The organism is Williamsia phyllosphaerae (assembly GCF_014635305.1).
In the GTDB taxonomy this organism is placed as follows: Bacteria; Actinomycetota; Actinomycetes; order Mycobacteriales; family Mycobacteriaceae; genus Williamsia_A; species Williamsia_A phyllosphaerae.
The window spans coordinates 1,024,469-1,251,343 of the sequence record NZ_BMCS01000001.1 but is presented as its reverse complement, the minus strand read 5'-3'; the positions used below and the strand labels follow the sequence as shown (position 1 = coordinate 1,251,343).

General features: G+C 67.8%; 220 protein-coding genes and 3 tRNA genes (2 of these 223 only partly in view). 110 read left to right on the top strand and 113 right to left on the bottom strand.

The window, feature by feature from the left end; translation table 11 throughout:
• The 4 genes in view from IEV93_RS05790 to IEV93_RS05775 are tightly spaced (at most 36 nt apart) and all read left to right on the top strand, a layout consistent with a single transcriptional unit that may run on beyond the window.
• Nucleotides 1–245, top strand: partial view of a DUF7064 domain-containing protein gene (locus IEV93_RS05790; RefSeq protein WP_188487758.1) — the final stretch only. Its footprint begins 1,759 nt before the window's first position; the window shows 245 of its 2,004 coding nt (coding positions 1,760–2,004); its start codon lies beyond the left edge, outside the window; the stop codon is at nucleotides 243–245.
• 36 nt (nucleotides 246–281) lie between these two features.
• Nucleotides 282–2,240, top strand: coding sequence for a DUF7064 domain-containing protein (locus IEV93_RS05785; protein WP_188487756.1), 1,959 nt, complete (start codon nucleotides 282–284; stop codon nucleotides 2,238–2,240).
• Nucleotides 2,241–2,243: 3 nt separating this feature from the next.
• The gene (locus IEV93_RS05780; protein ID WP_188487754.1) at nucleotides 2,244–3,734 is read left to right on the top strand and encodes a glycosyltransferase family protein; all 1,491 of its coding nucleotides are present in this window, start codon (nucleotides 2,244–2,246) and stop codon (nucleotides 3,732–3,734) included.
• Nucleotides 3,731–4,306: a GNAT family N-acetyltransferase gene (locus tag IEV93_RS05775; protein WP_188487752.1), complete on the top strand. Its 576-nt coding sequence runs from the start codon at nucleotides 3,731–3,733 to the stop codon at nucleotides 4,304–4,306. The genes IEV93_RS05780 and IEV93_RS05775 overlap by 4 nt, the downstream gene beginning before the upstream one ends.
• 59 nt (nucleotides 4,307–4,365) lie before the next feature.
• On the opposite strand, the gene IEV93_RS05770 is transcribed toward IEV93_RS05775, so the two are convergent.
• The 3 genes from IEV93_RS05770 to IEV93_RS05760 are packed head-to-tail and all read right to left on the bottom strand — an operon-like array spanning nucleotide 4,366 to nucleotide 8,624.
• Nucleotides 4,366–5,949: a glycosyltransferase family 87 protein gene (locus tag IEV93_RS05770; protein ID WP_188487750.1), complete on the bottom strand. Its 1,584-nt coding sequence runs from the start codon at nucleotides 5,947–5,949 to the stop codon at nucleotides 4,366–4,368.
• 14 nt (nucleotides 5,950–5,963) lie between these two features.
• Nucleotides 5,964–8,171 carry a transglycosylase domain-containing protein gene (locus IEV93_RS05765; protein WP_371873830.1) on the bottom strand — a complete coding sequence of 736 codons (2,208 nt, stop codon included), beginning with the start codon at nucleotides 8,169–8,171 and terminating at the stop codon, nucleotides 5,964–5,966.
• Nucleotides 8,172–8,219: 48 nt separating this feature from the next.
• The gene (locus IEV93_RS05760; protein ID WP_188490398.1) at nucleotides 8,220–8,624 is read right to left on the bottom strand and encodes a DUF5318 family protein; all 405 of its coding nucleotides are present in this window, start codon (nucleotides 8,622–8,624) and stop codon (nucleotides 8,220–8,222) included.
• A gap of 243 nt (nucleotides 8,625–8,867) precedes the next feature.
• On the opposite strand from IEV93_RS05760, the gene IEV93_RS05755 reads away from it, so the two are divergent.
• Together IEV93_RS05755 and IEV93_RS05750 are read left to right on the top strand one after the other, a co-directional pair.
• A complete protein-coding gene (locus IEV93_RS05755) occupies nucleotides 8,868–9,515 on the top strand; it encodes a PadR family transcriptional regulator (RefSeq protein ID WP_188487748.1) in 648 nt (215 codons plus the stop codon).
• Nucleotides 9,508–10,602, top strand: coding sequence for an inositol-3-phosphate synthase (locus tag IEV93_RS05750; RefSeq protein WP_188487745.1), 1,095 nt, complete (start codon nucleotides 9,508–9,510; stop codon nucleotides 10,600–10,602). Before IEV93_RS05755 ends, IEV93_RS05750 begins: the two co-directional genes overlap by 8 nt.
• 196 nt (nucleotides 10,603–10,798) lie before the next feature.
• Here the strand turns inward: IEV93_RS05750 and IEV93_RS05745 are convergent, their stop codons facing one another.
• Both IEV93_RS05745 and IEV93_RS05740 read right to left on the bottom strand, forming a co-directional pair.
• The gene (locus tag IEV93_RS05745) at nucleotides 10,799–11,488 is read right to left on the bottom strand and encodes a response regulator (protein ID WP_188487743.1); all 690 of its coding nucleotides are present in this window, start codon (nucleotides 11,486–11,488) and stop codon (nucleotides 10,799–10,801) included.
• Between the two features lie 30 nt (nucleotides 11,489–11,518).
• Nucleotides 11,519–13,144, bottom strand: coding sequence for a sensor histidine kinase (locus IEV93_RS05740; protein WP_188490397.1), 1,626 nt, complete (start codon nucleotides 13,142–13,144; stop codon nucleotides 11,519–11,521).
• 127 nt (nucleotides 13,145–13,271) lie between these two features.
• Between IEV93_RS05740 and IEV93_RS05735 the strand changes: the two genes are divergently transcribed.
• The 4 genes from IEV93_RS05735 to IEV93_RS05720 are packed head-to-tail and all read left to right on the top strand — an operon-like array spanning nucleotide 13,272 to nucleotide 16,691.
• Nucleotides 13,272–14,240: a Bug family tripartite tricarboxylate transporter substrate binding protein gene (locus IEV93_RS05735; RefSeq protein WP_188487741.1), complete on the top strand. Its 969-nt coding sequence runs from the start codon at nucleotides 13,272–13,274 to the stop codon at nucleotides 14,238–14,240.
• Nucleotides 14,237–14,770, top strand: a complete 534-nt coding sequence (locus tag IEV93_RS05730; RefSeq protein WP_188487739.1) for a tripartite tricarboxylate transporter TctB family protein — start codon at nucleotides 14,237–14,239, stop codon at nucleotides 14,768–14,770. Before IEV93_RS05735 ends, IEV93_RS05730 begins: the two co-directional genes overlap by 4 nt.
• Complete coding sequence (locus IEV93_RS05725; protein WP_188487737.1) at nucleotides 14,770–16,299, top strand: tripartite tricarboxylate transporter permease; 1,530 nt, start codon at nucleotides 14,770–14,772, stop codon at nucleotides 16,297–16,299. Before IEV93_RS05730 ends, IEV93_RS05725 begins: the two co-directional genes overlap by 1 nt.
• Nucleotides 16,296–16,691, top strand: a complete 396-nt coding sequence (locus tag IEV93_RS05720) for a universal stress protein (protein WP_188487735.1) — start codon at nucleotides 16,296–16,298, stop codon at nucleotides 16,689–16,691. The genes IEV93_RS05725 and IEV93_RS05720 overlap by 4 nt, the downstream gene beginning before the upstream one ends.
• Nucleotides 16,692–16,771: 80 nt before the next feature.
• On the opposite strand, the gene IEV93_RS05715 is transcribed toward IEV93_RS05720, so the two are convergent.
• From IEV93_RS05715 to IEV93_RS05705, 3 genes are read right to left on the bottom strand one after another with little or no spacing between them, the layout of a single operon-like run.
• A complete protein-coding gene (locus IEV93_RS05715) occupies nucleotides 16,772–18,034 on the bottom strand; it encodes a lipase family protein (RefSeq protein WP_229704907.1) in 1,263 nt (420 codons plus the stop codon).
• Nucleotides 18,035–18,091: 57 nt separating this feature from the next.
• Nucleotides 18,092–19,360, bottom strand: coding sequence for a DNA polymerase IV (gene dinB, locus IEV93_RS05710; RefSeq protein WP_443098497.1), 1,269 nt, complete (start codon nucleotides 19,358–19,360; stop codon nucleotides 18,092–18,094).
• 35 nt (nucleotides 19,361–19,395) lie between these two features.
• Nucleotides 19,396–20,157 (bottom strand): TetR/AcrR family transcriptional regulator, encoded by a 762-nt coding sequence (locus IEV93_RS05705; protein WP_188487731.1) that lies wholly within the window; start codon nucleotides 20,155–20,157, stop codon nucleotides 19,396–19,398.
• Nucleotides 20,158–20,248: 91 nt separating this feature from the next.
• Between IEV93_RS05705 and IEV93_RS05700 the strand changes: the two genes are divergently transcribed.
• The 6 genes from IEV93_RS05700 (at nucleotide 20,249) to budC (ending at nucleotide 24,265) form a co-directional block, all read left to right on the top strand.
• Nucleotides 20,249–20,956 carry an SDR family NAD(P)-dependent oxidoreductase gene (locus tag IEV93_RS05700; protein WP_188487729.1) on the top strand — a complete coding sequence of 236 codons (708 nt, stop codon included), beginning with the start codon at nucleotides 20,249–20,251 and terminating at the stop codon, nucleotides 20,954–20,956.
• A gap of 47 nt (nucleotides 20,957–21,003) precedes the next feature.
• Nucleotides 21,004–21,429, top strand: a complete 426-nt coding sequence (locus tag IEV93_RS05695; protein WP_188487728.1) for an ester cyclase — start codon at nucleotides 21,004–21,006, stop codon at nucleotides 21,427–21,429.
• A gap of 39 nt (nucleotides 21,430–21,468) precedes the next feature.
• On the top strand, nucleotides 21,469–22,278 hold the full coding sequence (locus IEV93_RS05690) for an LLM class F420-dependent oxidoreductase (protein ID WP_188487725.1): 810 nt from the start codon (nucleotides 21,469–21,471) through the stop codon (nucleotides 22,276–22,278).
• A 67-nt stretch (nucleotides 22,279–22,345) separates the two neighbouring features.
• A complete protein-coding gene (locus IEV93_RS05685) occupies nucleotides 22,346–22,729 on the top strand; it encodes a thiol-disulfide oxidoreductase DCC family protein (RefSeq protein WP_188487723.1) in 384 nt (127 codons plus the stop codon).
• 59 nt (nucleotides 22,730–22,788) lie between these two features.
• A complete protein-coding gene (locus IEV93_RS05680) occupies nucleotides 22,789–23,394 on the top strand; it encodes a TetR/AcrR family transcriptional regulator (RefSeq protein WP_188487721.1) in 606 nt (201 codons plus the stop codon).
• Nucleotides 23,395–23,479: 85 nt separating this feature from the next.
• Complete coding sequence (gene budC / locus IEV93_RS05675) at nucleotides 23,480–24,265, top strand: meso-2,3-butanediol dehydrogenase (protein WP_188487719.1); 786 nt, start codon at nucleotides 23,480–23,482, stop codon at nucleotides 24,263–24,265.
• A 20-nt stretch (nucleotides 24,266–24,285) separates the two neighbouring features.
• Here budC and IEV93_RS05670 read toward each other — a convergent pair whose 3' ends face one another.
• Nucleotides 24,286–25,020, bottom strand: a complete 735-nt coding sequence (locus IEV93_RS05670) for an SDR family NAD(P)-dependent oxidoreductase (protein ID WP_188487717.1) — start codon at nucleotides 25,018–25,020, stop codon at nucleotides 24,286–24,288.
• 133 nt (nucleotides 25,021–25,153) lie between these two features.
• Here IEV93_RS05670 and IEV93_RS05665 point away from each other — a divergent pair, with 133 nt between their 5' ends.
• Both IEV93_RS05665 and IEV93_RS05660 read left to right on the top strand, forming a co-directional pair.
• The gene (locus IEV93_RS05665; protein WP_188487715.1) at nucleotides 25,154–25,735 is read left to right on the top strand and encodes a TetR/AcrR family transcriptional regulator; all 582 of its coding nucleotides are present in this window, start codon (nucleotides 25,154–25,156) and stop codon (nucleotides 25,733–25,735) included.
• Between the two features lie 103 nt (nucleotides 25,736–25,838).
• Nucleotides 25,839–27,944: a PhoX family protein gene (locus IEV93_RS05660; protein ID WP_371873795.1), complete on the top strand. Its 2,106-nt coding sequence runs from the start codon at nucleotides 25,839–25,841 to the stop codon at nucleotides 27,942–27,944.
• Nucleotides 27,945–27,988: 44 nt separating this feature from the next.
• Here the strand turns inward: IEV93_RS05660 and IEV93_RS05655 are convergent, their stop codons facing one another.
• The 3 genes from IEV93_RS05655 to ggh all read right to left on the bottom strand — a co-directional run bounded on the left by IEV93_RS05655 (nucleotide 27,989) and on the right by ggh (nucleotide 31,801).
• Nucleotides 27,989–29,020, bottom strand: coding sequence for a CNNM domain-containing protein (locus IEV93_RS05655; RefSeq protein ID WP_188487711.1), 1,032 nt, complete (start codon nucleotides 29,018–29,020; stop codon nucleotides 27,989–27,991).
• Nucleotides 29,017–30,381 (bottom strand): hemolysin family protein, encoded by a 1,365-nt coding sequence (locus IEV93_RS05650; RefSeq protein ID WP_188490395.1) that lies wholly within the window; start codon nucleotides 30,379–30,381, stop codon nucleotides 29,017–29,019. Before IEV93_RS05650 ends, IEV93_RS05655 begins: the two co-directional genes overlap by 4 nt.
• Nucleotides 30,382–30,460: 79 nt before the next feature.
• Complete coding sequence (gene ggh, locus IEV93_RS05645; RefSeq protein WP_188487709.1) at nucleotides 30,461–31,801, bottom strand: glucosylglycerate hydrolase; 1,341 nt, start codon at nucleotides 31,799–31,801, stop codon at nucleotides 30,461–30,463.
• Nucleotides 31,802–31,970: 169 nt separating this feature from the next.
• Here ggh and IEV93_RS05640 point away from each other — a divergent pair, with 169 nt between their 5' ends.
• Entirely contained in the window at nucleotides 31,971–32,666 is a 696-nt protein-coding gene (locus IEV93_RS05640) for a YceI family protein (RefSeq protein WP_188487707.1), read from the top strand.
• Nucleotides 32,667–32,682: 16 nt separating this feature from the next.
• Here IEV93_RS05640 and ilvD read toward each other — a convergent pair whose 3' ends face one another.
• Nucleotides 32,683–34,389, bottom strand: a complete 1,707-nt coding sequence (ilvD, locus tag IEV93_RS05635) for a dihydroxy-acid dehydratase (protein WP_188487705.1) — start codon at nucleotides 34,387–34,389, stop codon at nucleotides 32,683–32,685.
• 113 nt (nucleotides 34,390–34,502) lie between these two features.
• Here ilvD and IEV93_RS05630 point away from each other — a divergent pair, with 113 nt between their 5' ends.
• Nucleotides 34,503–34,973 (top strand): SRPBCC family protein, encoded by a 471-nt coding sequence (locus IEV93_RS05630; RefSeq protein ID WP_188487703.1) that lies wholly within the window; start codon nucleotides 34,503–34,505, stop codon nucleotides 34,971–34,973.
• A 6-nt stretch (nucleotides 34,974–34,979) separates the two neighbouring features.
• Here the strand turns inward: IEV93_RS05630 and IEV93_RS05625 are convergent, their stop codons facing one another.
• Nucleotides 34,980–36,323 carry a cytochrome P450 gene (locus IEV93_RS05625; protein ID WP_188487701.1) on the bottom strand — a complete coding sequence of 448 codons (1,344 nt, stop codon included), beginning with the start codon at nucleotides 36,321–36,323 and terminating at the stop codon, nucleotides 34,980–34,982.
• Nucleotides 36,324–36,430: 107 nt separating this feature from the next.
• On the opposite strand from IEV93_RS05625, the gene IEV93_RS05620 reads away from it, so the two are divergent.
• Together IEV93_RS05620 and IEV93_RS05615 are read left to right on the top strand one after the other, a co-directional pair.
• Nucleotides 36,431–37,012, top strand: coding sequence for a TetR/AcrR family transcriptional regulator (locus tag IEV93_RS05620; RefSeq protein WP_188487699.1), 582 nt, complete (start codon nucleotides 36,431–36,433; stop codon nucleotides 37,010–37,012).
• Between the two features lie 35 nt (nucleotides 37,013–37,047).
• Entirely contained in the window at nucleotides 37,048–37,725 is a 678-nt protein-coding gene (locus IEV93_RS05615) for an SDR family oxidoreductase (protein ID WP_188487696.1), read from the top strand.
• Between the two features lie 14 nt (nucleotides 37,726–37,739).
• Here IEV93_RS05615 and IEV93_RS05610 read toward each other — a convergent pair whose 3' ends face one another.
• Nucleotides 37,740–38,111 carry a nuclear transport factor 2 family protein gene (locus tag IEV93_RS05610; RefSeq protein ID WP_188487694.1) on the bottom strand — a complete coding sequence of 124 codons (372 nt, stop codon included), beginning with the start codon at nucleotides 38,109–38,111 and terminating at the stop codon, nucleotides 37,740–37,742.
• A gap of 214 nt (nucleotides 38,112–38,325) precedes the next feature.
• Between IEV93_RS05610 and IEV93_RS05605 the strand changes: the two genes are divergently transcribed.
• Nucleotides 38,326–39,384, top strand: a complete 1,059-nt coding sequence (locus IEV93_RS05605; RefSeq protein ID WP_188487692.1) for a GGDEF domain-containing protein — start codon at nucleotides 38,326–38,328, stop codon at nucleotides 39,382–39,384.
• Nucleotides 39,385–39,421: 37 nt separating this feature from the next.
• Here IEV93_RS05605 and IEV93_RS05600 read toward each other — a convergent pair whose 3' ends face one another.
• Genes IEV93_RS05600 through IEV93_RS05590 form a run of 3 tightly spaced genes read right to left on the bottom strand, consistent with a single transcriptional unit; the run spans nucleotide 39,422 to nucleotide 41,705 of the window.
• Nucleotides 39,422–40,291, bottom strand: coding sequence for an LLM class F420-dependent oxidoreductase (locus tag IEV93_RS05600; protein ID WP_188487690.1), 870 nt, complete (start codon nucleotides 40,289–40,291; stop codon nucleotides 39,422–39,424).
• A gap of 47 nt (nucleotides 40,292–40,338) precedes the next feature.
• Complete coding sequence (locus IEV93_RS05595; protein WP_188487688.1) at nucleotides 40,339–40,836, bottom strand: DUF427 domain-containing protein; 498 nt, start codon at nucleotides 40,834–40,836, stop codon at nucleotides 40,339–40,341.
• Between the two features lie 32 nt (nucleotides 40,837–40,868).
• Nucleotides 40,869–41,705: a DAPG hydrolase family protein gene (locus IEV93_RS05590; RefSeq protein ID WP_188487686.1), complete on the bottom strand. Its 837-nt coding sequence runs from the start codon at nucleotides 41,703–41,705 to the stop codon at nucleotides 40,869–40,871.
• 89 nt (nucleotides 41,706–41,794) lie between these two features.
• Between IEV93_RS05590 and IEV93_RS05585 the strand changes: the two genes are divergently transcribed.
• Complete coding sequence (locus IEV93_RS05585; RefSeq protein WP_188487684.1) at nucleotides 41,795–42,376, top strand: TetR/AcrR family transcriptional regulator; 582 nt, start codon at nucleotides 41,795–41,797, stop codon at nucleotides 42,374–42,376.
• A gap of 8 nt (nucleotides 42,377–42,384) precedes the next feature.
• Here IEV93_RS05585 and IEV93_RS05580 read toward each other — a convergent pair whose 3' ends face one another.
• The 3 genes from IEV93_RS05580 to IEV93_RS05570 form a co-directional block, all read right to left on the bottom strand.
• Entirely contained in the window at nucleotides 42,385–43,278 is an 894-nt protein-coding gene (locus IEV93_RS05580) for a S1 family peptidase (RefSeq protein ID WP_188487682.1), read from the bottom strand.
• A 12-nt stretch (nucleotides 43,279–43,290) separates the two neighbouring features.
• On the bottom strand, nucleotides 43,291–44,217 hold the full coding sequence (locus tag IEV93_RS05575) for an aldo/keto reductase (protein ID WP_188487680.1): 927 nt from the start codon (nucleotides 44,215–44,217) through the stop codon (nucleotides 43,291–43,293).
• 91 nt (nucleotides 44,218–44,308) lie between these two features.
• On the bottom strand, nucleotides 44,309–44,944 hold the full coding sequence (locus IEV93_RS05570) for a TetR/AcrR family transcriptional regulator (RefSeq protein WP_188487678.1): 636 nt from the start codon (nucleotides 44,942–44,944) through the stop codon (nucleotides 44,309–44,311).
• Nucleotides 44,945–45,034: 90 nt separating this feature from the next.
• On the opposite strand from IEV93_RS05570, the gene IEV93_RS05565 reads away from it, so the two are divergent.
• Nucleotides 45,035–46,435 (top strand): serine hydrolase domain-containing protein, encoded by a 1,401-nt coding sequence (locus IEV93_RS05565; RefSeq protein ID WP_188487676.1) that lies wholly within the window; start codon nucleotides 45,035–45,037, stop codon nucleotides 46,433–46,435.
• 65 nt (nucleotides 46,436–46,500) lie between these two features.
• On the opposite strand, the gene pgfA is transcribed toward IEV93_RS05565, so the two are convergent.
• Nucleotides 46,501–47,652, bottom strand: a complete 1,152-nt coding sequence (gene pgfA, locus IEV93_RS05560) for a cell envelope lipid trafficking protein PgfA (RefSeq protein WP_188487673.1) — start codon at nucleotides 47,650–47,652, stop codon at nucleotides 46,501–46,503.
• 369 nt (nucleotides 47,653–48,021) lie between these two features.
• Here pgfA and IEV93_RS05555 point away from each other — a divergent pair, with 369 nt between their 5' ends.
• From IEV93_RS05555 to IEV93_RS05545, 3 genes are read left to right on the top strand one after another with little or no spacing between them, the layout of a single operon-like run.
• A complete protein-coding gene (locus IEV93_RS05555) occupies nucleotides 48,022–49,245 on the top strand; it encodes a hypothetical protein (RefSeq protein ID WP_188487671.1) in 1,224 nt (407 codons plus the stop codon).
• A gap of 10 nt (nucleotides 49,246–49,255) precedes the next feature.
• A complete protein-coding gene (locus tag IEV93_RS05550; protein WP_188487669.1) occupies nucleotides 49,256–49,819 on the top strand; it encodes a DUF8176 domain-containing protein in 564 nt (187 codons plus the stop codon).
• Complete coding sequence (locus IEV93_RS05545; RefSeq protein ID WP_188487667.1) at nucleotides 49,816–50,520, top strand: DUF8176 domain-containing protein; 705 nt, start codon at nucleotides 49,816–49,818, stop codon at nucleotides 50,518–50,520. Before IEV93_RS05550 ends, IEV93_RS05545 begins: the two co-directional genes overlap by 4 nt.
• Nucleotides 50,521–50,535: 15 nt before the next feature.
• Here IEV93_RS05545 and IEV93_RS05540 read toward each other — a convergent pair whose 3' ends face one another.
• Nucleotides 50,536–51,078, bottom strand: coding sequence for a CGNR zinc finger domain-containing protein (locus tag IEV93_RS05540; RefSeq protein WP_188487665.1), 543 nt, complete (start codon nucleotides 51,076–51,078; stop codon nucleotides 50,536–50,538).
• A gap of 25 nt (nucleotides 51,079–51,103) precedes the next feature.
• Here IEV93_RS05540 and IEV93_RS05535 point away from each other — a divergent pair, with 25 nt between their 5' ends.
• From IEV93_RS05535 to IEV93_RS05515, 5 genes are all read left to right on the top strand, one after another.
• Nucleotides 51,104–51,331 carry a hypothetical protein gene (locus tag IEV93_RS05535; RefSeq protein ID WP_188487663.1) on the top strand — a complete coding sequence of 76 codons (228 nt, stop codon included), beginning with the start codon at nucleotides 51,104–51,106 and terminating at the stop codon, nucleotides 51,329–51,331.
• Nucleotides 51,332–51,405: 74 nt separating this feature from the next.
• Nucleotides 51,406–52,215: a DUF4436 family protein gene (locus IEV93_RS05530; RefSeq protein ID WP_229704905.1), complete on the top strand. Its 810-nt coding sequence runs from the start codon at nucleotides 51,406–51,408 to the stop codon at nucleotides 52,213–52,215.
• 1,507 nt (nucleotides 52,216–53,722) lie between these two features.
• Nucleotides 53,723–54,277, top strand: coding sequence for a DUF4352 domain-containing protein (locus IEV93_RS05525; protein ID WP_188487661.1), 555 nt, complete (start codon nucleotides 53,723–53,725; stop codon nucleotides 54,275–54,277).
• Nucleotides 54,278–55,153: 876 nt separating this feature from the next.
• Nucleotides 55,154–55,354 carry a hypothetical protein gene (locus IEV93_RS05520; RefSeq protein WP_188487659.1) on the top strand — a complete coding sequence of 67 codons (201 nt, stop codon included), beginning with the start codon at nucleotides 55,154–55,156 and terminating at the stop codon, nucleotides 55,352–55,354.
• 1,141 nt (nucleotides 55,355–56,495) lie between these two features.
• The gene (locus IEV93_RS05515; RefSeq protein ID WP_188487657.1) at nucleotides 56,496–57,302 is read left to right on the top strand and encodes a hypothetical protein; all 807 of its coding nucleotides are present in this window, start codon (nucleotides 56,496–56,498) and stop codon (nucleotides 57,300–57,302) included.
• A 92-nt stretch (nucleotides 57,303–57,394) separates the two neighbouring features.
• Here the strand turns inward: IEV93_RS05515 and IEV93_RS05510 are convergent, their stop codons facing one another.
• Nucleotides 57,395–58,060, bottom strand: a complete 666-nt coding sequence (locus tag IEV93_RS05510; protein ID WP_188487655.1) for a serine recombinase — start codon at nucleotides 58,058–58,060, stop codon at nucleotides 57,395–57,397.
• A 208-nt stretch (nucleotides 58,061–58,268) separates the two neighbouring features.
• Here IEV93_RS05510 and lon point away from each other — a divergent pair, with 208 nt between their 5' ends.
• On the top strand, nucleotides 58,269–60,587 hold the full coding sequence (gene lon / locus IEV93_RS05505; protein WP_188487653.1) for an endopeptidase La: 2,319 nt from the start codon (nucleotides 58,269–58,271) through the stop codon (nucleotides 60,585–60,587).
• Between the two features lie 68 nt (nucleotides 60,588–60,655).
• Here the strand turns inward: lon and IEV93_RS05500 are convergent, their stop codons facing one another.
• Complete coding sequence (locus IEV93_RS05500; RefSeq protein WP_188487651.1) at nucleotides 60,656–61,630, bottom strand: hypothetical protein; 975 nt, start codon at nucleotides 61,628–61,630, stop codon at nucleotides 60,656–60,658.
• Between the two features lie 122 nt (nucleotides 61,631–61,752).
• Complete coding sequence (locus IEV93_RS05495; RefSeq protein ID WP_188487649.1) at nucleotides 61,753–62,565, bottom strand: DNA-formamidopyrimidine glycosylase family protein; 813 nt, start codon at nucleotides 62,563–62,565, stop codon at nucleotides 61,753–61,755.
• A gap of 61 nt (nucleotides 62,566–62,626) precedes the next feature.
• Here IEV93_RS05495 and IEV93_RS05490 point away from each other — a divergent pair, with 61 nt between their 5' ends.
• Complete coding sequence (locus tag IEV93_RS05490; protein ID WP_188487647.1) at nucleotides 62,627–63,088, top strand: DUF4126 family protein; 462 nt, start codon at nucleotides 62,627–62,629, stop codon at nucleotides 63,086–63,088.
• Here the strand turns inward: IEV93_RS05490 and IEV93_RS05485 are convergent.
• Both IEV93_RS05485 and IEV93_RS05480 read right to left on the bottom strand, forming a co-directional pair.
• The gene (locus tag IEV93_RS05485) at nucleotides 63,072–63,863 is read right to left on the bottom strand and encodes an SDR family NAD(P)-dependent oxidoreductase (RefSeq protein WP_188487645.1); all 792 of its coding nucleotides are present in this window, start codon (nucleotides 63,861–63,863) and stop codon (nucleotides 63,072–63,074) included. The two genes, IEV93_RS05490 and IEV93_RS05485, sit on opposite strands and share 17 nt — an antisense overlap.
• 31 nt (nucleotides 63,864–63,894) lie before the next feature.
• Nucleotides 63,895–64,254, bottom strand: coding sequence for a hypothetical protein (locus IEV93_RS05480; RefSeq protein WP_188487643.1), 360 nt, complete (start codon nucleotides 64,252–64,254; stop codon nucleotides 63,895–63,897).
• Between the two features lie 123 nt (nucleotides 64,255–64,377).
• Here IEV93_RS05480 and IEV93_RS05475 point away from each other — a divergent pair, with 123 nt between their 5' ends.
• Both IEV93_RS05475 and IEV93_RS05470 read left to right on the top strand, forming a co-directional pair.
• Nucleotides 64,378–64,710: a TfoX/Sxy family protein gene (locus IEV93_RS05475; RefSeq protein WP_188487641.1), complete on the top strand. Its 333-nt coding sequence runs from the start codon at nucleotides 64,378–64,380 to the stop codon at nucleotides 64,708–64,710.
• 93 nt (nucleotides 64,711–64,803) lie between these two features.
• The gene (locus IEV93_RS05470; RefSeq protein WP_188487639.1) at nucleotides 64,804–65,412 is read left to right on the top strand and encodes a TetR/AcrR family transcriptional regulator; all 609 of its coding nucleotides are present in this window, start codon (nucleotides 64,804–64,806) and stop codon (nucleotides 65,410–65,412) included.
• A 12-nt stretch (nucleotides 65,413–65,424) separates the two neighbouring features.
• Here the strand turns inward: IEV93_RS05470 and IEV93_RS05465 are convergent, their stop codons facing one another.
• The 5 genes from IEV93_RS05465 to IEV93_RS05445 are packed head-to-tail and all read right to left on the bottom strand — an operon-like array spanning nucleotide 65,425 to nucleotide 73,925.
• A complete protein-coding gene (locus IEV93_RS05465) occupies nucleotides 65,425–66,132 on the bottom strand; it encodes a TetR/AcrR family transcriptional regulator (protein ID WP_229704903.1) in 708 nt (235 codons plus the stop codon).
• A 37-nt stretch (nucleotides 66,133–66,169) separates the two neighbouring features.
• Nucleotides 66,170–67,750 carry an FAD-dependent monooxygenase gene (locus tag IEV93_RS05460; protein WP_188487635.1) on the bottom strand — a complete coding sequence of 527 codons (1,581 nt, stop codon included), beginning with the start codon at nucleotides 67,748–67,750 and terminating at the stop codon, nucleotides 66,170–66,172.
• 49 nt (nucleotides 67,751–67,799) lie between these two features.
• Entirely contained in the window at nucleotides 67,800–69,494 is a 1,695-nt protein-coding gene (locus IEV93_RS05455; protein ID WP_229704902.1) for a (2,3-dihydroxybenzoyl)adenylate synthase, read from the bottom strand.
• Complete coding sequence (locus IEV93_RS05450; RefSeq protein WP_188487633.1) at nucleotides 69,491–71,812, bottom strand: hydantoinase B/oxoprolinase family protein; 2,322 nt, start codon at nucleotides 71,810–71,812, stop codon at nucleotides 69,491–69,493. The genes IEV93_RS05455 and IEV93_RS05450 overlap by 4 nt, the downstream gene beginning before the upstream one ends.
• A gap of 10 nt (nucleotides 71,813–71,822) precedes the next feature.
• On the bottom strand, nucleotides 71,823–73,925 hold the full coding sequence (locus tag IEV93_RS05445; protein WP_188487631.1) for a hydantoinase/oxoprolinase family protein: 2,103 nt from the start codon (nucleotides 73,923–73,925) through the stop codon (nucleotides 71,823–71,825).
• A gap of 269 nt (nucleotides 73,926–74,194) precedes the next feature.
• Here IEV93_RS05445 and IEV93_RS05440 point away from each other — a divergent pair, with 269 nt between their 5' ends.
• From IEV93_RS05440 to IEV93_RS05425, 4 genes are read left to right on the top strand one after another with little or no spacing between them, the layout of a single operon-like run.
• Entirely contained in the window at nucleotides 74,195–74,953 is a 759-nt protein-coding gene (locus tag IEV93_RS05440) for a maleate cis-trans isomerase family protein (protein ID WP_188490392.1), read from the top strand.
• A gap of 18 nt (nucleotides 74,954–74,971) precedes the next feature.
• A complete protein-coding gene (locus tag IEV93_RS05435) occupies nucleotides 74,972–75,610 on the top strand; it encodes a VOC family protein (protein WP_188487629.1) in 639 nt (212 codons plus the stop codon).
• Nucleotides 75,607–75,852, top strand: coding sequence for a hypothetical protein (locus IEV93_RS05430; RefSeq protein ID WP_188487627.1), 246 nt, complete (start codon nucleotides 75,607–75,609; stop codon nucleotides 75,850–75,852). Before IEV93_RS05435 ends, IEV93_RS05430 begins: the two co-directional genes overlap by 4 nt.
• Complete coding sequence (locus IEV93_RS05425) at nucleotides 75,849–77,078, top strand: alpha/beta hydrolase (protein ID WP_188487625.1); 1,230 nt, start codon at nucleotides 75,849–75,851, stop codon at nucleotides 77,076–77,078. The genes IEV93_RS05430 and IEV93_RS05425 overlap by 4 nt, the downstream gene beginning before the upstream one ends.
• A 17-nt stretch (nucleotides 77,079–77,095) precedes the next feature.
• On the opposite strand, the gene leuS is transcribed toward IEV93_RS05425, so the two are convergent.
• Entirely contained in the window at nucleotides 77,096–79,921 is a 2,826-nt protein-coding gene (gene leuS, locus IEV93_RS05420; RefSeq protein ID WP_188487622.1) for a leucine--tRNA ligase, read from the bottom strand.
• Nucleotides 79,922–79,983: 62 nt separating this feature from the next.
• Here leuS and IEV93_RS05415 point away from each other — a divergent pair, with 62 nt between their 5' ends.
• Both IEV93_RS05415 and IEV93_RS05410 read left to right on the top strand, forming a co-directional pair.
• Nucleotides 79,984–80,430, top strand: coding sequence for an SdpI family protein (locus IEV93_RS05415; RefSeq protein WP_188487620.1), 447 nt, complete (start codon nucleotides 79,984–79,986; stop codon nucleotides 80,428–80,430).
• A 16-nt stretch (nucleotides 80,431–80,446) separates the two neighbouring features.
• Nucleotides 80,447–81,445 (top strand): bile acid:sodium symporter family protein, encoded by a 999-nt coding sequence (locus IEV93_RS05410; protein WP_188487618.1) that lies wholly within the window; start codon nucleotides 80,447–80,449, stop codon nucleotides 81,443–81,445.
• Between the two features lie 6 nt (nucleotides 81,446–81,451).
• Here IEV93_RS05410 and IEV93_RS05405 read toward each other — a convergent pair whose 3' ends face one another.
• The gene (locus IEV93_RS05405) at nucleotides 81,452–82,081 is read right to left on the bottom strand and encodes a TetR/AcrR family transcriptional regulator (RefSeq protein WP_188487616.1); all 630 of its coding nucleotides are present in this window, start codon (nucleotides 82,079–82,081) and stop codon (nucleotides 81,452–81,454) included.
• Nucleotides 82,082–82,188: 107 nt separating this feature from the next.
• Between IEV93_RS05405 and IEV93_RS05400 the strand changes: the two genes are divergently transcribed.
• Entirely contained in the window at nucleotides 82,189–82,854 is a 666-nt protein-coding gene (locus tag IEV93_RS05400) for a peroxiredoxin-like family protein (RefSeq protein ID WP_188487614.1), read from the top strand.
• 18 nt (nucleotides 82,855–82,872) lie between these two features.
• On the opposite strand, the gene IEV93_RS05395 is transcribed toward IEV93_RS05400, so the two are convergent.
• A complete protein-coding gene (locus IEV93_RS05395) occupies nucleotides 82,873–83,601 on the bottom strand; it encodes a mycothiol-dependent nitroreductase Rv2466c family protein (RefSeq protein ID WP_188487612.1) in 729 nt (242 codons plus the stop codon).
• Between the two features lie 35 nt (nucleotides 83,602–83,636).
• Here IEV93_RS05395 and IEV93_RS05390 point away from each other — a divergent pair, with 35 nt between their 5' ends.
• Entirely contained in the window at nucleotides 83,637–83,957 is a 321-nt protein-coding gene (locus IEV93_RS05390) for a glutaredoxin domain-containing protein (protein WP_188487610.1), read from the top strand.
• A 6-nt stretch (nucleotides 83,958–83,963) separates the two neighbouring features.
• Here IEV93_RS05390 and IEV93_RS05385 read toward each other — a convergent pair whose 3' ends face one another.
• Genes IEV93_RS05385 through IEV93_RS05375 form a run of 3 tightly spaced genes read right to left on the bottom strand, consistent with a single transcriptional unit; the run spans nucleotide 83,964 to nucleotide 85,753 of the window.
• Entirely contained in the window at nucleotides 83,964–84,674 is a 711-nt protein-coding gene (locus IEV93_RS05385) for a TVP38/TMEM64 family protein (protein WP_229704901.1), read from the bottom strand.
• Between the two features lie 37 nt (nucleotides 84,675–84,711).
• A complete protein-coding gene (locus IEV93_RS05380) occupies nucleotides 84,712–85,143 on the bottom strand; it encodes a nuclear transport factor 2 family protein (RefSeq protein WP_188490390.1) in 432 nt (143 codons plus the stop codon).
• Between the two features lie 46 nt (nucleotides 85,144–85,189).
• Entirely contained in the window at nucleotides 85,190–85,753 is a 564-nt protein-coding gene (locus IEV93_RS05375) for a molybdenum cofactor biosysynthesis protein (RefSeq protein WP_188487608.1), read from the bottom strand.
• Between the two features lie 27 nt (nucleotides 85,754–85,780).
• Here IEV93_RS05375 and IEV93_RS05370 point away from each other — a divergent pair, with 27 nt between their 5' ends.
• A complete protein-coding gene (locus IEV93_RS05370; RefSeq protein ID WP_188487606.1) occupies nucleotides 85,781–86,080 on the top strand; it encodes a hypothetical protein in 300 nt (99 codons plus the stop codon).
• A 1,165-nt stretch (nucleotides 86,081–87,245) separates the two neighbouring features.
• On the opposite strand, the gene IEV93_RS05365 is transcribed toward IEV93_RS05370, so the two are convergent.
• Both IEV93_RS05365 and IEV93_RS05360 read right to left on the bottom strand, forming a co-directional pair.
• Nucleotides 87,246–87,560 (bottom strand): DUF4429 domain-containing protein, encoded by a 315-nt coding sequence (locus IEV93_RS05365; RefSeq protein WP_188487604.1) that lies wholly within the window; start codon nucleotides 87,558–87,560, stop codon nucleotides 87,246–87,248.
• 16 nt (nucleotides 87,561–87,576) lie between these two features.
• Entirely contained in the window at nucleotides 87,577–88,923 is a 1,347-nt protein-coding gene (locus IEV93_RS05360; RefSeq protein ID WP_188487603.1) for a TerD family protein, read from the bottom strand.
• A 1,023-nt stretch (nucleotides 88,924–89,946) separates the two neighbouring features.
• On the opposite strand from IEV93_RS05360, the gene IEV93_RS05355 reads away from it, so the two are divergent.
• The 3 genes from IEV93_RS05355 (at nucleotide 89,947) to IEV93_RS05345 (ending at nucleotide 93,100) form a co-directional block, all read left to right on the top strand.
• The gene (locus IEV93_RS05355; protein WP_188490607.1) at nucleotides 89,947–91,104 is read left to right on the top strand and encodes a hypothetical protein; all 1,158 of its coding nucleotides are present in this window, start codon (nucleotides 89,947–89,949) and stop codon (nucleotides 91,102–91,104) included.
• Nucleotides 91,105–91,168: 64 nt separating this feature from the next.
• Nucleotides 91,169–92,644: an HTTM domain-containing protein gene (locus tag IEV93_RS05350; protein WP_188487600.1), complete on the top strand. Its 1,476-nt coding sequence runs from the start codon at nucleotides 91,169–91,171 to the stop codon at nucleotides 92,642–92,644.
• Between the two features lie 60 nt (nucleotides 92,645–92,704).
• Nucleotides 92,705–93,100: a CD225/dispanin family protein gene (locus tag IEV93_RS05345; protein ID WP_188487598.1), complete on the top strand. Its 396-nt coding sequence runs from the start codon at nucleotides 92,705–92,707 to the stop codon at nucleotides 93,098–93,100.
• A 17-nt stretch (nucleotides 93,101–93,117) separates the two neighbouring features.
• On the opposite strand, the gene IEV93_RS05340 is transcribed toward IEV93_RS05345, so the two are convergent.
• The gene (locus tag IEV93_RS05340) at nucleotides 93,118–94,029 is read right to left on the bottom strand and encodes a 2-dehydropantoate 2-reductase (RefSeq protein WP_188487596.1); all 912 of its coding nucleotides are present in this window, start codon (nucleotides 94,027–94,029) and stop codon (nucleotides 93,118–93,120) included.
• A gap of 4 nt (nucleotides 94,030–94,033) precedes the next feature.
• The gene (locus IEV93_RS05335; protein WP_188490389.1) at nucleotides 94,034–94,615 is read right to left on the bottom strand and encodes a YqgE/AlgH family protein; all 582 of its coding nucleotides are present in this window, start codon (nucleotides 94,613–94,615) and stop codon (nucleotides 94,034–94,036) included.
• A gap of 246 nt (nucleotides 94,616–94,861) precedes the next feature.
• Here IEV93_RS05335 and IEV93_RS05330 point away from each other — a divergent pair, with 246 nt between their 5' ends.
• Nucleotides 94,862–96,223 (top strand): MFS transporter, encoded by a 1,362-nt coding sequence (locus IEV93_RS05330; RefSeq protein ID WP_229704900.1) that lies wholly within the window; start codon nucleotides 94,862–94,864, stop codon nucleotides 96,221–96,223.
• Here IEV93_RS05330 and IEV93_RS05325 read toward each other — a convergent pair.
• A complete protein-coding gene (locus tag IEV93_RS05325) occupies nucleotides 96,187–96,852 on the bottom strand; it encodes a hypothetical protein (RefSeq protein WP_229704899.1) in 666 nt (221 codons plus the stop codon). The two genes, IEV93_RS05330 and IEV93_RS05325, sit on opposite strands and share 37 nt — an antisense overlap.
• Nucleotides 96,853–96,942: 90 nt before the next feature.
• Between IEV93_RS05325 and IEV93_RS05320 the strand changes: the two genes are divergently transcribed.
• Entirely contained in the window at nucleotides 96,943–98,034 is a 1,092-nt protein-coding gene (locus IEV93_RS05320; RefSeq protein ID WP_188487592.1) for an aminotransferase class V-fold PLP-dependent enzyme, read from the top strand.
• Between the two features lie 87 nt (nucleotides 98,035–98,121).
• Here IEV93_RS05320 and IEV93_RS05315 read toward each other — a convergent pair whose 3' ends face one another.
• The 4 genes from IEV93_RS05315 to IEV93_RS05300 are packed head-to-tail and all read right to left on the bottom strand — an operon-like array spanning nucleotide 98,122 to nucleotide 102,868.
• Nucleotides 98,122–99,261, bottom strand: a complete 1,140-nt coding sequence (locus tag IEV93_RS05315; protein WP_188487590.1) for a metallophosphoesterase — start codon at nucleotides 99,259–99,261, stop codon at nucleotides 98,122–98,124.
• A gap of 40 nt (nucleotides 99,262–99,301) precedes the next feature.
• Complete coding sequence (locus IEV93_RS05310; RefSeq protein ID WP_188487588.1) at nucleotides 99,302–100,522, bottom strand: acyl-CoA dehydrogenase family protein; 1,221 nt, start codon at nucleotides 100,520–100,522, stop codon at nucleotides 99,302–99,304.
• A 55-nt stretch (nucleotides 100,523–100,577) separates the two neighbouring features.
• A complete protein-coding gene (locus IEV93_RS05305; RefSeq protein ID WP_188487586.1) occupies nucleotides 100,578–102,170 on the bottom strand; it encodes a glycerol-3-phosphate dehydrogenase/oxidase in 1,593 nt (530 codons plus the stop codon).
• Nucleotides 102,167–102,868 (bottom strand): TetR/AcrR family transcriptional regulator, encoded by a 702-nt coding sequence (locus IEV93_RS05300; RefSeq protein WP_188487584.1) that lies wholly within the window; start codon nucleotides 102,866–102,868, stop codon nucleotides 102,167–102,169. The genes IEV93_RS05305 and IEV93_RS05300 overlap by 4 nt, the downstream gene beginning before the upstream one ends.
• Before the next feature lie 92 nt (nucleotides 102,869–102,960).
• Here IEV93_RS05300 and IEV93_RS05295 point away from each other — a divergent pair, with 92 nt between their 5' ends.
• Nucleotides 102,961–104,550 carry an FAD-binding oxidoreductase gene (locus IEV93_RS05295; RefSeq protein ID WP_188490387.1) on the top strand — a complete coding sequence of 530 codons (1,590 nt, stop codon included), beginning with the start codon at nucleotides 102,961–102,963 and terminating at the stop codon, nucleotides 104,548–104,550.
• Nucleotides 104,547–105,473: a diacylglycerol kinase gene (locus IEV93_RS05290; RefSeq protein WP_188487582.1), complete on the top strand. Its 927-nt coding sequence runs from the start codon at nucleotides 104,547–104,549 to the stop codon at nucleotides 105,471–105,473. Before IEV93_RS05295 ends, IEV93_RS05290 begins: the two co-directional genes overlap by 4 nt.
• Before the next feature lie 211 nt (nucleotides 105,474–105,684).
• On the opposite strand, the gene IEV93_RS05285 is transcribed toward IEV93_RS05290, so the two are convergent.
• On the bottom strand, nucleotides 105,685–105,855 hold the full coding sequence (locus tag IEV93_RS05285; protein WP_188487580.1) for a CsbD family protein: 171 nt from the start codon (nucleotides 105,853–105,855) through the stop codon (nucleotides 105,685–105,687).
• Between the two features lie 63 nt (nucleotides 105,856–105,918).
• A complete protein-coding gene (locus IEV93_RS05280) occupies nucleotides 105,919–106,458 on the bottom strand; it encodes a Dps family protein (RefSeq protein WP_188487578.1) in 540 nt (179 codons plus the stop codon).
• A gap of 247 nt (nucleotides 106,459–106,705) precedes the next feature.
• Between IEV93_RS05280 and IEV93_RS05275 the strand changes: the two genes are divergently transcribed.
• The gene (locus IEV93_RS05275; RefSeq protein ID WP_188487576.1) at nucleotides 106,706–106,924 is read left to right on the top strand and encodes a hypothetical protein; all 219 of its coding nucleotides are present in this window, start codon (nucleotides 106,706–106,708) and stop codon (nucleotides 106,922–106,924) included.
• A gap of 18 nt (nucleotides 106,925–106,942) precedes the next feature.
• On the opposite strand, the gene IEV93_RS05270 is transcribed toward IEV93_RS05275, so the two are convergent.
• The 8 genes from IEV93_RS05270 to IEV93_RS05235 all read right to left on the bottom strand — a co-directional run bounded on the left by IEV93_RS05270 (nucleotide 106,943) and on the right by IEV93_RS05235 (nucleotide 113,259).
• Nucleotides 106,943–107,599, bottom strand: coding sequence for a class I SAM-dependent DNA methyltransferase (locus tag IEV93_RS05270; RefSeq protein ID WP_229704898.1), 657 nt, complete (start codon nucleotides 107,597–107,599; stop codon nucleotides 106,943–106,945).
• Nucleotides 107,596–108,369 carry a PIG-L deacetylase family protein gene (locus tag IEV93_RS05265; RefSeq protein ID WP_188487574.1) on the bottom strand — a complete coding sequence of 258 codons (774 nt, stop codon included), beginning with the start codon at nucleotides 108,367–108,369 and terminating at the stop codon, nucleotides 107,596–107,598. The genes IEV93_RS05270 and IEV93_RS05265 overlap by 4 nt, the downstream gene beginning before the upstream one ends.
• Complete coding sequence (locus tag IEV93_RS05260) at nucleotides 108,366–109,316, bottom strand: acyl-CoA dehydrogenase family protein (RefSeq protein ID WP_188487572.1); 951 nt, start codon at nucleotides 109,314–109,316, stop codon at nucleotides 108,366–108,368. Before IEV93_RS05260 ends, IEV93_RS05265 begins: the two co-directional genes overlap by 4 nt.
• Nucleotides 109,313–110,008 carry a glycosyltransferase family 2 protein gene (locus IEV93_RS05255; protein ID WP_188487570.1) on the bottom strand — a complete coding sequence of 232 codons (696 nt, stop codon included), beginning with the start codon at nucleotides 110,006–110,008 and terminating at the stop codon, nucleotides 109,313–109,315. Before IEV93_RS05255 ends, IEV93_RS05260 begins: the two co-directional genes overlap by 4 nt.
• Before the next feature lie 73 nt (nucleotides 110,009–110,081).
• The gene (locus tag IEV93_RS05250; RefSeq protein ID WP_188487568.1) at nucleotides 110,082–110,753 is read right to left on the bottom strand and encodes an HAD family hydrolase; all 672 of its coding nucleotides are present in this window, start codon (nucleotides 110,751–110,753) and stop codon (nucleotides 110,082–110,084) included.
• Nucleotides 110,754–110,882: 129 nt separating this feature from the next.
• On the bottom strand, nucleotides 110,883–111,176 hold the full coding sequence (locus tag IEV93_RS05245; protein ID WP_188487566.1) for a YrhK family protein: 294 nt from the start codon (nucleotides 111,174–111,176) through the stop codon (nucleotides 110,883–110,885).
• Nucleotides 111,173–112,255, bottom strand: a complete 1,083-nt coding sequence (locus IEV93_RS05240; RefSeq protein ID WP_188487564.1) for a YihY/virulence factor BrkB family protein — start codon at nucleotides 112,253–112,255, stop codon at nucleotides 111,173–111,175. The genes IEV93_RS05245 and IEV93_RS05240 overlap by 4 nt, the downstream gene beginning before the upstream one ends.
• A gap of 95 nt (nucleotides 112,256–112,350) precedes the next feature.
• Nucleotides 112,351–113,259 (bottom strand): manganese catalase, encoded by a 909-nt coding sequence (locus tag IEV93_RS05235; protein ID WP_188487562.1) that lies wholly within the window; start codon nucleotides 113,257–113,259, stop codon nucleotides 112,351–112,353.
• Nucleotides 113,260–113,744: 485 nt separating this feature from the next.
• Between IEV93_RS05235 and IEV93_RS05230 the strand changes: the two genes are divergently transcribed.
• Nucleotides 113,745–115,247 (top strand): FAD-dependent oxidoreductase, encoded by a 1,503-nt coding sequence (locus tag IEV93_RS05230; RefSeq protein WP_188487560.1) that lies wholly within the window; start codon nucleotides 113,745–113,747, stop codon nucleotides 115,245–115,247.
• 4 nt (nucleotides 115,248–115,251) lie between these two features.
• Here the strand turns inward: IEV93_RS05230 and IEV93_RS05225 are convergent, their stop codons facing one another.
• Together IEV93_RS05225 and IEV93_RS05220 are read right to left on the bottom strand one after the other, a co-directional pair.
• On the bottom strand, nucleotides 115,252–115,968 hold the full coding sequence (locus IEV93_RS05225) for a GAF and ANTAR domain-containing protein (protein ID WP_229704897.1): 717 nt from the start codon (nucleotides 115,966–115,968) through the stop codon (nucleotides 115,252–115,254).
• A 107-nt stretch (nucleotides 115,969–116,075) separates the two neighbouring features.
• Nucleotides 116,076–117,254 carry a zinc-dependent alcohol dehydrogenase gene (locus tag IEV93_RS05220; RefSeq protein ID WP_188487558.1) on the bottom strand — a complete coding sequence of 393 codons (1,179 nt, stop codon included), beginning with the start codon at nucleotides 117,252–117,254 and terminating at the stop codon, nucleotides 116,076–116,078.
• 319 nt (nucleotides 117,255–117,573) lie between these two features.
• Here IEV93_RS05220 and IEV93_RS05215 point away from each other — a divergent pair, with 319 nt between their 5' ends.
• Complete coding sequence (locus IEV93_RS05215; protein WP_188487556.1) at nucleotides 117,574–118,053, top strand: hypothetical protein; 480 nt, start codon at nucleotides 117,574–117,576, stop codon at nucleotides 118,051–118,053.
• Between the two features lie 22 nt (nucleotides 118,054–118,075).
• On the opposite strand, the gene IEV93_RS05210 is transcribed toward IEV93_RS05215, so the two are convergent.
• The 3 genes from IEV93_RS05210 to IEV93_RS05200 all read right to left on the bottom strand — a co-directional run bounded on the left by IEV93_RS05210 (nucleotide 118,076) and on the right by IEV93_RS05200 (nucleotide 121,344).
• Nucleotides 118,076–118,510 carry a hypothetical protein gene (locus IEV93_RS05210; RefSeq protein WP_188487554.1) on the bottom strand — a complete coding sequence of 145 codons (435 nt, stop codon included), beginning with the start codon at nucleotides 118,508–118,510 and terminating at the stop codon, nucleotides 118,076–118,078.
• Complete coding sequence (locus IEV93_RS05205) at nucleotides 118,503–119,666, bottom strand: DICT sensory domain-containing protein (protein WP_188487552.1); 1,164 nt, start codon at nucleotides 119,664–119,666, stop codon at nucleotides 118,503–118,505. Before IEV93_RS05205 ends, IEV93_RS05210 begins: the two co-directional genes overlap by 8 nt.
• 214 nt (nucleotides 119,667–119,880) lie before the next feature.
• Nucleotides 119,881–121,344 (bottom strand): CCA tRNA nucleotidyltransferase, encoded by a 1,464-nt coding sequence (locus IEV93_RS05200; protein ID WP_229704896.1) that lies wholly within the window; start codon nucleotides 121,342–121,344, stop codon nucleotides 119,881–119,883.
• 95 nt (nucleotides 121,345–121,439) lie between these two features.
• On the opposite strand from IEV93_RS05200, the gene IEV93_RS05195 reads away from it, so the two are divergent.
• The 10 genes from IEV93_RS05195 to IEV93_RS05150 all read left to right on the top strand — a co-directional run bounded on the left by IEV93_RS05195 (nucleotide 121,440) and on the right by IEV93_RS05150 (nucleotide 135,456).
• Complete coding sequence (locus IEV93_RS05195) at nucleotides 121,440–122,579, top strand: NUDIX hydrolase (protein ID WP_188487548.1); 1,140 nt, start codon at nucleotides 121,440–121,442, stop codon at nucleotides 122,577–122,579.
• A 10-nt stretch (nucleotides 122,580–122,589) separates the two neighbouring features.
• Complete coding sequence (locus IEV93_RS05190; RefSeq protein WP_229704895.1) at nucleotides 122,590–125,109, top strand: DUF6049 family protein; 2,520 nt, start codon at nucleotides 122,590–122,592, stop codon at nucleotides 125,107–125,109.
• A gap of 361 nt (nucleotides 125,110–125,470) precedes the next feature.
• Nucleotides 125,471–129,382: a murein biosynthesis integral membrane protein MurJ gene (gene murJ / locus IEV93_RS05185; RefSeq protein ID WP_443098496.1), complete on the top strand. Its 3,912-nt coding sequence runs from the start codon at nucleotides 125,471–125,473 to the stop codon at nucleotides 129,380–129,382.
• A 6-nt stretch (nucleotides 129,383–129,388) separates the two neighbouring features.
• Entirely contained in the window at nucleotides 129,389–130,012 is a 624-nt protein-coding gene (locus tag IEV93_RS05180; protein ID WP_308690870.1) for a DNA-3-methyladenine glycosylase I, read from the top strand.
• Between the two features lie 5 nt (nucleotides 130,013–130,017).
• Nucleotides 130,018–131,064, top strand: coding sequence for an NAD(P)H-dependent flavin oxidoreductase (locus IEV93_RS05175; RefSeq protein ID WP_229704894.1), 1,047 nt, complete (start codon nucleotides 130,018–130,020; stop codon nucleotides 131,062–131,064).
• Between the two features lie 78 nt (nucleotides 131,065–131,142).
• Nucleotides 131,143–131,751 (top strand): RNA polymerase sigma factor SigM, encoded by a 609-nt coding sequence (gene sigM, locus IEV93_RS05170; RefSeq protein ID WP_188487543.1) that lies wholly within the window; start codon nucleotides 131,143–131,145, stop codon nucleotides 131,749–131,751.
• Between the two features lie 33 nt (nucleotides 131,752–131,784).
• Nucleotides 131,785–132,585: an RsmA family anti-sigma factor gene (locus IEV93_RS05165; RefSeq protein WP_188487542.1), complete on the top strand. Its 801-nt coding sequence runs from the start codon at nucleotides 131,785–131,787 to the stop codon at nucleotides 132,583–132,585.
• Nucleotides 132,586–132,687: 102 nt separating this feature from the next.
• Entirely contained in the window at nucleotides 132,688–133,677 is a 990-nt protein-coding gene (gene trxB, locus IEV93_RS05160; protein WP_188487540.1) for a thioredoxin-disulfide reductase, read from the top strand.
• A gap of 53 nt (nucleotides 133,678–133,730) precedes the next feature.
• Nucleotides 133,731–134,069 carry a thioredoxin gene (gene trxA, locus IEV93_RS05155; protein ID WP_188487538.1) on the top strand — a complete coding sequence of 113 codons (339 nt, stop codon included), beginning with the start codon at nucleotides 133,731–133,733 and terminating at the stop codon, nucleotides 134,067–134,069.
• 208 nt (nucleotides 134,070–134,277) lie between these two features.
• Entirely contained in the window at nucleotides 134,278–135,456 is a 1,179-nt protein-coding gene (locus IEV93_RS05150) for an N-acetylmuramoyl-L-alanine amidase (RefSeq protein WP_188487537.1), read from the top strand.
• Between the two features lie 3 nt (nucleotides 135,457–135,459).
• Here IEV93_RS05150 and IEV93_RS05145 read toward each other — a convergent pair whose 3' ends face one another.
• The 9 genes from IEV93_RS05145 to rpmH form a co-directional block, all read right to left on the bottom strand.
• Entirely contained in the window at nucleotides 135,460–136,191 is a 732-nt protein-coding gene (locus IEV93_RS05145; RefSeq protein ID WP_188487536.1) for a hypothetical protein, read from the bottom strand.
• 160 nt (nucleotides 136,192–136,351) lie between these two features.
• The gene (locus IEV93_RS05140) at nucleotides 136,352–137,356 is read right to left on the bottom strand and encodes a ParB/RepB/Spo0J family partition protein (protein ID WP_188487535.1); all 1,005 of its coding nucleotides are present in this window, start codon (nucleotides 137,354–137,356) and stop codon (nucleotides 136,352–136,354) included.
• The gene (locus tag IEV93_RS05135) at nucleotides 137,353–138,348 is read right to left on the bottom strand and encodes a ParA family protein (protein ID WP_188487534.1); all 996 of its coding nucleotides are present in this window, start codon (nucleotides 138,346–138,348) and stop codon (nucleotides 137,353–137,355) included. Before IEV93_RS05135 ends, IEV93_RS05140 begins: the two co-directional genes overlap by 4 nt.
• 109 nt (nucleotides 138,349–138,457) lie before the next feature.
• The gene (gene rsmG / locus IEV93_RS05130) at nucleotides 138,458–139,138 is read right to left on the bottom strand and encodes a 16S rRNA (guanine(527)-N(7))-methyltransferase RsmG (protein WP_229705125.1); all 681 of its coding nucleotides are present in this window, start codon (nucleotides 139,136–139,138) and stop codon (nucleotides 138,458–138,460) included.
• Between the two features lie 109 nt (nucleotides 139,139–139,247).
• Nucleotides 139,248–139,859 (bottom strand): Jag family protein, encoded by a 612-nt coding sequence (locus tag IEV93_RS05125; protein ID WP_188487530.1) that lies wholly within the window; start codon nucleotides 139,857–139,859, stop codon nucleotides 139,248–139,250.
• Nucleotides 139,860–139,953: 94 nt separating this feature from the next.
• A complete protein-coding gene (yidC, locus tag IEV93_RS05120) occupies nucleotides 139,954–141,180 on the bottom strand; it encodes a membrane protein insertase YidC (protein ID WP_188487528.1) in 1,227 nt (408 codons plus the stop codon).
• A gap of 4 nt (nucleotides 141,181–141,184) precedes the next feature.
• Nucleotides 141,185–141,526, bottom strand: a complete 342-nt coding sequence (gene yidD / locus IEV93_RS05115; protein ID WP_188487526.1) for a membrane protein insertion efficiency factor YidD — start codon at nucleotides 141,524–141,526, stop codon at nucleotides 141,185–141,187.
• Complete coding sequence (rnpA, locus tag IEV93_RS05110) at nucleotides 141,523–141,918, bottom strand: ribonuclease P protein component (protein WP_188487524.1); 396 nt, start codon at nucleotides 141,916–141,918, stop codon at nucleotides 141,523–141,525. Before rnpA ends, yidD begins: the two co-directional genes overlap by 4 nt.
• A 51-nt stretch (nucleotides 141,919–141,969) precedes the next feature.
• Nucleotides 141,970–142,113, bottom strand: a complete 144-nt coding sequence (rpmH, locus tag IEV93_RS05105; RefSeq protein WP_188487522.1) for a 50S ribosomal protein L34 — start codon at nucleotides 142,111–142,113, stop codon at nucleotides 141,970–141,972.
• A gap of 504 nt (nucleotides 142,114–142,617) precedes the next feature.
• On the opposite strand from rpmH, the gene dnaA reads away from it, so the two are divergent.
• The 10 genes from dnaA to IEV93_RS05055 all read left to right on the top strand — a co-directional run bounded on the left by dnaA (nucleotide 142,618) and on the right by IEV93_RS05055 (nucleotide 154,990).
• Nucleotides 142,618–144,141: a chromosomal replication initiator protein DnaA gene (dnaA, locus tag IEV93_RS05100; RefSeq protein ID WP_188490381.1), complete on the top strand. Its 1,524-nt coding sequence runs from the start codon at nucleotides 142,618–142,620 to the stop codon at nucleotides 144,139–144,141.
• A 531-nt stretch (nucleotides 144,142–144,672) separates the two neighbouring features.
• Entirely contained in the window at nucleotides 144,673–145,839 is a 1,167-nt protein-coding gene (dnaN, locus tag IEV93_RS05095; RefSeq protein ID WP_188487520.1) for a DNA polymerase III subunit beta, read from the top strand.
• Between the two features lie 80 nt (nucleotides 145,840–145,919).
• Nucleotides 145,920–146,813, top strand: coding sequence for a phosphogluconate dehydrogenase (NAD(+)-dependent, decarboxylating) (gene gnd, locus IEV93_RS05090; RefSeq protein WP_188487518.1), 894 nt, complete (start codon nucleotides 145,920–145,922; stop codon nucleotides 146,811–146,813).
• 17 nt (nucleotides 146,814–146,830) lie between these two features.
• Entirely contained in the window at nucleotides 146,831–148,078 is a 1,248-nt protein-coding gene (recF, locus tag IEV93_RS05085; protein WP_188487516.1) for a DNA replication/repair protein RecF, read from the top strand.
• Nucleotides 148,075–148,623 (top strand): DUF721 family protein, encoded by a 549-nt coding sequence (locus IEV93_RS05080; RefSeq protein WP_188487514.1) that lies wholly within the window; start codon nucleotides 148,075–148,077, stop codon nucleotides 148,621–148,623. Before recF ends, IEV93_RS05080 begins: the two co-directional genes overlap by 4 nt.
• Nucleotides 148,624–148,984: 361 nt before the next feature.
• Entirely contained in the window at nucleotides 148,985–151,024 is a 2,040-nt protein-coding gene (gyrB, locus tag IEV93_RS05075; RefSeq protein WP_229705124.1) for a DNA topoisomerase (ATP-hydrolyzing) subunit B, read from the top strand.
• A 57-nt stretch (nucleotides 151,025–151,081) separates the two neighbouring features.
• On the top strand, nucleotides 151,082–153,598 hold the full coding sequence (gene gyrA, locus IEV93_RS05070; protein WP_188487510.1) for a DNA gyrase subunit A: 2,517 nt from the start codon (nucleotides 151,082–151,084) through the stop codon (nucleotides 153,596–153,598).
• Between the two features lie 41 nt (nucleotides 153,599–153,639).
• Nucleotides 153,640–154,626: a DUF3566 domain-containing protein gene (locus IEV93_RS05065; RefSeq protein ID WP_188487508.1), complete on the top strand. Its 987-nt coding sequence runs from the start codon at nucleotides 153,640–153,642 to the stop codon at nucleotides 154,624–154,626.
• Nucleotides 154,627–154,701: 75 nt separating this feature from the next.
• Nucleotides 154,702–154,775 (top strand) — tRNA-Ile (locus IEV93_RS05060).
• Between the two features lie 142 nt (nucleotides 154,776–154,917).
• Nucleotides 154,918–154,990 (top strand) — tRNA-Ala (locus IEV93_RS05055).
• Here the strand turns inward: IEV93_RS05055 and IEV93_RS05050 are convergent.
• The 3 genes from IEV93_RS05050 to IEV93_RS05040 all read right to left on the bottom strand — a co-directional run bounded on the left by IEV93_RS05050 (nucleotide 154,964) and on the right by IEV93_RS05040 (nucleotide 156,234).
• On the bottom strand, nucleotides 154,964–155,122 hold the full coding sequence (locus IEV93_RS05050) for a hypothetical protein (RefSeq protein ID WP_188487506.1): 159 nt from the start codon (nucleotides 155,120–155,122) through the stop codon (nucleotides 154,964–154,966). The genes IEV93_RS05055 and IEV93_RS05050 overlap by 27 nt on opposite strands.
• A gap of 10 nt (nucleotides 155,123–155,132) precedes the next feature.
• Nucleotides 155,133–155,633, bottom strand: coding sequence for a DUF4190 domain-containing protein (locus IEV93_RS05045; protein WP_188487504.1), 501 nt, complete (start codon nucleotides 155,631–155,633; stop codon nucleotides 155,133–155,135).
• A gap of 283 nt (nucleotides 155,634–155,916) precedes the next feature.
• On the bottom strand, nucleotides 155,917–156,234 hold the full coding sequence (locus IEV93_RS05040; RefSeq protein WP_188487502.1) for a hypothetical protein: 318 nt from the start codon (nucleotides 156,232–156,234) through the stop codon (nucleotides 155,917–155,919).
• Nucleotides 156,235–156,350: 116 nt separating this feature from the next.
• On the opposite strand from IEV93_RS05040, the gene IEV93_RS05035 reads away from it, so the two are divergent.
• Nucleotides 156,351–156,887: a peptidylprolyl isomerase gene (locus IEV93_RS05035; protein WP_188487500.1), complete on the top strand. Its 537-nt coding sequence runs from the start codon at nucleotides 156,351–156,353 to the stop codon at nucleotides 156,885–156,887.
• Between the two features lie 197 nt (nucleotides 156,888–157,084).
• Complete coding sequence (locus IEV93_RS05030) at nucleotides 157,085–157,756, top strand: rhomboid family intramembrane serine protease (RefSeq protein ID WP_308690865.1); 672 nt, start codon at nucleotides 157,085–157,087, stop codon at nucleotides 157,754–157,756.
• A gap of 33 nt (nucleotides 157,757–157,789) precedes the next feature.
• On the opposite strand, the gene IEV93_RS05025 is transcribed toward IEV93_RS05030, so the two are convergent.
• The 3 genes from IEV93_RS05025 to crgA form a co-directional block, all read right to left on the bottom strand.
• Nucleotides 157,790–158,890 (bottom strand): GNAT family N-acetyltransferase, encoded by a 1,101-nt coding sequence (locus tag IEV93_RS05025; protein WP_229704893.1) that lies wholly within the window; start codon nucleotides 158,888–158,890, stop codon nucleotides 157,790–157,792.
• Nucleotides 158,891–158,904: 14 nt separating this feature from the next.
• A complete protein-coding gene (locus IEV93_RS05020; protein WP_229704892.1) occupies nucleotides 158,905–159,381 on the bottom strand; it encodes a PH domain-containing protein in 477 nt (158 codons plus the stop codon).
• Nucleotides 159,382–159,448: 67 nt separating this feature from the next.
• Nucleotides 159,449–159,739: a cell division protein CrgA gene (crgA, locus tag IEV93_RS05015; RefSeq protein WP_188487493.1), complete on the bottom strand. Its 291-nt coding sequence runs from the start codon at nucleotides 159,737–159,739 to the stop codon at nucleotides 159,449–159,451.
• Nucleotides 159,740–159,898: 159 nt separating this feature from the next.
• On the opposite strand from crgA, the gene IEV93_RS05010 reads away from it, so the two are divergent.
• Nucleotides 159,899–160,564, top strand: coding sequence for an aminodeoxychorismate/anthranilate synthase component II (locus IEV93_RS05010; protein WP_229704891.1), 666 nt, complete (start codon nucleotides 159,899–159,901; stop codon nucleotides 160,562–160,564).
• 6 nt (nucleotides 160,565–160,570) lie between these two features.
• Here the strand turns inward: IEV93_RS05010 and pknB are convergent, their stop codons facing one another.
• The 7 genes from pknB to IEV93_RS04975 form a co-directional block, all read right to left on the bottom strand.
• The gene (gene pknB / locus IEV93_RS05005; protein WP_188487491.1) at nucleotides 160,571–162,475 is read right to left on the bottom strand and encodes a Stk1 family PASTA domain-containing Ser/Thr kinase; all 1,905 of its coding nucleotides are present in this window, start codon (nucleotides 162,473–162,475) and stop codon (nucleotides 160,571–160,573) included.
• Nucleotides 162,475–163,842 (bottom strand): serine/threonine-protein kinase, encoded by a 1,368-nt coding sequence (locus IEV93_RS05000; protein WP_188487490.1) that lies wholly within the window; start codon nucleotides 163,840–163,842, stop codon nucleotides 162,475–162,477. The genes pknB and IEV93_RS05000 overlap by 1 nt, the downstream gene beginning before the upstream one ends.
• A gap of 22 nt (nucleotides 163,843–163,864) precedes the next feature.
• On the bottom strand, nucleotides 163,865–165,370 hold the full coding sequence (locus IEV93_RS04995; RefSeq protein ID WP_188487489.1) for a peptidoglycan D,D-transpeptidase FtsI family protein: 1,506 nt from the start codon (nucleotides 165,368–165,370) through the stop codon (nucleotides 163,865–163,867).
• Nucleotides 165,367–166,794, bottom strand: a complete 1,428-nt coding sequence (locus IEV93_RS04990) for an FtsW/RodA/SpoVE family cell cycle protein (RefSeq protein ID WP_188487488.1) — start codon at nucleotides 166,792–166,794, stop codon at nucleotides 165,367–165,369. Before IEV93_RS04990 ends, IEV93_RS04995 begins: the two co-directional genes overlap by 4 nt.
• On the bottom strand, nucleotides 166,794–168,281 hold the full coding sequence (locus IEV93_RS04985) for a PP2C family protein-serine/threonine phosphatase (RefSeq protein ID WP_188487487.1): 1,488 nt from the start codon (nucleotides 168,279–168,281) through the stop codon (nucleotides 166,794–166,796). The genes IEV93_RS04990 and IEV93_RS04985 overlap by 1 nt, the downstream gene beginning before the upstream one ends.
• Entirely contained in the window at nucleotides 168,278–168,745 is a 468-nt protein-coding gene (locus IEV93_RS04980; protein WP_188487486.1) for an FHA domain-containing protein FhaB/FipA, read from the bottom strand. The genes IEV93_RS04985 and IEV93_RS04980 overlap by 4 nt, the downstream gene beginning before the upstream one ends.
• A 230-nt stretch (nucleotides 168,746–168,975) precedes the next feature.
• On the bottom strand, nucleotides 168,976–170,436 hold the full coding sequence (locus IEV93_RS04975; RefSeq protein ID WP_188487485.1) for an FHA domain-containing protein: 1,461 nt from the start codon (nucleotides 170,434–170,436) through the stop codon (nucleotides 168,976–168,978).
• Between the two features lie 351 nt (nucleotides 170,437–170,787).
• Here IEV93_RS04975 and IEV93_RS04970 point away from each other — a divergent pair.
• Nucleotides 170,788–170,870, top strand: a tRNA-Leu gene (locus tag IEV93_RS04970).
• Nucleotides 170,871–171,017: 147 nt separating this feature from the next.
• Here the strand turns inward: IEV93_RS04970 and IEV93_RS04965 are convergent.
• Nucleotides 171,018–171,197 (bottom strand): hypothetical protein, encoded by a 180-nt coding sequence (locus tag IEV93_RS04965; protein WP_188487484.1) that lies wholly within the window; start codon nucleotides 171,195–171,197, stop codon nucleotides 171,018–171,020.
• A gap of 35 nt (nucleotides 171,198–171,232) precedes the next feature.
• Here IEV93_RS04965 and IEV93_RS04960 point away from each other — a divergent pair, with 35 nt between their 5' ends.
• Nucleotides 171,233–171,586, top strand: a complete 354-nt coding sequence (locus tag IEV93_RS04960; RefSeq protein ID WP_188487482.1) for a hypothetical protein — start codon at nucleotides 171,233–171,235, stop codon at nucleotides 171,584–171,586.
• Between the two features lie 112 nt (nucleotides 171,587–171,698).
• Here the strand turns inward: IEV93_RS04960 and IEV93_RS04955 are convergent, their stop codons facing one another.
• The 3 genes from IEV93_RS04955 to IEV93_RS04945 form a co-directional block, all read right to left on the bottom strand.
• Nucleotides 171,699–172,355 (bottom strand): hypothetical protein, encoded by a 657-nt coding sequence (locus tag IEV93_RS04955; protein WP_188487480.1) that lies wholly within the window; start codon nucleotides 172,353–172,355, stop codon nucleotides 171,699–171,701.
• Between the two features lie 61 nt (nucleotides 172,356–172,416).
• The gene (locus tag IEV93_RS04950; RefSeq protein ID WP_188487477.1) at nucleotides 172,417–173,034 is read right to left on the bottom strand and encodes a MarC family protein; all 618 of its coding nucleotides are present in this window, start codon (nucleotides 173,032–173,034) and stop codon (nucleotides 172,417–172,419) included.
• A gap of 10 nt (nucleotides 173,035–173,044) precedes the next feature.
• The gene (locus IEV93_RS04945) at nucleotides 173,045–174,091 is read right to left on the bottom strand and encodes a beta-ketoacyl-ACP synthase III (RefSeq protein ID WP_188487475.1); all 1,047 of its coding nucleotides are present in this window, start codon (nucleotides 174,089–174,091) and stop codon (nucleotides 173,045–173,047) included.
• Between the two features lie 150 nt (nucleotides 174,092–174,241).
• On the opposite strand from IEV93_RS04945, the gene IEV93_RS04940 reads away from it, so the two are divergent.
• Both IEV93_RS04940 and IEV93_RS04935 read left to right on the top strand, forming a co-directional pair.
• Complete coding sequence (locus IEV93_RS04940) at nucleotides 174,242–174,985, top strand: pirin family protein (RefSeq protein ID WP_188487473.1); 744 nt, start codon at nucleotides 174,242–174,244, stop codon at nucleotides 174,983–174,985.
• 121 nt (nucleotides 174,986–175,106) lie between these two features.
• Nucleotides 175,107–176,306: a PucR family transcriptional regulator gene (locus IEV93_RS04935; protein ID WP_188487471.1), complete on the top strand. Its 1,200-nt coding sequence runs from the start codon at nucleotides 175,107–175,109 to the stop codon at nucleotides 176,304–176,306.
• Here IEV93_RS04935 and IEV93_RS04930 read toward each other — a convergent pair.
• Together IEV93_RS04930 and IEV93_RS04925 are read right to left on the bottom strand one after the other, a co-directional pair.
• A complete protein-coding gene (locus IEV93_RS04930; RefSeq protein WP_229704890.1) occupies nucleotides 176,303–176,599 on the bottom strand; it encodes a hypothetical protein in 297 nt (98 codons plus the stop codon). The genes IEV93_RS04935 and IEV93_RS04930 overlap by 4 nt on opposite strands.
• An 85-nt stretch (nucleotides 176,600–176,684) precedes the next feature.
• Nucleotides 176,685–178,487 (bottom strand): penicillin-binding transpeptidase domain-containing protein, encoded by a 1,803-nt coding sequence (locus tag IEV93_RS04925; protein WP_188487469.1) that lies wholly within the window; start codon nucleotides 178,485–178,487, stop codon nucleotides 176,685–176,687.
• A gap of 166 nt (nucleotides 178,488–178,653) precedes the next feature.
• Here IEV93_RS04925 and IEV93_RS04920 point away from each other — a divergent pair, with 166 nt between their 5' ends.
• Nucleotides 178,654–178,854 (top strand): hypothetical protein, encoded by a 201-nt coding sequence (locus tag IEV93_RS04920; protein WP_188487467.1) that lies wholly within the window; start codon nucleotides 178,654–178,656, stop codon nucleotides 178,852–178,854.
• Between the two features lie 6 nt (nucleotides 178,855–178,860).
• Here IEV93_RS04920 and IEV93_RS04915 read toward each other — a convergent pair whose 3' ends face one another.
• A complete protein-coding gene (locus IEV93_RS04915; RefSeq protein WP_188487464.1) occupies nucleotides 178,861–179,439 on the bottom strand; it encodes a TetR/AcrR family transcriptional regulator in 579 nt (192 codons plus the stop codon).
• A gap of 20 nt (nucleotides 179,440–179,459) precedes the next feature.
• Here IEV93_RS04915 and IEV93_RS04910 point away from each other — a divergent pair, with 20 nt between their 5' ends.
• Both IEV93_RS04910 and IEV93_RS04905 read left to right on the top strand, forming a co-directional pair.
• Nucleotides 179,460–180,140, top strand: a complete 681-nt coding sequence (locus IEV93_RS04910; protein ID WP_188487462.1) for a nitroreductase/quinone reductase family protein — start codon at nucleotides 179,460–179,462, stop codon at nucleotides 180,138–180,140.
• 99 nt (nucleotides 180,141–180,239) lie between these two features.
• Nucleotides 180,240–180,515 carry a hypothetical protein gene (locus IEV93_RS04905; RefSeq protein WP_188487460.1) on the top strand — a complete coding sequence of 92 codons (276 nt, stop codon included), beginning with the start codon at nucleotides 180,240–180,242 and terminating at the stop codon, nucleotides 180,513–180,515.
• A 38-nt stretch (nucleotides 180,516–180,553) separates the two neighbouring features.
• On the opposite strand, the gene IEV93_RS04900 is transcribed toward IEV93_RS04905, so the two are convergent.
• The 4 genes from IEV93_RS04900 to IEV93_RS04885 form a co-directional block, all read right to left on the bottom strand.
• Nucleotides 180,554–181,498, bottom strand: a complete 945-nt coding sequence (locus IEV93_RS04900) for a glycine betaine ABC transporter substrate-binding protein (protein WP_229705123.1) — start codon at nucleotides 181,496–181,498, stop codon at nucleotides 180,554–180,556.
• Nucleotides 181,499–181,584: 86 nt separating this feature from the next.
• Nucleotides 181,585–182,349, bottom strand: a complete 765-nt coding sequence (locus tag IEV93_RS04895; protein ID WP_188487455.1) for an ABC transporter permease — start codon at nucleotides 182,347–182,349, stop codon at nucleotides 181,585–181,587.
• Nucleotides 182,346–183,539 (bottom strand): ABC transporter ATP-binding protein, encoded by a 1,194-nt coding sequence (locus IEV93_RS04890; protein WP_188487452.1) that lies wholly within the window; start codon nucleotides 183,537–183,539, stop codon nucleotides 182,346–182,348. Before IEV93_RS04890 ends, IEV93_RS04895 begins: the two co-directional genes overlap by 4 nt.
• Nucleotide 183,540: 1 nt before the next feature.
• Complete coding sequence (locus IEV93_RS04885) at nucleotides 183,541–184,191, bottom strand: ABC transporter permease (RefSeq protein ID WP_188487450.1); 651 nt, start codon at nucleotides 184,189–184,191, stop codon at nucleotides 183,541–183,543.
• A gap of 215 nt (nucleotides 184,192–184,406) precedes the next feature.
• On the opposite strand from IEV93_RS04885, the gene IEV93_RS04880 reads away from it, so the two are divergent.
• Genes IEV93_RS04880 through IEV93_RS04870 form a run of 3 tightly spaced genes read left to right on the top strand, consistent with a single transcriptional unit; the run spans nucleotide 184,407 to nucleotide 187,379 of the window.
• Nucleotides 184,407–185,384, top strand: coding sequence for a TauD/TfdA dioxygenase family protein (locus IEV93_RS04880; RefSeq protein WP_188487448.1), 978 nt, complete (start codon nucleotides 184,407–184,409; stop codon nucleotides 185,382–185,384).
• Nucleotides 185,385–185,420: 36 nt separating this feature from the next.
• The gene (locus IEV93_RS04875) at nucleotides 185,421–185,855 is read left to right on the top strand and encodes an SRPBCC family protein (RefSeq protein WP_188487446.1); all 435 of its coding nucleotides are present in this window, start codon (nucleotides 185,421–185,423) and stop codon (nucleotides 185,853–185,855) included.
• Nucleotides 185,856–185,858: 3 nt separating this feature from the next.
• Nucleotides 185,859–187,379 carry an ATP-dependent DNA ligase gene (locus IEV93_RS04870; RefSeq protein ID WP_188487444.1) on the top strand — a complete coding sequence of 507 codons (1,521 nt, stop codon included), beginning with the start codon at nucleotides 185,859–185,861 and terminating at the stop codon, nucleotides 187,377–187,379.
• On the opposite strand, the gene IEV93_RS04865 is transcribed toward IEV93_RS04870, so the two are convergent.
• From IEV93_RS04865 to IEV93_RS04845, 5 genes are all read right to left on the bottom strand, one after another.
• Nucleotides 187,376–187,681, bottom strand: coding sequence for a barstar family protein (locus IEV93_RS04865; RefSeq protein WP_188487442.1), 306 nt, complete (start codon nucleotides 187,679–187,681; stop codon nucleotides 187,376–187,378). The genes IEV93_RS04870 and IEV93_RS04865 overlap by 4 nt on opposite strands.
• Before the next feature lie 36 nt (nucleotides 187,682–187,717).
• Nucleotides 187,718–188,140 carry a guanyl-specific ribonuclease gene (locus tag IEV93_RS04860; RefSeq protein ID WP_188487440.1) on the bottom strand — a complete coding sequence of 141 codons (423 nt, stop codon included), beginning with the start codon at nucleotides 188,138–188,140 and terminating at the stop codon, nucleotides 187,718–187,720.
• A gap of 62 nt (nucleotides 188,141–188,202) precedes the next feature.
• Nucleotides 188,203–189,090, bottom strand: coding sequence for an SAM-dependent methyltransferase (locus IEV93_RS04855; protein ID WP_188487438.1), 888 nt, complete (start codon nucleotides 189,088–189,090; stop codon nucleotides 188,203–188,205).
• 2 nt (nucleotides 189,091–189,092) lie between these two features.
• The gene (locus tag IEV93_RS04850) at nucleotides 189,093–189,500 is read right to left on the bottom strand and encodes a YccF domain-containing protein (RefSeq protein ID WP_188487436.1); all 408 of its coding nucleotides are present in this window, start codon (nucleotides 189,498–189,500) and stop codon (nucleotides 189,093–189,095) included.
• Nucleotides 189,500–190,447, bottom strand: a complete 948-nt coding sequence (locus IEV93_RS04845) for a CDGSH iron-sulfur domain-containing protein (protein WP_188487434.1) — start codon at nucleotides 190,445–190,447, stop codon at nucleotides 189,500–189,502. The genes IEV93_RS04850 and IEV93_RS04845 overlap by 1 nt, the downstream gene beginning before the upstream one ends.
• 118 nt (nucleotides 190,448–190,565) lie before the next feature.
• On the opposite strand from IEV93_RS04845, the gene IEV93_RS04840 reads away from it, so the two are divergent.
• From IEV93_RS04840 to IEV93_RS04820, 5 genes are all read left to right on the top strand, one after another.
• A complete protein-coding gene (locus IEV93_RS04840; protein WP_188487432.1) occupies nucleotides 190,566–191,435 on the top strand; it encodes an SDR family NAD(P)-dependent oxidoreductase in 870 nt (289 codons plus the stop codon).
• A 107-nt stretch (nucleotides 191,436–191,542) separates the two neighbouring features.
• Nucleotides 191,543–192,793 carry a helix-turn-helix domain-containing protein gene (locus IEV93_RS04835; protein WP_371873829.1) on the top strand — a complete coding sequence of 417 codons (1,251 nt, stop codon included), beginning with the start codon at nucleotides 191,543–191,545 and terminating at the stop codon, nucleotides 192,791–192,793.
• A gap of 56 nt (nucleotides 192,794–192,849) precedes the next feature.
• Nucleotides 192,850–193,608: an acetoacetate decarboxylase family protein gene (locus IEV93_RS04830; RefSeq protein ID WP_188487428.1), complete on the top strand. Its 759-nt coding sequence runs from the start codon at nucleotides 192,850–192,852 to the stop codon at nucleotides 193,606–193,608.
• 36 nt (nucleotides 193,609–193,644) lie between these two features.
• A complete protein-coding gene (locus IEV93_RS04825; RefSeq protein ID WP_188487426.1) occupies nucleotides 193,645–194,475 on the top strand; it encodes a DUF1206 domain-containing protein in 831 nt (276 codons plus the stop codon).
• A 57-nt stretch (nucleotides 194,476–194,532) separates the two neighbouring features.
• Entirely contained in the window at nucleotides 194,533–195,570 is a 1,038-nt protein-coding gene (locus IEV93_RS04820; protein ID WP_188487424.1) for a GNAT family N-acetyltransferase, read from the top strand.
• A gap of 1 nt (nucleotide 195,571) precedes the next feature.
• Here IEV93_RS04820 and IEV93_RS04815 read toward each other — a convergent pair whose 3' ends face one another.
• On the bottom strand, nucleotides 195,572–196,039 hold the full coding sequence (locus IEV93_RS04815) for an SRPBCC family protein (protein WP_188487422.1): 468 nt from the start codon (nucleotides 196,037–196,039) through the stop codon (nucleotides 195,572–195,574).
• A gap of 102 nt (nucleotides 196,040–196,141) precedes the next feature.
• Here IEV93_RS04815 and adh point away from each other — a divergent pair, with 102 nt between their 5' ends.
• Genes adh through IEV93_RS04800 form a run of 3 tightly spaced genes read left to right on the top strand, consistent with a single transcriptional unit; the run spans nucleotide 196,142 to nucleotide 199,056 of the window.
• The gene (adh, locus tag IEV93_RS04810) at nucleotides 196,142–197,665 is read left to right on the top strand and encodes an aldehyde dehydrogenase (RefSeq protein ID WP_188487420.1); all 1,524 of its coding nucleotides are present in this window, start codon (nucleotides 196,142–196,144) and stop codon (nucleotides 197,663–197,665) included.
• A gap of 54 nt (nucleotides 197,666–197,719) precedes the next feature.
• Nucleotides 197,720–198,133 carry a DUF779 domain-containing protein gene (locus IEV93_RS04805; RefSeq protein WP_188487418.1) on the top strand — a complete coding sequence of 138 codons (414 nt, stop codon included), beginning with the start codon at nucleotides 197,720–197,722 and terminating at the stop codon, nucleotides 198,131–198,133.
• A gap of 32 nt (nucleotides 198,134–198,165) precedes the next feature.
• On the top strand, nucleotides 198,166–199,056 hold the full coding sequence (locus tag IEV93_RS04800; protein WP_188487416.1) for an SDR family oxidoreductase: 891 nt from the start codon (nucleotides 198,166–198,168) through the stop codon (nucleotides 199,054–199,056).
• On the opposite strand, the gene IEV93_RS04795 is transcribed toward IEV93_RS04800, so the two are convergent.
• Together IEV93_RS04795 and IEV93_RS04790 are read right to left on the bottom strand one after the other, a co-directional pair.
• On the bottom strand, nucleotides 199,050–200,387 hold the full coding sequence (locus tag IEV93_RS04795) for a hypothetical protein (protein WP_188487414.1): 1,338 nt from the start codon (nucleotides 200,385–200,387) through the stop codon (nucleotides 199,050–199,052). The two genes, IEV93_RS04800 and IEV93_RS04795, sit on opposite strands and share 7 nt — an antisense overlap.
• 64 nt (nucleotides 200,388–200,451) lie before the next feature.
• On the bottom strand, nucleotides 200,452–201,708 hold the full coding sequence (locus IEV93_RS04790) for an MFS transporter (RefSeq protein WP_188487412.1): 1,257 nt from the start codon (nucleotides 201,706–201,708) through the stop codon (nucleotides 200,452–200,454).
• A gap of 101 nt (nucleotides 201,709–201,809) precedes the next feature.
• Here IEV93_RS04790 and IEV93_RS04785 point away from each other — a divergent pair, with 101 nt between their 5' ends.
• The 3 genes from IEV93_RS04785 to IEV93_RS04775 all read left to right on the top strand — a co-directional run bounded on the left by IEV93_RS04785 (nucleotide 201,810) and on the right by IEV93_RS04775 (nucleotide 204,207).
• A complete protein-coding gene (locus IEV93_RS04785; protein ID WP_188487410.1) occupies nucleotides 201,810–202,688 on the top strand; it encodes a LysR family transcriptional regulator in 879 nt (292 codons plus the stop codon).
• A gap of 61 nt (nucleotides 202,689–202,749) precedes the next feature.
• Nucleotides 202,750–203,328, top strand: a complete 579-nt coding sequence (locus tag IEV93_RS04780) for a TerD family protein (RefSeq protein ID WP_188487407.1) — start codon at nucleotides 202,750–202,752, stop codon at nucleotides 203,326–203,328.
• 3 nt (nucleotides 203,329–203,331) lie between these two features.
• Nucleotides 203,332–204,207 (top strand): haloalkane dehalogenase, encoded by an 876-nt coding sequence (locus IEV93_RS04775; protein ID WP_188487405.1) that lies wholly within the window; start codon nucleotides 203,332–203,334, stop codon nucleotides 204,205–204,207.
• Between the two features lie 27 nt (nucleotides 204,208–204,234).
• Here IEV93_RS04775 and IEV93_RS04770 read toward each other — a convergent pair whose 3' ends face one another.
• A complete protein-coding gene (locus tag IEV93_RS04770; protein ID WP_188487403.1) occupies nucleotides 204,235–205,650 on the bottom strand; it encodes an HNH endonuclease in 1,416 nt (471 codons plus the stop codon).
• 157 nt (nucleotides 205,651–205,807) lie between these two features.
• Between IEV93_RS04770 and IEV93_RS04765 the strand changes: the two genes are divergently transcribed.
• Nucleotides 205,808–205,990, top strand: a complete 183-nt coding sequence (locus IEV93_RS04765; protein WP_188487401.1) for a hypothetical protein — start codon at nucleotides 205,808–205,810, stop codon at nucleotides 205,988–205,990.
• 10 nt (nucleotides 205,991–206,000) lie between these two features.
• Here IEV93_RS04765 and IEV93_RS04760 read toward each other — a convergent pair whose 3' ends face one another.
• Nucleotides 206,001–206,669 (bottom strand): response regulator transcription factor, encoded by a 669-nt coding sequence (locus IEV93_RS04760; RefSeq protein ID WP_188487400.1) that lies wholly within the window; start codon nucleotides 206,667–206,669, stop codon nucleotides 206,001–206,003.
• The gene (locus IEV93_RS04755) at nucleotides 206,666–207,823 is read right to left on the bottom strand and encodes a sensor histidine kinase (RefSeq protein ID WP_188487397.1); all 1,158 of its coding nucleotides are present in this window, start codon (nucleotides 207,821–207,823) and stop codon (nucleotides 206,666–206,668) included. The genes IEV93_RS04760 and IEV93_RS04755 overlap by 4 nt, the downstream gene beginning before the upstream one ends.
• Before the next feature lie 173 nt (nucleotides 207,824–207,996).
• Between IEV93_RS04755 and IEV93_RS04750 the strand changes: the two genes are divergently transcribed.
• Nucleotides 207,997–208,563: a hypothetical protein gene (locus IEV93_RS04750; protein WP_188487395.1), complete on the top strand. Its 567-nt coding sequence runs from the start codon at nucleotides 207,997–207,999 to the stop codon at nucleotides 208,561–208,563.
• Here the strand turns inward: IEV93_RS04750 and IEV93_RS04745 are convergent.
• Nucleotides 208,529–209,572, bottom strand: a complete 1,044-nt coding sequence (locus IEV93_RS04745) for an alpha/beta hydrolase (protein WP_229704889.1) — start codon at nucleotides 209,570–209,572, stop codon at nucleotides 208,529–208,531. The genes IEV93_RS04750 and IEV93_RS04745 overlap by 35 nt on opposite strands.
• Nucleotides 209,573–209,767: 195 nt before the next feature.
• On the opposite strand from IEV93_RS04745, the gene IEV93_RS04740 reads away from it, so the two are divergent.
• The 4 genes from IEV93_RS04740 to IEV93_RS04725 are packed head-to-tail and all read left to right on the top strand — an operon-like array spanning nucleotide 209,768 to nucleotide 213,228.
• Nucleotides 209,768–210,688, top strand: a complete 921-nt coding sequence (locus IEV93_RS04740; RefSeq protein WP_188487393.1) for an ABC transporter ATP-binding protein — start codon at nucleotides 209,768–209,770, stop codon at nucleotides 210,686–210,688.
• Nucleotides 210,685–211,479, top strand: coding sequence for an ABC transporter permease (locus IEV93_RS04735; protein WP_188487391.1), 795 nt, complete (start codon nucleotides 210,685–210,687; stop codon nucleotides 211,477–211,479). The genes IEV93_RS04740 and IEV93_RS04735 overlap by 4 nt, the downstream gene beginning before the upstream one ends.
• A gap of 40 nt (nucleotides 211,480–211,519) precedes the next feature.
• Nucleotides 211,520–212,617, top strand: a complete 1,098-nt coding sequence (locus IEV93_RS04730) for a sensor histidine kinase (RefSeq protein ID WP_188487389.1) — start codon at nucleotides 211,520–211,522, stop codon at nucleotides 212,615–212,617.
• Nucleotides 212,614–213,228 (top strand): response regulator transcription factor, encoded by a 615-nt coding sequence (locus IEV93_RS04725; protein ID WP_188487386.1) that lies wholly within the window; start codon nucleotides 212,614–212,616, stop codon nucleotides 213,226–213,228. Before IEV93_RS04730 ends, IEV93_RS04725 begins: the two co-directional genes overlap by 4 nt.
• Here the strand turns inward: IEV93_RS04725 and IEV93_RS04720 are convergent.
• Nucleotides 213,225–214,154, bottom strand: coding sequence for an esterase/lipase family protein (locus tag IEV93_RS04720; RefSeq protein WP_308690844.1), 930 nt, complete (start codon nucleotides 214,152–214,154; stop codon nucleotides 213,225–213,227). The genes IEV93_RS04725 and IEV93_RS04720 overlap by 4 nt on opposite strands.
• Before the next feature lie 144 nt (nucleotides 214,155–214,298).
• Here IEV93_RS04720 and IEV93_RS04715 point away from each other — a divergent pair, with 144 nt between their 5' ends.
• From IEV93_RS04715 to IEV93_RS04705, 3 genes are all read left to right on the top strand, one after another.
• The gene (locus IEV93_RS04715) at nucleotides 214,299–216,317 is read left to right on the top strand and encodes an EAL domain-containing protein (RefSeq protein WP_188487384.1); all 2,019 of its coding nucleotides are present in this window, start codon (nucleotides 214,299–214,301) and stop codon (nucleotides 216,315–216,317) included.
• Nucleotides 216,318–216,568: 251 nt separating this feature from the next.
• Nucleotides 216,569–221,176, top strand: coding sequence for a glutamate synthase large subunit (gltB, locus tag IEV93_RS04710; RefSeq protein WP_188487381.1), 4,608 nt, complete (start codon nucleotides 216,569–216,571; stop codon nucleotides 221,174–221,176).
• Nucleotides 221,169–222,635 carry a glutamate synthase subunit beta gene (locus IEV93_RS04705; protein ID WP_188487379.1) on the top strand — a complete coding sequence of 489 codons (1,467 nt, stop codon included), beginning with the start codon at nucleotides 221,169–221,171 and terminating at the stop codon, nucleotides 222,633–222,635. The genes gltB and IEV93_RS04705 overlap by 8 nt, the downstream gene beginning before the upstream one ends.
• A 91-nt stretch (nucleotides 222,636–222,726) precedes the next feature.
• On the opposite strand, the gene IEV93_RS04700 is transcribed toward IEV93_RS04705, so the two are convergent.
• A complete protein-coding gene (locus IEV93_RS04700) occupies nucleotides 222,727–223,233 on the bottom strand; it encodes an enoyl-CoA hydratase (protein ID WP_188487377.1) in 507 nt (168 codons plus the stop codon).
• Nucleotides 223,234–223,312: 79 nt separating this feature from the next.
• Entirely contained in the window at nucleotides 223,313–224,188 is an 876-nt protein-coding gene (locus IEV93_RS04695; RefSeq protein ID WP_188487375.1) for an SMP-30/gluconolactonase/LRE family protein, read from the bottom strand.
• Nucleotides 224,189–224,313: 125 nt separating this feature from the next.
• Between IEV93_RS04695 and IEV93_RS04690 the strand changes: the two genes are divergently transcribed.
• Nucleotides 224,314–224,457 (top strand): hypothetical protein, encoded by a 144-nt coding sequence (locus IEV93_RS04690; protein WP_188487373.1) that lies wholly within the window; start codon nucleotides 224,314–224,316, stop codon nucleotides 224,455–224,457.
• 8 nt (nucleotides 224,458–224,465) lie between these two features.
• On the opposite strand, the gene IEV93_RS04685 is transcribed toward IEV93_RS04690, so the two are convergent.
• Nucleotides 224,466–225,374 (bottom strand): alpha/beta fold hydrolase, encoded by a 909-nt coding sequence (locus IEV93_RS04685; RefSeq protein ID WP_188487371.1) that lies wholly within the window; start codon nucleotides 225,372–225,374, stop codon nucleotides 224,466–224,468.
• On the bottom strand, nucleotides 225,371–226,875 hold the 3' end of the coding sequence (lysX, locus tag IEV93_RS04680; protein ID WP_188487369.1) for a bifunctional lysylphosphatidylglycerol synthetase/lysine--tRNA ligase LysX. It continues 1,900 nt past the right edge of the window; only the last 1,505 of its 3,405 coding nucleotides appear in the window; the start codon falls outside the window, past its right edge; it ends in the stop codon at nucleotides 225,371–225,373. Before lysX ends, IEV93_RS04685 begins: the two co-directional genes overlap by 4 nt.

Genomic DNA, 226,875 nt, shown 5'->3' with positions numbered 1-226,875 from the left:
TCGAGCTCAACACGCACCGGGCCACCGAGGTGATCGGTGACGACGGCCTCGCGCGGTCGACAGCCCTGCAGATCGAGCCGGGCACCATCGCCCTCGACTTCCATCCACTCGGGCACGGACCGCTGCGTCTGGTCGCCGAAGACGGCCGCGTCGCGTACTTCCCACGGGCCTGGGGAACCTGGACCGACGCCGACGGGCGTCGCGGCGTCGGATGGGTCGAATGGAACCGCAACCTGCCGGGTTGAGCGTCGTCGGCGTCGCGGGCCTCCTATCGTGGTCCGGTGGCGCACTGGTGGTCGACCGACGACATCACCGTCGACTGGCTGGCCGCGGTCGTCGGAACGGTGGACGAGTTCCGTGTGGAACCGTTCGCCGTCTCGCCCACGTCGGTGACCGTGCGGGTGCACCTGAGATCTCGCGACCCGTCGTGTCCGGCGTCGGTGATCGTCACGACCGCCCGTCCCGATCACACCGGATCCGACGAACCCTTCCGGCGGGATCACCTCTTCTATTCACGTCCGACCACGCTCGCCCTGCGCACCGTCGCTCCGTGCCTGCACGCGCACCTGGACCCCGGACGTAGGGAGTTCTGGCTGGTCCTGGTCGATCCCGGCCCGGTCCGCCACGGTAACGAGCTGGTCGGGCTGACCCGCGGGAAGGCGCATCTGGCGGTCGCCGCTCTGGCCGATGTCCACGCGACCTTCCGTCGTCGGGCCGCCGACGCGCAGTGGATCCCGGCGTCCGAGCCGATCGACCACCGCCGCCTCGGTGAGCTGTACGTGCGATTCGTCGAGAACTTCGGCGAGCGGATCGATCTGCGTGACCTCACGGTCGCGAACCGGATCGTCGCGTCGGTCGACGCCATCGTCGGGCACCGCGAGCAAACCTCCGCCTTTCGCGGCGTGGTCCACGGCGACTTCCGTCTCGGCAACATCCTGCTCGGCCGATCCGGGTCGGACCGACCGATCACCATCACCGGGTGGCAGGGCATCTCCTGGGGTTTCGCGGCCGCCGACCTGGCCTGGTTCCTCGGCACCCTCGACCGGTCGATGCGGCTCGACTACGGCGACACCCTGATCACGGTCTATCAGGAGTCGCTGGGTGACGCCGCTCCCGGCAGTCTGGAGTCCCTGCAACGCGACGTCCGCGACAACGCGTTCGTCTGCCTGGTCAACGTGCTCGTGTCCTGGGCCGCGGCCGGTCCCACCCCAGGGTCCGACGAGCTCTGGCTGACCCTGTTCGGTCGTGCCTGCGCATTCCTCACCGATCTCGACAGCTCCCGGCCGGTCGGGGCGGCCCGCTCGGTCATGACCTACGTCGACCCGACCGACGAGTCGGCACACCCGGCCAGACCGGGCGGCGAGTGGAACGAGACGTGGTACCTCGACGTCGCCGATCCCGCGGCCGGTATCGGCGCGTTCATGCGGTTCGGGGTCGGACCGGAGAACCCGGACGGGTGGTTCGCCCTGGCCGTCTGCGGACCCGACATCCCCACCGTCACGGTCAGCGAGTCCGGCTTCGAACTCGGCCGGGTCCAGAGCGTTCGCACCGACACCATCACCGCGACCCATGTCCCGGTCATCCCGTTGGCGCACGTGCACGTCACGGTCGACGCGATCGGCACCGCCCACGACGATCCCGCCGGCGTCAGCCGTGGGGTCGGCGGCCGTCCGGTCGGTGTGCGCCTCGATCTGCACTGGTACACCTCCGGCGATCCGTACCAGTACGACCTCACGCGGGTCTACGAGATCCCGTGCATGGTCACCGGCACGATCAGCCTCGCCGGGGAGGGCCTGCCCACCGAGCCGATCCCCATCGACGCGCCCGGACAACGCGACCACGCCTGGGACGGTCAGAACTGGTGGCACATCCAGTGGTTCTGGTTGTCGGCGCATTTCGAGGACGGCACCCGCGTCCACGGCGTCGACATCCGCCTGCCGTCGTTGCCGTCGATCTCGATGGGATACGCCCAGCAGCCCGGCGCACCCCTGTTGGCGCTCGACAAGTGTCGACTCGTCGACGGCGACATCGGCCCCGACCAGGTGCGGTCGATGACCTACGCCCTCGAACCGGGATCGATGACCATGACGTTCCGCGCCGTCGCCCAGGCGCCGCAGCGGACGGAGAGCGTCCGGGGCTCGGTGAGCGTGATGCCGCGCGCGTGGGGTGAGTTCACCCGTTCGGACGGTCGCCGGGGAGTCGGCTGGGTGGAGTGGAACACCGGATCCCCTAACCTGTAGCCCATGCCCCCCGTCTCCACCACCGATCGATGGCGGCTGCGGTTGCTGGCGGCGCGCGGCAACATCGCCGTCGTCCTCCTCGTACTGGTCGTCCTGAGTCTGATCCTCATGTGGCTCGGCTACCTCGGGAAACTCGACTGCGGCGGCGCGCCCTACTTCGCCGACGGTCGTAGCGAGCACTGGCCGGTGGGCAAGAACGAACTGCTCATGCCGTGCTACTCCGACCTGCAGTTCCTGTGGATCGGGCGCGACATCAACAACCATGTCTTCCCGTACATCCACGGCGGCATCACCGACGACGGTGTCCTCTACGGCGGCGTCGTGGAGTACCCGGTGCTCTCCGGGTTGCTGATGTACTTCGGCGCGATCGGAGCGCACACCGACACCCAGTTCTTCCAGCACTCGGCCCTGATCCTGCTCCCGTTCGGGATCCTGATCACCGTCCTGCTCGGCCTGATGACCCGCTGGCGCGCCCTGCTGTGGGCAGGCACGCCGCCGCTGATCCTGTACTCGTTCCACAACTGGGAGACGCCGGTGGTGGCGACGGTCGTCGGTGCCGTCGCGGTCATGTATTTCGGTGCGCAGGAGTCGCCGCGGACCGGGCGTCGACGGATCCCGTTCCTGACGGCCGCCATCATCGCGGCGGTCCTGCTGTCCATCGGCTTCTCGCTCAAGCTGTATCCGGGCCTGTTCGTCGTGCCCCTGGTGGCCTATGTGCTGACGCGTGGTCAGGGCGCGCGCTCGGCGGGCGACTGGTCGATCGAAGAACCGGCCGATGCCGAGCGCTCGGGAGCTCTGCGCGGTCGGATGCTGTCGGTCCGTCGGGCCGGACTGGACTGGGTGGGTGCCGCCTGGGTGACCGGCGCAGCTATCGTCACCGTCCTCGCCGCACAACTGCCGTTCATGATCCTCGGCTTCGAGGGGTGGAAGGCTGCGTTGTCGTTCCAGGGCAAACGGCGATCCGACGTCGACACGAACTCGATCTGGTACTGGGGCGTACGCCATCTCACCGACGCCGCCGGCATCAGCTACAACTCGGTCGTCGGTGTCGCGTCGCCGCTGCTGATCCTCGCGTCGTTCGTCCTGGTCGTCTATCTCGGTGTGCGCGTGTGGCGCACCGGTGAGCCCTACCCGTGGATCGGGGTGTCGGCGGCGATGCTGGCCGGCTTCATGCTCTTCCACAAGGTGCACTCCCCGCAGTACACGCTGTGGATCCTGCCGTTCTTCGTGCTGCTGCGGGTGGCCTGGCCGATCATCGTGCTGTATCTGCTGGCCGATCTGTCGTTGGACCTCACCATCTTCCGGCTGTTCGGCATCTACACCTCCGGCTCACCGATGAAGTGGTGGGTGATGGGCGGCGTGCAGTTCGGGGTGTGGACGCACGCTCTGCTGCTGGCGATCCTGATCTTCGCGTTCGTGCGCGCCCCGGTCCGCATGTACGCCCGGAAAACCGTTGGTCCGCCCGACAAGGTCCCCGATACCGTCTCCGTATGACGAGCTGGCTGGGATCACCGACGCTGCAGGGCAAGCACATCCGACTTCGACCGCTGGTCGGGGCCGACGCCGAGGCCCTGGCCGCAGCGGTCGATGAACCCGACGCGTTCCGCTGGACGTCGGTCCCGGGTGACGTCGCGTCGGCGGGCACCTACATCTCGACCGCGATCGACAACCCACACCGTGTCGCGTTCGCGGTGATCGACCTGCAGGACGACGCCGTCGTCGGGACCACGTCGTACTACGACATCGACCCCGCCAACCGCTCCGCGGCCATCGGCTACACCTTCTACTCGAAGCGGGTGCAGGGCACGGCGGTCAACCCGGAGGCCAAACTTCTCCTGCTGCACCATGCTTTCGAGTCCTCGGGCGCGGTCCGCATCGTGTGGCACACCGACGAACGCAACGCGCAGTCACGCGCAGCCATCCTCAAGCTGGGGACGACCTTCGAGGGGTTGTTGCGCAAACATCGACCACTCCCGGACGGAACGTGGCGCACCACTGCGCAATACGCCATGACCGACGACGACTGGCCCGCCAATCGGGACCGCCTGCAGGCGCGCATCGCCTGAACCGCCCAGTCGACGTCCGCAGCCGCCCAGTCGACGTCCGCAGCCGCCCAGTCGACGGGTCACAGCTGCGGGACGGGCTCCCGGTGTTCGGGCTCGGGCGCATCGGGTTCGACCGCACGACTGCGACGCCGGAGCCGGAGCGTGTCGGGCGCGTTGTCCAGCACACCACCGCCCGGGTCGTCGAAGAAGCCGCCCCGAGAGGTGTTGCGCACCACGTCGTGTCGCGGGTGGTAGATCTCCCAGACCACGAGTGCGCAGAGGCCGACGACCGCGATCCCGCGGATCACCACCGCGCCGATGAAGTAGGGCTCGGGGAGCCACTTGACGTTCTCCGGGAGGTACAACCCCATCCGTGGCACCCACACCAAGGCGTCGAGCACCATCCACGCGATGAGCATTTTCGTCCGGGGGATCGCCAGTACGGCGAGCGGCACCAACCACAGCGAGTACTGCGGACTCCACACCTTGTTCACCACGAGGAACCCCGCGACGACCAGGAACATCAACTGCGCCAGACGGGGTCGGGTCGGTGCGTGCAGACCGACGAACGCGATACCGACGCAGACCAGGGCGAACAACCCCAGCGACAACGCGTTGACCAGAGCCGACTTGCCGTCGGCCCCCGCGCCCCAGTCGTAGTTCGACACCGAGCTGACCACGTTGAACCACGTGTCGGGGTCGATGCCGCGATCGGCGTTGTAGCGGAAGAACTCCCACCACCCCGTCGGGGTCCCGACGATGAACGGCAAGTTGACCAGCAGCCACGTGCCGACGGCCACCAACGCGGTCACGGTGAACTCGCGCACCTTGCCCACGCGCAGACACAGCACCAGCAGGGGGATCAGCAGTAGGCCGGGATACAACTTCGTGGCCACACCGATGCCGAGGAAGAGGCCGGTGGCCCAGGGGTTCCGGCGGGCCCACGCCAACATGGCCAGGGCCAGCAACGCCGTGGCGATCGCGTCGAAGTTGGTGAAGATGTGCACCATCACCAACGGCGAGAGCGCGGCGATCGACGCCGACCAGATCCGCACACCGGCGGTCAGGGCGGTGGCCCAGATCGTGACGAGCCAGAACAGTGCGAGACCCAGCGCGACGACGTTGAAGAACAGCACCACGTCCAGCGCCGACGGCACGCCCCAGTGCTCGTGCATCCATTGCCAACCGTGCGCGACCTGCGCGGCGCCGTACATGTACATGCCGGTCACGACCGGGTACTCCATGTACCGCTGCTCGGTCGCGCCGTCCGGTCCCTTCTGGAACCACGACGACTTGTACGGCAGCGCACCGGTGTCGAGGCGTTCGGCGGTGTAGAGCGGGACGGTGTCGGAATAACACATGGCGATGTACTGCCGGTGTTGACTCCAGTCGAGTTCGAGCGTCTGGGTCCCTGCCTTGGGCGCCTGCTGCAGACAGGCCGCCTTGCCGTACCAACCCAGCGCCAGGGCGATCAGCGCCAACAGCATGATGACGCGCAGTGGCGTGAAGTAGCGGCTGCGTCCGACGACGGCGTGCAGTCCCAGGGGGCCGCCCACCGCGATCGACGCCTCGCGCGCGATGACGTCGGTCCGCGTCGGGAGCTCGCGGTCGGAGTCCTCGCGAAGATCAGCCGACAGCCGTGTCGGCGAATCCCACTGTGTCATCTCGGCCCGGACGCCTACGGCCCGGCGGCGGGATCGTTGCCGTTGCCGTTGCCGTTTCCGTTGCCGCGCGGCGTCGGCTCCACCTCCTGCGGAGTGGGCGCGCCCGGCAGGGGGATGGTCACGCCGGGTGCGAGCGTCAGCGACGGCGGCGCCAACGTCTCACTCGGACCGGTCGATTCCTCTTCGCTGCGCGACTGTGAGGTCCGTGTCTGCTGCTCGGTCGTCGCCGGAGCCTCATAGGGAACGCCCGCGACGCCACCGATCTCCGCCGGCTCCGGGAACTGCTCGATCGGCTTGTTCTCCAGTGCGCCGTCCATCGCGGCCTGCCAGATGTCCGACGGCAGACCCGAGCCGTAGACGATCGACCCCTGGTAGTTGGTCAGTGCGACACCGCGATCGGTGCCGACCCAGACCGCGGTCGACAGCGACGGGGTGTACCCGACCATCCAGGCGTCCTTGTTCTGTCCGGTGTCGCCGAGCTGCGTCGTGCCGGTCTTCGACGCCGAGGGACGAGAGCCGTCGTCGAGGGCGTGTCCGCGCGATGCGGCCGCGATCGGCTCCATGGCTGCGGTTGCATTGTTGGCCACCGCGGCCGAGAAGCGACGCTGACCGGCGTCGGGCTTGCGCTCGTAGAGCACGGTCCCGTCCGCGGTCTCGACCTTCTGCACGAAGTGCGGTGCGTGATAGACGCCCTGGTTCGCCAGCGTCGCGTACGCCGAGGCCATGTCCATGACGCGCGAGGGGTACTGGCCGAGGACCACACCACCCTCGACGCCGGTGCCGTCGGTGTTCTGCAGCGTCTTGGCGATGTCGCCGAAGCTCTCCGCGATGCCGGCCTGATGGGCCGCGTCGGCCACGGCCTGCGCCTGGCCGTCGAGGTCCATCATGAGGCGGTAGTAGACGGTGTTGAGCGACAACTTCAGTGCCGTCGCCAGGTTGCACGAGCCGCAGCTCTCACCGTCGGAGTTGGTCACCGTCAGCCCACCCGGCGCCTCGAACGGCGCGGAGCTGTAGACCTTCGACAGCGGGACACCCTGCTCGAGCGCCGCGACGAGCGCGAACACCTTGAACGACGAGCCGGTCTGCAACGCCGCCTGGGCGTAGTCGAAACCCTGGCCCTGGTTGCCGCCGAAGTAGCCCTTGACGCCCCCGGTCTTCGGGTCGATCGAGACGACCGCGTCGCGGATGTTCCTCGGCTCACCCTGCAGCTGACCGTTGGCCGAGGCCACCACCGAGCGCTGCACCTGCGGGTCGATCGTCGTGGTGATCTTCAACCCCTCGGTCTGCACCTGCTGCTCGGAGATGTTCAGCGAGTTGAGCTCGGCGAGGACCTGCGTCTTGATCAGTCCGTTGGGACCGTTGGTGACGCTGCCGGAGACATCCTTGACCGCAGCGACCCGCGGGTACTTCAGCGTGGACTCGTCGCTCGGGGTCAGCGCACCGATCGTCACCATGCCGTCGAGCACGTAGCGCCAGCGCGCCTGGGCCGCGGCGATGTTGGTCGCCGGGTCGTAGAACGACGGCGACCGGATCGAGGATGCGAGCACCGCGGCCTCGGGGACGGTGAGGTCGGAGACGTCCTTGTTGAAGTAGGCCTGCGACGCCGCCGAGATGCCGTAGGCGCCGCGACCGAAGTAGATGGTGTTGAGGTAGGCGGCCATGATGTCGTCCTTGGACCACTCGTTCGACATCTTGGTCGCGATCGCGAGTTCCTTGAACTTGCGGGTGTAACTGCGCTCGTCGCCGACGAGGGCGTTCTTCACGTACTGCTGGGTGATCGTCGACCCACCGCCGGCGTCGGCGTTGTTGGTGACCTGCCCGATCGCCGCGCGCGCAAGACCACTGATGGAGAAGCCGGCGTTGCTGCGGAACTGACGGTCCTCGGCCGCGATGACCGCGTCCTGGACCGACTTGGGGATCTTGTCGATCGTGACGTCGGTGCGGTTGCCCTCGGGCGGGACGATGCGCGCGATCTCTCCGCCGTTGGAGTTGAGGATCGTCGCGACCTGGTTCTGCTTGATGTCGTCGGGTCCGGGTACCGACTGGCCGAGGTAGGTGAACAGGAAAACCACCGCCATGACGACGACACCGAGCGGCACGAGGGCGCCGAGGAGCCCGAACAGCCAGGCGACGACCTTGAGCCGCGTGCGCTTCTTCTCGCGGACGGTGCGCGGCTGCGCGCCGGTTCCGTTACTCACAACCACGTCTCCATACTCATCGATCGAACACACTGTTCCCGGCCACGTCGGCGCCACGCCGCGAGGAAGGGGTCACTCGCCGGTGCCCGCCACACGTCTGGTCCGCCGCGCCCGGGGCCGCACGGGCAGCCCTGCAACGAAGGACTGCACCAGGTGGTTCCACCGGCACGTCCGGCAGACCTCCACCACGTGTACCGAGAACTCCTCGGCGGACTCGGCGAGCCGGGTGATCTCCTCGGTCGAGCGTGCCGACCCGGAGACCGTGCCCAGCTTGTCACCGAAAACCCAGGACACCAAGGTGAGCTGTTCCTTGCGGCAGACCGGGCACAGGACGGTGCTGGGGCGGCCGTGGAACTTCGCCGCGCGCAACAGATACGGATCCGCGTCGCAGACGGTGCGCATGGCGGCGCGTCCCGCGTAGACGTCGGACAGCAGCGATCGGCGCTGCAGCGCGTAATCGACCGTCTGTCTCTGCACAAGCACGTCATCAAGAGTACGTGCAGCCCTGCGACCACCCCCAGGTTCGGGCCGAACCCCGGCGACCCGTCCGACGACGCCGAGGACCGGTCGTCGCGGCCCCGGCCGGACACCCGCCCGAATGAGCTCGGCAAACCCCAGTTCATGCGTGGTTTCCTATCCCGGTTATATCGGGCCGATACATTGCGTGTAATACTTGCTGCACACGTTCGTTCGACAGGTCGGGAAGGAGTATCGAAAGCAATGTTGGAACTCGCAGTGCTGGGCCTGCTCCTGGACACCCCGATGCACGGATACGAGCTGCGCAAGCGGCTCACCGGACTGTTGGGTGCATTCCGAGCCTTCTCGTACGGCTCGCTGTACCCGACTCTGCGGAGAATGCAGACCGACGGAATCATCGCCGAGGAAGCCGGTCCGCAGGGAACCCTGAAACGACGTGCGCGCCGGGTGTACAAGTTGACACCCGCGGGGCGAGAACGATTCGCCGAACTGGTCGCAGACACCGGACCACAGAATTACACCGACGACGGCTTCGGAGTGCACCTCGCATTCTTCAGCCGCACGCCGGCAGTGGCCCGTATGCGGATCCTCGAAGGGCGTCGTCGCCAGGTCGAGGAACGTCGCGAAGGTCTGCGAGATGCCGTCGGACGGTCCAATCGTGCAGTGGACCGCTACACCCGACAGCTACACCAATTGAGTCTCGAGTCCAGTGAGCGCGAAGTGCGCTGGCTCAACGAGCTCATCGCCGCTGAATCGTCGGCAGCCGCCGACGACGCAGCGATCGTCGAACCGGATGCGTCCGAAACCGCGGCCACATCCGTCCCGTCGGCAACCACCGGCGAAGCAACGTCAGTAACACCGAATACAGAAAGAGAGCCCGACCATGGGTGACAACAACTCTGTGCGCGTAGCCATTGTGGGCGTGGGCAACTGCGCCTCATCCCTGGTTCAGGGCGTGCAGTACTACCAGGACGCCGACGAGAACGTCACCGTTCCCGGCCTCATGCACGTGAAGTTCGGCAAGTACCACGTCCGCGACGTGCAGTTCGTCGCCGCGTTCGACGTGGACGCCAAGAAGGTCGGATTCGACCTGTCCGAGGCCATCTTCGCCTCGGAGAACAACACCATCAAGATCGCCGACGTCCCCCCGACCGGCGTGACCGTGCAGCGTGGCCACACCCTCGACGGCCTCGGCAAGTACTACCGCGAGACCATCACCGAGGCCGACGGTGACGGCGGCGACGTGGTGCAGACCCTCAAGGACGCCAAGGTCGACGTCCTCGTGTCCTACCTCCCGGTGGGCTCCGAGCAGGCCGACAAGTTCTACGCACAGTGCGCCATCGACGCGGGCGTGGCCTTCGTCAACGCGCTGCCCGTGTTCATCGCCTCCGACCCGGAGTGGGCCGAGAAGTTCCGCGCCGCGGGCGTCCCGATCGTCGGTGACGACATCAAGAGCCAGGTCGGTGCCACCATCACCCACCGCGTCATGGCGAAGCTGTTCGAGGATCGCGGTGTCGCGCTCGACCGGACCTACCAGCTCAACGTCGGCGGCAACATGGACTTCAAGAACATGCTCGAGCGTGAGCGTCTCGAGTCCAAGAAGGTGTCGAAGACCCAGGCCGTGACCTCGAACCTGCATGGTTCGTTGGCAGGCAAGATCGACGACAAGAACGTCCACATCGGACCCTCGGACCACGTCGCGTGGCTCGACGACCGCAAGTGGGCCTACGTCCGCCTCGAGGGTCGCGCCTTCGGCGACGTGCCCCTGAACCTGGAGTACAAGCTCGAGGTCTGGGACTCGCCCAACTCGGCAGGCATCATCATCGACGCGGTCCGCGCGGCGAAGATCGCCCTCGACCGTGGCATCGGTGGACCCATCCTCCCGGCCTCGGCCTACCTGATGAAGAGCCCGCCGGAGCAGATGGCCGACGACGTCGCGCGCGTGGAGCTCGAGACGTTCATCAGCGCCGCTGAGTGATTCGTCCGTAGTACGTCGAAAGGCCCGTACCTCGATCTCGAGGTGCGGGCCTTTCGCATGGAACGTGCCCGACACGCGCAACGCACGTTTCACACCGCCGACAGTGCGGAAAGCACTCATCGAGTGTGCGTTGTCCCGCAAGCATTCTCACGACCCGCTGCCAGCACACTCGATGGTGCTTTCCACCCAGTCAGCTTCAGTTCCCTCGCTGCTCGCGTCCCCGGTATTTGCGGACCGGTCGGCCCGCGCGGCCGTACTGGAGACGGACTTCGAGCACACCTGACTCCAGGTAGTGCTCGAGGTAGCGTCGCGCGCTGACCCGGGAGATACCGACCGCCTCGGCGCACTCCGTCGCCGAGAACTCCGCCCCGCCGGCGACGGCGTCGAGGATGAGGGTTCCGGTCTCCGGTGAGAGCCCCTTCGGGAAGCGTTCGGCGGTCTCGCCCGGACCCGCCGGGGAACCGGCACCGAAGAGCGAGTCGACGAGGTTCTGATCGGCCTCGCCGCTCCGCAATGCGGAGAAGCGGGTCGCGAACGCCTCGAGCTTGTCGCGCAGCTGCGGGTACTCGAACGGCTTGATGAGGTAGTCGGCCGCGCCACCACTCAATGCGTCGGCGACGGTGTCGACCTCGCGCGCAGCGGTGATCATGATGACGCCCACCGGGTCCTTGGCCGCGCGGAGCTCGCGCAATACCTCGAGACCGGAGGCGTCGGGCAGATGGACGTCGAGCAGGATCAGATCCGGTCGCAACGTCGCGATGCTCGCGCGTGCCTGCGCAGCCGAGTGCGCGACGCCCACGGCACGGAATCCGTCGGTGGCCTCGACGAACCGACGGTGGATGTCGGCCACCATGAAGTCGTCGTCGACCACCAGCACTGTGGGCACTGCCTTCTCCTACCGTGTCGTGAGCGGTCGTCAGCCGAGCGGCATGCGGACGCGGAAACGTGCGCCACCGGATTCGGCGTCGTCGATGGTGGCGGTGCCACCGTGTTGAGCGCTGACCAGACGCACCAGCGCCAGCCCGATCCCCCGCCCGCCCGGGGTGTCGGTTTTCGAGCTCACCCCTCGCGAGAAGATCAGTTCACGTTTCTCGGGCGGCACCCCGGGCCCGGAGTCGACGACCTCGACGCACAGATCGGGGACGTCCGAACTCGATTCGTCGCGCACCAGGACGGTGATCGACCGGGAGCCGTGGTCGCGGGACACGTCGAGCGCGTTGTCCACGAGATTGCCGACGACGGTGATCACGTCGGTCGACAAAGCGGGGTCGAGGGCTCGCAGGCGCGACGACGGGTCGAGCGTCAGCCGGACGCCGGTCTCGGCCGCCAGCGATGTCTTGGCGATCAGCAACGCGGCGACCGCCGGGTCGCCGATGTGCGCGGTGATGGACTCGCTGATCTCCGCGCGCCGACGCGTCAGGGTCCCCACGAAGGTGGTGACGTCGTCATAGGCGCCGAGCTGCGCGAGCCCGGAGATGGTGTGGAGTTGGTTGGCGAACTCGTGTGTCTGGGCCCGGAGGGTGTCGGTGACGCTCTTGTGCGAGGTCAGCTGGCTCTGCATGGACGCGAGTTCGGTGCTGTCACGCATGGTGGTCACCGACCCGATGTGTTGGCCGCGACTCTCGGCTCGTCTGCTCGTCGCGCTGCGGCGGTTCAGCGCCAGCACCCGCGTCGATGTCGTCACGATCACATCCTCCACATCACCTGGGGACAGGAGGATCTCGCGAACACCGGCGTCCATGCCCGATTCGGCCACGGGTGTGCCCACCACGTCGGGCTCGAGATCGAGCAGGACGCAGGCGCTGTCGTTGATCATCGTGATGCGACCGTCGTTGCCTACCGCGATGACGCCCTCGGCGATGCTGTGCAGCAACGCCTCCCGGTGATCGGCGAGGCCGGCGATCTCCGCGGTCTCCATGCCCAGGGTGTGTCGTCGGATGCGACGGGAGAGCAACCAGGACCCGACCGCCCCGACCCCCGCACCGATACCGAGGTAGATCAGCAGGCGAGCACCGGCGTCGGACAACAGCATCCACGTCGACGGGTAGTTCTCCGAGACGGTCACCACCGCCAGTACTCGCCCGTCGGTGTCGAGAATCGGGACGTGCCCGGCGATGGACCGTCGGCCGTCGATGTCGACGTCGCCGGACCACCCGCGTCCACCCAGGACGTCGCTGTCACCGAGGTCTGCGTCACCCCGCACCCTGGTCGGATCGGTCGAGACCATCACCCTGCCGTTCGGGGACACGATCTCGGCCACGGTGGCACCGGACAGTGCGACAGCCCGGTCCACGTCGGGAGCGAGCACCTGCTCGACCAGCGGGGCAGCCAACTGCTCACGAACGATCGGGGTCGAGGCGAGGCTCTCCGCGACCGACAGCATGCGTCCGCCCGCGATGTCGCGGAACTCCGTGGTCGACTGGTGGATGGAGATCGCGGCGACCGCACCGAGGACCACGGCGACCACCAGCAACTGCAGCACGAGGAACTGGCCCGCCAGGGAACGACCGCGGCGGGCGGGACGTCCCGGTCCTCGCCGCAGACGGACTTTCGGTCGCGACCACAAAGAACACTACTTTCGTTGGCTCCGAAAAGGTGACGTGGCTCACCTTTGGCTTCATGCTTGGCCTCGATCACAGTCTCACATCATCGACACGAATCGAGGACCGATGCGCAAACGGCTGGGCGTCATCCTGGCGCTGCTGCTGCTCGTCGCGGCGTGCGGAGTCACCCGCGGCGACGACGGCGAGGGCTTACACCGCATACGCATGATGGTGCCCAACAGCCCCGGTGGCGGGTACGACCTCACCGCCCGCACCGCGGTGAAGGTGATGGAGGACAAGGACATCACCGGACGCGTGGAGGTGTTCAACGTCATCGGTGCGGGCGGCACCGTGGCGATGGCGCGGTTGATGAACGAGTCCGGCAACAACGATCTCATGATGATGATGGGGCTCGGGGTCGTCGGCGCCGGTTACACCAACGGCTCCAAGGCGCGCGTGTCGAATGCGACGCCACTGGCGAAGATGGTCGAGGAGCCCGAAGGCATTCTCGTACCCGCGGATTCACCGTTCAAGACCGTCGACGACCTCATACGCGCATGGCGGGCCAACCCGTCGTCGGTGACGATCGGAGGCGGTTCGTCACCCGGCGGACCCGACCACCTCTTCCCGATGGAGACCGCCGAGGCGGTGGGGATCGATCCCACGAAGGTCAACTACATCTCCTACGACGGCGGCGGCGATCTGCTGACGGCCCTGTTGGGCAACAAGATCGCGGCCGGCACCTCCGGCCTTGGCGAGTACGTCGACCAGATCGAGGCAGGCCAGGTGCGCGTACTCGCGGTATCGGGATCCGAGCGGGTGGCCGACGTCGACGCGCCCACGCTGCGCGAGGCGGGAATCGACCTCGAGTTCACCAACTGGCGCGGCGTGCTCGCGCCGCCCGGGCTGTCCGACGCCGCACGCGACGAGATGGTCGCCGCGCTGACCGAGCTGCACGGGACCGACGAATGGAGAGAAGCGTTGAGCAAGAACGGCTGGACGGACGCGTTCGAGACGGGCGAACCCTTCGCGCAGTTCCTGCGTGAGCAGGACCAGCGGGTCGAGTCCACCCTGACCGAGCTGGGGTTGGTATGACCGCCACACTGAACCGTCCCGAGGGGCCGGAGGAGACCGAGGCCGAGCGTCCCGACTGGGCACAGCTCGTCGTCTGCGCGGTGATGGTCGTGGTCGGGGTGTTCCTGATCGTCGACGCCGTCTCGCTGACCGCCGAGTTCGCGAAGGTCGACCCTGTCGGCCCCAAGCTCTTCCCGCTGGTCATCGGAATCGGCCTGCTCATCTGCTCGGTGCTCCTGGCCATCGCCACCTGGCGGGGCAAGAAAGGGACGCCCGACGACGGCGAGGACATCGACACCTCCGCACCCGCGGACTGGAAGACGGTCGGCCTGCTGGTCCTCCTGTTCGTCGCGACCATCGCCCTGGTCGATGTGCTCGGTTGGGTGATCGTGGGCGCCGGCCTGTTCGGTGGCGCGGCGACCATCCTCGGCAACCGGCACTGGGTCCGCAATCTCGCGATCGGCCTCGCGCTGTCGCTGATCAGCTTCTACGCGTTCTACGTCGGACTCGGGATCCCGCTGTCCGCAGGCATTCTGGACGGGATCCTCTGATGGACAACCTCAACTGGCTGATGAACGGTTTCGCCGAGGCAGCGACACCGATGAACCTGCTCTACGCGTGCATCGGCGTCCTGCTGGGCACCGCGGTCGGCGTCCTGCCCGGCATCGGGCCGGCCATGACCGTCGCACTCCTCCTCCCGATCACCTACAACGTCAGTCCCAGTGCGGCATTCATCATGTTCGCCGGCATCTACTACGGCGGCATGTACGGCGGGTCGACGACCTCCATCCTGTTGAACACCCCGGGTGAGTCGTCGTCGGTCATCACCGCCATCGAGGGCAACAAGATGGCGAGGGCCGGCCGGGCCGCGCAGGCGTTGGCCACGGCCGCCATCGGGTCCTTCGTCGCGGGCTCCATCGGCACCGTGTTGCTGGTGCTCTTCGCACCGATCGTCTCGAAGTTCGCGGTGTCCCTCGGCGCCCCGTCCTACCTGGCCATCATGTTGTTGGCGTTGGTCGCGGTCACCGCCGTCCTCGGCAGTTCCAAACTGCGCGGGTGCATCTCGCTGCTGCTGGGATTGGCGATCGGACTGGTCGGTATCGACTTCCTCACCGGACAGCCGCGCGCCACCTTCGGTATCCCCCAGCTGTCCGACGGCATCGACATCGTCGTGATCGCCGTCGCGGTGTTCGCTCTCGGTGAGGCACTCTGGGTCGCCGCGCACCTGCGGCGCAAGCCCGCCGAGGTCATCCCCGTCGGCCGTCCGTGGATGGGCAAGAGCGACTGGAAGCGTTCCTGGAAGCCGTGGCTGCGCGGCACCGCATTCGGGTTCCCGTTCGGCGCGCTTCCCGCCGGCGGCGCCGAGTTGCCCACCTTCCTCTCGTACATCACCGAGAAGAAGCTGACCAAGCACCCGGAGGAGTTCGGCAAGGGCGCCATCGAGGGTGTCGCCGGGCCGGAGGCGGCCAACAATGCATCGGCCGCAGGCACTCTCGTACCCATGCTCTCGCTGGGTCTGCCGACCAACGCGACCGCGGCGGTCATGCTCACCGCGTTCGTCTCCTACGGCATCCAGCCCGGGCCGACACTGTTCGACAAGGAACCGCTGCTGGTCTGGACGTTGATCGCCAGCCTGTTCATCGGCAACTTCCTGCTGCTCGCGCTCAACCTGCCGCTCGCGCCGCTGTGGGCGAAGCTGCTGCGGACGCCGCGGCCCTACCTCTACGCAGGCATCTTGTTCTTCGCCGTCCTGGGTGCGTACGCGGTGAACCTGCAGTGGCTCGATCTCGCGCTGCTGCTGGTCTTTGGATTGATGGGGCTGATGATGCGTCGATTCGGACTCCCGGTGTTGCCGTTGATCATCGGCGTCATCCTCGGGCCGCGAATCGAACGTCAGCTACGCCAGACGCTGCAGCTCAACGAGGGCGACTGGAGCGGCATCTTCACCGAACCGATCGCCGTCGTCGTGTACGTCATCATCGTGTCGTTGCTCGTGTTCCCGCTGATCGCCCGGTTCTTCGGCCCTCGCATCACCCTCGCCACCGACACCACCCCCGCCCGTGAGAAGGAGAACGCATGATCGTCGTCGGCTACACCCCGGATGTGTACGGACGGGCCGCACTCGAGCACGCCATCACCGAGGCGCGGGTACGCGACACCGCCGTCACCGTGCTCAACGCGACCAAGGGGGACGCGTTGGCCGACCCCCGCTTCGCCGACTCGACCGACGTGGGGAACCTCGAGGAGACGCTGGGGGCGTCGGGCATCAGCTTCGTCGTCGAGCAGGACGTCTCGGTCGACCCGGTGGACGCCCTGCTCGACGCGATGGACCGTGACGACGCCGATCTGCTGGTGATCGGCATCCGGCACCGCTCACCGGTCGGGAAGCTGCTCATGGGTAGCACCGCTCAACGGCTGCTCCTCGCGTGCCCGAAGCCGGTTCTCGCGGTGAAACCCGCACTGGTGCACTAGTTTTTGGTTCCGATGACAGATGCCGTGCACCCGGTCGGGTGCACGGCATCTGTCGTTCGTATCGGTCGGCGCGGGGCCGATCAGCTAGGAGCGTTGAACCGGTCGTAGAGGAACTGCGATGCCGGCAGCGTGCTGAACACGTACGGCAGCGCGTGGTTCACGGCCAGCGATGGGAAGATCGGCGGCGTTCCGTCGTTGACGACCCGCACATCCGCACCCTGAGCACGCCAACTCCGCACCATCTCGAGCACCTGCCCGTGCGGGATGATGTCGTCGTTGATCCCGGTGTCGACCAGGACCGGCGCGTTGGGCTTCGACTTCCCGATGAGCTGTTCGGCCAATGCCTTCTGGATCTGCGGGTACTTCTGAGAGATCTCGAACAGCGACTTTCGCGACGTCGTCCACTCACTGGTGCGGTGGAAGCCGTAGCGGAACGCGGTGTCACCGATGCAGGAGGTCGCCAGCTTCTTGAGGGCGGCTTTTCCTGCCGGGCTGGCTTCTTTCTGGATCAACGGGCCCAGCTCGGGGTATCTCGCCACCAACCCGTTCACCGTGTAACCGATGACGCCGGTGATGGACGAGCCGTCGACTGCCTTCAGCACTTTCTGCAGGTCTGCCGGAGGCGCGCCCGAATAGGTGCCTTTGATGTTCAGCTCGGGTGCGTACGAGGACGCCATCTCGGCCGCCGATGCGGTCGCACCGCCGCCCTGCGAGTAGCCCCAGAAGCCCACCGGTGAATCGGCGGGCAGCTTGCCGTACTTCAGCGCCGCGCGCGCGCCGTCGAGGACGGCGTGGCCCTCCTCGACGCGGTTGACGTAGGTGTGGACGCCGGGGGTTCCCAGACCGATGTAGTCGGTCATGAGCACGCGGTAGCCCTGGTAGAGCAGCAGGTTGGCGAAGAGCTGCTCATAGTTGGAGGCCAACGTCAGGTTCTTGGTGTCCACCGCGACGGGGAACGACACCAGCTTCGACGGCGCGCATTCGTCACCCTGGCCGATGGTGCCCGGCGCCATGACGATGGTCGGGCGGGCACCCCTGCCGCGCCACGGCGCGAACGGCTCGATGTAGGTGCCGGTGACAGCGGCGGGTGTGCCGTCCTGCAGCTTGGAGGTGTACATGACGGTCGTTCCCTTGCCCGGGAACGGGCGCGGATTCGCAGGGATCTGCAGGAAGATCGGTGTCGATCTCGACTTGATGATCGAACCGGGGCTCGTGTCGTACTTTGCCGGCGGTGTGTAGAAGTCCGGCGCGGCTGAGGCGGTCGAAGCGGTGAACGACGTAAGGGTTCCCGACCCGATGACCACAGCGGCGGCGATCGCGATCGCGCGTAGATGTGATTTCACGCACTCACCATATGACACACGTTCCTTTCTGGACAGACGACCCGGTGACTGTCCAGATCAATCGGGCAGTTTCGGAACCTCCATGCCCTCGCTGCGGTTGAGGAGCACCGCGCGTGTCAGCACCGACGCCCCGAAACGGTTGCGCAGTTCGTCCATCGCGCCGTCGAGGGCAGCGGTGTCCATGGTGACCGCGCCGCCGCTGCTCTCCTCGCGGAACGACCCGGCGGCGGTGTCGCCGAACGGCAGGGCCAGCTGGATCGCGTCGTCGTTGTCGAGGTTGGTCAGCGACAACCCGATGAGGGTGCACCCGCGGTCGGTGAGCTGTGGCATCGCGTCGGACAGCAGGCGTCGGGCGGCCAGGAGGATGACCTCGGTGGAGGCGGTCGCCTCGGACAGCGTGTGCGAGCGCGACGCCCGGGTGAAGTCGTCGAAACGAAGACGCAGGACCACCGTCCGGCAGACACGGTTCGCGGTGCGCAGACGCTTGCCGAGACGGTCGGTGATCGCGACGATCGACGCCTCGATGTCGGCCTCGGTCTTGGGTCGGCGGCCGAGTGCGCGCTGCGAACCGATCGACCGTCGGCGGCGGCCGACGTGGACCGGACGGGGGTCGCGGGCCATGGCCAACGCGAACAGGTGCCGACCGGCGGCCGGGCCCACCAGCGCGGTCATCATCGCCTCACCGAGGTCGGCGATGTCGCCGACGGTGTGGATGCCGCTGCCGTGCAGCTTTGCCGAGGTCACCTTGCCCACGCCCCAGAGCCGCTCCACCGGTAGCGGGTGGAGGAACTCGATCTCGCCGTCCGGGGGGACCACCAGCAAGCCGTCGGGTTTGCCGACCGCGCTGGCCACCTTCGCGAGGAACTTCGTGCGAGCGACACCGACCGTGATGGCGAGTCCGACCTCGGCGTGGATTCGCGACCGGAGCCGGGTCGCGATCTCGACAGGTGAGCCGGCGATACGACGCAGGCCGCCCACGTCGAGGAACGCCTCGTCGATGGAGATCCCCTCGACCAGCGGGGTGGTGTCGCGGAAGATCTCGAACACCGCGCGGCTCGCCTCGGTGTACGCCTCGAACCGGGGTGGGACGACGATCGCCTGCGGACAGATTCGGCGCGCCTCCTGCCCCCCGATCGCCGTACGGATGCCGAACGCCTTGGCCTCGTAGCTCGCCGCCAGGACCACGCCGCCACCGACGATCACCGGCCGTCCGCGCAGCGCCGGGTTGTCGCGCTGCTCGACCGACGCGTAGAAGGCGTCGAGATCGGCATGGAGGATCGTGGCGTCACCTGCGGGCTGCGCCGAACCACGATCCTGCACGAACACATGTTCGCATCCGGCCCCGACAAGGCCGCAGAACCTCAGTCCGGCGACGCGCCGCCGGGCGGGTTCGCGGCGGGCGCTTCCCGACGGGCCAGGACGCCGAGCCACTGCCCGAACAGTGCCGCCTCGGCGGGACCCAGGTCCTCATTGCCGTCTGCCACCAGCAGAGCCTGCAGCGCGATCGCGTGGCGGGCCACATCGTCGGCGGCGTGGTCGGCAGGCTGCTCGAGGGCGTCGACGGTGACCGCGCCGAGCACGGCGTCTCGGGTGGTCGCCGACAGGGATTGCGCTGCCGGCAGATCGGTCGGATCGGTGGTGATGAGAGTCATCGCGACGCCGATGCCGGTCGCGTAGATCATGGCGGCCGCGACGTCGACGGGCAGCGCCAGCCGTCCGGCGGCGGCGGCCTGCTCGACGATCCCGCGCAGCACCTCGTAGACCTGGGTGGACTCGTCCGCACCCGGACCTGGTCGTCGCTCGCCGTACATCAGCGTGTAAATCGCGGGGTTCGCCTCTGCGAACTCGATGTGCAGATCCCACCCGGCCCGCAGTTCCCCCACAGGATCGGTTCCGTGCTCACGACGGGTCTTGGCCGTCAGGAAGCGCTGGAATCCGTCCGCGGCGACCGTCTGCAACAGCGATCGCATGTCGCCGAAGTGGCGGTAGATGGTCTGGGCCTGCACGTTTGCCGCGGCGCTCACCGCGCGCGTGGTCACGGCGTCGCGCCCACCCTCGGCGAGCAGACGCGTGGCGGCGACGAGGATCCGATCTCGTGGCGATCGGGGCGCGTCGCGGCTCATGTGAGCAACGATAACACCCTCGTCACATCGTTGATGTGTTAGCGTCGATGCATGCTCAACGTGAGCATCGATCACACCTCCGGAGGATTCCATGCCCGACACCACCGTCACCCTGATCACCGGGGCCAACCGCGGCATCGGCCGCGAACTGGCGGCCCAGCTCGCCGATCGTGGCCACACCGTCGTGGTCGCCGCGCGCACCGCCGAGGCCGCACGGTCTGCAGCCGCCGAGCTGGTCGAGGCCGGATCGGCCCGATCGATCGTCCCGCTCGCTCTCAACGTCACCGATCCCGAGTCGATACGCGCGGCCGCCGAGACCGTCGAGTCCGATCTCGGTCGAGTCGACGTGCTGATCAACAACGCGGCCATTCATTTCGACGCCTGGCAGAGCGCCGTCGACGCCAACCTCGACATCGTCGGAGAAGCACTGAACACCAATCTCATCGGCACGTGGCGTGTCACGCAGTCGTTCCTGCCGCTTCTCCGAAAGGGTCACTCGGCGCGCATCGTCAACGTCTCCTCCGAGCAGGCGTCGCTGGCCCGGATGGGTGCCGGCGTCCCCGCCTACCGGACGTCCAAGGTCGCCCTCAACGGACTGACCCGGATGCTCGCCGCAGAGCTGGCCGATGCCGACATCACCGTCGACGCCGCTTCACCGGGGTGGACCGCCACCGACATGGGCGGCGAGGGCGGGCGCCCGATCGCCGACGGGGCCGAGAGCATCCGCCGGGTCATCGAACTGCCCGCCGGCACCGGGACCGGGCGCTTCTTCCAAGACGGCGCTGAACTGCCGTGGTGACCCACCACACCAGCCCCCAACACCATCGAACGACCGAAGGAATCACGATGACCCATCCGATCGACGACCTCGTCACAACGTTCTATCGCGCCTTCTCGGGCGACACCGACCTGCTCGAGACCGTGGTCACGCCGGACTGGGAGGACATCCCACTCGCGCCCGGCCAGGGCCCCGGACCCCAGGGGGCCGTGCCGATCATCAGCGGGCTGGCCGAGGCGATCAGTGGACTGGAGATCGTCGTCCTCGACGTGGTCGACGGCCGCGGATCCGACGGCGACGGCACCATCGCGACGCGCTGCGAGATCCGCGGCGTCCACACCGGGGCGCTCATGGGGGTACCCGGTTCGGCTCGTGAGATCGCCATAGCGCTGCACGAGTTCCACGAGATCGCGGACGGCCGAATACGGCGCACCTGGCATCTGGAGGACTGGTTCGGCTTCATTCGCCGATCTCAGGACGTCGACGCGCCGTAACCCTGTCCGCAGGCCCCCACACCGTGTATTCGTGGACACATGACCACCCCCGTACGCATCGGTGTCCAGATCCAGCCCCAGCACTCGCCCGAGTACTCACACATGCGTGACGCACTACGTCGCGCGGAGGACATGGGTGTCGACGTCGCCTTCAACTGGGATCACTTCTTCCCGCTCTACGGCGACCCCGACGGCGCGCACTACGAGTGCTGGACGATGCTCGGCGCCTGGGCCGAGCAGACCTCGCGCATCGAGATCGGCGCGCTGGTCACGTGCAACTCCTACCGGAACCCGGAGTTGCTGGCCGACATGGCCCGCACCGTCGACAACATCTCCGACGGCCGACTGATCCTGGGCATCGGATCGGGCTGGAAGGAAAAGGATTACGACGAGTACGGGTACGACTTCGGGACCGCGGGCAGCCGCCTCGACGACCTCGCCGCGGCGCTACCGCGCATCCGCGCCCGCCTGGGCAAGCTGAACCCCGCACCCACCCGCGAGATCCCGATCCTGATCGGCGGACAGGGTGAGAAGAAGACCCTGAAGTTGGTGGCGCAGCACGCACACATCTGGCACGGCTTCGTCGACCCCGAGAGCTACGCCCACAAGAGCGCAGTGCTCGCCGAACACTGCGCGGCCGTCGGGCGCGATCCGAGCGAGATCCAACATTCGGCCGGTGTCGAGCTGAACGGTGGCGTGAGCCGTGGCGAGGGGGTCAAGGAGCTCGTGGCCAAGGCCGACGAACTGCACGCCGCCGGGATCACGCTGTTCACGGTGGGCGTGAACGGTCCCGACTATGACCTCTCGGTGGCCGAGGAACTCTGCCGCTGGCGCGACTCGATCGCCTGAGCACCGCGCGGACCGACGTCGCGATCATCACATCCCGCAGGCGCCTGTCGAAGAGCAGACTGGACCCATGTCCGGAATTCTGTTCTTCGACGGCGACTGCGGAATGTGCACCCGCGCCAAGAATCTGCTGCTGCGGATGAACCGCACGGGTGCGGTCCGTACCGAACCCATGCAGCGCCCCGGCACCGCGGAGCGCGTGGGCGCCCCGGCGGAGACGTTCATGGACTCGATCTGGTGGCTCGACGACGACGGCACCGTCTACTCCGCGGCACACGCGGCCAACGCCGCCGTCGCGGCCGCGGTCGGAACCCAGATCCCGTTGGCGCTGTACCGACTCCCCGGTGTCCACCAGGTCCAGGAACTCGCCTACCGCTGGGTCGCAGGCCACCGGCAGTACTTCCCCGGTACCACTCCGCACTGCACCTCGGCCCCGGGTGACTGTGCGCGCTGACCGCACGGTGTGACGCTCAGTTATGGACCGATCGGTATCCAACGACTAGACTCGGACCCATGCCCCGCCCGCGCGAATTCGACGAGAATGCCGTTCTCGACTCTGCTCGACGGCAGTTCTGGGAAACCGGTTACGCCGGAACATCTCTGGCGGACCTGACCGCGGCCACCGGGCTCGGCAAGGGCAGCCTGTACGGGGCTTTCGGCGACAAACATGCGCTGTTCATGCGAACGCTCGAGGGTTATTGCAGCGACGCCGTGGCCGACGCGCGCGATGAACTGTCCGGGGACGGGCGCGCCATCGACCGTCTCACCGCGCATCTGCGCATCTCGGCCCGACTCGACGTCGAAAACTCGCCGGGCCGCGGTTGCATGATGGCCAAGGCCGCGGCCGAGCTCGGCTCGTTCGATCCGGCGGTGAAAGAACTCGTCTCGGCCTCGTTCACCCGGTGGCACGACGAATTGGCAGCGTGCATTTCCCGGGCCCGGGACGAGGGCGACGTCGCCGCCGACGTCGACGCCGACACCCTGGCGTGGACGCTGCTGACGGTCATCCGCGGGTTCGAGGCGCTGCGCAAGGGCGGCGTGCCCACCGAACACCTCCGGGCCGCCTTCGACCAGGTCGTGGAGACGATCCCGCGCCCGGTGTCTGCGTCGTCGAGCTAGTTCTTGTCCGATCGGTACAGAACGGCGTAGGGTGGTTCCCGTGCCCGCCCAACAGGTGAGTGGGCCGGCGAGATGGGAACACCAGATGACTACCAAGACAGCTTCTTTCGACTTCACCGGCAACGTCGTGATCGTGACCGGGGGTGCGAGTGGGATCGGCCTGCAGGTCGCGGGAGACTTCGCCCGGTCCGGCGCGCACGTCGTCATCGTCGGACGCAACCAGGCGAAGTTGGCCGCCGCCGCCGAAGGTCTGCCGGCCGGATCGGTGTCGACGTTCGCGGCCGACATGGCCGATCCCGATCAGATCCGAGACCTGGTCGCGTCGACGGTTCGTGATCACGGCGGGATCGACGTCGTCATCAGCAACGCAGCGAGTTTCATCCCCGGGGACATCACCGACATCACGCCGGACCAGTGGACCGACATCCGGTCGACCAACATCGACGGGTTCTTCTACCTCGCCCAGGAGACGCTGCCACTGCTCGCGCAGCGCGGTGGCACCCTGATCGCGACGTCGAGCGTCTCGGGACTACGGGGCGACTGGAACCAGGCCGTCTACAACGCCTCCAAGGGCGCGGTCTCCCTCTTCGTCCAGTCACTGGCGCTGGACTGGGCGCCCAAGGGGGTCCGGGTCAACGGTGTCGCCCCGTCGGTGACCAACACCGATGCCGTCTCCGGCATCACCGGGAACGACGTCGTGCGCAAGCAGTTCGAGAACCGGGTCGCGCTGGGCCGACTGGCCGAGACCGAGGACATCGCACCGGCCTTCCTCTTCCTCGCCAGCGACGCCGCCCGCTACGTCAACGGGGTGATCCTGCCCGTCGACGGCGGCACCTCTGCGTCGACCGGCCAGGCCCACGTCGCGGGCTGATCGAGAGTGGCGGGATCCGTTCAGAGAGCCGTCGTGCCGCCGTCGGCGAGCAGTTCCAGCCCGTTGACGTAGCTGGAGTCGTCGGAGGCGAGAAACAGTGCGATGGTGGCGATCTCTTCGGGACGGCCCATCTCCCCGCGAGGGATGAGTGCCTCGAATGCGTTCTTGGTCGCCTCGTCGAACAGTTCCTCCTGTTTGGCCGTGGCGACCTGGCCCGGGGTGAGCACGTTGACCCGGATCCTGCGGTCGCGCAGTTCGTTCAGCCAGACGCGAGCCCAGGCCTGCTGCACGGCCTTGCTTCCCGCATAGAGACTCCAACCGGGAAAGGCACTGAGTGAGGCACTGGACCCCGTCATGAAGATCGAACCGTTGTCGTTTATCAGCGGCAGCGCTTTCTGAACGGTGAACAGGGTGCCGCGCGCGTTCAGCGAGAACGCCCGATCGAACTGATCTTCGGTGATCTCGCCGAGGACGGCCGCCTCACCCATTCCGGCGCTGGCCCACAGCACGTCGATGGATCCCTTCTCCCGCCTCACGGTGTCGTACAGGCGATCCAGGTCGGCCAGGTCGGCCGCGTCGCCCTGTACGGCGGTGACGTTGCGGCCGATCAGGTCGACGGCGGCGTCGAGCGATTCCTGCCGTCGAGCCTGGATGAAGACGTACGCGCCTTCGTCGACGAACAGCTTGGCGCCCGCCAGTGCCATCCCGGTTGATGCGCCGGTGATCACCGCAACCTTGCCATCGAGTTTTCCCACGATCACTCCCCTGAGTTGATGTCCTACAGCCGGCGGTCCTGGTTGGTACCGGTCTGTGTACTTAAGCTAGCGGCGATCGTGAATGGCCGCAAGCTACATACACCGATCGGTACCGAAGGCGTATGGTGCTGGTATGGCGGAGTTGGAGAAGGGCCCACTGGGCCGGCGGCGTGGGCGGGGGGCTCGGGAGCGCATCCTGGGGGCGTCGCAGCAACTGTTCCGCGAGCAGGGCGTCAACCGCACCGGGGTGGACCAACTCTGCGCGGTGGCACAGGTGTCCAAACGCACTGCGTATCAGCACTTCACGAACAAAGACGAACTCATCGCCGAGTACCTGCGGCAGGTCGATCCCGACGTCATGCCCGGAGTCTTCGATCGTGAGGATCTCTCACCCCGGGAGCGACTCATGGCCGCGTTCGAGGTCCCCGACTCCGCGCCTCTGTGTCCCTACATCGGGGCCGCCGTCGAACTCCACGATCCAGAACACCCTGCGTCGCAGTACGCGCGCGACTACAAGCTCGCCGTCGCCGCACGGCTCACGGACGCAGCTCGCGAGGCCGGGGCCACCGACCCCGAACAACTCGGTGAACAACTGGCGCTGCTGCTCGACGGCGCCGCTGCCCGCACCCGCGTCATCAACCGGGGATCGTTCTCGACTGCGGCGGCCATCGCCGCCGTACTCATCGACGCCGCGATCCCGGCGTCCCACCCATGACCGGCTTCTTTGCCATCCATTTACCTTGGTCATGCGATCCCTTTACCTGGGGTACGTAGCGTTCGGACGTTCTCGTCCACTTCCACAGCCCTGGGAGATCCACGTGGTTCGCATTCCTCTCACCCTTTTCTCTGCGCCCGCAGGCGCCCGATCGCAGACCTGCGGCGCCACGCCCGGATCATCCGGGCGCGCTCGGGTGACATGCCTCTACAAATGCGGTGACGCGTGCCGGCACCAGCCCGGCAACACCAGCGACAACGAGTACTTCGGCGACGTGGTGCGCACGATGGTCTCCCGACGCTCGATCCTCAAGGGCTCGGCGACCGTCGCCGTGGGTGTGGGCGCGGCCGCCGCGCTCGCCGCTTGTGGTGACGACAGCGCGTCCACCTCGACGCCGTCGACACCCCCGGTCACCGGGTCCGGCTCGGGCGACGGCATGGCCTTCACCCCCGTCGCGCCCAACACCCAGGACGCCCTGGTGGTCCCGGACGGTTACGAGCAGTCCGTCGTCATCCGCTGGGGCGACCCGGTGATGCCCGGCGCGCCGGCCTTCGACTTCGCCTCGCAGACCCCGCAGGCCCAGGAGATGCAGTTCGGCTTCAACAACGACTTCGCCGGGTTGATCGCGATCGACGGCGAGCCGAACAACTTTTACCTCGTGTGCAACCAGGAGTACACGACCGAAGAGTTCATGTTCACCGGTTACAAGAAGCTGGACCCGACCGAGAACCAGGCACGGGTGTCGATGGCCGCACACGGGATCACCGTCGTCGAGGTCACGTCCGAGTCGGGTAGTGGCAAGCTGACCCCGGTTGTCGGACAGCGTAATCGGCGCATCACCGCGTCGACACCGTTCACCCTCACCGGACCCGCTGCGGGCAGCGAGTACGTGAAGACCACGGCCGATCCGGCCGGGACCACCGTGCTCGGCACCATCGCCAACTGCTCCGGCGGTCTGACCCCGTGGGGCACCATGCTCTCGGGTGAGGAGAACTACAACAACTACTTCTCCAACGCCGACAAGGTGACCGACCCGGCCGCGAAAGAGGGCCTCGACCGGTACAGCTTCGCCGACGACGCCGACTACCACGTGTGGGGTCGGTACGAGTCACGCTTCGACCTGGCCCGGGATCCCAATGAAGCCAACCGGTTCGGCTACGTCGTGGAGGTCAACCCGCACGATCCGAAGTCCACTCCGATCAAGCACTCGTCGCTCGGGCGTCTCAAGCACGAGTCGGCCAACATCTTCGTCACCTCCGACGGGACCGTCGTCGCCTACACCGGCGACGACGAGCGTTTCGAGTACATCTACAAGTTCGTGTCGTCGAAGAAGATCACGCCCGGCAACGGCGCGTCGGCGATGCGCAGCAATCTGCGCATCCTCGAGGTCGGTACGCTCTACGTCGCCAAACTCACGGGCGAGGCACCCGATCAGATCGACGGCAGCGGAAAGCTTCCGGCCGACGGGAAGTTCGCGGGCAAGGGCACCTGGATCCCGCTGCTCACCGTCAACGACGACGGCTCGTCGGACTCGAAGATCGCCGGTATGACCGCCGCGCAGGTCGCGGTGTTCACCCGCACCGCCGCCGACAAGGCCGGTGCCACCAAGATGGACCGCCCCGAGGACATCGAGCCGCACCCCAAGACCGGCAAGGTGTACTGCGCGTTGACCAACAACACCAAGCGCGGCACCGATGGTGAGGCCGGCGCCGACGAGGCCAACCCGCGCAACGAGAACAAGAACGGTCAGATCATCGAGTTCACCGACGATCACGCCGGTACTGAGTTCACCTGGGAGTTGCTGCTGGTCTGCGGCGACCCGGCCGAGGCCGACACCTACTACGGCGGGTTCGACAAGACCAAGGTCAGCCCGATCTCATGCCCGGACAACGTGGCCTTCGATCCGCACGGCAACCTGTGGATCTCCACCGACGGCAACGCGCTGAAGAGCAACGACGGCCTGTTCGCGGTCGCGCTCGACGGCGACAACCGCGGCGAGACAAAGCAGTTCCTGACCGTCCCACGTGGCGCCGAGACCTGTGGGCCGATCATCACCGAGGACCGGGTGATCGTCTGCGTTCAGCACCCGGGCGAGGAGGACGAGTACAGCGCGGACAAGCCGTACTCACACTGGCCCGACGGCGGCAGCTCGCAGCCCCGTCCGTCGGTGGTCGCGGTGTGGAAGACCGGCGGCAAGATCGGGGTCTGAGGGTCGAGTTCGTAGCAGTTCGTGTCGCCTGGCGGCACGAACCGCTACGTGGTCGCGGCGACCGTTCCCGGCAGAAGGCGGTCGACCACGTCGGAGAGGGTGACCACGCCGCGGACATCGCCGGTGTCGGCGGACTGCACGACGGCGAGATGGGTTCGGGTCTCACGCATCGTCCGCAGCACCGCGTGCACCGGTTCGTGCGCGTCGACGCGGAGCAGTGAGCGCATGAGATCCCCCGCGGTGCTGGAGCTCTCGGCGGTGAGGCTGTCGCGGACGTGCACGACGCCGACGGTGTTGGCGCCGGCACGCACCAGCAACCGCAGGTGGCCACTGGTCCGGGCGGTCGCCCTGATCTCGGCGATCGATGCACCGACATCGACGGCCGCGATGGTCGCCAGGGTCCCTGACTCCCCGACCATGTCGCCGATGGCGAGGCGTTCGATGTCCAGCGCGCTGGTCAGCCGTCCGTGGTAGCGCTCGTCGAGCGTGCCGACGGTGCCGGAGTGCTCGACCAGGTGCCGCAGTCCTTCGGTGTCCTGGGTGCCGTCGGTCTGATCGACGGGCTCGACGCCGACGCGACGCAGGCACCAGTTGGCCATGTGGTTCAGGCCGACGAGCAGCGGTCGGGTGAGGAACATGAAGCCGCGCATGGGGATCGCGAGCAGCGTGGCCGACCGTTCCGGGTGTGCGATGGCCCACGACTTCGGCGCCATCTCACCGACCACGAGGTGCAGGAACGTCACGATGATCAGCGCGAGCACGAAACCGATGACGTCGGCGATCCACAGTGGTGCACCGAGGCTCTCGAACTGCGGTGTCAGCCAGTAGTGCACGGCCGGCTTCGTCACCGCTCCCAACGCCAGGGTGCAGACCGTGATGCCCAGCTGTGAACCCGCGAGCAGCACCGACAGATCCGACGCGCTGCGCAGTGCGGCTCGCGCCGCACGGCTGTTCACCGCGGCGTCCTCGAGTCGGTGGCGGCGGGCGGCGATGAGCGCGAACTCGATGGCCACGAAGAATGCGCTCGCGGCGATCAGCCCTGCGGTGACGAGGACGAGTACCCAGGGATTGCTCATCGTGTCGTCTCCATGTCGGCTGCGGCGTGGTCGTCGGTGTCGTTGTGTGCCATGTCCACCCGCACCTCTACGCGCGCGGGGACCATCCGTTCGACCGCCGCGACGACGACCGTCAGCACTCGCCCGGGTGGGTCGTCATCATGGACGAGATCGGCGGCGTCGGCCTCGAGCGGTATGACGACGTGGCTCCCCTTCTCGGGGAATCCACCGGCCGCGTGGATCGTCGCGCCGGCCAGGGTCTCGTAATCGCCTGCAGGCAGACGGAAACCGATGACGCGCTCGACCTCGTCGATGGGCAGGTCGCCCGGCATCGACCACCCCTCATCGACCGAACCGATGACCGCGCCGGCCGTGCCCGCGTCGTGTTCGTCGTCGATGGCGCCGACGAGCTCCTCCGCGATGTCCTCCACGGTGACGATTCCGGCGAATCCGCCGTATTCATCGATGACCAGCGCCATCTCGGCGTGCGCCGACTCCAGCGTCGTCAGCACGGCGGGCAGCGGCAGGGTCGTGGGCACCATCACCGCGGGCCGCACATGGTCGTTCGCGGTGCCGGAGAGGTCATCGGAGAGCATGTCGTGCAGCGCGATCACACCTCGTAGGTCGTCGGGACCGTCGCCGATGACCGGGTAGCGCGTGTGCCCGGAACCCATGACGGCCAGAACCGCCGGCACGTCATCGCCGGACGAGATCGTGTCGACGCGCGACCGCGGGATCATCGCGTGCGCTGCGGTCCGCCCGGGAAAGTCCAGGATCCGGTCGAGCAACGCCGAGAGATCGGGGGCGAGCTCGCCGGTGGCCCTCGACTCGGCGACGATGTGCGCGAGGTCGCGGGGTGTCGCGGAGTGCTCCACGTCGTGGACAGGCTTGATCCCGAGCACCTTGAGCAGCAGGTTCGAGGACTGGTCGAAGAGCCAGATCAGCCACCCGAACAGCGACAGGTACAGCGTGGTGGACCGGGCGAGCCACTTCGCCACCGGCTCGGGTCGGGCGATGGCCAGGTTCTTGGGGAACAGCTCGCCGAACAGCATCTGCACGAGCGTCGAGAGGACGACGGCGACGATGGTGCCCAACGCGACACCCGTGGCGGCCACGAACCCGAGACCGCCCAGCAGTTCACCGACGCCCTCGCCGATCAACGGCTCGGCCACATAGCCGACCAGCAGGCCGGTGACGGTGATGCCGAGTTGTGCGCCGGACAGCATGAACGAGGTCCGTCGCGTCACCCGCAGTGCACGCTCGGCGCTGCGGTCACCCGCTGCAGCCTGGGCTTTGAGTCGTGAGCGATCGGCCGCCATGTAAGCGAACTCCTGCGCGACGAAGTAGCCGGTGAACGCGGTGATCACGAGGACCACGAGCATGCCGGCGAGGATTCCGAGGATCGTCACGACAGTTCTACGTCCAACTGAACGTAAAAGTTCCTTTACTCTTCGGGGTGACCTAGTCGAGCCAGTCCAGAACGGCCGCGGCGGTCCAGCTCTGCTGCATGCTCCCCAGCGGTTCGCCGGTGAACGGTTCGTAGTACTCGGCGAACGCGCCGTCCTGCGCCTGGCGCAACCCCTCCTCGCGGAGTCGGGCCGATCGTTCGGGCCAGCCTCGGCGGGCGAACGCCCACGAGAAGAGCCAGGTGATCACCGGCCACACCGGTCCGCGCCAGTACTCGCGCGGTTTGAAGTTCGCCGCGATGGGTGAGTTCGACGGGGGGACCGCGTACTTCAGGTCGGGATGCCCGCAGAAGCGCGGGCCCTCGAAGATTCGCAGCAACGTCCGCTCGCGGTCGCGGGGCAGCCCGCCGCACAGCAGGGGGGCGAACGCGGCGATGGTCTCGGTGTTGATCCACCGTCCCGCACGCAGGTCGAAGTCGCGGGCGATGCCGTTGCGCTCGTTGGTCGCCGACACCACACCGGCGCGGAAGCGATCGGCCCACGCACGCAGGTCCCGGACGTCCGCCCGTGGCTTCGAGTAGTCCTCGCCGATGGTCGCGAGCACATCGCAGGCGACGGCGAAGATGGCGCTGACGAAGACGTCCTCGACGGCGAAGCTCATCACCTCGGGCAGCAGGGCGTCGTCGTAGTTCACCCGTTTCATCTGCTCGACCAACCAGAGGTATCGGTCGTACTCCAGGTCGGTCGGGCGCATGGTGAGGTCGGCGACGTGCATCAGGTCGGCACGTGTGTACGGCGGCAGATCGTCGCCGGGGACGACGTTGCCGTACGCGGCATCCCAACGCGGCGAGTTGTCCATTCCGGACTCCCACCCGTGGAACAGCGTGATCCGACCCCGCCCACCCGGATCCCGGGCATCGGCCAGCCACCGGTGCCACCGGACGAGGTCGCCCCACCGCCGATCGAGGAACTCGTTGGCCACCGCGCGGGTCGTGCGCCCACGTCGACGGGACTGGTCCAGGATCCGCTGCACGGCGATCGCATGGACGGGCGGCTGGGTGATGCCGGAGGTGTCTGCGGTCGTCGGTGCGTGGGCGGCGAGTTTTGCGCACTCCCAGCGCGCCGGACCGGGGAAGTACCCGTCGCGGCCGTTGGCGAACACGATGTGCGGGATCATCCCGTTCGTCCACTGGGCCGACAGCAGCGTGTCCATCTCGATGACCGCACGCTCCACGCTCAGCGGTGCCAGACCGACCGAGACGAACGCGGCGTCCCAACTCCACATGTGCGGGTACAGCTTGGGTGCGGCGCTGGTCATGGTGCCGAGATCGTTGCCGCGCAGGAGATAGGCCGCGCGCGCCGACAGCTGGGTCGGGGTGAAGCCGAGGTTCGCCACGTCGCCATTGTCCCGCACACCTGCGGTTTCGCGCGCGGCGGCGCGGTCGAGCCCACCGCCGATGGCACCGGGACACGTCCGATTCGCACCAATTTGCCAGGAGGTTTTCAGGATCGCCGCATATCTTCGGGACTCATCACCGCACCAGGACACGATGAGACGGAGCGACATGAAGAAAAAGCTGCTGTGGGCCGCCGGAGTGATCGTCGTGGTCGTGGTCGTGGCGATCGCCGCCGGACCGTGGGTCTACAAGAACTGGATCGTCGACGACGCCGATGAGGCGCTGACCCTGCCGTCACAGACCCAGGCCGCCCAGGGCGACGTCAACGGCGCGTGGACCGTGGTCGCCGGGCCGGACGCGGAAGACACCCGCACGCAGGCCGGGTACCGGGTCGACGAGGTGCTGCGCGGCGAGAACATCACGGTCAACGGTCGCACCACGAAGGTCACCGGCGGCATCGACGTCGCCGCCGACAAGCTGGAGAGCGGAACCATCACCGTCGACGTCGCGTCCATCACCAGCCCGGACTCGTCGCGCGACAACCGGTTCCGCGGCTCCGGGATCATGGACACCTCCGCGCACCCCACCGCGACGTTCGAGATCACCGCTCCCGCCGACATCTCCGGGGTCCCGGCCTCGGGCGAGGCCGCCACGGTCCCGGTGACCGGCACGATGACCCTCAAGGGCGAAAAGCGCTACGTCAGCACCGATCTCAACGTCGAACGATCCGGGACCTCGGTCATCGTGCAGGGATCGATCCCGGTGACGTGGTCGGACTACGGCGTCGAGGCGCCGACGCTGGGCTTCGTCCAGGTCGAGAAGACCGGGTCCATCGAGTTCCTGGTCAACCTCGACCGCGCCTGATCGCGCAGGCCCGGGCTCAGCTGCAGACCGCTCCCTGCGACGCCGAGCCGACGAGCTTGGCGTACTTGGACAGGACCCCGCGGGTGTACCGCGGGGGCAGCGGTGCCCAGCCCTGCCTGCGTGATTCGAGCTCCGCCTCGTCGACCAGCAGATCGAGTGTCCCGGTCCCGACGTCGAGCCGGATCTGGTCACCGTCGCGCACGAAGGCGACCGGGCCGCCGTCCACGGCCTCGGGTGCGACGTGGCCGACGCACAGTCCGGTGGTGCCGCCGGAGAAACGCCCGTCGGTCAACAGCAGGACGTCCTTGCCGAGGCCGGCGCCCTTGATCGCACCGGTGATGGCGAGCATCTCGCGCATGCCGGGACCACCCTTGGGGCCTTCGTAGCGGATGACGACGACGTCGCCGGCCGCGATCGTGCCGTCCTCGAGGGCATCCATCGCCGCACGCTCACGCTCGAAGACGCGGGCGGTGCCGACGAACACGTCGGAGTCGAACCCGGCGGACTTGACCACCGCACCACCCGGGGCGAGGGATCCCTGCAGGATCGTGATCCCGCCGGTGGGGTGGATCGGTTCGCTCATCGCGCGCAGCACCTTGCCGTCGGGGTCGGGCGGGGCGATGTCGGCGAGGTTCTCGGCGACGGTCCGGCCGGTCACCGTCAGGCAGTCCCCGTGCAGCAGGCCCGCGTCGAGCAGGGCCTTCATCACCACGGGCACGCCGCCGATCGCGTCGACGTCGGTCATGACGTGCTTGCCGAACGGCTTGACGTCGGCGAGGTGCGGGACCCGGGCACCGACGCGGGTGAAGTCGTCGAGGGTCAGCTCGACCTCGGCCTCGTGTGCGATGGCCAACAGGTGCAGAACCGCGTTGGTCGACCCGCCGAACGCCATGACGACGGCGATCGCGTTCTCGAACGCCTCGCGGGTCATGATGTCGCGCGCGGTGATCCCGCGACGGAGGAGTTCGACGACGGCCTCGCCGCTGGCGTGCGCGAACTGGTCGCGACGTCGGTCGGGCGCGGGCGGAGAAGCACTGCCCGGCAACGACATCCCCAGCGCCTCGGCGGCGCTGGCCATCGTGTTCGCGGTGTACATGCCGCCGCAGGCACCCTCACCGGGACAGATCGCGCGTTCGATGGTGTCGACGTCGGCGCGCGACATCAGGCCGCGCGAGCAGGCTCCGACGGCCTCGAAGGCGTCGATGATGGTGACCTGGTGCTCGCTGCCGTCCGACAGCGTCGCGAATCCCGGGAGGGTGGAGCCGGCGTAGAGGAAGACGCTCGCGAGGTTCAGTCGTGCTGCGGCCATGAGCATTCCGGGTAGCGACTTGTCGCATCCGGCGAGCAGCACCGACCCGTCGAGACGTTCGGCGCTGACGACGGTCTCGACGCTGTCGGCGATGACCTCGCGCGAGACCAACGAGAAGTGCATGCCCTCGTGCCCCATCGAGATGCCGTCGGACACCGAGATGGTGCCGAACTCGAGCGGGAAGCCGCCCGCCGCGTGCACCCCGACCTTGACCGCCTTGGCCAGACGCTCGAGCGAGAGGTTGCAGGGGGTGATCTCGTTCCACGACGACGCGACACCGATCTGCGACTTGACCCAGTCGTCGTCACCCATGCCGACCGCGCGCAGCATCCCGCGCGCCGCGGTCTTCTCCAGGCCGTCGGTGACGTCGCGACTGCGGGGTTTGACGTCCGGTGAGTTGTCCTCCGTCGACATGACGCTCCTGACCTTCTTCATCGAGAATCGGGCTGGGCTGCCCGGTGAATGGAACTCCGGAGCCAGCGTAAACCCGTTCCGACGGGCGCCCGATCCGGCTACCGTTCGACGGCATGGCACCCACCCCGTACACCGTCTCCCGTTCGACGGAGATCACCGCGCCCGCCGATGCCGTCTTCGGACTGGTCGCCGACTTCCACGAGTGGACCGCGTGGTCACCGTGGGAGCGCAACGACCCCGACGTCGAGCGCACCTACAGCGGCCCGGACTCCGGACAGGGCGCCTCCTACGAATGGCGGGGCAACCGCAAGGCCGGCGCGGGCGGCATGACGATCACCGAGGCGGATCGACCGGGACGCGTGGCCATCGACCTCAGGTTCGACAAGCCGTTCTCGTCCGAGAGCACCGTCGTGTTCACGATCGTCGAGACCGAGTCGTCGACGACGGTCGACTGGACGATGGCCGGCCATTCCACCGGGTTCGCCAAGCTGTTCGCGAAGGTCGTGCCCATGGACAAGCTGATCGGCAAGGACTTCGAGAGGGGCCTGCGCAACCTGAAGGAACAGGCCGAGTCCGGCCGCTGAGGGACTTCAGTCGGGCACGCGGGAGGCGGCGGGACGGCGTGGTGACAACCGAACACGTCCGCCCTTCGCTGGGTTGAACGCGACCCCCCGGGAGTGCCAGGCCTCGTCGGGGGCCGTCGTGGTCTCGATGTCGTAGTGCCGGAGCAGCTCTCGCAACACGACGTCCATCTCCATGTTCGCGAACGCTGCGCCGATGCAGCGCCGCGTGCCACCGCCGAACGGGATCCACGAGATGGTGCTGGGCTTGGACCCGAGGAAGCGGTCCGGGTCGAATCGGTCGGCGTGCGGGAACAGCGCCTCGTCGGCCTGCACCTGAGCGATGCTCACCAGCACCACCCGGCCACGCGGGATGGTCCATTCGCCGAGGGTCAGCGAGTCGGCGGTGACGGTGCGACCACACAGGTCGATCACCGGACGTGAGCGCTGGACCTCGTAGATGACGGCCTGGCGCAGCTCGGAGCCGCCGGCGTCGACCTCGTCGTAGAGCCGACGCAGGACATCGGGATGGCGGGTCAGTCGTTCGACCGCCCAGGCCAACGTGTTCGCGGTCGTCTCGTGGCCGGCGGCGAGCATGGTCAACAGCTGATCTGCGATCTCTTTACGTGACAACGCCGTCCCGTCGTCGTACCGGCTACGCAGCATCAACGACAGGATGTCGGATCGGTTCTCGAAGTCCGGGTCCGCCTGCGCCTTCACGACCAGGGCGTCGACGAGTTCGTCGAAGCGGCGCCGGTTGGTGTGGAACCGGCGCCACGGCGACCCGGGGAAGTCGAACGGCGGCTTGGGGAGCACCGAGATCCGCGAACCCTGCTCGATCCACTCCGGCATGTGTCTGCGGAAGACCTCGAGCTCCTCGCCCTCGGCGCCGAACACCGCACGCAGGATGGCGTTCAGCGTGATCCGCATCATCGGGGCCAGCGACTCGAATTCTTTCCCAGACGGCCACGTTCGCGCTTCGGCCAGGGTCTCCTCGACGATGATCGACTCGTACTCCCGCATCCGCTTGCCGTGGAACGGGGGGGTCAGCAGTTTGCGTTGCCGACGGTGCTCCTCGCCCTCCAGCGAGAACATCGACGCCCGTCCGAGAACGCGACCGAGGTTGGGGCGGACGTTGTGCACCACATCCGATCCACTGAGGAACAGTTGCCGGATCAGATCGGTGTCGCCGAGGACCACCGCGTTGCCGAACATGGGCACGTTCACCGTGTAGTCCACACCGTGGCGTCGGCGCATGAGCGCGAACAGCCGACGTCGGGAGGCGATGAACAGTGCCCCCTGAACCGATCTCGGTAGCCGCGAGGACGGTGGAAGACACGGGCCGGCGACGTCCGAGGTGATGTCGGTGGTCATGGAGGAACCCTTCGGAGATCGCGTCGGTCTGCAGGTACTCCAACGTACCAGCACGTGCGCGGCGTACGGTCGAATGCGTGGTTGACGTCGGGCATCGGAAGGGAATCGTGACCACCGCACCCTCGTACCGGGACCGCCTGATGGCCGGGATGGCGGCGTCGCTGACGCAACGCACGTACCGAGACACCACGATCGGCGAGATCGTCGCCCACGCCAGGACGTCCCGTCGGACCTTCTACAAGGAGTTCAGCGGTCTCGACGACTGCTACTTCGCGCTGCTGCGTTCGGTGCACGGTGAGATCCTCGGGATGGTCGCGAACGCGGTCGACATGACCGCCGACTGGCGAGTCCAGGTCCGACAGGCGATCACCGCGTATTTCGCAGGCGTACAGACGCATCCGGCGGTCATCCGCAGCTACGTCCGCGAGTTGCCCTCACTCGGCGACCCGACCGTCACGTTGCAGTCGCGTCCGCGGGACCAGTTCATCGCCCTGCTGGTGGGCCTGAGCGACACCGCGTCGCTGCGCACCCCCGACATCGCGCCGGTGACGGTCGAGATGGCCCGCTTCCTCGTCGGCGGGCTCGAGGAGCTCACCGCCCTGGTCGTCGAGGAGAACCGGCCCGTCGACGACGTCGTCGAGACGGCCATCATCGCCACCACGCGGTTGCTCGGCCCCGCGACGGGCTGACCCGGGCCGCAGACGCGGGTCACTACGCTCGGGAGATGCCCACAGCTCTGATCACCGGCGCCAGTCGCGGTCTCGGCGCCGCCATCGCGCGCACCCTCGCCCCCACGCACGACCTCCTGCTCGGCGGCCGACCGTCGTCCGAACTCGACACCCTGGCCACCCAGCTCGAGGGATCGTCGACCTGGCCGGTCGAGCTGACCGACCACGAGGAGATGGCCGACGCCGTCGACGCCATCGACTCCCTGGACGTGCTCGTGCACAACGCGGGCGTCGGCAGCATCAGCACCGTCGAGGAGACGCCCGCCGACGAGTACCGCCGGATCATGGAGGTCAACCTCATCGCCGTCGCGGAGCTGACGCGGCTGCTACTCCCCGCGCTGCGCGAGGTGGGCGGGCACATCGTGTTCATCAACTCGGGGGCCGGACGCAACGCCAATCCCGGGTGGAGTGCCTACGCGGCGAGCAAGTTCGCGCTGCGGGCATTCGCCGACTCGCTGCGCGCCGAGGAACCCGGTCTGCGGGTGACCTCGGTCTATCCCGGACGCATCGACACCGACATGCAGGCCGACATCGTCGCGATGGAGGGCGGCGAATACGACGGGTCACGCTTCCTCGCGCCCGACACCGTCGCGGCCGCGGTCGCCCACGCGATCGCCACGCCCGCCGACGCACATCCCACCGAGATCATCCTGCGTCCGACCGCGCGACGCTGAACGCCGCGCATCGGTCAGATCTGTTTCAGGTCGGTCGCCGGATCCCAGACCGCGCGCATGCTGACCACGCGGCCGTCGTCGTCGAACCGCATGATGTCGATCGGGGTGACCTGGAACGACGCGTCGCCGGCCGCGGTGGTCAGCGAGAACTCGAAGACGGCGGTGTCACCGGCGATGCGAACCCACGACAGCGACGTCGACCGCTCGAGCCCGGCGATCGCACCGTAGAACTCCAACAGCGACTCGCGGGTGGAACGGACGTCGGCGCCGATGGGGTCCTCGACCGTCGCGCCCTCGGCGAAGAGGTCGACGACGGCCTCCGCCGTGCCTGCTCCGACCAGTTCGACGTAGCTCTCGACGGTTGCCCGGATCTTCTCGCTGCTCATGCGTCCATCCTCGTTTCTTCGGCCCTGGAACTAGAACGTGTTCTAGTGATGGACACTAACCCATGAACCTTTTCCCGCCGCAATGTCCCAAAACGAGGGACGCATGACCGTTCGAAGCCCCAAACCGGTGTACGTCGGACACAATCGTCAGGTGCCGGTCATCGAAGGGGGACTTCAGCCGGGGGGCAGCAACAGATCGAGTACGAACACGCGTGTGATCAGCGCGCTGTCAGGTGGCATCGGGATCCTGAGCATCCTGACCGCAGCCGCCTGGCTCGGTTTGGCGTGGGTACCCGGAGGTCCGGACGGGACGGTCGGACGCGTCGCCCTCGGAGTCGCCTGCCTCGGAGCGGTCGCCGTCGGGATCCTGCTGCTCGTGGCGCCGCGTACCGGTCCCCTCGCCCGCGTCGTGTTCCTCGGAGCGGCCGACCTCGGCTGCGCCCTGACCGCGTTGAGCTGCAGCGATGCCCGTGTCGGACTCGCCAGCACCGTGACGTTGGGGCTCGTGGGCAGCTATGCGGCATTCTTCACCAGCCGCCGGGTGACCGCCGGTCAGATCGCGGCGTCGGCGGTGGTGATCATCGCGGTGCTCGTCGTCGGTCTCACCGGTGGCGATCAGTCGATCGGGTCGCTCTACCCGTTCGCAGCGCAGGCGGCGTTCGCGGGAGTTTTCCTGACGGCGATACTGCATTATGGATTCGCCGCTATCGGCACACGGAACTCACTGCAGACGGGTGGACCCATGCGGGACGAACTGACCGAGGTGCTCACGCGCCACGGTCTCTACTCGGCGGCGTCGACGAGTCTCGGCGCGTTGAACCGCAAGGACTACCTCGTGGTCGTCCGGGTGCACCTCGACCAGTTCCAGGACATCGCCGTCGGCGACGGTCGCGAACGTGGCGAGCAGGTCCTCAAGCGTGTGGCCTCGCGTCTGGCCCAGGGCGTCCGTGGGGGCGACTTCGTCGCCCGCACCGGCGACGCCGAGTTCTCCGCGCTCGCCGGCGTCACCCACGAGGGTGTGCGCATCTTCGCGAATCGTTTCCGTGAACTCGTCTTCAGTGTCGAAGACCCGGTGCCGGTGTCGGCGAGTGTCGGAGTGGCGTTCGCGCCCACCCCGATCCCGTCCACGGGCGTGCAGGTCGCGATCGACGCGCTACTCGATCGTGCCGAGGTGGCGATGCGCTCCGCGCAGGACGCCGGCGGCGACCGCGTGGAGATCGACTGGTCGGTACCCGACCCGATGCCCTCGGCCAACGCCGAGGCGCACAGCTGACAGTCGTCGGTGCGCCCCGGCGCATCGGCCGGACGGGTCAGATCTCGCGCAACCGCGGGATCACGGTCGAGGTCAGCTTCTCGGTCCACCCGACCGGATCCGGCCCGGCGGGACCGACGAAGACCTGCTCGACACCCAACGCGGCGTAACGCTCCATCTCGGTCAGGAATCCGTCGACGTCGGCGACCGGGTCGGCCGCACCGATGATGGTCGTCTTGATGGTGGCCGGGTCCCGCTGTTCGGTCTCGCAATGGCCCTTGAGCACATCGATCTTGTGGGCGACCTCGTCGACGCCCGTCGCGAACAGATTGCACATGTCCGCGTAGCGGGCGACGAGCTTGAGGGTCTTCTTCTCGCCGCTGCCACCGATCATCAACGGCGGGCCGGGCCGGGAGATGGTCTGCGGGTTGTTCAGTGTCTCGGCGAGTCGGTAGTGCGTGCCCTCGTACGGTCCCTCGTCGTCACCGAACATCTGACGCGCGATCTGGATGGTCTCCTCGAGGCGCTCGAAACGCTCGGAGGTCGACGGGTACGGCACGCCGAGGCCCTGGTGTTCGCGCTCGTACCAGGCGGCGCCGACGCCCAGCATGGCCCGACCCTGCGACAGGATGTCCAGCGTCGTCACGACCTTGGCGAGGAGTCCGGGGTGTCGGTAGGTGATGCCGGTGACCAGCGTGCCGAGCTGCACCCGACTGGTGTGCGCCGCGAGGAACGTCAGCGTCGAGTACCCCTCCAGCATGGCCAGATCCGGCCCACCGAGCTGTTCCATCTGGAACCAGTGGTCCATCACGGTCAGCGTGTCGACCCCGCCCTCGTCGGCGGCCTTCGCGGTGTCGGCGAGAGTGCGGCCCAACGCGGGTGCACCACCCGGCAGGGTCATGTTGGAGAGATGAACGGCGATCTGCATGACGGGTTCCTTCGGACGGAGGGGCGAGCGGGATGGTCGTGGGTCGGCTACCAGCCCATGGAGCCGGGGATGCCCTTGAACGGGCCGACGACGCTGTCGGTGACCCAGCCGCCGTAGAAGCCGCCGGGTTGCGGGGTCACCTCCTCGCCGTTGACCGTTGCGCGGTCGACGTCGCGGGCCATCACCGCGATCGCTCCGCGGAGGTCGACGAAGCCCGGGGTGGGGTCGAGGTAGGTCCAGGCGGCCTTCGGGGCTCCGCGCTCGGGGGTGACGAGGTCGAAGTAGGAGGCCTGCCCCTTCCACTCGCACCAGGACGCGCCCTGGGTCTCGCGCAGGACTCCGTCGGAGAACGCGTCACGCGGGATGTAATACGTCGGCGGATGGCTGGTCTCGAGCACCCGCCACCCGCGCGTCGCGGACGCGATGGTCAGGCCGCCCAACTCGATCGTGATGGATCCGGCGAACGTCTCCAGCCGCGGCGGGCGCGGGTAGTCCCACACCGATTCCTGTCCGGGTCCGGGGGTCTCCGGGGTGGGTCGGCGCATCACACGGCTCGTCTCTGGGTCACCGGTCCAGACTACGGACGGGCGGCGAACTCCCGGTGGAGCTCGGGAAGGAACCCGGCGAGGTGGTTCATCTCCTGACCGCAGTGCATCAGGAGGTCTCTGGCCACGTCGAGCCCGAGGAACAGGTCGGTGGGGTCCACCGATGCTCCGCGTCTCATGGCGCGCGCGGCCTGCCGAAGATCAGGCCGGTGCAGGCCGCGCATGTTCAGGTAGAAGCGGCTGCGCATCTCTGCGCCGCCGGGGACAGGCCGCACCTGATGCGCGAGCCAGCCCAGGTCGATCGGCGCGATGCTGCTGCCCACACGTCCGAACACGATGGTCTGGTCGGACGGGATGGTGAAGCCCTGTCTGCGCGGGTCGCGGAAGTCGATGCCGAGTTGCTGCAGTTTCGGTCCGACCAGCTCGTCGACGTAGCTGGTGTTGCCGACGTACTTCTGCCGGTCGGGGATCGCGGCGGTCGTGCGGTCGTCCCGCACCGACGCGTATTCGTGGGCGTCGGGATGCCAGAGCTTGTACCGGGCCGAGCAGACCGAGTGCCAGCCGAACCACCAGTCCCACATCGCCGCGGTCACCCGGGGCATCTCGGTCCGGACGGCGACGAACAGCACACCGTCGGGCCTCCGGCCGTATCCGGTCTCGATCGTCGAGTAGCCGGCGGGGCGCAGGTCGCGGGTGATGTTCGCGAAGTCGGGGATGGACAGGGGCGCCAGAGGCGGGCTGTCGAACGCCCGGCGGACCGGCGCGGGCGCGGGGTCGGTGTGCGCCGCCATGTACTTCGCGAACGGCAGCGCCCGATCGGCGTCGCGGTAGCCGACATAGCGGACCCCGCGCGTCCGGTTGCTCAACATCCGTTGAGACTAGGGGCGTCGCCTTGACCGGTGCAAGCGGACGCGCATGTTCCTACGGGACCGTAACCACGACCGGTAATCTGTGATCTGTGACAGCAACCGACACCGGTCCCCCGCGGACGAGCCGACGGGCCGCGATCATGGCTGCTGCGGTGTCGGTGCTGGCCGAGCGCGGGCCACGTGGATTGACTCACCGGGCTGTCGACGCGGCCGCGGGCCTGAGCTCGGGGTCGGTGAACTATCACGCACCTACTCGGGCCCGGTTGCTGCACCTGGCCCTCGAGGAGGTCTTCCGCCGCGACATCGAGACGGCGACAAGGCACTTCGACATCTCCGAGTGGAGCCGCTCGCGCGCGGCGGAGGCCATCACGCGGTTCGTCACCGAGATGTCCGACGAGGAGAATCGCGACCGGGTCATCGCACGCCACCACCTGCGGGCCGAGAGCATGACCGACCCCGAGCTGCGGGCGGCGTTCGACGACCAGCACGCCGCGTTCGTGAGGATGATCGTGCAGACGTTCGGCATCGCCGGCCACCCCGTCTCCGACGCCCGCGGCGAGCTCGTCCGGCTGGGCATCGACGGGATGATGCAGCGGCAGGTCATGATCGGTCCCACTCCCCTCGACGACGACCAGATCGCCGAGATGGCGCGGCTGCTCGTCGGGAGCTGAGCGACGGCTCAGAGGTGTAGGTGCGCCCGTAGTTCCGGCCAGCGGAGCGCGCCGATGCGAACGTCGGTCGCAGCGTTGAACCCGGGCGTGAACAGCGGAGCAACTGTCTCGGTGCCGAACGAGAAGACCCCCGCCAGACCTGCGCGTCCCGAACGGTCTGTCGTCACGACAGGTCCGCCGCTGTCGCCGAACCCGGCTTGAACCGACGGCCCGTTCTTCGGCGACCGGGCACAGATCAATCCCCCACGAACGGGGTCGGCGAATGTCTCTCGAGCGCAGTCAGCGGAGGAGATCACCGCGAGCGGGCCACTTAACAGTCGGTCGGATGCCCCACCATCGGGGGTCAGCCCGTGGCCGTACAACGCGACCGGCGTCCCCCGGAGACCGGGCGTCGGCGACAGCCCGATGGTCGGCGCCTTCGGCTGCGGCTCCGCCAGCGTGATGAGCGCCAGATCGTCGTGGGCGGCGGCCGTGTCGAGGTTTCCGGGGTCTCGGGGATTCGGCACGAGCCCGAACGCGGGGTCGATGTCGACGCGGCTGATCGCGATCTCCGGCGTGCGGTCTGCGCTCAGCGAATGATCGCCCAGGATGACGCGGAACACGTCGGTTGGCAACGGCTTCGTCGGATCGTCTGCGGACGCCGCCGGATCGGCCACGCAGTGGGCTGCGGTCAGGACGGTTCGGGCATCGATCAGTGCACCACCACAGTGGCTGCGCATCAGCCGGTCCCCGGTGACGGTGGTGCCGGCCACGTCGGCGCCGTCGGCGAACACGATCTCGGCGAACCACGGGGCCGAACCAGGAGAAGTGGGTTGACCGTTGGACATCGCCGCTGCGGGGGCGGCGCCGAGGGCAACGGTCGCCGCCACGGTCGCGATCACGGTGAGAAGTTTCAAGCGCATCCCGTCTCCCTCTCAGCCCTCGAGCGCGGCGAGGTCGTCGTCGGACAGTTCGAGGGTGGCCGCGGCGAGCAGGGCCGGGAGTTGTTCGGGCGTGCGGGCACTCGCGATGGGCGCGGTGATCTGTGACCGCGTCGTCAGCCAGGCCAACGCCACTGTCGCCGGTTCGACACCGTGCGCGTCGGCGATCTCGGTGACCTTCGTCAGCACGGCGTAGCCCTCGTCGGTCGCGTACCCCGACGCCATCGAGGCGCGCGCGGTGTCGTCGAACGGTGTTCCCTGCGTGTACTTGCCGGTGAGGAAGCCCGATGCGAGACCCCAGTAGGGAAGGACGGCGAGACCGTTGTCGACGGCGATCTGCTGGAGACCGCCCTCGTACTCGGTACGGTGGACCAGGCTGTACTGCGGCTGTAGCGCAACCGGTTTCGCCAGCCCGAGCGCGTCGGCCACGCTGAACCACTCCTCGATCAGCACCGGCGAGAAGTTGGACAGCCCGATGTGGCGGATCTTGCCGGCCACGACGAGACCGTCGAACGCCACCGCGATGTCGTGCAGCGGGACCGTCGGGTCCTCGGCGTGTGCGTAGTAGATGTCGATGTGATCGGTCTGCAGTCGTTTCAGCGACCCGTCGACCGACGCGCGGATGTTGTCCGGCGACAGCCCGATGTGTCCTTCGCGCTTGCCGACCTTGGTCGCGACGATCACCGAGTCGCGATTGCCGCGCCGGGCGAGCCAGTTGCCCAGCACCGTCTCTGATTCGCCGCCGCTGTGTCCAGGAGCCCACTGCGAGTACTGGTCGGCGGTGTCGACGAAGCTGCCGCCCGCGTCGGTGAACGCGTCGAGAACGGCGCCGCTCTGCTGCTCATCACTGGTCCACCCGAACGTGTTGCCACCCAGAACGAGGGGGAACGTGTCGAGGTCCGTCGGGCCGATCTGCACCATGGGCTGTCCCTTCACACGGCCGCGGTCGATGGTTCGCAGCGCTAATGGACAGCGTAGTGCGCTGCGGCCGAGAGTCCCACTCCCCGACCCGTCACCGGTCGGCCAGCCGGTGGGAGCACTCACCCGGGCACAGCTCGCCGACCCGCGCGCACAGTACGGCGGCCGACCAGGCGCGCAGTTGCGGGCCCGACTGGAGCAACAGATGTGACGCCAGACCGTCGGTGAGTGCGAGCAGACCGTATGCCGCCTGCCCGGTGTCGGTGTCCGCATCGACCTCACCACACGTCATCCCGTTGGCCAGAGCCGTGCTCACCCGATCCTGCAACTGTTGCCGCGCATCTCGCAGTTGTGTCCGGAGAGTCTCGTCCTCAAGGGCCAGACCCACGAACGCGTGCGAGAGGTAGACCTCGGCGCGACGTGATGTGCCGATGGGCAGCAACTGCGACAGGCCGTCGACCACCATGGTCTCGATCCGCGCTCCACGTTTCTCCGACCGCGCGATCTCGGCGTCGATCCGGGTCAGCACGTCGGATCGGACATCGGCGAACGCGTCGGCCAGCAGGTCTTCCTTCGACGCGTAGTAGTGCTGGACCAGACCGACGGACACCCCCGCCGCCTCCGCCGTCCGGGCGATGGTCACGCGACCCAGTCCGGACTCGCCGGCCACGACGCGGACACCGGCAATGATCTGCGCGCGTCGTTGCTGATGGTCGGCTGTTCTGGCCATGGGCCGATCCTATCCGGTTGACCGCTTTAAAAGTATGTCTATATTTGTTTCACAATATGTCGATACGGTAATCAAGGAGCTGGGGTGGGTATGGGTCACGGACGACGACGCTGGGCCATCGGTCTGGTCGCTTCTGTAGCGCTCGTTGTCGCGTGTGCACCGGGCGTCGGCATCACGCATGCGGGCCCCAGGGGCGCCGGGGCCTCGGAAGTCCGCGACTACGTGTCGAATGTTGCTGCAGAAGAGAGGGTTCCCGGCTATGCGGTCGCCGTGACGGGTCGAGACGGTCGAGATCTGTTCGTCGCAACCGGGGGCCGGGACGGCGACGATCGCCCCGTCGACGAGGACACGCCGTTCCTCATCGGGTCGGTGGCCAAATCGATGACGGCCACGCTGATCGCGCAGCGGGTGGCGCGCGGGGAGGTGCGGCTCACCGACCGCATCGGAACGCATCTGCCGTGGCTGCGCGCCGGAGATCCGACCGTGGAGGAGTTGTTGACCCACACCGGTGGATACACCGCTGCCGACGGCCTCGCGGTCGCCGAGCGATTCGACAACTCACCCGGGGCCGTCCGACGCGCCGCGCAGGATCTCGACCACAGCGGGACCGTTGGACGCTACGCCTACAGCGACGCCAACTACCTGGTCCTCGGAGCACTGGTCGAGGCGCTGGCCGGGCGACCGTTCGCGCAGGTGTTGCGATCTGATCTGCTCGAGCCCCTGGGGATGCGCCACACCGGAGCCGCGGCGTCCGACGCCGCCGGTCTGCCTCCGGGACACCGGTTCTGGTGGGGCCACCCACGTGGCTACGCACCGGGTTTCGACGAATCCGGTGGACCGTTCGGCTACGTGGTCTCGACCCTGGGAGACATGCAGCGCTGGGCCCGTACACAGTCCGGGCGCGCGCCCGGCGTGCTGGACCCGTCGATACTCGCCGCATTGCACCAACCGCGTGTCCGCTCCGGTGACGACGACTACGCCTACGGGTGGCGCGTCTCCCGAGGCGCGGTCCCGCAAACGATTCAGCACACCGGCGCCACTCCCGGCTACTTCGCGCACGTGCTGATGACCTCAGACGGTCGGGACGTGGTGGTGCTGATGAACGCCTACGGCGAGGCCGAGGCGCCCGTGCTCGCATCGATCGCGCCGAACCTGCTCCGCGTGCTGGACGGGCAACAGACGGTGTCGGAGCGCGGCGACATCGTGTTGTCGTCGGCGCCCTGGGTCGCGGCGGTGGCCGGCCTACTCGGGGTGGCGATGATCGGCCTGGCGTGGTCGCGGCCGCGTCGACGGGGCGTCCGCATCGGACTCGCCGTCGTGGCGGGGATCGTCTGCGCGGCAGCGGCGTCGATACCGGTGGTGCTGGGCAGTGCCTACCGGACCGTCTGGATCTGGGCGCCCGATCTGGCCGCAGCGTTGATCGTCACGGTCGCCGCGTGGGCCGTCGCCGCGGCCGTCCTGCTCCTGCGACACGGAAATCGTCCGATATAGGGCCCACCGAGGGCATATTGCCCTCGACGGTCCCTGAGTCGGACGATTTCAGTGGGAGGTCGGGCCTACGCCGTCGGGGTGTCCTTGCGCCGACGCAGCAGGAGCACCACACCGGCGATCAACGCGATGGCACCGACCACGCCGAGGATGATCGGGACGATCACGCCGCCCCATCGCAATTGGTCGACGTAACCCTGGGCCTTGTCGGACTGCCTGTCGATGGTGGCGTCGTTCCAGGCCACCGTGGCGTGGAACGCGTCCATCCGGAACTCCCGCAGCGGTGCGGCGAGGTCGGGATCGTCCGCGCCCGGTGACTTGAAGTACTGGTGCTGGACCTCGAGACCCTTGAGCGCGGTGCCGGTCTCGGGTTCGACCCACACGTGGCGGGTGGCCGATGCGAAACGGTGCATGACGACCGGCTCATTGGCCGGGATGCCCGCGATTCCCCACCACGAGGCGGGCTTCTCCAGCGACGTCCCCAGCGCGGGCTGCCCGTTCGGGGTGGGGAGGAGCACCTGGTCGATCTCCGGCACCTCGCTGACGAACTCGTAGGCGGTCAGGCCGTTGATCTTGGTCTCTTTCACGAACTTCGCGGGCAGATCCCGACGGGTGTTCGCGTCGAAGTAGGGGTACTCCTGCTTCTTCGTGTCGAACGGGAACTTGTACTGGTAGCCCTTGCGCGGGACATCGATGAAGTTGCCCTCGTTCTCCTGGATCGGCTGCCCGTCCGGACCGGCCGAGAGGTAGAGACGGTTCAGCTTCCCGTTGGGCGCGCTGGTCTTCCGGTCGACCGACAGGAGATCGATGTTCGACGACAGCAGGCCGTCGCTGCAGGAACGGGTCGCGCCGATGGGTGCGGTCGTCTGGTCGACGGTGGTGCCGTTGTCGTCGATGCGGTCGATGCGGACGGTCTGGCCCGACTGCACCGTGGCCTGGTCGGCGTTCGACGGGTCCACCACGACGGTGCGGCGCTGCTGGGTCACGTGTGCGTCGAAGACGCGCGCCTTGTCCTCACCGACCGAGCAGCGGTCGAACACCCGCGCCGGGAGGTTGTTGTCGGAGGTGATCCCCATCGGGACCGACTGCGACACCGTCGTGATGTCGAGGTCGAGCGGCACGACCTCGAGCTTCGGCACGAGCCAGGTCGGGACCGCGATGGCCGCGGTGATCGCGGCGACCCCGATGAACACGAGGAAGGGGGCGAGCAACTTCTTCAACACTGGGCTCCTGACGTGACGATGTCCGGTTCACCGTATATGGCCCCCGCCACGTGCCGGCAGCACGCTCGACAACGCCGAGGTGTCATACGAACGGCCGACACGGCGCCCGACGCGTCCGGCAGCGGGGCGTTCCAAGCGTGCAGGCCATTGGACGACAGGTGTTCTCGTTCACCGCGAACGGAACTCCACAGTGTCGACATTCCCAGTTGAACTAGACAAACGCACATGATTGAATTCGGTGAATCTTTACAGAGGCTACTGATCCCGGGGGCTGACCAGTCGCGCCCGGACGATCTGTGAGGGCTGAGTTGGTCTTCACCATTTCGTCGACGGTCACGTCGATACCTGACGCCAAGGAGCGTGACCGTGTCGCAGCAAACGCAGCGAATCACCCGTACGACCGCCGGTGTGGTGATCGCCGCAGCGATCGCCTCCGGAGCCGCCGGCCAGGCCCTGGCCGCGCCTCCCGGATCGGCCCCTCCCTCGGGTGACACCGCTCCGGGCTCCGCACCTCCCAGCCAGGCACCGACACCGGCACCCGCACCAGCGCCCCCGGCACCTCAGGGTCGCAGCATCATCCCCGCCGCCACCTTCGACGCTCCCCCGGTCTACGAAGGCAGCCCCGATTACGTCGCACCGGTGTTCAACGGCTCGTACAACCCGGCTCCGCCGGTGTTGCGTGCACCCCAGCGCGTCAAGCCGGTCAACCCGATCCTCCCGCGCCCCGGGATCATCAAGCTCGGCAACTTCCGCACCCCCCAGCCGGCGTGGTTGTCCGACGCCGACGCCCGCAACCTCAACGGGCAGGCGGCGACGATCGAGGCGCGCACCGCCACGTACTACGAGTCCATCGGCTTCCCGCCGGATCAGGCCGCGCGTACCGCCGCGTCCACCACAGTGGGCGCGCTCATCGGCGGCACCGCCGGCGCCATCGCGCTGGGCATCCCGGCCGCTGTGGTCGGTGGCGTCGTCGGTGCGGGAGTCGGAACAGCTGCGGGAGCGATCACCGGCGCAGTGGTCGGCGCGCCCGGCGGTCCCGCCGGTTCTGCAGCGCTCGCCGGACCGGGCGCCCTCATCGGCCTGGGAGTCGGTACGGGTGTCGGCATCGCAGGCGGAGCAGCCGGAGGTGCTGTCGTCGGAGCAGGCATCGGTGGGGTCATCGGCGGAGCGATCGGATACGCCGTCGGCGCAGGTGACCCGGGTGGCGATCCCAACGCCCCGCTCGGCGCCACCAACGAGGACCCGCGCAAGTCGAAGCCCGCGCCCCCGAACCCGGACGCCAACCAGTACGAGCTCCACCTCGACGATCGCGGTCTCCCCGGTGGCGGCAAGGTCGATTACGTGGTCGCGAAGAACGGCGACGTCACCGGCAATGTGAGAATCGGAGCCGTGAACGTCCCGATCGACATCGACCATGCGCAGGCCGACGCGCCGTACCAGGCGGCCGGTGTCTTCGCGCAGACCGCGCGCGACTCGGTGGCCGCGGCGGTCGAGAACTTCGGGCGTGAGGCGTTGCGCGCGTTCCCCAACCTCCGGATCGAGCACCCGCAGTACGCCGCCGCGTCGGCTGGGGGCAAGCACCGTAAGTGAGCGCCATTCGATGACCCCTCGGCACGTTGCCGGCCCACACCGTCGCCATGAGGCGGGGCGTGGGCTGGTCGCGTGTGCGACAACGGTTCTGCTGGTCACCGTCGCGGCATGCGGCAGTGATCCCGCGCCCGAGGCGTTGCCCGACGCGAGTGCTGTCGGCGGGTCCTCGATCGCCCCCATCGCCGCACTGCCTGCGATCGAGCCACTCCCCTGCGATCCGACCACCGCCGCGCCCGGCGAGACCGTCACCCGGGAGAAGGGCGGACCCGACTCGGCCATCAGCGCCGTCGCGTACTACTACTGGGCGGTCATCACCGCCCGCGACACCGCACGCGCTTCCGAGGCCATCGCCCCCGGCAACCCCATGGGCCGCCCCGAACTGATCCGCGAAGCGCTCAACGGCTACCCCGCCGGGACCACCTACTGCCTCCGGTTACGCCAGACCGACGCCGGCACAGTCCTGTTCACGATCACCTACCAACCCCCGAGCGGTGTGGTCTCCGATTTCCGGCTGCGCGCCAGCATCACCGGGACACCGGGCTCGGTGAAGATGACCGGCCAGGTCGACCAATGAGTGACAACCGCTGGGGCTGGAGCAACGACCCCGAAGGCCTCGGACCGCAGGACCCGTACCGCCCACCACCGCAGGGCCCGCCACAGGATCCGTCGTGGTTCGGCCCCGAACCCGGCCCCACGAGTGCGTGGTCGGCCACCCTCGACGAGCTCGCGATGCAGGGTCAGCGCGCTCGCTCGCAGGCCCGCACCAAGCGTCGGATGGTGATCGCGGGTGCCGTCGCTCTCGTCGTGCTCCTCGCGGCCGGAGTGACCGTGCTGGTCGTGTTCGTGACCGGCTCAGGCGATGACTCGACCGCCGGGACCGCCCCCGCGGGGTGGTGCGCAACCGGCACCGACGGTGCGGTGACGACTGTCTCGCGGGGCGGCGATCCGACGACGCCGACCGGTGTCGTCGCGGCCTTCGTGGGCGCGGCCATCGACGACCGGTCCGCCGTCGGCGCGCGCGCGACATTGTCGGAGGCCGCCGCGATCCCGACCGTTGCTCAACTCCAGCAATGGATCTCGGCACTGCCCGCGTCGACGAATGCGTGGTGCGCCCAGATCACCACGACCGAGTCGACCGCTCGCCTTCTCGTCACCCTGCGGGTGCGGACCGACGCCGGTATCGCACAGGTCGGTGTCCAGGACACGTTCTACGTCTCCGAGATCGATCCGAACCGCTGGGCGATCGACGCCATCGTCACCGGCGACGGCAGCTGATCGGCCGCACCAGGATCATCGTCGGGCAGCCGCGCGAGCCCGGTGCCGGCGGACCGCCGACCGGTTCGCACAACGCACCGAGCAGTACCGCTGGGTGCCGTTGCGGGTGACGTCGACGATCACCTTCTCGCACGACGCCCCACCCGACTCTCCTGCCGCGCAGCGTCCGATGCGGTGCATGCCACGGGTGGTCAGGTGCAGCGCCGTGCCGACCGAGATCACCGCGGTGAGTACGTGCGCGAGGGACTGGTCACGATCGCGGTAGTGCAGGTGCCAGCCCTCGTCGTCGTGGTTGGTCAGGCGGGGATACGCCGCGGCGACGCTCATCGTCTCGTTGAGCAACCGCGCCCGCTCGTCCTCCGTCGGGGCGTCGACCATCCGCAGCCACTCGTCGATCACCGCCCTGGTCTGCGCGTGGTCGTCGGCGCCGATGCGGAAGCTCATGGTCATACCGAAGTCGCGCGTTCGCTCCTCGATGCCGTCGCACGTGTCCGGCCAGTCGTTGGCCAACGATGCCGCGAGGAGGACCGCGTACTCACCGTAAGGGTTGAGATGCACAAGACCATGACAGCACAGTGGTGACATGACCACCTCGCCGTTGAACAATCCGTCCCGCCACACCGACCTCCGGCCGGAGCGCACCGCTCACGAACACGGATGGTCCACCGAGTCCGCGCATCCCACGAGCGAGGGCACGGTGCGCTACGTCCGCTGCAACTCCTGCGGGGCGCGACGGGTCGACCTACAGTTCACATCGGACGATCCGCCCCGCGGCCTGAGCCGTTCGATGCGCTCCCGCGGGACCGGCTGAACGTCCCCTGTGCGACACCGGTCCACCATCGAGGAGGAGCCATCGCGCTGACACCGACCCGCGGTCGAGCGGCCGTGGGGTTGCTCGTCCTGATCGTGATCGGTCTGTACGTCACGGTCGTCGTCGCCTACGCCACGGGCGGTGACGGTGGTGGAGCGGACAATCGGGAGCCGAAAGCGAACGGCGCATTGGTCTATCTCGACATCGACGCCGTCTCCGGTGAGGACTTCTCCCTGCAGACCCGAGCCTCGGTGTACGCCGGTACCGACCTCATCGACGGCAACGGTGATCTGCGCCAGGACCTGACCGTCGAGGTCACCCCGGCCGCCAGCGCCAATTCGCTGACCTTCGCCCGCGGAACGCAGTTGAGCTCGTTGCCGGTCACCCTGTACGCCGATGGCGACATCCGTGACTGGCCCTTTGACTCCTATCGCGCGCCGAGTCTCACGGTTCGGGTGTTCGCAGGGTCCGGCGACGCGCGGATCGCGGTGCCGACGGAGGTCGCCGTCACCGACTCGATGTCGTCATGGACGGTGGACACCACCGACACCGAGGACGGGTCGAGAGAGGCTCTCGACGTTCGTGTCTCGCGTGCCGGGGCGACGATCGCCTTCGGCATCGCGATGTGTGTGGTGCTGGCCGTTCTGCCGATCTGCACCCTGTTCGTGTCGATCCAGACGCTGCGTCGTCGTAAGCAGTTCCTGCCGCCGATCGTGACGTGGTTCGCGGTGATGCTGTTCGCGGTGTTGCCCATCCGCAACCTGTTCCCCGGGTCGCCGCCCATCGGTTCGTGGGTCGACTACACCGTCGTCCTCTGGGTGGTCATGGGACTGGCGCTCTCGCTTGTCTTCTACGTCACCGCGTGGTGGCGTCAGGGTCCGTGACCCCGGCCCACTGAGATGGTCCGACTGGCGGGCCACCGTGGTCCTGGTGACCACGCCGGGCTGCCACACGGACGATTCCGGTCCGCCGCGTCAGCCGGGTTGGCTGGGCGTTCCGTTCGCGCCTCGTGCGCCTGCAACGCCGACCGCGCCCGGTGGCACCGGCGCCATTGGACGCACCGTTCGCTCCGGTGGCACCCGAACCGCCGGATGCACCGTTGGCGCCGGCCGTACCCGTACCGCCCGAGGCACCAAGGAGCCCGCCGCGACCGCCCGTGGCCGCCGCGCCACCGATTCCGCCTGAGCCGCCCGTACCACCCGAGCCGCCCGCTGCGACCGAAGCCGCCGATCGCGGACTGACCGCCTGCGCCACCGGCAGGGCACTAGTTCGGCTCTCGCTCAGATGGCCTGGGCTCTTGCCATCTGGTCCGCGACCTAGAAGGTCTGTGACCCATTTTCGGGGGATGGCTACGACCGCGGGCTTCGGCTCTGACTCCGCAGCGACCCACTAGCCGCGGAGTTCCCCGACTCGAAGGTCGGCAATCGGCCGCTCCTCGTCGACGCCGATGCTTGCTGGTCAGCCGCCCCCTGCCTGGGGGTCGTGCAGCGACAGAACCCCGGCCCCTTGAGCTCGGCCGTCCACAGTGTCGTCGTCACGGACTGATCTGACGAGTCGCGATGAAACTTTCATCCGATCAGACGACATGGACATATCCGAACCAGAAAAACCGGCCACTCGGCTGTAACGCTGTTGGCGGCATCGCATATAACTGTCTTCGGCACGCGTCGCGTCCCGTCTTGTCGCTCAAGAAAGCCACGCACTCATGTATGCACCGTCGCCGGATTTGTCCGGTTACACCTGCGACCGCCCCGGCTATCACCCCCCGGGCTGCGGCGGCAGCCACCGACGAAACGCGGTAAGCCGACGTTCATCGTTGTTGGTCGCGTCGAACCAGAGACACTGGCACCAATACCGCGTCCGCTACGTCGACCATACGCACCCCGTCATCCGCCATTTGACGTCGACAAGGCCCACCCGGGAGCCACCACTGGCCGTCGCTCGGTACCCACTACCGTGCAGACATCCGTCCCCACTAGCTGCGAACTGGCCAATCTCTAGGTAGCAGCGTCGCAACATTCGCAATGAGCAGTGGAAGATATTCCATCGCTTCGTCGCGACAGGTATACCCGCGCGCCTCCCTGCAGAATGGGCACCGGAAGTTCATTTTGTGCAGGTCCGAACAGGGCTCAGGCAGCTTCAGCCTCGGCTATTGGCCGCGATCCACGATCACGTCACAACGTAAGCGACAGCCGCCTCACTCTATCCAGAACTTGCGCCACTAAGCGCACCCAGTGGATGAGCAAACCACCTCCGCTTGCAAGTCAAAAGGTTTATCAATGAATTCGAAGGAGCAAAGCGATTAAAAACAAGGCTAACTGGATACTCGCCCTCGCACTAGTGGCGCTCGTTGTCATCGTCGGAGGTACCACTATCGCGATCACGGCGTCAATGACCTCGGACTCGAACAGTGCGCGTTATACAACACCCAGCACAAACGCCGCGCCGTACGAGGGGCCAATTACTGTAACTACCACCAAAACGGCCACACCTATGTCCTTGATCGGACAGCCGGTTTCCACCGGCACCGCTAGAGTCACGGTCCAAAATGTGACCTACCCAAACACGGTTGAAAAGTATGAGGAGAACGGAGGCGACGACTACTTCGCCACTATCGCACCGCCCGCGGGGGGCAAGTTTGTGCTGGTGGAGGCGGTAGTCGAGAACGCTGGCAGCCAGGGTGACAATGTTTACCTCGAAGGTTGGGTTAAATCTAAGCTGGTGGATAACCAGAATCGGGCTTTCGACACTATTCGGAACGTGTATCAGATCAGGCAAAACTACGACCGTATGTCGGAAGAGCTGATCGGCGATCTTCAACCGGGCTTCTCCGTGAAGATGTATTACCTATTTCAACTACCCCCCAACTCCTCACCCCGCGCGATTGCATTCATCGACAATAGAATCCGCCCTCAACTCATGGCGTATAGCTACGTGCAGATCTGATGAACGAAGCAAATCTCTATAGCCAGCACGCCGCCATCACAATATTCAACGCGCAGCAAGAGATTGAACCGAGAGTGAAGCGCCTGAAGAGAGGCTTGCTTCTGAACGACGCTACGTCGTCTAAAAGACGTGCCCGAAAGCGTCCTCGACCTACACGTGGCGCCCCTGCGCGTCCTCATTTTTGCGGACCCGTTCGCGTTCTGTTTCTTCCAGTTTTCGACGAGCCGCCATCTCTGCGTGGGTGACGGCCCGCATTTCGATCGCAGCCATGATGTTGCACAATCTGGATTCGATGCTGAGCGTCGCAAAATCTGCCCAGGATTTCTCCACGGTGAATTCGGGGGCGTCAAGCGTGGTGACGGCGAGACGCTAAGAAAGAACGCAGTCGTGCTCCGAGATTTTTCGCCATGAGGCGCTTAGCCGCATTGAGCTCGCGCTGAGTGGGAACGAGTCGAACCTTGTCTTGAAGTTGTCTAATTTCGATTTTTCACCGAAAGCTAGCGGACTACAACGCATCGGCCCGCGAGGTGCGGTTCGGCGCGAGTGGTAGTGAGCCGGCCGACTTCAGGACGTGGTGAACACCGAGCCCAGGGCACGCTCCGCATCGCGCGTAGCGCGTGCAATCTGCGCCGTTGAGGGTCCCGATCGCGCCGCGGGTCGCCGCGTAGTGGTCCCCCTCGGTGGTGGCGGCGCGACCCGCCCACCGATTAATAGGCGTGGAACGGGCCGAACCCCGTTGACGAGCCGGCCCGTCCGCTGCACAGCCCGGCGCATGCCACTCGCGCTAGGCCGGAAATCCTCGCCCGTCCTGCTCGAGGTTCTGATAAAGCTTGGAGGTCTGATCCGCATGGCGGCAACGAACAACCAAGGAGCCCGATGGCGTCGAACTACGAATTCACCGGTAACGAAAATAATCAGGCAGGGTTTCGGGACAAGGTCAGCGGCTCGATGACCTGGCTCACGAACGTAGATGCGGCTCCCGTTGAGCTTCTCGACGACGACGAGGTGATCATGACGACTAGCGGACAGCGCGCCGTATGGTCGATCCGCGAGCAACGAATGGTGCGGTGGCCCTGATCACACCTCAAATTTATTACCGCGAGTCTGGCTGCAAGCGCGACTTCACTCTCGACGTAATCAGACGCAGAGGGTCGCGGCATGGGACAGAAAAGCCGATGTCAAGCGCCGACCGCCGGGCCGCAGTGGGCCGAGTTATGCGACGAAGTTGCCTCTTCCAGACCTTGACATGGCGAATCGGCGGCCCGCATAAGTGATGGGGGTAGCTCAGATCCGGCCCCGGTAGGTCAGGCAGCGCACTCCGTGGGCGTCACCCGATCCCTTGGCATATTTGGTGTACGCGTTGAGTGCTAAGAAGATCTCACCTTTGTTCTCTGGCCGAGCAATTCCACTCAAACGCTGGACGTCTCGGATCGGCACCTTCACCGCACGGTGCTTGACTTGGGCCAGCGCTCGCTTGGCGCGGACATCGACTACGCCATCCGCGCCAGGCGGGGCTTCTTTGCATCGAGGTAACCATCATTGCGCATCTAATGCTCGGCGAAATTTTCAGCGTCCTGCCAGGTCTGCGGAAGGCGACCTCCCAATCCGAATGACAATTGAGGGGGCGCGGAGGCTGGCTGATCTAAGCCATCTGGCGGGCGCCACGTGCGCCATGAGGGTGTGATGTAGTCCGGTTCTCTAATGAGAGCAAAGGGTTGGCAGCGCGACCGGCTTAAACTTTCCCAGTTGCAGCTCGTGGCTTCGTTGTTCAAGATCAGCCTTAGTTGCATCGACCTTGGCGAGCAACCAGTCGCCGAGTCCGGCCTGCACTTCGTTGAGGCGCGTTGCGACCGAGCTCGATCTGTACCGGATCTCACCCCTGAGTCCTTGGGCTCCGTGCAGGCAAATCCTGCAGCGACTGACGGCAATGAGTAGGAGCGGCGCACCGCAGTAGTCGCAAGACCTTTGTTCGCCACGCTTCAAAGATTCGCTTACGTGATTTCGTGCATCTGGTGTGGTTCGCATCGGGGTGGCCCTCCGGCGACTGCGGACTGGATCCCGCCCCACCCCAGACGCACTGGGATCACGAGCTCGGGCAGCAGGGATGTGGAAGCACACCGTGTCGCCTTTGGGTGTTTTACTCTGCATCCATGACCAACCCGACAACCGGATGGCACGCAGATATCAACGTCCCCTCGCTCGGGCGAGGGGACGAAGCATGACCGGCGAGAGAACACGGTACGAGATCGCTGAGATCAAGACGATCCGGGGCACTGAGTCGAAAACGATCGCAAGCAAGCAGCAGCAAGGCTGGGAGCTGGTCACCCGAGAGGATGGCCGACTGCGAACCACCTTGACCTTCCGGCGACCAAAGCCAGAACCTCCTTGGCGATTGTGGGCCGCACTCGCCGGTGTCGGCGTCATCCTGGCGGGCGTCATTACCGTCGGGGCGCTGTTGGAGGACGACAGCACCGCGCCCAAGACTGACCCCGTGGCGGCCTCGGACGCTGAGCAGTCCTCCCCGCAGCCTGCTCCGAAACGGGAAGCGGAATCCTCCGCCTCGGCTGACCCGATGACTTGCAAAACGGAAGGGTTTTTCGGAGATCCATGCAAGTTCGGTCAGACCGCGATCTACAGCGACACGGTGCGGGCGGGCGAGGTGAGGCTGGAGATCACCGTGGGCGCACCAGTCAAGTTCGTGCCGAGTAAGAACGCGAGCACCTTGTACGACAGTCCTCTACAGCCGGTGACTGTCTACTTCCCGGTCACCGTGAAAAACAAATCGTCCGAAGTTCAGGATTTTTACTTCCATTCCCAGGCAACCAACGCAGAACAGGGAGACTCCAGCACTCAGTCAGTGAGCGACGGCGACGTCGACTTCCAGGCTGCTACCGGATTGGGCGAACTGCCGTTAGGGAAGTCGTTCAGCGTCAAGGACGGCTGGGCCTTGGAAACCTTTCAGGGTGTCGAGTACAGCCTGAGCATCGATGGTCTGGCCGGATACACCGTCAAATTCACACGGTAATCCTTAACTGAGTAACACTGTTACTAAGAACTTTCAGCTCTACGTTGAGGTACGGGCCGATTCCTCAGCGGCAGCGCTTCCGAGTGGTGTGTTTAGCCCAGACTCTGAATGACGCCTACGGCGAGATTGGTTACCTGTTGGCCCATCTCACTACCGGCCGCGGTGGATACGGCGCCGATGACGTTACTGAGGATGGCCATCAATTTGTTCTTATCCTGCTCCGGCTCGGCCGCTGCCGCCCGCACGTCGTCGGCAAGGGCCTCGACTCGACCGGCGTCCACGGGCTCCTGCGAAGCCAGCAGCCTTTCCAGTGCGTTAGCGACGGCCAGCAAACTCTCGACCTGCTCACCGGTCGGGGCGAAGGTTTGAGTGAAGTTGTTGCTCCCGATCGCCACATTGGTGGGGGCGTTGGTGGTCACGTTGTAGGTGTTCGTGACACCGGTGGTGTTCGCTTGCTGGGCCGGTCCCGGCCGCACCGAGAGTCCCTGTGCGACCAGATTCTCCCCGTCGGAGGTGATTGCTGGGCGGGGAACGCCACCGCCGAAAGCGCCGCTGCCCTTGATGTAGCCCTGGTCTTTGAGATAATTCGTAGCGGAGGCAACCTCGTCGGCAGTGATCGGCTCGGCAGCCCAGTTCGCCGCCGCCTGGACATCCCCGACGTCGACGACTGGCGAGCCGTTACCCTGCATCTTCATCTCATAGAGCCAGAGCAGGATCGCATCCCTCGCGTTCCACGCTCGGTCAGCACCAGCACTCATCACAAGGCCTTTCGTTTAAACCGCGCGGGCAAACTCTTGCTGTTCACGTCCACGGTAGATCCCGGTCCTGACAGCGAGTGCCATCCATTTGGAACAGCTGAACGCAAGTTGAGAACGTAGGATTCCGCTCACAACGAACACGGACTTGAGTGGGAACAGATCAACTCCTCCGCCGGTTGAGCCGATCAGACTTAACCTTGGAGGAAGAATGAGCGATACGCGCTTACCGGTTCTGTTCCTGACCGATCCCATCCTGCTGCCCGGCATGGTGGTCCCCATCGAACTCGATGACGCAGCTCGCGCGGCCGTGGACGCGGCCCAGGCCACCGAATCCGGAAAGCTGCTGGTCGCGCCCCGTCTCGAGGACCGCTACCCGTCCTATGGCGTGGTCGCATCCATCGTGCAGGTGGGCCGGCTCAACGGTGGGCAGGCCGCCGCCGTGGTCAAGGGCGAGGGCCGCGCACACATCGGCTCCGGCACCACCGGGCCCGGCGCTGCGCTCTGGGTGGAGGTCGAGACCGTCACCGAACCCACCGTCAGCGACGAGACCAAGGAGCTCGCGGCCGAGTACAAGAAGCTCGTCCTGGCGATGCTGCAGCGCCGCGAGGCGTGGCAGATCATCGACTCGGTGAACAAGCTGACCGACCCCTCGGCCCTGGCCGACACCGCCGGGTACGCCTCCTACCTCACTGACGTCCAGAAGCGTGAGCTGCTGGAGACCCCCAACGTCGCCGAGCGGCTGCGCACGCTGATCACGTGGACCACCGACCACCTCGCCGAGGTGGAGGTCAACGACAAGATCGCCGGCGACGTCCGCGACGGCATGGAGAAGACGCAGAAGGAGTTTCTGCTGCGTCAGCAGCTCGCCGCCATCCGCAAGGAGCTCGGCGAGGACGAGCCGGACGGTTCCGACGACTACCGCGCTCGGATCGAGGCGGCGATGCTTCCCGACAACGTCCGCGAGGCAGCCCTCCGCGAGGTCGGCAAGTTGGAGCGCTCGAGCGATCAGTCGCCCGAGAGTGGTTACCTGCGAACCTGGTTGGACACCGTCCTCGACCTGCCGTGGGACACCACCACGACCGACTCCACCGACATCGCCTCTGCGCGCGAGATCCTCGACGCCGACCACCACGGTCTCGAGGACGTGAAGGATCGCATCGTGGAGTACCTCGCGGTGCGTGCACGTCGGGCCGAGCGCGGCCTGCAGGTCGTCGGCGGCCGCGGCTCCGGTGCTGTCATGCTGCTCGCCGGCCCTCCCGGTGTCGGCAAGACGTCACTGGGCGAGTCGATCGCACGAGCCCTGGGCCGCAAATTCGTTCGCGTCGCCCTCGGTGGTGTGCGCGACGAAGCCGAGATCCGCGGTCACCGTCGGACGTACGTCGGAGCGCTGCCCGGACGCATCGTGCGGGCGATCGGCGAGGCCGGGTCGATGAACCCGGTCGTGCTGCTCGACGAGATCGACAAGGTGGGGTCGGACAACCGGGGTGACCCCTCGGCCGCGCTGCTCGAGGTGCTCGACCCGGCGCAGAACCACACGTTCCGCGACCACTACCTCGACCTGGATCTCGACCTGTCCGACGTCGTGTTCCTCGCGACCGCCAATGTGGTGGAACAGATCCCGTCGGCGTTGATCGATCGCATGGAGCTGGTGACGATCGACGGTTACACCGAGGACGACAAGGTCGCCATCGCGCGGGACTACCTACTCCCCCGCCAGCGTGACCGCGCGGCGCTCACCGCCGACGAGGTCACCGTGACCGACGAGGCGCTGCACAAGATCGCGGCCGACTACACCCGGGAGCCGGGTGTGCGTCAGTTCGAGCGGTTCCTGGCCAAGGCGCTGCGCAAGGCCACCACGAAGCTGGCCGCGGACGACACCGCGTTGGTGATCGACGAGCCCGATCTGGTGGGCTACCTCGGACGCCCCCGGTTCACCCCGGAGTCCGAGGAGCGGACCGCCGTGCCCGGCGTCGCGACGGGTCTCGCCGTCACCGGCATGGGTGGCGACGTCCTGTTCATCGAGGCGTCGTCCACCGTGGGCGACGCCGGACTGACCCTGACCGGTCAGCTCGGTGACGTGATGAAGGAGTCGGCGCAGATCGCGCTCTCCTACGTCCGCTCGCACGCGGCGGAGCTCGGTGTCGATCCGTCGGCACTGGACCGCAAGATCCACATCCACGTCCCCGCGGGCGCGATCCCGAAGGACGGCCCGTCCGCGGGCGTCACGATGGTGACGGCGCTGGTGTCGATGGCGACCGGTCGTCGGGTCCGGGCGGATGTCGGGATGACCGGTGAGGTCACACTCAACGGTCGGGTGCTCCCGATCGGTGGGGTGAAGCAGAAGTTGCTGGCCGCCCAACGGGCCGGTCTGACAACGGTGTTCATCCCGGCGCGCAACGAGCCCGACCTCGACGAGGTTCCCGCCGAGGTGCTCGACGCGGTCGACGTGCGGCCGATGACCGACGTCGCCGACATCATCCTCGCCGCCCTGGAGGACGTCGAGCAGGGCGCGTCCATCGCGGCCTGATCCGGGCGATCAGTCACCAGACACCACTGCCCCACCGGATCCCGGTGGGGCAGTGGTCGTCTGTGGGGTCAGGCGGAACAGTTCTCGGTGGCCACCGGCGCGAGCTTCCCGCCGATGGCGGCGAGGAGTTCGCTCGCGTAGCACTGCAGATCCTCGTACGGTCCGTGCGCTCGAGCGGTGTCGAACAGCTTCGACACCAACGCCGCCTCGCCGTACTTGCAGCCGAGGCTCAGCACCGCGCTCGCGGCGGCGCCGACCGGTCCACCGACAGCGGCGACAGCAGCTCGCGCCGCCGAGGTGCACCCGATCTTGACGCCTACCCCGAGGACCGCGGCCGCCGCCCGGCGCACGGCGTTCGCCTCCCCACCGGTCAGAGCAATCTGGACCGATCGCCCGAACGTGATGCGCGGGTCGGCGACCACCGGGAAGCGAGTGGCCGCGGTGGGTTCGACGAGCTGCGTGATCGTCGACCCCGAGACCTCGAAGCGCGTGTCGACCGACCCTCCGTCGGCGGCGATCGCCCACGGCTTGGCCACCGACCCGAGCGTTACGTCGACCCCGTCCTGGGATGCACGCAGGGCGACACCGCCGTCGGGACGCAGCGTCAGGCGCTGATCCGGGAGTCCGCCGACGTCGAACGCGTAGGACGACGCGCCCTGCTCTGCGCCGATGGTGATCGCGTGCTGCGCGACCCCCGGCGACACCGCCTGCGACACGATCTTGGCGTTGCCCGCATCCGCGACGGCGGCACCGTCGACGACACGGCTGCCATCGGATCGCTGCGCGGTCACGGTCGCCTTGGCGCCGCTCGGTGACGTGACGACGACACGCGCCGGACCGGACGCCGGCACCGACACCCCGTCCGAGGACACCCCGGTCCCGGTGGGTTGGCCCGCATCCGACGTCGCCTTCTGGGTGGCGGCAACCGCCGTCTGGTCGCTCAGCTCACCCGCGGGCGCCGCCTGCGCGGGTACCGCCATCGTCCCGAGGACTGTGGCGATCGCCCCGGCCATCACCACCGCGCTGCGCCGCCACCGTCTCATCGACCCGTCTCTGCCCATCACCTGAGTGCCCATATCGTGAGCGAGGGTACCGAGCCTCGGTAAGCAGAGACGCGGAATGGTGAGATCCGGCAAACGTGACCACCGCGATGCCCGCCCGACGGTCAGGGCCGCGGCGAGTTCGCGGGCTCGGGCTGGCAGTGCGGGCACCACCACGTCCGACGGCGCTCGGGGTCGTTCGGGACCTCGTCGACCACCAGTATCGTTGTCCCACAACGTAGACAGGGTCGGCCGGCCCGTCCCGCGACCCAGTGCTGCTCACCCTTGCGTTTGTTGCCGGTGGTCACCTGCATCGCCCCCGGCACGGTGGCCGAATGGGTGAGGGCACGAGCGCCGAGTTTCAGCAGAGCTCCGAGATCGACATCGGAGACCGGTGTCCACGGGAAATGCCCGCGCAGGAAGCACAGCTCGTTGACCCACAGGTTGCCGAACCCGGCGACGCAGCGCTGGTCCAGAAGGGCCGCGACGAGCGCGCGGCCGGGATCGGCCGACAGCCTGCGCGCGGCCTCGGTCGCATCCCAGTCGGTCCGCAGCGGATCGGGACCCAGGTACCCGACGGCCTGATCCTCGTCACCGGTTCGGATCAACTCGACGACCGGTAGCCGGACCCCGTAGGCGGCGGGCCCCTCGGTCCGCAGGACGACCCGCACGTCCGGCATCACCGACCGCGGCAGCCACTTGCCTTCTCTCGAGACGGTCCACGACCCCTGCATCCGTAGGTGGGTGTGCAGGGTGAGGTCGCCGGACAGTCGCGTCAGCAGATGCTTGCCGTGCGTCACGTGCTCGAGCACGGTGCGATCGGCAAGATCGGCGGTGGCGTGCGCCGGGACCCGCAACTCGCCATGCGTCAGCACGCGGCCTCGCATCGCGGAATCGAGGCGCCGGGCAAGCGCGAACACGGTGTCACCTTCGGGCACGTTCCCATCGTCCTCGTCATATCGGGTTCCGTCACCGGCCCGGGGCGGGTAGGACTGATCCATGACACCTCGAATGCTGTCGGCTCGAACTCTCGGCTCAGCCGCCGTCATCGGATTCGCGAGTGGTCTGCGGAGCGCGGTGGGTATCGCGTCGTTCGTGCACGCGCGGTTCGCCGGGACCCCGAATTCCACGCTCGCCGACGGTGCCGCGGCGGTCGCGATCGTCGGCGAAGCCATCGCCGACAAATTGCCGTTCACTCCGTCGCGTCTGCAGATGCCCGGTCTCCTCGCGCGTGTCGCGGCCGGCGGCCTGGGGGCGCACAGCCTCACCCGGCGCGACGACCCCGAGACCGTCGCCGCCGCGATCGTCATCGGATCGGTTGCGGCGCTGGTCGGTTCCTACGCCGGCGCAGCCTACCGTTCCGCCGCGTCGACGAAGGTCCCGCCGATCGCGGCCGCACTGGCCGAGGATGTCGCGGCCAACGCTCTGGCCTACACCGCAGTGATCAACACACGCCCGTGATGCCACCGTCGACGCGCAGCTCGACACCCGTGATGTAGTCGGCCAGCGGACTTGCGAGGAAGGCGATCGCGGACGCGATGTCGTCGGGGCGGCCGAGCCGTCCGACGGGGTTCGGTGCGTAGTCCGCCGTCACCGCGGGCTCGATGTCTTCCCATGCCAGGCCCGCGTTCTCGGGCCGCACGGAGAACATCGACCGCATCGACGGGGTGAGGATGACCCCGGGGCTGACGCAGTTCGCGGTCACCCCGGAACCGGCGAGGTGCTGCGAGAGGCTCACCGTCATGTTGACCACCGCCGCTTTGGCCGCCGAGTACTCCACCATGGTCGCCAGCGGGGTGACCGTGGCCCGGGTTCCGATGGTCAGCACTCGCCCCCACCCTTTCTCGCGCATGGTCGGGGTGAGGCGGCGGACCAGCCGCACCGTCGAGAAGACGTTTCCCTCGAACGCCGCCGCCCAATCGTCGGGAGCTGCAGTGTCCCAGCTGTTCTCGACGAACGGCCCGGCGTTCGCGACGACGATGTCGACTCCCCCGAGCTCCGCGACCTCGTCGCAGATGCGATCGGTGTCATCGGCGCGGGTCAGATCGCCGACAACCGACGAGCACTGCGCTCCGGTTGCCGAGATCTGCGCAGCTGCCTCCTCGGCTCGACCACGATCGCGTCCGTGGACGACCACGGCGCACCCCTCCTCGGCCAATCGCTGGGCGATGGCACGGCCGATGCCGCCGCTGCTCCCGGTGATCAGGGCGCGACGGCCCGACAGGTCGAGGTCCATGTGACGACGCTAGGCCACGACCCCGACACCCTCACGTGATGACGGTGTCGTCCGCGGGTTCGGCGGCGGTCTTCTTGTCGCCGATCAGGGCACGAAGCGGCCAGAACAGAACCCACAGCACCGGGTAGAGGACCCAGTAGTAGATGACGCCGACGACGAGTCCGGCCACGGCCCAGAACGGCCAACACAGCAGGAACAGCAGCTGGACCAGCTGTTTGATCACGACGGGCATTCCCTCGCCCATCGCGAGCATCTGCCGCGGATGCATCCCGCGGAGGTACGAGCGGAGCCCGTCGTCGTCGGTGCCGGTCACTGCAGGGGTGCCCAGACGCTCGGAGTCCTCGTCGAACGGTGGAGCGGACTCGGGCCGCGGCATGGGGGCATTGGTCATGGCTACTCCTGTGTCAGATCCCGACAACTCACCGAGGGCAGAACCTAGCCGGGTGGTGTTGGAACTCGATTGGATCTCCCCCACCGCGAGACAAGCCACGTCTCGCCGTCGAAGAATGGGGGCATGGCCTACGACGAAGTGCTCGCGGATCGCGTCCGTGAACTCCTCGAGATCGAGTCCGGCGTGACCGAGAAGGCGATGTTCGGTGGGCTGGCGTTCCTGATCGACGGACACATGGTGGTCGCGGTCAGCAAAGAGGGCGGTCTCATGCTCCGCGTCCCACCCGACGAGACCGACGAACTACTCGAACACCTGCACACGTCGCCGATGATCATGTCCGGACGCGAGGCCCGTGGATGGCTGCGCGTGGCGAGGGCGGGTATCGAGAGCCGCGACGAACTCGGTGACTGGGTGGATCGCGGCGTCACCCATGTGCGCACACTTCCACCGAAATGACACCGTTCTCACCCGCGAGACGGGTGGTGATCTATGTCGCCCGAACCGCGAGAGTAGGCGAATTCGGGGGCGCGAGACTCTATAGTCTGCCTAATGACAGCCGAGAACGGCGGGGAACCTGTCGGATCCGGCGGTCCTGACCGCAAAGGTTCTATCCGCGAGCGCATTCTGGCCGCCGCGGTGAGGCTGTTCGGCGAACTGGGTTACACCGAGACCACCATGGAGCGGATCGCCGCCGAGGCGGGTGTCGCCCGGGCCACGGTGTTCAACAATTACGCCTCCAAGGAGAAGTTGTTCGACGCGGTCGCGAGTACCCATTACGTCGGTTTCGCGGACTGCCTTCGCGCCGAGAACGATCCGGACCTCGAACTCCGCGTGCGTCTCGACAACGCACTGGCGCGGTGGTCGTCCTCGTTCGCGACGCACGTGGACGCAGTCATCCCCGTGGTGCACTCGTGGGTCCATGCCGGTGGCCCGCTACTACCCGGATCGGATGCCACCGCCGACCTGCTGGCCGAGATGATCGGCGCTGAGCAGGCTGCCGGCCGGCTCGGCTCCGAGAGGTCTCCCATCGTGATGGGTCGCGCTGCGAGTGACGCGCTCACCGGAACTTTGTTGCGGTGGACGACCGACAGCAACCCCACTGCGGAGTCGCTCAGCGAGGCCCTGATCGCAACGGCTGACGCGATCAGGTTCGAGTAGATCGGAAACAACTCACTCCTGCGCGAGCAGTCGCTCCAGGTAGTCCAGATCCTGGCGGATGAGGGCGATGGCCCGCTCCGGCCCCTCGGGAGTCGATGGTCCGACCTCGGTCTGTGACACCGTCCGCAGCGCCATGTCGGCGAGCTGAACCGCGGCGGTCCGGTCGGCGTCGGGATCGCCGGGGGTGTGCCACCACGCCACCCAGTTGAGCATCCCGATGATCCCGAGCGCGGCGGTCCGTGGATGGACGGGCCGCATCTCGCCGCTGCGCACCCCGTCCTCGATCACCCGCACGAACTCCTGGAGCACGTGCCGACGGCTCTGCTGAAAAGCCCGGGAGATGTCGTCGGGCAACGCCGCCTCGGATCGGATGATCAGCTTGAACCGGTCTGCGGTCTGCGCCTGGTTCAGCGCGATCGCCGTGGCCATCTTCCGGAGCTTCTCGCTGGGGCCGAGGTCGGTGCGTTCGTTGATCTCATGCAGCATCGCGGCCGGGGTGTCCGTGCTCTCGCTCACCAGACGCGACAACAGCGCGTCCTTGTTCGCCACGTAGTGATAGAGCGACGGTCGCGTCAGTCCGGTGGCGTCGGCGATGTCCTGGAGCGTCGTGCTCGCGTACCCCTTCTCCGCGAACAACCGTGTCGCCTGGTCGAGGATCTGCTTCTCGACCAGCTCGCGACGCGGGTTGCGCGCCGGTACCGACTCGTTCTCGCTGGTCATCGGTGAAGGATAACCGGCGGGATTCGCCGAAACGCCCTCACACCGAGGACGCCACGGCCGGCGCTCCCCTCTCGGTCTCCGCGTCGGCGCGCTCCGGCGTCGCCACGAGGTGGGTACGACCACTGACCAGACCCGCCGCCGCATCGGCGAGACAGTTCGACGGCACCTCCACGACCACGAGTGCGTCGGTGTCACGGACGACGCGTTCGGCGATGTCCAGGCGGGTCAGCACGGCGTCACGATCGGAGACCCCGGTGAGCCAGACCACGGCATCTCCGCGCGCCGCGGCGACGAGCGCATCGGCCGCCTCGTCCCAGGCGGAGTCGGTGTCCACATGATGGACGACGGTCGCCGGGCCGTCGCGCAGGTCCGCAGGCGCCAGTCGTGCCGAGTAGGACCCCTGCGGGTGCTCCAGGGGCTGCGCCAGCACCCACTGCTCGACGTCATCGGGACGGGCCCGGTCGTCGGCGACGCCGGCGTAGCTCGTGACACCCGCCCACGCCACCTCGGGCGCCGAATCGAGGAACCGGTCGAGACCCACCTTCCCCGATCTGGTCATGTAGGAGACCATCAACCGGTCCACGGGGAGATCCATTCTCTGCGGGAAGGACTCCCACCACAGTTCACTGCGCCGGGCGATCTGCTGGAGATGGTCGACCGCGGGGCGACGGGTCCGCTCGTAGCGCGCGAGGGCGTCGGCGATCGAGTCCGAATCCCACAGTGCCGCATCGAGTGCGATGGCGTCCTCCATGGCCAGCTTGGTACCCGATCCGATCGAGTAGTGGGCGGTGTGCGCCGCGTCGCCGAGAAGGACGACGTTGTCGACCGACCAGCGATTGCATCGGACGGTTCGGAACTGCATCCAGCGGGTTCGGTTGCCGATCAGACCGTGGCCGTCGAGTGTCTCCGCGAACGCCGACTGCAGGTACCGCAGAGAGGTCAGATCAGAACCGGCCTGGTCGGTCTCGGCGGTCGAGACGTCGAAACCCGCTCGCCTCCAGGTGGCTTCGTCGGTCTCGATGAGGAAGGTACTGCGGTCCGCCGAATAGGGGTAGGCATGGGCGACGAAGGTCCCGTGCTCGGTCGTCGACGGGACGAAGATGGCGCTCGGTAGCGCGAAATCCGTTCCACACCAAAGATACAGACCGGCTCCGGTGGTGAGGTGGGCACCGAAGCGGGGATCGGATTCACGGGTTGCACTGTTGATGCCGTCCGCGGCGATCACGAGGTCGGCGTCCAGGTCGGCCGCCACATGGCGTTCACCGAAGACGAGGGTGACACCGGCTCGCTGCGCCTGATCCTGCAGGATCGCGAGCAGCTGTGTGCGGGCGATGGCCAGCAGATCGCCGTGCGCGATGCGGACCACGTCCGCGCCCACCTGCATGGACATCTCGTGTGAGTACGCGGCCGCGACGATCGCCTCGAGCGATGCCGCATCGGCGTCCCGGAGGTTGCGCTGGGTGCGTGAGGCGAGCCCGACACCGAACCCGAAAGTGGTGTCGGGCGAGCTCTGTTCGTAGACGGTGACGTCGGCTGCGGGGTGGCGCAACTTCAGCAGTCGTGCTGCGTAGAGGCCGCCGGGGCCGCCCCCGAGGACGGCGATGCGAGCGAGGTTCATGAGATCTCCATACGATCGATCCGGGTGTGGACTGCGTGGTCGCCCGGCCTCAGCGGTCGGCGAGCACCTTGTCGGCGATGTCGGCGCGCAGACTCTTCTTGTCGATCTTGTTGACGGTGGTTCGGGGGAGCGCCGACACCCACTCGAGCCGCTCGGGCCACTTGAACTTCGCGACTCCGAGGCGGGTCAGGTGCTCACGAACTTGGGTCAGGGACAACTCGTCCTGTGCTGCCACGAGATACGCGCAGGTCTTTTCGCCGAGGCGCGGATCGGGCATCGCGACGACAGCCGCGTCGTCGATCCCGGGATGCTCGACGAGCAGGAACTCGAGCTCCTCGGCGTTGATCTTCTCGCCGCCCCGGTTGATCAGGTCCTTGATGCGTCCCTCGATGGACACGTACCGGACGTCGTCGATGACGACGATGGTCGCCAGGTCGCCGGTCCGGTAGAACCCGTCCGTGGTGAACGCCGACCGATTGTGTTCGGCCGCATCGAAATATCCCACGATCGTGTACGGACCGCGACAGCACAGTTCCCCGACCACACCGTCGGGGACCTCGGTCTCGGTACCCGGTTCGAGGATGCGGACCTCGTCGTCCGGGGCGACCGGCGTACCGACGGTCTCCACCCGGGCCCGCAACGGGGCACCGAGAGGCGTCACCGCAAACATCCCCTCCGACATCCCGAAGAGTTGCCCGCCCCAGTGGCTTCCGCCGTCGTCGACCCGGGCCATCAGCTCCGCGGACACCTTGGCACCGGACAGGATGACCCTCCGCAACCGGTCGCGGACCCGGTCGAACCCGGCGTCCATGACCGCCTGATAGTGCCCGTGCCCGATGAGGACCTCGGTGGCCCCGGCCCGTTCCATCAGGTCGAACGCACTGGCCGCGTCGGCGGTCGCGAGTACGAGACAGGCCCCGACGGAATGCGACGCGTGGAGTCCGCACACGATGCCGGCGTTGTGGATGATCGGGATCAGATGGGCCACCCGGCTCGTCTCGTCCCACCCCAGCCACCGCGCGTACATCTCGGCGTTGTTCCAGTACTCGGCGTGGATACGCGGGATCACCTTGGGCACACCGGTGGTTCCGCCGGACAACTGGAACGCGACGACGTCCTGCGGGTGGATGTCGTGTTCGATCGCCTCGACGGTGCGCCGTGCCGCCGTCGGGTCGACGTCGAGACCCAGGTCCTCCATTCGGATGGAGCCGGGCTCGGCGGACGGCGCACCCACCGTGAGGATGTGCCGAACGGTGTCGCCGCCGGCCGCGTGCTCATGGGCGAAGCGCAGCAGGTCGAACGCCGGGTCACCGACCTCGACGACGTGTGCCACCGCACCGACGGTCCGGCTGACGTGCCCGATCTCGTGCATCCGGTGCGCGGCCAGCGTGGCGACGGGCACGAGGCCCGCCTTGAGGCAGCCGTACCAGGCGAGGACGGTCCCGAGACGATTCGTCAGCTGGAACACCACCGGGTCGAGTCGGCGCAGACCGAGGTCGATCAGCCCGGCCGCGACGGCATCGGTGCGCCGGTCGAGTTCGGCGTAGGTCATCGACCCCTCGGCGGTGATCACCGCCGGCCGATCGGGATGACGTAGCGCGATCTGGTGGAACCTGCGTCCCGTCGGATCCGCGCTCCACGAACCGGTCTCGCGGTGGCGCCGTGCCCGCTCGGGCGGATACGGGATCAACCGACCGTCCCAGTCGTCGAACGTGGTCTCGCCACGCGCGTCGATCGTCGTCACCGCGTCGCCACCGCCGGCAACAGTCGCGAGATCTCCAGCGAGTGGTCTGGGTGATCGGCGGGCACGATGCCCGAATAGATCGCAGTCCAACAGCCCGGGCAGCACAGCTGACGGAACACGATCGGGGTGTCGACGTACTCGGTGGGGTCGGACGTGACCTGGGGACCTGCCGTCGTGGACGGGCCCTCGAACCTCGCCAGATCCAGAACACCGCCGTTCTTGTCGTCGCCGAGCAACCGACCGCAGTGCGCACACGCGATGACACGCGAGTCACCGACGCTGACCTCGACGAGGTTGTCGTCCAGTCGTCGTCCGAGGCTCAGATCCATGGTCGGCGCATCGGAGTGCCGCGTGGACCGCTCACGACGTTCGGTCAGCATGGACGTCCGTAGGTCCGCGGTCGCACGATCATCGGCCCCATTGTGGTCGACGACGACGCCGTAGACCGCGGCCGCACCGTCCACGGTGACCTTGCCCTCGCGCAGGTCGATCGCGACAGCAGCCGGATCACGCTGCAGCGGATCGCCGTACCCTCCGCCACCCTGCCAGTGCATGTACAGCACTTCCCCTGGTGCCACGTAGCTCTCCGCGTAGCAGGCCCCGAACTCCCGGCCGCCGCCGAGTTCATCGAGGTCACCGGGGATAAGACCGGCCGCGAACTGCTCGTTGATGTCGGTGCCGCGGGCCAGGATCTCGAGGCCGGTGTTGCCGGGGTATCCGCCCGCGAGACCGTTGTTCTGGGCCACGGCCTTGCCCGCGGATGCCAGGACCAGCCCCATGGGCAGACTGGTGCCATACGGGGTGACCGCCAATGACGCGCTCACACCGCCACGTTGACGGCCGGGGCCGCCGGAGTCGGGCTCCTCGCGGCGCCACAATGTGAGCAGGGGGTAGAGGAACTCGGTCATCTCGGTGTCCGGGATGCGGCCCATCGGGATGCAGAAGAGGCCTCCGGTGTCCATGCCGTCGGCGGTGGGACGCGCCCCGTATCCGCCGGCCATGGGCTCCATCATGATGTTGAGGAACGGGACCGGTTGTTCGGCCCGCTCGTCCAGCCCCGCGATGACCGCGGTGTCCCAGGTGCCGCAGCACGCCGCCTGCACACTCGTTCCCAGATCAACCGAACGGTCGAGCATCTGCGAAAGACACTCCGCGATCAGGGTTCCGGTCAACCACGCGGGGCCGATAGGGCCACGGCTCACGGCCGCCGGGAAGGTCGCGTTGTTGATGGTGCCTTCCTCGGACACCAGGTCGAAGCACCGCATCAGTCCACCCGCCGACCACGGGATGTCGCCGGCCAGGATCGGGAGCAGAGCAAGCATGACGCCACCGCGCATGCCGGCGTAGGTGCAGTTGATGACGCCGGTCTGCTTGTCGGTACCGGTGAAGTCGAATGTCAGGTGGTCGGCGGTCTTGCTCATGGCCACGGTGATCTTGTGAACCTCACGGTCGCCGACGCTCGACTGGTCCTGATATCCGGTCGCTTTCCACGTGCCGTCCGGCAGCGAGGTGAGCTTCGCCCGGAGGCGGCCCTCGGCGTCGGTCATCATGCGCTTCATGACGGCCTTGACCGTGTCGGCGCCGTACTGCTCGATGACCGCGTGGATACGGTTGCGCCCCACCGTGTTGGCGCCGATCTTGGCGCGCAGGTCGAGACCCACGAGCATCGGGACACGGGACCGGCGGACCCATACGTCGGCGACGTCGCGCTGGAGCTCGAAGTTGCGGACCACCTTGATCGGTGGTGTGGGCAGTGACTCGGAGAAGACGTCCTTGGCGGACGGGTCGAACGACCCGAGACCGGAGCCGCCGAGATCCGGCTCGTGGCAGATGGCGCTGGTCCAGCTGAACAGCTTGCCCTCGTGGAAGATCGGTTGGTAGACGATGACGTCGCTCTGGTGCAGACCGCCGCCGACCCAGGGGTCGTTGCAGAGGAACATGTCGCCCTCTTCGATGCCGGGATTGGTGGCGCGGTGCTGCAGCGTCCAATAGATGGCGAGGTCGACGGCACCGACGAGCATCGTGTTGTAGAGACCGACCTGGACCTCCTGGCCCAGTTCGTCGCTCACGGCGAAGTCGAAGTCGTTGGCGTCGGTGACGATCGGCGAGCCCGACATCCGTTTGAGTGCTTCACCCATCTCGTCGGTCACCGACCACAGCCGGTGACGGATCACCTCGTAGGTGAGCGGGTCGAGGTCATCGATCTGCTGCTGGGTCACCGTGTGGATCTGCAGGCTCGGCGGCAGCGAACGGGCGAGGGCGTCGGGATCGACGGGACGGCTCGAGAAGATCTCGGAGCCGGGGATCGGTGAGGTCATGGGGGCGCTCCTACTGGGCGACGATGGAGAGGTTGCCGAGACGGTCGACTGTGCCGGTGGTGCCGTGGGGTACGACGACCGTCGTGGTGGGGACCTCGACGATGGCCGGGCCGGTCAGGACGTGGCCGGCGGAGAGCTTGCTGTAGTCGTAGATGTCGCTGTCGACGAACCCGACCCGTCCGTCGAGACAGACCTTTCGACTACCGATCCGGGCCGCGGAGGCGTCCGGCGAGTCGGCCGACTTCACCTCGGGCAGGGTCGGCGAGAACGGCAGCACGCCGGTCGCGCGGACACGGTAGGTGATGGCCTGGATGCCGGCCTCACGGAACCCGCTGTCCTTGCCGTAGAGGTCGGCGTAGCGCTGCTCGAACAGATCCGATGCGTGCGCGACACTCGTCGAGTCGAGCGCACCCTCGGGGAGTGAGGTCGCCACCTCGGCGAGCTGCATCGTGTAGCGCATGTCGATCTCACGCTCGACCTCGATGCTCGTGAACGAGAGTCCCTGACGGCTCAGCGCCGCACGGACTCGCTCCTCCAGTCCGGCAAAGTTCCGCTCGGCCCGGGCGGGATCGAGCGGCATGGCCGCCGGGTCCGAGAGTTCCGCCGCCAGAACGATGTTCGAGGAGGCCAGACCATAGGCGGAGAACGCGGACGCGACCTGACCGAGCGGGACGACCACCTCCTTCACCCCCACCTCGGCGGCATACCCGGCGCAGTGCGCGGGGCCCGCGCCGCCGAATGCGTAGAGCACGAACTCACGCGGATCGTGCCCGGCCTCGACGACGGTCTTGCGCAGCAGGTCACCGGTCTGGGCGTTCTGTACGGCGTAAATGGCGGCCGCGGCATCCTCGACCGACAGACCGAGCGGCTCGGCGATGCGTCGGCGGATCGCTTCGCGTGCGAGGTTCTTGTCGAGCGGCTTGCGCCCACCCAGCAGGCCCCGCTCGGGGAGGATGCCGAGCACGAGGTTGGCGTCGGTGTTGGTGGGCTCGGTGCCGCCCTGCCCGTAACAGGCCGGACCGGGGACCGCCTGCGCACTGTGCGGTCCGATCTGCAGGTTGCCGCCCGGATCGACCCAGGCGATGGCGCCACCCCCGGAACCGATCGCATGCACCTCGAGGGTGGGGACGTTGATCGGGTGGTGGTTGATGATCGTGCTCGACGCACGGACCGGCTCGCCGTCGACGACCAGGCCGACGAGGAACGTCGTGCCCCCGACGTCGGTGGCGATGACGTTGCGGTGACCCAGTTGCCGACCGAGGGAGACCGCGCCGACGACGCCACCGGTCAGCACCGACCCGACCGTGCTGATCGCGTTCCTCGGTGCCTCGGCCGCGGCGACCGCGCCACCGTTGCTCTGCATCACCAGCAGCGGCCCGGCCAGCTTCAGATCTCGCAGCTTCGACTCCAAAGATCCGAGGTAGTCACGCAGGCCCGGACCGATCTGCGTACTCATGATGGTCGTGGCGTTGCGGGCGAACTCCCGGATTCGGGGGCTCACCTCGCTGGACATCGAGACGAACATGTCCGGGTCGATCTCACGCACGAGTTCCCGCATCCGCTCCTCGTGGACCGGGTTGCGGAACGACCACAGCAGCGAGACCGCGATCCCCGACACCCCGTCGGCCACCAGAGACCGGATGGCCGCACGCGCGGAATCCTCGTCGAGCGCGACGACGATGTTGCCGTCGCGATCGATCCGCTCGGTCACCTCCAGCGCGTGTCGCTTGGGGACCAGACCGTGGGACTTGCTCTGCCCCATGACGTTCTGCAGCTGCTCGGGTGAGCCGCCGAGGTAGCGGCCCTCGACGTTCATGATGTAGATCGAGTCGCGATGACCCTTGGTCGTGAGGAAGCCGACCGGCGGGACATTGCCCATGACGAGCGCGTTCAGTGACGACGTCGTGCCGTGCGCGATGTGATGGGTGTCGGCCAGCATTTCCTCTACCGGGCGCCCCAACTGTTCGGCCAACGCCACCAGGACATCGATGACCCCCCGCGAGTAGTCCGGGGGCGTCGACGGGGCCTTGGCGGCGACCACGGTGCCGGAACTGTCGTCGAGTACTGCGTCTGTGAACGTCCCGCCGACGTCCACTCCGATCACATAGGTCATGCCGGTGTGCTCCTTCTGATACGAGTCGAAGACGCCGGCGACAACGGGACGACTCCCGAGCCTGCTTACGTCTGCGTTGAGTATTCGACGCTGATGATGACATGTCAAGCACCAATTGTGAGTGCGGTCACCGCGTGCGGCAACTGTGCCCACCGCCATTCCGTGTCGCGCTGCTGGTGGCCGGGCCTTGACGGATCGTCGTGCGCGTCGAATAATCATCGCCAGTGTCGAACAATTTCGACACCATCACCCACCGGAAGGCCCAGCCCATGACCACCCACCGCATCGGACTCGTCGTACCGAGTTCCAATGTGACGGTCGAGACGGAGATGCCCGCACTGCTGGCCCGGCACCCCGACGCCTCGTTCTCCTTCCACTCGAGCCGCATGCGGATGACGGCGGTCTCCCCCGAGCAGCTCCGCGCCATGAACGCCCAGCGGGAGCGGTGCATCCTCGAACTCGGCGACGCCGGTGTGGGCGCGATGCTCTACGCGTGTCTCGTCGCGTTGATGGCAGCCGGTCCCGGTGAACACCAGCGGGTGGAGGGGTTGATCGCCGAGCAACTCGCGACGGGCGGGTCCGACGCCGCGGTGCGTTCGAGCGCCGGTGCACTGATCGAGGGCCTCCGAGCTCTCGGCGCCACCCGCATCGCCCTCGTCACCCCGTACATGCGACCGCTCGCCGTCAAGGTTGTCGAGTACATCGAGGCCGAGGGCATCGCCGTCACCGACTGGCGCGCGCTGGAGGTGTCCGACAACGCCGAGGTCGGCGTCATCCCGGGGTCGCGCGTCATGGACGCGGCTCGCTCACTCGATCTGACCGGTGTCGACGCGCTCGTCATCTCGGCCTGCGTGCAGATGCCGTCGTTGCCCCTCGTGCAGGCCGCCGAGGACGAGTTCGGTGTACCGGTCCTCTCGGCCGCCACCGCGGGTGCCTACAGTCTGCTCCGCGCCCTGGACCTCACTGTCGATCTGGCCGGTGCCGGCTCGCTCCTGCGTGCCGACGCACCCGCACCGGCCACGATCTGAAACTGCAAGGAGAGCAACATGCCTGAACTGAATCACAAGGTCCGAGGCGTCGACCACGTCGCCTACCCGACGTTCGACCCGGCCGGAACCGTCGAGTTCTACCGTGACGTCCTCGGCTTCCCGGTCGTGCACTCGATCTGCGCGGCGGGCTGGGGGCCGGAAAAGCATCCCGACTTCATCCACTTCTTCTTCGACATCGGCAACGACGACCGGCTGGCGTTCTTCTACTACTTCGGACTCGAACCGTTCGAGGGTGGACCGCAGGGCGACGCCTACTCGCGCTTCGCCGACGACGTCCCGATCTTCTTCATCCGGTCTCGACACCTGGCCATCCACGTCGACGACGAGGACGACCTGCTCGAGTACCGCCGCCGGCTCGACAGCAGCAACTGGCCGGTCGAGATGCAGATCCAGCACGAGACCATCGAGTCCATCTACACCCACGACCCCAACGGCTACATGATCGAGATCACCAGGGCGATGCGACCGGTGACGCCGCAGGAAGACCTCGACGCGGAGCTGACCATCGACGCCCTGGTCGACGTCGTGCGCGGCCCGGATCCCAGCATGGCGAACCTGCTCGCGCGCAAGGCCGAGCTCATCGTCGAGCGTGCCGCACAGTGGGTCCCGTCCGACGAGGAGGTGGTGGCGCGGTGACCACCCTGTACGTGCTCGACATCCCGGAGAACCACGACCTCGCCGCGGTCGCGGACAAAGACCCCTCGGTCGTGGTCGATCACGTCGGGCCCTACTTCCGGATCGTCTCCGACACCGACATCGTCATCGACCGTCGCGCGACCGGGTGTCGGCACGCGGTCTGGTACAGCAGCGTCGCCGGCCTTCAGGAGAGCCGGATCACGCAGTGGGACAAGGACGCCATGCGCGTCGTGGGGTCGTGACCGTCACCCGCCTCGGCGCGGGCCGGTACATCGACGCGGCGCAGGCCCCGGCGAACACCGTCACCTCGGTCCACGAGTTGACGACATCAGACGGCGCGAAGGTCGCCGGCGTCCTGCGGACAGTCCCCGGCGCACGGACCGTTGTCGCGCTGATGCACCCCCGCCAAGATCTGACGCACCACGTCCTGGTCCCGGAGCTGCTGGCCCGCGGGTTCGGGGTGTGGACACAGGGCACGCGCTCCCCCAACAACGACATTGCGCTGGTCCATGAGCAGGCGCTGCTCGACGCGGCCGCAGGCCAGGTGTTCCTCCGCGACGCCGACTTCGATCATGTTGTGACAGTTGGCCATTCCGGCGGTGGTACGCTGTTCGCGTTCTACCACCAGCAGGCCGGACTGTCCCCGGAACTTCGCCTGAGTCGGACACCGGCCGGTCGACCGATCGATCTCGCGTCGGCCGACATGCCCGCGCCCGACGGTGCCGTGTTCATGGCGCCGCACCCGGGGCAGGGTGCGCTGCTGCTCCGCCTCATCGATCCCTCGGTGGTCGACGAATCCGACCCGCTCTCGGTCGACCCGACCCTCGATCCGTTCGATCCGGACAACGGGTTCGCCGAACCCCCACACAGTGCGCAGTACCCGGACGATTTCATCCGGCGGTACCGAGCGGCGCAGCGTGCGCGGGTCGAACGTCTCGACCAGATTGCCCTCGACCGGGTGGCCGAGGCGGCGACCGCACGGCGTCGGCACAAGGACAGCGGGGACGCGAGAGACCGTCGCGCGGCGCTGGTCCCGCGCGTGCTCACGGTGTACCGGACCGACGCCGACCTGCGGTTCACCGATCTCTCGCTCAGTCCGAACGACCGACCCTACGGATCTCTGTTCGGTCGGCGGCCGGACCTCACGAACTCCGGTCTGGTCGGCTTCGCACGGTTCAGCACCCCGGACGCGTGGTTGTCGACGTGGTCCGGTCTGTCGACGAATGCCGACTTCCTCCGATGCGCCCCCGGCATCACGGTGCCGTCGCTGTTCGTCGAGCTCAGCGGCGACCAGGCATGTTTCCCCGAGGATGCAACGGCGATGACCGAGGCCATCGGCGCCGCCGACGTCACCCGCACATGCGTCGCCGGAACGCATTTCGGCGGACCCATCAGCGACGGCGCCCCGACTGGCGCGAGCCTGGCCGCCGCCGACATCGGGCAGTGGTTGGCCGAGCGCTTCGGCTGACGGGCCGCCCCAACGAATCAGGGAACGATGTTGATCATCTTGCCTGGCACGTAGATCACCTTGCGGGGTTCGCCGTCGAGCAACGGTGCGATCTTCTCGTCGGCCAGAGCCGTTGCGGTGACAGACGCCTCGTCTGCGTCGACTGCGATGGTGATGCGGCTGCGCACCTTGCCCTTCACCTGGATCGGGATCTCGACGGTGTCCTCCACCAGCAACGCCGCGTCGGCGACGGGGAACGGTCCGCGCGCCAGCGGCGCGGTGTGGCCCAGCCGTCCCCACAGTTCCTCGGCGATGTGCGGGGCGACCGGAGCCAGCATCAGCAACAACGGTTCGACCACGTCGCGCGGTGCGCCCTTTGCGTACTCCTTGGTTAGGTGGTTGGTCAGCTCGATCAGTTTGGCCACCGCAGTGTTGTCGCGCAGTGCGGCGTAATCGTCGCGGACACCCGCGATCGTCTTGTGCAGCAGCTTGTTCGCCGACTCACTCGGCGCGGCGTCGGTGACGCGGACCTCACCGGTCTCCTCGTCGACGACGAGACGCCACACCCGCTGCAGGAACCGTTGCGCGCCGACCACGTCCTTCGTGGCCCAGGGGCGGGACTGATCGAGCGGGCCCATCGACAGCTCGTAGACACGCAGCGTGTCAGCGCCGTAGTCGCGGCAGATGTCGTCGGGCGCAACGGAGTTCTTGAGCGACTTGCCCATCTTGCCGTACTCGCGGTTGACCGGTTGCCCTTCGTAGAAGAACCCGCCGTCGCGCTCTTCGACCTCCTCCGCGGGCACGTAGACCCCGCGGGCGTCGGTGTAGGCGAACGCCTGGATCATGCCCTGGTTGTACAGCTTTCGGTACGGCTCCTTCGACGTGACGTAGCCCAGGTCGAAGAGCACCTTGTGCCAGAAGCGTGAGTAGAGCAGATGCAGGACGGCGTGTTCGACACCGCCGACGTACAGGTCGAGACCACCGGGGTCGTCCGGACCGTGGACGTCGGTCTGCGGTCCCATCCAGTACGCCTCGTTCTCCTTGGCGCAGAACTGTTCTGAGTTCGTGGGGTCGATGTAGCGCAGCTGGTACCACGAGCTGCCCGCCCACTGCGGCATGACGTTGGTGTCGCGGGTGTAGTGCTGTAGGCCGTCACCGAGGTCGAGATCGACGTTGACCCAGTCGGTGGCCTTGGCCAGCGGGGGAGAGGGCACGCTGTCGGCGTCGTCGGGGTCAAAGGACACCGGCGCGAAGTCGGCGACCTCGGGCAACGCCACCGGGAGATCGGCCTCGGGGATCGGATGCGGTTCTCCCGCAGCGTCGTAGACAATGGGGAAGGGTTCGCCCCAGTAGCGCTGACGGGCGAAGAGCCAGTCGCGCAGCTTGTACTGCACCGTGCCGGTGCCCGCGCCCTGCTTCTCCAGCCACTCGATGATCGTGGCCTTGGCGGCGTCGACCCGCAGGCCGTCGAGGAAGCCCGAGTTGACGATGGCGCCGTCGCCGGTGAACGCGGCGTCGAGGACGCCTTGCTCGGACCCGATCACCTCGACGATGGGCAAACCGAACGCGGTGGCGAACTCGTGGTCACGCGGATCGTGCGCCGGCACGGCCATGATCGCACCGGTGCCGTATCCGATCAGGACGTAATCGGCGATGAACACCGGGATCTGGCGTCCGTCGACCGGGTTGACGGCGTAACCGCCGGTGAAGACACCGGTCTTCTCCTTGTTCTCCTGACGCTCGAGATCCGACTTCGCCGCGATGCCCGCGCGGTACTGTTCGATCGCAGCGGCCGGGTCGGCGGCGCCACCGGTCCAGCGCTCGTCGACATCGGCGGGCCACGAGTCGGCGGTCAGTGCGTCGACCAGGGGATGCTCGGGGGCCAGCACCATGTAGGTAGCGCCGAACAGGGTGTCGGGTCGGGTGGTGAAGACCTCGATCGCGGCGTCGGAACCGGGGACCGGGAAAGCGACCTGGGCGCCCCGGGACCGGCCGATCCAGTTCTGCTGCATGGCCTTGACCTTGTCCGGCCAGTCCAGCAGGTCGAGGTCGTCGATGAGACGGTCGGAGTACGCAGTGATCCGCATCATCCACTGCCGCAGTCGTTTCCGGAAGACGGGGAAGTTACCGCGATCGCTGCGCCCGTCGGCGGTGACCTCCTCGTTGGCCAGCACCGTGCCCAGACCCGGGCACCAGTTCACCATCGAATCCGACTGGTAGACCAGGCGGTATCCGTCGATGACGGTGGCGCGACCGGCCGAGTCGAGATCGGCCCACACCGAACCGTCGGCCGGGGTGCGCGCGCCGGAGTCGAACTCGGCGATCAGCTCGTCGATCCGCCGTGCGCGGCCCAGGTCGGTGTCGTACCAGGCGTTGTAGATCTGAAGGAAGATCCACTGCGTCCAGCGGTAGAACTCCAGGTCCGTCGTCGCCACCCGGCGACGCTCGTCGTGCCCGAGCCCGAGGCGACGGATCTGCGCGAGGTAGCGCTCGATGTTCGCCTTGGTGGTCGTGCGGGGGTGGGTACCGGTCTGCACGGCGTACTGCTCGGCGGGCAGGCCGAACGAGTCGAAGCCCATGGTGTGGAGCACGTTGGCGCCGTCCATGCGGTGGAAGCGCGCGTAGACGTCGCTGGCGATGAAGCCGAGCGGGTGACCGACGTGCAGGCCTGCGCCCGACGGGTACGGGAACATGTCCTGGATGAACAGCTTTCCGCTGGCCGCACCCCGGGCGAATGTGGAGAGATCACCGGCCAGCGGGCCCACCGGATTGGGGGCCTCGAAGCTCCGGTTGTCGTTCCAGTTCCGCTGCCAGCGCTCTTCGATCTCGCCGGCCAGCTGGGCGGTGTAGCGGTACTCAGTCACCTGACCAGCGTAAAGCGTCCCCTGACAGTGACGGTTGGCGGTGTCGCTCGTATCATCGAGGAGTGAATTCTGTTGCCGTCGGTATCTCTGTCGCCGACTTCGTGCTCGCTGTCGCCTTCGGCGTGACCGGTGTGCTCGGACTGATGCGGCGCCTGCCCCGTAATCGCTTCGTCGGGATCCGTACCCCCGTGACGCTGCGGTCGGACGAGACGTTCGCCGTCGCGCACGTCGTCGCCGGGCCGGGCCTGGTGGGTGGCGCGGTCATCCTCGCGCTGGCCGGGGTCATCGGGATCGGCTCCGCAGGAGGGGTCGGACTGGCGTTCGCGCTGGTCGGCCTGGTCGCCGCGCTGGTCATCCTCGGAGCGGCCAGCTCCTTCGGTCTGCGCGCCGCGGCGCGTGTGCCGGACTGGGACCAGTCCGACAGCTGTGGCACCGGCGGAGGGTGCGGTAGCTGCGCACTGTCGGGGGCGTGCGCGGCTCCCGGCGCGTCGTCCACCAGCGTCTCGTAGACACCGCGAGGGTCGCGTGCTCAAACGACTCCACATCGACGGCTTCATCCTGGCCATCCTGGCCACGGTGGGCGTCGCGACGCTGCTCCCCGCCCGCGGAGAGTTCGCCGACATCACCTCGTGGGTCGTCGTGGCCGCCATCGCCCTGCTGTTCTTCCTCTACGGCGCGCGCATGCACCCACGCGAGGCGCTCGAAGGGCTGCGGCACTGGCGTCTGCACCTGACGATCCTGGCCTTCACGTTCGCCCTGTTCCCCCTGATCGGTCTCGCGCTCAAACCGATCGCACCGCACGTACTCGGCGACGACGTCTACACCGGCGTGCTCTTCCTGTGCCTCGTGCCGTCGACGGTGCAGTCGTCCATCGCGTTCACCTCCATCGCCCGCGGCAACGTCGCCGGGGCGATCGTCAGCGCGTCGGCGTCGAACCTGCTCGGCGTCGTGCTCACGCCGCTGCTCGTGGTGGCGCTCATCTCCAGCACCGGGGGCATCACGATCTCGTGGACCTCGATCCTGACGATCGTCCTCGAGATCCTCGTTCCGTTCATCGTCGGACAACTCGCGCGACCGCTGATCGGCGGATGGCTCACCCGGCACGCGAAGCCGACAAAGCTGGTCGACCGCGGATCGATCGTGCTCGTCGTCTACTCGGCGTTCAGCGAAGGGATGCGCGAGCACATCTGGTCGACGGTGCAGTGGTGGCAGGTGCTGGTGCTGATCGCCGGGTCGATCGTCCTCGTCGGGGCGCTGCTGTGGCTCACCGGATTCGCCGGACGGCGCCTGCATTTCGACCGCGCCGACACCATCGCGATCCAGTTCTGCGGGACGAAGAAGAGTCTGGCCACCGGGCTGCCGATGGCCGCGGTGCTGTTCTCGGGCAGCAACGTGGGGCTGATCGTGTTGCCGCTGTTGGTTTTCCATCAGATCCAGCTGATGATGTGTGCCTGGTGGGCGGGGCGGCTCAGTCGCGACCCGGTCGATGAACGTGAGAACGCGAACGCCCCGGCCACCACCTAGCGGGATTCAGCGGGCAAGCAGTCGCGCGTGGGCGACGACCGCGTCGAGAGCGGCCTCCAACGGGGCGGTGTCGCGGTGGATCTGGGCCATCAGCAGGCCGCCCTGCAGGGATGCGAGCGTCGACCTGGCCAATGACTCGGTGTCGACGTCGCCGCGCAGGACGCCGCCGGTGCGCATCGACTCGTAGCCACGTCGAATCGCCCGCTCCCACCGCGACAGCGCCTGTGCGACACCGGCGCGCGCATCCGGATCGATCTCGGCGACCTGCACGCCCAGCGATCCCAGTGGACATCCACCCGAACACCCGCCGAGGCGCTGGTACTCGACGATCCAGGCGCACCACCGTCGTAAGCCATCGATCGAGTCGAGTTCGGCGAACATCGCCTCGTGCGCACCGACGATCGTCTCGTCCTGGTGCGCGATCACCGCGTGCACCAGCGCGTCCTTGTCTGCGAAGTAGTGATAGATCTGCGAACTGCTCACCCCGGCGCGGGCACGGACGTCCTCCATGGTCGTGCCCGCCACGCCGGTGTCGAGCATCAACTCGGCCGCCGCGTTCACGATCCGCGCCCGCGTCTCGCGACCCCTGGCGGTGAGCGGTCGGCCGGTGTTCGTGCGGTGCGCGTCGACGGTCATCACACCAGCGTAGGTTTTCTGGATTGGACAGTCCAGTTTCTGATGGGCAGGCTGGCGTCACCGCGGCGACGCGCCCCGGGGAACCGCACACCAGACAAGGACCGACGATGACCACATCGCAGGATTCGATGACCCAGCAGCTGACGGCAACCCTCGAGGGGTCGCTCACCCAACTCCCGGCCGAGGTCAGCGCGGCGTTCGCCGCCGACCGGGACGACCTCGACTCCGCGGGCGCCCCCGCCGGTGTCGCCGCGGTCGGTACGGCGGTGGCCGACGTCGACCTCGTCACCGCGCAGGGCGACACCACCCGTCTGCACAGCGAGCTGGGTGGGCGTCCGGCCGTTCTCGTGTTCTACCGCGGCGCATGGTGTCCGTACTGCAACGTCGCGTTGGGGGCCTACCAGCGTGAACTCGTGCCGGCACTGACCGAACGCGGCGCGACCCTGATCGCCATCAGCCCGCAGAAGCCAGACGGCTCGCTCAGCGCGCAGGAGTCCAACGAGCTGACCTTCACGGTCCTGTCCGACCCGGGCAACACATTGGCCGGAAACCTTGGCATCATCGCGCCCAACAACCCCGACGCCATCGCCGCGCAGAAGCAGCTGGGGCTCGACGTCACCGAGCACAACGCCGACGGCACCGCCGATCTGCCGTTCCCGACCGTCGTCGTGCTCGACGCCGCCGGGACGATCTCGTTCATCGACGTGCACCCGAACTACACGACCCGCACCGAGACGGCCGACATCATCGCGGCGGTCGACGCGCTCAGCTGACCGACATCGGGGCGTCGTCTACCGCTTCTGGCGGCGCGACCCTCCGTGCCAGTCCTCGGTGACACCGGTGTCCTCGTCGCTCACGCCGAGTGCACGGAGCTGGGGCCGTTCGCGCAGGCTGCGCTTGAGTTCGGCGAAGCCGGGGAACTGCGCGAGCCCGATGACGTGATCCCAGAGTTCGGCCGCCTCCTCCACGCGGGGGAGGCGGCTGATCACGGGACCGAAGAACGCGACCCCCTCGGGCGGTCGGAAGTGGATGATCGGTGTCCCGACGTCCTTGCCGGTGAGCCCGAGCGCCTCGTCGGTCTCGGCCTGGATCACCGCGTCCCACTTGTCGTCGTCGAGCGCCGCGAGGTGCGTCGACCCCATGCCGAGGTCGTCGAGGATCGGCGCGACGAAGTCGGTGGTACCGCGGCGTTCGTGCGCCTCGGCCTCGTCGGGGACGGGCTCGGAGTCGAAGATCTTCTCGCCGAGCGCGGCGTAGAGAGCGGTGACGCCGTCGCGGCCGTACTGGTCGCGAACCGACGCGGCCACGCGGAGGAGCCGGAGCCCCGCGGTGTGGCCGGCCTCGTACTCCGGTGGGAAGTGCGCGGCGTAGTCGATGTGGGAGTTGAGGAGTCGCAGCGAGATGAACCGCCACTCGACGGTGTAGTCGCGCTCCCTCTGCACCATGCGGACCCATTTGCTGGTCATCCACGCGAACGGGCAGACGGGGTCGAAGTAGAAGTTGATGTCAGCGGTGGCCATGTGTCCACACAAGCACACCGCGTAGAACTGAACGCATGAGTACACAAGCGTTCGTCGACGGCGTCGAGGTGGCGTGGCGCCCGGGGTGCCCGTTCTGCATGAAGTTGCGTACCCAGATCCGGCTGCGAGGGATTGCGACCACCGATTTCGACATCTGGTCGGATCCGTCGGCGGCCGAACGGGTGCGGCAGGTGACGGGCGGCGACGAAACCGTCCCCACCGTGTTCGTCGGGACCGAGTCGATGGTCAACCCGTCGATCAAACAGGTTGTCGCGGCGATGGAACGTCAGCTGCCCGGTAGGACAGACCTGATGCGAAAGCCAGGGCTGCTGGCCAGGATCCGCGGTAGGGGCTGAGCCCGCTCAGCGACCCGCGACGTCGCCGGCCACCGGCAGCTCGTCGTCGGCCCGCCCGCCGTGGCGGAGTCGGCGTGCGGCGTACCCGGAGACCAGCGTGATCACGATGACTGCGGCCAGTGCGCCGAGGAAGGGCCACGACAGTGGCGACGTCCCGTACGCGCCGACCGCGGTGTACCCGATCGCGGAAGGCAGGATGCCCACGACCGTGCCGACGAGGTAGTCCCGTTCGCGGATCGCACTGAGCCCGGCCGCGTAGTTGACGACCGCGAACGGGAACGGGATCAGTCGGATGAGGACCATCGCGATCAGGCCGCGACGCTGCAGGATCGCGTCGATCGAGGCGATGCGCTCCCACCCGAGCCGAGCCACACCGTCGCGTCCGAGCCAGCGGGCAAGTCGGAAACCGAGCCACGCGCCGATCGTCGCGCCGACCATGACGACGGTGGCGCCCTCGATCAGTCCGAACAGCAATCCGCCGGCGATGGTCAGGGCGCTCGCGGGGAACGGCGTCAGCGACACCGCGATGTAGACCAGTACGAACACGAGGAGACCCCACGCCCCGGCACCGTCGACACGATCGCGCAACGGCTGGGGGTCGGGGATGTCGACGGTGACGGCGACGACGACCATCGCGACGACGATCGCCACGAGGAGAGCAGCTTTCCACCGATGGTTGAATCGGCTCTTCGAGCCGATCGGCACGGTGTCGTCCACATCTCTCCCCGGGGTCGACACTCAGACTAGTGGCCGGTCAGTCCAGGACGATGTCGTGCCCGGGGCCGCGTTCGTCGTCGGGGCGGACCCCGAAGTACCGGCGGTCGGATTCGGCGATCGGAGTGTCGTTGATACTCGCCTCACGACGCCGCATGAGCCCGTTCTCGTCGAACTCCCACAGTTCGTTGCCATAGCTGCGGAACCACGCGCCGTCGGCGTCGTGCCACTCGTACTGGAACCGCACCGCCATGCGGTTCTCCCGGAATCCCCACAGGCTCTTGCGTAGGACGTAGTCGAGTTCGCGCTCCCATTTGGCGGTCAGGAACTCCACGATCGCGGGGCGGCCGGTGAGGAAGGTGTCGCGGTTCCGCCAGACCGAGTCCGGCGTGTACGCGAGGCTCACCTTCTCCGGATCCCGGGTGTTCCACGCGTCCTCGGCGGCCTGCACCTTCGCGATCGCGGTGTCCATCGTGAACGGGGGCAGGGGCGGGCGCGGCTCGGGGGTGCTCACGGACTCATCTTCTCTCGTCGACCAACGGCTGCGCGCGGCGAACCTGCTCCGCAGCCCGCGCCGGATCGAGATCCACCGAGCACCGGATGACCGCGGGACCGATGCGCAGCACGCCGTCGGTGAGCGGCTGCGCCCGCAGACCGCCGCGGCCGATGAGCGCTTTGCGCGCACCCTCACCGGCCATCGTGTCCATCCAGGAGCACGGGTGGGCGGGGCGACCGCCGCGGAACCGGATCGGGCCGTCGCCGGTGTCGATCTCGAACTCCTCGCCGCGCAGGGGATCGAGTTCGAGTCCGCGGACGGCGACGTTGCGACGCGCGACCACCGGGTCGGCGCCGTCGGTGGCGGCCTCCCAGGCCTCGAGCGCCAGGAAGGTCACCGCGGCCTCGGTGTGCGCCTTCACCCCGAAGAACCGGTCGCCGCGGATGCCCTTGTCGGCGACGATGTCGACGTGGTCGGGGAGCGCGGTGGGTACATCGTCGGCGGGGCCGTCCTTGGCGCGTCCGAAGTAGGCGTGCCCCGGCGACACCAGCAGCGTCACCACCTCGAAGCGGTATTCGCGATCCATGCACTCCACGCTGGCACACTGGTGGATGTGACGGCACCCGGAGACCCGCAGAGCTACTCGTCGGGCGAGCGCGTCTTCGGCCCGCCCCGCGGCACCTTCGACCCGGATTGGGCGGCAACGGCGTTGCGCTCCAACCGCCCCGAGCTCGACCATCCGACCTCGGTCCGTCTGGTCACCCAGGCGTGGGAGCTGTTGCGCGAGCGCAGTATCCGCGGGGACGAGCTGACGGCAGCCCTGGCGTCGGAGTCCGGTGTCGACGCCGATCTGGCCGGCGCGGTCTCGGCCATCGCGACCGAGACCGCACGCTTTTATCTGGACCGCCCCTGACGGGCGTAGATACACGCAGCGGTCGGTCTTGCGGCCCCTTCGTCGCCTGCGTGTGCGCCTCCGGCTGAATGACAGCCCGGAGCTGGGGACCTCGCACAATGAGAGGGGCCACCGTTGTTTAGCTGTCCACATCCATTGGTTGAACGGCCGAAACCGCCACTCATTTCGGCCAGATGATTCCGAGGTCGAGCCGCGGCCCTACTCCGGACTCCCAACAAGCCCGACTCGACGGATGTCGAGATCGCGCCTGCGAACATCTCGGGTGCCGACCGCTGCTCAACGCGCACCTCGAGCACTCGTAATCCGGCCCTGAAATTCGGGTTGCGATTGATTTCCCGCAGCGCGGTAACGCTGTCGGCGCCATCAGCTATACACAAGTTCAGTGCGCAGTCTGCGCCCGTTACCCGTTGAAGGGTCTCTGCCTATGAAGCCGCCGCCCGATCTGTCGGAGTCTATTTCCGAATGCACCCTGACGGTGATGCGCCGGCGAGTGTCTGTTCTTGTGAATTTGTGGGGCTTGCCGTGCGGATAGGTATCGGCGGCAGCCTTTTCGGCATCCGAGGAGGTATCTCTACCCGCGGCATTGGCGTCGGCGCGGGCCCGCTCTCTGTCAGCTCCTCGTGGCGTCGGCGAGGCCGCCGATCCAGGAGCGGGGGCGGCTGGACCTGGCTCATCGTGGTGATGATCGTTGCCTTCGTCGCAGCGTGGCCATACCTGCTGGCGACCTACGTTGCTGTGCAGCTGGGGGCCGATAACCCCTCCACAACACGCGCCATCATCGGGTGGGTCTTTGAGACGCCCTGGCTGGTCTTCCTGATCATCGTTGGCCTTATGGCCGCTTTCGGGTCGAAAACTACGACGACCGGCCAGGCGTCCGCATCCACTCCAACCGGCAACGAGATTCGCCAGGTTCGGCGGGGGAAGTCCTCGGCTTACGTGCACTTCGGATGCACCGTCAACCACCGGACCCCGGAGACCGCGTCCCGCTGCACCAGCCGGCGAACCTGAAGCTTCGACTCGCGAGTCAAATGGCACGCCTTCGCACGGGGGCTTGAACATGAACTAGGGCCTTGGGGTCGCCGGTCAGACAGCACTCGCCCGTGACGTCCTTGGATGCCTTACGAGGTTCGCTGACCGCACTCGAAGTCGGCAGCGACGTGCCTTCTCATGACGGCCGGTTGTTGCTGTAAGCAACGGCTTTCAGCCACTGGTACAGCTCGACGAACGGTTCGGCGTGGCCGTAGGTGAAGAGAACCGTGTGAAGATCGGTGGCCTGGGGCTTACCGGGTTCGACACCGGCAACGATCAGCTGAAGGTGGCCGTTGATCAATCGCGTTGCCTCGGTGAACCGGGCGCCTTCGATCTCTTCGATCGGTATGCGGTGGTTTTTTATGAAAAGCCTTGTCGCACCGGTGGGCTTCATAATGACGCTGTCACCCTCGATGACCAGTGTCTTTCCGTATCCGCGGTACTCGACCAAGACTGCTCCTCCGAACCTAGTTCTCGACATCGACGCCGTGGTCGCGCGCGAGGCCTGCCAGACCGTCTGACCACCCTTGCCCCAGTGCGCGAAGCTTCCAACCCCCTGCTCGTCGGTATACCTCTGCGAGGACCATCGCAGCGACGGGCGCAGGCGGCGGTGAGAACCGCCAGATGTGGCCGGGGCAGGCGATGGAAACATCGATACCGGCATCAACCAGCGTCGCCCCGTGTGACGGATCGATGGACAGGACGAGCAGCAGTCGATCCACTTCGGCCGGCGCCGCGCTCGGACAAACCACAGCTGACTCAACCGACCGGTCGGGCCGCAACGACTTGCCCACCAGCGTTGCTACCCCCGCGGGGTCGGCGGGTTGGTTGTAGAAAACGAAGTCTTGATCGTTGCGCACGCGTCCGGCGGCGTCGACGAGCAGCACCGACAGGTCAGCCTCTAACCCCCTTATGGTGCTCGACGCGCATTCGAGCCTCGCCGCGCCGATGTCGGGAAGCTGGATGTTCTCGCCAGCAGCCAACCTGACCTCGTCCGCCGCCTCGCTCGGCTGGTTCGCCGCGAGGTGTGGCTCCGGACGCAGATATTCCTGCGGACTGCGGTGATCGTCGCCGAGCCACTGCGGGATAGAGGTCAGCGCGTAGGGGTCAGCTCCGAGTGCGAGGCCTGTTGAACCCGGCGTCGGCGAGCTCAGCTCAGAGTCCAGAAGCGCAAGAGTGTTGTCCGAGTCGAGGTCCTCTGCACTGGCCACGAGCTGCGACAGCTCCGGTGTGTCATCAAGGGGGAGCGGTTTGAGGGCTGTCGAGTAGTTCCCCGACGCCGTCAGACGCACGCTGCATCGGACACCTCTACCCAGGTCGAAAACTCGGAGAGCATCGTCGCTGGTCCGCCAGGAGGCAGCCTCTATCTCCCGGCGGCTCCAGGACCCGAACGCCACGACGCCGAGTCGCCGGTCGGCAGGAAAGCGAGTGATGACCGCGACCGAGACCCGTGTTACCCCGGGCGCAACTGCAAGCGCCTCCAGGATCGTTGCCGTGAGATTCGAGGCGAGGATGTGCAGCCACCACGCCACGGCTTCGCGCTTCGGAAGTGCTCTCAGTGAAGGCTGTCCCGAGCGGTCCACGCCAACTGTTTGCTCCGGCAGGCTGTCGAGATCCTGCTGACGCATCACCACCGACAACGTCGAATCAGCGACACCGACCGCGCAACCGGCCGCGGGGTTGTCAGCAAACGCGGAATTGACGACCTCGATCACGACCGATTCGTCGTTGTCGCGCAATGATTGCCACCACGCGTCGGCCTCAGACACCATCGCCTCGTACACGCGGCGCAAGCGCTTCGACTCCGCATCCACATAGGCCGTCGAATCTGCGGCCGCAGATTCTTTCGCTGCGGCCCGCTCCCCGCGTGCGAACCGACTGATCCCGCGCAGGCGGGCAGCTTCGATCTCTGCCCGGACCGCCGCTAGCGGGATGGGCGGTGGTGGCGGGATCGCTGGACGCGTTCCCGCTTGCCACGTCTGTAGATGGACGCTGACCGAGGACTCCTGCAGCCGACGTAACTCCGCGATTGCTTGGAGTTTTTGGGCGTGCTCGGCGGAGCGCTCGGCCTCGCGTGCCGTGCGGGCAAGCTGTGTCGCGGAGGGCCCGGACCGCGCTGCCGGGCGTCTGGTGGTGGTCCGGCTTCCTCGGTTGCGGTGGGAGCCTCCGATCGACTGATAAGCGTAAAAAGGCCCAAACCCGGTGGAGACCCCCGTTCGACCACTCCCGACGTGAACCCGCGCTGCCCGTGGGCCGATTGACGTCCTCACGCCTCGCGTGGACACGCGTACCCGCATCCCCGGCACACCGACCCGAAAGCCCAACGACATGAGCAGACAGTATCGGCTGCAAACACGTGAATCGGAGCAAAGCGCCGAAGCACAAGCAGCACAGAGCCTGTCCGGGCGGCTTAGATTTGCCCCAACCACGGAGAAAGGAAAGCAGTGTTTGGACTGTGGCGCTCGCGATGGCACTACGCCGACCCGTCTCGTCCAATTCCAGATTTCGTGGCTGACACGTACGGCGAACTCTGGGATGTGCGGGACCGCCTACCAGCGGCTGGGCGTGCACATCCGGTCGTTGCCGTCCTCGGCGACGGTGGCAAATGGTCCTACCTCGGATGGTGGAAAGCCGCTGATACGCCTGCGCAGTTGGAGAAGCGCGAAGACCCGCACATCTACGACGCGGTCCGGTACATAGGCAAAATCTGGAGCGGTGGACTGCCGCCAGAACCACACCTTCATCCAGTTGAGTCCGTGTACCTGACGCGGCGCTAACGACCACCCGGCTGACGACTGCGAGGCGACGAACCGTTCGCGTCTCCGACCGAGTAACCCATGCTGAAGTTGCAGAAGACACCCGATTTCGATGACGCCGTCACCGGCGCCGTCGCAGACAACCAGGGTGCACACCAGAAGACAACGACTACTTCTTCAGCAACTCACCTGGCCGAGCACACCTCATCTTTGATGTTGCCAAGTGGTTCTATCAGGTGGTCGGCGACAGTGAAGCAACAGTGTGACCGGACCCGGGACCGGAGTCTGGGACGAATCTCGTCGTTGGCGGTAGCGTCGGACCCACAGCTTATCGAGTGCCGCGAAAGGATCGTGCGAGTGAAACTGCGACGTCTACTCGGTGATCGTCTGGAGCAGGTCACACGGTCGTGGGACTTGAGTCGGCTCGGCAAAGACGCAGAGCCCGTGTACTGGATGGGCGGCTTCGGCAGTGAACGCCCCGACGGCGCGTCTGGTATTCGGTTCGGTGTGATCGCAGTCGACATCTGGCAAAAGCAACCTTCCCGGTACGCCGCCTTGCGGGCCGAAGAGGCACGCAATGCCGACCGCAGTCGCCTGGCCCGCTGGGCGGCATCGGCAGCGAATGACCACAGGTACGGCCCGAAAGGCGAACCGTTACTGGAGGCCTCCAAGCTCGCCCCTGACGATCTGAAGGCAATTCGAGCCGCCAAGACGACCGCTCCCGGATCGCTTCTCTACGTAGCGTGTGCCCTCGCCACAGCAGTCGAAAATCAGCGTTGCTGGAAGAACCCACTTCTCGACACGATCTCCATTCGCATCGACCTCGCGGACGAGATCCGGCAAATTGCTGAGACCGCATCGAGTATTCGGGACGCGGAGGAATCTCTTGGGCCCAAACCGGCGGGCGATCTTGCCGACGACACTCGGATAGTCGAGATCTACGACCGTAGACGGGCACCCATCGACGAACGGCTGACACTTCTCCGGGAGCGCGTCGAGGCGCTGAGCAAGTACTGGGACAACCTGAAGAACCTGGACCTCGAGTTCGACCGACTCGAATGGATCCGAGAGAAATCAACTGATGATGGTCGCCAGGGGATTGTGGCAGTCGAGCAGGAACGCCAAAGCCTGAGTAGCGTCGCCCGACGCACGGAAGAGGCCGAGGGTGTCAGCGGCGCCGTTGTCCAGAGCCTTATCGATGACGCGCACCGCATCCTCGAATTGAACGAAAACAACTGACCGCATACGTCGGCCGACGGCGACCTCGTCAAGCGGCTCGAAGGGCGCGGTTACCGTCGAGGCCATGAGGCCGACCGCTCCGCTCCCACACGTGGCGGCTCGTCGGCGTCGCGCCGGGGCGGCCGACCCCCGGGTTCGGGAACTGAGCAGTCGATGGTTGTTCGGGCTGTTCTCGACGCTGCTGGCGGGGTCGCTGATCCTGCACCAGCTGTGGTGGGACGGTCTCGAGACGAACTCGCTGCACGCGCTGGTCGTCCTCGCCGCGCTGTGGTTGCTGGTCCGACCGACGTCGGTCGGACGCTTCGCGATCATGCTGGCCGCCGAGGTCGTCGCGGTCGGCCACGACCTGCCCTACGTCGGCGACCACACGCTGGTGGTGTTCGTGACCGGCGTGAGCGTGCTCGCCCTGCCGGCGTGGACCGTCGCCCGGACGCAGCGGCTGCCCGCGCCCGGCGAGTTGTTCGACACGATCGCACCGTTCCTGCGGGTGGCGCTGATCATCGTGTACGCGGCCGCGGCACTGTCGAAACTCAACACCGACTTCCTCGACCCGCAGACCAGCTGCGCCGGCCCGATGTCGCAGAAGATCGCCTTCTTCGACCCGTCGCTGTTGGAGGGGACGTGGCGGATCACGCCGTCGATCTGGACGACCGTCGCCATCGAGATCGCATTGCCGATCCTGCTCGCGATACCCCGGACGCGAGTGGTCGGCCTGCTTCTCGGGTGCGCGTTCCATGTGGTGCTCGCCCTGGCGGGCAACGTCCCGTTCTCCGCCCTGGCCCTGGCGCTCTACGTCGCGTTCGTACCGACGCGCACCGTCCCGGCCCTGCACGCCCTCCTGCTCCGACACCGACGACTGCGGTCGGTGACCCGGTTCGTCGCGACGCCGCCCGCGTCGGTCGTCCTGTTCGTCGTGGGGGTCGGACTGTGGTTCGCGGCAGCACAGGTACTCGGCCGGGACCCGTGGTCGTGGTCCGATGGGCTCGGCGGCCTCGCCCGGCTGGCCATCGTCGTCCTGGTCGTACTCGCCGGGGTCGCGTTCGTGCTCGGTCGGCGACGTCGCGACGGCGTTGCCGAGTACGCCCACCCACGATCGGGTCGGCGCCTCGGGCACCCGATTCTCGTCGTCGCGGTGGCGCTGCTCATCGTGAACGCCGTCTGCCCCTACCTGGGGCTCAGATCGGAGAGCACCTTCACCATGTTCAGCAACCTTCGCACCGAGCAAGGCGCCTGGAACCATCTGTTCATCCCGGAGTCGGTGCGGGTGTTCGGGTTCCAGGATCGGTTGGTGAGCGTCATCGGGACCGACGATCCCGCGCTGGCCGCCCGGACGAGCTCGGGCACCGAGCTGACCCGGTTCGAGCTGAACCGCTACCTGCGGTCGCACCCGCGCGCGGAGGTCACCTGGTCGGAGGCGGGCCCGGACGGTGCGGTCATCCGATCGCGTGGACCCATCGCCGCGGCACCGGGACAGACGCTCGCCGAGAAGCTGTTCCACTTCAAGGACGTACGACCCCGCGATGACGGTGACTGCGGCTAATCTGCTGGGCACACGGGGGAACGCGCCGCGCGATCCTCTTTCATCTGTCGAGGAGACGCGATGACCCAGCCCGACCCCAAGCAGCCCGACCCCTACGCCACCGAATCGTTCACCGGGGATCCCTACGCGCAGAACCCGTATGCGGCGTCGCAACCGCAATACGGCGGCTACGGGCAGCCGCAGCAGTTCACCCCCGCCCCGCCGTCAGCCAACGGCGGCTGGGCGGTCGCGGCGATCATCTTCTTCTGGCCGTTGGCGTTCGTGGCGGTCAGCCGCGCATTCTCGGTGTACCCGCTCTGGGCTCAGGGGCGTTACGCCGAGGCGGAGGCCGCGTCGGCCTCGGTCAAGCGGCTCGGGGTGATCTCGCTGTTCATCATCGCGGCGCTGATCATCCTGTACATCCTGGTGGTGATCATCGCTGTCGCGGTGGGGGTCTCGTCCGACTCGAGCGTCTGAGCCGCCCGGCGTCGGTTCTACCGTCGGCTCCGGTAGAGCGACAGGGTGACCGACGCCGCGGTCAGCAGCGGCACCGACACCGACAGCCGGTCGGCACGGCGGACCAGGTCGGTGACGACGCTGTCGGACTCGACATCGCGGCCGGCGATCATGTCCCGGTACAGCGAGGCGGTGAACGGCGACCCCTCGGCGATGAGTCGTGACCGTGCGCCCTCGACCACCTCGGGCGCCACCGAGATCCCCGATGCGATTGCCACCGAGACACATTCGTCGATGAGCGCGGCCGCGACCGTCGGACCGAACTCGGTGGCGGTCACCTCACCGACGTTCGCGCGCAGTACCGTGGTCAGCGCGGCGGCGGAGGCCAGGAATATCCACTTGTCCCACATGTCGGTGACGATGCGGTCCGAACAGACGGTGTCGAAACCCGCGCCGGCCAGGGTGCGGTCGACCTCGGCGATCCGGTCGGTCATCTCTCCCGACAGCTCGCCGTAGCGCATGAACCGGTCGGGGCCGAGCAGATCGATGGCACCGTCGGGTCCGAGCTGACTCGCGACCACCGCCACGCCGCCGAGCACCGCCGACCCGAAGGCGTCGGTGAGGCGGTCGAGATGTCGCATGCCGTTGAGCAACGGCACCAGACATGTCTGCGGACCGACGGCCGGGGCGACATCGGTGATCGCGGCGTCGAGCGCCTGCTCCTTCACCGACAGGAGGACGAGATCGAACGGCTCGGTGATCTGAGACGCCGTCAGCGTCGACACCGGGGTGCTCGTCTCCCGCCCGGCGTCGCGGACCACGACACCGTCCCGGGCGAGCTGTTCGGCCCGCGTCGCCCGGACGAGGAACGTCACGTCCCGGTCGGCCCGGATCAGGCTCGCGCCGAAGAACCCGCCCACCGCGCCGGCACCGACGATCAGGACACGCATGCCGTCAGTTGCGTTCGACGTCGATGGGATGGGTCGCGAGCAGGGGCAACGGCCACGGCTGACGGCGCAGGACGTCGGCGAAGACGTCGTCGGTGGCGGCGGCCAGCAGGTCGCGCGGCAGCGCCGACGCGACCAGCCACGAGTCGCGACGCAGTTCGTCGTCGAGCTGCCCGATGCCCCAGCCGGAGTAGCCGGCGAAGATGCGGATGCCGTCCAGGGCCCGCTCGAGGTCCTCCGGGTCGGCGTCGAGATCGACCAGGACCACGCGCCCGTCGACCGGTCGGAGACCGGGGACCGCGTCGACATCGACCCCGGGCTTGACCACTCCCAGACACAGCGCCGAATCCTGCTTGACCGGACCCCCGATGAACACCGCACGCGGGGCGGCCGTCAGATCGGTCCACTGGGGGAGGAGGTTGTGCACCGCGGTCTGGCTCATGCGGTTGATGACGACACCGAGGCTGCCCGCGTCGTTGTGCTCGACGATGTAGATGACGCTGCGCCGGAAGGTCGGTTCGGTCAGTGTCGTGGCGGCGATGAGGACGCTGCCCGCGCGGATCCGGCCCGCCTCCACGGTGTCCCACATCGGGTTGAAACCCGTTCCGCGACCACGCGGTCCGTCGACCGGGGAGCCTCCCCCGGAGAGGTCCCCGGCGGAGAAATCGTCCGAGGAGAAATCCTCGGGATCATCTGGCCCGGCCACCTCATCATCATGGCACGCTCTCTGCGCCGGGACAGGCCGTCCGCGGGCGGACGTCCCGGCACGCACCGGCCGGGAATCTCACAGCCCATGCCCAGGCATGGCGCCCCGCGGGTTTGTACTCTCGGACGAGTGCCATTCCTGCGAGCGTTCCGAGACCGCCCCGGGCTGTCACGTCTGCTCGCGGTCCGACTCTCCAGTCAGGTCACCGACGGCGTGTTCCAGGCCGCGCTGGGTGGCGCCATCCTGTTCAACCCGGAACGCCACGCCGATCCGCTCGCTGTCGCCGGTGGGCTGGCGGTGCTGCTCCTGCCGTACTCGGTGATCGGTCCGTTCGCCGGCGCCCTGCTCGACCACTGGGACCGCCGCACCGTGCTGATCTGGGCGAACGTCGCCCGGGCGGTGTTGGTCAGCATCGTGGCGGTGTCCATCGCGACCGGCGCCCCCGACACCGTCGTGCTGATCACCGCCCTGCTCGTGACCGGTGCCAGCCGATTCGTCGCGTCCGGCCTGTCGGCGGGACTGCCACACGTCGCACCCCGCGAGATCCTCGTCGGGATGAACGCCTTCTTCACCACGATCGGTGCAGGTGCGTTGGCGGTCGGTGCGGGTATCGCACTCGGCCTCCGCGCGATCTTCGGCTCCGACAACGTCGGCAGCGCGCTGACGACGATGGGCGCAGTGGTGATCGCCCTGATCGGAGCGGGCATCGCAGTCGGGTTCGCCCACCTCGCGCTCGGCCCGGACCACCCCGACACCGAAGGCGCCGCCGTCACCGCCGACCACCCACGCGGGCCCGCGATGCGCGCGGTCGCGGTGGGCCTGCTGCACGGCGGCCGCGCCGTCGCCCGGGCCCGCGGTGTGTCGGGGTCGCTGTGCGCGATCGGTGCGCACCGGGTGGTGTTCGGCCTCAACACCCTGATGCTGCTGGTGCTCACCCGGCACTCGGCCCTCGGCGGTGGGCTTGCCGGGATCGGTCTGGTCGCGTCGATGACGGCCGTCGGCATGTTCATCGCCGCGCTCATCACGCCGTGGTCGGTGGCGCGGACCGGTCGGCGCAACACTCTGCTGGTCGCCTTGGGCATCGGCGTCGTCGCGGAGACGACGCTGCTGACGTTCAACGGCATCGTGATCTGCGCGGCCGCAGTGGTGCTCGGGTGCATCGGGCAGATGTGCAAGCTCTGCGGCGACGCCGCGATGCAGATGGACACCGACGACGCCGTCCGCGGACAGGTCTTCTCCTTCCAGGACGCCATCTTCAACATCGCCTACGTCGGTGCGGTGACCGTCGCCGCGCTGGCCATCGCCGAGAACGGGCACAGCCCCGGTCTGCCCATCGCCGGTGCGGTCATCTACCTCACCGCGCTGGGTCTGGTGCTGGGCATCTACTCGCAGCGCCGGACGTTCGCCGCCGAACGGCATTGCGTCAAGGACTGTTTCGGTGACGTCGCCGCCGATCAATCCCGCGCCGAACCCTCCTCGAACCTCACCTGACCCCGCGTCGCCCAGACGTCGGCGTGTCCGTCGGCGTCGTCGTCGAGAAGAGCCGCGTCGAACTCCCCGTCGCCGTCGAGGTCGATGAGGACCCGCACCGGCGACGGATCCGCACCGCCGAACACCAGACCGATCTCCGTCCGGCCGTTCCCGTCGACGTCGACGTCGCGGTCCTGGATCCGTCCCGCGCCGGTGTCGGACGCCCGCCCGGGCCGCACGTCCGGAGCGTGGGCGGGACCGGCCGGCGGCACCGCGGCGGCCGGGTCGGTCACCCGGTGATCCCACAGGCCTCGCCCGGTGTCGGAGTAGTACGCATCGGGGGCGCCGTCGCCGTCGGTGTCGAGGACCGCGAGGTCGGCGCGACCGTCGCCGTCGGAGTCCCACATCGCGTCGTCGGCGGATCCGTCGCCGTCGAAATCCAGCCGGACGGCGTCGGGGACGCCGTCGCCGGACAGGTCGTGGTCGGCGGCCGAGGTCCACGAGGACATCTCTCCGACGCCGGTCCCGAAGCCGTAGGTGATCGGCGATCGTCGGCCCGCCCCGGCGTCGGCATCGGGATTCTCGGCGTCGTCGGGGGTCTCGGGACCGTCCTGCTCGGCGGGGCCCAGTACGAGGATGTGGAAGTCCATGACGCTTTGGACGCACTCCGACGGTGTGGAGTTCCGTCCCGTCGGTGCGGTGCGTAGCGTGGCAACCGCGTTCGTCAGCGAAAGGTCCCCATGTACATCAGCGAACTGGGCGAACTCTGGCACCGCGCCCGAGTCGAGCCGAGCATCGTCCACCTCGATTCCGCCGCGGCGTCGCGGTCGTCGAACAAGGTCATCGAGGCGGTGACCGCGCATCTGTGGCGGGAATCCGAGCGCGGCGGCTACGTCGCACAGGAGCAGAGCTCCGAGCTGCTGGCCCGTACGCGCCGCGACATCGCCGCCCTGGTCGGTCACACCGCCGACGAACTCGCCTTCCGCGAGAGCGCGCTGGCCGCTCTGCGCGCGCTGCTCACCTACTGGAACATGCCGCTCTCGGCGACGGTGTGGGTGGCGCCCAACGAGTACGGCCCCAACCTCGACCAATTCGAGCGACGTGGATACGCGGTGCACACCATGCCGTCCACCGACGGCTACGGCCGGGTGGACACCGACGCGCTGCAGAACATGCTGCAGTTCGAGCAGCCCGACTTCATCCACGTCTGCCACATCGGTTCGCACAGCGGGATCGTCCAGCCCGTCGCCAAGATCGTCGAGCTCGCTCACGACGCGGGCGTCCCGGTGGTCGTTGACGCCGCGCAGGCGCTCGGTCAGGTGAACTGCGTGACCGGTGCCGACGTGGTCTACGGCACGAGTCGCAAGTGGATCGCCGGACCGCGCGGCGTCGGCTTCCTCGCAACCCGGTCGGACTCGTTGCGACCGGTGGAGATCGAGAGTTCCGAGGCGTTCATCGCCGGGCGCATCGGCCTGGGTGTCGCGGTGCAGGAACTGCAGAGCTTCGGGGTCGAGAAGATCCACCGGGAACTCGCGGCCATCGGCAAGTACACCCGCGAGCGTCTGTTCGGCGTCGGCAGCTGGGAACTGATGGAACCGGTCGACGAGCAGTCGGCCATCGTGACCCTCGCCCCGCCGCCGGGATGGGGACCGTCGGACGTACTCGCCGCACGAGATCGGTTGCGCTCCATCGGCATCCTGGTCACCTGCGCCGAGTCCTGGCGCGCCCCGCTGTACACCGAGCAGTCGGTGCTGCGGATCAGCCCACACCTCGACCTCCGCCGCGGGCACCTCGACCAGCTCGCCACCGAACTGCGCGGGATGGGTTACTAGCCCGCTCCGCCACTGAAATCGTCCGCCACGGACGTCACCTCCGGCACTGTGCCGGAGGTTGCCCTGTGGTCGGACGATCTCAGTCACTCAGGCCGATTCGAGCTCGAGCATCGCGATCTCGGGTGGCGCTCCGACGCGGACCGGCGGCCCCCACGCCCCGGCACCGCGCGTGGTGTAGATCGTCGTCGAGCCAACCGTGTCGAGACCCTCGACCGTCGGTTGCTGCAACGGGACGAGGTAACGCAGCGGCCAGATCTGGCCGGCGTGGGTGTGGCCGGACACCTGGAGATCGACACCGGCGTCCGATGCGTCGAACGCCTGCAACGGTTGATGCGCGAGCAGCAGCACGAAACGGTCCGTATCGCGGCCGGCCAGGGCCCGGTCGAGGTCGGGCTCGTAGGGCTTCGGGGCGGTGGCGTCGTTGATGCCGGCGAGGTCGATCGTGGCACCGGACCGGGTGACCGTCGCGCGTTCGTTGCGCAGCACCCGGACGCCGAGGGAATCCCACCGGTCGAGCCACTTGCCGCCGTCGCCCGCGTAGAACTCGTGGTTGCCGCTCACCCCGAAAACGCCGAGCGGTGCGGACAGTTCGCGGAGCGGCTCGAGGTCGGAGCCGACGAGGTCCACCGTCCCGTCGATCAGGTCACCGTCGAGGATGACGAGATCGGGGGACTGCGCGTTCACGTCGTCGACCACCTTCTGCACGAATCCCCGTCCGCGGGCCGGACCGACGTGCAGGTCGGAGACCAGCGCCACCCGGGTCCCGTCGAACTGCGCGGGCAACCGGTCCAGCGAGACCGTGGTCCGGGTGACGCGCGGGTTGGCGGCCTCGAACAGTCCGTAGCCGACCGCGACCACCGAGACGAGGGCGACGATCGCCGAGCCGAACCGGTGCACACGCAGCCGGACGTCGCCGGAGTCCCGGTGCCGGACCGCCATGACCACGCGGATGGACACGGTCACCAGACCGACCAGCACGGTCCCGAGGACGAGGTAGAGAACCACTGCGAGCCAGGACAACCCGATGAACGCCGGTACGCGTGCCCACGCCGGGTCGAACAGTTCACCCGACCCGATGCCGATCAACGCCAGCACCCAGGCGACCACGAACACCGCGTCGACGACCCGGGAGTACGGCCGCGGCATCCGCGTCCGCCGCACGTATCGCAGATGCAACACCAGGCCGACCAGGGCCAGGAACGTACCGAACGCCAGGAGTCTCGTCATGTCCGGTTCAGGGTAGTTGCGCCGCGAGCCGCGGCCGAAATCAGCCGAGCCGCTTCTTCGCCTGCTTGACCAGTCCGCCGCCGATGATCAGGCGCTGGATCTCGCTGGTGCCCTCGTAGAGGCGGAGCAACCGCGCGTCCCGGTAGATCCGCTCCACCGCGACACCCCGCATGTAGCCCGCGCCGCCGTGGACCTGTACCGCCGAATCGGCGACCTTGCCGAGCATCTCGGTGCAGAACAGCTTGGCCACCGACGGGGAGATCCGGCGGTCGGTCTCGTCTACCCAGGCGCGGGCGGCCTCGCGGACCAGGGCCCGACCGGCCATCACCTGCGTCGCCATGTCGGCGATCAGTCCCTGGATCAACTGGTTGTCACCGACGGGCTTTCCGCCCTGGGTGCTGATGGCCGCGGAGTCCACCGACTCGTCGAGGGCGCGTTGCGCCTGACCCACCGAGACCGCGGCGATGTGGATGCGACCACGGGCCAGGATCGTCATCGCCGCCCGGTAGCCGAGGTCGGCGTCGCCACCGACCAGCGCCGAGGCCGACACCCGCACCGAGTCGAAGTAGACCTCGGCGGTCAGGGACCCCTCCTGACCCATCTTCTTGTCCTTGGGGCCCACAGTGACGCCCTCGGCGTCGGCCGGGACCAGGAACACCGCGATGCCCGGACCGGAGTCGTCGGCCGGACGGTAGCGGGCGAACACCACGAAGAGGTCGGCGGTGGGGGCGTTGGTGATGTACCGCTTGTCGCCGGTGATGATCCAGTCATCCCCGTCGGCAACGGCTTTCGTGCGCAGACCGGCCGGGTTCGAGCCGGCGCCGCTCTCGGTCAGCGCGAACGACGCGACGACCTCTCCCGAGGCGATGCGTTCGAGCCACGTCTTCTTCTGCTCGTCGGTGCCGAACTGCACGAGCACCTGACCGGCGATGCCGTTGTTGGTGCCGAACATCGATCGCAGCGCGAGACTCGTGTAGCCGAGGACCTCGGCGAGGCGCACCTCCTGGGCGAGATCGAGTCCGAGGCCGCCCCACTCCTGCGGGATCGCGAAACCGAACAGTCCGAGGTCCTTCGCCGCCTGGCGCAGGTCGGCCGGGATCTCGTCGGTGTCGGCGATCTCCTGCTCTCGCGGGATGACCTTGGTTCGGACGAACTCCTCGGTGGTCGCGAGGATCTCGTCGAGTTCGTCCGGGCTGACCTCGGGACCGTCCGGGGTGTGGTGCGTGCTGGTCTTCGGATCAGAGGCCGACGTCGTCGTCATCCAGCCAGCGTAAACCGCCTCGCCGTGCGTCCTCCCCGGATCGGCCGGTTGCCCGTCAGGCGCTGTGGGCGGCGCCGAGCTGATCGAGGATGTGGGTGATCGCGGGCCGGCAGCGGGTGGCGTCGGCCTCGACCAGACCGATGCGGGTGCGTCGGTGCAGGATGTCGTCGACGTCGGTCGCCCCCTCACAGGTGACGGCGAACTCGATCTCCGCGCGGGTGACGTCGATGCCGCGCGCGATGGGGGCGAGCGGCGACGACACGGTCGCCATGTCGACGACGCGCCGCGCCTCCCCGCCGTACCGGGCGAGCAACGACGCGGGCAGCCTCGGATCGCGCGGGCCGTGAGCGCCGATCACGGGGATCGACTCGGTGACACAGGGATACGCGTCGAGACGGCCCTTCGTCACGGCGGCGTCGACGGCGTCGGCGGCCATCTTCCGATAGGTGGTCAGCTTCCCGCCCACCACGCTGATCAGCCCGGTCGCGTTGATCCCGACGGCGTGTTCGCGGGACAGGTCCGCGGTGTCGCCGTCGGCCTCGATCAGCGGTCGCAGACCCGAGTAGCTGCCGATCACGTCGGCACGCGAGACCGGCGTCGCCAGCGCGGTGTTGAGGGTGTCGAGGATGTAGTCGATCTCGTTCTCCGACGGCACCGACTCGTCCGGGATGGGACCCGGGGCGTCCTCGTCGGACAACCCGACGTAGACCCGCCCGAGCTGCTGGGGCATCGCGAACACGAACCGACTGCGGTGACCGGGGACCGGGATGGTCAGCGCGGCAGTCGGGTGTCCGAACGTCGCGGCGTCGAACACCAGATGGGTTCCGCGGCTGGGGCGGATGTGGATCGAGTCGTCGACGGTCCCGGCCCACACGCCGGTGGCGTTGATGACGGTGCGCGCCTGCACCCGGAAGCTCTCGCCGGAGTCGACGTCGGTGAGCTGTGCGCCGCTGCCGGTCACGTCGTCTGCCCGGATGCGGGTGCAGATCGCCGCGCCGTGCGATGCCGCGGTCCGCGCCACCGCGACCACCAGACGGGCGTCGTCGATGAGCTGCCCGTCGAACGAGCGCCACCCACCGTGCAGGCCGTTGGGAGCGACCTGCGGGCACGCCGCGATGACCTCGTCGGAGGAGACGTGCTCGGGACGGCCGAGCACGCCGGCCGGTGTGCGGGCGCCACGACGCAGGAGGTCGCCGAACGCGAATCCCGCCCCGACGATGGCCGATCCGAGGAATCCGTCGGCGGCCGCGCGTACCGATGCCAGTCGGCCGACGCCGGCGGGGGCTCCGTAGGCGGGGACGACCTGGGCCATCGGCGACACCAGGTGCGGCGCGATCGAGGTCATCAGGTGATGGCGTTCGACAGCGCTCTCCCATGCGATGCCGAGGTGCCCGGAGGCGAGGTACCGCAGACCGCCGTGCACCAGCTTGCTGCTGTACCGACTGGTGCCGAAGGCGAGGTCGCGCGACTCCACCAGCGCGACCCTCAGCCCGCGCGACGCCGCGTCGAGCGCCACCCCGACACCGGTGATGCCGCCGCCGATCACCAGGACATCCCAGGACGTCTGCGGGTTCTTCAGCGCGGCGCGGTCCTCGGCCGCGCGCGCGGGGCTCAGATCGGGGCTGTACGACTGCAGTTGAGTTCTCATGTCAGATCTCCGTGCGTCCGTGGGTGGTCGGTGTCGGTGGGACTGAGGTATCCGGTCAGGGCGATGCGCAACTCGCCGGGCCAGGCGTCGCCGAGGATCGGCGCCATCATCGTCCGCGACTGGATGGCCGACTGTGCGATGAGCAGGATCATCGCGGCGAGGTGGTCGGGCTGCCCGGGACGTATCGCGGCGAACGACTGCGCGGCCACGATCGCCTCGGTCAACACGGTGAGGACGCCGCGCTGGCTGGTGCCCAGGCGGGTGAAGATGTACGGCGCGATGACCTCGGGTTGCATCCGGGCCAGGCCCTCGAAGACGGCGTCCTCGCCGACGGCGACGGCCACGCCGACGGTGGTGTCGACGAGCGCGTCGAGCACCGCGCGTCGGGTGGTGTCGGGCAGCAGGCCCGCGGGAGCACCCCGATCGAGAACATCGACCGAGGACCGCGAGTTCGCGCCCAGTGCCTCGGCGGCGGCACGGGCCGCGTTGTCGATGTGCACGCGGTGTTCGGTGATGATCTGTGCCATCTCGCGCGTCAACAGGTCGCGGATGACCGACGACACCTCCGGCCAGCGGCGGTAGACCGTCGGCCTGCTGACCCCGGCCTCGCGCGCGACCTCGGCGAGCGTGATCTTGCGACCATCGCTGCGCAGAAGGCAGGTGCGGGCGGCGTCGAGAACATCGTTACTGGTTGACATCTTGTGTAAAACTGTAACGCATGACACCGCCGTCGTCGGAGCAACCGACCACATTCACACGATCCGACGACACGGGCTTCCCCCGGCCGCCGATGCAGTGGAACGCGTGGGGTGCGGCGGAGGCCGCGACGCCGCTGTCGGAGAACATCACCGATCTGCTGCGCAGTGCGCTGGGTGTCACCGGACACCCGCGCCCGTCCGTCGCGGCCGACGACGTCGCGTTGTCGCCCGCGCGTCTGACCAGCTCCGACCTCGACTACCTGCGCGCCATCGTCGGGACCGAGCACGTTTCCGACGCCCACGCCGACCGTCTGCTGCGGGCGGGCGGCAAGAGCACCCCGGATCTGCTGCGTAGGACTGCCCGCGAGCAGGACGCACCCGATGCCGTGGTGCTGCCCGGCACCGACGACGAGGTCGCGGCGCTGCTGCGCTGGTGTTCGGAGCACCGGGTCGCGGTGGTGGCCTTCGGCGGCGGTACCAGCGTGGTCGGTGGTCTCGACCCCGTCGACGGGGGATTGCGCGCGGTCATCTCGGTGGATCTGCGGCGTTTCGACCGGCTCCTCGAGCTCGACGAGGTGTCCGGTGTCGCGATCATGGGCGCCGGACTGACCGGACCGCGTGCAGAGGAGTTGCTCGGTGAGCGGGGGTTCTCACTCGGCCACTTCCCGCAGAGCTACCAGTTCGCGACCATCGGCGGCTTCGCCGTCACCCGGTCCTCGGGTCAGGCATCGGCGGGCTATGGCCGCTTCGACGACATGGTCGTCGGGCTCACCACCGTCACCCCGCGCGGGATCCTCGAGCTCGGGACCGTCGCCAAGTCCGCGGCGGGTCCGGATCTACGTCAGCTGATCCTCGGTTCGGAGGGCACCCTCGGGATCGTCACCGCGGTGGCGCTGCGGGTTCATCGCACCCCGACCGCGGCCATCAACGAGGCCTGGCACTTCCCCGACTTCGCCACCGGGGCGCAGGCCCTCCGCGCGGTCGCCCAGCGCGGTCCCGGTCTCGGTCCGACCGTCCTGCGTCTGTCCGACGAGGCGGAGACCGGGGTGAACCTCGCGATGCCGGGTGCCATCGGCGACGGCAGCGCGCCCGGCGGCACGTTGGCCATCACGCGGTTCGAGGGCGACGCGGCCGCGTGCGCCGCGCGTCGCGAGCTGACCGCCGACGTGCTGACCGCGGCGGGCGGCACCTCCCTGGGAGCCGACGCGGCCGACGCCTGGGAGCACGGTCGGTTCTCCGCGCCCTACCTGCGCGACTCCCTCCTCGCGATCGGCGCGGGCTGCGAGACGCTGGAGACCGCGACCAGCTGGGCGCGCATCCCCGAACTCCGCACCGCGGTCACCACCGCGCTCACCGATGCCCTGGGCGCATCCGGGTCGCAGGCGCTGGTCCTCTGCCACATCTCGCACACATATCCCACCGGGGCGTCGCTGTACTTCACGGTCGTCTACAAGATGGTGTCCGAGTCCGACCCGATCGAGCAGTGGGCGGCGGCCAAGTCCGCCGCCAACGACGCCATCGTCACCAGCGGCGCCGCCATCACCCATCACCATGCGGTCGGGGTCGACCACCGCGATCGGCTCGACGCCGAGATCGGGTCGGTCGGCGTCGAGATCCTGCGTGCGGTGAAGCACGCCCTCGATCCGGCCGGGATCCTCAATCCCGGCAAGCTCATCCCATGAGCAGCCCCGTGCGGTCGGTCATCGCGCTCGTCAACCCGAACTCACGCAACGGGGCGGGCCGGGCCACCGCGACCGCCGCGGTCGACGCGCTGCGCCGCCGCGGGGTACAGGTCGTGACCCGCACCGGCCTCGACGCCTCCGACGCCCGGGTCGCCGCGGCCGAGGCGGTCCGGTCCGACGTGGATGCGGTGGTCGTGATCGGTGGGGACGGGACCATCGGCCCGGTTCTCGACGCGGCCCGTGGCACCGACACCCGGATCGGGCTGATCCCGGCGGGCACCGGCAACGACCACGCCCGCGCGCTCGACATCCCCACCGACGACCCCGAGGCGGCCGTCGACATCGTTGTCGCCGGCCACTCGCGACGCGTTGACCTGGGGTTGATCACCTCAACGGCCGGGGAGTTCGTGTTCGGCACGGTCGCGGCGATCGGCCTCGACGCCGCGGTGACCAAGCGGGCCGTCGGGATGCGACGTCCGCGCGGACAGTCGCGCTACGCCCTCGCCGCCGTCGCGGAGATCATGGCGCTGGCCCCCCGACACTTCCGTGTGACCGTCGACGACGAGTCCTGGGAGATGGATCTGGTGATGGCGTCGGTGGGCAACACCCCGAGCTACGGCGGGGGGATGCGCATCTGTCCGGACGCGGTCATCGACGACGGGCTGCTCGACGTAACACTGGTCGAGTACGCGCCCCGGCGGCGACTGCTGCGCCTGTTCCCGACGATCTACTCCGGTACCCACGTGTCCCGGCCCGAGGTGCACACGATGCGCGGCCGTCGAATCGTCATCGAGTCGGGCGTCCCGGCACCCGCGTCGGCCGACGGCGACCTCATGGGGACGACCCCGGTGACCGTCGAGGTGCTCCCCGCCGCCATCGACTTCCTGGTCCCGCCATCACACGGGATCACCTCGCGGTTGTGACAGGGCCACGGTTATCCCCAATCTCCACAGGGGGCTTGTGGACAACTTTCCACACCGATTGCCCGGCAACGACTTTCTGAGACCGTCCTGTGAAAACGCCTGGGGGACAAGGCCTGGGCCGCGAATGTTCACCCGTGCAAACACCCCGTGAACGACGACGTGGGCGATGCGACCCGAAGGTCGCGCCGCCCACGTCGTGAGGACTACAGAATTACTTGAAGGTGTCCTTGATGTTCTCGCCGACCTTCTTCACGCCGGCCTTGCCCTGATCGCCCTTGCCCTCGGCCTCGAGGTCCTTGTTGTCGGTCTTGTCACCGATGACCTCTTTTGCCTTGCCGATGGCGTCTTCTGCCGCGTTCTTGGCCTTGTCAGCGATTCCCATGGTGTTCCTCCTGTGATGGGGGTGGTCCAGCGGTTGCCGGGCCGGTGATGGTCGTGGGGTGGCTCAACGAGCCTGGTCGGCAGCTTCCTGCTCGGACTTCGCGCCCGCGGTGGAGAGCTGACCGGTGTAGTTCTCGAGGTGCGCGCGGACGAACCAGTGGAACTTCTCCAGCTCGGCGGTCTGACCGATCAAGATGTCCTCGGTGACCGGGTCGATCTCGCCGACCGACTTGATGGCGTCACGGTGCGAGGTGATGAAGCCGACGTAGACGAGGTCGAGGGCGCCGAGGTGGGCCTGGACCGAGTCGCGACCCAGCGTGTAGTCGTCCCACGAGCGATCCTTCTCGATCGCGTTCGCGGTGCCCCGGGGAGACTCGCCGAACGTGGCGATGCGCTCCGCAAGGGTGTCGGCGTAGCCACGGACGAGTTCGACCTGAGGGTCGATCATCTCGTGCACGCCGATGAAGTTCGTGCCGACGACGTTCCAGTGGATGTGCTTGAGGGTGAGGTGCAGATCGTTGAGTGCGCTCAGTCGCTCCTGCAGGGTGTTCGACACCGCAGTCGCGTCCTCGGGGGTGATTCCGGGCGTTGTGAAAGTAGCCATGCCAACCACGGTAGGTGCGATCGGCGGTCTTGCCCACCGACCTCACTGAATCGCAACCAGACCGAAGCTACGGTAACGATCGGATAACACTGCCCGTTACCGGACTGTGTCCGTTCCGTGAGTCATCCGTGACATTCCGGATGCGGCGCCGCGACGTGGAGGTGACAACGTCAGAAAACAACAGCGTGCGAAGCCAGTCGGCACGATATCTGACCACGATGTCCGCACCAGCCTCACGAGGAGCGTCATGCACGCAATCCTGAATGATCCCGATGTCACATCCGACGGTACCGATTCCACCCACGAGGGAATCCGGCTGAGCGGGGTCGTCGTCACGCTCGCCCTACTGACCTGCATGTTCATCATCGCACTGCCGCTGCTCGGCTCGCTTGCGGTCGCCGCGGTGATCCTCGCGCTGTTCGCGAGTGCCGGCATGGCGACCATCTACGTGCTGTCGCGCCTGTAGCCCGTCTGGGCCGGTGGATCAGGCGAGTCCGCCCGCCTTGCCCACCCAGTCCGTTCCCGGCGGGGTGAACACGTCCATCACGACATCGTCGTCGAGGTAACCGGCCTGCGTGGGACCGAGCACCTGCCGCAGGCGCTCGTGCACCTCGTCACCCGTCCACGGATATGCGGACACATGGTGCCGCCAGTGCGCGGCGATGATCGTCGCCCCGGCGTGCCGGTGCCGGTCGAGGGCCTCGATGGTCGCGGTCAGTCGCGGGTCGTCGAGGTAGTAGAGCACCTCGCTGGCGACGACCAGATCGAACCGGTCGCCGTCGGGTTCGATCCCGTCGGCGATGTCGGCGACATGCACCGCGACCCGGTCGGCGACCTCGCCGAGTCGGTCGCGCGCCAGATCGGCGGCCCGCGGGTCGAGTTCGAGACACAACATCGACTCGCATCGCTGCGCCAGGCGCTCGCTCAGGACGCCGATCGACGAACCGAGTTCGAGCGCGCGCTCGTACCGCGGGGCCGGCAGCAACGACATCGTGATGTCGTACTTGCGAGTCTCGTACCACCGTTCGGCGAACCCCCACGGGTCGTCGCTGTCGGCGTACATCGCCCGGAAGTACTCGGGGTCGACACTCGATCTCTGCGCGTCGGCGGGCACGGTCGTCTCCTGTTCGCGATCGGTCACGAGAAGAACGTCTCCGTGGGACCGGTCAGTCGGTCGAGCACATGGGGTTCGAGGACGGCGCGGTCGGCCGGGTCGTCCGACAGGTCGGTGATCTGACTGACGAAGGCGTGCACGGCACGTTTCTTCGCCTCCATCGCGGCCGGACTCAACCGGTGTCGTCGCGCTCGAGACCACGGCACGGCGTCGTCGCCGGGGTGCGCCCAGTGCCACATCCAGACGGGATACTCCAGCAGTGGCACCCCGAGTCGCGCGGCGACGGCGGACGCCGCGTGACCGACCGCCTCGTGGTCGGGATGACGGTCGGCGCGCCACACCGACACGATCACCGAATGACCACCGTGGGCAGCAACGGCGGCGTCGATGGCCGCGGTGATCTCGTCATCGCAGCGTTCGAGACCACCGTCGGGCAACTCGTGATGGATGGTGTCGTTGACGCCGAGCGCGCTCAACGCGGTGGTCAGTTCGGTGCGGCGGATACCGGCGAGCGCCTCGGGCGTCACCGTCGGCGATCCGGGATGCGACGCGGCACCGTCGGACAGACACAGGACGGTGACGCCGATGCCCTGGGCGACCGCGTCGTGGAGGAACCCGCCCGCGCCGAGCACCTCGTCGTCCGGGTGCGCCGACACCACCAGGATCCGGCCGACGACACCGTCGAGCGCCGGCGGCAGCTCGGTCGACTCGAGCCATGCCCGCCACGCATCGGCCGACGCGACGCCCGGGTCGGCCGAGGTCCAGGCGGGCGGCGTCAGAGGCCTGTCCTGGCTCACGGTGCCCCGACCCCGCCCTCGTCCCGCGGGTGGACCAACGCACCGAGAGCTCGCAGGTCGTGTTCGGCGTGCGACTGCCGCAGGTACACGGTCAGGTCGGCGACCGCCTGGGCGTGCGCCTCGTCGGCGACCAGCGGACCGGGCCCGAGGCACCGACCGACCCGATCGATGATCTGGGTCGCGACCTGTTCGATGATCGCGCGGACGCGCAATGCGATGGCGTGGGCGGCCTCGAGGTCGTCGGGCGCGGCGTCGAAGGCGTCGGCCGCCGCGGTCAGCGCCGCGGCGCCGTTCCACAGGGCGGTGTCGACGGCACCGAGATGGACCAGGGTCAGGTCGTCGGACCTGCGTTGCCGGAACAGGCGGTCGGCCACGAGCGATGCGCCACCGAACCAGCACGCGGCAACGCCGACCGCGCCGTGCCAGAACCCGGGACGCTGGAGGTACGCGTCGGCGTCGGCGACGAACTCGACCGGTGTGTCCGAGAACTCGACGGCGTGGGTCTGCGTCGCCGCCATCCCGGAGTTGTGCCAGTCGCCGGCCGCGACGGTGATCGACCCCTGCGCCAACGCCACGGTGAACATCGCGCGGCCGTCGCCGGTGCGGGCGGTGACGAGTGCGTGGGTGCACCCGGTGGCACCTGAGCACCACGGTTTCGTCCCGGTCACCGACCACGCGCCGGTCGTGTCCTGCGCGGCGGTCAGGACCGCGGTCGAGGACTCCGCGGCCCACACCCCCCAGAACTCGTCGACGCCCACCGGATCCCGCCCGAGGTCACGCAGGATCGCGTCGGCATCCCAGTGCGCCTCGAGCAGACGGCCGACGGAGATGTCGCGACGGGTGTGCTCGGTGAGCAGCGCGAACCGTTGCCGGGTGGCGCCGGCACCCGGCCGGGGCGGGGTGGCGGTCGTCGCCGCGATGTCGCGGGCCGCGTCGAGGGTGGTCACGGCGCGACCGGTTCGGTGAGCCGCGGCAGTGCGCCTGCGAAGCCACCGGGTGTGCGTCCGGTGCGGCGGGTCGATGTCGAGACCGGTGCCTGCGCCGACCAGGCGATGGCGACACCGGTGGCCATCAGCCGGGAGACCAGTTCGACGTCCTCGTGTTCGACGAGCGGCGCGAACCCGCCCGCCGCGAGGTAGGCCGTCGAGCGGAGCCCCAGGTTCGCGCCGTGGACATGCCGGTGGCCGTCGAGGTTGGTGTAGGTCTCGGCGAAGGACGAGGCCGCACCGGAGGGCCACCCCGACCAGTCGTCGGGGGTGATCGTGCCGACGAACGCGTCCGCGCCGGTGGCCGCCGCCATCGACTGCGCCGACAGCCAGTTGCGGGGGACGTGCGAATCGGCGTCGGTGGTGACGAACCAGATGTCCTCACCCACAGGCTGACCCGTGAAGCCGGCCCGCCGTGCACACCCCACGTTGTGGGAGTCGATGACCACGGTCGCGACACCGGGAGGGACCGCCGCCTCGGTGCCGTCGGTGCAGGCGTCGAGGACGACGACGACCTCGACGTCGGCGGTGACCTCCGCGGCGGCCGCGGCGACCGAGGCCAGGGCACCGGGCAGGGTGTCCACCTCGTCGTGGGCCGGTATGACGACGACGAAGCGGTTGATCGTCGGACGCGGTGTGTCGGGTTCGTTCATGCGAACTCCTGTGCGTGGTGCGGCCGTCACGGCCGACGCGTTGGGACCCCGTACGTTCGAGGTCGTCACGTGATCAGTGTGTGAAGAGGTCTGCGCGCTCGAGAAGTTCGGCGGCGTCGGCGAACACCTCGGAGGCGCCCGCGTCGAGCAGTTCCTGCGCGGAGATCCCGCCGCTGCGCACCCCGAGCCCGCGGACGCCGATGTCGTTGGCCGCGACGAAATCCCACGTCGCGTCACCGATCATCACCGCGTTCTCGGCGGCGACCCCGGCTCGCTCCACTGCGAGCGCGACCACCGTGGAATCGGGTTTGGCCGTCTCGACATCGGCACCGGAGGTGACCGCGTCGACGGCGTCCTCGACGTCGAGCAGCGACCGCAGGATCTTCAGTTCGTGCTCGGGAGCCGAGGTGGCCAGGACGACGACGAGATCGTTGTCCTTGCATCGGCGCACCAACTCGCGTGCGCCCGGCAGGATGGTCAGCTCGTCGGAGCGACCGCCGTAGTAGTCGTCGTGTGCCGACGAGAGGTCGGAGGCGAGGTCGGACGACTCCGGATCGCCACCGGAGACGTCGATCAGTTCCTCGACCAGCAGCGATCCGTCCTTGCCGATTCGCCGGTGGATCTCCCAGGACGGGGCGACGAGATCGTGATCGGCGAACGCGCGACGCCAGGCGTCGACGTGCAGATACACCGAATCGACCAGGGTGCCGTCGATGTCGAAAAGGACCGCCTGAATGGGCGCCATAAGGGAACTCCGAAGTGCAGATCGGGTGAACGCGGTCACCCGATGATTTCAGGCCCTCGTTCGCCAACCTTAGTCCGTCGGACACCGTCGTCAACTCGTCGGCGACGGCGTCGGGTCGCTGCCGCGGAGCTAGAACTCGTCGCCGTCGGACGGCGGCGACGCCGGGTGCAGACGCTGCAGATGCACGCGACGAGCCAGCCGGATCAGAGGTCGGATCAGCAGTTCGATGCTGCCCACGAGGAACAGCCAGGTACCCGCAGTGGTGGTCGATTCACCGAAGAACAGCACACTGCCCGCGATGAACCAGATCGCGATCAGGATGTCGTTGACGATGCTGACCACCTCCCACCGTTGACGGATCACCAACTCGTCGTGGCCGATACGCACCGTCAACGGTCCGTCACCGCGGGTGGGGCCGCTCACCGCGCACGACCGTCGTCGATGTCTGACCCGCGACCTCGTGATTCGCGCAATGCCCGTCCCCTCTCGATGAACTCCTGGTCGGTCCGCTCGTTCTTGTCCGACGCCTTGGTATCACGCGGGGGGAGCTGCAGGTGTTCCTCGGCGGGCAACCCCGCCTGGAGTTCACGGCCCCGCTCCAGCTCGGAGTCGAACTCGGCACCGAACAGCAACGCGAGGTTGGTCAACCACAGCCAGAGCAGGAACACGATCACCCCGGCCAGCGCACCGTAGGTCTTGTTGTAGCTGCTGAAGTTGGCGACGTAGAGCGCGAACAACGCGGACGCGATGATCCAGGTGACGATGGCCAGGACCGCCCCGGCGCTGACCCACCGGAACCTGGGTTGCGCCACGTTGGGAGTCGCCCAGTAGAGGATGGCCACGACCGCGACGACGAGGATCAGGATCACCGGCCAGCGGGCGATGTTCCAGATCAGCAGTGCGGTGTCACCCGCTCCGGTGGTGTCGCCGATGGACGTGGCGACGGGCCCGCTCACCGCCAGCATCAGAGCCACCGCCGCGACCATGAACAGCGCGATCACAGTGACCAGCAGCATGATCGGGCGCAGCTTCCAGATCGGACGACCCTCGTCGATCTCGTACATCCGGTTCAGCGCGCGACCGAAAGCACCGACGTAGCCCGACGCCGACCACAGCGCGGCCAGGATCCCGATCACGAGGGCGACGCCGGCGCTCGGCGCGCTGATCAGCTGTTCGACGGGCCCGCGAACGGAGTCCACCACCGAGGGCGACGCAAGATCACCGACGATGTCGAGGACAGCGTCCACGGTCTTCTGCCCCTGCCCGAACACCCCGAGCAGCGAGATCATCGCGAGGATGGCCGGGAACAGCGACAGCACCGCGTAGTAGGTCAACGCGGCAGCGATGTCGGTGCACTGGTCCTTCGAGAACTCGCGGGCGGTCTTGCGCAGGACGAACATCATCGACGGTTTGGTGAGATCGGTCGGGGACTCGGGCTTGCTCGGGTCGTCCGGGTCCGCCGAGGCGGGGACGTCGGGTGTCCGGTGGCGCGAGGTCGTCATCTGTCGTCCGATCGTCATCGTGCGAGGGGCGTGCGAAAGAGAACCCGCCGGAGTCGCATTGGGGCGCGACTCCGGCGGGTCCGAGTCCGGCGAGATCAGCTGGTGGGGTCGACCGCGTCCTTGATCTTTCCGACCACACCCTTCTCGGTGCCGAAGGCGGCGGAGCGGGGTTCGCCCATCGCGCCGTCGTAGGTCGCGTACAGCTTGGGATCCGGCGGCGGCCCCGCCTGCACGTTGCCCAGCGGTTCCGGGTTGGCCAGGAACTGGTTCTGATGGATGCCGTCCGGCGCGGTTCCGTGCGCCCACCGGCCCTTGTCCGCGTCGGCTCCGTCGGACAGATGCCACAGGCTGGTCGCGTGCTCCGCGAACTCCTCGTCGAACAGGTCGTTGGGGACGATGGTGTCCTCGATGCCGTCCGCCTTGAGCTCCTCGATCGCCGCCAGCCAGAGGTTCTGGTGGTAGGTGTCGCGGGCGAGATTGAACCGCAGCATGGCCTTGACGCCCGGATCGTCGGTCATGTGGAACAGCCGGGCCGTCTGCAGGCGACCCTGCGATTCGAGTGAGACGTTGGATCGGAAGTCCGCCAACAGGTTTCCGCTCGCGACGATGTTGCCGCCGCTCCAGGGGACACCGTTGCTGTTGGCGAGCAGTGCACCACCGCCGGAGACGATGGCCTGCTGCGGATCCATCCCGCCCATGACCGCCGCGACGACCGGATCACCCATCGCGTTCTTGGTGGACTCGGTGGCCGGAGCGCCCTCGAGCAGTCGTGCGACCATGGTCGCGATCATCTCCACGTGGCCGATCTCCTCGGTCGCCACATCCATGATCAGGTCCTTGTACTTGCCCTTCATGCGACAGTTCCAGCCCTGGAACAGATACTGCATGGTCACGGTCATCTCGCCGAACGTGCCGCCGATCAGCTCCTGGAGCTTTCGGGCGTACACCGGGTCCGGGTTCTCGGGTGCGATGTCGAACTGCATGTGATCGGTGTGACGAAACATGGGTGCCTTCTTTCGTCGGCGGTCGCGACACTGCGCGGACAGGTGCTGTATCGGCACGAATCCACGGTGTCGCAACGAGATACGAAGACTTGTCGGACACAGGACATGACGAGTCCCGACGGGTGCATCCGCGTTGAACACCCGAAAACCACGCGGCAGCGTGGTCCGACAAGGTTTGTGTGAGATCGCGGCGAGGATGCTGCACCGCGGCGGTGGAATGGTCTCACCGGCCACGATCACAGTAGCGCGTTCTGCCCTCGAAGCGAAGGGGTGTGCAGATGTCGTTGCGGCACAGTCCGATCGGTGCCGATACCGGGTTGGCGTGCACCGGCTGCCCGATGCGCACGACTCGTGTGGGGTACAACTGGAACCAGGGATGACACGGCCAGCCCCGCCGTGTGTCCTTTCCGGTGCGACGCCCCTCGCGGTTTCCCGCGGCGCGCACGCCGACGCCGCCGGAGCGCGGCCATCGAAGGAACGACTCCATGACAAGTGTGTGGCTCGAGAACGACCGATTCGAACATCGAACGCCTCTACCCGTGGGCGAGAGGTTCGACCACGTGATCGTCGGCGCCGGCATCACCGGCCTGGTCACCGCAATCCTGTTGGCACGGTCCGGAGCACGAGTCGCGGTGCTCGAGGCACGGCACATCGGTGGTGGGACCACCGGCAGCACCACCGCGAAGGTGTCGCTGCTGCAGGGCAGCCGATTGAGCACCCTGGCCGAGAAGCACGGCGTCGACACCCTGCGGCACTACGTCGACGCCAACCGCATCGGGATGGACTGGCTGCTCGATTTCTGCGCGTCCGCATCGGTCTCTGTCGATCGTGAATCTGCGATCACCTATGCAACAACTGATTCGGGGGCGGAGACAGTGCGTTCGGAACACCGACTCGCACGCGAGGCCGGCCTCGACGCACAGATGACCACCACATCCGAGCTGCCGTTCGCGACCATCGCCGCGGTGGAACTCGCCGATCAGGCCCAGCTCGATCCCATGCCGCTGCTGCACGCGTTGAGTGCCGAGTTGCGCAGCCTCGGCGGCGTCGTGGTGGAGGACGCCCGGGTGGTCGGGGTCGGGTGGGCCGGACTGCGGTCGACGGTCAGTGTCCGGACCAATCGAGGCGAGATCACCGCGGGCACCGTGGTGCTGGCCACCGGAACCCCCATCCTCGATCGAGGGGGGTTCTTCGGTCGCCTCACCGCCCAACGTTCCTACGTGGGCACCTTCGACGTCGGGGACCGCGCCCCGTCCGGGATGTATCTGGCGGCCGACTCACCGACGGTGTCGTTGCGCTACGTGCGACGCCCGGGCGCGAGCGACGAGCCCGAGCGCCGAGTCCTGATGGTCGGGGGCTTCGGTCACGAGGTGGCACGGGGCGGTTCCGAACGCAGCCACGTGCAGGAGCTGTTCGCCTGGACGCGGGGCAACTATCCGGACGCCGTCCTCGAGAATCGTTGGTCCGCTCAGGATTACAGCTCCATCGACGAACTGCCCTACGTCGGTCCGCTGCTGCCGGGAGAGAGCCGCATCCAGGTCGCCACCGGGTTCGCGAAGTGGGGCATGACCAACGGGGTGGCGGCCGCGCTGGCCATCTCCGAACAACTGCTCGGCACCGGTGAGACGTGGGCCGCGACCCTGCGTACCTGGCGCCCGTCGGAACTGCGCGCACTGCCCACCGCGGCGAAGACCAACGCACAGGTCGGTCTGCACATGACGCGCGGATGGACCCGGGTCGTGCTGTCGGGGGAATCCGAACCCGGCGAGGGCGAAGGCGTCGTGTTCCGTCGTGGACTCCGTCCGGTCGGTCGATGCACCGTCGACGGGCAGACCTCCACGGTCTCTCCCATCTGCACGCATCTCTACGGGATCCTGGACTGGAACGACGCCGAGAAGTCCTGGGACTGTTCGCTACACGGCTCGCGGTTCACCGCGACCGGTCGGGTGATCGAGGGGCCGGCGACCGAGGCGCTCGGACAGCTCTGATCCGTCAGCGCGGGGCGCGCACGGGGTGATCGGCCTCGATCAGCTGACGGGAGAGCTCGATGACAGCGATGTTGGCGTCCTGGGACAGCTTGCGCAACAGCTCCCACGCCTGCAGGGCGTCGATTCCGAAGCGTTCCATGATCATGCCCTTGGCCTGGCCGATGGTGTCGCGGCTGGCCAGTGCGCTGGCGAACTGCACCTCGCGACGGGCACTGAACAACGCCAGAGCGGCGTGTGTGGCGACGGCGAGGCCGATCTCCTCGGCCTCCGGTCCGAACGCTCGCGGCTCGGTGCTGTGCACGTTCAGGGCACCCATCGCGTTGTCGCTGCGGTAGAGCTGGAACGCGATCGTCGATCGGATGTCGGTGTCCCGCATGGCGCCGGCGATGTATGAGGGCCAACGTGTCTCGGATGCGTAGTCCTCGACGTGAACGACGTGCGACGTCCACTCCATCGCCGCCTGGAGACAGGGTCCCTGACCGGCGGCGGTTTGCAGCCGATCGATCCGTGCGGCCGTCGGATCGGTGGGGGCCACCGTGTCGATGCCACCCTTCGACACCAGGGTGATGGCGCACGATTCCGCGCCCGGGATCTGTTCGACGGCGCCGGCCGTGGCCGCGGCCAGCAGGTCCTTCTCGTCGATGGAGTTCTCGCCGGCGAGTTCGCGAGCCATGGCGGCCAGGGCGTCGTGGCGCGGCGCGATGGGGGAGCTCGCGTCCACGTCTGCTCCTCATATTCGGCTGTGCGACGGGGGAGCGGTGTGCTCCACCCGTCGCCGTCACCGTAGCACCATTACGGCTCAACGATTTTCGTTGATGTGAGCCCCGCTCACGGCTTGAGGATGATCTTCACCGCCCCGTCCTGCTTCTTCTGGAAGATCTCGTAGGCGTGCGGGGCCTGATCGAGCGGGAACTCGTGCGTGGCAAACGAATCGACGCCCAGCGGGTCATCGTCGCCCAGCAGCGGCATGATGTCCGGAACCCATCTCTTGACGTTTGCCTGCCCCATCCGGAGCTGGATCTGCTTGTCGAACATCGTCAGCAGGGGCAGCGGGTCGGCCATCCCGCCGTAGACACCGATGAGCGAGATCGTCCCACCACGACGGACGATGTCGATAGCCGAGAGCAGCGCACCGAGGCGATCCACACCAGCGGTCTGCAACATCGGTTTGGCGACGGCATCAGGGAGGATGCTGGTGACCTGCTGGAGCAGTTTGGCTGTCGGCGACCCGTGCGCCTCCATGCCCACCGCGTCGATGACCGAATCGGTTCCGCGCCCGCCGGTCAACGACCGGATCTCCGCACCGAGGTCATCGACAGCGTCGAGGTCGACCACCTCGATGCCGCGGACCCGCGCGCGGTCCAGGCGTTCGGGGACGCGGTCGACAGCGATCACCCGATGACCCCGGTGCTGGGCGATACGGGCGGCCATGTCGCCGATCGGACCGAGGCCCAGAACGGTGACCGATCCACCGTCGGGAACGGCCGCGTACTCAACCGATTGCCACGCCGTCGGCAGCACGTCGGACAGATACACGAAGCGTGAGTCGGCCGGTCCCTCCGGCACCTTGATGTGGGTGAACTGCGCCTGGGGAACCCGAAGGTACTCGGCCTGACCACCGGGGACCGCCCCGTACAACGACGAGAACCCGAACAGGGCTGCGCCCATCCCCTGATCGCGGACTTGCGTTGTCTCACACTGGGTGTAGAGCGAGGAATCACACATGTAGCAGGAGCCGCAGGAGATCTGGAAGGGGATGACCACCCGGTCACCGACTTTCAGATCGCCGGTCTCGGAGCCGACTTCCTCGACCACACCCATCGGTTCGTGCCCGAGGATGTCACCGGGTGTCATGAACGCGCCCAACACCTCGTAGAGATGCAGATCGGACCCGCAGATGTTGGTCGAGGTGACCTTGATGATCGCGTCGGTCGGCTGTTCGATCCTCGGGTCGGGCACCTCGTCGACACTGACTTTCCGCTTGCCCTGCCAAGTGACTGCGCGCATGGATTCCACCTTCCTTGTTCACGTCGATGCGTGGGATGTGCCCGATGGCGCGAATGGTGAACGGATTCCTAAGCATTCGAGATGGGATCCGACGCGGACGGAGAAGTCGACGCGTTCATCGATTGGCGCTGACGTCGCAACACAGCCACGACCATCGATCGTGGGGGTGACCGCAGCTGGAGAGCTCAACCTGGCCGTCGATACCCACCCACTGTGCCACGAAGCGACGCGCGACCGCCACCGTTCACCCCTTACACTCGACTCCTGTTGATCAGGTGCAGCCCCCGCCCGGTCCGACGAACGACGAAGGGGTTGCTCCATGAACGCGACAGCGCAGTCGTCCGCGCTCTACATGCGGACACATCTGATCGGGGCCAGTGGCGGCCTGCAGTTGGCGCGCCTCGTGGCGAACGACCCGTGGACCGCGGGGGCGATCGACCATCTCCCGGCCGAACTCGAGGAGGAGATGGCCTTCGTCCGTGCGCGCGTGGAGGAGTTGAGCGGCCATGGGGAGAGCTGGCTCGGCGCCGTGGTGGGCATCGGCACCGGCGTGCGCGGCGTGGCCGGTGTGCTGCACGTGACCCGTGGTCGCTTCCGCCGGGTCGCCGCGGTGGAGGCGATGCGTTCGCTGCTGCTGGCCAAGAAGGCCATGTGGGAACTCGGGATGGAGGGCCGGGTGGACTTCGGACCCGGTACCGCCCGGTGCGCCGAGTTGAACGACCAGGCCGCCCGTCAGGCCGACGAGCTACAGACCTTGCATCAGCGGGCCGCGGACGAGGCTTTCGCCGTCGGTCGATGATCGACCGCGGATCGGCGGTCGGCTAAGGTCGCGCCTCGTGGCCCGGTCGTCCGTGGGTACGTCGCGATTCCTTCATCTCCGATTCGAAGACGTGGCGACGACCCTCGAGAAGGTCTGTGCGGGTTTGCTTCTCGAAGTCCTTCACGGTGGCGTAGTAGCCGTCGTCGAACTCCTCGACGAGCTGGAACGTCCACCGTCCCGGAAAGGTGTTGAGCCCCACGATCTCGGTGCGCAGGCGTTCCGCCAACTCGGTGTGGCCGGCATCGGCCAGCGCGTCGGCCGCGTCGCCGAAGGCCAGGTCGGCGTGTCCCGACATCTGGTGCGCCTCATACAGATGACCACGGACCCGCTCGACCCACTCGAGTGCCTCGGTCACCGCGCCCACAGCCTTGACCGTCTCGTCGGTGACCCCGTCCGGCCTGCGGTGTTCGTCGTCGACAGGCAGGTCATCACGCAAAGGTGAACCGGCTCAGGATCGAGTGCACGGCCTGGGTGACGGTCAGCCGCTCGTAGCTCTGCACGAAGTCGAAGGTGCGTTCCATGTCCGGACCCTCGTCGTGCAGGTCACGGGCGGCGAGCAGCGCACAGAAATGCGGGCTGAGGACGGCGACGTTCCACTCGTTGACGATGTCGTCGGACTCGTCGAGCGGCGCGTGGATCACATTGCCGTCGATCATCGGCGCCAGTCCGACGCCGTAGACGCCGGCGAGCCCCGCGGTGTCGGCGAGTTGCCTCCAGCGCACAGACGTATGCGACGTGAAGTTGCGCGCGTGCTGGAAGGTTCCGAGCACGATCACCGCGCCGCCCGCGGCGGCGGCCTGCGCCTCGAGCGCCTTGCTCATCTCGATCAGCAGGTGCTTGGTGCCGCGTCGCGGCTGGTGCCCGGCCGACCCGATCCGGTACGGCGTGGTGGTGTCGGCGGCCGGGGTCGACCACACCGGGGCGTCCGGGAGGGGCACGACGGCTTCGTCGGCGAACGCCGCGGGGTCGTCGACCGGTGGGTAGAGCGCGCCGAGCCCATAGGTGGCACCGATCGTCTGGGCGGACAACCGCAACGCGTCGGTGTCCACGCCCTCGGCGATGACCACGGCGTGGCTGCGCTCGACGTGCGCGGCCAACGCGTGGGCCAGTCGGGCCATCGCGGGCTCGGTGGTCCGGGTCAGCAGCTCTGGACCGGTGACGATGATGTCGGGTTCGATCAGCGACAGCATCGTGACCGCATACTCACTGACCCCGAACCCGTCGACGCAGATGATGCGACCGGCGCGGCGGGCCGCGTCGATCCGGGCCAGGGTGCGCTGCGGGTCGGCGAGCATCTCGTCGGGTTGGACCGACACCGCGAGACGCTCGAGCGAGTTCTCGAGGTCGGACTGGTCGATCGAGGCGAGATCGACCATCACCAGCAGGGGCAGGACATCGGCGATCATCTGCGCCGTGCCGGTGGCGGCGAAGGTGAACTTGTGGCGGTCGAGTGCGCGTTCCTGCTGCATCATCCGCGCCGCGCGTCGCAGCGACTCGGCGGTTCCGAGGGCGGACTTCGACGGTCCGCGGACCTGCAGCTCCGCCCCCGCCAACGCGCCGTCGTTGAGCCGCCTGATGGGCGCGAACTGCATGGAGACCTCCAACGCCCCGACGAGTGAGTCCTCGTCCGGGGATGTGCGAACTTGGCTTGATTCGGTGGAGATACGCCTCACCTCATCCATCGAGGGCGGAAGGGCAGATCCGAGAAACTGGTCATGCTGGGTCCCGTCTGGGAGAACGCGTCGGACAGCAGAGGCGCTCGCGCATGCGATCGCCCGAGGCCGCTGCTGGACCGAGACCTCCAGCTTAGCCCGAAGTCTTTTCCCGGCTCCACCAGTCGAGGAGCGCGGCCTCCGCCTCGTCCCGATCGAGCGGTCCACGATCGAGACGGAGTTCCTTGAGGAACCGCCATGCACGACCCACGATCGGGCCCGCCGGGATGTCGAGGAGTTCCATGATCGCGTTGCCGTCGAGGTCCGGCCGGACCCGCTGCAGATCCTCCTGGGCCGCGAGATCGGCGATCCTGCGTTCGAGGTCGTCGTAGTTGCCCTGCAACCGGGCCGCCCGGCGCTTGTTGCGCGTCGTGCAGTCCGCGCGGACCAGCTTGTGGAGTCGGGGGAGGAGATCGCCGGCGTCGGTGACGTAGCGCCGCACCGCCGAATCGGTCCACCGGCCCTCGTCGTAACCGTGGAACCGCAGGTGCAGGAACACCAGGTTCGCCACGTCCTCGATGACCGACTTCGGGTACTTCAGCGCCTTCATGCGCTTGCGGACCATCTTGGCCCCGACCACCTCGTGGTGGTGGAAGCTGACGCCGCCATCCGGCTCGTGGCGACGGGTGGCGGGTTTGCCGATGTCGTGCAGCAGGGCCGCCCACCGCAGGATCAGGTCCGGGTCGGCCTCCTCGAGGTCGACGGCCTGCTGCAGCACCGTCAGCGAGTGCCAGTACACGTCCTTGTGCTGGTGGTGTTCGTCGATGGCGAGCTTCATCCCGGGGATCTCCGGCAGCACCCGCTCCGCCAATCCGGTCTCGACCAGCGCATCGACCCCGTCGACCGGGTGATCGCCCAGGATCAGCTTGTCCAGTTCGGCGGCGACGCGCTCCACGGTGATCCGGTCGATCGCCTCGACCATCTCGGTGATCGCGACGACCACCCGGGGCGCCGGGACGAAGCCCAGCTGGGAGACGAAACGGACCGCGCGCAGCATCCGCAGGGGGTCGTCGGTGAACGAGGTCTCCGGGGCGGCCGGGGTGTCGATGACGCCGGCCAGCAGGTCGGTCATCCCGTCGAGTGGGTCGACGAACTCCTGCGCACCGTCGGCTCCGATGCGGACGGCCATCGCGTTGATGGTGAAGTCGCGGCGGATCAGGTCCTCGTCGAGGGTGTCGCCGAAGCGCACCTCGGGGTTCCGCGACACCTGGTCGTATGTGTCGGCGCGGAACGTCGTGATCTCGATGTGTTGGCCGTCGCGGACCGCGCTGACGGTGCCGTAGGCGATCCCGGTGTCCCACATGTGCTCGGCCCATCCCCGCAGGATCCCCTGGACCTGCTCGGGACGGGCGTCGGTGGTGAAGTCGAGGTCGGAGCCGAGCCGGCCCAGGACGGCGTCTCGGACCGAGCCCCCGACCAGATAGAGGGAGAAGCCCCGCTCGGCGAACCGGGCACCCAGGGGGTCGAGAACCCCCGACAGCTGCCGCAACGACACCGCCGCGTGGGCCAGCAACCGGGTGCGGCGCTCGTCAGAGGAGTCCTCCCGCGTTGCTGTCACGGGGTCAGAGCCTACCCAGTACACGCCCGACATCGAGCCCCTGACCCGCGCCGGGGTTGAGGAAACCGGGGGTTGACAACGGCTAGCATCGTGGGGTGTCAGCCGAACCCTCCGAGCCGAAACGCGACGTCGCGGGACGTCCGCGGCGTCGGCGCGGCAATCGGCGGGGTGGAAAGCGCCGCGGCGCACCCGGCACCACGCAGCCCGGGACGGCGGCGCCCACGGCCATCGGCGACGCCGCACCCGCAACGCTCGACACGTCCGACGCGCAGGCGCCGACCACCGGTCCCACCCCGTCCGAGGGCGGCCGGACCGGCAGCCGTCGCGGACGACGCGGACGCAGGCGCAAGCCCAGCAGGCCGACCACCGACAACCCCGACGCCGCCGCCTCGGTCGCGAACCCCGAGGGCGTCGACGCCTCGCCGGCACCGGTCAAGCCGTCCGACCTGAGCGCCCTCAACCGCACCGCCGGGCACGGCGGACGCAGCGCCCGAGGCGGGGCACGCGAGACGCCCACCAAGAACTCCAGCACCCCGAAGACCAATCCCCGCCTGCGCACCGTCCGGGAGACGTCGGCGGGCGGGCTCATCGTCTCCGGTATCGACGGCCCGGACCGCGAACGCTGCGCCGCGCTGATCGGTCGCGTGGACCGACGCGGTCGGATGATGTGGTCGCTTCCCAAGGGACACATCGAGACCGGGGAGACCGCCGAGCAGACAGCGGTACGCGAGGTCGCCGAGGAGACCGGTATCGAGGGCAATGTCGTCGCCTCCCTCGGCAAGGTCGAGTACTGGTTCGTCAGCGAGGGCAAGCGGATCCACAAGACCGTGCACCACTATCTGATGCGCTCCACCGGTGGCGAGCTGTCCGACGCCGACTACGAGGTGGCCGAGGTCGCGTGGGTGCCGCTCACCGAGTTGCCGCAGCGCCTGACCTACTCCGACGAACGCCGTCTGGCCCGCACCGCCGAGGAGGTCATCGCCGACCTGGCCGACGACCCCGAGCGGCTGGCGCGGTCGGAGGCCGACAGCGCCCGCACCGAGCCCAACGAGTACGAGAAGGCGGCCGCGGCGCGCAATCAGCGCCGCAACGACGCCCCGAAGCCCGCGCGCACCCGCCGTCGTCGGCGTGGGCCGCGGCGGCCGTCGGGCACCCCGTCGGAAACCGCCGGTGCGGCGCACCCCGATCACGTGGAGTCCTCGCACGCGCGGACCGACCACGACGGCGACGAATGACCTCGATCGGATGATCTCGACACGGCCGCGCGACGTCCGGGGATCGCGCCACCATCTGTCCCGATGGGCCGCGGTGCTCGGGGTGTTCGGGCTCCTGCTGACGACGATGCTCGCCGCCCCGCTGCCGGGCGCCGCCGCGGCACCGTTCCCCGAGCCGGCCGAGTTCGTCAACGTCTCGATCGATTCGGTGAGCCCGTCGGCGGTGACCACCAGCAGTCCGACCACCGTGACCGTGCGGGGCACGCTGAACAACGTCGGCGACCGGCCCGTCACCGATCTCGTGATGCGGGTGCAACGCGGCGATCGGGTCGCGGCGGGTGCCGAACTGCGGACGTCGCTGATCCGCGATCCCGCGCAGTACGAGACGGCCACCCGGTTCACCCAGGTGGGCACGAAGCTCGATCCCGGACAGAGCCGCCCGTTCTCGCTGACCGTGCCGTTGACCGGGAACCCCGCCACCCCCGGACTCGGTGTCGACAGCCCCGGGGTCTACCCGATCCTGGTGAACCTCAACGGAACCCCCGACTACGGCACGCCCGCACGACTCGACGACTCACGCACCCTGCTGACCGTGCTGGGGTTGCCCCCCGACCGCGCGCGGGCCCAGTCGAGCGACCTCGCCGAGGTGACACCCGCGAACACCCAGCCGTCGGGTGCCGACGGTTCGGTCGCGCCGACGGTGTCGTCGCCGGCGCAGCTCACGTTGATGTGGCCGCTGGCCGCACCCGGCCAGCTCGCGCCCGGGATCACCGGCGGCGGTGACGAACCCGTACGCCTGGTCAGCGACGACCTCGCCACCTCGTTGCGCCCGGGCGGGCGACTCAACGGGCTGCTCACCACGCTCGACGACGCGACCGTCAGCCCGGACTCCCCGGTGACGCGCAGCGCCTGTCTGGCCATCGACCCCGACCTGCTCGTGACCGTCCAGGCCATGACGTCGGGATACGAGGTGTCCCGAGACCCCACCGATCCACGGTCGGCCACCCGGGAGGGCACCGGCACCGCCGCGGCCCAGGACTGGCTGCAGCGCCTACGGACGATGGCCTCGCGCCTGTGCGTGGTGGCGTTGCCGTTCGCGCAGGCCGACCTCGACACCCTCGCCCGGGTCAACGACCCCGAACTGACCCGCACCGCGGTCCGATCGCCCGCCGACATCGTCGACACCATCCTGGGCGTCTCCAGCGTGCGAGGACTCGCGGTCCCGGTCAGCGGAGCGCTCGACGACACCGCGGCCCGCCTGCTGAACAACTCCGACATCGACCACGCCCTGATCGCCTCGACCGCCATCGCCCGCGAGCAGGGTGCGGCCAACGGTCAGTACCGCGCGTCCGACCTCGCCGTGCAGACCTACGACCCGGCCATCACCACCGCACTCGCCGGCATGGGCGCCGCCCCCAGTACCCCGGCCGTCACCGCCGACGACCAACGGTTCGACCTCGACACCGAGTCCCAGGTGAGCCGACGCGCCGCGGCCACCGCCGCGCTGAGCTACGCCGCGATCGCGCCCACCGGGGACGCGACCACCCAGCGGATCGGCGGCGAGCCCGACGACCCGACCGTCGGGCGCAGCGAGCTGATCATGCCGCCCGCGGTGTGGTCGGCCTCCGCCGACGACGCCCGCGCGGTGCTCTCGACGACGGCGCTGCTGCTCGACTCCGGATTGGCCGCGCCCCGACCCCTCGGCGACGTGAACTCCCAGCTCGACCAGGCCGGCGTCTCGGGCGCGCTGCGGGTCCCGCTGAACACCACCCTCGGCCTGACCACGCTCGACGCCGACACCACGATGCTGCTGAGCCGCTCGGCGGGGCTGATCTTCCAGCTCGAGGCCTCGATGGTCGCGCGCAGCGATCTCGCGATCTCGCCGCGGACCTACGTCGCACCCCTCGACGAGGACCTCATCCGGGCCATGCGTTCTGCGCCCGTCGACTCCACCTCGGATCGGCGCGCCGTCGTGGCCACCGCGGTCGCCCGGGTCCGGGCGGTGGACAAGACACTGGACCGGATGCGCGACGCCGTCAGCATCCTCGACCCCGGCGGTCGCTACACGTTGGCCTCCGAACGCAGCCCGCTGCTGCTCGTGGTGCGCAACGACCTGCCGCTGCCCGTGCGTGTGCGCCTCGACACCGCCGCGCCGCAGAACCTCGACATCGGTGACATCGGGGTCGTCGAGATCCCACCGCGGGGCACCCGGCAGATTCAGCTGCCCACGCAGGCGAAGTCCTCGGCCACGATGACCGTCAACATCGCCCTGGTGACATCCAGCGGTGTCGCGATGGGCAGTCCGATCGACTTGTCAGTACATTCCAACGCATATGGAAAAGCGCTGTTCATCATCACGATCTGCGCCGGCGTCGCGTTGGTGCTGCTCGCGGGCCGACGACTCTGGCATCGCTTCCGTGGCGAGCCGGACCCGGCCGACCTCGACCGTCCCGAACCCGACGAGCGCGAACGCCTGATGGCCGACAGCCGCTATCTGCATCAGCAGGACACGCCGGTGCCGCCGAGATCGGGCTCGACCGGCGATGACTGACCGCACCGACGACCCGACCGACGGCGACCGCGAGGTGGATCGCCGTACCCCCGACGGCCCGCCCACCGGCGGCCGCGCTGCGCCGCGTCGTATCCCCCCGACACCGGGCCGCGGCATCCCCGGTGGCGCACCGTCCGACCGGTTGCCGCCGGCGCCGGGCGGACCCGACGACACCCTGCGCAGCCGACGCTCGGGAGGGCGGGGACGCCCACCGGCCGACGTGCCACCGCGACGACCACCGAGCCCGAACGCGCGACGCTTCGCCGACACCCCTCCCGGCTACGTCCCGCCACCGGTGTCCCGTCCGCTCCCGACCACGCCCCCGCGGTCGGCACCGATGCCCGCCGCCGAGCCCCCGTCGATGTCGGAGCCGCCGATGTCGACGCCGCCGCCCGCACGTCGGGGTCCGGTGCCGATTCCCGACGGTTCGGCGTCCGGTGAGACCCGTCGCATCGCGACGATCGACGCCCCCGAGTTCGATCCGGGCGATCCCGTCGAGACCGACACCGAGAAGGCGATCTCGCGCGATTCCGACGAGAGCGTCCTGCGCACCAGCGGGTCGATCGCGATAGCCACCCTGGTCAGCCGGATCTCCGGTTTCGTCCGCACGATCCTCGTGCTGGCCCTGCTCGGCTCGGCGATCGCGTCGTCGTTCCAGGCCGCCTACGTGCTGCCCAACCTCGTGGCCGAGGTCGTCCTCGGCGCGGTGCTCACCGCCATCGTGATCCCGGTCCTCGTGCGTGCGGAGGCCGAGGACGCCGACGGCGGTGAGGGTTTCATCAACCGGATCTTCACCCTCGCGCTGACGATGCTGGGCGTCGCGACGATCGTCGCGCTCATCGCGGCACCGCTGCTGACCCTGCTCAATCTCGGTGACGGCCTGGTCAACCGCGACCTGGCCACCGCCCTGGCGTATCTGCTGCTGCCCGAGATCTTGTTCTACGGGATGTCGGCTCTGTTCATCGCGATCCTGAACATGAAGGGTCTGTTCAAGCCGGGTGCCTGGGCGCCGGTGTGCAACAACATCGTCCAGATCACCACGCTCATCGTGTTCGCGATCGTGCCCGGTGAGATCTCGCTCAACCCGGTGCGCATGGGCGACACCAAGCTCCTCGTCCTGGGCATCGGCACCACCCTCGGCGTGGTCTGCCAGGCCGCGATCCTGCTGCCCGCCCTGCGACGCGCCGGGGTGAAACTGCGGCTGCGCTGGGGTCTCGACGATCGCCTGCGGACATTCGGACGGATGGCGGGCGCAATCGTGCTCTACGTCGCGGTGCTGCAGGTCGGCTTCATCATCACCTACCGCATCGCGGCGAGCGCCAGCTCCTCCGGCGTCAGCATCTACGCCACCCACTGGCAGCTGCTGCAGCTGCCCTACGGCGTTCTCGGCGTTACCATCCTGACCGCGATCATGCCGCGACTGTCCCGCAACGCCGCGGCGAACGACACCCATTCGGTGGTCGACGACCTGTCGCTGTCCACCCGTCTGACCATGGTCGCGTTGGTCCCGGTCATCACGTTCATGACGTTCTTCGGGCCGGCGATCGGCATCGCCGTCTTCAACTTCGGCCAGTTCGGGCTGAACGACGCCGACCAGCTGGGCACCGTCCTGAGCTGGGGCGCGTTCACGATCATCCCGTATTCGATGACCCTGGTTCAGCTCCGTGTGTTCTACGCCCGCGAGGACGCCTGGACCCCGACCGCGATCGCGGTGGGCATCACCATCGTGAAGGTCGCGGCGTCGTACCTCGGCCCGGTGCTCTTCGACGACGGCGACACCATCGTGCGTTGGCTCGCTTTCTCCAACGGGCTCGGCTACATCGTCGGCGCGATCGTGGGTCACTTCCTGCTGCGCAGCCGCCTCGGCCCGATCCGGATGACCAACGTCGGTCGCACCACCGGACTGACCCTGCTCGCGTCGGTCGGCGGCTGTGCGCTGGTCTGGGGCGTCTCGCAGCTGTCCGGGCTGCACCGTTTCGCCACCGACCACGGCAAGCTCGGATCGATCGCCTACCTCGCGTTCACCGCGGTGGTGGCGCTCGGATTGGTCTACACCGCACTGGTTCTGCTCCGGATCCCCGACGTGATCGCGGTCAGCGTCAGTGTCCGCCGCATGCTCGGCCGTTTCATCCCGGCCATCGCTCCCGCGAGCCAGCCGCCGTCGGAGTCGATCGCCGAGATGACCGTTGCCTTCCCGCGGATCACCGGCGACGAGAGCCTCCCGTATTCTGGCCAGGTTCAGGTGCTGCGACGATTCGATCGCGGAACGGCCAGCTGGCAGGCATATTCGGTACACACGGGCGGCGCGGCCGGACAGGTGACCCCCGGTGTGCCGCGCGACCTGCGATACCGACGGAGAGGAGTGGACCTCATGGGTGACAACGACGTCGATGCCGGCGGAGCGCGCGATCTCCCGGGACTGGTCAACACCGATCCCCGATTGAGCGCGATCCGTCCCGATGCCGAGGGTCCCGCACGCGGCGGCGCCCCGTCTCCGTCGACCGGACCGGTACGTGCCCAGCGCGTCGGCCCCGACGATTCGGCAGACGAGCCGGCCGGCCCCACCGATCCCGACACCCCCCAGCGCGACGCCGAGCCTTCCGAGTCCACCGGCCCCGCACCGTCGGTCCCCGTGGGCGATCCTGGCCCGGCCGGCGCACCCGCGGGCCCGTCCGACGGACGTCCCCGTCCACGACGCGGGCCCCGCCTCGTGCCCGGTGCCGCCGTCGCCGGCGGTCGCTACCGGCTGCTCGCCGCGCACGGCGGCACGCGCGGCCTGCAGTTCTGGCGTGCGCGCGACATCAACCTCGACCGCGACGTGGCCTTGACCTTCGTCGACGCCGACCAACTCGCGCCGCCGCCCGAGCCCGGTGTGGCCGTCGGTGCGCGGGGTGACGGCCCGCAGGCCGTCCTGTCCCGGACGCTGCGCCTGGGCCGCGTCAACTCTCCCGGTATCGCCCGCGTACTCGACGTGGTCCGTGGGTCGTCCGGCGGAATCGTTGTGGCCGAATGGGTCACGGGTTCGTCGCTCGCCGACGTCGCCAAGACCAACCCGTCACCGGTCGGTGCGGCGCGGGCCGTGCGCGCGCTGGCCGCGGCCGCGGAGGCGGCCCACCGCACCGGTAGCTCGCTGTCGATCGACCACCCCGACCGGATCCGCATCTCCACCGAGGGCAATGCCGTGTTGGCGTTCCCCGGAACCCTGGCCGGCGACGACAAGACCACCGACGTCCGTGGTCTCGGCGCCGTGCTCTACGCGCTGCTGCTGGCGCACTGGCCGCTCGATCCCGACGGTGCCGCCGGGGTCATCACCAGCCGCACCTCGGGCGAGCCCATCGGCGGGTTGCCCGTCGCCGAACCGTCGGCGACCGGGATCCCCAAGGAGCCCAGGGCCGCTCGTCCCGACGTCCCGTTCGAGATCTCCGCGGTCGCCGCCCGCGCCCTCGAGGGCAACAGCGGTATCCGGACCGCCGCGACCATCCAGCACGTGCTCGACCAGGCGACCGTCGTGGATCAGAAGACCGACCTCATGCCGGTCATCGGCGACGCGACCGAACGTCCCGCACCGGCGAGCAACGTGCGAGCCGACGGCGCCGGCGGGCGATCCCGTTTCGGTCTCGGCGACCGCTCGCCGCGGTCGATGCGCGTGCTCGCGATAGCTGCGGGAGCCGGTCTGATCACGCTGCTCCTGGTGATCGCGCTGATCGTGTGGCTGACCGACACCGTCGATCCCGATGAACAGCCGACGAACATCGACTCGTTCCTCAACGGTTCCGCGTCCGCCAGTTCCGCACCCGTGAGCCCCGGTGCGGGAACCGCTGCGCCACAGGCGGGTCCGATCGGACTGCGGTCGGTGACGGTGGTCGACTACTCGCGTCAGACGGCCGACTCGAGCGCCAACGTCGGCAACGTCATCTCCGGTGAGGCGCCGGCATGGCGGACCGACACCTATCGGGGCGGTCCCCGCTTCGGCAACCTCAAGCCCGGGCTGGGCCTGATGTTCGCGCTCGACCGCGCGAGCACCGTCCGCACGGTCACCGTCCGCACCCCGTCACCCGGACTCGAGGTGCAGGTCCGGACCTCGCCGTCGGCGTCAGCGGCCTTCGACGACACCACGCAGGTCGGCGCGGGCTCGATCGACCAGCCGTCCACCACCATCACCGTCCGCGACGCACAGTCCGCGCCCTTCGTTCTGATCTGGATCACCTCGCTCCCGCAGTCGTCCCGCGGCGGGTTCCAGGGCGTGATCAGCCAGATCTCGATGGCCGGTTAGACCCACGTGGCCGAGACCGCCGCCGGCACCGTGCTGTGCGAGGACGGTCTGCTCCGACCCGTGTGGGGGTCCGAACCGGGCATGATGCGCGACTACTACGACACCGAGTGGGGCATGCCGGTCGACGGTGAGAACGCCCACTTCGAACGGTTGTCCCTCGAGGGATTCCAGTCCGGTCTGTCCTGGTCGATCATCCTGCGCAAACGCCCCGCGTTCCGAGAGGTGTTCTGCGACTTCGACGTCGACACCGTGGCCGCGTTCGGCGACGAGGACGTCGAACGCCTGGTCGTCGACGCGCGGATCGTCCGGAACCGAGCCAAGATCGAGGCCACCATCGGCAACGCGCGTGCGACCCAGGAGCTACGTGACGACGGGGGACTCGTCGAGCTGTTGTGGTCGTTCCGGCCCGATACGACGCCGCGTCCCGTCACGTTCGCCGACGTCCCGACGGTCTCGGCGGAGTCGACCGCCATGTCGAAAGAGCTGCGCCGCAGAGGCTTCCGATTCGTCGGACCGACGACGATGTTCGCCCTGATGGAGGCCGTCGGCATCGTCGACACCCATCTCGTCGACTCGTTCCGACGCGGTTCGTCGGGGGTGTGGGCGCCCGACGGCACACCGGTAGCGTGAGTCGCGTGACCCCGACGCTGAGCGATCTCACCATCCCCGTCATCGGCGCACCCATGGCGGGCGGCCCGAGTACCGACGACCTCGTCGCCGCGGTGTCCGGCGCAGGTGGTCTGGGCTTCCTGGCAACTGCCTATCGCTCCGGAACCGCAGTGACACAGTCGATCAACTCGCTGCGCGACCGCGGCACCGACCGGTTCGGGGCCAACGTGTTCGTCCCGGACGCACCCGCCGACCACGTCGTCGACCGTGACGCGGTCCGGGCCTACCGTGACGCCCTGGTCCCCCGGGCCGAGGCGCTCGGTGTCACCGTGCCCGAGATCCCCGAGCACTCGACCGACGCCTACGACGAGATCATCGCCGTCCTCGTCGAGGCCGCGGTGCCCTGGGTCTCGTTCACCTTCGGTCTGCCGTCGGACTCCGATGTCGCAGCACTGCGCGACGCAGGATCGTCGATCGTCATCACCGTGACCGACGTCGAGGACGCCCGGGCCGCGGTCGACCGGGGTGCGGACGTCGTGTGGGTGCAGGGGCCCGAGGCCGGGGGACACCGGTCCACCTTCTCGGTGGATGCGACGCCACCGACCACCCCCCTGGACGAGCTGCTGCCCGCCGTGCGCGCCGCGGTCTCGGTGGAGCTGATCGCGTCCGGGGGAGTGGCGTCGGGCTCCGACGTCGCCCGTCTGCTCGATCTGGGCGCCGACGCCGTCGCGATCGGCACCCTGCTGCTGGACACCCCCGAGGCCGGCACAAGCGGGGCGCACCGCCGCGCGCTGGGCGACCCTTCGTTCTCGACGACCGTTTTGACCAGGGCGTTCTCCGGGCGTCCGGCCCGCGGGTTGGACAACGCCTTCCACCGCGACCTCCACGAGCTGGCCCCGGCGGCGTTCCCCGAGCTCAACACGCTGACCAGCCCGCTCCGCAAGGCCGCCGCCGCACAGGACGACCCGGATGGGGTCACCCTGTGGGCGGGGACCGGTTTCGGCGCGGTGACCGACGACCCGGCCGCCACGGTCGTGCGGCGACTGTGGGCGCAGGCGCGCGAACACCGCTGATCGGCGACGTCACCGATTGCTCCACAGGCGCCCGTCCGACGGATGTCCCCGGCGCCGGGTGTCCATTAATCTCCACGCATGGCCGATGCGGGGGATGGTGACGAGCGCACCGACGAGGAGCTCCTCGCCGCTCACGTCGCCGGCGACCCCCACGCCTTCGCCCTGCTCGTGCACCGCCACCAGAACCAGCTGTGGGCGGTCGCCCGGCGGACCAGCCACACCACCGACGACGCGGCCGACGCACTGCAGGACGCGTTGTTCAACGCCCACCGCAACGCGCACCGCTTCCGATCCGACGCCCGCGTGACCTCCTGGCTGCACCGCATCGTGGTGAACGCCTGCCTGGACCGCATCCGACGGAACCGGATGCGCCAGACGGTCCCGTTGCCGGAGTACGACATCGCCGCGATCGCCGATCCCCTGGACCCCACCGTGTCGGTGGACCTGCGTCTGTCCATCGGTCGGGCGCTCGACGCACTACCGAGTGATCAGCGCGCGGCCGTCGTCGCGGTCGACGTCGAGGGTTACTCGGTGACCGATGCCGCCGCGCTGCTCGGGGTACCGACGGGCACCATCAAGAGCCGGTGTTCACGGGGACGGGCCAAGCTCGCGGTGGTGCTCGGACATCTCCGCGAACCGGACGATCACCACCCCGGCGGGAACCCCGCGACCCCCGTCGGCGTCTGATGAAGACCACAGACCGAGGAGATGAGGTGATCGATGACTGACCGGCAATCCGCCGACGGGCCGGAATCCGTCCCCCCGGGTCCCCCGTTTCCGGTCGATCTGCTCGCCGACCTGCACGCCGGCGTCCTCCCCGACGACGACGCGGCGGCGCTGTGGCCGCGTGTCCGCGCCGATCCCGAGGCCATGCGCGTCATGGCCGCTCTCGACGCGACGCGTTCCGACCTCGCGTCGGCGCCGCTCACGGCCGAACCACCACCGCCCGCGGTCGCCGCCGCGATCGAGTCCACCCTGGCCGCCATCCGCACCGACACCGCCGCATCGGAGCCTCCCGTGCCGCGAGTCGAGTCGATCGAGGATGCGCGCGACCGACAACGCGACGCCCGGCGCCGCCGCGGCATGGTCATCGCGTCGATCGCCGCAGGGATCATCGCCGTCGTCACGCTGTTCATCGCGGTGTCGACCGCATCCATGTCGTCGCAGGGCGACACCGAGCGCGCCGACGACGCCACGTCGTCGGTCCCGACCGCAGCACCGTCGGCCGGGGCGCAGGCGGGGGCGTTGCTGTCGGTTCTGGGCCGCGACGATGCCGCCTTCACCGGTCAGAACGGCCCCGACCGGCTACGACGCTGCCTGAGTGCCAACGGTGTGGCACCGACCACCGGTGTGGCCGGCAGCGGACCACTGACGATCAGGGGTGACCCAGCGGTGGTCATCCTGCTGTCCACCGGGACCGCGGGCCGGTTCGAGGCCCTGGTCGTGGGGTCGTCGTGCGACGCCGGTACCCCCGCGACGATCTCGCGGCGCACGCTGGGAGCTCCCGGCCCCACCGGGTGATCGACGGACACCGTCCGCTCACCCGCCGCGTCCGACCACGGGGAACAGATCCACCTACCCTTGTGTTGAACCAGCCGGCTATCGACAGTGAGAAGAGGACAGATGAGCGACTCAGGGACCGGCACGATCCACGACGTGATCATCGTCGGATCCGGCCCGGCCGGGTACACCGCGGCGGTCTACGCAGCGCGTGCCGAGTTGGCGCCGGTCGTGTTCGAGGGAACCCAGTTCGGCGGCGCACTGATGACCACCACCGAGGTCGAGAACTTCCCCGGCTTCCAGAGTGGCATCCAGGGCCCGGCCCTGATGGACGAGATGCGCGAGCAGGCACTGCGATTCGGCACCGACCTCCGCATGGAGGACGTCGACGCACTGCGGCTGACCGGTGACATCAAAGAGGTCGAGGTGGCCGGTGACGTCTACCGCAGCCACGCCGTGATCCTCGCGATGGGCGCGGCGGCCCGCTACCTCGACATCCCCGGCGAGGCCGAACTGCTCGGACGCGGCGTCTCGGCGTGCGCGACCTGCGACGGTTTCTTCTTCAAGGACCAGGACATCGCCGTCATCGGCGGTGGCGACTCCGCGATGGAGGAGGCGACCTTCCTCACCAAGTTCGCGCGCTCGGTCACCCTGGTGCACCGCCGCGAGGAGTTCCGCGCGTCGAAGATCATGCTCGAACGGGCCAAGGCGAACGACAAGATCCGTTTCGTCACCAACGCCGCCGTCACCGGTGTGCGCGGTGAGGGCTCGGTCAGCGGCATCGACCTGCTCGACACCGTCACCGGTGAGACCAGCGTTCTCGAGGTCACCGGCATGTTCGTCGCCATCGGTCACGACCCGCGCAGCGCGCTCGTGGCCGGTCAGGTCGATCTCGACGAGGACGGGTACGTGCAGGTCGAGGGCCGGACGACGGCCACATCGATCCCCGGCGTGTTCGCATGCGGCGACCTCGTCGACCACCGTTACCGACAGGCCATCACAGCGGCCGGCACCGGGTGCAGTGCGTCGATCGACGCCGAGCGCTGGTTGGCCGACCGCGCCGACGCCGCCTTCCCCGTCGCGGCCGACGCGGCGGTCGGATCCCTCGCCTGAGGGCTCCGGACACAGTTTTTCTCACTCCACACACGTCTCACTAGGAGGACACAATGGGTGCAAACACAGTGGTCGTCACCGACGACACATTCAAGAGCGAGGTTCTCGGCTCCGACAAGCCGGTCCTGGTCGATTTCTGGGCCACCTGGTGCGGCCCGTGCAAGATGGTCGCCCCCGTCCTCGAGGAGATCGCAGCCGACAACGGTGACAAGCTCACCATCGCCAAGCTCGATGTCGACGAGAACCCAGCCGTCGCACGGGATTTCAAGATCATGTCGATTCCTACCATGATCCTGTTCCAGAACGGTGAGCCCGTGAAGACGATCGTCGGTGCCAAGGGCAAGGCCGCGCTGCTGCGCGAGCTCGACGGCGTCATCGGCACCCCTGCCTGACCCCGAGAAACATGTCGCCGACGCCGGGACGAACCGTCCCGGCGTCGTCGTGTCCGGGTCCGCCGTGTCGGCCGGCCGTGTCAGGTGCGGTGGCGCCCATATTGGCTCCGGAGCCGCAGACCTGAGAGACTTCACTGTCGGCCCACGGGTGTGCACCACACGCGGACCGCAACAGATCAGATCAGTGTGGCGAGAAAGGCTCAGTGCAATGCCGTTGTACCGCCTGGGCGACCGAGGTTCGGCCGTCGCCGAGATCCGCGCCATCCTCGCAGCTCAAGGGCTTCTCGAGGACGCCGGCACATCGGTGTCGGAGGCCCCCTCCGGCAACGGATGGACCGCCCCGGAGACCCAGTTCGACCTGGCCACCGATCATGCCGTGCGCGCCTTCCAGCAGAACCGCGGTCTGATCGTCGACGGCATCGTCGGACCGGCCACCTACCGCGTCCTGCGTGAGGCGTCCTACAGCCTCGGCGCCCGCATCCTCGCCTACCGGTTGTCGGCACCCATGCACGGCGACGACGTCGCCACCCTGCAGTCACGCCTCGGCATCCTCGGCTACTACACCGGCCTCGTCGACGGCCAGTTCGGCGCTGTCACGCACAACGCCCTCTGCTCCTACCAGAGCGAGTACGGCATGACCCCCGACGGCATCTGCGGCCCCGGCACATTGCGTTCGCTGCAACATCTGGGCACCCGCGTCACCGGCGGATCCGCCCACGCCATCCGTGAGGAGGAGGGGCTGCGCAGCTCGGGCCCTCGACTCACCGGCAAGCGCATCGTCATCGATCCCGGTTTCGGTGTCCCCGACGACGTCGTCGACCCGGCGACCGCCGACCTCGAGACCCGCATCCTCTGGGATCTCGCACGGCTGGTCGAGGGCCGGATGGCCGCGGCGGGCATGGAGACGTTCCCGTCCCGCTCAGCCGCCGACAACCCCGACGACGCCGACCGTGCGCGGGTCGCCAACAGCTACGGCGCCGACCTCGTCATCGCATTGCGCTGCGCCCGCTACAAGAACGCCAACGCCAACGGGACCGCAAGCTTCTACTTCGGCAACGCCCACGGATCCGCCTCGACCATCGGTCGGTCACTGTCCGGGTTCATCCAGCGCGAGATCGTCGCCCGCACCGGCCTCAAGGACTGCCGCACCCACGAGCGGACCTGGGACATCCTGCGTCTCACCCAGATGCCGGTCGCCCAGATCGATGTCGGGTACATCACCAACCCCGGCGACGCCGCCGCATTGGCCGACCCGCAGACCCGCGACGTCATCGCCGACGCGATCCTGGTCGCCGTGAAGCGCCTGTACCTGCTCGGCGAGAACGACCAGCCGACCGGCACCTACACTTTCGCCGACCTGCTCGCCTCCGAGCAGATCGCCCGCTGACCCTCATCGGTCGCGGCGACGCCCCACCGGTGTAGCCACCCTCTCGCGCTCGCGGCCCGGTACATCGATCGCGGCCATCACGACCAGTCCCTGCAGCGCGCTCTCCACGGCAGATTTCCATCCGAGCCCCTGATCGAGCTCGAGACGGAACCGCGGGAAACGCGGATGCGATGCAACGAGGTCGAACCCGGAGTCCTTGAGGAAATGCGCGTCGATCATGCACCCCGGGCACAGCGACGCCTGCGGGTCGGGTCGTCCGCCGACTGAGCGGCGCGCGGTCGCCGGGTGCTCGGTGTCGCCGTCCGAGCGCACTATGCCGAACGCCTCCACCGCGCGGACGCCGCGCTGGATCAGGTCGCCGATGACACTGTCGATCAACATCTCCGCGGTGCCCGCGAATCCGGCGTCGACGCGCAGCGAGGTCAACAACACGGCGTCCGCACTGACCGGCGAGGTCGGGAAGAGTCGAGCGCGGGGGACCCGTCCGGGCGGGGCGTAAAAGGCCGTCCCGATCGCGCGACCGGTTGTCGATTCCACGGCGACCTGAGCGCACTTGCCCCAGTCGAGCATCACCATCGAGACCCACGCCTCTTTGTCGAACTCGCTGTCGATCACATATCCGCTGTCCGCTCCCGGGATGACGGCCGGATCGACCTCCCAGAAGATGCATTGCCGGACGTGCGCCGGCAATGCGTCGAATCCGTCGAGCCGGAGCGGGTGAATCGTGATTCCCACGGTGTCAGAGTCCTCTGCTCGGAGCCGACCATGGTGCGCGGTCGGTGGTGAACAGCAAATCCATTGGAGCACAACCTGTCTCGAAGGAAATGGTACGTCGTGAACGCTCTGCTGTCACAGTGACGTTTCACCCCCTAGCGGTCCCTCGTGGAAAATCGCGCTACACGGAAGCATTTTTGGCGACGAGCTCCACGATACGTTCGAGGTCTTGCACGGTGGCGAACTCGACGACAATTTTGCCCTTCTGCTTACCCATCGAGACCGTCACGCGGGTGTCGAGGCGGTCGGACAGTCGCTCGGCGACGTCGCGGAGGCCGGGCATCTGCATGGGTTTGCGCTTGCGCGCCTGCGGTTGATCGCTCGCCGGGCCGTCGTGATTGGCCAGCGTCACCGCCTCTTCGGTCGCCCGTACCGACATGCCCTCCGCGACGATCCGTGCGGCAAGTGCCTCCTGCGCGTCGCTTCCCGCCTCGAGGGAGAGGATGGCGCGCGCGTGTCCGGCCGACAATACGCCCGCGGCGACCCGTCGCTGCACCGCGATCGGGAGCTTCAGCAAGCGGATCATGTTGGTGACGACAGGCCGCGAGCGACCCAACTTCACCGCCAGTTGGTCGTGCGTGACACCGAACTCCTCGAGCAGTTGCTGGTAGGCCGCCGCCTCTTCCAGGGGATTGAGCTGGACGCGGTGGATGTTCTCGAGAAGGGCGTCGCGCAGCATGTCCTCGTCGGGCGTCTCCCGGACGATCGTCGGGATCGCGGTGAGTCCGGCCTCCTGGCTGGCACGCCACCGGCGCTCACCCATGACGAGCTGGTAGCGGACGTCACCGACGGGGGAGGGAAGCCGTCGCACCACGATGGGCTGCATGAGCCCGAACTCGCGGATCGAGTGCACCAGTTCGGCGAGCGCCTCCTCGTCGAACGCCGTCCGCGGCTGCTGCGGGTTGGGCTGGATCTCCAGGGGAGGGATCTCGCGGTAGACCGCGCCGACATCGGTGAGTGAGTCCTCGGGAGCGTCTGCGCCGGCATCGGCCGGAGGACGTGGCGCCGTACGCGACTCACCGAGGACGACATCGGCCGCAGCGTTACCCAACCGCGGGCCCTCGTCGGGTCCGGTCGGGATCAGGGCGGCGAGTCCGCGGCCGAGGCCGCCTTTGCGCTGGGTCATCGGTTCTGCCCTTCCTGTCCGGCACGCTCGGCACGCATGCCGAGTTCGCGACCGGCGTCGAGATAGCTCATGGCTCCACGTGAACCCGGGTCGTATTCGATGATCGTCATGCCGAATCCCGGCGCCTCGGACACCTTGACGCTGCGGGGGATCACCGTCGTCAACACCTTGTCGCCGAAGTGGCGTCGCACCTCGTCGGCCACCTGATCGGCGAGCTTGGTGCGCCCGTCGTACATGGTCAGCAGAACCGTGGACACCCAGAGGTGCTTGTTGAGGTGTGCCTGCACCAATTCGATGTTGGACAGCAACTGGCCGACACCTTCGAGTGCGTAGTACTCGCACTGAATGGGGATCAGCACCTCCCGGGCGGCCACCATCGCATTGACCGTCAGCAGACCCAGCGAGGGTGGGCAGTCGATGATCACGTAGTCGATGTCGTTGTCTCGGATGGTGTCGAGATCCAACGCGTTCCGCAGCCGGGTCTCACGCGCCACCATCGACACGAGTTCGATCTCGGCACCGGCGAGATCCAACGTCGCGGGAACACAGAACAGACGCTCGTGCGCGGGACTGCGCTGCATGGCCTGCGCCAGTGTGATCTCGCCGAGCAGCAACTCGTACACCGAATTGACGTCGGGGTCGCGATGATCGATGCCCAGCGCCGTGCTCGCATTTCCCTGGGGGTCCAGATCGATGACGAGGACGCCGAGCCCGTGCAGAGCGAGGGCGGCGGCGATGTTGACCGATGTGGTGGTCTTGCCGACCCCACCCTTCTGGTTCGCGACCGTGATGATGCGTGGCTCGCGGGGGCGGGGGAGTTGCCCGGCGCCACCGGGAGTCAGCACCTGGCTGGCCCGCTCGGCCGCCGCAGCAATCGGGGTGTCGAAATACTTCGCCGTTGTTTCACGTGAAACGGCGTCGGGGGTTTCACGTGAAACCACGCCCTCCGAGCCCCCCGCGGGACTGTCCGGTGCACCCTGCGCCACAGCCATTCTCCTTCGCGCCCGCTTGCCCATCACTGTATTGCCGCTCTACTTCCTCGACGGTGCCCGTCACGAGACGCACCGATGCGTCGCGCTGAGCTGAACCCTGCACACCGGGTCATCGGCGACGCGACGACGGACTACGAAGTCGGCCGCGGATGATCGTGGTCGGTACCGCAAGAGTATCGGTCCCACACGACTCCACGCGCAGGTCGGTCAGTCCGAGCTTGCCGACCTCTGCCTTGTGGGTCGCGATCTCATCGGCGGCGGAAGACCCCTTGATGGCGATGAGCTCACCGTCGGGGCGAATGAGGGGAAGCGACCATCGAGCCAGGCGGTCGAGGGGCGCGACGGCCCTCGACGTCACGACGTCCGACAGACCCACCTCGGCGCGGACCACCTTCTCTTCCGCCCGTCCACGGATGACGCGCACCGGGAGCGACAGCTCGTCGATGACCTCGACGAGGAACGTATAGCGCCGAAGAAGCGGCTCGATGAGAGTGACGGACAGATCTGGACGGGCGAGCGCGAGGGGGATGCCGGGCAGTCCCGCACCGCTGCCGATGTCGGCCACGGTCGCGCCCTGAGGAATCGGCTCGCCCATGACGGCGCAATTCAAAATGTGCCGCACCCACAATCTATCGACTTCGCGGGGGCCGATCAGGCCCCGCTCGACGCCGGCGTCGGCCAGGATCTCGCGGTACTGCAGTGCAGCCGAAACACGGTCGCCGAACACCGCGTCGACGGCCGCGGCAACATCTGGAAGGCCGATCTCTTCATCAGGTTTCACGTGAAACATCATCCTCTAATCACACGGCTGGTATTCACCACCACCGCGCTGAATGGCCTCGGAAACGACAAAGTCCCGGGGTCACCGGGACTTTGTCGTCGAACTCTTCGCTGTTGCGCTACTGCTTGATGACCACCACGCGCCGACGGGGCTCCACGCCCTCGCTCTCGCTGATGACACCCTCCACAGCGGCGACGGCGTCGTGCACGATCTTCCGCTCGAACGGCGTCATCGGCTCGAGTTCTTCTCGCCCGCCGTTGTCGAGGACGCGCTGGGCGACCTCCCCACCGAGGATGGTCAGCCGCTCGCGACGGTCCGCACGCCACCGGGCGACATCGAGCATCAGCCGACTGCGATCACCGGTCGTCTGCTGCACGGCGAGGCGGGTCAGTTCCTGGAGAGCGTCCAGAACCTCCCCGTTTTTGCCGACCAGCTTGCCCAGGTCTTCGCCTCCGTCGATGCTGACGATCGCTCGGTCGCCGTCGACGTCGAGATCGATGTCGCCGTCGAAGTCGAGGACATCGAGCAACTGCTCGAGGTAATCGCCGGCGACCTCGCCCTCCTCGACCAGACGATCATCCGTACCGCCCTCGGCGTCGTCGGAATCCGATGCACCGTCCGCGTCCGACGGCGTGCTCTCCGCCTCGGTCTGCTCGACTGCATCATCGGATGTCGCCGCCGTGGTCTCTTCGGTCTCCGCGACGTCCACGTCGCTCGTATCTGCCGTCATTCTCATCACCTTTGATCGTGTGTTCGTTCGTGAGGGGCGCCCGCAGCAAGTGCGGCGCCGAGCCCCCGCACACCGCGGGGCAGGACTACGTGGGTCAGCGTCGCTTCTTGCGGCGCGCAGTGTTGGAGCCGGCCGCGCCGGTCCGACCTCCGGCACCCGATGGCTTCTGTCCCGGACGGGGCGTCTTCGCAGCAGTCTGTTTCGTCGCCGTCTGCTTGGCCTTGTTCTGTGCACCGGTACCGTTCGACTTCGCGGTGACCGCAGGGGTCTCATCAGACGTGGGGGAGGAGCCCTTGGTCAGGTTCGGCGTCGACCCGTTGGCCGACCCGTTCGACGACCCGTTGGCCGATGCACCGTTCGCCGCTCCGTTGGCGGACGCGTCGGGTCCTGTCTTCTTCTTGGCACGCTCGGGACGGGCGCCCGGTTTGGGGGCGTTGGCCTTCAGCTTCTCCTGCTTTGCCGCCTTCTTCGCCTCGTCCTCTTTCTCGATGCGGTTGAAGACGATGTGCTGCTGACCGTAGGTCCACAGGTTGTTGCTGACCCAGTAGAGGAGGATCGCCACGGGGAAGAACGCACCGGACACGAGGATGCCGAGGGGGAAGACGTACAGGGCGAGCTTGTTCATGATCGCGGTCTGCGGGTTCTCCAACGCGGCTGCACCCTGACGCGCGACCGATGCGCGCGAGTTCATGTGCGTCGCGATCGAGGAGATGATCACCAGTGGGATCACCAGATAGATGATGTGCGCCCGGGTGAAGTCGATGACACCGTCGGCACTGAAGGCGACCCACTCGGACTTCGGCTGCGAGATGGCCGCGGAGAGCGGGACACCGAAGAGACGGGCATCGAGGAAGTTCTGTACCTGGTCGGCGCTGAAGAAATAGTTGCCGGTGGACCTGGTCTCGGCCGAGGTCATGCCGAGCTGTCCGAACCCGGTGCCCATCCGGTTGAACGACCGGAGCACGTGGAACAGACCGATGAACACCGGGATCTGCGCCAGCATCGGGAGGCAGCCCAGGAGCGGGTTGAACCCGTGCTCCTTCTGGAGCTTCTGCATCTCCTCGGTCATCTTCACGCGATCCTTGGCGTACTTCTTACGGATCGCCTGCAGCTGCGGCTGGATCTCCTGCATCTGCCGCGTGGTGCGGATCTGCTTCACGAACGGCTTGTAGAGGATGGCGCGGAGGGTGAAGACGAGGAAGATCACCGACAGTGCCCACGCGACGCCGCTGCCACCGGGGGAGTCGGGGAGGATGTGGCTGAACACCCATTGCCAGACCCACATGATTCCCGAGACCGGGTAGTAGATGAAGTTGAGCACGGTGTCAGGTACTCCTCACTGCGTCATCAGACGCACTTGTTGTCTCGCGTCGCCGGACGCGTAGGTGTGTGGTGTCCGTGGCCTCAGCGCCGGTTCGCTCTCCATGGTGCCCTGATCTCTCGGGTACCGGGTCGTAGCCGGGTTTGTGCCAGGGGCCGCATTTGGCCAGACGCACCACCGACAGCCCTCCGCCGCGGATCGCGCCCCACTCGCTGACCGCCTCGACGGCGTAGGCACTGCAGGTGGGCTCGAACCGACAGGACGGGAGTCGGGTCGGTGAGATCCAGGTGCGATACAGCTCGATCAGGAACACCAGGGCGCGTCGCGGGAAACCGGTCACGCTCATGACGCCACCGTCGCGCGCAGCCCCGATTTGCCAAGAGCTGAGAAAAGCTGTTGTGCGAGAACATCACTCGACACACGTGCGGATGACGGCAATGCACGGATGACCACGGTCGACGCGGTGTCGACACCGTCGAGGGCGGCGGCCGCGGCCGCGCGCAGACGGCGGGCAACCGCATGACGTGTCACCGCGTCACCCACGGCCTTGCTGACGATCAGACCCACCCGGGGACCACCGAACTCGACGACGTCGAGCCGCACGTGGCGATCGTCCGGCCAGTCGGTCGGGGTGATCAGTACGTAGGTCATCAGATCAGTGCGACGCACCCGCACACCGTGGCGCAGGGTGCGGGTGAACTCGGATCCTCGGCTGATCCGCTGGTGACGTGCGAGCACTGTGACGACGACCCCGGGAGAACGCGGGAACGCCCGCCTCTCCCGTCGAGGTCAGGCAGTCAGGCTCGAGCGGCCCTTGCGGCGCCGGGTGTTGACGATCGCCCGGCCGGCGCGCGTACGCATCCGGAGACGGAAACCGTGCACGCGTGCACGACGACGAACGTTGGGCTGGTAGGTCCGCTTTCCCTTGGCCACGACTGAACTCCTCGTTATCGGGGCACCGGGAGCATTACGCTCTCAAGACACCCATTACCTGGTGGTTTGCTTGCCGCGGCTCGTCGTTCTCATACGCCGCAGCGCATGGACGTCCGACACCTCGGCGACCGTTCGAGAGTACTTATCGCATCTTCACCGGTCAAACCGCGATCGGCCGAGGTCCCGGCCGTCGAGGGCCGGGATCGGCTCCGTCGCGACACGCCGACGACACGACGGTCCTCGACTTCTGATCGAGATCGTGTGCCCGAATCTGTTGAGACCCGCCGCGGGCTCTGTTAGCTTCTGACGAGCACGCGTTCGACGGCACCGTTCCGAGTCGATTTCGCAGACCGGTTCCGGGGTCGGGCATCGCCCGTAGGCCGGTATTCAAGCAGCTGTGCACAACTGTGGATAACCGTGTGGACAAACCCGTTTCCGTGAGCGACGATGGCGACCGCGGTTGCGCATGTCGGCGGTGCCGCACAGCCGGGAGGGGCGTTGTCGATGGGGTCCGATCGCGACACGTTCGGTGAGATCTGGCAGCGGGTCATCGTCGACCTCGGAGCCGACACCGGGACCGACGACACTCTGACACGTCAGCAAAAGGCCTGGTTGTCGCTGGTCCAGCCACTGACGCTGGCCGAGGGCTTCGCGTTGCTGGCGGTGCCGACCGCATTCGTCCAGGAGCAGATCGAGCGCACACTGCGTGAACCGATCCGCACGTCGCTCAGTCGTCATCTCGGCATGGAGGTCGACCTCGGGGTACGGATCGCCCCCACCCCCGATGTACCCGTCGGTGTCCCCACCGCACCACCCGCCATCGACGTCGCGGCGTCGCTGGACACCCTTCCCGACACGTTCGCCGACCGCCGTGACAGCTCGGAGTACCACTCCGAGAACGGCCGCATCGACACCGGCGGACCACACGGATCTCCCGACCATCGCCGGGTCGACGGCGAGTGGTCGACCTACTTCAATGCGTCCACCCCGGGCGAGCCCAGCAGCCTGAACCCGAAGTACACCTTCGACACCTTCGTCATCGGGGCGTCGAACCGGTTTGCGCACGCGGCTGCGGTCGCCATCTCCGAGGCGCCGGCGCGGGCATACAACCCCCTGTTCATCTGGGGTGAGTCCGGACTCGGCAAGACCCACCTGTTGCATGCGGCCGGTCACTACGCACAGCGGCTGTTCCCCGGGATGCGCGTCAAGTACGTCTCCACCGAGGAGTTCACCAACGACTTCATCAACTCCCTCCGTGACGATCGTCGTGTGGCGTTCAAGCGTCGCTACCGCGACGTCGACGTGCTCCTGGTCGACGACATCCAGTTCCTCGAGGGCAAGGAGGGCATCCAGGAGGAGTTCTTCCACACCTTCAACACCCTCCACAACGCCAACAAGCAGATCGTGGTCTCGTCGGACCGTCCGCCCAAGCAGTTGGCGACGCTCGAGGACCGGCTCCGGACCCGGTTCGAGTGGGGCCTCATCACCGATGTCCAGCCTCCTGAGCTGGAGACCCGCATCGCCATCCTTCGCAAGAAGGCGCAGATGGACAATCTGCAGGTACCCGCCGAGGTCCTCGAGCTCATCGCGTCGAAGATCGAACGCAACATCCGTGAACTCGAGGGCGCCCTCATCCGGGTCACCGCGTTCGCATCGCTGAACAACGCCGAACTGAACCTCGCGCTGGCGGAGATCGTCCTGCAGGCGCTACTGCCCGATTCCGGCAGTGTCGAGATCAACGCACCGGCCATCCTGGCGATCACCGCCGAGTACTTCGAGATCAGCGTCGACGAACTGCGTGGGCCCGGTAAGACGCGGTCGATCGCCCAGGCCCGTCAGATCTCCATGTACCTGTGCCGCGAACTCACCGATCTGTCACTGCCGAAGATCGGCGAGACGTTCGACCGCGACCACACCACCGTGATGTACGCCGACAAGAAGATCCGCAAGGAGATGGCCGAGCGCCGCAAGGTCTACGACCACGTCCAGGAACTCACCGCGCGCATCAAGCAGCGCGCCCGTCGCTGACCGAATTCATCTTCGTTCCGGTCGTCCGATCCACCATTCTCTCGACCTCACATCGAGGTCTCAACGGCCCTTCCGGACAATCGGAACAGTCGTTCACCGTCGCTCCCCAGCTGTGGATAACTCGGTGGATAACTCCCTCAACCTGTGCACCGACGGTGGACCGAGATGAACAGACTCTGACGTGTACACAACGTGTGACCGATGTCGTGTGATCTGTCCACGGTCGGTCCACAGCCCCACGTCCGGTCCGACGTGCACCGACCACACCCTGTGCACAGATTCCACAGGACCTATTACTACTAAGAATTTATCTCTCTCAATAGTCTTTAAAAGCAGGAGTGTGGACAGATCGTCCGTCCACACCACCGGTGAGAACGCTTCCGTCACCGGCCGTTACAAGCTCCACCCGTTTACCCCCGCGGGCCGCCTTCCGTTCTAGAGTGGAGACCCACCGGTTCACGCAGGACTCGCACACCATCGAAGGGCAGTCGACGCTATGGAGGATCGGACCGATATGGAGGGTCGATCGCAGTGAAGTTCCGCGTGACTCGCGATGAATTCGCGGAGTCGGTTGCCTGGGTTGCTCGCAGTCTTCCCAGCCGTCCGCCCGTTCCCGTCCTCGGTTGTGTAGTCCTCACCGCCGGCGACAAGGGCCTGACGGTCTCCGGTTTCGACTACGAGGTATCGGCGCAGGTCGATCTCTCGGCAGAGGTCGCCGACGAGGGGCGTGTCCTGGTCTCGGGCAAGTTGTTGGCCGACATCACCCGCTCCCTGCCGGCCAAGCCGGTGGACGTGAGCCTCGACGGGACGCGGGTGGCCATCGCCTGCGGGAGCTCCCGGTTCTCGCTGCCGACGATGCCGGTCGAGGATTACCCGTCGTTGCCCGAGGTGCCGCCGGTCACCGGCAGTATCCCGACGGAATTGTTCGCCGAGGCGATCACCCAGGTCGCCATCGCGGCCGGCCGGGACGACACACTGCCGATGCTGACCGGTATCCGCGTCGAGATCGAGAACGACACCGTCGTCCTCGCCGCCACCGACCGGTTCCGTCTCGCCGTGCGCGAACTCACCTGGGAACCCACCTCCGGTGACACCGCAGCGGTCCTCGTGCCCGCCAAGACGCTGTCCGAGTCGGCCAAGTCCGCCGGTGCCGAGGGCGGCGCCGCGATCTCCCTGGCTCTCGGTTCGGCGGGCAGCATCGGTGCGGAGGGTCTGCTGGGCATCCTCGGGCAGGGTCGCCAGACCACGACCCGCCTGCTCGACGCCGAGTTCCCGAAGTTCCGTCAGCTGTTGCCGCCGTCGCACACGTCGATGGCCACCGTCGACATCGCGCCACTGACCGACGCCATCAAACGTGTCGCGCTGGTCGCCGAGCGCGGTGCCCAGGTGCGGATGGAGTTCACCGAGGGATCGGTCCTGCTGACCGCAGGCGGCGATGACGCGGGCAAGGCCGAGGAAGAGGTCCCGGTCGCCTTCCACGGTGAGCCGCTGACCATCGCCTTCAACCCCGGCTACCTCCTCGACGGACTGGCCGCCCTGCACACCACCGCAGTCGATTTCGGGTTCACGACACCGAGCCGGCCGGCCGTGTTGCGGCCCTCGAGCGGTGAGCCGCCGCAGGCCGACGACTCCGGTGCCTACGCCGCACCGAGCAGCGCGTTCACGTATCTGCTGATGCCGGTCCGACTGCCCGGATAACGCCCCGACCGGTCACCGGCGTCCCCGGTCCGTTCTCACCGCCGAGAACACACCTCCATACATCTGCGAGAGGAATCACCATGCAACTCGGCTTGATCGGGCTCGGCAAGATGGGCGCCAACATGCGTTCGCGTCTGAAGCAGTTCGACCACGAGGTCGTCGGATACGACCCGCGTCCGGAGGTCACCGACGTCGCCTCGTTGGCCGACCTCGCTGCTGCTCTCGAGGCGCCTCGCGTCGTGTGGGTGATGGTGCCGTCGGGAGCCCCGACGCGCGAGACCGTCGAGAAGCTCGCCGACGTGTTGTCCCCGGGTGACCTCGTCATCGACGGCGGCAACTCTCGATACACCGACGACGCTGTCCATGCAGAACTGTTGGACGCCAAGGGAATCGGCTACCTCGACTGCGGTGTGTCCGGTGGGGTGTGGGGTCTGGAGAACGGGTACGGGCTCATGGCCGGTGGTGCGGCATCCGACGTCGAGAAGGCGATGCCGATCTTCGACGCGTTGCGTCCGCCCGGCGAGCGCGCCGATGGATTCGTACACGCCGGCCCCGTCGGTGCGGGTCACTACGCCAAGATGGTGCACAACGGCATCGAGTACGGCCTGATGCACGCCTACGGCGAGGGCTACGAGTTGCTCGCCGCGGAACCGCTCATCGACGATGTCGAGGGCACGTTGCGTGCCTGGACCCACGGAACGGTGATCCGGTCCTGGCTGCTGGACCTGTTGGTCAAGGCACTCCAGGAGGATCCGGGACTCACCGAGATCTCGGACTACACAACCGATTCCGGGGAGGGTCGGTGGACTGTCGAGGAGGCCATCCGCCACTCGGTCCCGGCCAACGTCATCTCCGCGGCTCTGTTCGCGCGCTTCGCGTCGCGTCAGGAGGGCGGTTCACCGACCCTCAAGGCGGTCTCCGCCCTGCGCAACCAGTTCGGCGGGCACGCGGTCAAGCCCTCCGCGCATCAGTGACCTCGGGCATCGGGTAGGTGTACGTCCGGACGCTGCGTCTGCGCGACTTCCGGTCGTGGCAGGAGGTTCGCGTCGACCTCGGACCCGAACCCACGATCTTCGTGGGCCGCAACGGGTTCGGCAAGACCAATCTCGTCGAGTCGTTGAACTACCTGTCCACGCTCCGATCTCATCGGGTGAGCAACGACGCCGCTCTGGTGCGCACCGGCTGTGACACCGCAACGGCGTCGGCGACGGTGATCAACGCCGGACGCGAGCTGACCGTGGAACTACAGATCACTCCCGGTCGCAGCAACAGGGCGTCGGTCAACGGTGCCCCGTCGCGCCGACCGCGCGACATCCTCGGGATCCTGCGCACCGTCATGTTCGCACCCGAGGACCTGGCCCTGGTTCGCGGCGACCCCGCCGACCGCCGCCGGTTCGTGGACGAACTGGCTGCGTTGGCCGGACCCCGGATGGTCGCGGCCCGTGCGGATTACGACCGCGTTCTTCGGCAACGGTCGGCTCTGCTCAAGACCGCTGCGTCGGCGATGCGTTCCGGTGGCGACTCGGCCGCGTCGGTCATCAGCACTCTCGACGTGTGGGACACCCAGTTGGCGCAGTTCGGCGCGCAGGTGACGGCCGGACGTATCGAGGTGCTCAGCAAGCTCAGACCGTTTGTGCAGCAGGAGTACTCGACGTTGGCCCCGGCGTCACGACCAATTGATCTGAGGTATCGGGCGGTGGTCGGTGACGAGGTGTTGCCCACGAGCGACGCACCTGCGGACGAGGAATACATCGAGGCGGTGTTGCTGCACAGTCTCGCCGCCGCGCGCAGCAAGGAGATCGAGCGCGGTGTCTGCCTGATCGGACCGCACCGCGACGACATCGACATCACCTTGGCCGGTCAGGTCGCCAAAGGCTTTGCCAGTCATGGCGAATCGTGGTCGCTGGCGCTGGCCATGCGCCTGGGCTCGGTGGAATTGATCCGCTCTGACGGTGCCGAACCGGTCGTGCTGCTCGACGACGTGTTCGCCGAACTCGACGCCGCGCGTCGCGCGGCGCTGTCGACGTTCGCGCAGTCGGTGGAGCAGGTGATCATCACCGCCGCCGTCGCCGACGACATCCCGGCCGCGATCGGTGGCCGTCGTGTCGCCGTCGGCGTGCGTGATGACGGTGACGGTGGGCGTCTTTCGTATCTTGCCGACGACGATGCGCCGGGCGTCGAATCGGTCGATGATGGGCATCTAGGCGCATCGCACGACGACGAGGGGGAGGCCCCATGACCGGCGACCCCGGCACCGAGGATCCATCCGAACCGTCGGGAGCGGTCCCGGCGGGCTACGAGCTGGCCCGCAAGGCGCTCGAGGACGCGCGATCGGCGGCTCGCGCCGCGGGCAAATCGGTCGGGCAAGGCCGCTCGTCTCCGAATCGACGACGGCGTCGTACCGGGTGGTCGGGCGCCGGGCCGGACGAGCGTGATCCGCAGCCGCTGGGCCGGCTGGCCGGCGGTATCGCCAGGAGCCGCGGATGGCAGCCGAAGATAGGTGAGGGAACGGTCCTCGGTGCCTGGGCGCAGATAGTCGGTCCCGACATAGCCGGTCACGCCGAGCCGACCGTACTGCGCGACAAGGTCCTGCACATCACGGCCGAATCGACCGCATGGGCGACACAGCTGCGGTTGATCCAGGCCCAGATCCTCGCGAAGATCGCGGCGCAGGTCGGAAACGGGGTGGTCACGAGCCTGCGCATCACCGGACCGAAGGCTCCGTCCTGGCGAAAAGGGGACCGTCACGTCTCCGGACGGGGACCACGAGACACATACGGGTGACCCCGAGGCGGAACCGCGCGGGCACAGGCCACGTCAGAAGGCTGGAGAACCGCCGTAGAGGTGTTCGTACCCGGCTTCGCACAAACGGGGCTGGGTTGAGCCGAGAAATCCTTCCTGTGAGCGCGTCAGCGGCCACGGATACCCATTTCCGGTCGATTGAGGCAGTAGTATGGAACGAGTGCCCGACGGGCATCTCGAACATGCGCGAAGCAGTACCGGCGAGGACAAGGAGCGGACACCACTCGTGGCCGACAGCAACGAACCCACTGACAACCCGACGTCTGAGGACGCGGTCCCGGCCAAGAAGGCGACCCGCCCCGCTGCCAAGAAGACGGCGCCCAAGGACTACGGCGCCGACTCGATCAGCATCCTCGAAGGGCTCGAGGCGGTACGTAAACGACCCGGCATGTACATCGGTTCCACCGGTGAGCGCGGTCTACACCACCTGATCTGGGAGGTCGTCGACAACTCCGTCGACGAGGCCATGGCCGGCCACGCCAGCAAGGTCGACGTCAAACTCCTCGCCAACGGCGGCGTCGAGGTCATCGACGACGGTCGCGGCATCCCCGTCGAGATGCACAAGACCGGTGTGCCCACGGTCGAGGTCGTCATGACCCAGCTCCACGCGGGCGGAAAGTTCGACTCCGACTCGTACGCGGTGTCCGGCGGACTCCACGGTGTCGGCATCTCGGTGGTCAACGCACTGTCGACCAAGGTCGAGCTCGAGATCGCGCGCGACGGGTTCAACTGGTCGCAAACCTACAACTACGCGAAGCCCGCGGAGCTGGTGAAGGGTTCCGCGACGCGGAAGAAGGGCACGACGACCCGGTTCTGGGCGGACCCGGAGATCTTCGAGACCGTCGACTACAGCTTCGAGACGATCTCACGACGTCTGCAGGAGATGGCGTTCCTCAACAAGGGACTGACCATCACACTGACCGACGAACGTCCCAAGCAGATCGGCAACGACAGCCTCGACGTCGAGACCGCCGATGCCCCGCGCAGCCAGTCCGAGCTCGACGAGGACGCCGCGGCCGAGGTGTCCGACACCATCGAGATCGCCGACACCGCGGGCGAAGCCGTCACCAAGGAGGTCTCGGGCAAGCCTCGCGTCCGTACCTACCACTACCCAGGTGGCCTGGAAGACTATGTCGCGCACCTGAACCGGACCAAGAGCGCCATCCACAACTCCATCGTCGCGTTCACCGCGAAGGGCACCGGGCACGAGCTCGAGGTCGCGATGCAGTGGAACGCAGGCTATTCCGAGTCGGTCCACACCTTCGCCAACACCATCAACACCCACGAGGGCGGCACTCACGAGGAGGGCTTCCGCTCCGCGCTGACCAGCACGGTCAACAAGTACGCGCTGGACAAGAAGCTCCTCAAGGAGAAAGACGGCAAGCTCACCGGTGACGACATCCGCGAGGGCCTCGCCGCGGTCATCTCGGTGCGCGTGTCCGACCCCCAGTTCGAGGGTCAGACCAAGACCAAGCTCGGCAACACCGAGGTGAAGAGCTTCGTGCAGAAGGTCGCCAACGAGCACCTGTCGCACTGGCTGGAGTCGAACCCCGCCGAGGCCAAGATCATCATCAACAAGGCCGTGGGTTCGGCGCAGGCGCGTATGGCCGCGCGCAAGGCGCGAGAGCTGGTGCGGCGCAAGAGCGCAACCGACATCGGCGGTCTGCCCGGCAAGCTCGCGGACTGCCGGAGCAACGATCCCGGCAAGTGTGAGGTCTACATCGTGGAGGGCGACTCGGCCGGCGGCAGCGCCAAGTCCGGACGCGACTCGATGTATCAGGCGATCCTGCCGATTCGCGGAAAGATCATCAACGTCGAGAAGGCCCGCATCGACCGTGTTCTCAAGAACACCGAGGTGCAGTCGATCATCACGGCGTTCGGCACCGGCATCCACGACGAGTTCGATCTCGCGAAGTTGCGCTACCACAAGATCGTGCTGATGGCCGACGCCGATGTCGACGGTCAGCACATCTCGACCCTGCTGCTCACCCTGCTGTTCCGCTTCATGCGGCCGCTGGTCGAACACGGTCACGTGTACCTCGCACAGCCGCCGCTGTTCAAGCTCAAGTGGCAGAAGGGTGCCGCACCGGAGTTCGCGTACTCCGACCGCGAGCGCGACGGTCTCCTCGAGGCCGGGCGCGTCGCCGGCAAGAAGATCAACACCGAGGACGGCATCCAGCGCTACAAGGGACTCGGCGAGATGAACGCGAAAGAGCTGTGGGAGACCACGATGGACCCCTCGGTGCGTGTCTTGCGCCAGGTGACCCTCGACGATGCCGCCGCGGCCGACGAACTGTTCAGCGTTCTCATGGGCGAGGACGTCGTGGCCCGCCGCAGCTTCATCGCCCGCAACGCCCGGGACGTCCGCTTCCTCGACGTGTGAGGTCGGCGCCCACGCGCCCGCCCAACACCGTTGTGACCACAAGAAAGTGATCGAATCATGACCGACACCACCCTGCCGCCGGGCGGAACCACCGACTCCTCCGGTGGTGACCGGATCGAGCCGGTCGACATCCAGCAGGAGATGCAGCGTAGCTACATCGACTACGCGATGAGCGTCATCGTGGGTCGTGCACTGCCCGAGGTGCGCGACGGCCTCAAGCCGGTGCACCGCCGCCTTCTGTACGCCATGGGTGATGCCGGTTTCCGGCCGGATCGCAGTTACGTCAAGTGCGCCAAGCCCGTTGCCGAGACCATGGGCAACTACCACCCGCACGGCGACACCGCGATCTACGACGCGCTCGTGCGTCTCGCGCAGCCGTGGTCGATGCGCTACCCGCTGATCGACGGTCAGGGCAACTTTGGTTCGCGCGGTGATGACGGTGCGGCCGCCATGCGGTACACCGAGGCACGACTGACGCCCCTGGCGATGGAGATGCTCCGTGACATCGACGAGGAGACAGTCGATTTCACGCCGAACTACGACGGCAAGACCATGGAGCCGACGGTTCTGCCGAGCCGTATCCCGAACCTGCTGATCAACGGTTCCGGCGGCATCGCGGTCGGTATGGCGACGAACATGCCGCCTCACAACCTCAACGAGGTTGCCGCAGCGGTGTTCTGGGCGCTTGACAACCACGAGGCCGATGAGGAGTCGACGCTGGCCGCGTGCATGGCGGCGATCCAGGGACCCGACTTCCCCACCTCGGGACTCATCGTCGGATCCCAGGGCATCCACGACGCGTACACCACCGGCCGCGGAAGCATCCGCATGCGCGGTGTGGTCAACATCGAGGAGTCGTCGACCGGCGCCACCATCCTCGTCATCACCGAGCTCCCGTACCAGGTGAACCCCGACCGGATGATCGTGTCGATCGCCGAACAGGTCAACGACGGAAAACTCAAGGGCATCAGTCGCATCGAGGATCAGTCCTCGGACCGCGTGGGCATGCAGATCGTCGTCACGCTGAAGCGTGACGCGGTCGCCAAAGTCGTGCTGAACAACCTCTACAAGCACAGCCAGCTGCAGACCAGCTTCGGCGCGAACATGCTGTCCATCGTCGACGGCGTCCCGCGCACCCTGCGTCTCGACCAGATGATCCGCTACTACGTCGCGCACCAGATCGACGTCATCATCCGGCGGACGCGGTACCGCTTGCGCAAGGCCGAGGAGCGCGCACATCTGTTGCGCGGCTACGTGAAAGCACTCGACGCGCTCGACGAGGTCATCGCCCTGATCCGCGCGTCGGCGAACACCGAAGAGGCCCGTACCGGACTGATCGGCCTGCTCGACGTCGACGAGATCCAGGCCGACGCGATCCTCGCGATGCAGCTGCGGCGCCTGTCGGCCCTGGAGCGGCAGAAGATCGTCGACGAGCTCGCCGAGATCGAGCGCGAGATCGCCGACTACCAGGACATCCTCGCGCGCCCGGAGCGCCAGCGCGCCATCGTGCGCGACGAGCTCACCGAGGTCGTCGAGAAGTTCGGTGACGAGCGTCGGACGCGGATCATCCCGGCCGACGGCGACGTCGCCGACGAGGACCTGATCGCCCGCGAGGACGTGGTGGTCACCATCACCGAGACCGGTTACGCGAAGCGGACCAAGACCGACCTCTACCGCAGCCAGCGGCGCGGCGGCAAGGGCGTGCAGGGTGCCGGCCTGAAGCAGGACGACATCGTCCGGCACTTCTTCGTCTGCTCCACCCACGACTGGATCCTGTTCTTCACCACCAAGGGCCGGGTCTATCGCGCCAAGGCCTACGAGCTGCCCGAGGCGAACCGCACCGCACGCGGTCAGCACGTGGCGAATCTCCTGGCCTTCCAGCCCGAGGAGCGCATCGCCCAGGTCATCCAGATCAAGAGCTACGAGGACGCGCCGTACCTGGTGTTGGCCACTCTCGGCGGTCTGGTGAAGAAGTCGCGTCTGGTCGACTTCGACTCGAGCCGTTCCGGCGGCATCATCGCGGTCAATCTGCGCGGCGAGGACGAACTGGTCGGCGCGCAGCTGTGCAGTTCCTCCGACGACCTGCTCCTGGTGTCCCGGCACGGCCAGTCGATCCGCTTCAGCGCCACCGACGACGCACTGCGTCCGATGGGCAGGCAGACCTCCGGTGTGCAGGGCATGCGCTTCAACGACGACGATCAGCTGCTGTCGCTCAACGTCGTCGCAGAGGGCACGTATCTCCTGGTCGCGACGGCCGGTGGCTACGCCAAGCGCACCGCGATGGACGACTACCCGGTCCAGGGCCGCGGCGGCAAGGGCGTGCTGACCATCCAGTACGACCGTCGTCGGGGTGAGCTCGTGGGCGCGCTGATCGTCGACGACACGAGCGAGGTCTACGCGATCACCTCCGGTGGTGGCGTGATCCGGACGCTCGCGAAACAGGTCCGCAAGGCAGGGCGCCAAACCAAGGGCGTCCGCCTGATGAACCTGGACGAAGGAACTACGCTCTTGGCTATCGCCCGGAACGCCGACGAGCCCGATGAGGTCGACGGTGGCCCGGCGGCCGGTAGCTGAGCGTTTCCATCCAGCACGTCACACGAGGTGAAGGAAAGTAGTTGAGCACACCCAACGAGCCCGAGGGGTCGCCGCGATCGGGACCCGGTACCACCGAGCGGCCCGAGGGGAGCGACTCCAACGGGGTCGCGTCCCGTCCCGCCGAGAACGGCGGACAGGACAACGGGGGTGCTCCGGCCGACGCTCCGCGGAACGGATCGGGCACCGGTCCTGGTGGGATGCCGCCGTGGCAGCGGGTCGGCAACCAACGTCCCCCCAGCGGTGGGCCGGTGCAGCCGAACCAGCCCGGACCACCGGTGCAGCCGAACCAGTCGGGGCCGTCGGGCCCGCCGCCGCAGCAGGGTCAGCCCAACGGTGCGCCGAAACGTCCGCTGGTGACCGGCTCGGCCGTCAACCGGGGCGCCGCCTCGTCGGATCAGTCGACGACGCGTTCCCCGATCGCGAAGCTCGACGCCGACGGCAACACCGCGGAGGAACCGTCCAAGGGACGTAATTCCCTGACCGGCAAGGTGATCGACGGTCCGACGCGCAACATCGACCGGAACAACCTGCCGGAGGACCTGCCCGACCTCGACGCGATCCACCACCCGAGCGGCGGTCAGCAGACCGATTCCGGCGTGCCGCCGGTCCGACCGGTGGAGACGTTCTCCGCAGGCCCGCGCGGACCTCTGCGCGCGGCGGTGCAGCTCCGCCGGATCGACCCGTGGTCGACGTTCAAGATCTCCTCGGTCCTCGCGATCGCGCTGTTCCTGATCTGGATGATTGCCATCGGCGTCCTCTACGTGATCCTCGACGGCATGGGCGTCTGGGATCAGCTCAACGGCTCCTTCGGCGATCTGGTGTCGAGCGACTCGTCGACCGACACCTCTTTCCAGATCACCGCGGGCACGGTGTTCGGCATCGCGGCGTTGGTGGGCGCGGTGTACGTCGTCGTGTTCACGGCGCTGACGACGGTCGGAGCGTTCATCTACAACATGAGTGCCGACCTCGTGGGCGGCGTCGAGGTGACCCTCGCCGATCGCGACTGACCTGTCGTTATCGGTGGCCGGACCCCGCTGTTTTGTTTCTGGAGGGGACAGTCCGGTAACCTTTTGACGGTTCACGGGCCTATAGCTCAGGCGGTTAGAGCGCTTCGCTGATAACGAAGAGGTCGGAGGTTCAAGTCCTCCTAGGCCCACGTGGGAAAGATCGCGCTGATCGTGATCGGTCTGGTCGCGATCGTTGCGGGCGGCCTGATCGCCGAGTCACACCGGAACATCGAACAGTGGCACGTCCTTGACGCGCGCTAGTCTGCCCGAACGCCGGAACTGATCCGGCACGGGGCCTTAGCTCAGTTGGTAGAGCGCTGCCTTTGCAAGGCAGATGTCAGGAGTTCGAATCTCCTAGGCTCCACATCTCGTCCATCCGGTTCCGGATGAACTCCCGTCCCATGGCATTCGCCGACGAATCCAGCGCCTTCTGGTACCAGTCGTGTGCCGCTGTGGTGTCGCAGGCCGCGAGCCGGTCGTAGAGCGCGACGATCACGTGCGGGTGTCTACGAGCCCTGCCCGGCGATGGCGAAGTACACGATCAGACACAGCACCGCCGCGCCGATGTAGAAGTAACCGAGCCACAGCGCGGCCACGGCCAAAGAGTCGCCCTGCTCGCGCGTCGTCCGGATCTGACGACGTGCGATGTGTCCACAGATCACGCCGAAGATCGACGTCAGACCCAGGAACGACAACACCAGCGCCACGATCGCGAGCACGTTCGTGCTGTTGCGGGGTGCAGCGGTCATGGCATTCGACTCCGGGTCGTGATCGTCGTGGTGCAGGGGCGTGTCGACCGTCGGCGCGGTCCTGGTGCTCTGGTACTGCTGCTCGGGTCGGCTCAGCGAATAGGCCGCGTTGGAATCGGCCGCGGGTCCGCTGAGGACCTCCGGCGGGTGGGCGCGTGTCGGCGCCTCGGGTGCCGGGCCGTGTCGGGGCTCGAAACGCGGAGGCGGTCCGGATCGCGGTGCCGGGCCGCGCGTAGGCGGCGGACCGGGCTGTGACATGGGACCTGACGGGGGTGCAGGCCGGAAACGGCCGCTGTCCGGACCACCGGGACGACGCGGGTCCTGCGCGTGGGTGGGGCCGGTGGGGGGACGTCCCGGCTCACGAAACGGACCGCTCGGGGGAGTCCGCGGCGGTCCACCGAAAGGGCCGGCCGGTCCGACGGGCGGGCGTCCCGACGGTGTCGGCGCACGTCGGGCGTCGGGATTGTCGTCGGGGTGCACGCCTACAAGCTACCTGTGGACCCGCACCGACAGTCCAATCGGTCGAGAGCGGGGCGGGGCGCTATCGGGTGGGGACGTCCTCGACACGCGGCGGCTGCGCGGCGACCGGCGGAGGGGTGTTGCGTCCGCTGCGCAGGGCCGAGAACACGACACCGCCGCCGATGACACCGGCGATCCCGAGGACCAGCAGACTGTTGCGTCGCGACACCCTCGACGGGCGCCGGGAGGTGAGCACCTTCTTCGCGCTGCGGCGACGCCCGACACGCTTGGCGACGACGCGAGCAGGCCGGGTCCACGGCACGAGGTATCCCAGCGCCGCGGAGCCGGCGGTCTTCGCGGCGGCCATTTTAGGGTTGTCGTCGGTATCGGTGCTGGTCACGATCCCCATCGGTGGTCCTCTTCCCGTCGCATACGCGCCTGTGGTGTCGTGTCCCGGACTGCCGGGCGAGCCCGGTTGGCAGCGGGGGTGTGGGTGCCGTCGCGGCTGGTGGCACCATGGTCGTCGTGAGTACACCACAGAAAACTGCAACCGCGACCGTGCACACCAACCAGGGTGACATCGTCATCGACCTCTTCGGCAACCACGCGCCGAAGACCGTCGAGAACTTCACCGGTCTGGCGACCGGCAGCAAGGAGTACAGCCAGCCGAACGCCTCCGGCGGAGACAGCGGCCCGTTCTACGACGGGTCGATCTTCCACCGGGTCATCAGCGGCTTCATGCTGCAGGGTGGCGACCCCACCGGCACCGGCACCGGCGGCCCGGGCTACCAGTTCGGCGACGAGTTCCACCCGGAACTCGTCTTCGACCAGCCCTACCTGCTGGCCATGGCGAACGCGGGCCCCGGCACCAACGGCTCGCAGTTCTTCATCACCGTGGCCAAGACGCCGCACCTCAACCGCAAGCACACCATCTTCGGTGTGGTCAGCGACCCGGCGTCTCAGAAGGTCGTCGACACCATCGGTGCCACCTCCACCGATCGTCGTGACAAGCCGCTCGAGGATGTCGTCATCGAGAAGATCGAGATCAGCTGAACCCGAACCAACCGCAACCGTTCGGGGGCCCCGCTCCCGCCATGGTCTGCGTCCGGCACCCGGACCGTCCCACGGGTCTTTCCTGCACCCGTTGTGGACGGCCGGCGTGTCCGGAATGCCTCCGGCCGGCGTCCGTCGGCCAACACTGCGTCGACTGTGTCCGTCAGGCGGGCGGCGAACGGGTGACGGTCCGAACGATGGGTGCCACGCGCCCCACCGCCACCTACGCCCTCATCGCGATCAACCTCGTGATCTTCGTGGTCACCCTCGCCCAGGCCGGCGGTCTCACCGCGAACCTGCTGCGGTCACCGATCTTCGCCGACGGCGTGCTCTTCGGCCCGCTGGTCGGCAACGGTGAGTACTGGCGGATCCTCACCTCGGGATTCCTGCACTACTCGCTCATCCACGTCGGTCTGAACATGTTGACGCTCTACATCCTGGGCCGAGATCTCGAGATGGCGATCGGCACCAGACGGTTCCTCGGGGTCTATCTGACGGCGCTGTTCGGCGGCAGTGCCGCGGTGTTGATCTTCTCGCCATTCGCCGCGACGGCAGGCGCCTCCGGCGCCATCTACGGCGTGATGGGCGGTCTGCTGGTCGCGGTGATCAAGGCCAAACTGCCGCCCGGTCAGATCATCGGACTCATCGTGATCAACATCGTGATCTCGCTGTCGATCCCCAACATCTCCCTGTGGGCACATCTCGGTGGTCTCGCATTCGGCGCCGCGGCCACCGCGGGCGTCCTGCTGCTGCCGCAGCGGATCGGTCAGCGCGACGCCACCTCCGCATCGCGCGTGGGCTGGATGTCCATCGGAGTTCTCGTCGTGGTGGCCTTGCTCATCTGCGTCGCCCGCGCCGCCACGCTCTGACACCCCACCGCGCGCGGATGTCTGTCGCACGCCTCAGACGGTGTGGAGAAAACAGCGGGCGGCCGTGCGTCGATCGGCGTCGTAACCGTCCCACTTCGCCGCGGGCACGTCATGGTGCCCGACCTCTGTGAATCCTCGTCTGATGAAGAAGTCCGCAGCCTCGGCGCTGACGGTCACCGCGAAGAGATTCGCGATCCCCCGGGCGCGACACATCTCCAGCAGTCCGTCGACGAGCAGACCCCCCGCTCCGAGACCGGAGAACTCCGCGACCGTGATCAGCCCCGACACCTCGCCGAATCCTGTTCCCGCGTAGCGCTCGACCTCGAGGCCGACGACGCCGGCGAGATGACCGGTCCGTAGGACCCGCGCACCGAGCCCGCCGACAGCCATCCTGGCGACGTCGATCCGGCTGCGCGCCTTGAGAACTCCGTCCCGCACCCCGTGCGCGACCAGCGACTCGATGGCCGGGAAATCATCCACCTGGAGTGCGGCCAACTGCAGATACCGCCCCTGGGTCAGAACGGTTCCCCGGCCGTCGAACGTCAACAACTCGAACTCGAGATCCTCGGCACGGCAGAGGTTCACGCTGTAGGCGCCGCCGGCGAGCGCCTCCTGCGCGGCGGACGTGAAATCGTGCAGCCCGCGGTCTGCGAGGTGTGCGGTGAGCCGGTCGCGGTGCACGTCGATGTCGGCGAAGCTCCTGGGCGGACTGCCCCAGCCGCCACCCGGATCGGTGAGCACCATCTTCGACGCGCGCACGCTCGCGGACACCGACCCCGCCGCTCGCGCGACGGCCGACGCCGGTGCCCCGACCACGACGCAGGACGAGTCCGCGATGGCGAGCCACAGTTCGGCGACGGTGTCGTCGTCCCATTCCGTCGATCCGTCCACGTCCACGCCACCGACCGCAGCGATGACCATCGGGACGCGGTCGACGGGAACGACGAAGACGAACCGGGTGTCACCCGTGCCGAACTCGTCGACCGTCCGCTCCACGGCCTCGAGTATCGACGCACTGAGCACGGGGAGGGCGACCACGATGGTGATCCCGCGGAACTCCTCGACGAAGAAGTCGCGCTCGGGGCGAGGTACCCCGCCGGAGGTGAGTGCGACAGCCGCTGCCTCGTTCGACACCGCCCGTCGCGGCCTCACTCTGTCCCGGAATCGCGGTCGGGGCGCAGGCGGAGGTCCTTGTCCTCGTCGATCGCGTAGCCCTGGGCGCGTAGGGCGTCGGCGACATCCAGCGGTGCCTCGCCGAGTTCCCACCGTCCCAGGATCACGAGACGCTCGGTGCCCTCGTCGTCGATGTCGATCTCCAGATTCGGCACCCGACGACCGAACCTCGGATAGCTGACGATCCGGATCCGGGTGATCTGGGCACGCGACCAGCTGTGCCTCCCGGTGATGCCTCGGATCTCGAGTCGGTCCGGCCACGCCGCCAGACGGGGGCGGACGAGCAGTGACCCCAGCCCCATGGCCGCGAGCAGCAATCCCGCGACACCCATGATGACCAGGCCCGGAGGATCGGATCCGGACAGTGCTGCGGCCACCAGCAAGACGACGCCACCACCGAGCAGGGCGACGCCGACGGGGCGGGGAGTCGCCCACTGAGCAGAGTTATCCACAGGCTCTATGCACAATGTGGATGAATTACACACATGTAATTCACGATGCTGGGGACAAACCGGCCGGTCAACGCCACTTCATCGTCATCAGCAGACCGGTGATCATGAAGCCGAAGCCGATGAGGAAGTTCCAGGCGCTGAGGTTGTACATCCAGTGCAGGATCTTGCCGTCGGCGCCGAGGCTGGACGGGGTGGCGACCAGGTAGAACACGATCAGCCACGCGAGACCGATGAGCATGAGGCCGAGCATCGCCGAGACGTAGATCGTGCTCGACGGACCGGCCTTGACCTTCACCGGCGTACGGCTGGCCGGGTTGATCGTGTAATCGGTCTTCTTCCGGACTTTCGACTTCGGCATGACTTCCTCGCTGATGAACGGCGACCGCGCGGATCCGTGGGACCGGTGGGGTCCTCACCTCGCGCGGGTCGTACTTGCTGATGGACGCGTGCGACCACGGTATCCCACGCCGAGAAACCGATGTGAGATCCGACCGAGGTCGCCGGTACCGTGAAGCCGGTGACCACCAGTTCCGTCCGGAAACCGTCGATCCTCGTCATCGACAACTACGACAGCTTCGTCTACAACCTGGTCCAGTACCTGGGCCAGCTCGGTGTGCACGCGACGGTGTGGCGCAACGACGACGAGCGACTGGACGATCTCGACAACGTCGTGGCCGAGTTCGACGCCGTGTTGCTCAGTCCCGGACCGGGTACGCCGCAGCGAGCCGGCGCGACCATGCCCGTCGTCGGTGTCGCGGCCCGGACCGGAACCCCCATCCTCGGGGTGTGCCTCGGTCACCAGGCCATCGGCGCGACCTTCGGCGCGACGGTCGATCGTGCCCCGGAACTCCTGCACGGCAAGACATCCACGGTGTTCCATGACGGCAGCGGGGTGCTCGCCGGACTCGCCGACCCGTTCATCGCCACGCGCTACCACTCACTCACGGTCCTGCCCGAGACGATCCCGGACGAACTGGTGGTGACCGGTCGGACCGAGAGCGGCATCATCATGGCGATGTCGCATCGGGAGCTGCCGATCCACGGGGTGCAGTTCCACCCGGAGAGCGTTCTCACGCAGGGCGGTCACCGGATGCTCGCGAACTGGTTGCGGCTGTCCGGGTTCGAGATCTCCGAGGAACTGGTGTCGAGCCTCGAGGCGACCGCGGCCACCGCGGTCGGCTGAGCCGGATCAGCCGAACAGACTGGCGCGCCCCACGGTGACGGTGATGGCGGCGTCGTTGTTCAACGTCTCGCCGGCCGCCGGCTGCTGATCGATGACACGGTCGGCATCCGGGCTGCCCAACCCCACGTTGCGTGGCGTCTCGTTGAGCGTGCCGTTGCGCCAGCCGGCGCCGTTCAACGCGTCGCGCGCCTGACTGGCCGTCTTGCCACGGAGGTCAGGCATCCGGAACTGGTTGCCGCGCGAGACGGTGACCTGCACGGTGCTGTTCTCGTCGACCTGCGTGCCTGCAGACGGTGTCGAGTTGATGACGGTGTCCGCCGGCTGGTCGGAGTCGGCGGGGACCGCGACGAATCGCAGGCGCAGATCCTCGACGGCGGTCTGCGCCGCGTCCTGACTCAGACCGATGAGCGAGGGCACCGTGACGCGTCGCGGACCGGTACCGATCTGCACCGTGATCTGGGTGGTGACCGCCTGCGACGTCCCCGCCTGGGGCGCCAAAGCGACTACCTTGCCCTTGAGCTGATTGGACGACACGACGTTGCCCGGGCGCACGTTCGAGAACCCGAGCGCGTCGAGAGCCTTGGCCGCCTCCTCGTACGTCTGCCCCGTGAGGTTCGGCAGGTCCTGGCGCAGCGGACCGGTCGAGACGTACAACGTGACCTGAGAACCCTTGTCCGCCTGCACACCTTCCGACGGAGCGGTGCGTGTGGGCATACCCGACTCGACGTCGTTGCTCGGCTCCTCGAGCGGGTTGTTCACCCGGAAGCCGAGTTTCTCCAGCTCGGAGCGCGCCTCGGTCGCCGACAGCCCGGTGACCTTGGGGATCGCGACCTGTTCGGTCGCGTCATCGGCCCAGGGGGTGGTCAGCAGCAGCGTGACCCCGACGATCACCAGGACCGCGGCGAGCGCGGCCGCGATGTACTTGAGCACCGGGGATCGGCGCTCGTCCTCGTCCTCGTGCGGATCGGGACGACGGTGCGACGTCGGGCCCACACGACCCGGGCGGTTGCGCGCCGGTTCGATGATCCCGGTCTTGTCCTCGTCGGACAGCAGCATGGGTGCGCTGGGACGTCCGCCCGCGAGCACCTTCATCAGGTCCGACCGCATCTCGCCCGCGGACTGATAGCGGTTGAACGGGTTCTTGCTCATCGCCTTGAGGATCACCGAGTCGAGCTGCGGCGGGATCTCACGGCGGATGCTCGACGGGACCGGCGGATCCTCGCGGACGTGCTGGTAGGCGACCGCGACCGGTGAGTCACCGGTGAAGGGTGGCTCGCCGGTGAGGAGCTCGAACAACACGCAGCCCATCGAGTACACGTCGCTGCGGGCGTCGACGCTCTCGCCGCGCGCCTGCTCCGGCGAGAGGTACTGCGCGGTGCCGATGACCGCGGAGGTCTGGGTCATCGCACTCGAGGTGTCCGACATGGCCCGGGCGATGCCGAAGTCCATCACCTTCACCGCACCGGACTTGTCGATCATCACGTTGGCCGGCTTCATGTCCCGGTGGACGATGCCGTTCTGATGTGAGAAATCAAGCGCCGCAGCGACATCGGCCATCCAGGTCATCGCCTGACGTGGTGCGACGTGCCCCTGGGCGCGCAGGACGTCGCGCAGGGTCTCGCCGTCGACGAACTCCATCACGATGAACGGCAGCGGACCCTCGGGGGTGTCGGCCTCTCCGGTGTCGAACACCGAGACGATCGTGGGGTGGTTCAGCGACGCCGCGTTCTGTGCCTCGCGACGGAAGCGGAGATAGAAGCTCGGATCGCGCGCGAGGTCGGCGCGCAGGATCTTGACCGCCACGTCACGATGCAGCCGCAGATCACGCGCCTGATGCACCTCGGACATGCCACCGAATCCGAGGACCTCGCCCAGCTCGTACCGATCGGAGAGGTGACGAGGAGTCGACATCAGTCACCTTTCTTCTCGTCGAGCGGCGACGGGTCGCTGCTGCTGTCATCGTAGTTCTGCCCACCGAAGCCGGGGATGGTGATCCCGGGGATGACCAGGCCGCCCTGCGGCGTCGTGGTGGTCGTCGTCGGCGGGGTGGTCGTGGTGGTGGTCGGCGGAGTCGTCGTGGTGGTGGTCGTCGTCTCCTCCTCCGTGGTCGTCGTCTCCTCCGGCGTCGTCGGAGCCGGTTCCTCGGTGGTGGTCGTGATCGACGGCGGCGTCGACGGAGTGGTCGATCCGTCGCTCGAGTTGGTCGACAGCCAGTACGCGACGAGGGCCACCGCGGCGAGCAGCAGGATCACCGCGACCGCGGCGAGCGCCTTCTGGCCGCCGGTCCAGCGACCGTCGTCCTGGGCGGGCGCGGCCGGGATGGGCCGACGCGAGGTCGCCGTGGGCGGCGGGGGCCCGGCCGGGCGGGGGATGGGCGCCGACATCGCACGGGTCGAGGTCGGCGGGACGACGATCCCGCCGGCGCGCGGCGGTGGCGGGCGACGACCGGACCGCACCGCGGCCACGGCGTCGGCGAACTCACCGCCGTCGGAGTAGCGGTTGAGCGGCTCCTTGGCCATCGTGATGTCGATGAGCTCGCGGATGCCCGCGGGCAGATCGTTCGGCAGCGGCGGCGGCGTCTCACGGATGTGCTTCATCGCCACGGTGATGGCGCCGTCCCCGAGGAACGGGCGCCGACCCGAGATCGCCTCATAGCCGACCACTCCCAGCGAGTAGACGTCCGACGCCGAGGTGGCGTCCTCACCGAGGGCCTGCTCGGGCGAGATGTACTGGGCGGTGCCCATCACCATTCCGGTCTGGGTCACCGGCGCGGCGTCGACCGCCTTGGCGATGCCGAAGTCGGTGATCTTCACCTGACCGGTCGGGGTGATGAGGATGTTGCCGGGCTTGACGTCCCGGTGCACCAGGCCTGCGGTGTGTGCGGCCTGCAGGGCACGGCCGGTCTGCTCGAGCATGTCCAGGGCGTTGTTGAGTGACAACCGGCCCATCCGCGACAGGACCGCGTTGAGCGGCTCGCCGTTGACCAGTTCCATCACCAGGTAGGCCAGGGCGGGCCCGCCGGAACGGTCGGGCGTCTCGCCGTAGTCGAAGATGCTGGCGATACCGGGGTTGTGCAGTCGGGCGGTGGTCTGGGCCTCGATCCGGAAGCGCTGCAGGAACTCTGCGTCGTCGGAGAACTCCGACTTGAGCACCTTGACCGCGACACGACGGTCGAGCCGGGTGTCGAGTCCCTCCCACACCTGGCCCATGCCACCGGTCGCGATGAGTCTCATCAGCCGATACCGATCGGCGATCGTGGTTCCGCTCTGCAGACTCATCGGGTCCCCTTGTCGTGCCACATCAGCTGTTCCCCACCATCGCGTTGATCACCGCACGACCGATCGGCGCCGCCGACGAACCTCCGGTCGACTGCACACCGCGATCACCGTTCTCGACGATCACCGCGACGGCGATCTGCGCGTTGCTCGACGGACCGAAGGCGATGTACCAGGCGAACGGTGTGTCGGCCGCCTCGGAGGTCGCCGAGTGCTCGGCGGTGCCGGTCTTGGAGGCGATCGACACCGCGCCGCCTGATCCGCTCGTGTTCTTCTCCGAGTCGATCATCAGGCTGGTGAGCGTGGCCGCCGTCGTCGCCGAGATCGGCTCGTTCATGCTCTTCGGCGACGTGGTGTAGAGGGTCTTGAGGTCGGGGCCCTGCAGCTTGTCGACGAGGTAGGGCTGCATGCGAACGCCGCCGTTGGCCACCGTGGCCGCGATCATCGCGTTCTCCAACGGCGTCATGCGGACGTCGCGCTGTCCGATCGCGCTCTGTCCCAACGCCGCGAGGTCACCGATGGGGCCGACCGTCGACTCCGACACCGACAGCGGGGTGTCGGGGGTGTCGGAGTCCAGGCCGAACCGGCTCGCGGTCGACTTCACCGAGTCGATCGGGTTGTTGAGTCGCTCGGTGGCCAACTGCACGAAAGCGGTGTTGCACGAGTACTGGAACGCCTGCCGCAGCGTGACCTCCCCGCCCGACGACCCGGGGCATGTCTCGCCGCCGTAGTTGGTCAGCGACGTCACCGTGTTCGGCAGGGTGATCGAGCTGCTCGCGGTGAGACGGGTGTTGTCCGGGTTGACGCCCTGCGCGAGCGCCGCCGCGGTGGTGACGACCTTGAACGTCGATCCCGGAGGGTAGGTCTCGCTGATGGCGCGATTGAGCATCGGCTGCGCGGAGTCCCCGGCGTCGTTGGGATTCCATGCGTTCCAGGCGTTCTCACGCACCGTCGCGTCGTGGCTGGTGAGCTTGTTCGGGTCGTACGACGGGGTCGAGACCATGGCCAGGATCGCCCCGGTCTTCGGCGCGATCGCGACCACCGACCCGCGGCAACCGCCGGAGCACCCGGAGTTCATCGCGTCGTAGGCCACCTTCTGCAAACGCGGGTTGACCGTGGTGACGACGTTGCCGCCGCGTGGGTCGCGACCGGAGAACATGTCGAGGAACCGCTGCCCGAACAGACGGTCGTCGTTGCCGTTGAGGATCGAGTCGTTGGACTGTTCGATGCCGGCACTGCCGTACTGGAACGAGTAGAAACCGGTGACGGGCGCGAACGCGGGCGCGTACTTGCCGGGGTAGACGCGCAGGTACTTCAGGCGGTCGTCGGTGGGCACCGACTGCGCGATGACCTCCTGGCCCGCAGTGATCTGGCCACGCTGACGCGAGTACTCGTCGAGCAGCACCCGCTGGTTGCGCGGATCGGCCCGCAGGTTGTCGGCCTTGAAGACCTGGACGTAGGTGGCGCTGGCCAGCAGGGCGACGACCATGACCATCACGGCGATGACGACGCGTCGGATCGGGATGTTCACGGGCGCTTCACCACCTGTGTCTGGGCGAGGGCGACCGGGGTCGACTTCTTCTTCGACACGTCCGGCTCACGCGCGGCGTTGGACACCCGGATCAGCAGCGCGACGAGGACGTAGTTGGCCAGCAGCGACGACCCGCCGTAGGACATGAACGGTGTGGTGAGACCGGTCAGCGGGATCAGCTTGGTGACACCGCCGACGACCACGAACAGCTGGACGGCCATCGAGAAGGACAACCCGGTGGCCAGCAGCTTGCCGAAGCTGTCGCGCACGGTGATCCCGGTGCGCAGCCCGCGCACCACGAGGATCAGGTAGAGACCGAGCACCGCGGCGAGCCCGACCAGGCCGAGTTCCTCGCCGATGGTCGCGATGATGAAGTCGGTGTTGGCGAAGGGGACGATGTTGGGGCGTCCGGACCCCAGACCGGTGCCGAACAGACCACCGGTGGCGAGGCCGAACAGCCCCTGACCCACCTGGTATCCGGTGCCGTAGAAGTCGCCGAACGGGTCCTGCCACACCTGCACGCGCACCTGCAGGTGCGGGAAGAGCTGGTAGGCGAGGATGGCGCCGACGGTGAACAGCGCGACGCCGATGATCACCCATCCGACGCGTTCGGTGGCCACATAGAGCAGCACGAGGATGGTCGAGAAGATCAGCAGCGGTCCGCCGAGGTCGTTGGCCAGGGCGAAGATGCCGATGGTGACGATCCACGCGGCGAGCAGCGGGCCGAGGTCGCGGGCACGCGGCAGGTCCATGCCGAGGAAATGTTTGCCGGCGGTGGTGAACAGGTCACGCTTCGACACCAGCAGCGACGCGGTGAAGATGATGATCAGGATCTTGGAGAACTCGCCGGGCTGGATGTTGAACAGCGGCGTCTTGATCCAGTTCTTCGAGCCGTTGATCTCCGACAGCGACGCGGGCAGGATCACCGGGATCGCCAGGAACGCGAGGCCGCCCAGGCCGAGGATGTAGCTGTAGCGCGACAGGGTGCGATGGTCGCGGACGAAGATCAGGATCAGCGAGAACGCGACGACGCCGAGCACCGCCCACAGCACCTGCTGATCGGCGTTGTTGGTCTGATCGGTGGCCACCGCGGTCTCGCCGCTGGCGCCCGAGCCGAGATCGAGTCGGTGGATGAGCACCAGCCCGAGGCCGTTGATCACCGCGACCAGCGGCAGGATCAACGGGTCGGCGTATGGGGCGTACCGACGGATCACCAGGTGCGCGAAGCCGAACAGTCCGAGGTAGGCGAACCCGTACTTCGCGAGATCCCATGAGATCTGCTGCGACTGTGCGGCCTCGACGTTGATCATCGCGGCCATCACCACCACGGCACCGACACCGAGCAGCATGAGCTCGGTGTTGCGGCCGTTCGGACGGCGAGTGGGACCCGTTGTGGGCGTCTGGGTTACAGCGGCCTGCGACATCAGTGTCCTCGACAGACCTTGCGGCCACTGTCGTCGAAGCGATCTTCGCTGGTGTCGACGGTGGTCGTCGGGGGGACGGTGGGCGCGGGCGAGGAGGCAGGCGCCCCGGGCGCGGGTGCCCCGGTCTGGGTCGGTGCGGGCGCGACGGTGGAGGTCGGAGGCGCCGTGGTGGTCGTGGTCGGGGTGTTCACGCCGGGATCACCCGCGCGGGTTCCGCACAGCGGTAGCAGCGAGAGCAGGTTGACGTTCTGCTTGGCCTGGTCGAGCGGGACGCTCGGCTTGCTCGCGCGCACGGTGTTCTGGCTGGGCTGGGACAGGTCGCTGACCGGCAACGGCGTGCAGGAGTCGGGTGCGGAGTTCGCGTCGGCGAAGGTGATCGTGGGCGTCTCGGCCTTCAGGTCGCTCACGCACGTGGTGAGGCTGACCGAGTTGAGCGAGAGGCCGAGGATCGATCCCTGCATGCCGCGATAGAGCACGACGGTGCCGTTGTTCTCGTCGACGTAGTAGTTCGAACGGATCAGCCCGCGTGCCACCAGACCACCCGCGACGACCAACACGATCAGCGTCAGCGCGGCCGCGGCGACGAACCACTTGCGGCGCGGGTTGCGGGTCGCCTCGACGGGCTCGGGCTCGACGGTCGGACGCCGCGGTGACTCACGCGGAGGACGCAGGGCCGCGGCACGACCGGCCGAGGTGGTCGGGTCGGGGGTGTACTCGTCGTCATCGTCGCCGGCCGCGCCTGCGCGGATGGGGCGGTGATCGCCGTAGTCGTAGTCGATGACGTCGGCGACCACGACGGTCACGTTGTCCGGGCCGCCGCCGCGCAGTGCGAGTTCGATGAGACGGTCGGCGCACTCGCCGTGATCGGCCACCGAGGACAGGGTGTCGGCGATGGTCTCCTCGGTGACCACGTCGGACAGCCCGTCGGAGCACAGCAGATAGCGGTCGCCGTCCCGCGATTCGCGGACGGTCAGCGTCGGCTCGACCTCGGTGCCGGTCAGCGCCCGCATGATGAGCGACCGCTGCGGGTGGGTGTGGGCCTGCTCGGCGGTGATCCGTCCCTCTTCGACCAGCGTCTGCACGAAGGTGTCGTCGCGGGTGATCTGGGTGAGCTGGCCGTCACGGAGCAGGTAGCCGCGGGAGTCGCCGATGTGGCACAGGCCGAGGCGGTTGCCCGCGAACAGGATCGCGGTGAGCGTCGTGCCCATGCCCTCGAGCTCGGGGGACTGTTCGACCTGGTCGGCGATGGCGGCGTTGCCGCTACGGATGGCGTCGTCGAGTTTGCCGAGCAGATCGCCGCCGGGCTCGTCGTCGTCGAGGGGTTGCAGTGCCTCGATGACCAGCTGGCTGGCGACCTCACCGGCGGCGTGACCGCCCATGCCGTCGGCGAGCGCGAGCAGTCGGGCCCCGGCGTACACCGAGTCCTCGTTGTTCGACCGGACGAGCCCGCGGTCGCTTCGCGCGATGTAGCGCAACACCAGGGTCACGGGCGCAACTCGATCACGGTCTTGCCGATGCGGACCGGGGTCGCGATCGGCACCTTCACAGCGGTGGTCACCTTGCCCCGATCGAGGTAGGTGCCGTTGGTGGAGCCGAGATCCTCGACGTACCAGTCGTCGCCGCGCCGCGAGATCCGCGCGTGCTTCTCCGAGGCGTAGTCGTCGGTGAGGACCAGCGTCGAGTCGTCGGCGCGGCCGATCAGTACCGGTTGCGTCCCGAGTGTGATGCGGGTGTTGGCGAGGGCGCCGTGGGTGACGACGAGGTAGCGCGCGGCGCCCTTCGGGCGGGCCGAGCCGCCCGATCGACGTCCGATGCGGTCGTAGCGGGGGACCGGTCGCTGTCCGGTCGCGGCGTAGACGTCGTTGCGGAGGATGCGCAGGACGGCCCAGACGAAGAGCCAGAGGAGCAGGAGGAAACCCACGCGGGTCAACTGCAGAACTATGCCCTGCACAGCTGCTCACCTCCAGGCGAAGTTTCCTCGGGCGGTGACCGTCGGGGACGGGCACCGTGCGCATTGATCATCCGGGGGCGTCGTTCGACGACCCATGGATCCACATCTTATGGGTCACGCGCGAGTGAATCGGAATCTGTACATGACAGGTCTGCAACGGTTGGTCACGACTTCTCCGCGCGAGCACCTGATCACGCCGGCGGGGGAGAGTCGTCCCCGCCGACGCGCCGTCACCCGAAGCGGACGGTGATGTCGGAGTGGCCGAGGCGGATGCGATCGCCGTCGGCGAGTTCCCAGCTGCTCACGGCCACGTCGTTGACGGTGGTGCCGTTGGTGGAGTTCAGGTCGTGCAGCAGCGCGACGTGTCCGTCCCAACGGATCTCGACGTGCCGACGGGAGACGCCGGTGTCGGGGAGCCGGAACTGGGCGTCCTGGCCGCGACCGATGACGTTCGAGCCGTCGCGCAGGGCGAAGGTGCGGTTGCTGCCGTCCTCGAGGACCAGCGTGATCGCGGTCGGCGCGTAGGCCGGGGCGGCCGTCGCGGCGCCGTAGCCCTGGTCGTAGCCACCACCCTGGTAGCCGCCCTGGTCGTATCCGCCGCCTGCGTACCCGGCCTGATCGTGCTGCGGGTCGGCGTAGCCCTGCTGGTAGCCACCCCGGGGCGCGTAGCCGCCCTGGTCGTAGCCACCCTCGCGGTACGCCTCGTCCCGGTAGCCCGGGTCCGCGTAGTTCGGTGCGGCGTCGGACTGCTGGTAGCCGCGGTCGTAGTTCTGGTCGTACCCGCCCTGGTCGTATCCACCGGCCTGGCCGTAGCCGCCCTGCTGGTAGCCCCCACCGGTCCGGTAGGCGCCCTGGTCGTAGCCGGGCTGCTGCTCGTATCCGGCGTTGCGGTCGTAACCGCCGCCCTGCTGGTATCCGCCGTCGCGGTAGCCCCGGTCGGCGTAGTTGGGGTCGGCGTCGGGCGCGGCGTAACCACCGGCATCAGCGCGATAACCACCCTGCTCGTATCCACCCTGCTCGTAACCGGCGCCGTTGACGTAGCCGCCCTCGGCGGGCGCGCCGTAGCCACGATCGGACTCGGGTGGGTAGGCACCCTGGCCGTAGCCGCCGCGATCGCTCTGGTCGTAGCCCCGCTCGCCCTGGTCGTATCCGCCTGCGGGTTCGTAACCGCGACGCTGGTCCGGTCCTGAGTTCTGGGTCATCGGCAAGGCTCCTGCTTCTGAGTTCGGGTGTGAACCGTGTGCGGTCGGGTGGGGGCGCGGGCGTGCTGCGGCCGGTGGTGGCGCGGACACCCGAGAACCGACCGGTTGCGGGCGGACATCGGGGTCGACCGCACCGCGTGCGCGGAACTGACCGGTGTGCAGCGTCGGTGAGTGCTCGAACTCGACGATGACATCACCGTAGGTCTGCCACCCGTTGTCGCGGATGAAATGCTCCAAATGCTTGGAGAATGTCTTGCGGTTGAGCTCGTACTCGGCTGCCATCTGCTCGTGGTCGGTCGAGCTGACCACGACGGTGTAACTGTTCGGCACGAGCTTTCCGCCGTCGCCGAGATCTTCGATGGAGTCCTCGGCCTCACGCTGCAGAGCGCCTTCGACCTCCTGGGGCGCGACCTTGCCCCCGAACACGCGGGCGAAGCCGTCGTCGACCGCACCCTCGAGCTTGCGCTCGATTCGTTGCAGAATTCCCATGTCGGGGACCTCCCTTCGCGCCATCAGCGTGTCGCCGTGCTTCTTACGCCGTTTGATGATAGCGATTCAACTGGCCAATCGTGCCATCACGGCATCACCCGCCACGCTAGTCACAGGTGTCGCAGATGGGTAACCGGCCCCCGATCAGATGGACGCATCGCCCCGACCTGCGGCGATGGATCACCCACTGCTCGTAGGGCAGGTCGCAGCGGCGGTACCGGATTCGATATCGCGTGGGTGCAATGGTGCGGGCGTGACGATTTAAGTGCGGTGGGGACTGCGTGCTATCGTCTTGCAGTCCGTTTCTGCAGCGGATTTTTCACCGCCCGGTCGCGTCGACGGGCAAGTCACGGGCGAGTGGCGGAATGGCAGACGCGCTGGCTTCAGGTGCCAGTGTCCTTCGGGACGTGGGGGTTCAAGTCCCCCTTCGCCCACATCAGCACGACCGGACAGCCCGGATCGCATCACGCGATCCGGGCTTTTCTCGTCTTCGGACCCGGGCGCGGCAAGTGCGCTTTACAAAACGTTTGCAGTCGCTTGCTGTACTTCCCCCGGCACCGCAGACCCCGGTGCCCCACTCATCAGTGCTCACCGACATCGCAAGGGGAAAGCATGAATTCATCCACGACCAGCACGTCGACTCGCGCCCGCATCGGGGCCATCGCCGCCGCGGCCGCCGTGGTGGCAGGCGGCATCGGCCTCGCCACGCCTGCGGTCGCGAACGCGGCGCCGGTCACCAAGACCATCACCATCGACGCCAAGACCCGGAGCGGACAACGTCTTCGCGCAGAGCGGCGTGACCGTGGCCGCGGGGTCGACGGTGTCGGTGACCGCGACCGGTACCGCGACGTTCGATCCCGGCTACACGACCGAGGTCGCGGGGCCGAACGGCTTCCCCACCCTCAACTGCACCAGCTCACCGTCGAGTCAGTGCGTGCTCGCGGACCGTCCCTTCATGGCCCTGGTGGGCAAGGTCGGCACCGCCGATCCCGTGCTGGTGGGTGCCGGCCCGACGACGCTGTCCGGATCCGGCCCGCTGTCGTTCGCCTTCAACGACAACGTCGACGGCTTCGCCAACAACGAGGGTTCGTTCACCGTGTCGATCACCTACACGCCGCCGTGCACCGGGATCTTCTGCTTCGGTTCGTGATCTGCAGCCGGACAACCGTTTCCGAGAGTCACTGACACCTACGAGCCGGGCAGTCCCATCCAGGGCTGTCCGGCTCGTTCGTCCGTGGTCGTCGAGTGCCTCGCGACGGCGCTCAGCCCGCCAGCGAGTCGATGGCGAGGACGGCTGCGATCACCGCGCCGATCATGAGGATCACCGACACCACCCGCGACGCGATCGGCAGCGCGGTCTGCAGACGGTCGAGCAGACGCTGGCCGGTCTCCTGCGGGAACAGTGTCAGTGCGAGCAGCAGGCTCGTGACCGGGACGAGGGCGATCAACACGAACACGATCGACACGACCACGCGGACCACCGTGCCGTCGTCGGCCATCACCGCGATCGCGCCGTAGAACGGCGCCGACGTCAACGACTGGATCGCCCACGTGAGCAGTCCCAGCGCGAAGGCGCCGAGTGGGCGCACCGTGCGCTGTACGGGGAGCGACGTCGGTGGACGACGGAATCCCTGGACTGCCATGCCGAAGACGACGAGCGCGATCACAAGCGCGATCACCGCGATCGCGGTCGGGGGGAACGCATCGATCGCGCGGTGAACGAGTCGGAGGATCACGGTGAACGAGAACGCCAACGTGATCGCCAGTCCGCACACCCCACCGACCACGAAAGCACCGGCCGTTCGGACGTACGCACCTCGTGACGGTGCCGAGACCCATACATAGGACACCGCGAGCAGTGCCAGGACGTTGATCGAGTCGACCGCCGCCAGCGGGACGATCGCAAGAATCGAGTTCATCGCCGCTGATTGTGCCGCAGGGGTGCGCAGCTCCGGACCACCAGGCACCGGCTGCGCCCGCTCACCGGGCGTCGATGAACCCCATGATCGAGTTCGCGATGAGCTGCACGGCGATCGCGGCCAGCAGCAGACCGGCGATCTTGGCCACCAGCGTCACCCCACCCACCCCGAGGATGCGGATCAGGACGGTGGAGAACCGCAGGACCAGAGCGAGAACGAGGTGCACGGTCACGATGGCCGCGGCGATGGCGACGTAGGCCGACCCGTGACCGTCGGCCTGCGACACCGCGACGATGACCGCCGCGATCGCGCCCGGGCCGGCCAGCAGCGGGGTGCCCAGCGGCACCAGGGCCACGTTGACGCCGTCGGCGGCCTTGGGGGAAGACGCGTTGCCCTGCCCGGTCAGCAGCTGTAATGCGACGAGCAGCAACAGGAGACCGCCCGCGCCCTGTAGCGCCGGCACGCCGATGTGCAGATAGCTCAGGATGAACTTGCCGCCGAGGGCGAACGTGCTGATCACCAGGAAGCTGATCGCGGGGGCCTGCCAGGCCGCGCGGTGTCGCTCGGCGGGCGTCTGATGACCCACCAGCGACAGGAAGATCGGGATCTGACCGGGCGGGTCCATGATCACGATCAGCGTGATGAGGACCGTTGTGTACTCGGTGACGTCGAAACCCACCTGAGTGTGATCAGACCGTGGCGGCGATCGGGGGCAGCGTGACGACCTGGCCGGCGTACGCCAGACCCGCACCGAACCCCATCAGCAGCGCGGTGTCGCCGGGCTTGGCCTCACCGCTGCGCAGCAACTCCTCCATGGCCATCGGGATCGATGCGGCGCTGGTGTTGCCCGACTGAGAGATGTCGTTGGCGACGACCGTCTCGTCGGGGAACTTGAGCACGCGCACGAGCGCCTCGGTGATGCGGCTGTTGGCCTGGTGCGGGATGAACGCGTGGATGTCCTCCGGCGTGACGCCCGCGTTGTCGATGGCGTCGCGGCAGGCCTTCTCCAGGAATGTGATCGCCCAGCGGAACACGGCGGGACCGTTCATGCGGATGTAGGGACGGACCGACGTGCCGCCGGTGGCCTCGGCCTCGGCGACCTCGTCGAAGTACTGCCCGAAGTCCTTGTCCTGCTTGATCGCCGTGGTCTGCGAGCCGTCGCTGCCCCACGAGACCGGTCCGACACCCTCGACGTCGGACGGTCCGATCACCACGGCGCCCGCGCCGTCGGCGAAGATGAAGGCGCAGCTGCGGTCGGTGGGATCCAACAGGTCGGTGAGTCGCTCGACGCCGACGACCAACGCGTACTTGGCCGCACCGGAGCGGACCAGCCCCGCGGCGGTGGCGAGCGAGTAGCAGAACCCGGCACAACCGGCGCCGACGTCGAACGCCGCGCAGTTCTCGATGCCGAGTTCGGTGGCCAGGACGGCGCCCGCGGATGGTCCGAGCACCAGCATCGACGACGTCGCGAGGACGATGGCGCCGATCTGCGCCGGGTCGACGCCGGAGGCCTCGAGGGCCTTACGGGCCGCGGCGAGGCTCATGCTGACGATGGTCTCGTCGTCGCCCGCGAAGCCGCGGGTCTTGATGCCCGAGCGGGTCTGGATCCACTCGTCGCTGGAGTCGATCGCCTCGATGATCTCCGAGTTCGGAACCGACCGGCGTGGACGGTAGACACCCAGTCCCAGGATGCCGACGTGGTCGGTGGTCGATGCGGTGGCGATTCCGGCGGTCATCTGCTTCTCCTCATGCACGAACGTCCGGTCCCCAACCACACCGGTGACAGCTGACGCCGCACATGCGCACGACGTCCCCTGCGAGCCTAAACTCCGTCGCGTGCCGTGACACACACGGTGCCGCAAATTCACGATGGGGAGGTCCGGTCGATGCCGGTCGCGGTGATTCGTGGTGCGCAGCGCCACCACTGGAGCAATGAGTGGCTGCATTCGGCGCAGTCGTTCCCGGTGACCGGCAACTTCGACCTCCAGGCCAACGCGTTCGGCGTACTCATGGTGCACAACGAGGACACCGTCGATGTCGGGTCCGGTTTCGACACCCACCAACACCGCGACTCCGAGATCGTCACGTGGTTGCTCGCGGGCAGCATCGAACACCGTGATTCCAGTGGGCACAGCGGGGTGATCGTCCCGGGCCTGGTCCAGCGGATGACCGCGGGCCGCGGGATCACCCACTCCGAACGCAATGCGTCCACCCGGGCCGAGGGGCTCGCCGCGCACGTCGTGCAGATGTGGCTGCCGCCGGACACCGACGGCCTCGACCCGGGCTACGCCGAGCGGGACTTCACCGCCGACCTCGCCGACGGGTCGTTGGTGCCGGTGGTGTCCGGATTGCGTCGGCACGCCGACACCTCGGCCGTCTCGATCGCCAATCGCTATGTCGCGATGCACGTGGCGCGGCCACCGTCGGGTCGGCGGATCGACCTGCCGTCCGCGCAGTTCGGGCATCTGTTCGTCGCCCGCGGCGAGGTGGAGGTCGACGGGGTAGGGGTCCTGACCGCCGGGGACGTGGCGCGGTTCACCGACATGGCCGGCGAGGGCACCTCCGCGGTGACGGCCGTGTCCGACGCCGAGATCCTCTACTGGGAGATGCACGCCTCGTTCGATCTCTGACGCCGGAAGCCAGGGTGGACCCGTCGCACGGGTCCCCTGATCGACTACTGGCACTTCCACAAAGACTTGGCCACACTGGATGTGCGTGCGCCCAACTGAGGGCGGCCGGGGGGAGAGATCCATGGAGGGGCGGACCGAGGTCATCCGTCGCCTGCACCAGCAGGCGTACACCGTGATCAACGGGTTCTCGTCGACGGTGCCTGCGTACGACAACGCGCCGAGCGCTCTCGTCGAACACGACATGGTGCACGGGACGCGTCTCAACGTCGACCTGTACTTCCGCTACCTGCAGACGCGGACGATGCCGACCACCGAGGAGCTCGGCCCGCTCATCGAACTCGCGCTCATGCGGCAACGTGACGGCGTCGCACTCGAGGACATCCTGGCGGTCTACCAGGGCGGCGCGACGATGATCTGGGACCAACTGACGAGTGCGCTGATCGAGCAGGACAGCACGTTCATGCTGGAGTCCGCGGCGGCGCTGGTCCGATACCTGACCACGGTCACCGGGCGGATCGCCGTGGCGTGCAGCCCATTGATCGTCTCGGACCACGTGTGGACGCGCGGTGACGCGAAGCGTGCGGTCGCGACGGCACTGCTGAGTGGGGCGTCCCCGCCGCCCGGGACGCTGGATCGCGCAGGTCCTCTCGCGACGGCCTATGTGGTGGCCGCGTTCGAACCCGCGCCGGACAGCGACCCCCGCATCCTGCGCGAGATCCACACCCGAACCGCAGCCGACGACGGTGCGTTGACCGTGTCGGACACGTCCGGATGGACGGCGTTGATACCGGCGGCCGACGTCGACGGGCGTGGGGCGGTCGATGTCCTCGAGGGCTTCATACCGCGGTCCGACCTGTCGGAGACGTCTCCGACGTTCTGGGCCGGGGTCTCCGCGCCGGCCACCCCGACCGGTATCCCCGCCGCACGGATCGAGGCGCAGACCCTGTGTCGCACGGCCCGGTTGCTCGACCGGTCCGACAGTCTCTGCGTGGGCGACGACGTGCTGTTCCCGTACGTGGTCGCGACCGCCCGCCCGGCGCACCCGTATCTGGAACGGGTCAGCGATGCCTTAAGAACGGATTCAGTTGCGCAGGAGACACTCTGGACCTTCCTGGACAACTCGTGTAATCAACTCGCGACAGCGCAGAGCATGCAGATCCACCGAAATACCGTGGCCTATCGCCTGGCGCGGGTGGCGAAACTGACGGGACACGACCCGCAGGACCCCGAGGGGAGTTGGGTGTTGGCGGCCGCGCGGTGGCACGGACGCGATGTCGGGAGGGTCGCCCCCGACACCGAGGCGCCGGAGGTCTCGGGCTAGGAGGCCGACGCGTCGGGGTGGATCTCGAGCAGCGCGGCGTCGTCGACGAAGACGATGTGCCCGCCGTCGATGTCCACGGCCCAGCGGCGTGCGGTCGCGATGCGCTCGGTCCCGATCCCGACCGGAGTGCCGGCCAGGTCGCCGAAGTCGTCGACGATAACGCCGCGGGCGTCGGACCCGTCACCGGTGTCGACCACCACCGTCATACCGATGGCGGGGCGGGTGTCGGGCTCCTCGGCGAGGGCGGTCGTCGGGGATGTCGGGGACGGCGCACTCCGACCAGGCGTTTTCATGGGTTCGACTATCCCACATCACCGATGGTGCCAGTAACCGATGTCACGAACGTGAGCGACGCCTCAGCGGGCTCGGAAGGAGACCTCAGTCGCCCAGCGACCCGCGCAGGAACTGACCGGAGACCGAGACGGCCGGGCTCGAGGAGTCGCCTCCGACGACCAGTGTCGCGAAGGCGACATCGCCGAGGATGCCCGCGAACCATCCGTGCGCGCCGGAGTTGTCGCCGAACTCGGCGGTTCCGGTCTTGCCGCCGAGACCGGGGATGTCGCGTAACGACCGCGCTGTCCCAGCGGTGACGGTGTCGCGCATCATCGAGCGGATTTGCGACACCACCGCTGGGTCGAGAGCCGGGGGACGCTGGTCGGCGGTCGTGGTCTGACCCGACAGCAGCGACGGCAGGATCATCGAGCCGTGCGCCAGGCTCGCCTCGGCGACGGCGAGACCGAACGGGCTCGTGGTGACGCGTCCCTGGCCGATGCCGCTCTCGACCCGCTGTGCCGGGGTGTCGGCGGCGGGCACGCTCCCGGTCACCGTGGTGATCCCGGGTGCGACGAAGTCGACGCCGATGCCGAATCGGGCTGCGGTGTCGCGTAACGCCGTCGGTCCGAGCTTGTCCGACAGCGCGCCCATGGTGGTGTTGCAGGACTGCGCGAAGGCCGTGCGCAGCGGCACGGTGCCGAGGTCGAACTCGTCCTCGTTCGGGATGGTGCGGTTCTCGATCGTCGCCCGACCCGGGCAGGGCAACGGTGTCCCGGCGGTGACGTCGCCTGATTCCAGCGCAGCCGCGGTGGTCACCGTCTTGAACGTCGACCCCGGCGGGTAGAGGCCCGACAGCGCGATCGGCCCCTGACGGTCGGCAGCCCCGTTCTGTGCCACCGCGAGGAGTCCGCCGGTCGACGCTGAGATCGCCACCAGAGCGGTTGGTTTCGCTTCTGAGGCCACCGCCCGCTGCGCCAACCGCTGCAGGCGGAGATCCAGCGTCAGCGGTACCGCCTCGACGTCGCCGGGTGCACGGGTGGCCAACCGGTCGACGGTGGTGCCCGACCCGTCCACCAGATCGACCGACCATCCGGCGCTCGCGGTGATCCGGTCGTTCCACCGGTCCGGGATCTGCGCGAGAGCGGGGGAGCGCAGTGAGCGGTCGACGGTGAGCAGCTTGCCCTGTTCGCTCACCGAGATGCCCGGGACGGCCCCGAGGCGATCGCGCACGGTCCGCAGGTCGCCGGCGCGCAGGGTGACCACCGTGACCGAGTCGGAGGTGGCCGCGTCGGCGGACGCGCGGATCGACGTCGCGGTGATGGAGGGGTCGATCCGGTTCAGTATCTGGGCGAGGGCGGCCGATCGCGCGTCGGCCTGGTCGCGCGCGACGGTGACGACGCCGACGGTCTGCCACGTGAGCAGCGGGAGGCCTCGCCGGTCGGTCACGGGGGTCTCGAGATTCTTGTCGTCGGAGTACTGAAAGCTCAGTGCCCGCGTGAGGGCGGGATGCAGGAGCGTCGGGTCCCAGTGCACCCGCCATCCGTCGTCGTCGGTCGCGGTCGCCTCGGTGCGGTAGGCGAACTCCTTGCCGGGTCCGAAGGTCCACCGGAACTCCAACGAGCCGCGCCCGGACTTCTCGTCGACACCCTCGGCGCGCACACTGACCTTCTTGCCGGCCTTCTGCGCGGCAGCGCGGTCACCGAACCCCATCCCCGCGTACATCGAGGTGATCGCCGCTCTTGCCGCCGCGGCGTCGTCGGTGTGACCGGCCGCGGCATCGACGTCGACGTCGGTCAGCGCGGTGGCGAGTGCCTCGTAGGTGTCGGTGGGGTCGTCGGCGAACAGCGAGCACCCCGCGACCCCGAGCAGCGTCGCGAGCAGGGCCACCAGAGCGCGGCGGGTTCGCACGGGTCGAGTCCCTTCGATCGGGCCGGTAGACGGATGACCGCCTGCACGTCGTCCACGAGTCTGTCGTGCCGACGTGGTCGCGGCCACAGCGACACGGCTGTGGTGGCCATCCGCATACCCACCGGCGACGAATCCTTAGCGAACGTACTCATTCGGAGGTGATGACATGGGCTCCAACTCGCATGATCGTCGTCGCACCATTGTCGAGTCGTCGAAGACCGTCCGACTGGGCGGTGCGACCGGGATGGTGGCCACCCTGGTGCAGTTCACGGACGGCTCGCTGGAGATCCGGACCGACGCGATGGACGCGGTCGGCCGGGCGGTTCGTGTCCACCCGGATGGTTCTGCCCGCACGATCGACCGCTGAGGCCGGTCAGGACAGGATCGAGGCGAGCACGAGGTCGAGGGGCCGTCGCAGGGAGTCGCCGTCGTACTGATCGCCCGCGGAGACAGCGTGCATCGCGAGTCCGTCGACGAGTGCCAATGCGGCCGCCGCCGCGTCCCGGCTACGGGGAGCGTCGTCTGGGCCCCAACGGCGTCGGAACGCCGACGCCACGGATGCGCGCACATCGTCGAGAACCTCCCGTTGCAGGGTCGCGAGGGCCGGCGACACCGCAGCACGAGCGGCGAAGGCGAGTTGGATGCGGGCCTCGGTGCGGCGCCGCGCGTCGACCGGCAGGAGTTCGCCGAGCACCGCCCGGAGGTCGGACTCGACGTCAGCGGTGAGCGGTACGGCGTTGACGCGTCGGCGTATCCGCTCGACGACCTCGGTGAACGCGCCGACCACCATGGCGTCCTTCGTCGGGAAGTAGTGCTGCACGGTCCCGATCGAGACGCCGGCCGACGCGGCCACCTCTCGGACCGTGGCGCGCTCGAGCCCGTGCTCGGACACCACCTCCAGGAGCGCGGTGAGTATCGACCGGGCCGGTTCAGGTCTTGACTTCACCGCCATGGCGAGGATCATACATCTGTATGAACTCATACAGATGTATTGCCGCGCTGCGCGGATCGATCGTGGCCCTGGCGGGGGCGCTCGCCCTGTCGTGGGGGCCGTACGCGGTGGATCCGTCCGGTGGGCTGTCGGCGCCGCTCGCACAGACGGCCGTGTTCGTCGGTCTCGTTCTCTCCTCGGCTGTGTGCCCGCGAGCGAAGTGGCGGCTGGTGCGGACGGTGCAGCGATGGGCACTCAACCCGGTGGTGCGAGTTCTGCACACGGTCGGCATCAACCCACTCGGGGTGGTGGTCCTGGAAACGCGTGGTCGGCGGACTGGCTGCGCCCGGCGCACACCGGTCGGCAACGGGCGCAGTGGGGATCTTCTCTGGGTGATCGCCGAACACGGACTGCGGGCACAGTACGTGCGCAACATCGTGGCGGATCCGCGAGTGCGGGTACGGATCCGATGCGGTCTGCGCCATCGGTGGGTCGCCGGCATCGCGACGGTGCTCCCCGACGACGATGTCCTCGCGCGTCAACGCGCCATCGTCGCCTGGCATCCGCTGCGGCTGTTCAACGCCATGAATGTCCGACTCCTCGGCGTGGAGCCGGTGTCGGTGCGCATCGCCCTGCTGCCCGACGATGCCGACTCCGACCGGACGAATGATCGTCATGTACGTCGAGCGATCGACAACACATCTGTACGGGTGGGGTTATAGTCGATTGCTGATAGTGAAATATGAACACGGGCCGCGTTCGGGGGGCCTCGCTACCGTGTCGGCTTTTCGGGTTCGAGCGACGCGTGACGGAGACATCGAGTGAATGACAACCGTATGACGGCCGGTGAGACCGGGTCGGTGGTACAGACCGTGGTCATCGGACTCAGTGGACATGCCGGCGTCCTGGTCGACGCCATGGGCCGGCCCGGCGAACGGGTCATCGAGTTGCTGAGCCGCGACGGTCGCATGACGACGATCGTCCAGCGTCCGGACGGCGCGCTGGTGGTAGGTACCGACGGTCTGCGCGACGCCGCGCACGCGGTTCGCGTGTCGGCCGACGGCGTCGCCGAGCCCGTCCCGATCGGTCAGATCTGACGCTCGTCGCGACCTGACCTGACCGGGTCGTCAGCGGGTCAGGACGACTCCTTGCTGACGAACCCTTCCTTGACCAGCCAGTCCCGCGCGACCTCAGCGGGCTCTTTGCCCTGGACATCGACCTGCAGGTTGAGGTCGGTGATCACGTCGTTGGTCAGCTTGTCCGAGACCGGCGTCATCACCTTCGCGATGTCGGGGTGCTCCTTGGCGTAGGCCTCGCGCATCACGATCGCTGCGTTGTAGTGCGGGAAGAACTGCTTGTCGTCGGTGAGGAGCTGCAGGCCCAGGGCCTTGATGCGCCCGTCGGTGGTGAACACCTCACCGAACTTGCACTGACTCGCGTCCGCGGTGGCCTGGTAGATGATGCCGGTCTGGAGGATCGACACCTGGGCCTTGGTAACCGGGAAGCCGTATGTGCTCGCCACACCCGGGAATCCGTCCTGGCGACTCCGGAACTCGGTCTCGAGACAGGTCTGCGCCGCACCCGGGTTCTTGTTGACCAGCGCTCCGTATTCGCTCAGCGTCTTCACCCCGGTGCTCTTGATGACCTCGGGGCTGGCCGCCAGTGCATAGGTGTTGTCCATCGGTGCGACCGCGGTCCACACGATGTCGTTCTTCTTCAGGTCCTCGTCGCGCACCGCCTCGAACTGCTTGGTCGCGTCCGGGATCGGCTTCTCGTTGCCCAGGTAGTTGATCCACCCGGTACCGGTGTACTCGTAGGTGATGTCGACCTGGCCCTGCGTCTGCGAGTCGCGGGTACTGCGCGATCCGACGATGCTGGTGAGGTCGCGTACGTCGGCACCGGCCGCCATCAACGAGAACTCGATGATGTATCCGAGGATGACCTGTTCGGTGAACTCCTTGGAGCCGACGGTCACCTTCACCCCGTCGAGCGCGGGGATGTTCTTGATCGATCCGGCCCCCACCGTGAACGGTGGCGTACTGCCGGAGGCGAGTCCGCAGGCCCCGATCGCAGCGGTCATCGAGGCGACGGCCGCGAGCAGGGTGGTGGCTCTCAGTGCGCGGCGAACGCGTCCCGGCCGTCGGTCTCGGTGTCGCAATGTGGTTGTCATACTCGCAATCCCTTTGGTCCCAGCCAGCGTTCGGCCAATGCCCCGGCCCAGTCGACCATCAGTGCCAGACATGCGGCCAGCACACTGCCCAGCACCAGGGCGACGTTGTCGCGCAGCTTGTAGCCGGTGTCGATGAGGATGCCGAGGCCACCGGCGTCGACGAGGAAGCTCAGGGTCGCGGTGCCGACCGCGAGCACGAGCGAGGTCCGGAGCCCGGCCAGGATGTAGGGGATGGCGAGCGGGAACTCCAGGCGCACCAGGATTCCCATCTTCGACATGCCCTGACCCCGACCGGCGTCGATCACGGCGGGATCGACGCGCTCGTAACCCAGCAGGGTGTTGGCGAGCACCGGCAGCAACGAGTAGATCGCGATCGGTATGACACCGATCCAGAACCCGGTCGTGGCGGTCCAGAGGAACAGGAGAACCAGCAGGCCGATCGCCGGCGTGGCCTGACCGATGTTCGCGATCGCGATGGCAATCGGGGCGAGACGGTGGAAACGGGGTCGGCTCAACACCGTTCCGAGCGGAACCGAGATGGCGACGACGATCGCGGCGACGACGAGACTGATCACCAGGTGTTGCCAGACCAACGAACTCACGTTGGAGCCGTTGATGGTCTCCTTCTGCGTCGCGGTGAGGTCGCGGGTGAACGCCCAGGTCAGGACGGCCGCAGCGACGATCAGCACCAGGACGGGCTGGATGAACAGACGGAGTCTGCCCTCGCCCTTGGCGACCTCGGTGTCGACGGTGGTGGTCATTCCGGTTCCCTCGCTTCGGCGTCGGGTCCGGTCTCCACACGGATGTCACGAATCGCGGCCATCAGGGTCTCGATGGTCACGATGCCCTCGTATCTCCCGTTCTTGCCGGTGACGATGGCCGAGACGCAACCGGTGGACAGGATGGCCTCGAGCGCCTGCTGCAGCGTCGACGACATGGACACCAGGTCGGCGGGAACTCCGTTGTCGCGCAACGATCGGGCGTTGCGCAGGTGGTGGTCGCGTACCCAGCGCACCGGCCGGTCGCGATCGTCGAGGATGATCCCCCAGTTGTCGTCGGTCGCGTCGATGGCACGGGCGAGATCGTCGACCGGATCGTTCTCGTGGGCCGTCGGGCGTTGCTGTAGGTCGACGTCACGCACGCGCACCAACCCGAGCTGCTGCAGAAGTGCGCCGCCGCCGACGAATCCGGCGACCATCTCGGTGGCCGGGTTGGCCAGGATCGCCTCGGGGGTGTCGTACTGCTCGACGGTGGACCGATCACCGAGTACGGCGATCTTGTCACCGAGCTTCACGGCCTCACTGAAGTCGTGGGTGACGAACACGATCGTGGTGCCGATCTCGGCGTGCAGCCGGATCAGCTCGTCCTGCAACGACGCTCGCGTGATGGGGTCGACAGCACCGAACGGCTCGTCCATCAGCAGCACCGGGGGATCGGCGGCCAACGCTCTGGCGACACCGACACGCTGTTGCTGACCACCGGAGAGCTGGCGCGGGAACCGGTTGAGGTAGATGGCCGGGTCGAGGCCGACGAGGTGCAGCATCTCCTCGGTGCGGGCCGCGGTCTTCTTCTTGTCCCACTTGAGAAGACTCGGCACCATGCTGACGTTCTGCGCGATCGTCATGTGCGGGAACAGACCGGCCTGCTGGATGGAGTAGCCGATGGAGCGGCGTAATTCGTTGGCCGGGATGGACAGTGCGTCCTTGCCGCCGATGAAGATCGACCCCGAGGTGGGTTCGATCAACCGGTTGATCATCCGCATCGTGGTGGTCTTGCCACACCCGGAGGGTCCGACGAACACGACGATCTCGCCGGCGTTGATGGTGAGGGAGAAGTCGTCGACCGCCGCGGCCTTCTGACCGGGGTACCGCTTGGTCACCGAATCGAGGACGATGTCGACCCCGGCCGCGTTTTCCGCGCGTTGGGGAACTGCCTTCTGGGAGGTGGTCATGTCAGTCACGTAGTCCTTTCGACGTCGTGAGGCGGCCGATGAGGATGTAGATGGCGTCGAGAATCAGCGCCAGGACGACGATGAGGATGGTTCCGGTCAGCGCCATCGGGATGGCGGTGGGGCTGCCGATGCGGGCGAGCGCGGAGAAGATGAGGTTGCCCAGGCCGGGCCCCTTCGCGTACGCCGCGATGGCCAGGATTCCCATCGCCAGCTGCGAGCTGACGCGCATCCCGGACAGGACGGCGGGCCAGGCCAGTCGGAGTTCGATGCGGTACAGCGTCTGCACGCGCGACATCCCTGTACCCCGGGCGGCATCGATCAGGGCGGGATCGATCGACGAGAGCGCGACGATCGTGTTGCGGATGATCGGCAGGAGCGAATAGAGGACCAGCGCAATGACACTGGGCGTGACTCCGAGATGGAAGATCGGGATCAGCAGGCCCAGGAGCGCAAATGACGGAATTGTCAGGATCACCGACGACAGCGAGTTGGCCAGCGCGGATGCGGTGGCGCTGCGATAGGACGCGATGCTGATGATCAATGCGATCAGGGTCGCGAGGATGACGCTCTGAACCACCGCGCTGACGTGCTGATACGAGTCGAAGAGCAGCTGTCGGCGATGATCAGTGAAGTATGTCCACACTGAATCCACGAGTCGATCCTCACTGCTGATGCCCCTGAATGGGGTGGAAACGTCGAATCATGCGAGCAGATGGGCGGTGATCCGCCGGGTTCTCGACGTGGACCGCTGGTGGCCGGGCGTAAAGGATCCTTCGGCCGACCGGGTTGCGATCAGTATGCGCCAAACCTTTCGAAGTGGTGCGTCGCACGGCAAAACTGGCTGGATAGCTATGTGAAAGGCCGACCATGACAGCGATACTCGAGACCCCCGGAGTCCAGTCCTCCACGCGCACTCCGTTTCGCGTGACCAAACTCGGACACAACCTGGGTGCGCGGATCGACGGACTCCACATCGACGCCGATCTCGACGCCGCCACCGTGGCCGCGATCGCCCGCGTCGTCGCTGTCCACAAGGCCGTGATCATCACCGGCCAGCACCACATCGACGACGATGCGCAGTACGCGTTCGGGCAGCGCCTGGGTGTCCCGACCAAGGCACACCCCACGGTGCTGTCCCGCGGCGAGGATCTCCTGCCGCTCGAGGGCGCGGCCAACTCCTGGCACACCGACGTCACCTTCGTCGACCGCATCCCGAAGATGTCGATCCTGCGTGCGGTCGTCCAGCCCGAGTACGGCGGAGCGACGATGTGGGCGTCGACGGTGGCCGGCTACGCGGCCCTGCCCGAGCCGTTGCGCATCCTCGCCGACAACCTGCGCGCGGTACACACCAACGACTACGACTACGCCGAGCACCTGACCGTCGGCGACAGCAGCGACCCCGCGTACCGCGAAGAGTTCCACAAGACCGTCTTCCGTACTGAGCACCCGGTGGTACGCGTTCATCCCGAGACCGGCGAGCGTGCACTGACCCTCGGCCATTTCGTGGAGTCCTTCGTCGGACTGAAGACGTCGGAGACCGCCGACATCCTGCGACTGCTGCAGGCGCGAATCGAGCGCCCCGACAACACCTTCCGCTGGAACTGGAACGCGGGCGACCTGGCGATCTGGGACAACCGCTCCACGCAGCACTACGGTGTCGCCGACTTCGGTTCGGCGTATCGCAAGGTCAACCGGGTCACCCTGGCCGGCGACATCCCGGTGGGCGTCGACGGTCGACCATCGGTGTCGCTCAACGGCGATGCGTCCGGCTACTCCGTGGTCGACGCCGCGCGTCGGATCCCGGACTTCGAGCCCGCGAGCGATCGCAGCATCCGCGACTTCTGAGCGATCGAGTCCGGTCGGCGCGACTACGATCGAGGCATGGTTCAGGTAGCACGCACGTTCACGGTGGCAAAAGACCGCGCGACGGTGGTCGGGTATCTCCGCGACTTCACCAACGCGACGCAGTGGGATCCGGGTAGCCAGGACAACGTCCAGACCACCCCGGGGCCCGTGGCGCTCGGGACCGTCTGGCACAACACGTCCAAGCTCGTCGGTGTGACCACCGAACTCGACTACACGCTGGTCCGTGACGATGCCGACCACCTGCGGTTCGAGGGCACGAACAAGACCGCGGTGACCAGCGACGACCTCACCTTCGCCGACGCGAAAGGCGGCGGCACCGAGATCACCTACCGCGCGAACGTGTCGTTGAACGGGGCGGGCAAGATCGCCGAGCCGATCATGTGGCTGGTGTTCCAGCAGATCGCGGGCAAGACCGTGAAGCAGATTACCGAGGTCGTCGAGAAGCTCTGACGCATGCGCCTGGCCGATGTGATCGAGACGTCTCGTGTGGTCGGTGCGACGTCCGGCCGTAAGGCGAAGATCGCCGCGGTCGCGGAGCTGATCCGAGCGGCCGGTCCCGACGAGGTCCACCCGGTCGTCGGCTGGTTGTCCGGCGAACTCCGGCAGGGACGGATCGGGATCGGGTGGCGCACCCTGTCGGCGGCCCGACCGGAACCGGCCACGGAGACGTCGCTGTCGGTGGGTGATGTCGATGCCGCCCTGACCGGGCTGACGACCATCTCCGGGAGCGGGTCGACCGCACGCCGTCGCGAGGCGTTGGTGTCGCTGCTCGGTGCCGCGACCGCCGACGAACAGGACTTCCTGGTCCGGCTCATCACCGGAGAACTCCGGCAGGGCGCGCTCGAGGGTGTTGCCACCGACGCCATCGCGCAAGCATCGGACATCCCCCAGGCCGTCGTCCGTCGCGCGGTGATGCTCTCCGGTGACCTCGGGGCGACCGCCCGTGCGGCGATGGTCGACGGGGCCGAGGCCCTGGCGGAGTTCCGCCTCACCGTGGGTCGGCCGATCCGTCCGATGCTCGCCTCCCCCGGCGAGTCGATGGCCGCCGCGCATGCCCAACTCGGCCCCGACCTCGTCGTGGAACACAAACTCGACGGCGCGCGGATCCAGGTGCACCGCGACGGCGACGACGTCCTGATCGTCACCCGTACCCTGCGCGACATCACCTCGTCGGTGCCCGAGCTCGTCGAGCTGGTGCGTGCGTTGCCGTGCACCTCGGTTGTCCTCGACGGGGAGACGCTGGCGCTCAACGACTCCGGTCGGCCGCGCCCGTTCCAGGAGACGATGAGCCGGTTCGGGTCGGCCGAGGGTGAACTCCTGCTGCGCCCGTACTTCTTCGACTGCCTGCACCTCGACGGCGTCGACCTGCTCGACGAGCCCCTCGAGCGTCGGATCGCCGCGTTGGACGCGGTCGCCGGTGAGCATCGGATCCCCTCGGTCATCCGTCCGGACGCCGAGCAGGCCCAGGCCCACTTCGAGGCGGCCATCGACGCCGGACACGAGGGCGCGATGGCGAAGTCGCTCGACTCCGTCTACGCGGCGGGCCGGCGCGGCAAGAGTTGGTTGAAGATCAAACCCGAGCACACGCTGGATCTCGTGGTGCTGGCCGCGGAATGGGGGTACGGCCGACGGACGGGGTGGTTGTCGAATCTGCACCTCGGTGCCCGCGACCCCGACGGCGGACCCCCGATCATGGTCGGGAAGACGTTCAAGGGGCTGACCGACGAGCTGTTGCGGTGGCAGACCGAGGAGTTCCCGCGCCACGAACGCGACCGCGATCAGCACACCGTCTACCTCCACCCGGAGATCGTGGTGGAGATCGAACTGGACGGTGCGCAGACCAGCTCGCGGTACCCCGGCGGTGTCGCGCTGCGGTTCGCGCGGGTGTTGCGGTACCGACCCGACAAGACCGCCGCCGACGCGGACACGATCGACAGTGTCCGCGAGCTCCGCGCCGGCGGGCCTGCGTCCTAGCTCAGGGTGAGCGGTACCCCGACATCGGAGAACACCTCGACGACCCGGTCGATCATCGGCGGTTCATCGGCCGCGGACACGCCCAGTTGTGCGCGCGTCGTGGCGCTGTCACGCCACACGAATTCGAAGTCGCCGGACTCCGGGGTCCCGAAACCGCCACGCAGACAGTCGGCGAGCGCATCGAGGTTCGAGCCGAAGTAGCCGCCCGGTCCGTTCACCGCGCGCCCGATCTCGGCGTAGAAGTCGGCGGCCGACGAGATGGCCGAACCGTCGATCTCGTAACGCACGGTGTCACCGGTCATGACAGGCAGTATCCCGCGGCGTCGTGCCCGCGTCGATCACGCACCGGTGACGGAGCAGAACGAGCCGTAGTGATCTCCGGTGTAGTAGTAGCGCGGGGGAGACGTGAGTGGCGTTCCGCCGGTGACGATTCGCCGCGCGCCGCGCGTGCTGGCACCGGGGGTGGGCACGGTGTACTCGTGGTAGTAACCCGACGACTGCGAGGGCAGGATGCCCTCACGGTTGCTGAAGACCACGCCGTCGTTGTTGGGGTAGGGAAACGGCCCGCCCTGGTGGATCAGATTCACTGTCGTCGTCGCCTGCGAGGGCAGCGACGAAAGTGCACACGAGGAGATGGCGGCGTCGGCCGCTCCGGGGGTGGACACCGCGATCGCGCCTGCGGCGACGAGTCCGGCGAGCACGCCGAAGCGGGAGACGGGGGTCCGGGACGAGGCGGGGCGCGCCCACAAGTTCGTTAGCATTGAGAAATTATGACCTACGCCGGTGTCCTCGGAACGGCGTGCGTGTGAACGGTGGGTGACGCTCAGCGCCGCTGTGCGACAACCAGATCGATGGCGTCGCCGGCGGTGTCGTCGGTGAGCACGGCGCTGGACCGGCCGTACGACGTGAGCAGCGCGCCGATCGAGTCGGAGCCCGTCGTCCATCCGTTGCCCTCGAGCCAGTCCTGTGCCGCGAACTCACCGACATCGAGCATGAGCTCGTCGATCTCGACGCCGAAGGCCTGCGCCTGGAAGTCCATCTGGCCCAGGTCGAACGACGCACGCGGGACGTCGAAGACCAGCGTGCTACCGACGGGTGCCGCCGTCCCGATGGTCGTCAGCAGGCGCTCCTGGTCGGCCGAGGTGAGGTACGGCAGCAGCCCCTCGCAGAGCCAGACCGTCGGGCGGTCGGATCGGAAGCCGGCCCCGGTCAGTGCCGTCAACCAGTCCTCGCGCAGGTCGCAGGCGACCGTGATGCGGGTGGCACGCGTGGTGGCGTCGAGTCGTTCGAGGGTCTGGTTCTTGAACTCGAGGACGGCGGGCTGGTCCACCTCGAACACCGTGGTCCCCGGACGCCAGGGGAGGCGGTACGCGCGGGCGTCGAGGCCCGAGGCCAGGATCACCACCTGCAGGCAACCGTCGTCGTTCGCCGCGGTCAGCGCCGCATCGATGCGCTGCGTGCGGGCGGCCATCATGTTGCGCAGCAGGTCGATCGCGCGGGTCATGGCGGGGTCGTCGTCGGCATCGAGCAGCGCTTCGATGCGCTCGGGCGCGAGGTCGGTCTCGCCCGAATCGGCGACGAACTGCGCGGCGTAGGGGTCGGAGATCAGCGCAGCGTCGCTACGGGTCTCGAGCGCCCGACCGAGCGCGACGAGGAGCGCGGTACGTCCGACGCTGTCGGTGATGGACCACTGATCATCATTTGTACGCATACCTAAATAGTACGCCGAACCGGAGGTGCCAGGCGTGCGTCAGACGGGACGATCTCTGCGCCCAGGGGCAGCAGCGACACCGGCACCATCTTGAAGCTCGCGATACCCAGCGGGATACCGATGATGGTGATGCACAGCGCGATCCCGGTGACGATGTGGCCGATCGCGAGCCAGATACCCGCGAAGATCAGCCAGATGATGTTGCCGATCGCGGACGCGGCGCCGGCGCGGGGATCGCGGACGACGGTTCGTCCGAACGGCCACAGCGCGTAGTTCGCGATGCGGAACGACGCGATGCCGAACGGGATGGTGATGATGAGGATGCAGCAGACGATGCCGGCCAGCACGTAGCCGACCGCCATCCAGAAGCCGCAGAGCACCAGCCAGATGATGTTGAGGATCGTCTTCATCAGTCCAGTGTCCCTGTTTCCCACGGCTGGGGTGTGTACGGCGGACTCTGGCCCCAGCCCCACTGCGGGACCGGCGCGTGCTCGATGACCCTCGCGCCGGGGGCACTGTTGAAGACCGCTATGCGCGTTCCCCATTCGAGGTAGCCGACGAAGTTCGCACGGAAGTCGGGGTCTCTGGGCAACCCGACTAGGTCGGCGGTCGCGCACATGCGTTCGACCCAGCGCTGCCGCTGAATCTCGGTGAGCGCGAGACCACGATGCTTCGACACCATGTGCTCGTATCCACCGTGCTCGCGGCTGAACGCCGGCGGTCCTCCGAAGGTCTCGCCCAGCCACGCGGCCACGTGCCGGGGATGCCCCGGATCCATCCCACGGAACACCGGCTCGAGGATCGGGTCGGGTTCGCTCAGCAGATCGCCGTAGAAGCGGGCGGTCAGTCGTTCGAGCGCATCCACCCCGCCCGCCCACTCGTACATCGTCGGTGGTTCACGACCCTCGCCCGCCGGGACCGGGTCGCGGAAACCGACCTCCAGATGCGTGCCGTCGCAGAATGGTTTGGTCCGAGATCGCCCGCAGCGACACAGTGTTCGCCGACCGGTGGTGTCGTGGACAAGGCCGTCTGATCCGATGACGTCGATGTCGCCGGTGAGCTGCAACGGGCCGTCGACGAGGGCTCGGACGCAGGCGGCGTCGCCGGAGCGGGGACTCCGCCGCCCGCCGCCCGCACCCGACGCCCCGCACGTCTCGGTGCCGTCGAAGCCCTTCAATCCGTGCGTCGCGTCGCACAGTGGGGCATTGCGCGACCCACCGCAGCGGCAGAGGTGGGTGACCGGGCCACGCGTCCGGATCGGGTGGCCGTCGGCGTCCAAGATCTCGACGTCGCCCGTCACGAGGTACGGGCCGTCCACGGAGACGTGGATCTGCGCGGTGGTGTCGTCAGGACTCATCGAGACGCTCCGGGTCTGGTCAGCGGCGCTTCGCGGCGGAGGGTCACTGTACCGCCGTACGAGCGCCTGCGTGCGGGTGTGACGGGGTCGGATCGAGCCGGTGTTCTACCGTCGGCGCATGGCAAATCCAGTGACTTCTCTGACGAACCGTGTGGTGCGGACGGCGATGCAACGTCCCCGCACGGCACGCGATCTCGTCGACCTCACCCGTGACGCCGAGGCGGAGCTGACGGGAAAGCTCATCCTCGTGACCGGGTCGTCCTCGGGCATCGGCGCGGAGGCCGCGGAGATGTACGCGCAGGCCGGCGCCCGGGTGATCCTGGTCGCCCGCCGAATCGACGAGCTCGACTCCGTGGCGGCTCGTATCCGTGCCGCCGGCGGCGTCGCACACACCGCCCCGGCCGACCTCTCCGACACCGACGACATCGCGCGGTTGATCGATCACGTGCTGTCCGAGCACGGCTGCCCGGACATCCTGGTCAACAACGCGGGCCGCTCGATCCGCCGCGATGTGCTCGACTCGGTCGACCGGTTGCACGACTACCAGCGCACGATGGCGATCAACTACTTCGGACCCGTGCAGCTCACCCTCGGGTTCCTGCCCGGGATGCGTACGCGCGGCCGCGGCCAGATCATCAACGTCTCCACCTGGGGCATCCCGATGGGGGCCATGCCGAAGTTCTCCGCCTACGCGGGGTCGAAGGCGGCGATCACGGTGTTCGGACGCAGCATCAACGCCGAACTGCGGGGCACCGGCATCGCCGTGAGCACCGTCTACTTCCCGCTGGTCCGGACCCCGATGATCTCGCCCACCGACGAGTACACCGAGGCGCCCGCGTTGACCGCGACCGAGGCGGCGCGCTGGCTGATCTACGCCGCCGTACACCGCGAGGCCGAGGTGCTGCCCCGCGTCGCGAAGTTCATGCGGCGGGTGGGGGCGGTGTCGGTGGATGCCGCCGACGTGCTCATCTCCCGCAACGCCGTCTAGAGCCCTCGCGCCTGGTAAGTGGTCCACGCCACATCGGGGCACGCTTTTACGGCACAATGGCCTCCATCGAGCGTGAGTGTGGAGGAGCAATGTCGCAGACGTCGGGGATCGATGACGCAGACATCGACAGCGCGCGCATCCGGACCGCCTACGAACACTTCCGGGACGGGCGCACCTCGGACGCAGGGTCGGTGCGGTCGGTGGTCCGCGACTCCTGGATGCGATCGCTGCGCGGCGGTGTCGATCCGACCGCGACCGCCGTCGCGGACATGAGCGCGTCGGCGTTCGCCGAGTACCGCGCCGCGCACCCCATGACCGCCGTCCGACCGCTGGTGCAGTCGCTGATGCTCGACGACATCGGTGGGGCGGGCGTCGTCGTCGCCCTCACCGACGAGGTCGGTCGGCTGCTCTGGCTCGAAGGCGACCGCGATGCGCGCGACAAGGCGGCGGCCATCGACTTCGTCGAGGGTGCGATGTGGTCCGAGGAGGTCGCGGGCACCAACGCCCCCGGCCTCGCCCTTGCCGTGGGCCGCGGCGTGCAGATCGTCGGCGCCGAGCACTACGCCGAACCGGTGCAGGAGTGGAGCTGCGCGGCCGCGCCGGTCCACGACCCGCTGACCGGGCACGTGCTCGGAGTGCTCGACGTCACCGGTGGACGTCAGGTCGCCGCGCCGTTCGCGATGTCGACCGTCCGTTCGGTGGTCGCGGCCATCGAACTCCAGATCCGTTATGGCGGCGTCGATCTCGGGACGACCGCGCAGACCTCGGGCGCGGGTCTCCGGGTTCTCGACACCGCCGGCTATCAGTTCGCCGCCGACGACGGCACCGACCACCGACTCACCCCGCGTCACGCCGAGATCCTCCTGCTCCTGTCCACCCATCCCCACGGCATGAGCACCGAACAGCTCGCGATGGCGTTGTCCGACGACGGTGTCGACGCGGTCACCGTGCGCGCGGAGATATCCCGCCTGCGTCGCGACCTCGGCGCCCACGTACTGCAGTCGCGGCCCTACCGTCTCGAGATCCCGGTGGTCTCCGACGTCGACCGCATCACCGAGCGCGTCCGCCGCGGCGACGTCACCGGGGCGATCTCGGCGCTCGGCCGGGGCGGGCTACTCGCCGAGTCCCGCGCGCCCGGTGTCGTCGAGGTGTTCGAGGAGTTGCTCAGCGACATCCGTTCGGCGGTCGTCGCCGGTGCCGATCGCGTGGCACTGCGGTCGTGGACCGCGTCGGTACACGGTCGCGACGATGCCGCAGCGTGGCGTCTGCTGGCCACCATGCTGAGTCCCGAGGATCCCGATCGGTCGCGGGCCATCGGCCGCGGCCGTCTCCTGGACCAGCGTTTCGGCATCCGTTAGAACCGCCAAAGAAACAAAGCTGGCGGTTTGTGTCAGTCATCTGGCAAGGTGAGCTGATGATCACCGAGGCGCGATGGCGCGATCTGACGTCCGCGATCCCCGAGGCCATCGCCACCGCCGCGATGAACGACGCCCTGCCCGACACCGGCAGCCCCGCGCCGTGGCTGATCGAGGGGACGGGGTTTTTCTTCTCGGCGCGGGCGCGCAGGTCTGACCGCGACCTGTTGCCGCCCGCTCTCGCGCGTCGCGCCCGGCCGCTGCTGCGACTCGGGTTCGGCGTCCGCTACAGCCACACCCCCGTCGGTACGTACAACGAGCTCGGCGGCGCCATCGTCTACGCCCGTCCGGACGGCGTGTTCGGACACATCCCGTTCCTGCCGGTCGATTCCGCCGCGACGATGCGCGGCGGCCGGGAGAACTGGGCGCTGCCCAAGGTCCTCGCCACGTTCACCGGTGACCCGGTCGGCTCGAGTGCGTTCACCGCGGCCGGCGAGGGGTGGTCGGTGAGCGCGCAGATCGGTGACACCGGCCGGGAACGGGCGCTGTCGGTCCCGCGAATCTTCGGTTCGTCGATCGCCAAGAAGATCCCGACCCCCACGATCAGTGGCATCGAGCAGGTCGACGCCACCGGACAGCGGGGGATCACGGGTGCGGAGAACGTCGCCGACATGCGCCTCATCGTCGCCACCACCCGGATCAGGGTGAGCACCCAGGGCAGCAGCGAACTCCGTCGCCTGTTCCCCGACGGCAGCTATCGCGGCGGCACGATCGGCTACCGCGGCGTCACCCTGGGCGAGCCGCGACCTCGCGGATAGGTCCCGCGGGCTGTCCGATTCTCCTAGGGTGAGCGGATGCGGGGATCCGGGGTAGGCGGTCTGTTCGGAGCGGTTGACGATGCAACCGGCAACTCGGGGTTCGAGTTCGCCGCGCGCGCAGGCCATGCCGTCAGCGGCATCGTGCACATCCTCATCGCCTACGTGATCGTGCGGATCGCCCTCGGCGACGGCGGCAACGCCGACCAGTCGGGCGCGTTGTCGACGGTCGCGGGTACGACCGGCGGAACCGTCGCGCTGTGGGTGGGCGCAGTGGCGTTCGTCGCGATGGCGCTGTGGCGGCTGGCCGAGGCAGCGATCGGGGTACACGCCACCGAGCCGAACACGTCCGACGACGAGGGTGTGTCGAGCCTGCTCGACCGTGGCAAGGCGTTGAGTCTGGCCGTCCTGTACTTCGCGTTCGCGTGGACCGCCGCCCGTTTCGCGCTGGGCAACGGCACCTCGAGCGGTCGGGAGAACGCCGGACTCAGTGCCCGGCTCATGGGATCGGGTCTGGGCAAGTTCGTCCTGGTGGTCGTTGGCATCGTGATCTTCTGCGTCGGTGCCTATCACGTCTACAAGGGCGTCTCGAAGAACTTCATGGACGACCTGAACATCACCGACAACGCGGCGGTCCGGACCACCGGCATCGTCGGATATGTCGCCAAGGGACTGGTTCTCGCCGGAGCCGGGCTCCTCGTCGGGGTGGCGGTCGTGCGCACCGATCCCTCACAGGCGACCGGCATCGACGGGGCCGTCAAGACCCTGGGGACCGCCCCGGCCGGACAGATCCTGCTGTTCGTCGCGGCGATCGGTGTGGCGGCCTACGGCATCTACGCGTTCGTCATGGCCCGCTACGCCCGGATGTGAGGCCTTCCGCCGCATAATCCGTTGACGCCGGGCCCCGCTCACTGATCGGGTGATGTCATGCCGAGCCTCATCGTTCCCGTGGTGCGCGGCGACGGGATCCGATTGCGACCCTTCACGTCGACCGATCTGGCCACGGTGATGACGGCCGTCGTCGATCCGTTGATCGACTGGATTCCGGCGGTGGCCCCCGAGGCCACGCAGGCCGCAGCCCGCGACTACATCGATCGGCAGCAGGAACGGGCGCGTGATGGCGCAGGCTTCTCGTTCGCGATCGCCGACGCGGACACCGACGAGGCCATGGGACAGATCGGCGTCTGGTTGACCGACGCTCGCAACGGTCTCATCCGCATCGGCTATTGGGTGAGCACAGAGCATCGAGGCAAGCGGGTCGCGTCCCGCGCGCTTCGAGTCGCGACCCAGTTCGCACTCCAGGTCGACGGCGTGGTGCGCATCGAGATGGACATCGAGCCGTGGAACACCCGCTCGCGTCGTGCGGCGCTCGGCGTCGGCTACCGGTGCGAGGGACTGAGTCGAGGGGCGATCCGGATCGAGGGCGTTCCGCGGGACGTGTTCCGGTATGCGCGCCTGGCCTCGGAACCGGATGGCGACCCGTCCGCGACGGCGGACATGGTCATCGCCGACGGCACCGACGAGGACGCGGCCGAACTGCTGGTCCTGCAGCGGTGCTGCTGGGTGTCGGAGGCGATTGCCAACGACACCCTCGACATCCCGCCTCTGCACGAGTCCCTCGATGACGTCGCGTCGTGGATCCGCTCCTGGACAGTCCTCACGATGCGCGACGGACCGCGGCTGGTGGCCGCGGTCCGAGGACGATTGATCGGTGAGACCTGGGAGATCGGTCGTCTGATGGTGGCGCCGGACCTGGCCGGACTGGGGATCGGGCGACGCCTGCTCGCCCAGATCGAACGGCTCGCGCCGACCGAGGCCATGACGTTCGAGCTGTTCACCGGCGCGCGGAGCGGCCGCAACATCGACCTCTACGAACGCTCCGGGTACCGGGTGGTCGACTCATCGGCCGTCCCTCCCGGCCACATCTCCGGTGCGGTTGTCCTGCGTAAGCCGGTGCAGCGCTGACTCAGGCGAACCGCTTCGCGAGCTGCTCGAGCGTCTTGGTGATGCCCTCGCCGTTCTTCTTGTCGTAGCCGAAGGCGGTGATCATCGCAGGCACCTTGGCGGTGCCGTAGTTGAACGACTCGGTGACCTGGGTGTTGCCGGGTGCGGTCTCGACGAGCTCCCAGCGCCACTTGTGGCCCATCGGGTGCTGCCACTCGACGACCTTGTTGTCGGCGAGGTCGGTGACGGTCGAGGTGATCTTGTAGGGAACGCCGAACTGCTTCATCCCGACGCTGAACTTGTCGCCCTTCTTCAGGCGGTCGGGGCCCTTGACCGTGGAGTCGCGCACGGTGCCGGAGCCGTCCAGCTCGTGGTGGCGGTGCGGGTCGGCGACCAGCGCGAAGATGTCGGCGGCAGAGGCGTTGACGTTGACCTGCCGTGCGGTGATCTTGGGACCTTGATCGACGGGGATAACTGATGCCTGTGTCATGACCCCAACGTACGCACCGCAGATTCACGTGCAACGGGCTTGCAACGTGACCCGGCGTAGCTTTGTGGTGCACATCACATGGAAATACGAGGGAGAGCACTGATGCCGATTTTCGCCAACCCCGGAACCGATGGCGCGGTCATGAACTTCGAGCAGCGCTACGACAACTGGATCGGGGGACAGTGGACCCCGCCGGTCAAGGGCCAGTACTTCGAGAACCCGTCGCCGATCACCGGTAAGACCTTCTGCGAGGTCGCGCGCTCGACCGCCGAGGACATCGACCTCGCCCTCGACGCCGCGCACAAGGCCGCCCCCGCGTGGGGCAAGACCGCCGCCGCCGAGCGTTCACTGGTCCTGCTGAAGATCGCCGACCGCATCGAGGAGAACCTCACACAGATCGCGGTCGCCGAGTCGTGGGACAACGGCAAGGCCGTCCGCGAGTGTCTCGCCGCCGACATCCCGCTGGCCGTCGACCACTTCCGCTACTTCGCGGGCGCCCTTCGTGCACAGGAGGGTTCGCTGTCGCAGGTCGACGAGGACACCGTCGCCTACCACTTCCACGAGCCCCTCGGCGTCGTGGGACAGATCATCCCGTGGAACTTCCCGATCCTGATGGCGGTCTGGAAGCTGGCCCCGGCGCTGGCCGCAGGCAACGCCGTTGTCCTCAAGCCGGCCGAGCAGACCCCCGCGTCGATCCTGTACCTGATCTCGCTGATCGGTGACCTGCTGCCCGACGGCGTCCTCAACATCGTCAACGGCTTCGGCGTCGAGGCGGGCAAGCCGCTCGCGTCGAGCAACCGGATCCGCAAGATCGCGTTCACCGGTGAGACCACCACGGGCCGACTGATCATGCAGTACGCGTCGGAGAACATCATCCCGGTCACCCTGGAGCTCGGCGGCAAGAGCCCGAACATCTTCTTCGCCGACGTGATGGCGTCCGATGACGGCTTCCGCGACCGCGCCCTCGAGGGCTTCACGATGTTCGCGCTGAATCAGGGCGAGGTCTGCACCTGCCCGAGCCGCGCGCTCATCCAGGAGTCGATCTACGACGAGTTCATCGACCTCGCGGTCAAGCGCACCGAGGCGATCAAGCAGGGCAACCCGCTCGACACCGACACGATGATGGGCGCACAGGCGTCGAACGACCAGTTCGAGAAGATCGCCTCGTACCTGAGCATCGGCCAGGAAGAGGGCGCCAAGGTCCTCACCGGTGGCGAGCCGCTCAAGCTCGACGGAGAACTCGCCGGCGGGTACTACATCAAGCCGACGATCTTCGCGGGCAACAACAAGATGCGCATCTTCCAGGAGGAGATCTTCGGACCCGTGCTGTCGGTCGCGACGTTCTCCGACTACGCCGACGCCATGTCCATCGCCAACGACACCCTCTACGGTCTGGGTGCGGGCGTCTGGTCGCGCGACGGTGCCACCGCCTACCGCGCAGGACGTGAGATCCAGGCCGGTCGCGTGTGGACGAACACGTACCACGACTACCCGGCACACGCGGCCTTCGGCGGCTACAAGGCCTCGGGCATCGGCCGCGAGAACCACCTGATGATGCTCGAGCACTACCAGCAGACCAAGAACCTGCTGGTGGGTTACGCTCAGAACGCGAAGGGCTTCTTCTGATCAGCAGCGTCTGACCAAGAGCGGCAACAGATTTGATCGAAGAGAGAGACCGTGATGACTGCTACAGACAGGGTCGTCGCAACTGACTCCGCCGTGGAGCTCCTGACCAAGTTGTCGGAGCTCCACGGCGGCCTCATGATCCACCAGTCCGGTGGATGTTGTGACGGGTCGGCGCCGATGTGTTACCCGTCCGGGGAGTTCCGAGTCGGTCAGCGTGATGTGCTGCTCGGTGAGATCGAGCTGGCGGATCCCATTCCGGCCGTGCGGGTCTGGATCCAGGGTGACCAGTACGAGGTCTGGAAACACACCCAGCTGATCCTCGACGTCGTGCCCGGTCGCGGTGCCGGGTTCAGCCTCGAGGCCCCCGAGGGGGTCCGGTTCCTGGCGCGCTCACGGGTCTTCGACGAGGCCGAGAACACCTGGCTCGACGCGTGCCCGCCGCGACGAGGGGCCGAGGTCACCTCCTAGGACGGCTGTGGTTGCCCTCTAGGGTGGATCCCATGGCGTCAGTCAAGGGCAAGGTCGTTCTCATCACCGGCGCGGCGCGAGGGATCGGTGCCGAGACCGCGCGTGCGTTGGTCAAGCGCGGCGCGAAGGTCGTGATCACCGATGTCGACGAGTCGACGCTCGCGCTCACCGCCGACGAGCTCGGCGACAACTGCGTGAGCGTGCTCGCCGACGTGACCGATCTGTCGGCGATGGAGGCGGCTGTCGCCGCGGGTGTCGCGCGGTTCGGCGGCATCGATCTCGTCCTGGCCAACGCCGGGATCGCCAGCTACGGATCGGTTCTCAACGTCGACCCGGCCGCCTTCCGCAAGGTCGTCGACATCAACATCAACGGCGTCTTCCACACCGTTCGCGCCGCGCTGCCGTCGGTGATCGAGCGCAAGGGTTACATCCTCGTGGTGTCGTCGTTGGCCGCGTTCGCGCCGGCGCCGGGTCTCGCCGCGTACAACGCCAGCAAGGCGGGTGCGGAGAACTTCGCGAGCGCGTTGCGCCTGGAGGTCAAGCACCTCGGCGTCGACGTCGGCTCGGCCCACATGTCGTGGATCGACACCCCGCTCGTCCAGGACGCGAAGAAGGACTTGTCCGCGTTCGCGGAGATGCTGGCCGGGCTGCCCGGACCGCTGAGCAAGACCACCACCGTCGACAAATGCGTCAACGCCTTCGTAGCCGGTCTCGAGAAGCGCAAGCGTCGCGTCTACGTGCCCGGCTGGGTGGGCGCATTGGGCTGGATGCGTGGGGTCATCACCTCACCGGTGGGCGAGAAGGGCTCGCTCGACCAGGCGCCGCACATCATCCCCAAGATGGACGCCGAGGTCGCGGCCCTGGGACGCTCCACCAGCGCCCGCAACATCGAGAGCGGTGCGGTCGTCGAGTCCGGTCACTGAGCTTCGGGAACGTTGTCGACAGGACGGCGGGTGATCACCCACGCGACGACGCCGGCTGCGATGAGGCTGAGAACCGACGTCGTCACGGTGGTCCCCGAGGTGTAGCCGAAACCCAGGTCGAGATGGGACGACCGGGCGTCGGTGAGCGGCGTGTAGGCAGTCCACCCGAAGTCGGCTCCTCCGCCTACAGCGCTCAGCGGAACGCACGCGGCCAATGCGGTGGCGATGATCGCAGGGTGGGTGAGCGGCTGCGAGGACGACGGCTCCGACACACAGACGGCCGCCGTGTAACTCACCGCGAACGGTGCGACGAACACCGCGGCCACCGCCGCGATCAGCGTCGAGGAATCGCCGCCCGACAGTTGGAGCAGGGCGACGACCACGAGAACCGCGATCCCGAGGGGTAGCAGATTCCGCCGGCCCGATGACGCGGCTCCAAGGCCGATGAGAACCGTCACGACGACGCCGACCACCACGTTGATGCCCGATAGATCCGCAACGGCACCTGCTGCGACAAGGGCCACGACTCCGACCCACGCCAAACCGGTCCGCCCGGGTAGGACCAGGGCGACGGCGAGCACGATGACGACAAGCAGGCTGCCGAAGACCCATCCCGGCGGTGACAGTTGGCCGTACGGAGACCTGGACTCGACCGACCAGCCCGACACCAGAACGATCGCGACGGCGATACCGAGGCCGGTGATGGCGACCGTGGCATCCGGTCGTTCGACTGCCCCGGTTGTGGTGCCCTTGATCTGTAAGGCAAGAGCCGCCAGTGCGATCACGGCGACGATGACTCCAACAACGGTCAGCAGGCCGGATCCCTTCTCCGTCGACACGAGGTCGCCGGGAAGGTAGTCGGCGTAGCGGCGGCTGGTACCGGGGCCGAACCCGCCCGTCGACGGCAGCGCCTGAGCGAGCAAAGATCCGGCGACAACACCGGCCGCTAGACCGATCCGACCCGCCCGACCACCGATCGACGGGTCCGGCTGAGTCATGACCGCGAGTGCCCCCAGCACCAGTCCGGCCGCGATCGCGGTCGAATACCCGATGCCCTGCCCGTTCTTCACGGTGAAGGCCAGAACCGCCAATGCGATCAACCCGACGGCGGCGCCGACGACCGCGACCGCACGGTTTCTCATGACAGACGCGACCAGCAACGCGACGACCACGGCCGCGGCGGCCACCGCCGCACTGCTGTCGAAGAAGCTTCCGAACCGCGACCCGGTACCTGCGGAATCGACCACGAAGAATGCGGTGGGGCCGATGAGTGCGATGACGGCGACCGCCGCTCCGACCGCGGCAGCAACCACAGCCGACAGAGATCTCATGGCGTCACGATCTCACGTACGTACCCCACTCGACCGTTTTACGAACTAATGAGATCGCGAAGCCTCACGCCACGGATTCGACGGGCTCCCGGGCGACATTGGAGATGACGAGCCCGGCGAGCACCGCACCGATCACCATCAACACGCCGACGTAGGCCGCGACACCGACCCAACCGAAAGCCGAGAAGGCAATACCGCCCAGGGCGCCGGCAACCGAGCTGCCGAGGTAGTACCCGAAGAGGTACAGCGACGAGGCCTCGGCGCGGTGGTCGCTGGCGCGGGCACCGACCCAGCTGCTCGCCACCGAGTGCGCCCCGAAAAAGCCTGCGGTGAAGAAGAACACGCCGACCAGGGTGCTCGGCAGGAAGTCGGGAACGGTGACGACGAGACCCGCCGCCATCACCGCGATCGACACGCCGAGGACGCGACCTCGACCGTGGCGATCCGACATCCGGCCGGCGTAGGTGGAGGAAAAGGTCCCCGCCAGGTACATGAGGAACACCAGGCTGACGATGCTCTGCGGCAACGAGAACGGTGAATCCAGCAGTCGGTAGGCGAGGAAGTTGTAGACCGTGACAAACCCGCCCATGAGCACGAACGCCAAGCCGAACAGACACAGCATCGGGGTGTCGCGCAGATGCCCGGACAGGTTCGACAGCGTCGTCCGGATGGTGACCCGCTGGGGTGCGAAGTTCTTCGACGCCGGCACCAGCTTGATGAACACCAGCGCGAACGCCAGCGACACCAGGCACGCGATCTCCAGCGCCCACCGCCAGTCGACGACGTCGGCAGCCAGACCCGGGACGAGACGCCCGGTCAAACCGCCGATCGTGGTACCGGACACGTAGTAGCCCATGGCCTTTCCCAGCGACGGGCCGTCGATCTCCTCGGCGAGGTACGCCATCGCGACGGCGGGGACACCGGCGCACAGGATGCCCACGAGGGCGCGCCCTCCGAGCAGGATCTCGATACTCGGCGACCACGGCAGCAGGAGACCGAGAACGGACGCGGCGATCGCGGAGATGACCATCACGCGAATGCGCCCGTAGCGCTCCGACAACACGCTTGCCGGGATGATGGCCAACGCCAGCATGCCGGTCGTCAACGACACGGTGAGAGCGGACGTGGTGGGCGAGACCCCGAAGTGGTCGGAGAACACCGGCAGCATCGCCTGCACGTGATACATCGCCATGAAAGCGGCCATACCCGCCGCGAACAGAGCAATCGTCGCCTTGCGGAACGGCACCGAACCGGCCTGATGGCCGGTCGGCGCGAGCGCACCGTTCCCCGTGGCCTCGTACGTCGAAGCAGTCGCAGTCATCTCGCCCCTTTCCCTTGCAAACGATGCCACTCACCGACTTCGATGTGAAATGAATGATTTGTGCGATGGTTATGCTCTGAACGCATAACAGGGGGAACTCGATGCTGGGCGACAGCGAATGGTTCGTGGACCTCGCGGAGTCCGAGAACGTGTCCGCGGCCGCGCGCCGACTGCACATCTCGCAGCCGACGTTGTCCCGTATGTTGGCCCGCCTCGAACGCGAACTGGGCACGCCGCTGTTCGACCGACACGGCAAACGTCTCGCGCTCAACGACCGCGGACGCATCTTTCTCACCCACGCGCGGCGGGCGCGGGCCGAACTCGAGGCGGCGCGCCATCAGATCGCCGATCTCGTCGACCCGGTGGAGGGGACCGTCCATCTGTCGTTCCTGCACTCGTTCGGCGTCCGTCTGGTGCCGCAGTTGATCGGCGACTTCCGGCGCGAGGCCCGCGTCGCGTTCACCCTGACCCAGGATGCAGCCGAGACGATCGTCGACCATGTGCGCGTCGGCGACGCCGACCTCGCGATCGTCTCGCCCCGACCGGCCGGAACCGATGTGGTGTGGGCGCCACTGCTCCGACAGCGACTGGGTCTCGCGGTACCGGGGGATCACCGTCTGGCCGGACGGTCCGAGGTGTCGCTCGGGGAGGTGTCCGAGGAGCCGTTCGTGTCGATGGCGCAGGGCTTCGGTATGCGCCGAATCCTCGAAGAGCTCTGTGCTGAGGCCGATTTCCGCCCCGACATCACCTTCGAGTCCAGCGAGCTGGGGACGGTGGCCGGACTCGTCGGCGCCGGTCTGGGAGTCGCGGTGCTGCCCATCGAGGACGCGCCACAGATCCCGGTGTCGGTAACGGTGATCCCGCTGGCCGGCTCGCGGACGTGGCGTGAGATCGGCATCGTCTGGCAACGTGACCGACCCCTGTCGCCGGCAGCGGCGCGGTTCCGCGACTTCGTTGTGGCGCGCTCGCAGCCGGAGTGAGCCGCACGTCGGTACCGTTGACGACAACGCGATCAGTTGTGGTGATTCGAGGAGGTACGCGATGTCGGTGAGCCTGGCCAAGGGTGGGAACGTCTCGTTGAGCAAGGAGGCGCCCGATCTCCGTGCGGTGAGTGTCGGTCTCGGATGGGACGTCCGTTCCACCAACGGCGCGGACTTCGACCTCGACGCGAGCGTTCTCGCAGTCGGAACAAGCCGAAAAGTGTTGTCCGACAGCTGGTTCATCTTCTACAACAATCTGACCTCGCCCGACGGTTCCATCGTGCACACGGGGGACAACCTCACCGGTGAGGGAGAAGGTGACGACGAGTCGGTCAATGTGGACCTCAAGGCCGTCGATCCCGGCGTCGACTCGATGGTCTTCGCGGTGACCATCCACGACGCGGAGAACCTGGGCCAGAACTTCGGTCAGGTCATCAACGCCTTCATCCGCGTCGTGAACAGCGACGACGGCCGTGAGCTCGCGCGCTACGACCTGAGCGAGGACGCCTCGACCGAGACGGCCATGGTGTTCGGCGAGCTGTACCGACGCAACGGTGAATGGAAGTTCCGAGCGGTCGGGCAGGGATACGCCAGCGGGTTGGCCGGCATCGCGCGCGACTTCGGCGTCAACGTCGGCTGAGACGTGGACGTCTACCGCACCCCGGACGAGCGCTTCGCGGATCTGCCGGGCTGGCATCACGAGCCCCGCTACCTCGAGTCCGAGGGCCTGCGTATCCACCACGTCGACGTGGGTTCCGGCGACCCGATCGTGCTGTTCCACGGCGAACCGACGTGGAGCTACCTGTACCGGAAGATGATCGGTCCTCTGGCCGACGCCGGCAACCGCGTGATCGCCTACGACCACGCCGGTTTCGGGCGGTCCGACAAACCCACCGACCGCGACTGGTACTCCTACGACCGGCACTCGGCCATTGCCGACGACGTGCTCGACCAACTGCAGGTCACGAAAGCGACCGTCGTCGTCCAGGACTGGGGTGGCCCGATCGGTCTGCGGTGGGCGGTCGAACATGCCGATCGCGTCGACCGGATCGTCATCATGAACACCGGGCTGTTCACCGGACGGGTCAGCCGAGGATTTCTCGCCTGGCGCGACTTCGCCGAGAAGAATCCCGATCTGCCGGTCGGGACAATCGTGGGAGGGGGCACCGCGACCGATGTGCCTGCTGACGTCATCGCCGCCTACGACGCACCGTTCCCCACCGCGGGATCGAAGGCCGGAGCCGCACAGTTCCCGCTGATCGTCCCGGTCGACGAGTCCGCCGCGGGCGCCGCCGTGATGGCCCGTGTCGCCGACGAACTCTCCCGGTGGAACAAGCCGGCGTTGCTCGCATTCTCCGACAGCGACCCGGTCTTCCCGCACCCACGCTCAGGCCAGGCGTTCATCGACCTCATGCCGACGGTCGACGATCAGGTGACCATCACCGGGGCCGCGCACTTCCTGCAGGAGGATCGGGGCGAGCACATCGCCGATGAGATCATCGCGTGGATGGGGTCGTGACCTGATTCCGCGCTCCGCGGAGCGCGATCAGGCGGCGATCGGAGTCGGTGCCTGGCCCTCGCGCCATTCCCATGCCGCGTAGAGAACCTCGAGGGTGTAGCCGAGATCGAGGCGTCCTGCGCCGACGGGCTCGACCGCGTCCGATGCGATGTGCGCGTCTGCTCGCCAGTTCGCGGGCGCCTGCGTGGCCGGGGCGACCTCGATCAGCGAACCGTCGGTGCGATGGAACGAGAACTGTTGTGCCCCAAGGGCACGGATCGAGAACTTCCCGTGGTGCAACGCACGGTGATGCGTCGAGCACAGCATGATGAGGTTGTCGGGATCGGTGGTGCCGCCGTCGCGCCAGAACCGGACGTGATGTGCATGCAGGTGGCGCGTCCGACCGCACCCCGGATGTCGACATCCGCGATCGCGTTCGAACACCACCCGCAGCAGAGCACGCGTGGGCAGTCGTCGTTTGCGACCCATCTTCAGTGCGACACCTCTGCGGCCTTTCCCGTGTGTGACCCGCCGGGTCGAACTGCCGCATGAGGCCTCGTCGACCTCCGCGTCGGAAACGGCCGGTCCGGCATCGAGATGTGACTGCGTGGAATCGGCGTCAATGTCTGTCTCGCTGTGGATCACGACCTCCGCGCCGGGTGCGAAGTCGGGCATCGCGATCACCGTCTGCGCGGTGTCGGCCATCGCGATGACCGCCTCGGCGATGTTCGACGGGACGTGGCGCCACAGATCGACCGATCCGTTCGCGCTCCGCGGAGCGTTGTCACCGGAGGAGTCGTCGGAGCCGGGGAGAGGGAGGTCGGGATCGTCGGCGGTGCGAGTCCGTTCGTATTCGCTGCGCACCACGCCGGCGAGGAATCGCGCTCCGTCCACGGGCGCGAGACGCATCGTGACCGCCAGTGTCCCGTCGTCGTTCCACCGCCACTGCGCAGTCGATTCGACGTGGCCACTACTGGATTCGTCCTCGCTTCGGTCGATGTGCTTGATCGATCGGACGATCTTCTCGACCTGGGCCGCGGTCGCCGACAGCGCCACCGACACCAGCTCCTCCTCACGGTCCGGGGTTGCCACCCGCGTCAGCGCACGCACCTTCGAGTACGACAGCCGACCCTCGGCGAGCGCTTCGTGCATCTGAGGCAGGTCATGTAGCGCATAGGCGATCCGCAGATGATCCTGCGCCGCGCGCAGCGACAACCCGGTGCGCCACGACAACCAGTGCGCGCACGAGTTGATGCCCTCCCCGGACCACACCCCACGGGTGTCGAACTCTCGCAGCAGATCGAGGAAGCGGGCCGTGAGGGCAGCGATCTGACTCGCGTATCCCACCACCCGCTCGGTGAGCGCATCATCGGACAAACCGTCCGGACTCGCGTGGTCGAAGATGTCGTGCGCGTCGTCCCCGCGCTCCGCGGAGCGTTTCGACGCAATGGCTGTGACCGTCATGTTTCCCCCGATGACATGCAGTTATGTGTGTCGCAATGATATCGAGGACCTCTGACAATCCGAGTCGGCTGCGCTCCGCGGAGCGCGGGGGCGACTCGAGTCAGAGGTGGGCAGCCAATCAGACGGTTACCATGACTAACGAATGGAAGGAGGGCCGTTGCCCCGGTCTCGAATCTGGTTGCTCGCACTGGTGATCGCAACCTGCACGACAATTCTCAACTTCGCCGCAGGCGCCACCGTCGCCGGCTGGTTGTCGGTCGTTGTCGTCCTCGCATTCGGCGCGGCGTGGATCAGCGACCTCCGGCGCTCGAAGGCTGAGAACACGGACGGCGGAACCTGACGAGGGCGCGTCAGCCGTCGGCCAGCCCGTGCCTATGCGCGAACGCGATGGCCTGACCGCGATCGCGCAGTGCGAGTTTCGCGAACACGTTGTTGATGTGGGTCTTGACGGTGGACTCGCTCACGAACAGTGCGGCGGCGATCTCACGGTTCGTCGACCCGTCGGCCATGTGCGTCAACACCTCTCGTTCCCGCGCGGTCAGCGAGTCGGGTCCCGGACCGCCCGCCGGGGCAGTGGCCTGGTCGGTGCCGCCCCGGGCGCCACGCAGGAGACGTCGCTGCACCGCACGATCGAGCACCGACTGTCCGGCCGCGGCGGAACGGATCGCGGCGGCGAGCTCGTGACGGTTGGCGTCCTTGGTCAGGTAGCCGCGCGCACCGGCGTCGAGCGCACGGAACACCGAGTCGTCGTCATCGAACGTGGTGAGCACGATGACCGGCAGTTCCGGGTTCTCCTCGAGCAACGTGCGGGTGGCGTCGGCGCCGTCCATCACCGGCATCCGCAGATCGGTCAGGACCACATCGGGTCGGTGGTCGCGCACCGCGTCGACGAGGGCCGCGCCGTCGGCGGCGGTGGCGACGATCGACAGGTCCGACACCAGATCGAGCATCACCGCCAGGGCGTCACGAATGGTCGCCTGGTCGTCGGCGATGACCACCCGGATCGGATCGGTGGTCACAGGTCGACCTCCACTTGCACGGTCCAGCTGCGCCCGTCGCCGCCGGCCGTGAGCCGTGCGCCGATCTCGGCCGCCCGCTCCCGCATACCGGTCACTCCGACACCGGCACCGTCGTCGAACACCTGATCTCCCGTCGTCGAGTTGACCACCTCGATGGTCAGTAGATCAGCCCCGAACACGACGGTCACCGCGGTGGGTGCGCCGGGCGCGTGCCTGCGCGCGTTGGTGAGAGCCTCGCCCACGATGCGTTCGAGATGCCCGCTGGTCCGGCTGTCGATGGCCCGCGGCCGCCCGGTCACCGTGACCGTCTCGGTCTCACCCAGCGACATCGACTCGATGGTCGCGACGAGGTCGCGGCGTTCGTCGCGCAGCGCGTAGACGGCCTTGCGGGCCTCGACGAGGCCGTCGGTCACCAGAGTCTGCGCGACGGCCACAGCCTCACGCCCGGCGTCGGTCCGCCCGTCTTCCAGCAGCGCGTCGGCGAGGTTGAGCTGCATGTTGACTCCCGACAGCGAATGGGCGAGGACGTCGTGGATCTCGCGGGCCACCCGCGCCCGCTCGGCCAGCACCTGGGCGCGGCTCTCGGACGCGACCGCGCGTTCGGTCTGTTCCACCTTCTCCCTGGCGAGGCGTAGCGCCTCACTCCGGTCGCGGCGGGTCATCCCGATGAGCACGGCCAGACCCACCATGAGGGCCCAGTAGGGGATGCCGTCGTAACGGACCACCGTGGCGAGGAATGCGGTGGCCGAGGTGACGGCGGCGATGGTGATCGCCGGCACCGGCGTGAAGCGGAAGCCCGCGGTACCGGCGATGATCGGCGCGAAGGCCGTTGCGGCGCTGGACGGATCGAACCCGAACAGCAGACCGGCGACTACCGCGCCGACGAGTGTGGCCACGAAGCCCTGCCGGAACGACAGGAGATCCGACGGCAACAGCCGCAGCGACATCGCCATCGAACCGACGATCATAAGGATCAGCCCGTAGAGACCCGACCCCGACAGGCCGAGCGGCGAGACCGTGAACCACGCCCAGACGACCACCACCACGTTGATCAGCGGCAGCAGCCGCATCATCGTCGCATCGGTGATCCCCGCGCCCTGGTGACCGTCAGCCGGTACGGGCGGCGCCAGTCGGGACAGGTTCGGAACGCGCATAGGTGACCACGATGCCATCGACCGGGCGCGTGCGTCCTCCACCCGCGGGTGGAGACGTTTCTCCATCCCGGGTCCACTCCGGGGTCGATCCGCTCTGGGGCCCGCCGCAGCAGAGTTGATCTCGAGCGACACACCGGTCGCACCGGATCACCGGGACAACCCAAGGAGCAACGATGTCCGACCTCACCCAGGCAGTCGAGATCAGCGGCGGGATCTTCGCCCTCATGATGGCCACCCAATACGGCACACGGCATTTCGGGTGGCACAAGATCGCCATGCCGATTCTGGCCGTGTCCGGATTCGGCTACTCCTATCTGAAGGATGCGCCCACCGACCACAACTCGGTGGCCCTCTATCTCGTCGGCGCGGCGATCGGACTGGTGTTCGGCGTGCTCGCCTACGCGTCGACCGCGATGTGGGCCGACCGCACCGCCGGGGAGATCATGACCCGCTGCGGGGGCGCATTCGTCGCCGTCTGGCTCGTCGCGATGGTCGCGCGGATCGGGTTCGTCTGGGCTGTGTCCGACATCCCGACGTTCCAGACCTGGGTCGGCGAACACATGATGTCGATGCACCTCACCACCGAGGCCATCGCACCGTTCTTCGTGATCTGGGCGCTGACCATGGTGGCGGTCCGTGTTGTCGGCCTCGTGGTCCGGTCCCGGGCGCTGCGCACGCAGTTCGACGCGTCGCGGATCGCCGCGGTCACCTCGCCGATGATGAGTCGAACTGCTGGGTGACGAACGACGAGGCCGCGCGCACCGCGCGCCCGGCCTCGGGGGCGAACAGCGGGAACATCTGGAAGACGTGGGTCTGATCAGGCCAGATCTGCAATTCGCTCCGGCCGCCCGCGGCGGTCAGTCGATGGTGGATGTCGCGGGCGTCATCGGCCATCACCTCGAGCGACCCGGCCTGGATGAGCGTCGGTGGCAGCGCCATCTCCGGCGTGACGGGGATGGTCAGCCGCGGGTGGTCGTCGGGGACGTCCCCCAGATACATCCGGATCACGTTCGCCCCGAGCCGCGCATCGATCATCGGATCGCGGTGTCCACTGTTCTGCCGAGCCAACGACAACCCGAAGGTGGGGTCGGACAGCGGCGAGAACAACACCATGGCGCGGGGTTGGCCGATGCCGTGGGCGTGGTTGTGTGCGAGCAGGTCGAGCGCCATGTGGCCGCCCGCCGAGTCGCCGGCGACGACGATCTGATTCGGGGAGTAGCCCCTGTCGAGCAACCACTGATACCCGGCGATGGCGTCGTCGCCGGCAGCAGGGAACCGGTACTCGGGCCCCAGTCGATAGTCGAGGCTGAAGGCGGGGAGACCGGTCAGCGTGGACAGGCGCGAGACGAGCCCGCGGTGCGTGCGTGGAGAGCAGACGACGAAGCCGCTGCCGTGCAGGTAGTAGATGATCGTGCCGCCGGGTGTGACGCCCGGACCGTGCACCCATTCGCCGCGGACTCCGTGTCGCTCGCGGACCGTCGAGACCGATGTTCCACGTGGAACAGGGCTGAACCGGATCATCGACTGGTTGACGATCGGGCGATACGCCCTGATCATCGCGGGTGAGGGTGCCGTGCGGGCGTGGACCGAGCGCAGTCCGAACCCGGAGCTCAGGGCCGGTATGGCCAACCCGAGCGAACTGTTGAGGGTGCGGGACCGGCGCGATCCGCGGCGCGTGTGCCAGGGCATGTCGGCGTGCTCGCCGGCCGGGTCCCCGTCGGACTCCGGCCCCCGGGCGGTGAAGACCATCGAACCGATTCCTCCTCGTCGCGCAGGACCTCGGTCGGTGGACCCGCTTTCCGACGGTAACGCCGCGCGGCGACGGGTGTGGGCGATCGGCGGATAAAACTGAATCGGACATCAGGACGGCCGTGACATCTGTCATGGGCGATGCGTGACATCTGATCCCGGTGACGGGAGCGCTGTCGGCGCACCGTCATGGGTATGAACATCCCACTCGCACTCCGTGCCGAAGGACTGACCAAGTCCTTCTCCGACAGGCGGGGCGGCATCGTCCGTGCCGTCGACGGCGTCGACCTCGCCATCCGTCAGGGTGAGGTCGTCGCGTTTCTCGGCCCCAACGGCGCAGGCAAGACCACGACGCTCGACATGATCCTCGGCCTGAGCAACCCGGACTCCGGTCGCGTCGAGCTGTTCGGCCACAGCCCGGCCGAAGCGGTTGCCGCCGGGCGTATCTCGGCGGTCACCCAGACCGGTGGGCTGCTCGACGACTTCACGGTCGGTGAGACGGTCGCCATCGTCGCCTCCACGTACGGCGGCTCGATCGATCCCGCCACGGTCATGGCCCGCGCCGACATCGCCGACATCGCCGGTCGCAAGGTCTCGAAATGCTCGGGTGGAGAACGTCAACGGGTGAAGTTCGCGCTGGCGCTGCTGGGCGACCCCGACCTCATCGTCCTCGACGAGCCGACCGCGGGGATGGACGTCGAGTCTCGCCGGGGCTTCTGGGCGGCCATGCGCGACGACGCGGGCAACGGTCGCACCATCGTCTTCGCGACCCACTATCTCGAGGAGGCCGACGACTTCGCCGACCGAATCGTGATGATCGCCGGCGGCCGGGTGGTCGCCGACGGTTCGACGGCACAGATCCGCGCCCGGGCCTCGGGCCGCGTCGTCTCCGCCGCAGCGGCCCCGGACCGGATCGACTGGATCATCGCCAACGCACCGAACGTCACCGCCACCGAGGTGCGGGGTGGGCGCGTCTACCTGACCACCGAGGACTCCGACACCGTCGCGCGCTTCCTGTTCCAGTACGACGCCGCCCACGATCTCGAGATCGTCGCCCACAACCTCGAGGACGCGTTCGTCGCCCTCACCTCGTCGACCCCGGAGAAGACCCGATGACCACTCTCGCCACCACGCCGGCCGGCTCCAGGGCCCTGCGCGGCTTCTCGCCCACCTACGTGCGCATCGACGTCCGCCGGGTGCTGCGCAACCGCCGGGCAATGATCTTCACCCTCGCCATGCCGACCCTGCTCTACGTCGTGTTCGGCGCAACGCAGAAGTACGGCTCGGACATGATCGGTCACGCCAACACCGCGGCGTACGTCATGGTGCACATGGCGGTCTACGGCTCAATTCTCGCGACCACGACGAACGCCGCGTCGGTGGCGTTGGAGCAGCGGGACGGGTGGACGCGCACCCTGAGGCTGACGCCGTTGACGCCACTCGCCTACGTCGCGTCCAAGGCGATGGTCGCCATGACCATCGCGGCGCTGCCACTGATGGTGCTGTCGGTCGTCGGTGTGCTCACCGGCGCTCGAGCGCCCGCACCCGTCTGGATCGGATCGATCCTGCTCGGTTGGCTGGGGTCATCGGTGTTCGCCGCATTCGGTATGGCCATCGGCAGCGCACTGAAGTCCGAGGCCGCGATGCAGGTCAGCGGCGGTGTGCTGACCCTGCTGGCCTTCGGCGGCAACGTCTTCGTCCCTCTGCAGGGCTCCATGCTCACGTTCTCGATGTTCACCCCGATGTTCGGCATCAACTCGTTGGCCAACTACCCGATGACCGGTGGCGACACCGTCTACGGCGACCACATCCCGCTCTGGGTGAGCATCGTCAACATCGGGGTCTGGGCGGTGATCTTCACCGCCGCCGCGGTGTTCTTCTACCGCCGCGGCACCGAACGCCAGTGATGGCGCGAGTTCCGTCGTCGCGCGGCCTACAGTCGGTCCGGTGAGAGTGCGTTCGCCGGGCCGAGACGACATCCGGTGGGCCTTCCCGGCCATCTGGCTGGTCTTTCTCGCCTACCCCGTTATCAGCCTGCTCGGCGCCGACGAATCGGTTGCGCGGACCGTGGCGGGGCTGGCGCTGATCGCGGCGTTCGGTGCGCTCTACGTCGTGGCCTGTGTGCACGTCATACCGATGCAGCGCAGCAGTCCCGATCCCCGGGTCGCCCTGCGGTACTTCGTGGTGCTCGCGCTGATCGCCGCGGCGACGGAACCGATACTCGCCAACGGGTGCCTGTCGTTCGGGCCGTTCCTGATCGCCATCACCGTCTTCGGGCTCTCCCGTCCGTTCGGGATCGCGGTCACCGCGGTCGTGGTCGGCCTCGCACTGATCGGGCCCGAGGTGCTCGACGGATGGGATTTCGACCCGGGAACCGTGATCGCACTGGTGGTGTCGGGGGGCGCGATGCTGGTGGCCCGCAATCTGCAACTGCGCGAGCGGGAGCGCGAAGCGGCGGAGGAACGCAAACGCGAACTCGACGAGCAGCTCGCCGTGATCGCCGAGCGTGAACGGGTCGCCCGCGACGTCCACGACATCCTCGGTCACTCGCTGACCGTGATCACGCTGAAGTCCGAGCTGGCCGGGCGCCTGATCGACATCGACCCCGAACGTGCCAAAGCCGAATTGGCCGAACTGCACTCGATGTCGCGGCGTGCGCTCGCCGAGGTCCGTTCCACCGTCGGTGGCCTACGCACACCGGACCTGCGGACCGAGCTGGCCTCGGCGCGCACCGCGCTCACCGCCGCCGAGATCGAGGCCGACCTGCCCACCGACCTCGCCGACCTCCCGCCCGCCCGCAGCGCCCTGTTCGCCTGGGTGGTGCGCGAATCGGTGACCAACGTGGTCCGCCACAGCGGCGCGCGGCGCTGCGCCGTCGATGTGACCGACGGGCACATCGAGGTCGTGGACGACGGATGCGGCATCGATGAACACGCCTTCGGCAACGGGCTGCGCGGACTCACCGAACGGGTCGACGCGGCGGGTGGGGCGCTCAGTGTCCGGGCGACCGGCACGGGCACCGCGGTACGGGTGACCGTCGGATGACCACCCCGATCCGGCTGCTGCTCGCCGACGACCAGGCCCTGGTCCGCGGCGCACTGGCGGCCCTGTTGGGTCTGGAGTCCGACCTCGTCGTGGTGGCACAGGTCGGACGGGGCGACGAGGTCCTCGCCGCGGCCACCGCGTCGGCCGCCGATGTCTGTCTGCTCGACATCGAGATGCCCGGGGCGGACGGCATCGAGGTCGCGGCCATCCTGAAACAGGCACGGCCCCAGACGCGGTCGCTGATCGTCACCACCTTCGGGCGACCCGGCTATCTCCGTCGCGCGGTGGAGGCCGGTGCCTCCGGCTTCGTCGTCAAGGACACCCCCGCCGCCGAACTCGCCGACGCCGTCCGCCGGGTGCACGCGGGACTGCGCGTCATCGATCCGACGCTGGCGACCGAGAGCCTCACCGACGGGGACAGCCCGTTGACCGATCGCGAGCGGGAGGTGTTGCGCGCCGCGTTGTCCGGCGCGACGGTGGCCACCATCGCCGGACAGGTGCACCTCTCGGCCGGGACCGTGCGGAACTACCTGTCGAGTGCGATCGGCAAGACCGGTGCGAACACCCGCGCCGAGGCGGCGGCCACCGCGCAGCGTCGCGGGTGGCTCTAGGCGCCCGACAGCGGCGACGAGAACGTGCAGGGTGCGATCGGGGCAGCCGGATCCAGTGCGCGCAGAACGTAACTCAGGGCCCGACGGTCGTAGGTGATCGACAGATGGTCGGTGTAGTTGCGGCCGCAGGCCTGCTGCAGATCGATGTTGGTCACGTTCGGACCGGTCAGGAACGCCGAGGTGTAGGGCGTGACGACCTCGTCGTACCGGGTCTCGATGACCGTGTAGCGGACCCCGGAAACGGTGTCGCCGCCCGCGTTGAGCCGCCGCAGGAAGTCCGACCCGACGATCTGCTGGCGGATGGCGGTGCCCAGACCGAGTCGCAACGTCTCGGGGACACCGGGGATCAGCCCGAGCCCGAGAACCGTCGTCCCGTGGTTCGACGGGGCGAGGCCGATGAGCTGATCGACCGAGGCGCCGCCGCCCAGGTTCTTGAGGTAGTACCGCGGCATCATGCCGCCCTGCGAGTGGCCGACGATGTCGACCTTGGCGGCCCCGGTCGACCTCTTCACCCGATCGACGAACCGGGCGAGTTCGGCGGCCGACTGCTCGATCGGTCCGGTGCCGCCGACCTTGCCCGCACCGGGGAACCCGAGGTAGCTCGACCCGGGTTGTTGTCCGAAGTTGAACGCGTAGACGCAGTAGCCGGCGTTGCGGAGCAGCGGCGAGAGCGCCTGCCAGTCGATGGTCATGTTGAACAGCGTCCCGTGGCTCAGGACGACCGGCTGCGGGTGTTGCGACGTCGGTCGGCAGTTCCAGTCGTTGGCGCCCGGCGGGGAGCTGTCGGGTCGGTCGATCGCGACCGCGGTGGCGGCGGCGAGCGAGTAGGTGACCGGTAGCGGACGGGCCGACGCGGTGCCCGAGAGGCCGGCCAAGGCCGCTGCCGTGATCATCGTGGTCGCGATCAGTGTCACCAGTGCGCGCATAGACGCCGCCTCTCCATTTGCCCGTTGCCACACGGGTTCGTCGATCCTTTGCCAAGGTAGGACTGTGTCGGTGGCGGTGTCCGCGTTTTCGGTCAACTCCCCGCCGACCGTGTCGATCCGGACCGCCCCTACGATGTGCAGGGCATGAGCCGAGGTGGGGGCACCGGCGTGGAATCCGTGGGGAAGGCCAACATCTCGATGTCCGTCTCCGCACGCCATCCGTTGCAGGGCATCATCGGCGCACGCACCCGGGTGCGATCGGTGTTCCAACCCATCGTCGAGCTCGATTCCGGCCGTGTGATGGGGCACGAGGCGCTCGCCCGGTTCCCCGACGTCCCCGACCTGGGGCCACTCGAGGTGTTCGCACGCGCACGGGATGTCGGCGCGGTCGCCGAACTGGACTGGGAATGCCGACGGTCGGCCTACCTCGGGGCCGGGGCCGCCGGTCTGGCCGCGCCGTTGTACCTGTTCGTCAACGTCGAACCGAGCGTGCTGGGTACACCACCCCCGTGGCGTGTCGACCCCGACGAGGTGGCCGCGATCGTCACGGCGATCCCGACCGTCGTCGAGCTGACCGAACGGTCCCTGTTCACCGATCCGCGGTCGGTCATCGCCGCGACGGACTGGGCCCGGTCGCAGTCGTGCCTGGTGGCTTTGGACGACGTGGGTGCCAACCCCGATTCGGTGGCGATGCTGTCCATCGTGCGGCCCGACGTCATCAAACTGGACCGCTCGATGCTCGCCGACCAGCACTCCGACGAACAGCTGAGAACGCTACGGGCGGTGTGGGATCACGTCGCCCTGACCGGTGCGCGGATCCTCTGCGAGGGAGTCGAGAGCGAGCGAGATCTCGATCGAGCCCGCGGATGCGGCGCGAGCCTGGTGCAGGGGTATCACCTCGGCCGGCCGGCCGAGGCGACGGCGGTGGATCGCAGCGGCACCGCGTCCGACGAGTGGATGCGGCTGGGGATCGCACCCGAGCAGGTGCCCACCCCCCGAACGGACCCCACGTCCCTGCTGCGAGGCGACCGGGTGCGGGTGTCGCCGGTGAGCGAGATCGCCCGCATCGGAGCGGCCCTCGACGCGACGCGGTCGGGTCGGCGGATCGGCGGGGTCGTGCTGCTGTCCCTGCACGATCCGGAGTTCTACACGTCCTGGCTGGCGCGTCGCTACGGTGAGCTCGCGGCGACGAACTCGCTGGTCGGCATCATCGGTGTCGGCGAGGACCTGCCCCCGGGGGTGCGGGGCTCGCAGGTGCAGCCCATGCGCGACCATTTCGCCTACGTCAGCCTCGATTCCGACTTCGCCATGGCTGTCGTGGCACGTGATCTCGGCGACACCGGGCCGGTCGCCGGTCGGCGCCACGAGTGGGTGCTGACCTGGGACCACACCGAGGTGATCGAGGTGGCCCGCAACCTGCTCGGCCGCCTCACACCGTTGCCGCACGACGGCATTCCCGCTCAGGTCGCGCCCGACGACGAGCGCTCCGACCTCGCCGACATCGTCGCCATGACGGTCCGGATCGTCCCGGGGGTGGAGAGCGCCGGACTGGCCCTGCGGACGTCAGGGGGTCTGCGCACGCTCGCGGCCAGTGACCAGTACCCCTTCCTGCTCGACCTGCTCCAGCATCGATACGCCGAGGGGCCGAGCATGGAAGGGGCACAACATGATCCGATCGTCCACATCGAGGCGTTCGAGTCCGACGGGCGGTGGATGTCGTTCCGTGCCGCGGCCAGCTACGCCGCGCCCATCGCGTCGGTCCTGTCGTTCCGCCTCTTCACCGGCCCGAACGGAACCGGCTACCTGACGCTCTACTCGCCGGACAACCACGCCTTCGATGCCGCGTCGGTCGAGGCCGCGCATGCGCTCGCCGGGTACACCGCAGAGGTCTGGACGCGCCTGCGGGGCGCCTCGGGTGACGACCGCGGCGACGTGGTCGCCGACCTCGGCCGCACGGATCTGTCGGACCCCCTCGACGCCGCGGCGGCTGCGGTGGGCCGCCGCGACGATCTCTCGCCGCACGCTGCGCTGCGCAGTATCGTGGAGACCTCGGCATCCACCGGCTCATCGCTGCAGCAGACGGCGCAGCAGATGGCGCGTCGAACCTCGACCTCGCCGACGACGATTCCTGGCTCCGATTTCAGCTCTACGGGACCGTCGTGAGAAAATTGACCGATGATCTCGGACCGGGGAGACCCCTCGGCGGTTATCAACGGATGCCATGACCACAGGTGAGTGGATCCGCACATGTCAGCAACGGCGCTGACACTGCAGCGCGATCACCAGCTGATCGGCGTGTACGCGCTGGTCAGAGCCGAATGAGGCAGTCCTAACTGGGGCTCAGGGCACGTCAGTGCCGTAATCTCAGCCGCAGTGAGGCATGTTCGCGTCAGCGCGATGTAAGGGCGAAACAAATGAAGCAGGCTCCCCGCCCAGTAGGGCAGCGTTACCCGAGTCCTCAGGGTCTCTACCACCCGGCCAACGAGCACGATTCGTGCGGCGTGGCCTTCGTGGTGGACATGCACGGACGGCGTAGTCGCGACATCGTCGACAAGGCCATCACCGCCCTGGTGAACCTCGAACACCGTGGCGCCGCGGGCGCCGAGCCGAACACCGGTGACGGCGCCGGGATCATGATCCAGGTCCCGGACAGCTTCCTGCGTGCCGTCATCGACACCGAGCTGCCGCCCGAGGGGTCCTACGCCACCGGCATCGCGTTCCTCCCGCAGGGTTCGCTCGACGCCAAGACCGCGTGCGAGTCGGTCGAGAAGATCGTCGAGGCCGAGGGCCTGACGGTCATCGGCTGGCGCGACGTCCCGATCGACGACTCGTCGCTCGGTGCCCTCGCCCGCGACGCGATGCCCACCTTCCGCCAGCTCTTCATCACCGGCGCATCCGGCGACGAACTCGAGCGGCGCGCGTTCGTCGTGCGCAAGCGCGTCGAGACCGAACTCGGCACCAAGGGTGCCGGGCAGGACGGCCCCGGTCGCGAGACCGTGTACTTCCCGAGCCTCTCGGGCCGCACGTTCGTCTACAAGGGCATGCTCACCACCCCGCAGCTGCGCGGTTTCTACCTCGATCTGCAGGACTCCCGGCTCGAGAGCGCGCTGGGCCTGGTCCATTCGCGCTTCTCCACCAACACCTTCCCGTCGTGGCCGCTGGCGCACCCGTTCCGTCGGATCGCGCACAACGGTGAGATCAACACCGTCACCGGCAACGAGAACTGGATGCGCGCCCGCGAGGCCCTCATCGACACCTCCGTCTTCGGCGCGGGCACATCGGAGAAGATCTTCCCGGTGTGCACCGAGGGCGCCTCGGACACAGCACGTTTCGACGAAGTTCTCGAGCTGCTGCACCTGGGTGGACGGTCGTTGCCTCACGCCGTGCTGATGATGATCCCGGAGGCCTGGGAGCGTCACGAGAGCATGAAGCCCGAGCACCGGGCGTTCTACCAGTACCACTCCACGCTCATGGAGGCCTGGGACGGACCGGCCTCGGTCTGCTTCACCGACGGCACCGTCGTCGGCGCGGTCCTCGACCGTAACGGCCTGCGCCCCAGCCGGATCTGGGTCACCAAGGACGGACTCGTCGTCATGGCGTCGGAGGTCGGTGTCCTCGACATCGATCCCGCAGACGTGGTGCAGAAGCTGCGTCTGCAGCCGGGTCGCATGTTCCTGGTCGACACCGATCAGGGTCGGATCGTCGACGACGCCGAGATCAAGGACGAACTCGCCTCGCTGCACCCGTACCAGCAGTGGCTCGACGAGGGTTTCCTCGCGCTCGACGATCTGCCGGATCGTCCGCACACCCACATGCCGCACGATCGGGTCCGCCTGCGCCAGCAGGTCTTCGGGTACACCACCGAGGAGCTCAACCTGCTCGTCACCCCGATGGCCAAGGCCGGCGCCGAGGCGATCGGGTCGATGGGCACCGACACCCCGATCGCGGTGCTCTCGCAGCGCTCGCGCACGTTGTTCGACTACTTCCAGCAGCGGTTCGCCCAGGTGACCAACCCGCCGCTGGACGCGATCCGCGAAGAGGTCGTCACCAGCATCGGCGTCACCATCGGCAAGGAGGGCGACCTCCTCAACCCGACCGCCGACTCCTGCCGTCAGATCGCTCTCGCACAGCCGATCCTCGACAACGACGCGCTGGCGAAGCTGGTCCGCATCAACGACGACGGCAACTACCCCGACTTCCGCAGCGTCCAGATCCGTGGTCTGTACACGGTCGCCGACGGCGGTGCCGGTCTGCGTGCGGCGCTCGACGACGTGCGCTCCCAGGTCTCCGCGGCGATCGCCGACGGGGTCCGCCTCATCGTGCTGTCCGACCGCGAGTCCGACGAGACGATGGCCCCCATCCCGTCGCTGCTGCTGACCTCGGCGGTGCACCACCACCTGGTGCGCGAGAAGACGCGCACCCAGGTCGGTCTGCTCGTCGAGGCGGGTGACGCCCGCGAGGTGCACCACATGGCGTGCCTGGTCGGCTTCGGTGCCGCCGCGATCAACCCGTACATGGCACTCGAGTCCATCGAGGACATGGTCGAGCGCGGCGTGCTCGGAGACATCGACTTCGCCACCGCCCAGGCCAACTACGTCAAGGCCGCGGGCAAGGGCGTGCTCAAGGTGATGTCCAAGATGGGCATCTCGACGCTCGCCTCCTACACCGGCGCGCAGCTGTTCCAGGTCATCGGCATCTCGCAGGACACCGTCGACGAGTTCTTCACCGGCCTGCAGAGCCACCTCGACGGAATCGGTCTCGACGAGATCGCCGCCGACGTCGCCTCCCGGCACAACCTGGCCTTCCAGGCCCGCCCCGAGGAGCGCGCACACCGCGAGCTCGAGGTCGGCGGCGAGTACCAGTGGCGCCGTGAGGGCGAGTACCACCTGTTCAACCCGGACACCGTGTTCAAGTTGCAGCACGCGACCCGCACCGGGCAGTACAAGGTGTTCAAGGAGTACACGAAGCTGATCGACGACCAGTCGACGCGCATGGCGTCGCTGCGCGGTCTGTTCGAGTTCAACTTCGGTGACCGTGACCCGATCCCGATCGACAAGGTCGAGCCGGCGTCGGAGATCGTGAAGCGTTTCTCCACCGGCGCGATGAGCTTCGGCTCGATCTCCGCCGAGGCGCATGAGACCCTCGCCATCGCGATGAACCGTCTCGGTGGCCGGTCCAACTCCGGTGAGGGCGGCGAGAGCGTCGATCGCTTCGATCGGGACGAGAACGGCGACTGGCGGCGCAGCGCGATCAAGCAGGTCGCGTCGGGACGCTTCGGCGTCTCGTCGCACTACCTGACCAACTGCACCGATATCCAGATCAAGATGGCGCAGGGCGCGAAGCCCGGCGAGGGTGGCCAGCTGCCGCCGCACAAGGTGTACCCGTGGGTCGCCGAGGTCCGTGGCTCGACGCCCGGCGTCGGTCTGATCTCGCCGCCGCCGCACCACGACATCTACTCGATCGAGGATCTCGCTCAGCTGATCCACGACCTGAAGAACGCCAACCCGGCGGCCCGCATCCACGTGAAGCTGGTCTCCGAGGTCGGAGTCGGCACGGTCGCCGCGGGTGTCTCCAAGGCGCACGCCGATGTGGTGCTCATCTCCGGTCACGACGGTGGCACCGGTGCCACCCCGTTGACGTCGGAGAAGCACGCCGGCGCACCGTGGGAGCTCGGCCTCGCCGAGACCCAGCAGACGTTGCTGCTCAACGGTCTCCGTGATCGCATCGTCGTGCAGGTCGACGGCCAGCTCAAGACCGGCCGCGACGTCGTCGTGGCCGCGCTGCTCGGCGGCGAGGAGTTCGGTTTCGCCACCGCGCCGCTGGTGGTGTCGGGCTGCATCATGATGCGGGTCTGCCACCTCGACACCTGCCCCGTGGGTGTCGCGACGCAGAACCCGCTGCTGCGTCAGCGGTTCACCGGCAAGCCGGAGTTCGTCGAGAACTTCTTCATGTTCATCGCCGAGGAGGTGCGGGAGTTGCTCGCGCGCCTGGGATTCCGCACCCTGCAGGAGGCGGTCGGTCAGGTCGCCGCCCTCGACACCGGCAAGGCACTCGCACACTGGAGCGGCGCGAAGGCGGGCAAGCTCGACCTCTCGCCGATCCTCGCCGAGGCGGACTCGCCGTTCATGAACCAGGATCTCTACTGCTCGGGCCGACAGGACCACGCGCTGGACAAGGCGCTCGATCAGCAGCTCATCGCACAGAGTCGGGCGGCCATCGACAAGGGCGAGCGGGTGTCGTTCACGTCGGCGATCTCGAACGTCAACCGGACCGTCGGCACGATGCTCGGTCACGAGGTGACCAAGGTGTACGGGGCGAGCGGTCTGCCCGAGGGCACGGTGATCATCGACTTCACCGGGTCGGCGGGCAACAGCTTCGGCGCGTTCCTGCCCAAGGGCATCACGCTGCGACTCGAGGGCGACGCCAACGACTTCGTCGGCAAGGGCCTCTCCGGCGGTCGCATCGTGATCCGTCCGTCGCGCGTCGCGCCCGAGGGGTTCGTCGCCGAGGAGAACATCATCGCCGGCAACGTGATCGGCTTCGGCGCCACCGGCGGGGAGATCCTGCTCCGTGGTGTGGTGGGCGAGCGGTTCTGCGTCCGCAACTCCGGTGCGATCGCGGTCGTCGAGGGCGTAGGCGATCACGGATGTGAGTACATGACCGGCGGTCGCGTCGTGGTGCTCGGTGACACCGGCCGCAACTTCGCGGCGGGTATGTCCGGCGGTATCGCGTTCGTCTACGACCCGTTCGGCAAGCTGCCCGAGAACCTCAACACCGAGTTGGTCGACCCCGACGAGCTGGATTCCGACGACCTGGAGTTCCTGCACGGGATCATCGACAAGCACGGTAACGAGACGGATTCACCTGTCGCCGCAGCCATCCTGGCCGACTGGGACAACACCAAGAACAAGTTCATCAAGGTCATGCCGCGCGACTTCAAGAAGGTGCTCGCGGCGATCGAGTCGGCAGAGAAGGACGGCCGCAACGTGGACGAGGCGATCATGGAGGCGGCACGTGGCTGATCAGCGAGGGTTTCTCAAGCACACCGAGCGGGAACTGCCGAAGCGGCGACCGGTCGACCTGCGTCTGCAGGACTGGCGCGAGGTCTACGAGGACTTTGATCGCACGGTCCTGCGCGAGCAGGCCAGCCGCTGCATGGACTGCGGGATCCCGTTCTGTCACATGGGTTGTCCGCTGGGCAACCTGATCCCGGAGTGGAACGACCTGGTCTACAAGGACCAGTGGGAGGACGGCATCGACCGTCTGCACGCGACGAACAACTTCCCGGAGTTCACCGGTCGGCTGTGCCCGGCCCCGTGTGAGGCGTCGTGCGTGCTGGGCATCAACCAGCCCGCCGTGACCATCAAGCAGGTCGAGGTCGAGCTCATCAACAACGCGTTCGACCAGGGCTGGGTTCGTCCCGTCATGCCGACCGTCAAGACCGGCAAGTCCGTCGCCGTGGTCGGATCGGGTCCCGCGGGTATGGCTGCGGCACAGCAGCTCACGCGCGCCGGCCACGATGTGACCGTGCTCGAGCGGGCCGACCGCATCGGCGGGCTGCTGCGCTACGGGATCCCCGAGTTCAAGATGGAGAAGCGCCACATCGATCGGCGGATGGAGCAGATGGAGGCCGAGGGCACGGTGTTCACCACCGGCGTCAACGTCGGTGTCGACATCACCGTCGAGCAGCTTCGTGCCGACTACGACGCGGTGGTGCTCGCCAACGGCGCGACCAACTGGCGCGACCTGCCCATCCCGGGCCGTGAGTTCGAGGGCATCTACCAGGCCATGGAGTTCCTGCCCTGGGCCAACCGCGTGCAGCTCGGCGACGACGTCACCGACGCCGACGGCCAGCCGCCCATCACCGCCAAGGGCAAGAAGGTCGTCATCATCGGCGGCGGCGACACCGGAGCGGATTGCCTCGGCACGTCGCTGCGGCAGGGCGCCGAGATCGTGCACCAGTTCGAGATCATGCCGCGTCCGCCGGAGGAGCGTGCCGAGGCCACCCCGTGGCCGACGTACCCGCTGATGTTCCGGGTGTCCTCGGCCCACGAGGAGGGCGGCGAGCGCGTGTTCTCGGTCAACACCGAGAAGTTCGTCGGATCGGACGGCAAGGTCACCGGACTCTCGGCCCACGAGGTCGTCATGAGCGGCGGCAAGTTCGAGAAGGTCGAGGACTCGGAGTTCGAGCTCGAGTGCGATCTCGTGCTGCTGGCCATGGGCTTCGTCGGACCCGAGCGCGAGGACTTCCTCGACAAGCTCGGCGTCGACTACAACGAGCGCGGAAACGTGGTGCGCGACGACAACTTCGCGACCACCGTCCCCGGCGTGTTCGTCGCCGGTGACGCCGGTCGCGGGCAGTCGCTCATCGTGTGGGCCATCGCCGAGGGCCGTTCCGCGGCCGCCGGTGCGGACAAGTATCTGAGCGAGCAGACCTTCCTGCCCGCGCCGATACACCCCACCATGGCACCGCAGCGCTGAGCTGACTCAGCAGGCACAGGCACAACAGAAGCAACAGAAGGGCCACCGACAGCAACGCTGTCGGTGGCTTTTCTGTTAGATCCAGCGAGAGCTACGGCACGAGAAGGTAAGAGGTGAAACCGCTTCCCTGCAAGACGCGTACGGGTGAGTTCGCCGAATACGGCGCCAAGCCGAACTGCACCAGCCCGGAACCTGTGCGGACGTCGCGGGTGATCTTCTGGCCGGGCTTGGACCCGAACGTGGCCGGGATGAATGTCTCGCCCAGGAGGGACACCGAACTGACCTGACTGGCGATGAACAGCACTCGGCACTTTGGGTTCTTCTTCCAGCCCGCTCCGTTACCGATGAACCCGTTGGAGGTCAGTGTCAGTCGGAGGACACCGCGCTTCGGGGAGGTGTAGCGGGCGTTGGCAGAACCGCGGCAGAAATCGTGATCCCCGAACGTGGCGACAGTGTTGCTGTAGAGCGTCACCCCTTGCACGGGCTTTTCCCGCGGCGCGGCCGCAGCCGGCGCGGCAGTGGCGAATCCTCCGGTGACCATTGCAGCGGCCACCGCTGCCGCCGCCACAAATGATCGAAAGTACGTGCGCATGAACATCTCCCCGAATCGGTTGGCAAGTCGGATAGACCGTACTGTACGGATGTTACGCCAGGCGAATGAGGGTGCCCGTTCACGCCTACGCGGGTAGCTGCACCGCCAGGAGCTTGCCGTCGCGGGCGACCTTCCGGGCGTGCTCGTCGAAGTCGGGTGCCGCGCAGACGAAGAGGGTGCGGCCGTCCTCGCCGCCGAAGCCGCAGGCGAACACGCCGCTGTCGAAGTCGAGCTGGTCCACCACGCCCTGCCCGGCCACCACGTGGGCGATACGGCCACCGAGCGCGTCGGCGACCCAGAGCGACCCGTCGGTGTCGATGGCGCACCCGTCTGGTGCCAGGCTGAGTCCGCCGATGGCGGTCTCGATGCTGGTCATGTCGGGGATGTCGCCGAACGTCGCCCAGTCGCGACGCTCACCGAGGCCCCCGTCGGCGTCGATCGAGAACACGCTGATCCGGTTGGCGACCGTCTCGTCGACCAGGAGTTCGCCGTCCGGCGTGAGCGCCATGCCGTTGGGGAACCAGAGGTCGGTGGCGACGACCCGCGACGATCCGTCCGGGTCCACGAGGATCAGCGTCGCGGTGGCCGGGGTGCCCCCGTTCATGAGGTCGAAGCCGAAATTGCCCACGTAGGCCCGCCCGTCGGGGTCGACGAGCATGTCGTTGAGGTGGGCGGAGACGTGCTCGGACAGATCGGCGTGGACGACCAGTGTCCCGTCGGCCTCACGACGCAGGATGGTGTGATCGCGCATCGACACCACGAGGAGTCGGCCGTCGGGGAGCCAACCGAGGCCGGATGGTTGCTGCGGCACAGTCGCTTCCACGCGGACGTCGGAGCCGTCGGGTAGCGCCGAGAGCACCTCGAAGGTGTAGAAGTCCGACACCCACACCCGGCCGTCGTGCCACCGGGGGCACTCGAAGTAGGTGTAACCGTCGAGAACGACCGTGGCATCAGGTTTCATGTCTCGATGGAAACACAGTGGGCGACCCGCGTGTCGTGGTTCGGCGGGCTGAGTCACACCTGTAACGTGCGTCACACGGACACCAACCGGACACAGGATGTGATCGCACCGTGAAGCTGACGAACGTGAGACCGAACAGCCATCGTCGAACACGGGTCTTCGGACCGATCGGTGGGGGAGTGATCGCCCGGCACCGACTCGCCCGGCTCTGGCCGGAGGACAGCGAGCGCATGGCGACCGCCGCCGAACTGCGTGCGTTGAATCTCTAGATCCGCGGTCAGCTGTCCGCGTCGAGAAGGCCTGCGCGCCGGGCCAATCGGGTGATCATGAGACCCATCGCGGCCGGGTGCTGCGTCACGACGAAGTGGTTCGCGGGACTGATCTCCTCGAACACACCGCCGAGCATCTCGGCGAAGCGCTCCTGACGCCATCGCCAGAAGCGGCGCCACCCGCCGGCCTCGGCGAGGGCTGCCACCACCGTCACCGCGGCGTCGACGGCAGGCCGTTCCCGACGCAACGCGACGAGGTCGGCGTTGACCGACGGGAACGCCGCGTTCTCCACCAGCGTCGCCCGCAGCATCGTCGTCGTGGTGAACACCGCCCGCGTCCAGAACTGCTGGACCGCGGTGAAACCGCCCGGGGGAGTGGGCAACACCGAATCGTGCACCATCGGCCCCATCAACTGCGGAAGCCGTAGCGCGTCGACCACCCGGACGGCGCGGTGGCAGTTGCGGACCCGCAGGGCGGTGGGCAGGACCCGCCACGGCACCATGACGAACGTCCCGTCGATCATCATCACCGCGGCGGTCCGCTCGGGCCGATCACGCGCGAACGCCTCGGCGTAGAGCGACGACAGCGAGTGCGCCGCGATGAGAACGGGATCGGTGACGCCGGCCGAGTCGAGAACCGCCGCCATCCGGTCGATCTCGCCGCGCAGCGTCGGGAACCGGTCGCGGGGCAAAGATTCACTGGCCCCGTACCCCGGTCGGTCGTAGCGGATCACGGTGAACTGACCGACCAGTTCGTCGGCGAGCTGGTCGAGGTCGAACCAGTTGCTGCCCAGCGCCGCGAGCAGCAGCACGGGCGGTCCTGATCCCTCCACGAGGACGTGGGTCGTCAGACCGTCGATCTCGATCAGTCGGCCGGGCAGCGCGACGGGGTCGGTGAGTGCGTCGCGGCGGCTCATCGGGGTTTGGCCAGTGGGAACGCGAGGCTCTCGCGGATGGACTGACCGGTGATCAGCATGATGACGCGATCGACACCGATGCCGAGTCCGCCTGTGGGCGGCATCGCGTACTCGAGTGCGGTGAGGAAGTCCTCGTCGAGCTCCATGGCCTCGGCGTCACCGCCGGCCGCTCGCTGCGATTGCGCGGTGAGCCGGGAACGCTGCTCGACCGGATCGGTGAGTTCGCTGTAGGCAGTGCCTAACTCGACACCCCACGCGACGAGATCCCACCGCTGGGCGACCCCGGGGGAGTCCGGATCGGACCTCGTCAGCGGCGACACCGACGTCGGGAAGTCCTTGTAGAACGTCGGCATGGTGGTCCGATCCTCGACGAGGTGCTCATAGAGCTCGAGCACGATCTGGCCGGCGTCCCATTCCGGTCGACAGACGATCGCCAGCCTGTCACAGATGGTGCGCAGCTGCTCGATCCCGGTGGTGGGGTCGATCTTCTCGCCCGCCGCCTCCGACACCGCCGCGTGCACCGTGGTGACGGGCCACTCGCCGGAGATGTCGACCGGCACCGGTCCGTCGGGGCCGGGACGCATGACGACCGGGCTGCCGTGTGCCGCGGTCGCGGCGTTCTGGATCAGCTCGCGGGTCAGGTGCAGCATCGTGTCGTAGTCACCATGGGCCTGATAGGCCTCGAGACTGGTGAACTCCGGGTTGTGGCTGAAGTCCACGCCCTCGTTGCGGAAGTTCCGTCCGATCTCGAAGACCCGCTCGACCCCGCCCACGCACAACCGCTTGAGGTAGAGCTCGGGCGCGATCCGCAGGTACAGGTCGAGGTCATAGGCGTTGATGTGGGTGCGGAACGGCTCCGCGTTGGCCCCGCCGTGGATCCGCTGCAGGATCGGCGTCTCCACCTCGAGGAAGCCGCGCTCGGACAGGAAGTCGCGCATGGATTTCACCGCCAGACTGCGGGTACGCAGGCGGTCCCCGGCGCGCGGATCGATCGCGAGGTCGACGTAGCGCTGACGGACCCGGGCCTCGGGGTCGGTGAGCCCACTCCACTTGTCGGGCAACGGGTGCAGACACTTGCCGATCATCCGCCAGTCCGACGCCAGCACCGACCACTCGCCGCTGCGGCTTCGTCCCATGGTGCCGGATACCTCGACCAGGTCGCCGAGATCCACGGTGCGTGCGAAATCGCCGGCCTCCGAGGTGGTCTGGCCGTCGAGGGCTGCGGCATCGAGCACCACCTGGGCCGTGCCGGTCCAGTCGCGTACCTCGGCGAACACGACCTTGCCGAAGTCGCGCAACCGCAACACGCGTCCGGCGATCCGGACGTCGGTGCCCTCGGTCTCGGTCAGCGCCTCGGCCACCGCATGCGACGGGACCCGCGCCGACGGGTAGGCCTCGATCCCGGCCGCCGACATCGCCGACAACTTGTCGAGTCGGACCCGGACCTGCTCGGGTCGACGCACGCCCTCCGACCGGGTCTGGGCGTCCTCGGCGATCTCGG

Coding starts and splice junctions, on each gene's coding strand:
- IEV93_RS05780 (WP_188487754.1), top strand. CDS start 2,244: ATGCCCCCCGTCTCCACCACCGATCGATGGCGGCTGCGGTTGCTGGCG.
- IEV93_RS05775 (WP_188487752.1), top strand. CDS start 3,731: ATGACGAGCTGGCTGGGATCACCGACGCTGCAGGGCAAGCACATCCGA.
- IEV93_RS05770 (WP_188487750.1), bottom strand. CDS start 5,949: ATGACACAGTGGGATTCGCCGACACGGCTGTCGGCTGATCTTCGCGAG.
- IEV93_RS05755 (WP_188487748.1), top strand. CDS start 8,868: ATGTTGGAACTCGCAGTGCTGGGCCTGCTCCTGGACACCCCGATGCAC.
- IEV93_RS05750 (WP_188487745.1), top strand. CDS start 9,508: ATGGGTGACAACAACTCTGTGCGCGTAGCCATTGTGGGCGTGGGCAAC.
- IEV93_RS05735 (WP_188487741.1), top strand. CDS start 13,272: ATGCGCAAACGGCTGGGCGTCATCCTGGCGCTGCTGCTGCTCGTCGCG.
- IEV93_RS05730 (WP_188487739.1), top strand. CDS start 14,237: ATGACCGCCACACTGAACCGTCCCGAGGGGCCGGAGGAGACCGAGGCC.
- IEV93_RS05725 (WP_188487737.1), top strand. CDS start 14,770: ATGGACAACCTCAACTGGCTGATGAACGGTTTCGCCGAGGCAGCGACA.
- IEV93_RS05720 (WP_188487735.1), top strand. CDS start 16,296: ATGATCGTCGTCGGCTACACCCCGGATGTGTACGGACGGGCCGCACTC.
- IEV93_RS05705 (WP_188487731.1), bottom strand. CDS start 20,157: ATGAGCCGCGACGCGCCCCGATCGCCACGAGATCGGATCCTCGTCGCC.
- IEV93_RS05700 (WP_188487729.1), top strand. CDS start 20,249: ATGCCCGACACCACCGTCACCCTGATCACCGGGGCCAACCGCGGCATC.
- IEV93_RS05695 (WP_188487728.1), top strand. CDS start 21,004: ATGACCCATCCGATCGACGACCTCGTCACAACGTTCTATCGCGCCTTC.
- IEV93_RS05690 (WP_188487725.1), top strand. CDS start 21,469: ATGACCACCCCCGTACGCATCGGTGTCCAGATCCAGCCCCAGCACTCG.
- IEV93_RS05685 (WP_188487723.1), top strand. CDS start 22,346: ATGTCCGGAATTCTGTTCTTCGACGGCGACTGCGGAATGTGCACCCGC.
- IEV93_RS05680 (WP_188487721.1), top strand. CDS start 22,789: ATGCCCCGCCCGCGCGAATTCGACGAGAATGCCGTTCTCGACTCTGCT.
- budC (WP_188487719.1), top strand. CDS start 23,480: ATGACTACCAAGACAGCTTCTTTCGACTTCACCGGCAACGTCGTGATC.
- IEV93_RS05665 (WP_188487715.1), top strand. CDS start 25,154: ATGGCGGAGTTGGAGAAGGGCCCACTGGGCCGGCGGCGTGGGCGGGGG.
- IEV93_RS05655 (WP_188487711.1), bottom strand. CDS start 29,020: ATGAGCAATCCCTGGGTACTCGTCCTCGTCACCGCAGGGCTGATCGCC.
- IEV93_RS05650 (WP_188490395.1), bottom strand. CDS start 30,381: ATGCTCGTGGTCCTCGTGATCACCGCGTTCACCGGCTACTTCGTCGCG.
- IEV93_RS05640 (WP_188487707.1), top strand. CDS start 31,971: ATGAAGAAAAAGCTGCTGTGGGCCGCCGGAGTGATCGTCGTGGTCGTG.
- ilvD (WP_188487705.1), bottom strand. CDS start 34,389: ATGTCGACGGAGGACAACTCACCGGACGTCAAACCCCGCAGTCGCGAC.
- IEV93_RS05630 (WP_188487703.1), top strand. CDS start 34,503: ATGGCACCCACCCCGTACACCGTCTCCCGTTCGACGGAGATCACCGCG.
- IEV93_RS05625 (WP_188487701.1), bottom strand. CDS start 36,323: ATGACCACCGACATCACCTCGGACGTCGCCGGCCCGTGTCTTCCACCG.
- IEV93_RS05615 (WP_188487696.1), top strand. CDS start 37,048: ATGCCCACAGCTCTGATCACCGGCGCCAGTCGCGGTCTCGGCGCCGCC.
- IEV93_RS05610 (WP_188487694.1), bottom strand. CDS start 38,111: ATGAGCAGCGAGAAGATCCGGGCAACCGTCGAGAGCTACGTCGAACTG.
- IEV93_RS05600 (WP_188487690.1), bottom strand. CDS start 40,291: ATGCAGATCGCCGTTCATCTCTCCAACATGACCCTGCCGGGTGGTGCA.
- IEV93_RS05595 (WP_188487688.1), bottom strand. CDS start 40,836: ATGCGCCGACCCACCCCGGAGACCCCCGGACCCGGACAGGAATCGGTG.
- IEV93_RS05590 (WP_188487686.1), bottom strand. CDS start 41,705: ATGTTGAGCAACCGGACGCGCGGGGTCCGCTATGTCGGCTACCGCGAC.
- IEV93_RS05580 (WP_188487682.1), bottom strand. CDS start 43,278: ATGCGCTTGAAACTTCTCACCGTGATCGCGACCGTGGCGGCGACCGTT.
- IEV93_RS05575 (WP_188487680.1), bottom strand. CDS start 44,217: ATGGTGCAGATCGGCCCGACGGACCTCGACACGTTCCCCCTCGTTCTG.
- IEV93_RS05570 (WP_188487678.1), bottom strand. CDS start 44,944: ATGGCCAGAACAGCCGACCATCAGCAACGACGCGCGCAGATCATTGCC.
- IEV93_RS05565 (WP_188487676.1), top strand. CDS start 45,035: ATGGGTCACGGACGACGACGCTGGGCCATCGGTCTGGTCGCTTCTGTA.
- IEV93_RS05550 (WP_188487669.1), top strand. CDS start 49,256: ATGACCCCTCGGCACGTTGCCGGCCCACACCGTCGCCATGAGGCGGGG.
- IEV93_RS05545 (WP_188487667.1), top strand. CDS start 49,816: ATGAGTGACAACCGCTGGGGCTGGAGCAACGACCCCGAAGGCCTCGGA.
- IEV93_RS05535 (WP_188487663.1), top strand. CDS start 51,104: ATGACCACCTCGCCGTTGAACAATCCGTCCCGCCACACCGACCTCCGG.
- IEV93_RS05525 (WP_188487661.1), top strand. CDS start 53,723: ATGACCTCGGACTCGAACAGTGCGCGTTATACAACACCCAGCACAAAC.
- IEV93_RS05520 (WP_188487659.1), top strand. CDS start 55,154: ATGGCGTCGAACTACGAATTCACCGGTAACGAAAATAATCAGGCAGGG.
- IEV93_RS05515 (WP_188487657.1), top strand. CDS start 56,496: ATGACCGGCGAGAGAACACGGTACGAGATCGCTGAGATCAAGACGATC.
- IEV93_RS05510 (WP_188487655.1), bottom strand. CDS start 58,060: ATGAGTGCTGGTGCTGACCGAGCGTGGAACGCGAGGGATGCGATCCTG.
- lon (WP_188487653.1), top strand. CDS start 58,269: ATGAGCGATACGCGCTTACCGGTTCTGTTCCTGACCGATCCCATCCTG.
- IEV93_RS05500 (WP_188487651.1), bottom strand. CDS start 61,630: ATGAGACGGTGGCGGCGCAGCGCGGTGGTGATGGCCGGGGCGATCGCC.
- IEV93_RS05490 (WP_188487647.1), top strand. CDS start 62,627: ATGACACCTCGAATGCTGTCGGCTCGAACTCTCGGCTCAGCCGCCGTC.
- IEV93_RS05485 (WP_188487645.1), bottom strand. CDS start 63,863: ATGGACCTCGACCTGTCGGGCCGTCGCGCCCTGATCACCGGGAGCAGC.
- IEV93_RS05480 (WP_188487643.1), bottom strand. CDS start 64,254: ATGACCAATGCCCCCATGCCGCGGCCCGAGTCCGCTCCACCGTTCGAC.
- IEV93_RS05475 (WP_188487641.1), top strand. CDS start 64,378: ATGGCCTACGACGAAGTGCTCGCGGATCGCGTCCGTGAACTCCTCGAG.
- IEV93_RS05470 (WP_188487639.1), top strand. CDS start 64,804: ATGACAGCCGAGAACGGCGGGGAACCTGTCGGATCCGGCGGTCCTGAC.
- IEV93_RS05465 (WP_229704903.1), bottom strand. CDS start 66,132: ATGACCAGCGAGAACGAGTCGGTACCGGCGCGCAACCCGCGTCGCGAG.
- IEV93_RS05460 (WP_188487635.1), bottom strand. CDS start 67,750: ATGAACCTCGCTCGCATCGCCGTCCTCGGGGGCGGCCCCGGCGGCCTC.
- IEV93_RS05450 (WP_188487633.1), bottom strand. CDS start 71,812: ATGACCTCACCGATCCCCGGCTCCGAGATCTTCTCGAGCCGTCCCGTC.
- IEV93_RS05445 (WP_188487631.1), bottom strand. CDS start 73,925: ATGACCTATGTGATCGGAGTGGACGTCGGCGGGACGTTCACAGACGCA.
- IEV93_RS05440 (WP_188490392.1), top strand. CDS start 74,195: ATGACCACCCACCGCATCGGACTCGTCGTACCGAGTTCCAATGTGACG.
- IEV93_RS05435 (WP_188487629.1), top strand. CDS start 74,972: ATGCCTGAACTGAATCACAAGGTCCGAGGCGTCGACCACGTCGCCTAC.
- IEV93_RS05405 (WP_188487616.1), bottom strand. CDS start 82,081: ATGACCGTCGACGCGCACCGCACGAACACCGGCCGACCGCTCACCGCC.
- IEV93_RS05400 (WP_188487614.1), top strand. CDS start 82,189: ATGACCACATCGCAGGATTCGATGACCCAGCAGCTGACGGCAACCCTC.
- IEV93_RS05395 (WP_188487612.1), bottom strand. CDS start 83,601: ATGGCCACCGCTGACATCAACTTCTACTTCGACCCCGTCTGCCCGTTC.
- IEV93_RS05390 (WP_188487610.1), top strand. CDS start 83,637: ATGAGTACACAAGCGTTCGTCGACGGCGTCGAGGTGGCGTGGCGCCCG.
- IEV93_RS05380 (WP_188490390.1), bottom strand. CDS start 85,143: ATGGACACCGCGATCGCGAAGGTGCAGGCCGCCGAGGACGCGTGGAAC.
- IEV93_RS05375 (WP_188487608.1), bottom strand. CDS start 85,753: ATGGATCGCGAATACCGCTTCGAGGTGGTGACGCTGCTGGTGTCGCCG.
- IEV93_RS05355 (WP_188490607.1), top strand. CDS start 89,947: ATGCTGAAGTTGCAGAAGACACCCGATTTCGATGACGCCGTCACCGGC.
- IEV93_RS05350 (WP_188487600.1), top strand. CDS start 91,169: ATGAGGCCGACCGCTCCGCTCCCACACGTGGCGGCTCGTCGGCGTCGC.
- IEV93_RS05345 (WP_188487598.1), top strand. CDS start 92,705: ATGACCCAGCCCGACCCCAAGCAGCCCGACCCCTACGCCACCGAATCG.
- IEV93_RS05340 (WP_188487596.1), bottom strand. CDS start 94,029: ATGCGTGTCCTGATCGTCGGTGCCGGCGCGGTGGGCGGGTTCTTCGGC.
- IEV93_RS05335 (WP_188490389.1), bottom strand. CDS start 94,615: ATGTGGGACACCGTGGAGGCGGGCCGGATCCGCGCGGGCAGCGTCCTC.
- IEV93_RS05325 (WP_229704899.1), bottom strand. CDS start 96,852: ATGGACTTCCACATCCTCGTACTGGGCCCCGCCGAGCAGGACGGTCCC.
- IEV93_RS05320 (WP_188487592.1), top strand. CDS start 96,943: ATGTACATCAGCGAACTGGGCGAACTCTGGCACCGCGCCCGAGTCGAG.
- IEV93_RS05315 (WP_188487590.1), bottom strand. CDS start 99,261: ATGACGAGACTCCTGGCGTTCGGTACGTTCCTGGCCCTGGTCGGCCTG.
- IEV93_RS05310 (WP_188487588.1), bottom strand. CDS start 100,522: ATGACGACGACGTCGGCCTCTGATCCGAAGACCAGCACGCACCACACC.
- IEV93_RS05305 (WP_188487586.1), bottom strand. CDS start 102,170: ATGAGAACTCAACTGCAGTCGTACAGCCCCGATCTGAGCCCCGCGCGC.
- IEV93_RS05300 (WP_188487584.1), bottom strand. CDS start 102,868: ATGTCAACCAGTAACGATGTTCTCGACGCCGCCCGCACCTGCCTTCTG.
- IEV93_RS05295 (WP_188490387.1), top strand. CDS start 102,961: ATGCAGTGGAACGCGTGGGGTGCGGCGGAGGCCGCGACGCCGCTGTCG.
- IEV93_RS05290 (WP_188487582.1), top strand. CDS start 104,547: ATGAGCAGCCCCGTGCGGTCGGTCATCGCGCTCGTCAACCCGAACTCA.
- IEV93_RS05285 (WP_188487580.1), bottom strand. CDS start 105,855: ATGGGAATCGCTGACAAGGCCAAGAACGCGGCAGAAGACGCCATCGGC.
- IEV93_RS05280 (WP_188487578.1), bottom strand. CDS start 106,458: ATGGCTACTTTCACAACGCCCGGAATCACCCCCGAGGACGCGACTGCG.
- IEV93_RS05275 (WP_188487576.1), top strand. CDS start 106,706: ATGCACGCAATCCTGAATGATCCCGATGTCACATCCGACGGTACCGAT.
- IEV93_RS05255 (WP_188487570.1), bottom strand. CDS start 110,008: ATGAACGAACCCGACACACCGCGTCCGACGATCAACCGCTTCGTCGTC.
- IEV93_RS05250 (WP_188487568.1), bottom strand. CDS start 110,753: ATGGCGCCCATTCAGGCGGTCCTTTTCGACATCGACGGCACCCTGGTC.
- IEV93_RS05240 (WP_188487564.1), bottom strand. CDS start 112,255: ATGACGACCTCGCGCCACCGGACACCCGACGTCCCCGCCTCGGCGGAC.
- IEV93_RS05235 (WP_188487562.1), bottom strand. CDS start 113,259: ATGTTTCGTCACACCGATCACATGCAGTTCGACATCGCACCCGAGAAC.
- IEV93_RS05230 (WP_188487560.1), top strand. CDS start 113,745: ATGACAAGTGTGTGGCTCGAGAACGACCGATTCGAACATCGAACGCCT.
- IEV93_RS05220 (WP_188487558.1), bottom strand. CDS start 117,254: ATGCGCGCAGTCACTTGGCAGGGCAAGCGGAAAGTCAGTGTCGACGAG.
- IEV93_RS05215 (WP_188487556.1), top strand. CDS start 117,574: ATGAACGCGACAGCGCAGTCGTCCGCGCTCTACATGCGGACACATCTG.
- IEV93_RS05205 (WP_188487552.1), bottom strand. CDS start 119,666: ATGCAGTTCGCGCCCATCAGGCGGCTCAACGACGGCGCGTTGGCGGGG.
- IEV93_RS05190 (WP_229704895.1), top strand. CDS start 122,590: ATGATCTCGACACGGCCGCGCGACGTCCGGGGATCGCGCCACCATCTG.
- murJ (WP_443098496.1), top strand. CDS start 125,471: ATGTCGGAGCCGCCGATGTCGACGCCGCCGCCCGCACGTCGGGGTCCG.
- sigM (WP_188487543.1), top strand. CDS start 131,143: ATGGCCGATGCGGGGGATGGTGACGAGCGCACCGACGAGGAGCTCCTC.
- IEV93_RS05165 (WP_188487542.1), top strand. CDS start 131,785: ATGACTGACCGGCAATCCGCCGACGGGCCGGAATCCGTCCCCCCGGGT.
- trxB (WP_188487540.1), top strand. CDS start 132,688: ATGAGCGACTCAGGGACCGGCACGATCCACGACGTGATCATCGTCGGA.
- trxA (WP_188487538.1), top strand. CDS start 133,731: ATGGGTGCAAACACAGTGGTCGTCACCGACGACACATTCAAGAGCGAG.
- IEV93_RS05150 (WP_188487537.1), top strand. CDS start 134,278: ATGCCGTTGTACCGCCTGGGCGACCGAGGTTCGGCCGTCGCCGAGATC.
- IEV93_RS05140 (WP_188487535.1), bottom strand. CDS start 137,356: ATGACCCAGCGCAAAGGCGGCCTCGGCCGCGGACTCGCCGCCCTGATC.
- IEV93_RS05135 (WP_188487534.1), bottom strand. CDS start 138,348: ATGGCTGTGGCGCAGGGTGCACCGGACAGTCCCGCGGGGGGCTCGGAG.
- rsmG (WP_229705125.1), bottom strand. CDS start 139,138: ATGTTTCACGTGAAACCTGATGAAGAGATCGGCCTTCCAGATGTTGCC.
- IEV93_RS05125 (WP_188487530.1), bottom strand. CDS start 139,859: ATGACGGCAGATACGAGCGACGTGGACGTCGCGGAGACCGAAGAGACC.
- yidD (WP_188487526.1), bottom strand. CDS start 141,526: ATGAGCGTGACCGGTTTCCCGCGACGCGCCCTGGTGTTCCTGATCGAG.
- dnaA (WP_188490381.1), top strand. CDS start 142,618: ATGGGGTCCGATCGCGACACGTTCGGTGAGATCTGGCAGCGGGTCATC.
- gnd (WP_188487518.1), top strand. CDS start 145,920: ATGCAACTCGGCTTGATCGGGCTCGGCAAGATGGGCGCCAACATGCGT.
- IEV93_RS05080 (WP_188487514.1), top strand. CDS start 148,075: ATGACCGGCGACCCCGGCACCGAGGATCCATCCGAACCGTCGGGAGCG.
- gyrA (WP_188487510.1), top strand. CDS start 151,082: ATGACCGACACCACCCTGCCGCCGGGCGGAACCACCGACTCCTCCGGT.
- IEV93_RS05045 (WP_188487504.1), bottom strand. CDS start 155,633: ATGTCACAGCCCGGTCCGCCGCCTACGCGCGGCCCGGCACCGCGATCC.
- IEV93_RS05035 (WP_188487500.1), top strand. CDS start 156,351: ATGGTCGTCGTGAGTACACCACAGAAAACTGCAACCGCGACCGTGCAC.
- IEV93_RS05030 (WP_308690865.1), top strand. CDS start 157,085: ATGGGTGCCACGCGCCCCACCGCCACCTACGCCCTCATCGCGATCAAC.
- crgA (WP_188487493.1), bottom strand. CDS start 159,739: ATGCCGAAGTCGAAAGTCCGGAAGAAGACCGATTACACGATCAACCCG.
- pknB (WP_188487491.1), bottom strand. CDS start 162,475: ATGTCGACTCCTCGTCACCTCTCCGATCGGTACGAGCTGGGCGAGGTC.
- IEV93_RS05000 (WP_188487490.1), bottom strand. CDS start 163,842: ATGAGTCTGCAGAGCGGAACCACGATCGCCGATCGGTATCGGCTGATG.
- IEV93_RS04990 (WP_188487488.1), bottom strand. CDS start 166,794: ATGTCGCAGGCCGCTGTAACCCAGACGCCCACAACGGGTCCCACTCGC.
- IEV93_RS04975 (WP_188487485.1), bottom strand. CDS start 170,436: ATGGGAATTCTGCAACGAATCGAGCGCAAGCTCGAGGGTGCGGTCGAC.
- IEV93_RS04955 (WP_188487480.1), bottom strand. CDS start 172,355: ATGAACTCGATTCTTGCGATCGTCCCGCTGGCGGCGGTCGACTCGATC.
- IEV93_RS04945 (WP_188487475.1), bottom strand. CDS start 174,091: ATGACCGCCGGAATCGCCACCGCATCGACCACCGACCACGTCGGCATC.
- IEV93_RS04940 (WP_188487473.1), top strand. CDS start 174,242: ATGCCGGTCGCGGTGATTCGTGGTGCGCAGCGCCACCACTGGAGCAAT.
- IEV93_RS04935 (WP_188487471.1), top strand. CDS start 175,107: ATGGAGGGGCGGACCGAGGTCATCCGTCGCCTGCACCAGCAGGCGTAC.
- IEV93_RS04930 (WP_229704890.1), bottom strand. CDS start 176,599: ATGAAAACGCCTGGTCGGAGTGCGCCGTCCCCGACATCCCCGACGACC.
- IEV93_RS04920 (WP_188487467.1), top strand. CDS start 178,654: ATGGGCTCCAACTCGCATGATCGTCGTCGCACCATTGTCGAGTCGTCG.
- IEV93_RS04915 (WP_188487464.1), bottom strand. CDS start 179,439: ATGGCGGTGAAGTCAAGACCTGAACCGGCCCGGTCGATACTCACCGCG.
- IEV93_RS04910 (WP_188487462.1), top strand. CDS start 179,460: ATGAACTCATACAGATGTATTGCCGCGCTGCGCGGATCGATCGTGGCC.
- IEV93_RS04900 (WP_229705123.1), bottom strand. CDS start 181,498: ATGACCGCTGCGATCGGGGCCTGCGGACTCGCCTCCGGCAGTACGCCA.
- IEV93_RS04895 (WP_188487455.1), bottom strand. CDS start 182,349: ATGACCACCACCGTCGACACCGAGGTCGCCAAGGGCGAGGGCAGACTC.
- IEV93_RS04890 (WP_188487452.1), bottom strand. CDS start 183,539: ATGACCACCTCCCAGAAGGCAGTTCCCCAACGCGCGGAAAACGCGGCC.
- IEV93_RS04880 (WP_188487448.1), top strand. CDS start 184,407: ATGACAGCGATACTCGAGACCCCCGGAGTCCAGTCCTCCACGCGCACT.
- IEV93_RS04875 (WP_188487446.1), top strand. CDS start 185,421: ATGGTTCAGGTAGCACGCACGTTCACGGTGGCAAAAGACCGCGCGACG.
- IEV93_RS04870 (WP_188487444.1), top strand. CDS start 185,859: ATGCGCCTGGCCGATGTGATCGAGACGTCTCGTGTGGTCGGTGCGACG.
- IEV93_RS04865 (WP_188487442.1), bottom strand. CDS start 187,681: ATGACCGGTGACACCGTGCGTTACGAGATCGACGGTTCGGCCATCTCG.
- IEV93_RS04860 (WP_188487440.1), bottom strand. CDS start 188,140: ATGCTAACGAACTTGTGGGCGCGCCCCGCCTCGTCCCGGACCCCCGTC.
- IEV93_RS04855 (WP_188487438.1), bottom strand. CDS start 189,090: ATGCGTACAAATGATGATCAGTGGTCCATCACCGACAGCGTCGGACGT.
- IEV93_RS04850 (WP_188487436.1), bottom strand. CDS start 189,500: ATGAAGACGATCCTCAACATCATCTGGCTGGTGCTCTGCGGCTTCTGG.
- IEV93_RS04845 (WP_188487434.1), bottom strand. CDS start 190,447: ATGAGTCCTGACGACACCACCGCGCAGATCCACGTCTCCGTGGACGGC.
- IEV93_RS04840 (WP_188487432.1), top strand. CDS start 190,566: ATGGCAAATCCAGTGACTTCTCTGACGAACCGTGTGGTGCGGACGGCG.
- IEV93_RS04830 (WP_188487428.1), top strand. CDS start 192,850: ATGATCACCGAGGCGCGATGGCGCGATCTGACGTCCGCGATCCCCGAG.
- IEV93_RS04825 (WP_188487426.1), top strand. CDS start 193,645: ATGCGGGGATCCGGGGTAGGCGGTCTGTTCGGAGCGGTTGACGATGCA.
- IEV93_RS04820 (WP_188487424.1), top strand. CDS start 194,533: ATGCCGAGCCTCATCGTTCCCGTGGTGCGCGGCGACGGGATCCGATTG.
- IEV93_RS04815 (WP_188487422.1), bottom strand. CDS start 196,039: ATGACACAGGCATCAGTTATCCCCGTCGATCAAGGTCCCAAGATCACC.
- adh (WP_188487420.1), top strand. CDS start 196,142: ATGCCGATTTTCGCCAACCCCGGAACCGATGGCGCGGTCATGAACTTC.
- IEV93_RS04805 (WP_188487418.1), top strand. CDS start 197,720: ATGACTGCTACAGACAGGGTCGTCGCAACTGACTCCGCCGTGGAGCTC.
- IEV93_RS04800 (WP_188487416.1), top strand. CDS start 198,166: ATGGCGTCAGTCAAGGGCAAGGTCGTTCTCATCACCGGCGCGGCGCGA.
- IEV93_RS04795 (WP_188487414.1), bottom strand. CDS start 200,387: ATGAGATCTCTGTCGGCTGTGGTTGCTGCCGCGGTCGGAGCGGCGGTC.
- IEV93_RS04790 (WP_188487412.1), bottom strand. CDS start 201,708: ATGACTGCGACTGCTTCGACGTACGAGGCCACGGGGAACGGTGCGCTC.
- IEV93_RS04785 (WP_188487410.1), top strand. CDS start 201,810: ATGCTGGGCGACAGCGAATGGTTCGTGGACCTCGCGGAGTCCGAGAAC.
- IEV93_RS04780 (WP_188487407.1), top strand. CDS start 202,750: ATGTCGGTGAGCCTGGCCAAGGGTGGGAACGTCTCGTTGAGCAAGGAG.
- IEV93_RS04770 (WP_188487403.1), bottom strand. CDS start 205,650: ATGACGGTCACAGCCATTGCGTCGAAACGCTCCGCGGAGCGCGGGGAC.
- IEV93_RS04755 (WP_188487397.1), bottom strand. CDS start 207,823: ATGCGCGTTCCGAACCTGTCCCGACTGGCGCCGCCCGTACCGGCTGAC.
- IEV93_RS04750 (WP_188487395.1), top strand. CDS start 207,997: ATGTCCGACCTCACCCAGGCAGTCGAGATCAGCGGCGGGATCTTCGCC.
- IEV93_RS04745 (WP_229704889.1), bottom strand. CDS start 209,572: ATGGTCTTCACCGCCCGGGGGCCGGAGTCCGACGGGGACCCGGCCGGC.
- IEV93_RS04740 (WP_188487393.1), top strand. CDS start 209,768: ATGAACATCCCACTCGCACTCCGTGCCGAAGGACTGACCAAGTCCTTC.
- IEV93_RS04735 (WP_188487391.1), top strand. CDS start 210,685: ATGACCACTCTCGCCACCACGCCGGCCGGCTCCAGGGCCCTGCGCGGC.
- IEV93_RS04725 (WP_188487386.1), top strand. CDS start 212,614: ATGACCACCCCGATCCGGCTGCTGCTCGCCGACGACCAGGCCCTGGTC.
- IEV93_RS04720 (WP_308690844.1), bottom strand. CDS start 214,154: ATGCGCGCACTGGTGACACTGATCGCGACCACGATGATCACGGCAGCG.
- IEV93_RS04715 (WP_188487384.1), top strand. CDS start 214,299: ATGAGCCGAGGTGGGGGCACCGGCGTGGAATCCGTGGGGAAGGCCAAC.
- gltB (WP_188487381.1), top strand. CDS start 216,569: ATGAAGCAGGCTCCCCGCCCAGTAGGGCAGCGTTACCCGAGTCCTCAG.
- IEV93_RS04700 (WP_188487377.1), bottom strand. CDS start 223,233: ATGTTCATGCGCACGTACTTTCGATCATTTGTGGCGGCGGCAGCGGTG.
- IEV93_RS04695 (WP_188487375.1), bottom strand. CDS start 224,188: ATGAAACCTGATGCCACGGTCGTTCTCGACGGTTACACCTACTTCGAG.
- IEV93_RS04685 (WP_188487371.1), bottom strand. CDS start 225,374: ATGAGCCGCCGCGACGCACTCACCGACCCCGTCGCGCTGCCCGGCCGA.